The following is a 230686-nucleotide window of genomic DNA, read 5'->3' as shown; positions in this document are numbered from 1 at the left end:
GTAATCATTGCTAATTGTTCGGCGTATTCACCTTGGCTATGCAAGTGAGTGGAGAGAATACCGCGTTCGGGGTCATCGGAGCGAGAAACGATAGCAGCACCTGCTCCATCGCCAAAGAGCACTGCCATATTACGACCGCGAGTGGTCATATCCAGTGCGGGCGATTGGGTTTCAGCACCTATCACAAGGATATTTTTGTACATACTCGTTTTGATATACTGGTCGGCTACTGAAAGAGCATAGATAAAGCCCGAACATTGGTTGCGAATATCGAGAGCTCCCACAGTAGGCAAACCCAATTCTTTTTGTACCAATACTCCGCAACCAGGGAAATAGAAGTCGGGACTAAGTGTAGCAAACACAATAAAGTCTATTTCTTCTTTATTGATTTTAGCGGCTTCAATAGCTTTTAAACTCGCTTTTACACCCATTGAAGTAGTAGTGTCACTACCTCTTAGTGCATGATGACGCTGCTGAATACCGGTGCGCTCTTGAATCCATTCATCGCTAGTATCCATTAGTTTGGATAGGTCGTCGTTAGTAACTACATTTTCAGGGACGTAAAATCCTAATCCCTTAATTCTTGAACGATATAACATATTTTTAGTTTTTAGTTGTCTAAATATATACTTCCAATAAATCTATTCCTTTGGTTTTTACCTCTAATTTGTGGCAAGAAGCAGGAAAAAGCACTGTTTCACCTTGTTTGATAGGCAATTTGGTAGTACCATCACTTATTGTACCTTCGCCTTTTACGCACATATAGATATGGAAAGAATCGTCTTGTGAAAGTTGTTTTTCATAGCCTGCGGTAAGCGGTAGCAAATTGGTAATAAAATAAGGACAATTCACCACTTTGTTTACCGTGTTAATGTCTTTGGTATAAGCCACTTTAAAGTCGTCTTTCTTCTCATAGTCGATGGCATCGAGAGCGAGTTCAGTGTGGAGTTCACGCAGGTTACCATTTTTATCACGACGGTTGAAGTCGTACACGCGGTAGGTGATGTCGCTGGTTTGTTGTATTTCGGCAATGATAATTCCTTTACCTATGGCGTGTACTTTGCCCGTGTTGATGAAGAAAGTATCGCCATCTTTCACTTTTTCGTAATTGAGAATATCGGTGAGTGTACCACTATTGAGGTGCTGTTGATACTCCTCTTTGGTTACTGTTTTGTTGAAGCCTACAATCAATTCAGCACCTGCATCGGCGTGAAGCACATACCACATTTCGGTTTTACCAAAAGAGTTGTGGCGTTCTTTTGCCAATTTATCGTTGGGGTGCACTTGTATAGAGAGGTCTTCGCGTGCATCTATAAACTTAATAAGGATAGGGAAATCGTGACCAAAACGCTCGTGCACGTGTTTGCCAAGCAGTTCATTAGGGTATAAATCGATGAGTTCTTGCAGACTTTTACCTTCGTACTGACCATTGGCTACTACTGAGATGTCGCCAGGTACGCCTGATACTTCCCAGCTTTCGCCTGTAATATCGCTTTCAATAGGTTTGTTGAATAATGTTTTTAGTTTAGTACCTCCCCAAAGGCGTTCTTTGAGGATAGGTTTAAATTTTATTGGATACATTTTTATTAAGGTTGTTAGTTAAAGTGCAAAGATATGAATATTTTTTTAATTAGCCAATCAGTTGTTAGCACATTTACTAATCATTTTAAGTTTTTCAGCATAAATTGTGTCATCATCTCTGCTGCTTGCGCTTCTTTCGACGTAAACAAATGGTCTCCCTTTTCAATGAGACTTACTTTACAATGTTTATAGAAATAAGGCAGATTTTCACTGTAAGTATAAGAAAGCATTCTATCGCCCGTACCGTGAATTACCAATACATTGCCTTTATATGCTCTCGCTTTCTGAATGAGTTTGCATCGTTGTGCTGAGAGGATATAGTCCTTCCCTACAGTTACCTTCCCTCCAAAAAAGGAAAGCTCCTCAGGTACATTCAATGGGTCGAAAGTGGCATCGAACAGTACCCCTTGTGATAGTATGTCGTGAATTGTAGAAGCAGGTGCTAACAAGCCTAATGCTTTAACGTTTTTCTTCCCTAATTCTGCACTCAAAAGCATCGCTATAGCCCCTCCTTGCGAGTGTCCTATCAAGCCTATCTTACCTACGAAAGGGAGTCTTTTAGTAAATGCCATTATGCGCCGTGCATCTTCTAACTCATTATCTAACGACATTTTCTTAAAATCTCCTTCACTTTCGCCGTGTGCGTTAAAGTCAAAGCGTACTGAAGCAATACCGTGTGTTGCTAAGCTATCTGCCAAAGTAGCATATAGCTTTTTGTCTTTATTGCTAGTCAGTCCGTGGAAGATAATCACAGTAGGGATTTTCTGAGACTTTTTCACAGTATCAGGAGTGGTAACCACTCCGCGAAGTGTTCCTACAGCTCCCTGAATAGTTACAGGTTCAGTTTTGGCATTTACCAAGTTAATAGTAACTAAAAAAGTAAAAATAATATTCCTAAGTTTCATATATTTGAATTATTAAACAGCTATTAGTATCTAATCATTATTCATTAACCATTAATCATTATGTCTGTACACTTCCTCAAACGGCAATCTAAACCTTTCACCCCAGATACCGCGCTGTTCACGAAGTCCACAAGTAATCACCATATTCACTTCTGCCCCGCAAGGTAAGTGTAACAACTTCTTAATGCGTCTGCTATCGTAACCCTCTAACGGACAAGTATCGTAACCCTCCTCTGCCATTGCTAGCATAAAGGTCTGTGCTACGAGTCCACAGCTTTTGTGTACACTTACGCGAATATCGCCTTCCGAGAGCTGTTGCATCATAGGTCGAAACCAACTGGTAACCACCCCAAACGCTTTGCGGAAGAGCCCTAGTAGCCCAAAAAATCTACTATACACAAAAGGCATCAGCTTACTGTAATACGCCTCTTTATCCTTAATACGCTTGGCTTGCCTTTCGGGCGGACTGTTCCGCTGTACATTGCCACGCTCAAACTCCAAGATAGCACGAGCGTGAGCGCGGTGTTTGTCTTGACGAGTAACGAATACCACCATTTGTTGTGCCGTGGTAGCCGTACGCTGGTCGAGGCAGGCGTGTGCTAATTTCTCTAACAAAGCCTTATCAGTGTGATGTGGTAGAGCTCGTACAACTGCATATTAGAGCTGGTAGGTGCCAATGTGGCGAGTTTAAGACATTCGCGCACCTTCTCCTCACTTATGGGTGTAGGCGCATAATAACGCACCGCTCTCCTAAAGTTCAATATATCTTTTAACATAGTTCGTTAGTTTTTAGTCATCGTAAGGGCAAAAGGCAATTCGCTCACATATAATTAGTTCGCCAAAGACAAACCCTTCTGAATCGTTCACCCTGCCCGGTTTGACTCTATTACTAAAATACAAAAGTACGACTTTTCCTCAATATAAACAATAGTAATATTTCTTTCATATCATTTCACATACATACTATCTATTACTGTCTTTGCCTTTTCTCTTTTACCTCCTTTTCTCAACTCCTCCGATATTCTCCGAAAGTACTCGACCAAACGCCTCCCCATTTCACTAGGCACAGCCTCATTCCTCTAACTCAAGCTCGCACCCCCATTTTCTAATTCTCTCATCTTCTAATTTGCTAATTAATCTGTCTCTGCGGTTCCCACCTTTTACCTAACAAAAAAGAGACCACCTTTTTGGTAGTCTCTCTTTGTTTATTAAGTAAAATAATAACCTATGAAAACATTTCTTTTACTTTCTCAAAAAACGATTTCTCGTTCTTGTCGGGTTTAGGAGTGAAGTTCTCGTCTTCTTGCATTTCCTTAAAGAAGGCTTTTTGCTTGTCGGTGAGCTTTTTAGGCGTCCATACATTCACGTGAATGATAAGGTCACCAGTACCACGTCCTTGCAAGTTAGGTACACCTTTACCACGCAAGCGCAATATTTTCCCTGACTGTATTCCCTCGTCTAGTTTAATGCGCACCTTTCCTGTAACCGTTTCAATCTCTTTAGAAGCACCTAAAACTGCTTCAGGAAAACTAATATAAAGGTCGTAATGCAAGTTGTCGCCTTCGCGTTTTAAGGTTTCGTGTTCTTGTTCTTCAATGAGCACAAGCAAATCACCCGCTACACCATTCTTCGTAGGCGCTTCATTACCCTTGTTGTTTATCTTTAACTGAATACCATCTATCACTCCTGCGGGAATTGTGATAGGGATAGTCTCTTCTATGGTTTTTAATCCTTGCGAATCGCTGTCAGCACCACGTTTGTCAATCACTTCGCCCGAGCCTCCACAAGCAGTACAAGTAGTAGCCGTTTGCATTACGCCTAACATCGTATTCATTTGGCGTACTACCTGTCCGCGTCCGTGACAAGTAGGACAAGTTTTATAGGTAGTATCTTCAGCTTTTACCTTACGGCGTACTTTTACTTTCTTCTCAGTGCCTTTTACGATATCTTCAAGCGTAACTTTCACCCGTATACGCAAGTTTTCTCCTTTTACGTACACTTGTTGCTGACCGCTTCCTCCTCCGAAACCACTAAAACCACTGAAGCCCGAGAAATGCCCACCAAAAATATCTCCAAACTGACTGAATATATCGTCCATCGAGAAGCCTCCGCCACCCATACCTCCTTCAAAGGCAGCGTGACCAAAGCGGTCGTACTGGGCGCGTTTGTTATCATCGCTGAGCACTTCATAGGCTTCGGCAGCCAATTTAAAGTTCTCTTCAGCTTGTTTGTCACCAGGGTTCTTGTCTGGGTGATATTTCAAGGCTTGCTTCCGATACGCTTTTTTTATTTCAGCAGCGGTAGCCGTTCTCTGTACTTCTAATATTTCGTAGTAATCTTTCTTCATTCCTTCCTCCTTATTGCGCTACCACTACTTTAGGGAAACGTATTACTTTATCGCCTAATTTGTAGCCTGTTTGCACAACATCTACAATTTTGCCTTTGTCTTCAGGAGTAGGAGCAGGAATTTGGGTAACTGCATCGTGATGTTCACTGTCAAAAGTATCGTTAGGGGCAACTTCTATTTTCTCTAATCCTTTTGATTTGAGAGTGTTTATTAGTTTATTATAGATGAGTTCCACCCCTTTAAGAGTATGTTCATCAGCCGATTTAGCCAATTCTACCAAAGCACGGTCAAAATCGTCTATTATAGGTAACAAGGCTGACAAAATGTCTTGTCCAGCAGTTTTAAAGAGCTCTGCACGTTCCTTCGCAGTGCGCTTCTTATAGTTTTCGAACTCAGCAAACAAACGCAAAAACTTGTCCTTCTCTTTTGCAAGAAGGTCTTCTGAAGTTTCTTTAACGGGCTCTTCGGGCTCTTCAACAGAAGTAGGTTCTTCAACTTCTTCCGAAGGAGTGTTATCAGTTGCCTCTTGTTCAAGTTCTAAGTCATCGTTTTTAATATCTTCGGTAATCATAATGATTCATTTTTAGTTTATTTCGTTAGTAGGTAGCAAATAATTTGCCAAAGGTTAAAAAGGTGACAATTTGACAGAAGCCCCCCAATGCCCCTCTCCTCATTCCCCTTTTGAAGGTAGCCAGCGACAGCTGGGTATGTGTAAAGGGGGAGGTTATCCCCTAGTGCCTATGGCCTAAGGCCTATTGTCTTTTCTCTTTCTTTCGCCTCGAAACCTCGTTTTTAACATTTTTAGCGTTGTTTTATCATAGTATTAATCAATAACTTACATACCCTTTCTATACCAATCGTCCAAGATTCGTATAAGCTTCCTATAAGCTCTCTATAAGCTAACCCCATCCTTCTTACACCCCTTTTTCATCAAAATTCCTCTCAACTATCTTCTGAAATCTTCCGTTTCCTTCCGAATCCTCCAACCCCTTCTCTGACCTGCCCGACCCGTCTGAAAAGTCCGACCCGTCCATTCCCCTTGGTGGTATTATTGGCATTTCTGGTTTTTCTGGTATTATTGGCATTATTGGCATTATTGGCATTTACCCCATTTTCTAATTCTGTTATTTTCTCATTTTCTAATTTTCCAATTTTCTTACCTGGCTCATCACTATCGCTCCCGACATTGCCACATTTAAACTTTCCGTCTGTTGCAGTTTGCCAAAACGCGGAATGGTGATAATGCCATCAGCCAAAGCGCGTACTTCGGGGCTAATACCGTTAGCTTCGTTGCCTAAGATTAGCACACAATCTTCGGGAAATTCGGTAGTGTAGAGGTTCTCACCGTCCAAATCCATTGCGTATAAAGGTAGCGCACAAGTTGCCAAGAAGCCTGCTAAATCCAGGTAATGTACGGCAACCCTTGTGAGAGAACCCATAGTGGCTTGCACTACTTTCGGGTTGTAACAATCCACCGTTTGGCTATTGCAGATCAGCGTTTCGATACCAAACCAATCGCAGAGGCGGATAAGCGTACCCAAATTACCAGGGTCTTGCACGTTGTCTAAGGCGAGGATTACACCTTCTTGCAAGATGCCCTTATGTTGGCGTTGGTGGAAAATCGCCAAGCCCTCATCGGGATTTTTAAGGCTACTCACCTTCCGCAGTTCCTCTTTGCTCACTAAGGTAATAGGCTGACCGTTCAGCGCTGTGGCAAACACTTCGGTAGCGATAAGTAACTCTAAACGGTAACCCGCTTGCAGAAATTCCACAATGCTCTTTTTCCCCTCTACTATAAAGAGATTCAGCTCATTGCGGTATTTCTTCTGTTGTAATTTCTGAATTAATTTTACTTGATTTTTGCTAAGCATAAAATAATTGTGTATTTTTGAGCCCTAAAAACAAAAACTTGTGAGAAAATCTCTTTCCCAACTAAGCGTTATCAGTCTGTTATTCGTGTTAGCCATTGCTCTCTTTTCGTGCGATGCTACCAAGCGTGTCCCTAACGACCGCCATTTGCTCCGTGAAAACCTCGTATATGTGAATGGTACTAAGACCGACGATGCAAAGATAAACAATTTTGTATTACAAAAGCCCAATTCGTATGTTTTAGGAATGCCTATCAGTCTATATATCTACAATTTAGGAAACCCTAATGCCGAAAAGGATTTTGTCCAATGGCTCGATACACACCCTCGTTGGCATAGGTTTTTAGATGGTTTTCTCTCTAAAAAACAAGTGGGTCGCTTACAGAAGTCGTTTTTCGTTTCAGGCATCGATCACCAGTTGCAGAAGATAGGCGAAGCCCCATCGGTATTAGATACAGCACGCGTACACAAATCCACCAAGCAGTTGGGAGCTTATTTCAGAAGTATAGGCTATTTCAATAACAAAGTAACTGATAGCATCTTTATTCTCCCTAATGAAGAAAAACAACAAGCCAAAGTGGGCTATTATATCACTACCGGCGAGCGCTATTATATCGATAGCTTAAAGACGCATATCACTTCTCCTGAAATAGATTCAGTTTACCAACAAAACAAGGCAAAAACGTTCCTAAAATCAGGAGCACCTTACCAGCTTACCGATTTTAGCAATGAACGTTCACGCCTATATGAGCTCTTTCGCAACAACGGTTTTTATACCTTTCAGCAAAGCTCCATCAACTTCCAAATCGAGCGCGATACGGTTACAGCTCAAAAAGACAACAAACTGCAAGTAACTACTGATATAGGCGACCTTATAGAACGCGATGGCGATGTAATTACCGCCAAGAAGTATAAGATGCACTACATCAATAAAGTACGTCTATATACCGATTACGACAACAAGGTAGATAAGAACTCTTTAGATTCTTTGGAGTATCGCAATATGATTATTTATTACAAGGACAAGTTGCGTTATCGTCCACGGGTGTTGTACCACGCTACGAGCCTCAAAAAAGGACAAATCTACTCCGATTTAGAGCGCGGAAATACTTACCGACAGTTCAACAACCTGCGCGTGTTCCGCTACCCAAATATGGACTTCAAATACGCTACCAATGACACCTTGCAAAACAAACTCGATGCCAATATCTACCTTTCGTCCTTAGATAAGTTTTCATTGCGACTTACCAATGAGGTAAAGCGTTCTGAGATTGAGGCGATAGGTTTTGGGGTAGGAACTTCGTTTGCAGCACGCAATGTCTTTCGTGGAGCAGAAACCTTAGAACTGAACTTGCAAGGTACTTTTGCCTCGCAACCTACGCTTAAAGATACACGCTTTTTCAATACCTCAGAAGTCAGTGGTGATATACGTTTCATCTTTCCTTCTATCGTTTTCCCGCTGAATACACGCAAGCTCATCCCCTATTATATGACCCCACAAACTATCTTGCAAACGGGTATGAGCTACCAAACAAATATAGGGCTCGACAAACGTACCACTTCGGGTTTGTTGCGCTATGTATGGAATCCGCGTAAGCAAAAGAACAAAGTCATTTTCGATTTGATAAACGTACAATACGTAAACAATATCAACCCAGGTAATTTCTTCAATATTTACCAAAGTACTTATGAAAGGCTGAACGATATTGCCAAAAAATACAGTTTAGGTAGCCGATATGTAGACGACAAAGGCAATCTTACCCCTACTGAGGGGACTTTTAACTTTATAAATGATGTATTTGAAAGGAATTTGGTAGTTCAAGGTGAAGATATTTTGCCTATATATGCTATTTCTGAACGCTATCGTCGTATTACAAATAATGACTTTATTGTATCAAGTAGTTTTACTTATATCATCAATAGCAAATCACAGTTTTTTGAACGCAACTTCTCACAGTTGCGTTTCAAGATAGAAGGAGCGGGGAGTTTGCTCAATGCTTTGACAGCTACTTATAAAGTGGTGAATACCGAAGGTAGTACTAAGAATAAGATTTTTGGGGTAGAATACGCTCAATATGCCAAAGCTGAGGTCGATTTTATCAAGCACTTCCCCATAGCCAAACAGAGTTCATTAGCATTCCGTTCCTTCTTAGGGATAGCTATCCCTTATGGTAACTCCGATAATATTCCGTTTTCACAAAGCTACTTTGCCGGAGGTACTACCGATAACCGTGGTTTTAAAGCCTATCGTTTAGGACCTGGTTCAAGTGGTTCGATTTTAGATTACAACGAAGCCAATATGAAGATTACGCTCAATCTCGAATATCGTTTCCCTATCTTAGGGGCACTCAAAGGCGCCCTCTTCACTGATGTAGGAAATATCTGGAACGTAGCCGATAATACTCGTTTTGATGAATATAAGTTTAAAGACCTTTCTTCATTAAAAGATGTGGGGTTAAGTACCGGATTTGGGTTGCGTTACGACTTCAACTTCTTTGTAATTCGCCTCGATATGGGTATACCTACATATGACCCTGCCGAAGAAATGAGTAACCGATGGATAAAGAAATTCAGAATCAAAGAAACCGTGTTCAACTTCGGTATCAATTATCCGTTTTAAGTGTAGTATGAGTACAAGCTGAGTAAAGAGGGTGTCCAAAAAGTCTAAAAATCGTCACATACCCAGCTACAAGTATTCGCTGGCTTTGCATCGCAAACTTTGCCAAAGTTTTAAATTTTGGCAAAGTTGAAAACTAACTTAATCAATCATATTTTCGTTACATTCGTAGGGGAATTTTGTAAAGACTCTTCAAAGCAAAACTTTCCGAACAAGCTCTTTTTACCTTTTATCTTTTACCTTTTATCTATTAAGAGAGTCCTGTAATAACTCCCTCGTCATCTATATCCATACCTTCGGCGGCAGGCACACTGGGGAGTCCCGGCATACGCACAGTATCGCCCAAGATTGGGATTACAAAGCCCGCCCCTGAAGCAAACTCAAACTCTCGCACGGTTACCTCAAAATCGGTAGGACGGGCGAGTTTCTTCTCGTCATCACTGAGCGATTTAGGCGTCTTCACTATACAAATAGGCATTTTATCAAAGCCTAATGTTTTGATTTGCTTCAACTGACTTACGGCTTTACTGTTGTAATTCACCTTGCTCGCTCCGTAAATCTTAGTAGCTACTGCTGTTATTTTTTCTTCTATACTCGCTTCATTGCTGTATAGCGGACTAAAATGACTCTCACCACTCTGGGCTATAGCCACGACAGCGCGAGCAAGTTCCTCGGTACCTTTACCTCCTTCACTAAACCCTTTACTTACAATAGCTTCTACCCCTTTTTGAGCACATACTTCTTTTACATAGGCTATCTCTTCTTCACTATCGTTAGGGAAATAGTTAATCGCTACCACTGCTTTGAGACCAAAAAGTTGCACATTCTCGATGTGTTTTTCCAAATTAGCAATACCGAGTTTCACTTTTTGCAAGGAAGAAGTGTTGTACTCTTCTTTTTTAGCCCCTCCGTGATGACGCAAGGCGCGGATAGTTGCTACAATCACCACTGCATCGGGAGCTAATCCTGCTGAAGTACATTTGATATTGAGGAATTTCTCAGCCCCAAGGTCGGCGCCAAAACCTGCTTCGGTAATCACGTAGTCACTTAACGATAGTCCCATTTTGGTAGCCAAAACAGTGTTCGTACCTTGTGCAATACTAGCAAACGGACCTCCGTGCAAGATAGCAGGATTGTTTTCAAGCGTTTGCACGAGGTTAGGCTTGATGGCTTCTTTGAGCAAAAGCGCCATAGCCCCTACCACCTTCAAGTCGCGCGCAAATACAGGGGTACCGTCAAATTTCTTGCCTACATAGATATTACCAATACGTTTTTTCAGGTCAGAAAAACTTTCGGCAAGACATAGTATCGCCATAATCTCAGAAGCAGGAGTGATGTTAAAACCGTCTTCGCGAGGTACACCGTGAGTAGCACCGCCTAAGCCTACCACTATATGACGTAGCGCACGGTCGTTCATATCCATTACGCGCTTCCAAACTACGGTGCGTGGATCGATGCCAATAGAGTGTGTTTTACTTTGGATATTATTATCAATGACAGCCGCCAAGAGGTTGTTAGCCTTCTCAATAGCCGAAAAGTCGCCCGTAAAGTGCAAGTTGATGTCCTCCATAGGTACCACTTGTGAGTATCCTCCACCAGCAGCCCCTCCTTTGATACCAAAAACAGGACCTAACGACGGTTCACGCAATACGGCAATCGCTTTTTTGCCTATTTTGTTAAGTCCTTCCGTCAGACCAATGCTCACCGTGGTCTTGCCCTCACCAGCAGGGGTAGGGGTAATAGCCGTAACAAGCACCAACTTACTGTTTTTCATCTTCTCAGCATTAATGAGATGCAACGGTAGTTTAGCCTTGTATTTTCCATAAGGATCGAGGTCATCCTCACTGATGTTTAATTTTTTAGCAACCTCTCTGATAGGGAGCATCTGTGCCTTTTGGGCGATTTCTAAGTCGGTCATAAACAATGAACAATTGAGAATAATTAATAATTTTGTGGAATAGAACTTATTTTATTGGCAATTCTTTGGTAAATTGCAAAAGATGTTGTACTTTTGTACCCGGAGATGAGTTAAAGTCATAGACTCGCTGGGCTAATAACCCAGAAGCGTTATCGGGCGTGTTGAGTAAGGATTTTAACTCATCTTCTATTATTTTTTCTTCTGACTTAACGCTATTATACATACTTTTTAGCCGTAATTTATTATTTTTACTACCAAATACTTCTATAATTACAACTGTATTATCTTCATTCTTTTTCAAAAACAAATAAGTTTCAGCTTGATGTTTTTCTATATACCCTAATGAAATAAGTTTATCAGGTTTATCCAAAACATCTACTATAAGAGCAATATCTGTATCTGTAAGAGGCTTCCCTTGCTGTGGAGCCTTTTCATTTTCACCATAATGTCTATCAAAAATATGTTTTAGTTCTGAAGGGTTAACAGATACATAAGCTATGTCATACCTAAACTGAATATCTGATATTGATTGTAACACCACCATAGCATCTGGTGTAAGTTCTGCAATAAGGTAGTCTTTAGAAATTATCTTGTTTTGTTTTACACTATCAAATAAATACATTATAAAGTCTTTGACTTTATCTTTTAAAGATTTCATTCTTTTGGTTTGTTTAATTTTGTGTGACAAAAGTACTGATTTTAGTTCAATTTTACAAACGTCACACAAGTAGGTTTATCTACACTGATATTAAGCGACGTATCGGTGAGCTCACCTGTTACTTCATCACGCTGAAACACTTGTATCTTATTATCATCTCGGCAAGCTACTAAAAGATATTTACCATTGGGAGTAATCGCAAAATTGCGGGGGTGAATACCTGTGAGTTGGTATCCTACTTTCGTGAGAGTACCCTTCTCAGGGTCGATAGCAAAGATAGCAATACCGTCTTTCTTTAATCTGTGTGAGGTATATAAGAAACGCCCATCTGGACTGATATGTATATCGGCACTGCCTCGTCCGCCGCCTTCATCAGCCATTAAGCGTTGCACTTCTTTCAGTTTACCCTTGTGATAGCCCAGCACTACACACTCTCCGCCCAATTCGCCTATCAAATAAGCAAAACGTCCATCTTTACTAAACGTAAGATGACGAGGTCCTTGTCCGTCGCTCACCTCATAAGCTACTCGCTGAGCGGTGAGTACCTCAGCGTTTTTACGTGCTTTCTTGTTGTAACGAAAGCGATATACGCGGTCGTTGCCCAAATCAGTTGCTAATATATACTTTTTATCAGGGGTGGGAATAATGCAGTGGATATGTGCCACGCGCTTGGGTGTCTTTCCTACAAAAGCAATATGCTGTGTCTCTGCTTTTAATTTACCTTCTGCATCTAGCGGGAAAACACTGATGTCGCCCCCTGTATAATTAGCCGTAATTACATAGTTACCGTCAGTAACAATATGACAAGGGTCAGCACCCGCCTGTTTCGGTTCTTCCTTAGAACTCTCCTTAGGGACGGTGGATTGAAAAACGGGATAACTCAAAAGCGCTTTATCTTGACTCAAATCAAACGAATAAGCTCCTTGTCGCCCGTCGTTATATTCGCTTACTGCGTACAGATGTTTCCCATCGGGGGATAACGTCAAGAAAGAAGGATTGGCTGCGGTGGCACTGCTCAGCAGTTCGAAAGTTCCATTCTCCTGATTAAAACGATAGGTATAAATACCTTTAGAATTGCCTCCTTCGGTATAAGTGCCTATAAACATCGTCAAATTATTAGGTTTTTCGCCTTGTGCAAATATATGAAAGGCAAACATCGATAATACCAAAGAAAGAACAGTTTGTAATTTCAGCATAACTTTTAATAATTAAAATTGAACAATTTTGCCCCAAAGATATGAATTAATTATCAATTATTCATTGTTCATCTCAAAAAACCTTATTGTGTGCTCTATTTGCTTCTTGAGGGTAGTTACTTCCTCTTCTGCCATAAAAGAGAGATATTCCTTAAATAAAGCTGAATGATGCTCAAATTGTTTCTTTTTCCACAGTGAAGTAGCCAAAATGAGTTCAATAGCCAATATTTCCTCTATATTCTTCACTACTTGCTCGCATTTAATAGCTGAACTACCCCCCATTCCTTTAATGTCTATTGTTTTTTCAAATAAAATTGGACTCTCGATGCTCGCAGGAGTGGAAAGACGACGGTTTTCGTTCAATATTCCTTCAATAATTCGTTGAAAAATGGGGTAATCTATTTCAGTTTCTATCTCTTTACCGATATTAGAAAGCAAGTAGAACACGCGTCGCTCGCTGATATTGCCCAAGCTGGTGAGAGTAATCGCCAAAAAGTCCATTGCTAATGAGAGAGGCAGAGTATGTGAATTACCTCCGAAGATAACTTCTTGAGTTTCGGGGAAGAGAATAGGATTATCGGTAACTGAGTTCATCTCGGTTTTAATTACCTTACGAATAGCCGCAATCGACTCTCGGACGGCTCCGTGTATTTGAGGGATAGAGCAAAAAGCTTCGGGCATAGACGAGAAGGCTTGTGGGTGCTCAGAGAGGACACTGTCTTTCAGAAGCATACGAAGATGTTCAGCAGTTTCTACAAGTCCTTTGTGCGGACGTACCACTTGCATTGCTTCCGAGAATGCCGAGAGGTTGCCTCCAAATACTTGGGTGGAAACCGATGCTACAAAGTCTGCCCACTGAATAAGTTTGAGCGATTTGCTAAGGTTGTAGATGCCATAAGCGGTGGTGAGCTGGGTTCCATTGAGCAGAGCATCGGCTTCGCGTCCTTCTGACGATAGAGGTTGCCAACCGTATTTGCCTTCTAACTCTTGAGCCGAATAGACTTTGTGCTGTATGCACACTTCGCCTTCACCGAACAGAGGCAAGGCAAGGTGTGCTAAGGCAATGCGTTCATCGGGGATATCTTTGGAATAAACTACAGGGAAGACCCCCTGATTATAAAAGTCGATGAGACGTTGCACCAAAGCTAATCGTACACCACTATAGCCGTAGGAGAAGGATTGTATTTTTAGGAAAAGCATCAGCTTGACAATCTCGTTAGGAATGCGCTCACCTATGCCACAAGCATAATGGCGCAAGAGGGACATAGAGTCTACCGAAAGATTGTTCAGAGCTTTGGGGTCTTTTTGGAGATAATCACTGAGAAAACGGTGACAAGTTTCGATATTAATTACCGCTTCTTCTGAGAGTTTCAGTTGTGTATCGCCTTCTATAATAGCTGTTAGTTGCTCAAGCAGAAGGACTTCGTTTGAAATGTAGTGTTCCATACGATTTACGCGTTAGTTTTTTAGTCGTTAGAAAAGTGATACAAATAGAAGTATTCAACTTTGCCAAATTTTTAGTTGTCCGTCGTGCTACGACCTTTTTTCACGTTTCCTCAATACCGCATATAAGAAAACAAAAAACGCCAAGAAATACGCAATGCGAGCGATGTAGTCGCCCATTTGAACGTAAAATGTGAGTTCGTCGTTTAAGGCGATGGTACCTTTCAAACTACCTCGGGTGCCGTAAGGAAGAGTTTTGAGTATATCTCCCCTACCATTGATAAAAGCGGAAACGCCTGTATTAGCACTGCGGGCTACGCTGCGACGGGTTTCAATCGCACGCAAGCGGGTGTAACTGAGTAGCTGTTTGTAACCCTGCGTATCGCGCCACCACGCATCGTTGGTAAGGATAGCCAAGAAGTTAGCCCCTTTCTTAATATAGCCCGTTACAAACTCACCATAGATAGTCTCATAGCAAATGATAGGTGCTGCCTTGCCCTCGGTGTCTACTCCTGCAAAGGCAGTGCGTTCAGGCTGGGTAGTTTTCAGGGCTACCGTACCGCCAAGGTTGATAAGGGTTTCGCCTAAAATAGGTTTTAGCACCTGCTGATAAGGGAAATTTTCCACTGCTACCACCAGTTTGCTCTTGTGATACAGTGGTACTTCGGCATTGCGATTGAGCAAGAAAGCCGAATTGTAATCGTTGTACCAAAAACCATAGTCGGGCAAGTAGTTGCTTTGTGAGGTTGTCTGGGCTTTGTCTCTTACAAACTCAATCATAGAAGCTCCTGCTATCCAGTTTACATTAGGATAGTGACTGAGTAAAGTACGCAAAATAGATACTTCCCACGAAACAGGTAAATCTTGTAACTTAATGTTCTCAGCAAAAACCGTTTCGGGAGTGATGATAAAATTCACTTGGTTGTCTATATTTTCAGTGGCAAGTTGTACCAAGAGCCTACCTACTTCTTGATTGGAAAGTGCGTATTTTTCTTGATAAGGATCAATATTAGGTTGTAAAACAATAGCATTGATTGTCTTTTTGCCTGCTTCGCTATAATTGATATACTGGAAATACGAAATCACCACAGGAATAGCAAAAAAGAGCATTGCCACCCCTACTTTTCGAGCAAATGCTTTACGGTTTTTAGTAGAAAGATAATCAGTTAAGCCTATAAAAAGTACAATATTCACAAGCCATACCCATAGTGAGCCTCCGAAAGTGCCCGTATATTCGTACCACTGTATCCACGTAACTTGTTCGGAAAAAACGTTTCCTAAGTTCAGCCAAGGCCAAGAAACGTCCCACGTGAGGTGGAATTTCTCAAAAGAGAGCCATATCGCTACTAAGAAAACGAGCGACACTTTCCGGTTCATACGTTTCGCTACGATATGATAGAGCAAGAAAGTGAGTGTCATCAAGAGAGTGTTTGCCAAAATAGCAAAAATTGCCCCTATTTGGGTAGAGTACCATATCCACCAGGTGGTAGGTATATTCCAAGTGAGAAAAGCCAAATAAGAGAGTGCAAACACCTTGCGTTTGGTATGCTGGTAATCACGCCTAATGCGCGCTTCCATTAGTAAGAGAGGCACTAAGGCAATGAATATAAGGGCAGTAATGCCGTAAGTTACCCACGCACAAGCGAGTAAAGCCCCTGAAAGCAGGGCGAGGAGTATGTTTTTCTTCATTATAGACACTTAATAATGTGGCAAAGATAAAAAACAATTGCGAATGATAAATGATAAATGATGAAAAAATGTTGTCGCCAATCCAACTTTGGCAAAATGTCTCAAGCTCCTTTAAGCAAAAAAGCTTGAAGTCCACAAGACTTCAAGCTTTTCTCATATGAAAAGTAAAAAATATTTATTCTAAGGTGAAATCTACTGTGCTTTTAATGTCGCCAGAAGAGGTTCCTACTAACGCTTTAAAAGTTCCTTTTTCGGCTACCCAAGCGTGTTGGTTGGGGTCGAAGAAGGAGAGATCTTGCTTGGTGATGTGGAAGGTTACGGTTTTGGTTTCTCCTGCCTTCAAGAATACTTTCTCAAAACCTTTGAGCTCTTTGTACGGACGTAATACTGAGGCTTCTTCGTCGTGCAAATAGAGTTGTACTACTTCAGCACCATCGCGTTTGCCGGTGTTCTGTACTGTTATCGAGAAGTTGATATCGCCGTTGGTGGTTTTCTTGTCGGCAGTGAGTTTGCCGTATTTGAAAGTAGTGTAAGAAAGTCCGTGACCGAAAGGGAATAGCGGTTTTACACCTTTGGTATCGGCGTAGCGGTAGCCTACCAAAATGCCTTCGTGGTAGGTAACATCTTTATCACCTGGGTATTCACCTAAGGCTATGGCTCCATTGTCTTCCAAACGCACTGGGAAAGTGAAAGGCAATTTTCCTGAGGGGTTTACATCACCGAAGAGTACATCGGCGAGGGAGTTACCTGCTTCGGAACCTAAATACCAATCTTGTACAATGGCAGGCACACTTTTCACCCAAGGCATCGCCATTGCATTCCCCGAAATGAGTACTACTGCTAAGTTTTTATTGGCTTTTGCCAAAGCTTCAATCACAGCATCTTGTCCGTAAGGTAAGCCGTATTGTTTACGGTCGTTACCTTCGCAATCCTGACCGTCGTGTTTGTTGAGTCCGCCTATAAAGATAACTACATCAGCTTGTTGGGCAGTTTTTACGGCTTCGGCAAGGAGTTCTTGCGCAGGACGTTTATCGGTGATGTCGTTGGCAGCAAGCCCGTCTTGGTCTTTGTAATCGTCGCTGGCATAGCCACGTGCATAGAGCACTTTGGCAGTATTGCCCACACGATTTTTAATTCCGTCTAAGGGGAGTATCTCGTGAACGGCTTTCAGTGAAGAACTTCCTCCACCTACGGTCATCATTTTTATAGCATTCTCACCTATTACGGCTATGGTTTTTGCCTTTTTAACGTCGATAGGCAATACATTTTTATCGTTTTTGAGTAGTATGATACCCTCTTGTCCTATCTTGCGAGCTACAGCAAAGTGTTCTGGTGAGGCGAATGACCCAAAGGGGCGATTGGCTGCCATATTGGTGCGGAATACAAGTCGGAGGATATTGCGCACCTTTTCATTCACTACTTCTTCTTTTATTTCCCCTGATTTCAGTTTTTCGAGAAAGGGTTGAGCAAGGAAGTAATGGTCGTAAGCATTCGAGCGGTTTTCGACCATTCCGTCAGTCCAAGTACCAAATTCCATATCCAATCCGTGGAGGGCAGCGCCATCGGTATTGTTCACTCCGCCCCAATCGGATACTACGGCACCGTCGAAGCCCCATTCTTTGCGCAAGATGTCTTGCAATAGATATTGGTTTTGGCAAGCCCATTGGTCTTTGTATTTGTTATAAGACCCCATTATGCTCCACGCTTTTCCCTCTTGCACAGCGGCTTTAAAAGCGGGGAGGTAAATCTCATACAAGGCGCGGTCGTCTACCTTTACATTCACTGTATGGCGGTTGATTTCTTGATTGTTAAGCGCATAGTGCTTCACACAGGCAGCCACACCATTGGCTTGCACGCCTTGCACATAAGGCACGACCATTTTGGATGCCAAATAAGGGTCTTCACCCATATACTCGAAATTGCGACCGTTGAGAGGAATGCGGTAAATGTTCACCCCAGGACCTAAGAGTACGTTTTTGTTGCGATAGCGGGCTTCTTCACCTATGGCTTTTCCGTAGGCTTTGCTGAGAGCGGGATTCCACGTGGCAGCAAGGCAAGTGAGAGCGGGGAAAGCGGTACATTTATCATTTGTCCATCCTGCTTGATTCCACTCGTCCCAGAGTACTTCCGGGCGTATGCCGTGAGGACCATCGGTCATCCAATTTTCGGGGATACCCAAACGGGGCACGCCAGGGGCACTGAACTTAGATTGAGCGTGGCACATAGCTACTTTTTCCTCTAAGGTCATTCGCGAGAGGGCATCGTCTATACGTTTCTCAATGGGTTGCGAAGCGTCTAAATAAACAGGCGTTTGCTGGGCTGAGAGCGTACCTACGACACAGCAAAGCAGTAAAGTTTTTATATTTTTCATATTAGTCATTTTTAGTTGTTAGTGTTCTTAGAATTGAGCAAATAGAAATACTACCTCTTAATAAAACAAATTTCATTTTTTTTCAGAGATAATATTTTTGCGTTTTTTTCGTCAAAAACTAATTTTTAACATATTTTCTTCAGATTTTCATACCTCTTTTTAGCCAATTGATTTTCAGTTTAGTAACGCCTTATCTTCGGTTTAGCTTCGCCTTACCTTCGCCTTAGGTTCGCTTTAGGTTCGTCCAAAGTGGCTGAAAAGTAAAATATAAAAAGTAATAGAATAAACTGATCATTAGTATTTTAGATATTTAAGATGAAAAATGAGTACCTCCTAAAAAAGTTTGTGTTTTTCTTGTCCTTTTAGCATACTTTAACATTTTTTCAGCAATCTAAAAGTTCTGTATCTGCTAATATACGTCTCATTCTTCATTTACAAATCTGTTAATCGGTTAACTTGCTAATCTATTCTCCTCTCACTTTTTTAATAAGAAGCGGTTTGAGAATGGCTGTCCAGAGCTTATAACCTTCGGCATTCATATGTAGGTTGTCTTCTTTAAAGATATCAGTGCGAAGATTACCCGCTTCATCGTACATTACTTTGGTAATATCTACATAAGTATAGCCTTGTGCGGGGGCGTTTTCCTCTAAAAGGGCGTTTACCAATAGCTGGTCTTTCAGCTGGTCGGCTTTGTGTTGTGAGGGTTTTAGCGATACTACAATCAGAGGCGTATTGGGGTAGTCTTTTTTGAGTTTGTCGATAAATATACGGAAAAGATCAAAGCACTTCACGGCATTTACACCTTCCTTATGATTGCCCAAATCGTTTTCCACGTATAGCAAAATGCTCTTAGGGGTATAGCCTTTGGCGATAGTGTTGTAATTGTAAATCATATCGCGCAAAGTAGCCCCTCCGTAGGAACGACGAATGAGTTTCAGTGGGGCGAAATCTTCATAGATAGTATCCCACAGATTGATAGATGAACTTCCCAGAAAGAGTACGTCGCAAGAGAGGTCTTTTAAGCGTTTATTCTCCTTCTGATAACGATTGATATCGCCTTGATAACGGGTAATCCAAGAAGTCTCGTCGCGTTGTTCAAATGGAATAACGGTTTTGATAAGGGTTGTAGGGGTTGCGGTTTGCGCACTCGCAAAGGTTGTTACTAATAGGAATAACAACAGTAATATTCTTTTCATTTGCTTAATTAATTTGTTGATGTTCAACTTTGCCAAAGTTATTATAGCCTCTCGTGCTACGAGCTCTGGCAAAGTTTACAATTTCTGTTTATATTTTAGGTATCAAAAAGGATACCACGCTGTTAGCGGGTACTTCATAAGAGAAATAGTGCTTGCCGGTGTTTAGAGTCAGATAGGTTGCTTCTTTCTTTTTATTCAACAACACACAAGCCAAAGAGCCGTCGGGGTTCTCGAATGCGGTACATTGCATGTTGTCGTCGGTGGTTTTCTCAACGCCTATACGGGTCGCACCTTGCTTGATGACTGCCGAAAGATGACTTATCACATAGTAGTGCGAATTGCGTTGCATCGTCTTATAATCGGATGTTTGGATATCGACCGCACCAAAACAAGTTTTGCAACCGCCTTCACGATTGGGAGCTCCCTGCTCGTCGAGCATCAAATTCCACACCATCACCGCCTTGCAATGATTGTTGAGGGTTTTGATACCGAGCTCTTGCATATCTTCGGTGAGACGGCGTTCAAGATTGCGACCGTCATTCCAAGTACCTATGGAGCTTTCTGTAAAGATGAGTTCTTTATTGGGGTATTGGTTATGAATGTTGCTCAATTCGTTAGGATTTCCCCCATAGTTATGGTAAGCAGCCCCCGCAACGTACTGAGAGGCATCGGTATCTTTATAGATATGTAAGGGGTATTGCTGTTGCGAAGGTATATTATCGTAGTTGTAGTTATGGTCGAAGAGGTAGATTTTAACCTCAGCAAAGCCTTTGTTGCGCAGAGTTTTCCCTAAGGCGTTTTTGATAAAGGCGAGCTGTTCGTCCCATCCCATATACATAGAAGCCGAGTTGCCCCTATTGAGAGGTTCGTTTTGTATAGTGATGGCATTGACGTTCAATCCATTGTCTTTCATCGCTTGCAACCATTTGGCGAAGTACAACGCATAATCCTGATAGTGAGCGGGGTTTAGCTGACCGCTTGTCCATTGGTTATGAGGTTGTAAATCGGTAAGATTATTAACTTTCATCCAGCGTGGAGGTGTCCAAGGAGAGCCTATGATTTGCACTTTGGGGTTGATAGCGAGAATCTCTTTGAGTATAGGAATCACGTATTGCGTTTCCTCTTTGGTGAGGGCAAAATGCTCTATTCCCTTGGTATCGCAAAGGGTGTATTCACTTAGAGAAAAGTCGGAACAGCCGATGGATATACGCACGAAATTCTGTCCAAAACCTTCAGTTTCAGAGAAGGTTTGAATGAGGAAATTTTTTCTATCGGCTGGGGACATCTGCATCAAGTTATAGCAGGTAGAACCTGTAATAGCAGCCCCGAAACCATAGATAGTTTGGAATTTTTCAGCGGGTTTTAGGGTGATACTATAAGATGCGTTAGGGTTTTTGATGAGCTTTAGGTCGGTTTGCTCTTTGTAGAATTCTTTTTGACGATTGGCTGTAGTCAGCAATACGCTCACTTTACCTACCGATGGCTCAACAACAGGGGGAGGAGTAGGTTCCTCCCCTGTGTTGGATTTTTTCTGGCAGCTGCAAGAAGCGATGCTCCAGAGTATTACAAGTAAAAAAGACGGAAATAATTTCATTAGTAACCAGGATTTTGGGTAAGTTTTTTATTGTTTTCTAATTCAGTTTGTGGGATAGGATAAAGCACTGTGTTCTCGTTGAGCGGGTAGGTTTGTTTTAGTCTACCAGTATCTCTTGCGTTGAGAGAGTTCATTGTTTCAATGGCTTTATCGTTACGCACCAAATCGAACCAACGGAAACCTTCAAATGCTAATTCAAGGCGACGTTCTTTGAGTACGGCTACTTTCATTTGTTCTTGTGAAAGAGAGGTGGAAATAGCAGCAAGTCCTACCCTTGCACGCACTTGATTTACTAAGGCAGCCGCCTCGGCAGTTTGACCTAAAGTGGCATAAGCTTCAGCTTTGAGCAAGAGGATATCGGCTAAACGCAACTTGATGATGCTACTGCCTCCTGAACGTATTTTGTACATAAAAGGATAGTGTTTAGAAGGGTAATAATTTTCCCAAGAGGGTTGCCCCCAAACGATAGCTTGATCTTTGCGCACGGTATCGCCCTCAGCATCAAAAGCAGCTATGAGATCGCGTGAAGGGGTTACCCATTTTGCCCAGTCGTAAGTGCTATTGGGGTTGGTGTAGTTTAAGCCGAAGAGCCCTGGTAACCACGTTTGTCCGCCTTGAGAGTAGGTAATTTCGAAGATAGACTCGGCAGAGTTACGCACTTTTACATCGGTTTTAGCATCGTTGATTTGAAATAAATCGGCGTAATTAGGCAAGAGAGAAAAGCCATCGGCTTCTACGGCTGCGCAATACTGAATGGTTTTGTTGTAGTCGCGTATAGGTTTTTCGGCATATACGTGAGCTAAAAGTGCATTGGCAACTGCACGACTAAAGAAGAACTTATCGTTAGCCTTCACAGCAGGAGCATCGACGAGAGCCTCCTCAAGGTTGGTGCGAATGATGTTGTACACCTCGGCAACTGAAGTGCGTTCAGGAAAGAGCAATTTGTAGGTTTCTTCTACATTTTCAGATGATATTTCAGGGACTTCAATAGGAGGAATAGGGACTGCTCCCCAAAAGCGTACCATATCGAATAAAAGCCACGCTTTGAGTATTTTAGCTTCGGCTTTCCACTGTTTGCGTTCAGTTGTTGTAAGCGAGGCATCGGGCACTTTATCTACATTAGCAATTACTACATTGGCTAAGTTGATACCTTCTAAGTATTTTTGCCAATCACGTTTGATATTTCCGTTAGATGCATCTTGGCTGTTCTGTTCTATAGAAGTAATCTCGACGCCAGAAGTACCTGCATAAGCGTTATCGGCACGAGTTTCGGTATTTTGGAGGAAGTCTAACGTCCAGAACTCTTGCGCGCTACCTCGTACGAAAGCATAGATAGCCTCGTAGCGGGTTTGCATTTGTGCTTTGGTTTCTATAGCAGAAGAGCTTTTGCCCTCGGCAGTTGTGTTTTTCTCGTTGAACTCCGAAATAGGGTCTTTATCTAAACTGCACGCCGTTAGTGCTACTAACGAGAGTGCAAGGTATATATATCTTTTCATTTTTGTATAGTTTTATTAGCCCCCGAACCCCCGAAGGGGGACAATCCGCAAAGGCGAACTATTAGGGTAAGTTATTAATAAATGAAAGTTTCTTCTTAAAAATCAATGTTTAAGCCAAAGATAAAAGTTTTGGTTTGAGGATAAGTACCCCAATCGATACCCATCGTAGGACCTGAAAGCCCTTGGTTTACTTCGGGGTCAAATCCTTTGTAGTTAGTGAGTGTCCAAAGGTTTTGAGCTGTGAAATAAGGTTGTATCTTGCGAATACCATATCTCAACAACTCCTCATTGGAGAGGTTGTAAGCCAGAGTAAGTGTTTTGAGACGCAAATACGAACCATCTTCTACCCATCGCGAAGAGGCTTTGATGTTATCGGCACTTCTTACAGCACGAGGAATGTCGGTAATATCACCAGGTTTTCTCCAACGGTTGAGCACGGCAGTTGATTGGTTTTTACCATCGTACATACCTTCAGTTTCTATACGAGAAGCGTTGTAGATATCATTACCATAAGAACCTTGGAAGAAAACACTCAAAGTAAAGTTCTTATAAGTGAAGTCATTGGTAAGCCCAAAGGTAAAATCGGGGTTAGGGTCGCCTATATAAGTTTTATCGGACACTGAGATTTTACCATCACCATTAAGGTCTTTGTATTTGATATTACCTGTTTGAGGGTCTACTCCTTCACTTATAAATCCCCAGAACTTGCCCAAAGGCTGCCCTTCGGTAATACGCACCACTTGTTCAGTAATAGCTTCGGAAGTGCTGGCGTAGTAATACACTTTTTGAAGGGTAAGTTTGGTTAGCTCATTGCGGTTGAACGAGATATTGAAGTTCGTATTCCATTCAAAATTACCTGTAAGGTTACGACTATCCACAGAGAACTCTAACCCTTTATTGGTCATTTCGCCCTCATTGCGATAGATAGAAGGTACTGGTGAAGTAGCAGGAAGAGGCACATCCATTAGCAAATTGGTAGTCTTTTTAAGGTAAGCATCTACCGCTAAAGAGATACGGTTTTTGAAAAGTGAAAGGTCGAGCCCTATATTGCTTTGAGTGGTGGTTTCCCAAGTGAGGTTAGGGTTAGAGAATGAATTAGGGCGCAAAGTTACCATTGCATCACCTTTGCCTGCCTCCCACCAGTTTTGACGAGTGATAGAAAAGCGTTGTAAGTAGCCGTAATCGGATATACCAGCTTGGTTACCTGTTTGTCCCCAGCCACCGCGCAATTTGAGTTCGCTAAGCCATTCTACATTCTTCAAGAAGTTTTCTTGTGAGATACGCCAACCGACGGATACAGAAGGGAAGTACCCCCAGCGTTTTCCAGGTGCTAATTTTGAAGAACCATCGGCGCGGAAATTAGCTGTGAGAAGGTATTTGCTATCGTAGTTATAAGAAATACGACCTAAATACGACATAATTGCCCATTCGGCAGCACTCGAACCACTACCTTGTTCTATTTTATTGGCAGCGTTGAGGGTTTTGATGTCGGGTGTAAGGAAGTGAGAGGCATACAAATAGCTTTCGTTCCATTTAGATACCGTTCCTGAAGTACCTGCCAAAGCAGAAAGGTTATGCTTGCCGAAACTCTTATCGAAGGTAAGCAAATTGTCGTAAGTCATCACAGTGTTGTTAGTACGAATATCGTCGGCAGTACCGAAGATCTTACGTCCATATTCGGTGAGTTTAGGGTCTGTCCAATGGGTTTGAGTGCGTCCTAAACGGTCGATACCTACTGTAGATTTGAACTTCAAGCTCGGCAAGAAAGTTACAATAGCCGATACACTTCCTACCAAGCGATTGCTCTTAGAGGTATTGTCAGCATTACGAGAGATATTCTCTACAGGGTGAGTGAGGTTTGCTCCATAGAAATTGTAGTAATACCAACCTTCTTCACCGGGTTTATCACTCCATATAGGGGCGTATTTAGGGGTATTGATTACCGAAAGCACTACCCCAGCGCGGTTAGAGCCCGTACCGGTGATAATACCATTAGACGAGTAATCGGAATAGGATAGATTAGTTTCAAAAGTGAGCCATTTGCGCATTTTGGTTTCTAAGTTGAGGCGCACATTATAACGCTCGAAAAAAGAAGAGCGAATAACCCCTTCATCTTTAGAGTTACCTGCTGAAATGTAATACTTGGTATTTTCAGTTGCATTTGAGAAAGAAAGCTGTGTATTGCGGATAATACTCTTGCGGAAGGTCTCGTCGAACCAATCGGTTTTGTCGGTAAGTCCTGAAGGAAGAGTAACAGCACCTGTTTCTTTCATCAGTTCGTTGTATTGAGCCGTATTTAAGGATTCTATGCGTTTGGCTACTTGCGAGATACCCACATAAGTATTAACAGATACTTTAGGCTCGTTGCGTTTTCCGTGTTTGGTAGTGATAAGCACTACGCCATTAGCAGCACGTGAACCGTAGATAGCTGCTGAGGAAGCGTCTTTAAGTACTTGCATACTCTCAATATCGGTAGGTGCAATCCCACTGATGTCTTGCACTGGGATACCATCTACCACATATAGAGGGTCGTTGGAAGCGCTGATAGAGGTATTCCCGCGAATGCGCACTGCCAAGCCTGCGCCTGGAGCACCATTAGGTTGTACTACTTGGATACCCGCAGCACGCCCTTGAATAGCCTGTGCAGCTGAGGTTACAGGACGTTGGTCGAGGTCTTGGGTCTTTACTGAGGTGATAGCAGTGGTTACATCACCACGTTTTTGAGTACCATAGCCCACTACTACTATCTCATCGAGGTCTTGGGCAACTTCAGAAAGTTTGACATTGAGCTGTTCACCTGTTACTTTTAAATCGAGGGTTTTGTAGCCTACAGAAGAAAACTCTAAAACAGCTCCTCGAGCTACTTCAGTAAGTGTATACTTACCGTCGAAATCAGTAGCTACGCCTTTGGTAGTACCTTTTATTACTACAGAAACACCAGGAAGAGGTGCTCCTTTGTCATCGGTTACGGTACCTGTTACTCTGCTGTATTGTGCTTGGGCAAAACCTACAAAGCCTACTAACAGTACCATCATTAGCATTAAATGTTCTTTGAGTACTTTCATAAAATAAAAACATTACGTTTGTTTAGTTGCTCCAAAAGTACAGCAAAAAAACACTTGTGCGTAATTGAGTATTAGAAAAGTACTGCTTTCAAAAAATATCCAATTGAATATTAGCTAATTGAATTGTAAAAAAAGCTTAAAAAAGTACTGAAATTTCACCTATTAATTACGTATTTTCTTCACTTTTTCTTCGAAAGTATCGCGTTCTCCTTTCGCTTTATTCCGTACTTTGGTGCGATAGTTGTACACTGTGCGAAGAGAATAGCGCAAGAATTCGGCTATCTTATTACTATCGGTGATGCCTAAACGAATGAGAGCAAAGATACGCAATTCGGTATTGAGTAGTTCACCTTTTTTAGGTAAGATTTGCTCTCCTTCCTCTAAAAGAGCATTGAAGTGGATTACAAAATGTGGGTATATATTCAGGAAGATAGTGTCGAAATTCTTGTAAAGTTCCTCTAATTCTTGTTCTACCACAGTGGTAGATTTTAGCAACTTGGTAAGGTCGTCAAACTGATGTTTAGAAGCCTTTTTGTAGAGTAGTTTTCGGTAGTTCTCAATCTTATCGATATAAGCAGAACAGAGGTTGAAGAAATGAGCAATATACTCTTCTTTAATAAGGTTTGCCTCCTCGAGGTTGAGGTTTGCCTCTTCGAGGTTTTGGTTCATCAGTTGTAGGTCGGTATTGAGCTTTTCGAGTTGCTGATTACTGTAAGAGAGTTCTTTACGTATCTTTATCAATCGCTTAACTTGTTTGTACACATATACCAAAGCGATAATCAAGGCTACTGATAATACGCTGATGAGTACCAAATACAATTGTAATTCTTTCTTTTGTTTGGCTTCTTTCTCTTGATAGGCGGTGTTGATGATGGAATAGAAAGAGGCACCTTCTTCGGCGCGGTGTCGCACATTGCAGAAGCTAGCATCATCGATAGCCATTTTGATAAACTGATAGGCTTTGCTTATATTCCCTCGTTTGTAGTAAGTAAGCGCTAAGCTCTGCAAGGAAGCGTTATCTTTGATTGCATTTTTGATGTCGGCGATAGCAGAAAGGGCAAAATAGTACTCTTGAAGGTCGTCATTTCCTTTTTCTCGTTCTACAAGACCTAAATAATAAGCTATTATAGCACGTTCAGGTTCCTCTTCGGTAGTTTGAGGCAATAGTTGCTGAAACTGTTGCATAGCACGGTTTTTGTCTCCTGTAAAGAACTCATCGATAGCACTGTTTACTTTAAAAGTAAGCGACTGTTTGTCTATGCACAATAATAAGGAATCGCGGTAGCGGTTGGAGGCACTTAAATAAGCACTATTATTGATACTTTGCCCATAATGACTGCACAAGGCATAACACGAATCGTAATATTCACACAGAGATTTCTTGGGTAATCGGTGTTTATCGATAGCTTTTAGCAGTTGCAACGCTTCTATGTACATTCCTTTTACCGAGTAGAGTTTAGAAAGTAGGATATGGGTTTCGTCTTGCTTTTCGGTATCCTTTAAAGCGATTGCTATTTGTTCGTTTTTCAGCAAATAGGCTACTGCCGAATCGACCTTAAATTTTCGGTATTCGGTATACAATTGTTTGTGCAGGTCGTATTTTTCTGTTGGTTGAGAGGCTTTTTTAAGAGTCTTTCCCAAGGAAGTAATACGCTGTTCTTTGGCTTGTATATAAGTAGCACTCTGCTCAATGGTTTGGTTGAGCCGGTGGAGTACAGCTTCTTTACTCTCTTGTGCCACCGCTACATTCCTTCCCAACAACAATATGACAAAGAGTGTGATATAGTTTTTCATAAGGTTTGTTTTTATATTAAAGCCCCCGAACCCCCGAAGGGGACAAGCCGTAAATTTGCACCAGCAGGTGATTATTAGGATATTATTCGGATATACTGCTCAATCAACTTTGCCAAAGGTCGTAGCACGACGAGCAATTAAAAACTTTGGCAAAGTGTAGCGATGCAAAAGCGACTTGATTATTCATCGTTATCTCAGAATTCTAATTCTGTTTGGGTGCCGTCACTATCATTTTCAGAGGAAGGAGGGACAATTTCTTCATCACCGAGGTCTTCTACGGGTTCCTCTTCTTGGGGTTCTTCGTAGGGGAGAGATTCAAGGGGGTTGACAGTTTTCACCTTGTCGGTAGTGAGCTGGTTGCCCAAGGCTTTGATACCTTTTACACTGATGAACTCTTCTAAATTCACAATGAGGTTCTCTTTCTCCTTGCCTTTTTCTTTGGTGAAGACCACCTCAGCCATAGGTCGCCAATCGGCAGAGACAAAGAGCAATTGTGATTTAGGATGTTCGGTAATGACTAACTCTTCGCGGTTTTCGTTCTCTACCACAAAGCGTTTTACAAACACGCGTTCTTTCTCACCATCGTAGTAAATTACCGAAATAGGTTTCTCGGGCACCCATTTTTCCATTACGGCGATATTGTTCTCGAAATGCAGACTCAATTCGGGGATAATGGTCTTCACGACGCCCTCTTTGGTGATGAGAAGCATACGGTCATCGCCTTTGAAAGCCCCCAGTAGCGTACCGCGTTCTTCGGTGTTGAGGCGTTTTACAATATCGTCGAACCATATCTTGCGCGGTTTGAGCGTTGATACACCTTTTTCTTTTAGCTCGATGCGCTTGATAGCATATTTGCTCACGAGGTTTCCTTTCACGCCACGCCCTTTGATGAGGGTATCGGCAAAATCGATATCCCATCGCAGTTTGCGCAAAGTGCCTAACTGACGCAAGTTCACGGTTACCACTTCGGCTTCACCATTAGGGTTGGCTGTGAAATAGAGTACACGCGACTCTTTGTGTTGAGGAATGAGCTCGTATTTCTTATCGCGGGTAATACCCGTAACGTTGAAACGCTTGATATAGGAGAAGCCCGTTTGTCCGTCCTTATAAATCATATTGTACACGGTGCGCTTATCGTCTTTCTTAAAGACCGCTACGTGTATGATGTTTTTCTCTATATATTGTTTCTCAGCTACTTTGGTAACGTACATCGCACCGCTTTCGGTAAATACAATCACATCGTCGATATCACTGCAATCACCTACATACTCATCTTTGCGTAAGCCTGTACCTACAAAACCTTCAGCTCTGTTCACATAGAGTTTGGTATTGCGCACCACTACTTTGGTCGCCTCGATGGTATCGAATACGCGCATTTCGGTTTTCCGTTCACGCCCCTTACCATAAGTCTTTTTGAGTCGTTCGAAATGGGAAATTGCATAGTCGATAAGGTTTGCGAGGTGGTTTTTCACTTCCTCGATATCGGCTTCAATTTTGAGGATATTTTCATCAGCCTTATAAGAGTCGAAGCGGGTGATGCGAATCATTGGTATTTGGGTGAGTTTAGCCAAATCGTCATCGGTAATCTCACGGAGTAAATCTTTTTTGAAAGGTTCAAAACGCTGGTACAAGTACTCGTACAAACTTTCTCTGTCGGTGTACTTCTTGAAGTCAATATACATCTCTTCTCTGATGAAAATCTTTTCGAGCGAGGCACTGTGCCATTGCATTTCGAGTTCAGAAAGTTCAATTTCGAGCTCTTGTTTGAGAAGACTTACTGTGCGGTCGGTACTGCGACGCAACACTTCTGAAACGGTGAGAAAATGCGGTTTGTTGTTCTCAATCACACAGGTAATGGGCGAAATAGCCGTTTCGCAGGCAGTGAAGGCGTAGAGTGCATCGATAGTCTTATCGGGTGACGTGCCGTTGGGCAAGTGCACCAATATCTCTACATTGGCAGCTGTGTTATCGTCTACCTTTTTGATTTTTATCTTGCCTTTTTCGTTGGCTTTCAGTATAGAGTCGATGAGCGAGGTAGTGGTGGTAGTAAACGGAATTTCGGTGATGCAAAGCGTACTCTTGTCGAGTTGCGAAATCTTAGCACGCACCCGCACACGTCCGCCTCTTGCCCCATCGTTATAGCCACTTACGTCCATAATACCCGCAGTAGGGAAATCGGGGTATAACTCAAAAGGTTTATTTTTGAGGTAAGCAATGGAAGCCTCAATAAGCTCGATGAAGTTGTGAGGTAATATTTTGGTAGAAAGCCCCACGGCTATTCCCTCGGTACCTTGTGCCAAGAGGAGCGGAAACTTCACTGGCAAACTGATAGGCTCTTTCTTACGGCCATCATAGCTGGATTGCCATTCGGTTACCTTAGGGCTAAAGACTACATCGAGGGCAAACTTAGAAAGACGTGCCTCGATATAACGAGGAGCTGCCGCATCATCACCTGTGAGGATATTTCCCCAGTTACCTTGCGTATCGATGAGCAAGTCCTTCTGACCGATTTGCACAATAGCATCGCCTATACTCGCATCGCCGTGAGGGTGATACTGCATTGTATTCCCCACGACATTAGCCACCTTGTTGTAGCGACCATCGTCTAATTCTTTAAGCGAGTGCATAATACGGCGTTGTACGGGCTTAAAGCCATCTTCGATTGCTGGTACAGCGCGTTCGAGGATTACGTACGAAGCATAATCCAAGAACCAATCTTGGTACATACCTGTGACTTTAATGATGCTATCTCCCTGTGGAGTAGTGTTTTGAGGTGTATTGTCTTCCATCGGAACAGATGTTGTTTAAAGTGCAAAAATAGAAAATAATTAGCAAATGACAAAAAATGGGATTTATGTAAAAAGTAAAAGAAAGAGATGACGAATGATGAATGACGAATGACGAAGGTAATGCGAAGGGGATTTCAACTTTGGCAAAGTATGTAGCGACGGAAAGACAAAGGTAAGGCGAATGATGAGTGGGTCTACAGTGGCTCTACAGTGGGTCTACAGTGGGTCTACAGTGGGTCTACAGTGGGTCTACAGTGGCTCTACAGTGGGTCTACAGTGGCTCTACAATGACTAAAGAACGAACAAAAGACGGAGCGAGCTACACGGACAGATGAAGAATAAACGAAAGAAAAGCGGAAATAGAAGGGAGAATAAAAGAAAAAGTATTGATATTACATCGCTCCAAAAAGTATCTATCTTTTTTGGAGCGAATTTTATTATTGATTGTTAAAGCACTATTTTCTGTTTTTAATATTGTCGAGCATTGTTTTGAGTCTGGTGAGCTCTTCGGGATGGTCTTTTGCTACATTGTAGAGCTCCATTATGTCTTCTTTGAGGTCGTACAATCGGGGCTCAGGATAGTTGCCCAGATGTGTGCGAGTGAGGGGTTGATAAGAGGGGTTGTCGCTGGGGACTACATATTTCCAACGACCATCGGTGATGGAGAGCGCTCCCCCAGAGGCTATTACATAAGGGCGACCTTTCTTGTCCTTGCCTAAGAAGGCTTTGAGGTAATCTTCGCTATCGGTGGCTGCTCCTGCGGGTATCTCAGTACCAATAAATTTACTCAAAGAGGCAAAAAGGTCGATATGTGAGAGCAAAGCGTCGGAAGTACCTTTTTTCACTATCTTAGGATAGCGTACGATAAAGGGCACACGCGTACCTGCTTCGTAATTGCTGTACTTGCCTCCGTGGTTGTGAAAAGCTCCCCACGGACGATGTCTGCCTAAGAGCTCTTCGGCTTGATCTTGATAACCATCGTCTATCACAGGACCGTTGTCGCTGGTGATAATGATGAGCGTATTATCGTATAGCTTATTAGCTTTGAGGGCTTTTACGATTTCACCCACAGTCCAGTCGAATTGGAAAATTGCATCACCGCGGTAACCCATACCACTTTTGCCTACAAAACGCGGATTGGGGTACCGAGGTACGTGTATATCATTAGTACCCACATAGAGAAAGAAAGGTTGTGATTTGTGATTTTCGATGTATTTTACCGTTTTGGCTACAATGGTATCGGCGAGATGTTCGTCCGTCCAGAGTGCTTTGCCACCCCCTTTCATATAGCCGATACGCGAAATGCCGTTCACTATGGCTTGGTCGTGACCGTGGTGTAAGGAAGGTTTGAGCTTAGTGAGCAGTTCGGGGTTGTTCTTACCCGTAGGTTCACCTTCAAAAGGCTTGCTATAGCTCACTTCGATGGGTGCTGAGGAGTCGTAATTGGCTACGCGTTGGTTTTCTATCCATACGCAAGGCACACGGTCGGCTGTGGCAGCCATTATGCAGGAATATTCGAAGCCTATATCGGAAGGTCCAGGTGTGATAAAGCCGTTCCAATCCTGTTTACCGCGTTCGCCTCCTAAGCCTAAGTGCCATTTGCCAATAGCGCCAGTAGTATAGCCTGCTGCTTTGAACACATCGGCAATGGTGGTTTGCTCAGGACGAATGACCATAGCAGCATCACCAGGAGCAATACCAGTGTCATTGCGTCGCCAATTGTACAAGCCCGTGAAGAGTGAATAGCGCGAAGGTGTGCAAGTGGCAGCGGTGGAATGTACGTTCGTAAAGACCATTCCTTGTTTGGCGAGAGAGGCTACCTGCGGGGTATGAATTGTCTTTTCGCCATAGCAACTTAGGTCGCCATAGCCTAAATCATCGGCTACAATGATGATCACGTTAGGTTTTTGAGTAGTTTTGTTTTGTGCGATGAGACATAAAGGGCATAAGAGCCCTAATAGGTGTTTTTTCATATAGTGGTTAAAAGAGGTTGTTTATTTCAATCGCATTACACGGCTTAAAAGCAAGGGTAAACCTGTATTGGAGTTGATATTATCGTTATTCCAAAAGCTCATCACACAGCCCACGGGACGATTGCGCACCACTTGCGCAACATAGTATACCGTAAGTGTTTTGCCACCGGACATTCCGGCTAAAAGCGAAGTTACCCCTTTGAGGTCAAACACTACTCTCTTGGCTTTGGTAGGCACTTCTTCAAAGATAACGTCTACTTCTTCCTCTTGTGTCGGTTTGACACTTTTGCGCTGTGTGTTCACAGCAAACTGGTCGGCAACGGCTTGTTGGGCGTCTTCCAAGGTGCGGTATATGTCCCAGTTCATCCCGCCATTATAAGGGCATAGCACAGTGTTAATACCCGTAAAATAACAGTCATCCATTAGCGGAATGGTTCTGCCTGCGAAATTGATACTACTCGCATCAGTAGGAGCGTATTTATCTTCGGGAATTTTGTTTTCTACAATGAGATTTACTAGGGCTTCTTCTACCTCAGGTTCTCTGTTTTTGAATTTAGCAAAATAAATAAGAGCAATATTATTAGCTTTGTTTTTTACAAAATACAAACTTTGCACGCCCTCGTCAGTTTCTTTTACTACCATATAGTTATCAACAAGCACACGAGGATTGGCAGTAGCTTCTTGCGCTGTTACTTTTAGTTTGCGGTAAGCTTTTTTGAATCCTTTCTCATCAAAAGGGAGGTTCAAATTTTCATTAGTAATGATATAGCCATCAATAGCATAAAAATCTTTACCGCCGTTTTTAATAGCAGAAAGGCGGTCTAAAAGTGAAAGCTCTTGCGCATAAGTAGCGAAAATAAAGCTATAAAGGAGAAAAAAGATACAATGTTTCATAATTATAGGGTAGTGGGTTTTTGTAAAAGAAAAATACCTTGCAAAGGTATGAAAATAATTATACTTTCCAAATATAATTATACCTATATAAGGAAAATCTATCATTAAAGTATCTCAACCAATTAACTTTTATAGTACTTTTGCTAAAAATTTAAAAAGAAAATACTATGTTTACATTACCTAAATTACCGTATGCTTACAATGCGCTTGAACCTTACATCGATGCGCGTACAATGGAAATACACTATACTAAGCACCACAACGCTTATACCACGAACCTGAATACGGCTTTGGCTCCAGCAGGGGTAGAAGGCAAAACTATTGAGGAAATTCTTACCTCACTTGATATGAACAATGCTGCTCTTCGCAATAACGCTGGCGGTTTTTACAATCACAATCTTTTCTGGGAAGTGATGAGTCCTAATGGCGGAGGTAAACCTACGGGAGAATTGGCTAAGGCAATTGAAGAGGCTTTTGGAAGTTTTGAAGCTTTCAAAGAAGTTTTTAGCAAGGCTGCGGCTACTCGTTTTGGCTCTGGTTGGGCGTGGCTTTGTGTACACAAAGGAGGTAAACTTGAGATTTGCTCTACTGCAAACCAAGATAACCCGCTAATGCCTAACACTGGTTGCGGAGGTTTTCCTATCTTGGGATTAGATGTGTGGGAACACGCTTATTACTTGCACTATCAGAACCGTCGTCCTGATTATATTGAGGCATTTTTTAACGTGATTAATTGGGCGAAAGTTGCAGAACTTTATAGTACTCACAAATAAGTCGTAGCAGTCGTAGCACGACAGGCATTTAAAATGCTAATGATTTAATGAATAACAAGCAAATATGAAAAAAGCCGTGTGAGAATTTCTCATACGGCTTTTCATTGTATTATATAAATTTCTATTTGCTAAGTTTTGTTTTAGTAATTTTAGCGGCTAAGATTACTGCATTTTTAGCATTTACAATAGTACCTGTAGTAGAAAGGTCGGCGAAGTTCATTTCTTTGCGTTTTTTACCTTCATCATCATCTTCACCTACGAATACTTTCATATCTACTTTTACACCAGACTCCATAATGATTTTCTTCACTTCGGCTGCACTAAGACTTGGGAAGTAAGAACGCAACAAGGCTGCAACTCCGGCTACTTCGGGAGAAGCCATTGAGGTTCCTTGCAAGAACTCGTATTTATTCTCAGGAGTGGTAGAATAGATTTTTACCCCAGGAGCAAATACATCGACGTTGCGTTTACCATAGTTTGAGAAAGAGGCTACAAAATTCTTGTTATACTCATAGTTCAAAGCCCCTACGGTAAGGAAGTTATCAGAGATTTCTTTCTTGTTTACTTCGTCGTTAGGATAAGTATCTTTCACGTCGATATCTTGAGAGTCGTTACCCGCAGCGTTTACGATAAGAACATCTTTAGAAGCTGCGTATTTGATAGCGTCATACACCCATTCTTTGTGAGGAGAGAAAGCTTTACCAAAGCTGGTGTTTATCACTTTGGCTCCGTTATCTACTGCATAGCGCAAAGCAAGAGCGATATCTTTGTCGTACTCATCACCATCGGGGACAGCACGTACTGCCATAATGAGTACATTATCGGCAACCCCATTCATACCGATTCCGTTATTGCGTTCAGCACCAATGATACCTGCCACGTGTGTGCCGTGTAAGGCATCTTTGATATTGGGACCTATTACGTTATTATTGCCGTAATACTTTTTGGTAAAGTCGTTTTCATTATCTTTTAAGATAGTTTTACGAGGTGAAAAATCGGGGTTGAGGTGATATTTCAGTTTTGTATCGAAATACTCGATAGCGTCGTTGAGTTCTTTTTTGATATCACCAGAATTAGAGACATCTGCTAATAGCTGTTTCATAAACTGAATCATCTCGGTAGTAGGGGCATCGAAAGTTTTGCCTTTGGTAGCAGCATCGATGTCTTTGGCGGTATACACTTCTTTACCTGTGATTTTACGTAAGTTGTTATCGGCAAATTCAGTTATTTGGATAAGTTGCTCATAATAGCCTTTGCGTTTTTTAGTTTCGGCAGTTTCTTTATCGAATTCTTTTTTAGCATTGGCATAATCAGGATTTTTCTTATCCTTAGTTTTGTAAATACGAGTCATCTCGGTATTTTCTTGCGCTATATTACCGAGGAAGTTCCAGCCGTGTACGTCGTCTACATAACCGTTTTTGTCGTCGTCAATTCCGTTGTCAGGAATTTCTTTAGTGTTTACCCACACTACGTTTTTAAGGTCTTCGTGGTTGATATCCACACCGGAATCTACCACTCCTACGATTACTTTTTTAGGGGTAAGACCTTTGAGTAGGGCATAGGCTTCTTGCAAGTTCAGTCCAGGGAAGTTTTGTTTAAAACCTTCGTGAGGCCAACCTTTGAGGGTAGCATCATTGTAAGTTTTCTGAGCTAAAGGTGTTGTGGGAGCTTTGTCCATATCGGCACTAACTTTAGTAGCCCGACAGCCCACAAATAGGAAAGTTGCTAAGGCAACCCAGATAAATGATTTTTTCATTCTATTAGTTAATTACGTATTTAAATTCTATAGATTTTCATCTTATAACAAAAACCGTGCAAAAGTACAAAATAATTGCGAATTACAAATTACGAATGACAAAAAAATTACATTAATCTCTTTTTACTTCCTTACCTTTGGGTACAAATAAAGTGATTTGCAGGCGTTGTGCGCGATAGAAATCTCCTTTTGCTATTTGATAGGTTTCAGGGATAGTGATTTGGTTATCTTTCACTTGTAAAGTATAATGAATATTTTTAGTATATTGTTCGGCTTGACCTATGTTTCTGCCTCTTGAATGGGTAGAGACTTCAATATAGGGCTGTGCGCCTTCGGGTAATTCATTAACATTGAAATTACAATCGGCAACCACAAGACTATCGTTTTTGATACCCATAAGACTCGTTTTGTGAGTATAGTTACGGTGTACTACCAAAGTATCGGAAGTGGTAACAACGGGTATTTTTTCTTGTATAACGGTTTCGGAGGTAAAGTCTCTTAAAACAGTTCCTAAGACTGTGAAACCTCCTATGATACCTACGGTTAAGCTCAATACATTGAATACTATCCAGCTTTTGGGTGTATGAAAATCCTTTACAAAAAGTTTGAAGCAAAGCAGTAAAATAACTGAAACAGGAAACAAGAGTAATAATACTGCTGAAAGGTACAACAAAGTGTGTTGCCAAGTTGCCGTCACTATAAAGGGAAGAAAATCGTTAAGGGCAAGCAGACTAATGCTTCCGAATACGGTTATACCAAATAAGGAGAGCACTACGGCTATTAAGGATATAAGCAATGGCAATAGTAATAGAATCGCAATAAAGTAGAGTATTACTTTCAGTAAGACAGGGAAGCCATTCCTTTGAGGTTTTAGGGTTTCTTTGCTCGTAAAAGAAAAGTTGGAAAGGGTATCGATGGTTACGGCTTCACCTTTCATTTCTAACTTCTGAGCGGCTGTGCGTGCGGGAGGTACCACAGCCCAAAACGCAATATACAAGAGTAACAGAGCAGAGGTAAAAAAGTGAAGAATGAAGATATTCACCAGTAAGACTAATAGAAAGAAGATGCGTACCCAAGTAACGTCGTATTGAAGGTAATGGGCTATGCCTGAGAGTACGCCACCGATTTTCTTATCGTCGATATCGCGGTATAGCTTTCGCCCTTTCAAAGAAGAAAAAGTAAATTTGGTTTCAGCAGAAGAGGTTTCTTCACTCTCAACGTATTGTTCGGGACGACCTAATACTTCTATAAGATATTGCACGTCTTGACCGATTACTACTTCGCGCTCTTTAAGACGAACTTTCAGTAGTTCAGCCATACGTTGCTCTACATCGTAGAGAATTTCTTCTCTATCGGTATTTTGGTTCAAATGATTACGCACCTCATTGAGATAGTTATTGAGGGCATTGTAGGCGGTTTCTTCGATGATAAAAGAAAAACCACCCAAACTGATGTTTTTTATTTTGTCCATAATTTAAATAATTTTATCAATCATTGTTTGTAAATCACGCCAGGCTTTTACGGTTTCGTTTAGGAAGCGTCTGCCTGATTCGGTTAGTATGTAGTATTTACGAGGAGGCCCTGAAGTAGATTCTTTCCATTGATAGGTAAGTAGCCCGCTGTTTTTCAATCGGGTAAGCAAAGGGTATAACGTTCCTTCGACCACTATCATATCGGCTGTTTTGAGCGCCTCAATCAGGTCGGAAACATAAGCTTCTTTGTTTTTGTCAATAATGGAAAGAATACACATTTCTAAGATGCCTTTGCGCATTTGTGTTCTTGTTTTTTCGACATTAAATTCTTCCATAGTTTTGATGTTTTTAAATTCGGGGCAAAGATACGACAAAAATAAGTATTATGCAATACATAGTACCAAAAATAATCAATATTTTTGTAATAGAAGTGTTTAAGTCACTGATTTATTGATAGAAAGAAAAGGTAAGAAAAAGATATATTTTTTTGGTGGTAGAGAGGTATTTTGGGTATGGGGAGCTTATAGAGAGCTTATAGGAAGCTTATACGAATCTTGGACGATTGGTATAGGAAGGGTGTGTAATGCACTATGTATGAGAGGGATAGAGAGGGATAGAGAGCGAAGAAAAATGACATTAAAAGTAAGTTTAGTAGGGTGATAAAAGGTAAAAAGCTAAAAAAGGAATTGGCTTTTGAAGGAAGTGTAATAAAAAAATGCCAAAGGTGTGAACCACACAGGCGGTTAACATCTTTGGCAAAGTTATGATTATTTGTAATTAAATTAAGCTTGTCCGGTTACACCAAAGAGAGGTATGGCGTGACGGTCGTCGCTATTGGTAATAGTGCCATTGGCTTGTTCAAACTTCTGGATATTATCATCTAAGGCGAATAGCAGACGTTTGGCGTGCTCAGGGGTAAGGATAATGCGACTGCGCACTTTCCCTTTGGGCATACCTGGCATTACGCTCACAAAATCGACTACGAACTCGGTAGACGAGTGGTTGATAATTGCTAAGTTAGAGTATACTCCCTTGGCAATCTTGTCGTCGAGCTCAATGCTCAACTGTCCTTCTTTTTCTTCTACTTCGTCCATTGTCTATCTCGATTTTTTCTTTTCTACCACGGGTTCTAAGTCGGCCTTAGAGCCTACGATGATTTTCTCGTATTCTTTGAGTCCGGTACCTGCTGGTATACGGTGACCTACGATTACATTTTCTTTCAAGCCGTCGAGGAAGTCTACTTTACCACTTACCGCTGCTTCATTTAATACCTTCGTAGTTTCTTGGAAAGAAGCTGCTGAGATAAACGATTTGGTTTGCAACGATGCACGAGTGATACCTTGTAGCACTGGCATAGCAGTAGCAGGAATCACATCGCGGGCGATTACCAAGTTCTTATCGGAGCGTTTGAGTAGTGAGTTCTCATCGCGCAATTCACGCAGGCTCACTATTTGTCCGGCTTTTAAGTTTTCAGAGTCTCCGGCGTCTTCTACTACTTTCTTACCAAACAAGCGGTCGTTTTCCTCGATAAAGTCGTCTTTGTGAACTAACTGACCTTCGAGGTAAAGAGTATCACCTGGATCTTGGATTTCCACTTTACGCATCATCTGGCGAACGATAACCTCAAAGTGTTTATCGTTAATTTTCACTCCTTGTAAGCGGTATACCTCTTGTACTTCGTTTACTAAATACTGTTGTACTGCCGATGGTCCTTTAATACGCAAGATATCATCAGGTGTTACAGAGCCGTCAGAAAGTGGTTTACCTGCACGTACAAAGTCGTTTTCTTGTACCAAGATTTGGCTCGATAATTTCACCAAATATTTGCGTTCTTCGCCCGAGCGTGAGGTAACGATTATCTCTTTATTACCGCGTTTGATTTTACCGAACGATACTACCCCGTCAATTTCAGAAACGATAGCAGGGTTCGATGGGTTACGTGCTTCGAAGAGCTCAGTAACACGAGGAAGCCCTCCTGTAATATCCCCAGCTTTGGCAGAGCTACGCGGTATTTTCACGAGCACCTTACCTTCTTCAATCTTGCTGTTGTTGTCCACCATAATGTGAGCACCCACAGGTAAGTTGTAAGAGCGGAGCGTTTCGCCATTCTTATCAGTGATGAGCAAGGTAGGAATCAGCTTCTTGTTACGCGATTCTACAATCACTTTTTCTTGGAAGCCTGTTTGCTCGTCTATTTCCACTTGGTAAGTAACTCCCTGTTCGATATCTTCATAAGCGATTTTACCAGAGTATTCCGAGATGATTACCGCATTATAGGGATCCCATTGGAAGAGTAAAGTTCCTTTTTTCACTTCTTCTTTGTCTTTTACAAAGATGTGCGCTCCATAAGGAATATCGTGTGTTTGAAGTACCATTTTGGTAGTAGGGTCAAGCACGCGGAGCTCAGATGAACGCACTACTACGTCCACAGGGTTTTGTTCGTTGTCTTTACCACGAACTACGCGTAAGTCTTCTATTTCTAGTACACCGTCAAAACGGGCTTCAGTTTTATTTTCTTCTGATACGTTACCTGCAACCCCACCTGCGTGGAAGGTACGCAAGGTAAGCTGGGTACCTGGTTCACCGATAGACTGGGCAGCAACTACCCCTACGGCTTCCCCTTTCTGTACCATACGTCCGGTAGAAAGGTTGCGACCGTAACATTTTGCACAAATACCGTGTTTTGCTTCACAGGTAAGTGCCGAGCGTACTTCTATCATATCGATAGGAGCGGCTTCTATTTTATCTACTATTTTTTCAGTAATTTCTTCACCAGCACCCACAATAAGTTCTTCAGTGAGAGGATTGTATACATCGTGAAGCGACACACGTCCTAAAACGCGCTCGCCAAGAGTTTCTACTACTTCCTCGTTCTTTTTGAGGGCACGTACTTCTACTCCACGCAAGGTACCACAATCTTCGGTGTTGATGATTACGTCTTGCGATACGTCTACCAAACGACGAGTTAAGTAACCTGCGTCGGCTGTTTTCAAAGCGGTATCGGCAAGACCTTTACGGGCACCGTGGGTAGAGATAAAGTATTCGAGGATAGACAGTCCTTCTTTAAAGTTCGACAAGATAGGGTTCTCGATGATTTCACCACCCCCTACGCTCGATTTCTTAGGTTTTGCCATCAAACCACGCATACCGGTAAGCTGACGAATTTGCTCCTTAGAACCACGCGCTCCCGAGTCGAGCATCATATATACTGAGTTGAATCCTTGCTGGTCTGTACTGATGCGTTTCATCGCCAATTCAGTAAGTTGCGCATTGGTAGATGTCCACACGTCAATCACCTGATTATAACGTTCGTTGTTGGTGATGAGCCCCATATTATAGTTCATCATAATACCATCTACGAGTCCGTTAGCTTCGGCTATCATATCAGCTTTTTCTTGCGGAATGATGATATCCCCTAAACTAAACGACAATCCGCCTTTAAAGGCAAAACGGTATCCCATATTCTTGATTTTGTCAAGGAAGTCTCCCGTTACAGGAATGCTGGTAGCTTTGAGGATACGACCGATGATATCACGCAATGATTTTTTGGTAAGTACCTCGTTGATGTAGCCTACTTCCAAAGGCACAAGCTCATTGAAGAGCACACGTCCAGTGGTAGTTTCTACTACGGGATAATACACATTGCCATTTTCGTCGAGGTCACGCACTTTCACTTTAATAAAAGCATTTAAGCTGAGCTTTCCTTCGTTATAAGCGATATTCACTTCTTCTGCTGAATAAAAAACTGAGCCTTCCCCTTTAATAGGATGTTCAGGGGTAGACTTACGACCTTTGGTGATGTAGTAAAGCCCCAAGACCATATCTTGTGAAGGTACAGTAATAGGCGAACCATTCGCAGGGTTGAGGATATTGTGTGAAGCCAACATCAAGAGTTGTGCCTCTAAGATAGCCTCAGGACCTAATGGCAAGTGCACCGCCATTTGGTCACCGTCGAAGTCGGCATTGAACGCTGTACATACAAGCGGGTGCAACTGTATTGCTTTCCCTTCGATGAGCTTAGGTTGGAATGCCTGAATACCCAAACGGTGCAAAGTAGGAGCACGGTTCAGTAGTACAGGGTGACCTTTGATCACATTCTCCAAGATATCCCATACTACGGGCTCTTTCTTGTCAATGATTTTCTTAGCTGATTTCACCGTTTTCACAATACCGCGCTCGATGAGCTTACGTATTACAAACGGCTTATAGAGTTCGGCTGCCATATTCTTTGGCAAACCACATTCGTACATTTTGAGTTCAGGACCTACCACAATTACCGAACGTGCTGAATAGTCTACACGTTTACCGAGGAGGTTCTGACGGAAGCGCCCTTGCTTACCTTTCAATGAGTCAGAAAGTGATTTAAGCGGACGATTAGACTCTGTTTTTACAGCTGATGATTTACGTGTGTTGTCGAAAAGTGAATCTACCGACTCTTGAAGCATACGTTTCTCATTGCGCAAAATCACATCAGGCGCTTTGATTTCCATCAATCGTTTTAAACGGTTATTGCGAATAATCACACGTCTGTAAAGATCGTTAAGGTCGGAAGTCGCAAAACGTCCCCCATCGAGCGGTACCAACGGGCGCAATTCAGGCGGAATCACAGGAATCACCTTCATTATCATCCATTCAGGCTTGTTCTCGCGGTTTCTTTGAGATTCGCGGAACGCCTCCACCACTTGTAAGCGTTTAAGAGCTTCAGTTTTGCGTTGTTTAGAACTTTCGTTATTAGCTTTGTGACGCAAGTCGTAAGAAAGTGCGTCTAAATCCAAACGTTCTAAGAGTTCAAGAAGGCACTCAGCCCCCATTTTAGCGATAAACTTATTAGGGTCAGTATCTTCTAAATATTGGTTATCAGCAGGAAGACTCTCAGTAATAGCGAGATATTCTTCTTCTGAAAGGAAGTCTAAGTATTGTAAATCTTCACCTTCTGGTCCTTTGGCAATACCTGGTTGGATAACTACATAGCGCTCGTAGTAGATGATCATATCCAACTTTTTCGAAGGAAGCCCTAACAAATAACCTATTTTGTTAGGTAATGAGCGGAAATACCAAATGTGAGCGATAGGCACCACAAGGTTGATATGTCCTACTCTTTCGCGGCGTACTTTTTTCTCGGTTACTTCCACGCCACAACGGTCGCAGACGATGCCTTTATAACGAATGCGTTTGTATTTACCACAAGCACATTCATAGTCCTTTACAGGACCAAAAATACGCTCACAAAACAACCCGTCGCGTTCAGGTTTGTGAGTACGATAGTTGATAGTTTCAGGTTTAGTAACCTCACCGCGTGAAACGGCTAAGATAGATTCAGGAGAGGCCAAACCAATCGAAATCTTATCAAATTTAGGAACAGCTGTATTTTTTTCTCTTGCCATATTATTTATGGTGAATATAATAAATTTATCGGGCTTCATAGAGGTCTCCCCACGAAGCCTATTTACAAAATATCGTGCAAAAGTACAACTATTTTTTAAAATAGCAATTATTTTTTCGTAATATTTTTAGAAGAATATTTTAAGAGGTTGATAGTTAGTAGCATAAAATTTATCGAAGTCTTAAACTTTTACACTTTCAAAGTTTCTGCACGTCTGTTCTGCTACAGCCTTTGCCAAAGTTTCTAATTTGCTTGTCGTGCTACGATTTTCTCAAAGTTGAAATCTCCTCCGTATTACCTTCATCATTCGTCCCTGGTCATTCGTCATTTCTTCCCTTATCCATCACTACCTTCCCTCTCTTTGAGGTAGCCAGCAATAGCTGGGTATGTGCCCCGCGAAAGCAAAGTATGTGTAAAGAGGGAGGTTTGTCTCCTTTTCCAGCTTGTCCCCTTCGGGAATTTTGGGGCTTACCGAATTAATGAGTCGCCACAGTTTCCCTTTTTGAAGGTAGCCAGCAATAGCTGGATATGTGCCCCGTGAAAGCGGAATATGTGAGAAGGGGGAGGTTTCTTTCGCTTCCCCGTCACACTTCCCCTAGTGCCTATGGCCTAAGGCCTAGTGCCTCTTCCTCTTTCTTTCGCCTCGAAACCCCGTTTTTACCATTTTTTGCATCGCTGTATTATACTATGAGTCAATCACTTATACACCCTTTCTATACCAATCGTCCAAGATTCGTATAAGCTTCCTATAAGCTCTCTATAAGCTAACCCCACCCTCCTTACACCCTTTTTTCACCAAAAACTCTCCCTTCCTTCTTCCGAACTTTTCCGTTTCCTTCCGAACTCCTCAACCTTTCCCCATTTGCTAATTGTTCCCCGCCTGCCGTGCTACGGCTGCCTGTGCGGCTCGCACCTTTGGCAAAGTTGATTATTTCTGGTATTATTGGTATTATTTGGTATTATTGGCATTTATCTCATTCTCCAATCTGCTAATTTGCTAATTTTCTCCGCCCGTCGTGCTACGATCTTCTTTTTTATCCATTTCTTCTATTGGGAAAAGGTGCAATACGCTTTTATCTTCTACAAAATCGAACATTTCATAGATTTCTTCTAAAAACTCTCCCGAAATATCAAACTTTTCAGCCAATATTTGAGTATCTTCCGCTTTGTAGGCAAATAAGATTTGCTCCAAAAGATTCCTACGTTTATTTTTTCCCCCAGTCAACAGGTGCCCATTGTGTGAGCTCCCAAGGGAAGTCGTTGATGTTATCGAACTTGCCGTACTTCTTCTCAAACTCCCCATCGTGTTCCCAAGGGTCTAACCCGTGGATCGCAAGCTCATAAATGCCGTGCTCGGTGGTGAAAGTGTGGCAAAATGCGTTCTTATCAGCGGCATAAGCCCCATATTTCTGCACCGCCTTGGCAATCATCAGGGTCATAGGACCCAATCCGAGTTTATCCAAGTCCACTTTCGGGTCGATACGGCACCATTGCCCTTCCATTGGGGCATCGGCATCGTCCAGATCGCCATCGCCAGCCTTCGCAGGCCACGAAAAGCCTTTACGGGCGTGCGCTATGGTGAACGATAGGGCGTGATTGATCTCCCCTGCCCTCACTTCCTCGATACCGATCTGCGACAGCGGATTGAGCATTCCCACTACCGAGCTACCGCCTTTGGTAAGGCGCATCCAATAGTTGTCCTTAGCGAGCCCTCGCAGGCCTGGCTTTGCAATGAAGTAGCCCGAGCCTTTAAATTTGTACTCACCGCTGTTCACATACGTTACTCCGAAGTACTGACGCATCACTCCTGTTGCCACGTCGTACACCGCCATATGCGCATCGTTCCCAGCGGCAGGCTTGGCATCGTGCACGATAGGCTGACGCCCTCCCGTGTATTTATAGAGGTCAGCATCGTCTCGCTCACGGTGTCCTTCGGGGATAAAATTAGCATAATGCTGGTTCTTATCATTACTATCTACTATAATTATGGTGTAATTATAGTGCTGACGAGTAATAGTGGTGATCACCCCATAAGGATTGGTTGCCAGCGATTTCATTTTGGCTGCAATCGCTGCTGAATTGGGCGCGAGAGGCATCTCTTTGTCTACCCTTCGCGTAAAAACGGTCCCCTTTGCCACATAGTTCTTTCCGAAAAGGTCGCCCGAAGTTTTGTACACTACGCTGGGGTCGATCGGATCCTCTCCGCCGCCTCCGTTGCTGTCCTTTCCGCAAGCCACAAGGGCAAATGCTGCTACTAATGTTATGAACTTTTTCATAGTCGGTTGTTATTTAAATGTTTGTTATCCTTTTACAGTTTACCTACGATGCTTCTGCTGTTCATCTTCTCCTGCTTGTTTGCCACAAGCAGATAATATGAGTAAAAAGAAAATAAGTGTTTTGTTACGTATCATTTTAAATATTTTTATTGATTTCATACTCTCCTCTAAAATCAACTCAAAGAGAGTTGTACTGCCGACTATTATCTTAACCTTGTATGTTTTTTTGCATATAGCTAATCATTATAAAATATATTCGTTATCCGCTAATAGTTTCTAAGCTAAGACAATAGTTATCATTGAGCCTTATATTCACCAAGTGTCCCAAAAAGTAATCAGGGTTGATATTCTGTATTATCGTCAGTGATGTAAGTAAGTTGTTGCATAATAATTCTTTTTAGAAAGAAAACGCGCAAATATACATTTTTTTCAGCGAAAAACAATATTTTGATTTTAATTTCCTAATTTTGTATCCCAAAAGGAATAATGATGAAAGAACTAAAAAATCTATTACAGCAAGTCGCTACTATCACCCAAAAGAACAACGAACTTTTGGACGCTACGGGAGGGCGCTTTAATATGTTTCGCATCTGTGGGGTAAATCATTATGAAAATACCCATTCTGCCATTATTGCCGAATTGCTAAACCCCAAGGGCTCTCATTCACTAAAATCATCCTTCCTTGAAGCTTTTTTAAATCTAATCGACAAAGATTCTATACCCACTACATTCAATCCCTCAACAGCAACTGCTTATACCGAATATACTACCGATAACGGACGTATAGATATCCTCATAGAAGACGACCAAAAGAATGCTCTTATCATAGAAAATAAAATCTACGCACCTGACCAACGCGAACAATTAAAACGCTACAACCAATACTCTCAAAAACAGTATAAGGCGTATAAGATTTATTATCTTACACTCTTGGGAGATAAGGCTTCAGAGCAAAGCGGTGAGGGGGTGAACTACCTACCCATTTCTTATTCTGATACTATTATCAAGTGGTTAGACCAATGTATTACCCTATCAACTCGCTTGCCCATAGTACGTGAAACCCTCATTCAGTACAGTAACCATTTAAAAACACTCACAAATCAAGATATGAACACCAAAAATCAAGAAGAAATAGTAAAAACTTTAGGTGATTTTGGCAACTTAGAAGCTGTACAAAGCATTTTTCTGAACTATCCCAAAGTATTTAATTACTTAGCCCAAACACATTTTAACCCTAAAATGGACACCTTTGCTAAGGACAGAGAATTAGAATACCATTACGAGGAAGCTCACGAATCACATATAAGCTTTTATCTTAGTTGTAAAGAATGGGAAGACAAAGTAAATATAAGCTTCGATTTTGAAGAAGGAGGTTATTACTACGGAGTATATAATGACCCCAAAAAGTATCAACTTTCAGAAGAAAATAAAATAACCTTGCACCAACGTTTGCAAGAAAAAGGAATTCCTATTCGTGAAACAGAATGGTATCCTTTTTATGAAAACATCAGCAATCTAACCATTGAACATTGGGAGAGAGATATTGTAAAGAGTGATGCTTTCTTCGAGAGTTGCAAACAAAGAGTAGAAATACTATTAGACGCCTTAAAAGGATTAAATTTCTAGTAAATAATCTACCATTTGCTGTCTAACTCCTATATAAAAACAAAAATTCCAAACTACTGAACATTCAATAGTTTGGAATTTTATTATAATTTCAACAATTAATTATTAACCATTAATAATTAATCATTATTCTTCAAGTCTAATATCCAATCCAAGACCTTTAAGCTCGTGCATCAATACGTTGAACGATTCTGGTAAGCCTGGTTCTGGCATTGTCTCACCTTTTACAATCGCTTCGTAAGTTTTGGCACGACCTACTACGTCATCGGATTTTACAGTTAAGATTTCACGTAAGGTACTAGAAGCTCCATAAGCCTCCAATGCCCATACCTCCATCTCTCCAAAACGCTGTCCACCAAATTGGGCTTTACCTCCCAATGGCTGTTGGGTGATAAGTGAGTACGGACCGATAGAACGCGCGTGCATCTTATCGTCAATCATATGTCCGAGCTTAATCATATAAATTACCCCTACAGTGGCTTTTTGGTCGAAACGTTCACCAGTACCACCATCGTATAGGTAAGTATGACCGAAACGCGGTACGCCTGCTTCATCGGTAAGCTCATTAATTTGCTCAAGCGATGCTCCATCGAAGATAGGAGTTGCAAACTTCTTGCCGAGCTTTTGTCCTGCCCAACCCAATACAGTTTCGTATATCTGACCGATGTTCATACGTGAAGGTACCCCAAGTGGGTTCAACACGATGTCTACCGGAGTTCCGTCTTCAAGGAATGGCATATCCTCATCGCGAACGATACGTGCTACGATACCCTTGTTACCGTGACGACCTGCCATCTTATCTCCTACTTTTAGTTTACGTTTCTTAGCTACGTAAATTTTAGCTAATTTTAGGATACCTGCAGGTAATTCGTCACCCACAGCAATGGTAAATTTATCGCGACGTAATCCTCCTTGTAGGTCATTTTCACGAATGCGATAGTTGTGCAAAAGGTCGTCTATAAGACCGTTGATGTGCTTATCGTCAGTCCAACCTGCAGAAGTAAGGTGAGCATAATCCTCAATGCCTTCAAGCACTTTCTTAGTATATTTCTTACCTTTAGGCACAATTTCTTCACCGAGGTCGTTCACTACTCCTTCCGAAGTCTTTTCAGCTACCAAACTGTATAGTTTTTCCAATAATTTAGAGCGAAGAGCTTCAAACTTAGCGTTGTAATCAGCTTCTAATTGTGCTACGTCTTCTTTATCTTTACTGCGTTTGCGTTTGTCTTTTACCGCACGTGAGAACAATTTCTTGTCGATAACCACCCCGTAAAGTGAAGGTGAAGCTTTTAGAGAAGCGTCTTTCACATCACCCGCTTTATCACCAAAGATAGCACGGAGGAGTTTCTCTTCAGGGGTAGGGTCTGATTCTCCTTTAGGAGTAATCTTACCGATAAGAATATCTCCTGGGCGTACTTCTGCTCCAATGCGAATCATACCGTATTCGTCCAAATCTTTGGTTGCATCTTCCGATACGTTAGGGATATCATTGGTAAGCTCTTCGGCTCCCAATTTAGTATCACGCACTTCCAAAGCGTATTCATCAATGTGGATAGAAGTGAATAAATCCTCACGTACAGCGCGTTCCGAAATCACAATCGCGTCCTCAAAGTTATAACCTTTCCAAGGCATAAACGCTACCTTCATATTACGACCGAGTGCTAACTCTCCGTTTTCAGTAGCATAACCTTCACACAACACCTGACCTTTTTTCACTCTCTCACCTTTTTCAACTATCGGTTTTAGGTTGATACAAGTGCCTTGGTTTGTTTTTTGGAATTTGATAAGGTTATATACTGTTTCATCAGCATCAAAGCTCACTAATTTTTGTTCATCAGTGCGGTCATAAGTGATAATGATTTTATCAGCATCTACATAATCAACTGTACCATCACCCTCTGCATTCATAAGCACACGGGCATCCGAAGCTACACGGCGTTCCAAACCTGTTCCTACAATAGGTGCTTCAGGTCTTAACAAAGGTACTGCCTGACGCATCATATTCGAGCCCATCAACGCACGGTTCGCGTCGTCGTGTTCCAAGAACGGAATAAGGGAAGCCGAAATAGAAGCGATTTGGTTAGGCGCCACGTCTATATATTGTACTTCGTTAGGTTCAATTACAGGGAAGTCACCATCTTCTTTTACAACCACTTTTTCCTCAATGATATTAGCTTTATCGTCTAATGCGATATTAGCCATACCAATTTTGAGTCCTTCTTCGTCTTCGGCAGTCAGGTAGGTCATATCTTTAAGATCTACCTTCCCATTAGTAACTTTGTGGTAAGGCGTTTCTATAAAGCCCATACCGTTTACCTTCGAGAATACCGCCAACGAAGATATCAAACCGATATTTGGCCCTTCTGGGGTTTCAATAGGACACAAGCGTCCGTAGTGAGTATAGTGTACGTCTCGCACCTCGAAGCCCGCACGCTCACGCGACAAACCTCCAGGTCCTAAGGCAGACAAACGGCGTTTGTGGGTAATCTCAGCCAATGGATTCGTTTGATCCATAAACTGAGATAATTGGTTTGTACCAAAGAACGAGTTAATCACAGACGAAAGGGTCTTCGCATTGATTAAATCGATAGGAGTAAATACCTCGTTGTCACGTACGTTCATACGTTCGCGAATAGTGCGCGACATACGAGAAAGACCTACGCCAAATTGAGCTGCCAATTGCTCTCCTACCGTACGCACACGGCGGTTAGACAAGTGGTCGATATCATCTACCTCTGCTTTAGAGTTGATGAGCTCAATCAAGTATTTTACAATGGTAATGATATCCTCTTTGGTAAGCACTTGCTTTTCCATAGGGGTATCCAATCCCAATTTTTTGTTGATACGGTAACGCCCTACGTCTCCCAAGTTGTAACGTTGGTCTGAGAAGAATAGCTTGTCGATAATACCGCGAGCAGTTTCCTCATCGGGCGGTTCAGCATTACGCAACTGTCGGTAAATGTGTTCTACTGCTTCTTTCTCAGAGTTGGTAGGGTCTTTTTGTAAAGTATTGTGGATAATGGTATAGTCGGTAGCCTGACTATCTTCTTTGTGAAGAAGAATGGTCTTTACATCAGCTTCTAAGATTTCTTGAATGTTATCTTCATCGAGTACAGTATCGCGGTCGAGGATAATCTCATTACGCTCAATAGATACTACCTCTCCGGTATCTTCGTCTACGAAGTCTTCGTGCCAAGTATTGAGCACACGGGCAGCCAAACGACGACCGATGTATTTTTTAAGCCCTGTTTTAGAAACCTTTATTTCTTCTGCAAGGTCGAATATTTCCAATATATCTTTATCGCGTTCAAACCCAATCGCACGGAAGAGTGTTGTAACAGGGAGTTTCTTCTTACGGTCGATATAGGCATACATCACGTTGTTGATATCGGTAGCAAACTCAATCCACGAACCTTTGAAAGGAATAATACGTGCAGAGTAGAGTTTAGTACCATTAGCGTGAAACGACTGACCGAAGAATACCCCTGGTGAACGGTGTAACTGCGATACTACTACACGCTCAGCTCCGTTGATAACGAATGTTCCGCTTGCCGTCATATAAGGGATTGTGCCCAAATAAACGTCTTGTACGATAGTTTCAAAATCTTCGTGCTCGGGGTCAGTACAATAAAGCTTTAATCGGGCTTTCAGAGGCACACTATAGGTAAGACCGCGTTCTATACATTCTTGGATAGTGTAGCGAGGAGGGTCTACGAAATAGTCGAGAAACTCCAATACGAATTGGTTGCGAGTGTCCGATATAGGAAAGTTCTCTTTAAAGGTATGATACAATCCCTCGTGCACTCGGTCTTCCGATTTGGTCTCCATCTGAAAGAACTCTTGAAACGATTTGATTTGAATATCCAAGAAGTCAGGATATTCAGGAACGTGTTTCACGGAAGCAAAATTCACTCTTGCGGTTTGATTCGTAAGCATTTTCTTTACTTTAATATTATTGTTTAATCGTTAGTAGTAAGTTGTTAGTCGTGAGTTTGTCATAGTTAAGACTTTGTTAAAGTCCTAAACTTTTTTAAAGTTGATATGGCACAAATCTCTTGCCATAATATCGTTGTTGTATTGTTGTTTTTTTAAGTAAGTTACTAAAATAAAGGTTCTTGATAATTACTTCTAAAATCTCTTATTTCTATTACATTAAGTTCTTTGTATACTTTATAATAAATTACAAACCTTTTATTTAGGAAATATTTTCTATATAAATCCTTAATTTCACTATAAACTGCTAAAAAATAAGGGTTTTCAACTAACTCATCTTCTAAGGCTTCAACAGCTTGTATTATCTTAAATGAATAATCAAAAGAACCATTGTGTTTCTCCCAATAGTCGAGAGCATCGTAATATTTTCTTTTAGCCTCTATTACCCAACTTACTCGCATATCTTTCCCGTACTTCTTTCCGTACTTCTTCACTACTCATTATCATTCCTAATTTTGATTGCTCTTCTGCAATCGCTAAACTCTTTAGCTCATCAGGTGTTAATTGATAGTAAAAATCTTCTTTTTCAAAAGAATGTTTACGGTCATCTATTTCTGTATTCAATAGAGTTTCCATAGCCTATTATTTAAATTACAAAATGGTTTAGGTCTAATTCCTACTGAAAAAGACCTAAACCTTATAGGGTTTATAAGTAAAATTATTTCAATTCTACTTCTGCACCAGCTTCTTCTAAAGATTTTTTAAGCCCTTCAGCTTCTTCTTTAGAAACACCTTCTTTTACTTTTGAAGGAGCGCCGTCTACTACTTCTTTAGCTTCTTTTAGTCCAAGACCAGTTAAGTCTTTTACTAATTTAACAACCGCTAATTTGTTAGCACCTGCTGATTTCAAGAATACATCAAATTCTGTTTTTTCAGCACCAGCTTCTGCTGCACCTCCGGCTACTGCACCTCCAGCTGCTACTGCTACTGCTGCAGCTGCTGGCTCAATGCCGTACTCATCTTTCAAGATTTGTGCAAGCTCGTTTACTTCTTTAACGGTTAAGTTTACTAATTGTTCTGCGAATTTTTTTAAATCTGCCATTTTTCTATCGTTTTTGTTTAATTGTTTAAAAATAATTTTGTGCGTTTAGTTTTATTTTTCAGATAAGGTCTTGATGATACCAGCCAATTTACCTCCTCCTGATTTAAGAGCTGAAACAACGTTCTTGGCAGGTGATTGGAGCAAGCCAATGATTTCACCAATAACTTCGTTCTTAGATTTGAGAGCTGATAAGGCGTCTAATTGATTGTCGCCGATAAATACAGCTGCATCTACATATGCCCCTTTCAAGATAGGTTTCTCTGATTTCTTGCGGAACTCTTTAATGAGCTTAGCAGGAGCGTTCCCTACTTCAGCATACATCAATGAGGTATTTCCTTTAAGAATAGTTGGCAATTCACCAAACTCTTTTTCTGAAACTTCCATTGCTTTGGCAAGCAAAGTGTTCTTTACAACTGCCAATTTGATATTTGCTTTGAAACAAGCACGACGCAATGCGCTTGTGTCCTGAGCATTCAAACCAGTTAAATCTGTTACATAAATAACATTACTCTCAGCTAACTGTGCAGTTAAATTATCTATTACTAATGATTTTTCTTCTCTTGTCATAATTTTGGTTTTTAACTACAAATTAAACTGTTTTAGTATCTACTGCAATACTTGGGCTCATAGTAGATGAAAGATAAATCGATTTCATATACGCACCCTTAGCGGCAGTAGGTTTCATCTTTATTAATGTTTGAATTAACTCATTGGCGTTGTCTACAATCTTATCGGCAGTGAAGGATATTTTACCGATAGAGGCGTGAACGATACCTGTTTTGTCTACACGGAAGTCGATTTTACCAGACTTTACTTCTTGTACAGCTTTCCCGATTTCCATAGTAACAGTACCAGTTTTAGGGTTTGGCATCAAGCCTCGAGGACCCAATACTCGTCCTAAAGGACCTAACTTACCCATTACTGCTGGCATAGTAACGATTACGTCTACATCTGTCCAACCATCTTTTATCTTTTGTAGATATTCATCAAGCCCTACATAGTCAGCTCCAGCAGCTTTAGCTTCTGCTTCTTTCTCTGGAGTTACTAAGGCAAGCACTCGCACGTCTTTACCTGTTCCGTGAGGAAGCGTAACTACGCCTCGCACCATTTGGTTTGCTTTACGTGGGTCTACCCCTAAACGCACTGCAATGTCCACAGAAGCATCAAATTTAGTGTAAGTGATTTCTTTGAGTAATGCTGAAGCCTCTTTTAATGAATAGAGTTTGTTTCTATCAACTTTTGCAAGAGCTTCTTTGTGTTTCTTTGTTAATTTTGCCATATTGCTTTGCGATTAAAAAGGTTTTTCTCCAGTTACTGTAATACCCATTGAACGTGCCGTACCAGCAACCATACTCATTGCAGATTCAATTGTAAATGCACTCAAATCCGGCATTTTGTCTTCTGCAATTGCTCTCACTTGTTCCCAAGTGATACTTGCTACTTTCTTACGGTTTGGCTCTCCGGAACCTCCTTTAACCTTAGCGGCTTCCAACAGCTGAACAGCAGCAGGCGCAGTCTTGATAACAAAGTCGAATGACTTGTCTTTGTAAACGGTGATAACCACAGGAAGTACTTTCCCTTGTTTGTCCTGCGTACGTGCGTTGAACTGCTTGCAGAACTCCATAATATTAACACCGGCAGCACCTAATGCGGGTCCAATTGGTGGCGAAGGATTCGCTTGACCTCCCCGAGCTTGTAGTTTAACTACTTTACTAACTTCTTTTGCCATTGTTTATAATTAATAATTTATTTAAATGCCTCTTTTATGAGGGCTTTGTTACAATTTCTCTACTTGGGTGTAGCTTAGCTCTAATGGCGTTTTGCGCCCAAAGATTTTTACCATCACTTCAAGTTTGCGCTTCTCTTCATTCACGCGCTCTATGGTAGCATTAAAGCCATTGAAAGGCCCATCTATAAGTTTCACCATTTCACCTACTTCAAACGGAATCGCTACCGTCTCTACCGTCTCAGCCAATTCATCTACCTGACCGAGCATACGGCTTACATCAGCTTTGCGCAAGGGTAGTGGGTCACCTCCTTTGGTTTCACTCAAAAAACCTACTACTCCTGGGATAGACTTAATGATATGCACTACCTCGCCAGCTAAGTGAACTTTTACCATTACATAACCGGGCATATGAACCCTATCCTTAGTGGTCTTCTTGCCATTGCGCACCTGAACCACCTTTTCAGTAGGCACTAATACTTCTTCCACATAGTCCGCATACCCCAATCGTGAGGTCTCGTTCTCTATGTAGTTCTTTATTTTGTTCTCCTGACCGGTAACGGTTTTAATTACATACCATTTTTTTTCTATTAATCCAGACATCCTCGCTGTTTTTATTTCATAAATTCAAAATACTTACCTATAAGGTATTCAAATGAAGAATCCATTCCCCAAATTACTAATGAAAATAAGATGGAAAACACCACTACTACCACCATTTCTCTCTGTGCGTCCGAAATAGTAGGCCAAGTAACGTGGTTCGTTAGCTCTTCATAAGACTCTTTAATGTATTGAATCATAACTTATTAGTGTTATAAGTGAGTAATATTACGCCTATTTATGTGCGCTTTTGGGTGGCAAAAGTACGGCGAATTTTTCAATCCGCCAAACTTTTCACATTATTTTTTTAATATTTATTCTTCCCTACCTAATTCTTTTACCTCTCACCTTATTATCTCCTATCTTTTACCATTCCCGTCCACCTCATTATCTTTTACTCACATACCCAGCTGTGAGCCCTCGCTGGCTTCACCTTTCTCGTCCACGTCATTATTTTTTACCTTTTATCTTTTACCTTTTATCTTTTACCTTTTATCTTTTATCTTTTACCTTTCCCTCCCACTATTCCAAAGCACAATCTTTCCACCCTACCGCTTCTCTGTATAAACTTAGTGACCTATGTGGCACTACCACTTTACCGCGGTAGCCTATTTTATTTATAATAGGAGGTGTTGTAGCTTTACTGTGTAATTCCATAAGTCCACTATTCTCAAAGGCTCCTAAATCTATTTTTTCTATGGTGTTCGGCAAATTCAGCTCTTTTAAATTCGCGCAACCGTAAAACGCCTGCACCCCTATTGAAGTCGTAAACTTTGATAGTTTTACCTCTATGAGGTTTGTGCAGTTGTAAAATACCTTCGAAGCAATTACGGTTACCGCTTTGGGTAGTTCTACCGTTTGTATATTCTGGCATTCACCAAAAGCAAGACCTCCTATATATTTTACCTCATCAGGTAAATCAATGTATTGCAAACTCTTACAGCCGTAGAAAGCCGCGTAATAAATATTGGTAAGTGCCAAAGGCATCTGCACCCGCACTAGCGAACTACAATTCTTAAAAGCCTGTATATTGATTTTCTCTACCGTATCCGGAATCACAACAGCAGTAAGACTCGTACAGTCCAAAAAAGTATCGTTTAGGATATGGCGTAACCCGTAAGGCAGTTTCACCTTCATCAAACTGCTACAACTGTTGAAAGCACTTGCCCCTAAAAACACTACACTATCAGGGATATCAATGCTTATCAATCGTCTGCAATACTCAAAAGCATCATCACCTATACTCTCCAATTGCTTAGGAAATGTTACCGAAGAGAGGTTTTCGCAGTACGCAAAAGCACTACTTCTTATATTCTTCACGCTTTCAGGGAGCACCGCCTTCTGTAACTGCTTGCATTGGTAGAAGAGTTGTGAAGAAATCACCGATAGTTTTTCGCCGAGAAAATTCACCTGTTGCAAGCCCGAACAATCCATAAAAGCCCGATTGCCCAGCTCACTCACATTTTCCGGAATCTCTATCTTTTTCAGTGAAGAACATCCTCTAAACGCCTCTTCCCCTATATTAGTAACCGAATTAGGCAGATATATCATCAACAGTTTAGTACAATTCGCAAAAGCACGAGCTCCTATATAGGTTACCGAATTAGGTAATATTTCCACTTTCGTAAGGTTAGTACAGCCCGAGAAAGCCCCCTCTTCAATAGTAGTTACCGTTCCCGCAATGCTGATAGATTTCAGTGGAAGACAATCTTTAAAGGCTTCTTTGGCAATTCTGTTTACAGTGCGAGGCAGTTCGATGCTTCCATCGCGGGGCAACTTACTGTTGTCGCATTTCAGCAGTACCCCATCACTGATGATAAGCGCCTCCAATCCCTTTTGTGCAAAGACAAACTGACTTAAAAAGAGAAAACCCAAAAAGAAGTGTTTGTAGATAGTGGTAGTCATTATTCTGATGTTTTTAGGAGGCAAAAGTACATATTTTTAACAGAACTCACAAACACATCTCCTAATTCTCTAATTTTCAAATAGGCTAATTAAATTACCAGTCACGCTATGCTCTCACATAACCTTCGTCAATCGTCCCTCGTCATTTCTTCCCTTTTCCGTCACTACCTTTTCCCTCTCTGAGGTAGCCAGCAATAGCTGGATATGTGTAAAGGGGGAGGTTTGTCACCTTTTCCAGCTTGTCCCCCTTCGGGGGTTCGGGGGCTTACCGAATAAATGACTCGCCACATTCCCCCTCATTGAGGTAGCCAGCGACAGCTGGGTATGTGTAAAGGGGGGAGGTTTCTTTCGCTTCTTCGTCACACTCCCCCTACTGCCTATGCCCTAAGGCCTATTACCTCTTCCTTTTTCTTTCGTCTCGAAACCCTCTTTTTGTCATTTTTTGCATCGCTATATTATGTTATGAATCAACTACTTATACACCCTTTCTATACCAATCGTCCAAGATTCGTATAAGCTTCCTATAAGCTCTCTATAAGCTAAACCCACCCTCCTTACACCCTTTTTTCTCCAAAATCCCTCCCTCCCTTCTTCCGAACTTTTTCGTTCCCTTCCGAAAACTCAGATGTCTCACTTTTAGAGGTATACACTTTGCCAAAGTTTCAAACTTTGGCAAAGTTAAAAGCCTGTCTTGCTACGACTGCCTGTGCGGCTCGCACCTTTGGCAAAGTTAATCTCCTTTGGTTTAATCTTGTAACTCGCACCTCATTTTCTAATTCCCAAATTTTCTAATTTATCAATTAACCATTAACCACTAACCATTTAATCAACAGCCTTTTACCTTTTACCTTTTACCTTTTACTTAAATAATTTTCAGAATTATTTTTGCATTTCCACAAAAAGCATTACTTTTGCCGTTTGATTAATAACACCAAACAATTTTATAAATGAATCAAGGGTTAAAAAATGGCATATTGTTTTATTGAGAGTTGTACTTTGTAGCTTGTCCCCCTTTGGGGGAACGGGGGCTTTTAATGAAACATTTAAACATTCCTTAATCCAACCTGATTCACAATTTATACTTTTATAAACGATTTATAAACAATGGCAGTACTCGAAAAGATTAGAAGTAAAACCGTATTCCTTATCGCGATTATTGGGCTCGCCCTCTTCGCTTTCATCATCTCCGACTTCATAGGTAAAGGGCGCTTTAGCAACCATACGCCCAACGAAATAGGTAGCGTAAATGGCGAAGAGGTACCTATCGATGCATTCCGTCAGCAAGTCGAAAATGCTACCCGTCAAGCTAACGGACAAGTATCTAGCATCGAAGCCGCTAAATACGTCTGGGAACAAAACGTCCAACAAATCCTACTCAACCAACAAATCGAAAAATTAGGTCTCAGTGTAGAAAAAGACCAGATTTTAGCAATTCTTGCTAAAACACCGCTCGCTCAAAACCCTCAGTTTGTGAATGAGTACGGAGTGTTCGACGCAAATAAATTCACCAACTATTTGGCTACCCTCAAAAACACCAATCCACAAGCCTATGCTCAGTGGAAAATGCAAGAAGATGCTATTATCGAAGATGCTAAACAGCGAATGTATTTCAGCCTTATCCGCGCAGGTCTCGGCGTTACCAATACCGAAGCCGAAATGGAATACCATCAAGAAAAAGACCTCGCCGATATCAGCTATGTAGCGTTGCAATACAGCTCTATCGATGATAAAAGCGTAAAGGTAACCGATAGCGAGATACAAGATTATATCAAAAAACACGAAAAGCAATTTAAGCAAGAGGCTTATCGCAATATCCAGTATATAGTAGTGAGCGAAAAACCATCGCAAACCGATATTGAAACCGAAAAAGAAAGCCTACTCAAGCTCTTGCAACCCGAAGTAGTGTTTAACAGCAAAACCAATAAAAACGATACTATTGCAGGCTTTGCTAAAACAAAAAACATCAAAGATTTCGTAGACCGTCATTCCGATGTGCCTTACGATAGCATTTTTGTAAATAAAGATAATCTTCGTTCTTCTTACGCCGATACTCTTTTCAACCTTCCGGTAGGCAAAGTGTTCGGTCCTTATGAAGAAGATGGAAGTCTCAAACTCAGCCGTATGATTGCCAAACAACCAGGCGGTGCTGTGAAAGCAAGCCATATTCTTATAGCCTACGCCGGCAGTCAGGCAGCTACGCCTAATACTACCCGTACTAAGGAAGAAGCTAAGGCAAAAGCCGAAGGGCTTTTAGCTCAAGCCAAAGCAGCAGGTGCTGATTTTGCGCAACTCGCTCGTGAAAATTCTGAAGAACCAGGAGCTGTTTACAGTGCAGGCGACCTCGGGTTCTTCTCCAAAGGCGCTATGGTAAAACCTTTTGAAGAATTTGCTTTCAACAATGCTGTAGGTACTATTGGGTTAGTAGAAACCGATTTTGGTTTCCACGTAGTAAAAGTAACTGATAAAGCCGAAGCAGTGAACATTGCTACTATCAGCCGTAAAGTAGACCCTTCCGAAGCGACCATCAACTCTCTTTTCTCTAAGGTAACCAACTTCGAAATGAAGGCAGCTCAAAACCCCAAAGAGTTTGCTAATATTGCTAAAAAAAGTGAACTTTCAGTGCTCCGTGCCGATAACCTACATAAGAACGACGATCAAATCATAGGATTGGGCTCTAACCGTTCTATCGTACAATGGTTGTTCCAAAAGGACACTAAAATAGGTGATATCAAGAAATTCACCAGTGGTGGTAACTATATTGTAGCCCAATTGGTAAAACAAGGTGAAGAAGGTATTAGCTCAGTACAAGATGCTGCTCCTATGGTAAAACCAATTCTCATTCGCGAGAAAAAAGCCGCTATCTTAAAAGAGAAAGCCAAAGGCAATAGCCTCGAAGCTATCGCTTCAGCTAACAAAACCGAAGTGAAAAGCGCTGCCAACCTCATAATGAAAAACCCAACTATCATAGGCGAAGGACGTGAACCTAAAGTAGTAGGTGCAGCCTTCGGACTCAAACAAGGTCAGCTTTCTAAACCTATCGACGGCGAAAATGCGGTATACGTAATCCAACTTACCTCAGCTACTGTAGCTCCTGCATTGGACAACTACAAAACCTATGCTGAAACTGTTGAGAAACTCCGCACCGACCGTGCTGCTCAAGGTATTCTCAAATCATTAGAAAGCACTGCCACTATTAAAGAAAATCTAAGTGCTTTCTATTAATAAATAGAAGAAATTAGGAAAATAGAAAACAGGAGTTAAAGATGTATGTCTTTAACTCCTGTTTTCTTACATTCAGTAATTTTTCAAATTTGCTAATTTGTTAATCTCAGCTGGCGCGAGCTTGTAGCTCGTGCCCATTCTAATTTTCAAGTTTGCTAATTATTTTTTATCTTTGCACCGCCAACCTTTTACCTTTTACTTTTTATCTTTTACCTAAACAAATGGATTTAAGCAATTACCGAAAAACGTACAACAAGCGTGCTCTTTTAGAAAGCGATGCTCCTGAGAATCCTATGCAGCTCTTTCAAACCTGGTTCTACGAAGCCGATGAGAGCAACAGTGTAGACGAAGCTAATGCGATGTCAGTAAGTACCATAGGGCTCGATGGTTACCCAAAGACCCGCGTAGTACTCCTCAAACAGTACACTTACGAAGGCTTTATTTTCTACACCAATTACAACAGCGAAAAAGGAAAAGCCATTCTCGCCAATCCTCACTTGTGTTTATCTTTCTTCTGGCCCTCTCTCGAAAGGCAAATCATCATCAAAGGTATTGCTGAAAAAGTCCCTGCCAATATTTCCGACGGTTATTTTGAGTCACGCCCTTTGGGCAGTCAGTTAGGAGCAATAGTATCGCCACAAAGCGAAGTAATCCCTTCAAGAGAATACCTCGAAGAGCACCTGCACGCATTAGAAAAACAATACGAAGGCAAAGAAGTACCTCGTCCTGAGCATTGGGGAGGTTTCTTAGTCCGACCACAAAGCCTTGAATTTTGGCAAGGACGCCCTAATCGTCTACACGACCGTCTGCGTTACACTCTTACTGAAGACTACGATTGGAAATTAGAGCGATTAGCGCCGTGAAAGAGTCGCACACTTTGCCAAAGTTTCAAATTTTAGCAAAGTTGAATTGTCAATTATTTATGAATATTCTCTCCGCTGGTGCTAGCTTGTAGCTCGTACCATAATAATACAACATAAAATTGGCAATTATTAACATCTCCTTCCCTAAAGTTAAAGATTAAAAACTAACACCTAAATCCTATGATAGAGAAAGATTACCTCAAACGGCAAATAGACCTTTTCTTTGAAGAGCTCACCGCACTATTGAGCAAAAAGCCCGCAAAAGAAGAGCAACTCAAATATTTGGACTACTTAGCCGAAAAATATACTCCACACACACTTACTTATTTCATCAATACTCCTACAGATACAATACTTTTAGCCTATAAAAATAGTGAAGATACCTTAGAAATCATCTCAGAACTATTGTTTTTTTTCGATGATAAAGCTACCCTCCAGAAAACCGCTGATATTATAAAATACCTCAATCGTAGCAGCAAAGAATATTCTTTCAGAAGAAATACTCATTTACAAGAACTCATACATAAGTTACAATAACCTTTGGTTAATTTACTAATTTGTAACTATTTCTTATTTTTCACATTGGAAAAAACATTGTTGTACGATGTGATATTTTATTGTATTTGCTTAATAAATAACTATTTGCGTTAATAATAAGAAGAGAGAGTAAAAAATATTTTCACTTTCCTGCACGTAAATAGAAATAAAAATATTACCTTTGTAGCTCAAAAAAACTTTTTGATAAAAACCGATGACAGTAGAAGTAAAAAAAGAAGGTAAATTTTCATACATCGAAAAAGGTGAGGGCACTCCTATCATTATCTTACACGGCTTGATGGGTGGGCTTAGTAACTTTGAAGAAGTAGTTTCTTTTTTTTCCAGCAAATATAAAGTGGTAGTCCCCGAACTGCCTCTCTTCTCTATGCCTTTGCTCACAACTTCGGTGAAAACATTGGCTAAATATATACAGAAATTTATCAAACACAAGAAGTTTGAAAAAGTAATCCTGCTTGGCAATTCACTTGGTGGACACGTAGGCTTGCTCTATGCTAAAATGCACCCTAAAAACGTACTCGGATTAGTGCTTACAGGTAGTTCTGGATTGTATGAGAAAGCAATGAGCGATGGCTATCCACGTCGTGGTGATTACGATTTCATCAAAAAGAAATGCGAAGAAGTGTTCTACGACCCCGCTGTAGCTACTAAAGAAATTGTAGATGAAGTATTTGCTAATATCTCCGATCGTTCTAAACTTATCAAAACTTTGGCACTTGCCAAAAGTGCTATCCGCAACAATATGGCAAAAGATTTGCCTAAAATGGAAACCCCTACTTGCCTCATCTGGGGTAAGAATGACAATGTAACCCCTCCTAAAGTCGCTGAAGAATTCCACGAACTATTGCCTAATTCCGAACTGCATTGGATAGATAAATGTGGTCACGCCCCAATGATGGAACACCCTCAACAGTTCAACGAGATTTTAAATAAGTGGCTTGAAAATAGATAGGAGGTAAGATGATAAAAAAAGCTGAATTTGTGATGAGTAACTCTCAGGTGAGTAAGTGCCCCAAGGAAAACTTACCTGAGTATGCTTTTATAGGGCGTTCCAACGTAGGGAAATCGTCGCTCATCAATATGCTTACCAATCACAAGAATTTGGCTAAAACTTCGGGTCGTCCAGGGAAAACCCAACTCATCAATCACTTCAAAATAGACAATAGTTGGTTTTTAGTAGACCTCCCTGGTTATGGTTATGCAAGGGTATCCAAAGAAACTAAAAAGGTATTTCAGCAATTTATTACTAAATATTTTGAGGAGCGACAGCAATTGGTATGTGCATTTGTATTAGTAGATGTGCGCCACGAACCTCAGAAGATAGATGTAGAGTTTATGCAATGGTTAGGCGAACACGGGATTCCGTTTGCTATTGTCTTCACCAAAGCTGATAAACTCAAACCTTTAGCTATTGAGCGCAATATAGCTGCTTATCAACAAGTACTCCTCGAAACTTGGGAAGAATTTCCACCTTACTTTATCACTTCCGCTGAAAACAAAACCGGCAAAGAAGAACTTACCCATTACATCGAACAAATCAATAAATCAATTGACAATTGATAATTAACAATTGACAATTGTTAGAATACTTCTGATATCACTTTCACTATATTATCTGATTTTCCCATTGAATAGTAGTGTAAAACAGGTACCCCAGCGGCTTTGAGCTCTTTGCTCTGCTGAATTGCCCACTCTATACCCACTTGTTTTACCTCGTTGTTGTTCTTGCAGGATTCCACTGCTTTGATGAGCTCTTCGGGGAAATCTATTTTAAAGGCTTGTGACAGTAGGTTGAGGTGCTTTTTAATAGCAATAGGTTTAATCCCTGGAATGATAGGCACATTGATACCTGCTTCTTTGGCTTTCTCTACAAACTCAAAATACTTCTGATTGTCAAAAAACATTTGTGTTACTACATAGTCGGCACCAGCATCTACCTTTTCTTTTAGGCGCGCCAAGTCTGAGGTGAGAGAGGGGGCTTCAATGTGTTTTTCAGGGTAACCTGCTACCCCTATACAGAAATTAGCCTTATGGTCGGCAGCAATGCCGTTGAGGTAAATCCCCTTGTTCAAATTGCTGATTTGAGTAACGAGTTCGGTAGCGTAGGTATGTCCGCCCTCAGTAGGCTGAAAGTAGCGTTGTTCTTTCATCGCATCACCGCGCAAAGCCATTACGTTGTCAATACCCAAGTAGAGGCAATCTACCAAAAGGTACTCAGTTTCTTCTTTTGAAAAACCACCACAAAGCACGTGAGGCACTGTATCCACCTTGTATTTATGCTGAATAGCCGCACAAATACCCACGGTACCAGGGCGCATACGGGTTACTTTCTTTTCCAATAGCCCATTAGGGTGTTCAATGTAATAATACTCCTCGCGTGAGGTAGTTACATCTATAAACGGAGGATTGAACTCCATTAGAGGGTCTATGTTTCGGTATAGTTCTTCAATATTATTTCCCTTTTTAGGAGGTACTACTTCAAAGGAGAAGAGCGTTTTTCCTTTAGCATTCTTAATATGGTCTGTTATTTTCATATTTTCCTTTAAATTCTTCTTTTGCTATCAGTGTATATTGTTTCACAAAGTCTGTTTTGTGAGCGGTATAAGCATCTCGGTCGTGCTCAAAAGGCTTCCAAAGTGATAATTTAAGCGTTTCATAGTCTTTGGCTACTGAGGGGTGTGCTTGCAGTTCATCGCGAAAATAGAGTTCGTCATTATCGCCTTCATAACGCAAATGCAGATGAAATACACGTTCTGCAAACCCATTAATAGTATAGCCTTTATTAAAAGAAATCCTATCGTTTGTCTCATTCATACATAGATAACCTAATTGTAATATGAGTTCTTTTAGCTTCTGAAATGAACTGTCCTTTTTCACTTCTAATAACATATCTACAATAGGTTTGGCTTGTATCCCTTCAACAGCAGTACTACCTATATGGCTTAGCCGTACCGCTTCGTTAGAGGGTAATTGTTTTAAAAGGAAACTGCGTTCTTCCTCATACCATTCTTTCCACAAAGGGTTGTGCTGTGTAAGATTGATAGGGAATAGTTGCCACAATTCCTGCAACGACATTTTTAACAAAGGATTTTCTTCCTGTTTCATAGTGCTAACCCCTAAAACCTACTTTTTTCTGCTAACCTTAAAATATCGCCAAATACCCCACGTGCGGTTACTGAAGCGCCTGCTCCTGCTCCTTGTATCACGATAGGGTTATCGCCGTAAGATTCAGTGTAAATCTCAAAAATGGAATCGGCTCCTTTTACCTGACCGAGGGCACTGTTGCGCGGAACCGATACGAGTGATACGTCTAACTGTACCGTTTCGGTAGAAGCTAAGTCGCCGTGGAGGTCACCTACATAACGCAGTACGTGGTCGGGTGCTTGCGCTTCTTTGATTTGCTGATAAGGCGCATTAAACTCGTCTAAACGTTGCAAAAAGTCTTCCACAGAGCCTTCTCTTAGGTGTTCGGGGATAAGGTTTTGTATCTTCACATCGCTGAACTCATTGCCTAAATCGAGTTCACGGGCTAAGATGAGCAATTTGCGCCCTACATCATTACCACAGAGGTCTTCACGAGGGTCGGGTTCGGTATAACCGCTGTTGATAGCGTGCTGGAGCACTTCGCTAAACGGCTTGTTTTCTGCTGAAAAAGTATTGAACAAATAGCTGAGCGTTCCTGAGAAAATTCCCTTGATACGGGTGATGTTTTCGCCCGAATGGTGCAAGAGGCGAATAGTGTCTATCAAGGGTAAGCCTGCCCCTACATTGGTTTCGTAGAGATAAGTTTTTTGGTGTTGTTTGAGAGTTTTACGTAGCTCTTGGTAAAAGTCAAACGAAATAGTATTTGCTATTTTGTTAGCAGAAACCAAGTCGTAACCGCTCTTGATAAGCGGAATATAGTTGTCTACAAAGGTTTTGCTGGCGGTTACATCTACGGCGATGAGGTTCTCTAAGTGATGTTTATCTACAAAGGCCTGCAAAGTGTCAAAACTATAAGGCACAGCTTCTTTATCGAAGGCAGAACGCCAATGACTGCCAATTCCTTTTGCATTGGTGAGTAGCTGTTGTGAATTGGCAATCGCAACGATGCGCAAACTGATATTCTTGCGATGGAGTATATTGTCGTGTGCGGCAATCACTTGGTCGATGAGGGTAGCCCCTACGGTACCTTTACCAAAGATTACCAAGTTGATACGGCGTGAAACCCCAAAGATTTCACCGTGAATTACGTTCAATGCCTTGTGGAGTTTTTTGGTTTTGAGTACCAAACTCACGTTTTTGCCCGTTACGGCATTGTTGATGAGCAAAGGAACGATTTGGTTGCGTATCAGTGCGTTATAAGGGTGGTGGAAAGTAGCAAGTGGTTGTCCTACGATAGAAATTACAGCTACATCTTCTACGATGCTCACACTGCTTACATCATTGGTGTAGAAATCGTGTGAGAACTCCTCGTCTATAGCAGCTTTGGCAAGTTTAGCATCTTTAGAAGCTACGACTAAGCCTACCCCGCGCTCCGATGACCCTTGCGAGATGATACTCACACTGATACCTTTTTGTGCGAGCGCTTTAAAAATACGAGCATCTACGCCCACTTTGCCCAAGAGTCCGCGACCTTCCATCACGATAAGGGCATTGTCTTTAATTACCGAAATCGATTTGATACCTTCTTGCACGCTTTCTTGGTGAATGAGTGTGCCGGCGTCCTCACTGTTGAAAGTGTTTTTGATACGCAACGGAATGCCTTTTTCAATGAGTGGGATAATGGTTTTGGCGTGGAGTATAGAAGCTCCAAAGTTAGCTAATTCATTGGCTTCTTCGTAAGAAAGATGACGTATAATTTTGGCTTCGGGTACTAACTCAGGATTGGCAGTGAAGATACCATCGACGTGGGTGTAGTTTTGCAGTTCGGAAGCGTTGAGGTAGTTAGCCAAAAGGGCTGCCGAATAGTTACTGCCATTGCGCCCTAAGGTAGTAGTGTCGCCTTTTTCGGTGGAAGCGATAAAGCCCGTAACCACTGCCACACAATTAGGAGGAATGGTTGCAAAGCGGTCGCGAGTGAGTTTTTCGGATATTGAGTTGATGATTTGGGCATTGCCTACCACAGCATCAGTTTTGAAGATTTCACGGCTATCCACAAAAGTACTTTCCAAGCCTTTGTGCTGAAGTAGTGCTGCCACAAGCTTAGCCGACATCAGTTCGCCTTGTGCTAATACCAAATCTTTGGTCTTAGGGCTGTAGTCTTTCAGTAGCGAAACGCCTTCAAGGAGTTTTTCGAGCAACTGAAATTCAGGTTCAAACGACACACGAGAGTCATACTGCTGTTCGTCTTTCAGTTGTTGAAAGCCGGCAGTATAATTCTCGCCTTTACTCGCTTTTTCGAGCAAAGCCTCTAACTCATCGGTAGTGTTGCCTCGCGCTGAAACTACTACTGATATAGGTTCAGTTTTAGCAAGCCCAGCAATGATACTGAGTACCTTTTCAATGCCGTCATTGGCAAGTGATTTTCCACCAAATTTTAATATCTTCATTTGTTTACTTTTTATCTTCTACCTTCTTGAAAATAACTTCTCCTTTTTTATCATTACGCACCACAAACTCATCTCCTCTAAGTTTTACAATTTTAAAACGACTTACCTCATCTTTAATAGCATTTCCTATATCAAAAAAGCCCATCGGAGTTTTAGTGAGGTAAAATTCTAAATCATAGCATAAATTAAGGTCTATAGATTCCACTTTATACATAGATTCGTGATTATAGGTGAGTAATAAAGCACACTTTTCATTCGTCTTAGGTACTTTTATAATCAATTTTCCATTTTCGTCAGTATCACCTCCTGTAGGCACTCCTTCTTTAAACAGAGAAACATCTACATTCGGTAAAGGCTTCTTTTCTAAATCGTATACTGTTAAGTTTAAAGAGATGTAATCTTTATAATTAGTATATGGTTTAGCGATATAATATCCAGGGTATTTTACCTCTGTTAAATCGTAATTTAACACTAAAGAATCCTTCGTGAGGGTGTAATGACCTTTGCCATAATGAACAATTCCTAACTCACCTTCCTCAGCATAATCAAAAATGCCATTGCTATAAAACGTGTAGGTATCAGTAGCACAACACTCTATGTGCATTTCTTTCTCCTTTATATAATACTTACCTTCTATTTTTCTCTGCGCAAAAGTAAACGCATATGCACTTATAAAAAATAGCAATAATAAGGGGAGTTTTTTATTTGCATTTTGAGCTCCGTTGCTTTTAGCTATAATTTTTAGCTCATTATCCATTCAATAATTTTATCATTAATCATTAATTAAACACTTTCTTTAAAAACTGTTCTAACTGTTTGTGTTCTATCAGGAAAGCATCGTGACCGTGTACGGAGTGAATTTCGTAATAATCTACTGGTTTACCCATTTCACGGAGTTCAGTTACGGTATCGCGGTTCTCTTGAGGAACGAAATACAAATCAGAATCGGTGCTTACGATGGTAATGTGTGCGGTGATAGGCGCTACAGCCTCGGCAAAACTGTTGCGTTCTTTTGAAATATCTATCGTTTTCACCAATTGGTTCATCAGTTTGTAGGCGGAGAGTGAGAAGCGTTTGTGCAGCTTGTCGCCGTGGTGTAAGAGCCACGTTTCTACATTGTACAACTGCAACGGAATGTTGGTGGTGCGCTCAAACTTCAGTTTCAACGATTGAGGAGTGCGGTAACACAACATCGCGTGAAGGCGTGCATCGTGCAAGGGGTGTGTAGAGTTTTTGAGTATCTGCTCTTGCAAAAGGCAGTTGCCAATAATCCAGTCGGTTGCTTTCCAATCGGCAGCTACGATTATGAGTTCTTTGAAAAGGGTAGGAGCGAGGGCAGCCATTTCCCAAGCAATACCGCCACCTAACGAGCACCCTACAAGGGCAAATACTTCTTTAAGTCCTAAATGCTCGGTGAGCCCTTTGTTGAAAATACGCGCTATATCTATACCCGCCCAATGCTCATAGTTAGGAATCATATCTTCTTCGCGTGCTCCAAAACCATTGCCAGGGATATTAAAAGCTACTACTGTGTATTTGAGGGTATCTATCAACTTCCCTTCACCGATGGCTTCTTTCCACCAGCCGTTTTCACCCGTTACTTGTGAATTGCCTGTAAAAGCGTGATTCACCACTACCACCGGAGCTGTGCCTAAGGCTTTTCCAAACACTTGATAATATACCCTAAGAGCGGGAATACGCACCCCACAAGAGGTAACGAAATCAGTAAGAAGGTAATGTAGAATATCGGACATAAAGGCGTTGCGAAATAGTTTATATGAAAAGCATTTAGATATATTTAGAATTATTTTCTTTTTCAGATACTCTAATCGGAAAATAATTCTGTGTTAAAACGCTATTATTTTTATATTGATTTTGAAAGGCGCAAAAGTAAAAATAATTTTCTAAATAGACAAATAGTTTTTATTACATTTATTACAATCATTCAGAAAGGCAAGAAAATTAGCAAATGAGGAAATGAGAGAATGAGGAAATTAGGAAATGAGGTGGAGCTACAATTTCTCGCTAGAGGAGGGATTGTTAGTTTATTTAACTTTGACAAAGTTTCAAACTTTGGCAAAGTGTATACCCCTAAAAGTGACACATTTGAGCTATCGGAAGGAAACGAAATATTTCAGAAGAGGGTTGAGAGGGATTTTGGTGAAAAAAGGGTGTAAGGAGGGTGGGGTTAGCTTATAGAGAGCTTATAGGAAGCTTATACGAATCTTGGACGATTGGTATAGGAAAGGTATATAAGTAATTGACTCATAGTATAATACGGCGATGCAAAAAATGGTAAAAACGGGGTTTCGAGGCGAAAGAAAAGAGAAGAGGCACTAGGCCTTAGGCTATAGGCACTAGGAGGGAGTATGATGGAAAATCAAAAGGAACCTCTCCCTTTACACATACCCAGCTGTCGCTGGCTACCTTCAAAGGGGGGGAATGTGGCGAGTTATTTATTCGGTGAGCCCCCGAACCCCCGAAAGGGGACAAGCTGGAAAAGGTGACAAACATCTCCCTAGCCCCTTCAAAAGGGGAGTGTAGGGACGGAAAGAGAATGGGTGGATTGAGAAATTAGATAATTAGCAAATTTGGAAATTAGCAAATTTGTTAATTTGCTAATTATTCTTACCTTTGCCCAAAATATGCAACAAAAAAGATGAACAAACTAAATAGGATACTGTTGCTTTTCGCTCTTCACTTTTCGCTCTTTACTTTTGCTCAAGAGAATAACGATGATGGAATGATAAGCACCCCACAAACGGCTACTGCTACCGATACGGAGGCAGACCTGCACTACCTCGAAGACCAATTTTACTTTGGTCTTACTTATGACTATTTGGCTGGTAAAGCAAATAACGTGGTGCAACACAACCTTTCAAGGGGAATTCACGTAGGTTTTATTCGCGACCTACCTATGAACAAAGCGCGTAATATAGGCTTTGGGGTGGGTATAGGCTATGCTTACGATTTGGTGTACAACAATATGGTGGCTAACAAAACGGTTTCGGGCGTGAGCTATGAGATAGTAGAACGTTTCAGCGACCGGAACATCACTCGTAATTTCTTCGAGACGCATTCGGTAGAAATACCCGTAGAGTTTCGCTTTCGCACCTCTACCCCTTACAGTCATAAGTTTTGGCGCGTGTATACAGGAGCGCGTTTTGCCTATATCTTCAACAGTAGAAGTTTGTATACTGCTGATGGTGTTTCGATAGCTTTCCAGAACTCCGATATAGCTCATACGTTTCAGGTAAAGCCTTTTATTGCCTTTGGGTATAACGCGTTGAACTTCTATGTGCAGTACAATCTTACCCCTTTGCTGAAAGACGCTAAAACTACTGATGGCACAAGCCTCAAATCGAATGTGTTACAATTAGGATTACTTTTTTATATTTTATAATGGACGACCAAATTACACGTTGGCGACTCATCTTGGGTCAGGATTTGAATGCTTTGGGTGAGGTATCGCTCAATGAGCAGCAATCGCTGATGGACGCCACGCTGGCTGCCCTCTACGACGATACCGAAGGCAACGGTAATAATGGAGGCAAACGCTCGGCAGGCTTAGGTAGTTCGTCACCCAACTTAGCTAAGTGGCTCACCGATGTGCGTTCGTTCTTTCCTCCTGATGTGGTAAGTGTGATTCAAAGCGATGCCATTGAGCGCAAAGGACTCACCAAACTACTATTTGAACCTGAAACCCTTAAAAACGTAAAGCCCGATATCTCTATGGTGGGCACTTTGATGGCACTCAAAGGGCAAATACCTGCCAAATCTAAAAATACCGCACGCGAATTGGTGAAAGAGGTAGTCGATGAGATTATGAAGCGTATGGAGCAAGACCTACGCCGTGCTGTTACGGGTGCGCTCAACAAAAAAGCGCATACGCCTATTGCCAACTTTTCGTCGACCGACTGGAAGCGCACAATTCAGCGGAACCTCAAGAACTACGATACCGCTACCAAGCGACTTATTCCTGAAAAGTTCTATTTCTTTGAACGCACCCAGCACCAAAAGAACTGGACAGTGATTTTGGACATCGACCAGAGTGGTTCGATGTGTGATTCGATTATCTACTCGTCAGTAATGGGGTCTATCTTTGCGAGTATGCCAGCCCTTGATACGCACGTGGTAGTTTTTGATACAGAAGTAACCGACCTTACGGAAGTCTGTCGTGAAGACCCTGTGGATATGCTTTTTGGGGTACAGTTAGGAGGAGGGACTGACATTAATAAATCGGTGGCGTATTGCCAAACACTTATTGAGAATCCGCGCAAAACGATGTTTATTCTTATTTCTGACCTTTATGAAGGAGGTGTACGCGCCGGACTCTTGCGTCGCCTGAACGAGATGCACCAAGAAGGCGTAAAGGTATTGGTGCTCTTAGCCCTTTCTGACAGCGGTCGCCCTGATTACGATGAGAAACTCGGTAAAGAAATCAGCAAACTCGGCATCGCCTGCTTTGCCTGTACTCCTGACCGCCTTCCCGAACTCGTAGAGAACGCCCTCAAAGGGAATGACCTAAAGAAATTTGAGAGAGCAAGTCGCACAGATAAGGAAGTGTAATAGCACTTTTGTGCTACCTATGAACTAAAAGAAGACCCTAAACAGAGTACTACGGGTGTTTTTAAAGGAAAGCTATTCGTTAAATGGTATGTAGATAACAAAAACCGATTTTTGTATGACTATATAGATGACGATTTAGACGGTGGAGCTGTCGAATTTATGCCTACTGAAAAATATTACGAATATGGTTAGAAAAACTATACTCCTTAAACTTAACACAAATCAAGATTGAGATTGACTTATTAAGGGCGAATTGCAATTCGCCCCTACAGATTGGAGATAAAAGATTGATTATAAAAATAGGAGAAGATAAAGAAATACAGAGGGATAAAACTGAAATAAATACAACTTTTTACTATTCACTTTTAACATTTAACTCAATGAAAAAACATTCAAAAGTTTGGAACGAAACTAAAACACACGACGCTTGGTCGATATTTAAAATAATGGGAGAATTTGTACACGGCTATGAGCAGATGAGCTCCATAGGGCCTTGTGTATGTATTTTTGGTTCGGCACGTATTAAGCCTGAAACACCTTATTACGAACTCACTGTGCGTATTGCCCAAAAGATAGTAGATGAGGGCTTCGGTATTATAACCGGCGGTGGGCCTGGTATTATGGAGGCGGGCAACAAAGGTGCGCACCTGAACAAAGGTGTATCGGCAGGACTGAATATTGATTTGCCTTTCGAGCAGACGAATAACTCTTATATCGACCACGATAAGAATATCAAATTCAACTACTTCTTTGCGCGTAAGGTGATGTTTGTAAAGTATTCTAAGGCATTTGTAGCAATGCCTGGGGGCTTTGGTACCCTCGATGAACTCTTCGAGACCCTCACTCTCGTACAAACTTATAAAATAGACAAAATTCCTATTATTTTAGTTGGTACAGATTATTGGAGCGGACTTGTAGACTGGATAAAGAAGATATTATTAGAGAAATTTAATAATATTAGTGCTGAGGATTTGGATTTGTTTCACTTAGTAGATACTGAAGACGAAGTGATTAAAGTCATTGAAGATTTCTACAACAACAAACAACAGTTAAAACCAAATTTTTAGAAAATATTCCCTATATTTGCACTTTAAAAACAGTGACTATGAAGAAGTTTATCTCTTTATTACTTTTTAGCTTTTACTTGTTACCTGTTACTTTAACGGCACAACAAGGCGGTATGTGGATTCCTTCGCTTTTGGAGGGTATGAACGCCAGAGAAATGAAGTCCTTAGGTATGAAAATGTCGGTGAGCGATATTTATAGCGTCAATAAGTCGAGCTTGAAAGACGCCGTGCCTCATTTCAATGGAGGCTGTACTGCCGAAATGATTTCGGATAAAGGGCTACTGCTCACTAATCACCATTGTGGCTACGGACAGATACAAGCGCATTCCTCAGTGCAAAACGATTACCTTACCGATGGTTTTTGGGCTAAAAATCTATCGGAAGAGTTGCCTAACAAGAATTTAGAAGTTACTTTTATTGTACGTATTGAAGATGTTACCCAAAAAGTACTTGCCGATACTCAAAACCTAAGTAGTGAGAGCGTTCGCGCCTCTCAGATAGAACGCAATATTGCCTCTTTGGTGAAAAACTCGCCTAAAGAAGCGTGGCAAGAGAATCGGGTTCGTGCTTTCTACGAGGGCAATCAGTATATCCTTTTTGTAATAGAAACTTTTAAAGATGTGCGTTTAGTAGGTGCACCGCCTTCGGCTATAGGCAAATTCGGTTCGGATACCGATAATTGGGTATGGCCTCGCCATACGGGGGACTTCTCGCTTTTCCGTGTATACGCCGATAAAAACAACCGCCCCGCAACCTACTCCAAAGACAACGTGCCCTATCGCCCCAAACACTTCTTTCCTATCTCGTTAAAAGGGGTGAAAGCAGGCGATTTTACAATGGTCTTCGGTTATCCAGGTCGTACTGAAGAATATTTACCTGCCGTAGCAGTGGAACAAATTGTGAATGTATTGAATCCTGCTAAGATAGGCATTCGCGATGTGGTGCTCAAAGTGCAAGACGGCTTTATGCGCAACAGCAACGAAATAAAAATAAAATACGCCTCTAAATACGCCAGCGTTGCCAACTATTGGAAAAAGTGGATAGGTGAAACACAAGGTTTGAAAAAATCGGATGCGGTAGCTATCAAACGCGCTCAAGAACAGAAATTTCAAAAAGAGATAGAAAAAGCAGGTAAAACAGCTGAATATGGTTATATTTTACCTCAGTTTACTGAAAAATACACTCAAATACAAGACTATGCTTTGGCAGTAGACCTCTTTTCGGAGTTGGTACAGCGTAATATCGACTTGCTGGCAAATGGCTATAAAATCCTTCAACTGCAAAATGCGCTGCACGAGAAAGGAACACAATCGTTCAACGACCGCAAGAAGAACCTTTTAAACAACTTTGAAACGGTATTTAAAAACTACGATGTGAATGTAGATAAAGCCGTATTTGAAAAAGCGGTAGTGTATTATGCTCAGGTGATGCCTAAAACCCTACTCTCGCCTAACTTACAGCAGTTTGAGATACACACACTGGCTGACAAACTCTATAAAGAGTCGTTTTTGGCTTCTAAAACCGAAATGGAAAAAGTACTCAACCTACCCGATGAAGTTTTTGAAAGGCGCCTCAAAAATGACATAGGCGTACAATTTGTACAGCAAATTGTCGCTCATTTCTACGGAACTGTAGTGCCTACTTACCGACAGTTGGATAGCGAGATTACCGCCTTACAGCGTACTTATATGAAGGCTATCTTGGAGTTCTCGAAACCTCAAGACCGCATTTTTCCTGATGCCAATAGCACTTTGCGCGTTACTTATGGAAAGGTAGCTGGTTACTCACCTTCGGATGCTATAACCTATGATTATATGACTTATTTAGACGGTGTAATGGAGAAATACGTGCCTAACGACTACGAATTTAATGTGCCCGCCAAACTGCGCGAGCTCTATGAGAAAAAAGACTATGGTATTTACGGCAAAAACGGCAAGATGCCTGTGTGTTTTGTAGCAACCAATCACACCACGGGGGGCAACTCAGGCAGTCCTGCGATAGACGCACAAGGTAACCTTATCGGTCTCAATTTCGATCGCGTGTGGGAAGGCACAATGAGCGATATCCACTACGACCCTAAAATATGTCGCAATATTATGGTAGATATTCGCTATGTGCTGTTTATCATCGATAAATACGCCGGAGCAGGGTATTTGCTAAATGAGATGAAGATAGTGAAATAATGGTTAATGATGAGTTGAAAACTTTCGGATTTGCTGAAAAAGAAGATTGAAAGATTACCCTAAAAATACAGGTGAATATCAATCTGAAGAAAACGCACTCATCGATAAAGGCAAGGGCTTCTATTATTACAAAGTAGGAAATAAAGAAATTGTAGCTATGTATATTCCACATCTTTGAGCAACCAACTTCGATTATCAAACAGGTGCATAATGAATTAAAAGAAGCTTTTAATTTGTAAAACGGCTTGTTGTGTTACGACAAAGAAACTCCAGTACAGTCTGTCACTATACTGGAGTTTCTTTATATTTTGCCTGTGTGACTCACACTTACAGCTCTTTTCTGAGGCGTGCTACAGGTATATCCATTTGTTCGCGGTATTTGGCGATAGTACGGCGTGCAATGGGGTAGCCTTTCTCTTTGAGGAGCTGAGCCAATTCATCATCGGGAAGGGGTTTACTCTTGTCTTCCTTAGCGATGATATGTTGTAATATCTGCTTGATTTCACGAGTAGAAACGTCTTCTCCTTGGTCGTTCTTCATAGATTCCGAAAAGAAATCTTTAATGAGTTTTGTACCGTAAGGGGTAGTTACATATTTGCTACTCGCTACCCGCGACACGGTAGAGATGTCCATACCCACCTTATCGGCAATATCTTTGAGAATAAGCGGTTTTATTTTCAGCTCATCACCTGTGAGGAAGTACTCGCGTTGGTGCTCCATAATGGCGTTCATCGTGATGAGGAGCGTTTGTTGTCGCTGACGAATGGCATCAATAAACCACTTAGCCGAATCCAACTTCTGTTTGATAAAGAACACTGCTTCTTTTTGTGAATTGCTCTTTTCCTTACTCTTCTTATAAGTGTCGAGCATAGTGCTGTACTCCTTAGAAACGTGTAGTTCAGGAGCATTGCGCCCGTTGAGGGAGAGTTCTAACTCGTTATCTACCACTTTTACAGTAAAATCAGGGATAATTTGTTCTATATGCACATTGTTACCCACGTAGGAACTCCCAGGTTTAGGGTTTAGGCGTTCCACCTCTTGCACTGCTTCTTTCAGTTGTTCTTCAGTTACCAAAAAGCGTTGTTGCAGTTTGGTATAATGCTTTTTAGTGAATGCTTCAAAGGCTTCGGTAAGCATTTCGATTGCCAAGCTTATAGCAGGTGTTTGTTTTTTGCGGCGCAGTTGTATAAGCAAGCACTCTTGCAAGTCCGATGCGCCTACCCCTGCAGGGTCTAATTGGAAAATAATCTGTTGGCGTATTTGCTCTACGTGATCTTCTTCAGTATAGATATTTTGGGTGAAAGCGAGATCGTCGGTAAGGTCTTGAATAGAACGGCGTATATAGCCTGTATCGTCTATGCTACCCACGAGGAACTCAGCAATTAAGTAATCCTCATCGGAGAGGGTAAAGGTGTTCAATTGGTTGATAAGGGATTGGTGAAACGACACCTCCGCGCTGAAAGGAATATCGTGATCTTCGTCGTCGTCGCTGTAGTTATTAGCGTGCAGACGGTAGTCGGGTATTTCATCATCACTGAGGTATTCATCGATGTTGATATCGTCCATATCAATCACATCGTTATCGTTATATTCATCGGAAGAGTTATCGAACTCATCGTGAAACTCATCAAGAGCATCTTCTTCGCGCCCTGATTCTAAAGCGGGGTTTTCTTCCATCTCTTGTTTCACGCGCTGTTCAAAGGCAAGAGTGGGGAGTTGCACGAGTTTCATCAGCTGTATTTGCTGAGGTGAGAGTTTCTGAGAGAGTTTAAGTTGTAAATTCTGTTTGAGCATTTCTTATGAGATAGGGCGCAAAGGTACGAAAAAAATTAGTTACTATTTAAGGTAAGTATAATTTTTGTAGTTTCAAGTACTATTTTAATATCAAGGAATAATGAATATCGCTTGATGTAGTACAAATCATATTCTAATTTTTTAATACTATCTTCAGGAGTGGCTTTTGGGATATGAATTTGAGCCCAACCTGTAACTCCTGGTTTCACCATATGGCGTAGTTTGAAAAAAGGTATTTGTTCTGCGTATTTTTCTACATATTCAGGAATTTCAGGGCGAGGGCCTATAATACTCATATCACCTCTTAATACGTTGTATAATTGAGGTAGTTCATCTATTTTGGTAAAACGCAATATTTTTCCAATAGGGGTAATACGTGAGTCATTTGCCTGAGTAAAACCTCCATTGTTTAATACCATAGTTCTGATTTTGTATATTTTAAAAGTTTTTCCTTCTCTTCCTACACGTGTCTGCGCAAAGAAAGTACCTCCTTTTGAACTTAAAAGAGTAAGAATAACTCCTATAATAGTTAAAGGTAATGCTATAGGAAGAGCCAAGAAAACAAGTGATAAATCAAAAAAACGTTTGATCAATCGGTGTCTAATTCTTTGTTTTATAGAAAAAATATCATCGCCAATATATTTTTTAGCTTCTAATTTTACGATAGGAATACGCTTGTTGATATTTTCGTAAAATTCTTCTGCTTCATAAACAATAATACCTTTAGTCCTCAAATCAATAATTTCCCTAATGATATCATCAGGATATTCTTTGATTTTTGAAGTTTCAATAACAATAATTGCTATTTTTAGCTTATTGACAATACTCGAAATGGTTCTTTTTTTCTTGGAAATATCATATTTGATAATTCTATAAAATTTAGAGATATTTGATTCCTCTAACAATTTCTCAAGAATACCGCCCACATTAATAAATAAACAAGTTGGTCTATGATAAAATATTTTCATAATTATATCTTTTTAAAACAATAAATTATTTCAGTGCTTTTTATGAATTTCATTGATAAGATGTCTAATTTTTTGTTTGTTTTTAAGATTGTGATATCCTCGATTCACAATAAATAAAATAATAGCTAAAACTATAGAGAAAGCTATAAACAAAATTCCCAGCATCAAAGGGGATATTCTTGTATTAAAAAATAAAATTGTTACAAAAACAGCGAGATTAATCAAAGCTAACAGCAAACTTGCTTGTGAGTGCGACAGTTTCATATAGTCTATCATCACATGGTGGATATGACTGCGGTCGGCTTTAAAAGGTCGTCTGTGGCGCAATAGGCGAGTGGTGAATACGCGGGTAGTATCAAAAAAAGGAATGAAAATAATTGCAAGAAGAACCCATATTTTATTTGTGGGGTGTATAATAGCACTTTCTAAGGCTTCAGTGTTTAGAGCAAAGAATTTAATAGCGAGAACTGCAATGAGAAAACCTGCAATCATAGAGCCTGTATCTCCCATAAAAACTCGTTTCCTTACCGATAGATTATAGCGTAAAAAGGCTAATAAAAAACCTATACATAGGATTGATAACAGGAAGTAGTAGTACAGTTGAGCATCGTAGAAAACATAAGCAAAAGCGCCAAAAATCACAATACCTACCATTGCAGCTGAGCCGTTAATGCCATCGATAAGATTGTAAGAGTTTACAATCATCATCATCATACCACAGCTCATAAAAATAGAAAGCCAATATGGAATATCAGTAATGCCTAAGAAATTATCAAGAGTAGTGATTTTAAGCCCAGTCCCTAAGAAAAGCATCAGGGTAGCTATAATTTGGCCTATAATTTTAGTACTAGGATTTACACCTACGAGGTCATCTTTTAAGCCAACGAAAAAGAGTACACCTACACCAGATAAGATGTTAATACCTACATTGTCATTATCGAAAAAACGGAGTAAAAAGAGAGTAAAAACTAAACTTACGAAGAAAGAAATACCTCCTAAGGTAGGTGTTTTTTCTTTATGTGAACTACGTGCATTAGGTTTATCCATTAGGTTTTTGTACTTCGACACGTATATAATACTTGGCAAAGAAAAGTATGCTACTCCCAAAGAGAGTAGAAAAACGCATATGGTAGTAAATCCTAAATTTTCTGAAAAGAAAGTAGTTATCATATTATAAAGGCAATATTTTGGTGCAAAATTAATAAATATACTTTAAACGAGCAAGAAGAATACTGTTAGTTATTTACGATAGGTCAAGTACATCAAAATTAGACCTCAAAGAACCAATGTTTATAGTATCTAATTTGCATTATTGTTTTAGTGGTTCGCATCTATGTTTCGCTACTCCAGCGATGTTTTTCACGTCCCACTGTATAGTCTGTACAAAAGGTTTTTCTCTAAAGGGACAGTCGATAGCGCAAATTTCACACGAAAAGGGTTTGCAATAGTCTAAGTGAAAATTGAATTCTATAGTTCTATCTACTTTTTCTACCAATAAATGAATCACTTTTTCCATCTCTTGGTGGGCTTCTTTTAAAGAATAATAGTAAGGCAGAGTGATATGAGCATCAATATGCAAGTGAGCCCCAAACTGCTGAATACGCATATTGTGAATGTCTATCCATTCGGTTTTTCGGTTAGCTTGCAGTATATTTACGAGTTCGGCAAAGAGGGCTTCGTCTCGCTCGTCCATAATACCGCTGAGGGCTTTGCGCACTATCTTCCAGCCTATCACAATGATATAACTACCAAAACCAATAGCGATTAGAGGGTCGAGCCATAGCCAACCGGTGAAGTGTACCAACACCAAACTCAGCACAATAGCCGAAGTCGCAAAAGTATCCGATTGCAGATGTTTGCCCGCACTCATCAGTACTAACGAGTTTTCTTTCTTTCCCTTTTGATAAGAAATATACCCCATAGCGTAATTCACTATGGCGGTAGACCCGAAAAGGGCAATCCCCCAGCCTAATTTATCGAGATGTATTCCCTTTATGAGTGACGAAATGGCTTCGATGAGAATAAGTACCCCAGCGATGGCGATGAGCATTCCCTCAATGCCAGCGGTAACAAACTCTACCTTGCCGTGCCCATAAGGGTGGTCGGTATCGCGAGGTTTGTTGCAGAGGTATAGCGAATAGAGCCCCATAAAGGCGGCAATAATATTCACAATGCTCTCCATCGTGTCCGAAAAGATAGCGTTAGAATTGGTAATGTACCACGCTATCAACTTCACGATGAAGAGCAATATTCCTATAAAAGTAACGAGCTTCTGAAACTGAAAACTTTTCACCCTCTAATTTCTGATTTCTACTTCCTAACTTCTAAACTCTAACCTCCGCTGCCTCCAACAAGAAATTGTGCATATCGGTATTGCGCATAAAAGGTTTAAGTCGCTCGCTACCTGGCCCATACATTGCCAATTCGGTGTAATCCGATGAGTGATCCATACTTATCCAGCCTACCGAAGTATGTGCTTTTTGTATTTCGGCAAACAATCGGTAAGGCAGGTGTTTGTAGTTGTACAAGCCGTCTTCTTTTCTTTCGGTTTTAGCATAATAGCTTAAGAGTTCTTTAGCTTGTTCCTCACTGATGTTCATTCCACCGCAGTATTGAGCAACGTGCTCACGCACTTTGGCTACCGAGTCGTTAGAGTTGATTTGTTGCAATATCCAGTCGTTAGAATGGGTGAAGTTTTGTAATCTGTCAAAATTGTTGTTACACTCTTTGCCATAGATGAGTCCAGGGTTGGCATTGCCGTGGTCAGAAGTAAGCACTACAAGAGTGTTGCCATCAGCTTTTGCAAAATCGAGGGCTACTTTTATAGCCTCGTCAAAAGCTACTTGGTCGTACAACAAAGCCCCTATATCATTGCCGTGTGCCGCCCAGTCTACTTTGCCGCCTTCTACTTGTATTACAAAGCCATTAGGGTGACTTTTAAGTTGGTCGATAGCCTTAGCGGTCATCTCCGCAAGAGTAGGCGATTTAGCTTGTTCTTCACTGCTTTGAGCACGGTCGATAGAGTAGGGGAGTGCATCTTCAGCAAAGAGCCCATAGAGAGGTTTATTAGTAGGTGCTTTCAGCATTTCACCGCGAGTGCGAGCTACCGTATAACCTTTCTTTTTGAGAACAGCAAAGAGGTCTTTCTTGTCCTTGCGATGGGCAGGGTCGAAGTATTTGCTACCGCCACCCAACATCACATCGAAGCCTAATTCGGTGTAGTTGAGGGCTATCTCGTCCATAGCATTACGACTTTTACTCCACGTACAGAAGCCTGCCGGAGTGGCGTGGTTTACCATTACGGTAGTGATACAACCCACTTTCTTGCCTGCTTTTTTGAACTTTTGCAAGATAGGCATATTCTCTTTGCCATCTGGACTGATATTTAGGCTACCGTTCTTTACACGTACGCCACCGCCCCAAGACGAACTCGCTGCTGAGGAGTCGGTGACTACTGAACTTGCTGATGCCATATCCATTACGGCGCGCTGTGCGAGGTTACTTTCGTACAATCCTATCCAGCTGGAAGGGCGACCGAATTTGCGTTTTAGATACAGGTCAGCCATTACCAAAGTGCCGAAACTCATACCATCACTCACCATAAAGATGATGTTTTTAGTGCGTTTGTTTTTATGGGCTTCCCCAAGGGTTTGCGCTTGTAAATCAAAGGAAGGCAATACTAAGCCTCCTAAAGCTGCTAAAGCCCCACGTTTAAAAAATGCTCTTCTTTTCATATCTTGTTAATTGTTAATTATCAATTGTTAATTGTTAAAGCGTTCCACCCTTTTGCTATAATCGGTATAAACTGTCCTGCACGGGTGACGAGGTTTACCCCTTCGCTTTTATCGGTAATGTAACCTATGACCGTGAAATTAGGATTGCCTTTTATCTTATCGTAATCTGCTTGGGCAATAGTAAACAGCAGTTCGTAGTCTTCACCGCCACTTAGGGCTATGGTAGTGCTATCTAAATTGAACTCCTCACAAGTGCTAATCACTTGTGGGTCAAGCGGTATTTTGTCTTCATATAACCTACAACCTACCCCCGATTGTTTGCAAATGTGCAATATCTCTGACGACAATCCGTCGCTTACATCCATCATAGCAGTAGGTTTTACACCTAATTGTTTGAGCAGTGGCGGAATGTCCTTGCGGGCTTCGGGTTTGAGCTGGCGTTCCAAAATGTAAGAATACATCTCTATATCGGGTTGAGAGTTTGGGTTTACCTGAAAGACCGCCTTTTCGCGTTCCAATATCTGTAAACCCATATAGGCACCCCCTATATCGCCCGTGAGTACCACAAGGTCGTTAGGTTGCGCTCCGTTACGATATACTAAGTCCGATGCTTCCGCTTCACCTATCGCCGTTACCGAGATGATGAGTCCGCGTGTAGATGAGGTCGTGTCGCCTCCTACTAAGTCTACCTTATAATGCTTGCAGGCTAGGCGAATACCCGCATAGAGTTCTTCTAAGGCTTCCAACGGAAAGCGATTGGATACCGCTATCGATACGGTTATCTGGGTAGCCGTAGCGTTCATCGCATAGATATCCGATACGTTCACTACTACCGACTTGTATCCTAAATGCTTCAGCGGTACATAGCTAAGGTCGAAATGTACACCTTCAATAAGCAGGTCGGTAGAGACGACAGTTTTTTTATTTTTAAAATCCATTACCGCCGCATCGTCGCCTACGCCTTTAAGAGTGGAAGGATTGTGAATTTCAAATCCCTTCGTTAGGCGGTCGATGAGTCCAAATTCACCCAAATCGGCTAATGAGGTACGGTGAGGCGTTTTATCTTCTATCATTTAGCAAAATAGTTTAAAGCAATTACCACTCCAAGGTGCATTCCCTCGTGAGTATTGTTGAAATGTATCGCATCTTCAATGCAGGTAAGCGCATAGCCATAGCTGGTAGTGTAAGGAGTAAAATTAGAGAATACCCCACGCTCGTAGTCGGCTTGCAGTTGTTTTTGGCTGCTGATGAGCAGACTGCGCAATTCTTGAATTTCGTCAGCGGTAGGGATATGCCCATCGGGATAAGTACCTTTTTTATAAGTATCTACAAAAGTTTCGGGTACAACAAAATTGAGTCCTGATAGTTTGTAGCAGAGTATTTGTTGTTGCGCCACGCAGTGAGCGATGTTCCACCAGATGTTATTGTGAAATCCTGTGGGGATTTGCGCTAATTGTTCAGGACTTGCATTCTCCAAATAAGTTAAAAGATTGTTGCGGGTTGCCACGTGTAAGGCAAATACTTGTTCTGTCATATAGTTGTTAGTTTTTTGTCGTTAGTTATTATCATTAGTGTCAATCGAGAGTAGGAGAATTAATGTATTGTTTCACTGAAAATTATATAACTCGTCTATAATGATTATCGCCAATTCCTCCTTTCGAGGGTTATCAGCAATTGCCAACTAAGTGAATTAGACGGGAGGTTTCTTTTGATTTCCCGTCACCACATTCCCCCTTCGAAGGAAGTCCACATTCGTCATTCCTTCTCTTTTCCGTCATCACATTCCCCCTTTGAAGGGGGTTAGGGGGATGTCTTCCCCTTATTGCCTATGGCCTAAGGCCTATTGCCTTTTCTCTTTCTTTCGCCCCGAAACCCTGTTTTTAACATTTTTAGCACTGTTATATCGTGTTATAAGTCAATTACTTATATACCCTTTCTATACCAATCGTCCAAGATTCGTATAAGCTTCCTATAAGCTCTCTATAAGCTAACCATACCCTCCTTACAGCCTTTTCTCACTAAACCTCCTCTCAATCTTCTTGCGAATTTCTCCGTTTCCTTCCGAGCGCTTCTAACAGTCCTAACACATCGCTTTTGCGGTACGCACTTTGCCAAAGTTGAATAAACTGATTGTCACCTCCTAAAAAAGGTTGTCATAATTAATTATTGTTTTATTAGTCAAATTCTCTAATTTTCTCATTTTCTCATTCTCTAATTTTCTCATTCTCTCATTTCCTCATTCGTCAATAATTCATAACTATCATCCAAAGGCAAAGGTACAAAAAATACTTCGAAGAAAGAAAAGAATTTCAAAAAGATTTGTATTTTTGCCCGCAAATTTATAAAGAATATTATGTATCAACTAATTAAACAGACACATTCACTATGTGCTTATTTAGTATTGGCAGTGCTTATCATAGCAGTTGTCAATGCGCTTATGGGATTTTTTGGCAAAAGAAAATACTTTGGAATAAAAGACCTCCGCTTGAGTTTGTTTGCTTTGGTATTCTCTCATATACAATTATTATTGGGCTTATTAGTCTATGTAACTACCCCTCGTTTGCAGATGTGGAGTGAGGGGGCTAAAGTGGTGATGAAAGACAGCTTATTGCGCCAATTATTAGTGGAGCACCCTATAATGAATATCATAGCAGTAACGCTGATTACTGTGGGCTGGGTAAAACTAAAAAAACAGACAGAAGTGCACAAGATGTACGGAAAAATAGCCTTGTTTTACGGTATTGCACTGGTGTGCTTGCTCTCGATGATTCCTTGGAAGCTATGGTGGTCTGTATAAGAAAAAAAGTCCGATAATAATATCGGACTTTTCCATTAACCAACCAAAACTTTAAATTATGAAAACTATTATTTGAAGTTTTACAATGAGCTACCACCCTCATTGCGCTGACAAAGGTACGGCAAATTTTTGAATTACCAAAGAAAAAATCGATTTTAACAAAACTTTATTACTGTTTTAACGATACTTTTACACGGCAAAAAGAGAGCGTTAAGCGGTGATGTTGAGGTTTATATATTTAGAAATCAGTAATATATTTGCTCCTGCCGGATAATAATAAGATTGCATTAAATGAAACTCCTGAAATACACCTTTTGGCTCTTGTGGAAGAGCTGGTTTTACTTGCTTGTACTCATTCTTATTCTCTTGTGGTTGCCCTTGTTGTTTATTCTTACAGCACGGGCAGAATGGTATCGCTCATTTTATTGGGTAGCCCGGAACTTATGGGCAACGCCTATATTGTATGGTATGGGCTTCTTACCCAAAATACACAGGGAATATACCGTGCCTAACGACCGCCATAGCTATATGCTGGTCGCCAATCATTACAGTATGATGGACATAATGCTGATGTTCTACTGTAGTAAAAATCCGTTTGTATTTGTAGGGAAGAAGGAACTGAGCAAGACGCTATTGTTTGGTTATTTCTACAAACGTGTTGCCATAATGGTAGATAGAAAGAGTCCGCAGAGTAGGAAGGAGGTTTATGCCCAAGCGATGGAGAGAATAAAGGCAGGGCTGAGTATTTGTATTTTCCCCGAAGGAGGTGTCCCCGATGATGAGAGTATAGTACTCGATAGTTTTAAAGACGGGGCTTTTCGCATTGCTATACAGTGCCAAATCCCCATAGTACCAATGGTATTCTACGATACTAAAAAACGCTTTCCCTTCCGCTTCTTTGCCGGCAGTATGGGCACAATGCGAGTAGATATATTGCACCCTATTCCTACCCAAGGCAAAACCCTTGACGATAAAGAGTCCTTACGCGAAGAAGTACGTTCTCTTATTTTACAACGCCTTACCGTTGCATAAGTCGGGCGACATATTTACCAATTACATCGAATTCTAAATTTACAACACTACCTATTTGTAAGTATTGCAGATTGGTATGTGCTAAAGTATAGGGGATTACTGCTACACTAAAACTATGGGAAGTTGCATCTATTACCGTTAGGCTTACACCATTCACAGTAATAGAGCCTTTTTCAATTACCACATTGCCAGTAGAAGGGTCGTACTCAAAAGTAAAACGAGTGCTACCTGCTTCTTCTTGGATAGCACTACAAGTACCCGTTTGGTCGATGTGACCTTGCACGATATGTCCGTCTAAGCGCGTGTTGAGAAGCATACCGCGCTCTAAGTTTACCGCATCACCTACTTGCAAACTACCCAAGTGGGTTTTGGCAAGAGTTTCGGCAATAGCGGTTACTTGGTATACATCGCCATCGATAGCCACTACCGTAAGGCATACCCCATTATGGGCAACACTTTGGTCTATTTTTAGTTCATTTGTAAACGAACTTTTTACGTATAAATGCAGATTCGCCTCTTCGCGTTCTATCTGTACGATTTTACCTATTTCTTCTATAATTCCTGTGAACATAAAGTTAATTAGCAAATTTTCTCATTCTCTAATTTTCTCATTTTCTAATTCTCTCATTTTCTAATTCTCTAATCCAGTTCTCCTGTCAATTCTGCAAATGCTACATTGGCTCTTTTGCCTTCGTATAACACTTTGTAGACGGCATCGAGTATGGGAGTGCGACTGGGTTTTTCTTGATTTTTGTTAATGAGGTAAGCGCTTTTGGTGGCGTAATAGCCTTCGGCTACCATATTCATTTCAGCCATTGTACTCTTTACAGTATAGCCTTTACCTATCATCGTGCCAAACATACGGTTGCGACTGAAAAGCGAGTAGGCGGTTACGAGTAAATCACCTAAATAAGCGGAGTTGTTAATATTGCGTTTGATTTTGTAAATATGCTTGATGTAGCGTCGCATCTCGCGAATGGCGTTGCTCATCAGCACACTTTGGAAGTTATCGCCATAGCCCAATCCGTGGGCAATACCCGCTGCAAGGGCATAAATGTTCTTCAGCATAGCAGCGTATTCAATACCTACCACATCGTCGGATATTTTGGTCTTCACATAATGGCGTTTCATAGCTTCAGCCATAAAACGCGCTTTTTCTTCGTCGAGACAGGCAATAGTGAGGTACGACAGACGTTCGAGAGCTACCTCTTCGGCGTGGCAAGGACCTGCTATAACGCCTATCTGTGCATAAGGCACGTGATGTATTTTGTTGAAATACTCACCTACTATAAGTCCGCTCTTAGGTTCGATACCTTTGATAGCAGAAAATATATTTTTATTAGATAGCGGTTCGGTGAGTTTTTCTAATTCGTCACTCAAGAAAGCTGAAGGGATAGAAAAGACGACATAATCGCTAAAAGCTACTGCCTCGTTGATGTCGTTGGTGAGGTGTAGCTTGCTGATGTTTAAATGTACATCGCTAAGGTAGTTAGGGTTGTGTTTGGTCGCTTTGATGTGCTCAATAGCCTGTTCATTGCGCATATACCAACACACTTGGTCGATATTGGCGGTAAAAATCTTAATCAGAGCCGTTGCCCAACTTCCTCCTCCGATAACTGATATTTTGGTTTCCACAATTGTTAGCTATTATTATTTTGGGGCAAAGGTACGAAAATAATGCTGTATTACCAAAAAGTGCCTACTAAAACCACAGAGCAAACACACCAAAAGAGGAAATATAGCTTATGCTATATAAATTATGTGAAAATCAATTAAATCTGTTCCAATTTCTGTACCGTCAGGTGTATTTCTTTTTTTAAAGAAAATTTCGAGCCTTTCATTTAAGTTGTTACTTATTTTAAGTACAACAAGTCTAACCAGTAGAACCAGTGATATGAGCAGATAATAGCACTATAAGTCCAATCAGTATTCAGTTAGTATTCCATTAATCTTCGGTTAGTCTTCATTGTAGAGCCACTGTAGAGCCACTGTAGAGCCACTGTAGAGCCACTGTAGAGCCACTGTAGAGCCACTGTAGAGCCACTATAAAACCACTGTAGTTCCGCTTAAGGTTTGTTAAAAGTCCGTCAGACGTCCCGCAGAGCAACTGCGCAAAATTATGAAGTATAGGTCAGTTCGAGACTTTCAGGTAGCTTGCTACCTATTTGTTTGATTTGTAAGATTTCTGTAGCGTAAGCTACACTCTCCTCACATCGAAAGTACTTCCTTTTTAAGAAAATTTCTTGTCTTTGGTCTAAAAACTTCACATTTGTCAATTATCAATTCTCAATTGTCAATTGAGCAATGTATTCTCCGTTTTTTTCTTCGATGTTGTATTGATGTTTTTTAGGATAAAGAAGTGTTAGCCGTTTCTTTAAGTTTTCAATGCCAATACCTGAGTTATACAAACTTTCTTGTTTAGGAATTATAGTGTTCTCACTTCTAAATATTACCTTATTTTCTTCCACTCTCAAGCTAAACGACAATTCTGTTACCTCAGTCGCCGATACGCCGTGCTTAAAAGCGTTTTCCACTAAGCTGATAAACAGCAAAGGCGCTATGGTGAGTGGGGGTAGTTGCTTTGGGAAATCTACCCGTACAGTAGTTTTATCAGTCAGGCGCAACTGCATTAAGCTGATGTATTGTTGCAAGAAATCTACTTCCTCTGTAAGGCTAATCTGCTTTTGGTCACTGTTTTGCATAAAGTGACGCATCAGTTTGCTAAGGCTATGCACGCTCTGTTGTGCCTTTTGAGGGTCAAAAGCAATAAGCGAATAGATATTGTTGAGTGCATTGAAAAAGAAATGCGGTTGAAGTTGGTATCTCAATTGGGTAAGGTCGGCTTGTAGCTTCTGAGCTTGGGCTTCTTTCTGAGCAATTTCCAAAGAAAAGTTGCGTTGTGCATAGCGTATTGCCATTGCAAAGACTACTGGTAAGAGGTTCGAGAGGAAATCAAAATAGACAAAAGCGTGAAAAGGAGGCATCCTACGTCCATCTTTGCGGGGATTAAAGTATGAAAAAAGCTCATATTTGCTGTACGAAATACATAAAATGAGTGCCACTGCTACCAATATAAAAAGTATATATCGTTTTTTAAACCACAGTTTATCAATAAGCCAATAGAAACTGATGTAGAACAAAAACATCAAAAAAGGCAATGATATGAGCGAACGATAAAGAGCTTCCTCAAATCGGTGATTGCTTTCGGAGATAAAAATAAGGGCAGGCAAAATACAAACCACTGCCCAAGAGGCTATGTGTGTTAAGAATTTCATTCTTTATATTTTGATGTTTTTAAATAACTTTCTGTAAAACTCTTGATGATTTCAGAAGAATAGTCTCCTCCTTTGGCATAAGAGATACCCATAACTTCTAAAGCTATAGCTTGGCACTGCTCATCATTAATAGTAATGGCTTTACTATCTAATATTTCTCTAACAATAACCATACATTTTTGCAGGTCTTCTGTTGTAGCATAAGGAGGTAAAGTTATATTCATCAGCTTTTATTATTTCTAATTGCCTGTTTCTCTCGCACTACTCGTATCTGAGGGCGCTAATAGGTTCTAACTCGGCTGCTTTTCGGGCAGGATACCAACCGAAGAATACCCCTGTAATGGTACATACTAAGAATGATATTACGATAGAATACAAGGTAATACTCACAGGCCAGCCTATAAACAGCGATACGCCTACCGTTGCTAATAAGCCAATAATTACCCCTAATACCCCCCAGTGATGCTAATAAGCACCGACTCGATAAGGAATTGTGCCAAAATATCCTTCCCCTTAGCTCCAATAGCCATACGCAAGCCTATCTCCTTAGTGCGCTCTTTTACTGATACGTACATAATATTCATAATGCCTATTCCCCCCACGATGAGCGAAATGCTGGCAATAGCTACCAATAACACGGTAAGCATCTCGCTGGTAGAGCTAAACGTACTGATAAGCTCTTGTTGCGAAAACACATTGAAATCATTTTCTTGTGTAGCCGAAATGTTATGCGTGCCCTCCAAAATCTTCTTTACTTGGTTTACTGCATTCTCCGACTGACTTTCATCTATTACCGAAGCGACAATACTCTGCAAGAACGTTTGCGCCAAAATACGCTTTTGTACCGTAGTATAAGGAGCGATAATTACATCGTCTTGGTCTTGACCAAAGTTGCTCTCTCCTTTTTTAGTAAGGATACCAATCACTTTAAAAGGGATATTCTTAAAGCGTATGGTTTGCCCAATAGGGTTTTCGCCGTTAGGAAAAAGGTTCTTAGCTACCGTTTGTCCTATCACGGCTACTTTGGCAAAGTTAGTAATTTCATCTTCACCAAACATACTCCCCTCAGCCACACTCCATTCGCGTATAGGCAAGTATTCGGTATTCACGCCGTAGATAGAGGTAGGCCAGTTGTTGCCACCAGCTATACTTTGTCCGTTGCCACTCACTACCGGCGACACGTATTTCAGCAGAGTACCTTCTTTTTTGAGAGCTTCGTAATCCGTCATTTTCAGCGATTGCATATCGCTCATACTCATACGCACCCCGCCCATCATACCCGCACCCGGACGGATATTGAGCATATTGGTGCCCATTTTAGAGATATTCTCCTTGATGCTCTTTTTAGAACCCTCGCCAATGGCAAGCATTGTTATCACTGAGCCCACCCCAATGATGATGCCCAGCATTGTAAGCATAGCCCTTGTTTTGTTGAGCAAGAGGGCACGCCACGCTATTTTAAAAAGGTTTTGTATATTCATAATATTAATTATTTAAATCTCGTACAGATTTTTCAATTGACAAATGAGGTCGTAATCGTATGAGCTACAAGCTCTATTTATAGTAGGCACGAGCTACAAGCTCGCGCCAGCTGGGGGAGAAAATATTTTTCTAAAAATCAGATAATTATTTATCTAAAAATTACCATGCATCAGAATGTATTGAGATTGATGTACCACTACCTTTAATGTTACCTACAAGCAATACTCGTTTACTTTTTATACCTAAAAACTTACACCTTCCAATCTTTTCATCTGTATAAATAACGTTTGATTTCATTGCTTTTAAGTTGATTTTTTGATTGGGGAATATCCTAAAAATAGAAGTATTAGGATTATTTACATCACAAAATAAGTCATAGTTTGATGTTACCCATTTTTTCTTTATTTTAATCTGTTCATATAAAGAGAACAAGACAGTATCTACTTTTGATTTATTTTCAATAATTATCAAAAGACTATCTTTATCTTCTCTAGCAGATATTGATAACATCTGTGTTTGAGCAGATGCTATATTAATATTAAATATGAACATAAATATTACAATAAAGCTGACTTTATTCCGATTCCTTTTCTTTTTTCGTGCCTCCATTTGTTCTATGATTTCTGTTTGGATAATCAACCATAACTTCTATTGATTGGTTGCCCTCTTCTCTATATTCTCTCAATTTAGTAATTGAAGATTCTCGCTAAAAAACGCCTCCAATTTATCAAAAGGAATTACTCCAGCCTGATTGTCGTAAAAATCGGTATGGCGTGCATTAGGAACAATTAATAGTTCTTTTTTCTCACTTCCTATCAATTTATAGGTATCTTCGCTCATATATCGCGAATGGGCATTTTCTCCTGCAATCATAAGAGTTGGCACATCAATTTCATTAGCATACGCCAACAGAGGGAAATTCATAAATGAAAGCAACGTAGTGGCTGTCCAAACGTGATTGGAAACCGAACGCTCGTGGAAACCTCGTGGCGTTTTGTAAAACTCAATATAATCATTTAAGAATTGAGGTACTTTATCCGATGGCTCATCGGGCATAGGGTAACCTGGTGTAGGGGTTCCTGTCTCGGCATCTGCCCAACGGATAGCATTGAGTGAACGCTTCATTTCCAAACGCATTTCGGGTGTATTGGCATCAAAATAGCCTTTGCTGAACACGCGCGACATATCGTACATTACCATAGTAGCTACTGCCTTGATACGCGTATCGATAGCAGTAGCATTCAGTGCAAAGCCACCCCAACCACAAATACCTATGATTCCTATTTTTTCTCTATCAACAAAAGGTTGAATGCCTAAGCAATCTACCGCTGCCGAAAAATCCTCGGTATTGATGTCGGGAGATGCTACATTACGAGGTTCTCCACCACTCTCTCCCGTATAGGAGGGGTCAAAGGCTAAGGTTACAAAGCCTCTTTCAGCCATTGTTTGGGCGTAAAATCCTGAGGCTTGTTCTTTTACAGCTCCAAATCCACCGCAAACAGCAAGAGCACCGAGCTTCTTATCTTCGCTGTTTTTTGGGAAATACAAATCACCAATAAGGTTGATACCATAGCGGTTTTTGAACGATACTTTTTTGTGTTCAACTTTATCACTTTTAGGGAAAATCTTATCCCAAGAAGCAGCATTTACAGGGTTTTTAGTGTTTGTACTCATATTATTGAAATTTTTATTGTTATACTTTTGATTATCAATTACTTCAAAATTTCTAAGATTTTATCCTCGTCGTAAACAAGCATACCAACTGCAACCAATGAGGCGATACCGTGTGCCAACATCCAACCTTTAGCAATGTCATTCTTCAGCTCTTCATCAGGTAGGTTTTGGCATTCCTCGCTATTTTTCATTATTTCTACCACTCGCTCACTTTCGGGGAAAATGTCAGTAAGTTTTACATTGGTAACATTATCCATATAAAAAGCCTTGAATAAGGCGGGTTCGGTGTGTGCCATTCGCACGTATCCGAGTCCTAAATCTAAAAGAGTATTACCTGTTTTTGAGTAACTGAGCACTACACTTTGCAGGAAGGGCAGTGCTTTTTTGCAGATTTCAGCTTTAAGGTCATCCATATTTTTATAGCACCAATAGATGGGCTGAGTGGAGCAACCTATTTGCTTGGCAATATTTCGGGCTGAAAGCACTGCAAAGCCTTCTTTTCGCACCATTTCAAAGGCGGTTCCTATAATTACTTCTTGCGTTATTGTTGTTGATTTCGGCATAAAACTTTGTTATAACATCTGTAATATAACATCTGTTATTTTTGCAAAAGTAGTACATTTTTTTTAACCTGCAAATTTTTAATTAAAAAAGATTCAGTCTGCGTCATTCGTATTTTGTCATTCGTCATTCATATTTCGTAATTGTACCAACTGTTCTTTGGCATTCAGTCTATTGGTTACTTCCTTATCACTGATGATATGTCCGTCTTTGAGTACAACAGTGCGCTTGCTGAAAAGGGCTATATCGTTCTCGTGGGTTACAAACCCTATCGTACTACCTTGGTCGTTAAGGCGTTGGAAAAGCTCCATTACTTCGTAGGAAGTTTTAGTGTCAAGGTTACCGGTAGCCTCATCGGCAAGAAGAATCACAGGGTGATTTACAAGGGAACGCGCAATGGCTACCCGTTGCTGTTGTCCACCCGATAGTTCACTGGGTAAGTGGTTCAATCGGCTTTCCAAACCTACGCTGATGAGAGCTTCAATAGCGCGCTCGCGACGTTCTTTAGCCGAGATTTTAGAGTTGTACATCAAAGGGAGCTCTACATTCTCGATAGCTGAGGTACGTGCCAAAAGGTTGTACGACTGAAAGATAAAGCCTATCTTGGTGTTGCGTACCGTTGCGAGTTCGTTCTTGCTCATATCTTTCACCGAGATGCCGTCCAAAATGTAATCGCCTGACGACGGACGGTCTAAACAACCTAATATGTTCAATAAGGTTGATTTACCCGACCCACTGGGTCCCATAATGGTTACGAACTCCCCCTCGTGAATGGTGAGGTTGATGCCTTTCAGGGCGTGAACGATTTCGTTGCCCATTCTAAACTCGCGTTTCATATCGCGTATGTCGATGATTGCTTTTTTCATTTATTTGGCTTTTGAGTTATCACGACGAGGGCGTTTAGGCATAAACGGACTACCGCTGTCGCCACTATCTTTTTTCTCCGCATTGGCTTGCGGGTTCATATTTGCTAAGGACGTAACCACTTCTGTACCTACCGTTACCCCACTGAGCACCTGCACATTAATACCGTCGTTGCTACCAATGCTGATGGTTTGTTGGGCGATACTGCCGTCGGTGTTTACCACCCATACGTATTTATTTTTACCCTTGCCGTGCTGTACTTTGGGCATTGGAGCGTTAATGCCTTTCTGAGCGTAGTATTGCATCAGTAGGTCGATGTCTGGGGTGAAATTCATCGCTTTCGCAGGCACTATGGTTACGCCTTTCAGCTCATTGGTATAGATAGCGATGGTAGCAGTAAGCCCTGGTTTGAGCTTCTCATCGGGATTTTCTGCCTCTACTATCACTGTATAGGTTACTACGTTAGATGAGGTAGTAGGTGATAGACGCACTTGGGTTACCTTCCCCGAAAACTCCTCTTGGGGGTAAGCATCTACGGTAAAACTCACACGTTGCCCTACTTTCACTTGTCCTATATCGGCTTCGTCTACATCGGCTTCCACCTGCATACGCTTAATGTCTTTGGCTATCTTAAAAAGTGTAGGCGCACTCATCGAGGCGGCTACCGTTTGCCCTTCTTCTACCTCTTTGCTGAGGATAATCCCATTGATAGGCGAATAGATATTGGCATACCCCAAATTGGTTTTTGCTTGATTGAGGTTCGTAAGGCGTTGTGCTACATTTGTTTTCGCGTTGTTGAACTGATACAATGCTTGCTCGTAGTTCGATTTGCTAATCACTTGGGCATTGTACATTTTCTGTTGTCGTTCGTAATTCTGACGGTAGTAATTCAGTTCGTTGAGTGCCGATTGGTAATTGGCAGTAGCATTTACAACCATTTCTTGAAGGTTCGTCTTGTCGAGTTCCGCTAATAGCTGTCCTTTCTTTACTTGGCTGTTGTAATCTACGTAAATCTTGCTTACCAATCCTGATACTTGGGTACCTACTTCCACCTCGTCCACTGGCTGTACGCTACCAGTAGCAGTTACTTCGGTAGTAACGTCACCTTCGGTTACCTTATCGGTTTGCAGGACGATAAAAGAAGGTTTTTCCTTCATAAAGAAGTGATATACCCCAAAAGCCACTACGGCTAATAGTACGATAATGATGATTTTCTTAATGTGTTTTTTCATTTCAATAGATTCTAAAATTAATGCATAAAAGCTTGTAAAAACATCCCCCTGCCCCCTTCAAAGGGGGAGGCGCGATACAAAAGCAATGGATAACTGTTATATCTCCTCGATTCTATTTTCTCTCAATGTACTGACAATACTTTCTAATGATGATAGCACCCCAAAGAGATTGGTATTTATTTGTTCGTTTGAAAAACGAACAAATGTTACACCATACTTTTCTATAACTTCTTGTCGCTGACAATCTTCTAAAAACCTAAATTCGTGTATATTGCCATCTACTTCAATTGCTAAAGCTAATTCGTGACAATAGAAATCTACTATATACTCCAAAATAGGCACCTGTCTATGAAATTCAACACCTAAGGCTTTTCTTCTTAGATGATTCCAAAGAGTTGTTTCACTTGATGTACTATGATTTCGCAAATATCGTGCAAAATCTTTTAGTTTAGGATTATATGGTATAATTTTGTTTGGCATAAGGCATTTTTTATCAGTATATATTATTATCTGTCTATATCGCTCGTGTATGATGACCGTCATATCTCCCCCCTTTGAAGGGGGCAGGGGGATGTTTATATAAAGTTGTCCTCCTATAAAAGGAGGTTACCCTCATAAAACTTCAGCAACTGTACATACAGCACCTGCATATACTTATTTTGCAAATAGGTTTGCTCCGCGTTGAGGTAAGCGTTTTCGCTTACGAGAAGCTCGGTATTGGTAAGTCCACCGAATTCGTGCTTTTTTACTGCCAAATCGTATGCCAATTTAGCATTGTCACGAGCCGTGCGCGAAGCTACTTGTTGTGCTTGGTAAGTGGTAGCATTCTGCCAAGCGGTTTCTATTTTGGTATAGAGGTCTTTTTCCGCTTGTTGTTCGTCGAGCACCGCTTGCTGTTGCGTAACCTTAGCTAGTTTCACATTGTTCTTATTTCTGAACTGCGAAAAGATAGGAATATTGAGCGATGCTCCTATGGTCTGACCGAAATTGCTATCCAACTGGGTGCGATAGCTCAAATCGTTGAGGTTTGAATATCCTGTATTTACCCCTGCTTGTAGCGATAGAGTAGGAGCATAGCCCGCTCTGGCTATCTTAATATCTTTTTCAGCTATCTTTTGTTGTGATTGATAGATTTTTAGATTGGGGAGCTTTTCTCTGGCTTCCGCAAAAACCACATCTTTATTAGGGATAATCGCCGTTTCATCATCTGCGGGAAGGTCGAGCGCAATAGCGAAATCACTATTAGGAGGAAGCTCCAACAGTTGTTTGAGGGTCAGCACCTTATTTTCGTATTCATTTTCTGCTTTGATAATGGCATACTCGTTGTTGGCGTGACGCGTTTCTATCTCAGCTAAACTCAGTTTAGCAATAGACCCATTGGAAAACTTACCCTGTGCTTGTTTTAATTCCTCACCCGAAGAGCGCGCCGTATTCTTAGCTACCTCTATGCCCTCATAGCTGTAAAGGGCTTGCAGATAAGCTTCAAGCACACTCAAAGTGATGTTGTTTTTCGCCTCTTGCACGTACAGTTCGTTCTGTTCGAGCAATAACTTACTGCGGTCTACTTGTAGGTTCAGTTTATTGCCCTGATAGAGTGGCATAGATGCCGATACCCCAAAATTGTTGGAGAATGTACGGCGCGACACCCGCTCGTTAGAAATCTGATTGATTGCCGAACCGTAATTCTGGTTTGCCGAAGCCGAGCCACTTATCGTAGGCAAGCGGTTGCTCTTCGCCTGACTGTAATTGATTTCAGCCGTCTGCTGGTTTAGTTCCGTCTTCTTTACAGAAATATTGTTCTGTACCGCATAGTTGATACAGTCAGCCAGCGACCATTGTTTCGCTTGAGCCCCTGCTAACAAAGGACAGAGACACAAAAAAGATATGTACAAGGTTCTTTTCATCGTTTTTAGTTTTTAAGCAACTTTTGTCATTTAGTTGCGACAAAGGTAGTGCAATACAGCCGGAGTCCGCAAAAATAATCGACGAAAAGCCTTATTTTATCGACAAAAAGCAATATTTAGCAGTTAATTTTTAGTTATAAGGGGTTAATTTTAGTCGTCAGAAACGTCCAATCGCTCTACCTTATTCACCTTGTCCGCTCACTTCATCTTGTCTATCCTATCTATCTCGTTCTCCTTCTCCGCCCCATCAGCCTCGTCCAACAACTGCCCTTACATCTCCTTCCTTCAATAACTATCGCAAGTTATCTTCCTTTTATCTTTATGTATTGTTCATTTAAAAATCTGTTATTCATCATCTATCACTCGTTATTTGTCCCTTGTCATTCCTCATTTCTTCGCCTTTCCGTCACTACATTCCCCCTTTAAAAGAGTATGTTTTGTCTCTAATTCCCCCTTTTGCGTCATACTCCCCCCTAGTGCCTATGGCCTAAGGCCTATCACCTATTCCTTTTTCTTTCGCCTCGAAACCCTGTTTTTAACATTTTTAGTGCTGTTGTATTATATTATGAATCAATTATTTATATACCTTTTCTATACCAATCGTCCAAGATTCGTATAAGCTTCCTATAAGCTCTCTATAAGCTACCCCCACCCTTCTCATAGCCTTTTTTCACTAAAATTCCTCTCGACTCTCTTCCGTTCTTCTCCGTTATCTTTCGAGCTCCTCAACTCTCCAATTTACTAATTTTCTCATTTTCTAATTTGCTAATTTTTTCCCTGCCCGTGTAGCTCACACTGCCCGTGCGGCTCGCACCTTTGGTAAAGTTGAATAAACTGACAATCTTTTTGCTAGTGCGTTTCTTGTAGCCTCCATCTCATTTGCTAATTTCCTAATTCTCTCATTTTCTAATTTTCTAATTTTCTAATTTTCTAATTTGTCTATTTGCTAATTATTCTATACTTTTGTCCGATAAATAAGCGCAGATGTTAAACAGAATTTACCAATATATCACCACTGATAAACTCGCAACCTTCTCATTCTTCACCGCTTGGGCGCTCATTGCCATTTATGGTTTGAGTCAATTGCGGTTTGAAGAGGATATTACCAAAGTACTCCCTCAAAACGATAAGACGAACATCACTTCCAAGGTACTTAAGCAACTCAATTTCGCCGATAAAATCTCGGTAATGGTAACAGCCGAAAAAGGCGGAACGCTCACCGATATGCAGGCAGTTGCCGAAACTTTGCGCGATACACTCAACGCTTCTATGACGAAGTATATCACCAGTATTCAGGGGATTATAAACGAAGAAGAAATCGATGAGACTTGGCAGTTTGTAAACGACCACCTACCTCTTTTTCTAAACGATGAAGATTACGCTTATTTAGAACGTCGTTTAGCCCCCGATAGCCTCAAATCAATGGTGGAGAGTCAGTACAAAACGATGCTCACTCCTGCGGGTATGGTGGCACAACAGTTTATCCGCAAAGACCCCTTTGGTCTCACTTTTCGCGGTTTGCGCAAACTTCAAGAGCTCAATACAGGCAACGATTTTAAGATTGCCAATGGTTTTCTCACTACTAACGACGAGCAACATATCCTCTTCTTTATCAACCCTAAGTACGATGGCAACGACAGCGAGCACAATGCCGCTTTCGTCGCAGGGTTAGACGAGTTGCAAGACCATCTCAATGCCCAGTATCAAGGAAAAGTACGTGTAGATTTCTTTGGGGCTCCCTTTATCTCGGTGAGCAACGCCTCTCAAATCAAAACCGATATTCTCACCACGGTACTCATTTCACTATCAGCACTTTATTTATTGCTTGTCTTCTTTTATCGAAGTGTCTATATCCCATTTATCGCGTTTATCCCTTCTGCTTTTGGAGTGCTCTCAGCTTTGGCGACACTCTATGTACTCAAAGGCAGTATTTCGGCAATTTCTATCAGTTTAGGAGCGGTACTCTTAGGAGTTACAATTGATTATTCGCTACATATCCTCACTCATTACAAGGTAGCTAAAAACACCGCCGAGTTGTACCGTGCTGTAACCGTGCCTATCTTGCTCAGCAGTATCACTACCGCTATTTCATTCCTCTGCTTGCTCTTTGTGCATTCTGAGGTGATGCAAGATTTAGGCGTGTTTGCTTTCGTGGGCATAATGGTATCAGCCATATTGTCGTTGGTGCTCGTGCCTCATTTCTACCGTGGCAATCGCACTATCGAGGTGCGCAAAACCTTTTTAGACCGTATAGGGGCTTATCCATTTCACCACAACAAGTGGGTGGTTGGCGCTTGCTTACTGCTGATAGTGGTGAGTTGTTTTACTTTTCATAATGTCCGTTTCAATGGCGATATTGCCAATATCAACTATATCAACGAACGTTATAAAGCAGCTGAACATCAATTAGAAAACATCACCGATAGCGAATACAAATCGCTCTATGCCGCTGCTTATGGCAACTCGTTAGAGGAAGCCTTAGAGCGCAATTATACACTATATCAGCAGTTGCAAAGTTATAAAGCACACGATAGTATCAAACAATTCAGTTCTATTGGGGGATTGTATTGCCTAAAAAAGAACAAGAAGCGCGTTTACAACGATGGAAAGATTTTTGGAATGCCGAAAGACAGCAATTTCTAAAACAACAACTGATAGGAAAAGGAAATGAGGTTAGTTTTAAAGAAGAAACTTACGCACCTTTCTACCAAAGTATAGCAGGTGATTTTGAAGTTATAAAAGACCTTGATACTTATAAAACTCTTTCAGCTATTCCGTTAGAAGATTTTATTACCGAAAAAGGGGGCTTTTATACTATTGCCAATCTCGTAAAACTCACTCCTGCCGAGCGCGACCCTTTTATCCATTCAGTAGAAAAACACACGCCTACCGTTGTTATCGACCGCAAGAACCTAAGTGAAACGTTTTTAGGCAAACTCAAAGACGATATATTGCTGTTAGTTAACTATTCGTCTATCGCTATTTTCCTCATACTGCTCTTGTTTTTTAGGCGTGTAGAATTGGTGTTACTCACTCTTATCCCTATTGGGGTTACAGGGGTAGTTACTTCCGCTCTGATGAACTTTTTTGGCATAGAGTTCAATGTGTTTAGTATGATTGTCTGCACTTTGGTATTAGGACATTCGGTAGATTTTAGTATTTTTATGACCTGTGCGCTACAAAAAGACTATACCGATGGTAAAAATGAACTTCCCGTGTATAAAGTGTCAGTACTTTTGGCGTCTATTACTACCTTTTTAGCTATCGGTACGCTTATTTTCGCCAAACACCCCGCCTTAAAGTCAATTGCATCGGTATCGGTGATAGGTATTTTCACTGCTTTGGCAATGACTTTTGTATTTTACCCTACGATATTTAAGTTTTGTATCTTCCGTCGTCCTGATAAGGGTCGTTCTCCGGTGAGTTTGCGTCTTTTACTGCAATCCATACTGCTAACTACCTATTATGCACTATCGTCTATAATTCTCTCCAATATAGGTTGGCTACTTGCTAAAATAACTCCTAAACACACTATGTGGCTCAGACGTTTAGCTACTTCGCTCACTACTTCAGTGCTTTATGCCAATCCTTTTGTGCGCAAAAAGGTAGAGAACCCACACCATATACAGCTTAAAACTCCTTCAGTTGTGATTGCCAATCATACCTCGTGGCTCGATACTTTGGCAATAGGACTTTTCACACATCGCATCAGTTATATGGTGAATGATTGGGTGTATAAATCGGTAGTATTTGGACGTTATGTGCAGGCAATGGGCTTCTTCCCAGCCTCTGAAGGTATAGAAAAAGGAATGCCCTTATTCGAAAAGAATTTGAAAAATGGTATTTCAGTAATGATTTTCCCAGAGGGCAAACGCTCTGATACCAACCAAATACACCGTTTTCACAAAGGTGCTTTCCTAATAGCCGAACATTTCCAAACGCCTCTCGTGCCCGTGTATATTCACGGTTGTTCGGAGGTACAACCCAAAGGTGATGTGATTATCTACGATGGTGCTATTACGGTAGTAGTAGGCGACCCTATAACACCTGATGATGAACGTTTGGGCAACACTCCGCGCGAAAGAGCCAAACAGATAGGCGCTTTCTATCGCCAGCAATTCCTCGCTTTGCGCAAACAATTGGAAGGAGTAGATTACTTAAAGAAGAAACTGTTTTTAAATTATTTATACAAGGAAAATTACGTAGTGCGCGCTGTAAAAGAAGATTATAGGCAGCATCGTGAACATTATCACGAACTCGTGCATTCACTACCCGAAAAAGCCCGTATTTTGCATATCGCCGATGATTATGGTCAGTTAGATTTTTTGTTATTGCTCACTTATCCTGAGCGTGAAATAGTATCCGTTATCGCCGATGACGAGAAGCGCGCCATTGCACAGCATAGTTACCTCACCAAAATTCGTAAAATACAATACGTGAAAGAGCGTCCAGAGGGAGATTTTGAAATAGTACTTGAAGGGAGAGAAGTCGTAATAGGATAAGGAAGTAGCACTTAATTAGGTTGAAAGATAAGGCTTATTCGAACCTAAGACGAAGGTAAAGCGAACCTAAGACAAAAGAGAAGGTGTTGGCGAAGTTAATTGGTAAATTTTAAGTGATATTCTTTTGATAAAATTATGGTTAGTAGTCTTTTTCAAGTATGAAACCTTAAAATTATACTAAAATAAGGAAATAAAGTAAAATTCATACTATAAATATTTGCACTTGCTATAAAAAATGAAGACTTTTGCCGACAGAATAATTTAAAAATACGTACATAACGATGGAAGAAAAAGAAATATTAGACAATGAGGAGATATTCTCAAAAGTTTTAAGAGCAGGCAGACGCACCTATTTTTTTGATGTGAGAGCAACGCGCGCTAATGATTATTACTTGACTATTACTGAAAGTAAGAAGTTTACTCACGATGATGGCTCATTTCACTACAAAAAGCACAAAATCTATCTGTATAAAGAGGATTTTGAAATGTTTAAAGATATTTTAAATGAAATGACTAACTATGTTTTTGATGAAAAAGGAGAGGAAGTAATTTCTGAACGTCATCAAAAAGACTTTAAAAAGAACTATTACAATGAACGCTTGGAAGCTGTAAGCAATAGTAATGGTGTTTACAAAGACCTTGATTTTGAAGACCTATAGTTAAAAATCTAATAAGGAAAAACTTTACTCATCTGTTTGTAATAGAGTGATGACGTAATAGGCTATTGGGTAAAGTTCATTTTATGGCGTGGGTGGTATTTCACCAAAGCTTCCCTCAAATATGACTTCTCTACGTGTACGTATATTTCTGTGGTAGTAATATTCTCGTGACCTAACATCATCTGTATGGCACGCAGATTCGCACCGTTCTCCAATAGGTGTGTCGCAAAAGAATGTCTGAAAGTATGAGGGCTAATGGTCTTCTGTAATCCTATGTTTTCAGCTACTTGTCTTACAATAGTAAATATCATTGCGCGAGTAAGTTGTTTCCCTCTTCTGTTTAGGAAAACGTAATCTTCGTGACCTTTTGCTATCTTCAGCTGTTTGCGCTGGTTATTGATATAATTGTTAATTTGTTTCTGCGTATAGCTTTCAATAGGCACTAAGCGCTGTTTGCTACCCTTCCCCATTACTCTAATGAAATCTTCTTCAAAAAACAAGTCGGATAGGCGAAGAGAGACTAATTCCGACACTCGCAACCCACAACCGTAAAGCGTTTCTATAATAGCTTTATTACGATGCCCCTCATCGGTGCTGAGGTCTATGGAGGCGAGCATAGCATCTATTTCTTTTAAGGAAAGTGTATCGGGGAGTTTTACACCTATTTTAGGGCTGTCGATAAGGCTCATAGGGAAGTCTTCACGTCCTTTCTCAGAAATCATAAACTTAAAAAAACTCTTTAAAGCCGATATGAGTCGGGCTTGTGAACGTGCGTTGAGTTCTTTGGAGACTTCGTATACGAACTGGCGCAAGGTATCTACTTGAATAGTATCGGGGGGTTCAGAGATATTGTATTTTTCCAAATACCCTATGAGTTTCTCAATATCTAAGCCATAAGACACAACAGTATTCTGCGATAAACCACGTTGTAATCGCAAATAATTCTGATAATCGGTATTTACTTTACGCCACACGTTTTTAGGTAAAAGGTAAGAGATAAAAGGTAAAACCAGCGATAGCTGGAAATGTGAGTAAAAGGTGTGTTATTTATCAATTGATAATTTTTCGCTGTCGTTATAATGCTTTTTATCGATGATAGTACCCTTGGAAAGCACTATAAGTCCAGGATTAGAACGTATCATTGTTTTGAGGGTAGTAGCATCGTTATAATAAAAGTTGAAATTGAGTTCGTATTTCTTTACGATATAAGGGGCTTTCTCCATTTGTGAGGTAAGACCTATCACGGTATATCCGTTTTTAAGAGCTTTATCGGTTACGGTTTTGATAGCCTTAAAAGCCTCTTGGTCAGCAAGGTCGAGACGATAAGAAACTACCATTAAGAGCTTTTCTTCTGCCATAAATTGTGGCAAATAGTCTGTTTCTCTATCTTTATCCTGAATATAGAAATCGTGTATAGGAGGCAATTCGGTAGTAGAGGTAGAGCTTACATATTCACCATCTACTTTTGGGAAACTTGCATCTTTAGTTACAATCACTTTTTCTTTGCCGTTTACTTTGAAAGTCCAATAATAAGTAACGGCATTGGGTGGTAATTCCATACCTTTGGGGATATTTGTTCCTATCTTATATGGACGAAAATCTTTTATGGGTAAGTGATTGTAGACGTAATATACAAAGCCTATGCAGAAAAGCACAGAGAGTACTGTAATTAATAAAGGTAAATTGCCTTTGGTAATGGGTTGTACATATTTTTGCCCCCAAAAGACGATGAGAGCTAAAACTAATAGTACCATATCTTTGGTAAACGATTGCCAAGGTGTAAATTTAATAGCATCACCAAAACAACCACAATCAGTTACTTTGTGAAAATAAGCCGAATAGAAGGTGAGGAAGCCAAAGAATACTAACATAGCCAGCAAAAGCCACAAAGTGAGCTTCTTTTTATAGCCTACCAATAAGGTTACCCCCAAAACTACTTCGAAAATACATACCAAAATGGCAAAAGTTAAAGTATATGGTACAAAAAAAGGCATATTGAGCACATCGGGAGCAAAATAGTCTTCCAATTTAAATGAAAAGCCCATAGGGTCATTGAGTTTTATCATTCCACTGATGATAAAAGTAACACCTAATAATATGCGACAAAGCTGGATAAGATATTTCATATAAGTTGTTATTTAGTTGTTATGTTGATTGTTTAAATGTATGAGAGCAAACACTGCATAGTTTATCATATCTTGATAATTAGCATCAATGCCTTCACTAACTAATGTTTTTCCTTTATTATCTTCAATTTGTTTTACACGCAAGAGCTTTTGCAGGATAAGGTCGGTAAGAGAGCTCACCCGCATTTCGCGCCACACCTCGCCATAATCGTGGTTTTTAGCTTCCATAAGGGAGCGTGCTTCGGCAACTTTGGCGTCGTATAGCGCCGTTGCCTCTTCGAGACTAAGGTCGGGCTGGGTAGCTACTCCTTTGTCTATTTGAATAAGAGCCATCAGGGCATAGTTGATGATGCCTATAAACTCGGCTGTCTCATCTTCATTGATTTTATGCTCGGTATTCTCTTGTAGTCCTCGAATGCGTTGTGCTTTGATGAGAATCTGGTCAGTAAGAGAAGGGAGGCGCAAGATACGCCAGGCACAGCCATAGTCTTTCATCTTGTTGATAAAGAGCGTACGGCATTGTTCAATAACAGTGTTATATTGTTTAAGAGTGTTCATTTTAATTAGGTGACAGGTAATGAAAGTGCAAAGGTACGAAGTAATTAGCAAATGGACAAATTTGGAAATTTGGAAATGAGGTGCGAGCCGCACTGGCAGGGGGAATTAGCAAATTAGGAAATGAGAAAATTAGCAAATGTGGAGGGTTGAGGAGTTCGAAAGATAACGGAGAAGAACGGAAGGGAGCTGAGAGGAATTTTGATGAAAAAATGCTATGAGGAGGGTGAGGGTAGCTTATAGAGAGCTTATAGGAAGCTTATACGAATCTTGGACGATTGGTATAGAAAGAGTATATAAATAGTTGATTCATAATATCATACAACAGCACTAAAAATGTTAAAAACGGGGTTTCGAGGCGAAAGAAAGGGAAAAGGCACTAGGCCTTAGGCCATAGGCACTAGGGGGGAGTATGAAGGGAAAGGGGGAGTGTAGCGACGGAAAAGGGGGAATTTGGGACGAAAATATACTCCTTTAAAGGGGGAGTGTGGTGACGGAAAGGCGAAGAAAGAGAGGCTGATGAATGAAGAAATAATGAGCGGTGGGTGAAGGTAAGGCAGTGAAAAATGCTGTGAATTTTGAGATTTGATTTTAGTGATTGGGGATTTTTTGCGAAGGGTTGTACTGATTTTACCTAATAATTAGGCATTATTTATTGCTAATTACTTATAGTTTTGTACTTTTGCGCCCGAAATAACGAATATCATATGCTGAACGTTCACAACCTATCTGTTTCTTTTCAAGGCGAGTACCTCTTTGAGGACGTTGCTTTTATGCTGAATGCGGGCGACCGTGTGGGGCTTATTGGCAAGAACGGAGCGGGGAAATCGACGATGCTTAAATTGCTTTCACGCGAACTTAAACCGGATACCGGAGGCATTGCTACCGATAAAGATGTACGCATCGGATTTTTGAAACAGGATATTGATTTTGTGAAAGGACGTACTATTTTGGAAGAAGCCTATCAGGCATTTACTGAGATTAAGGCTTTGGAACGTCAGTTGGACGATATTCATCACCAGATAGAAACCCGCACTGATTACGAGAGCGAGGCGTACCACGATTTGCTTGATAAACTCAGCGACTATACGCATCGTTTCGACCTTATAGGGGGATACCAATACCAAGGTGAAACCGAGAAAGTGCTATTGGGGTTGGGCTTTCAGCGGAGTGATTTCGACAAGCTCACCGATAGTTTTTCGGGTGGGTGGCGTATGCGTATAGAATTGGCAAAACTGCTGTTGCAGAACAACGATATATTGCTATTGGACGAGCCTACGAACCACTTGGATATAGAGTCGATTATTTGGCTAGAACAGTTCCTCTCTACTTATAGCGGGGCGGTGGTAATTGTGTCGCACGACAGAATGTTTTTAGACAATGTGACCAATCGGACGATTGAGATTTCGGTAGGCAAAATATACGATTACCCGAAACCTTACACTCAGTTTTTGGAACTGAGAAAAGAGATGCGCGAACTGCAACTCGCCTCACAAAAGAACCAAGAAAAGAAGATACAACACACTGAAAAACTCATCGAAAAATTTCGCGCCAAAGCTACCAAAGCCTCAATGGCACAGTCGCTTATCAAGAAGTTGGACAAGATAGAGCGCATAGAGGTAGACGAGGAAGACAATGCGGTGATGAACGTGCGTTTCCCCGTATCGGTAACGCCAGGGAAGGTGGTGCTGGAAATAGACGATGTATCGAAAAGTTATGATGAAAAAGAGGTGCTCAGCCACGTGAGTTTGCTTATAGAACGAGGCAGCAAAGTAGCTTTTGTGGGACAAAACGGACAGGGAAAAACGACCCTCGCCAAGATGATAGTGGGCGAAATACCCTATGAAGGAACTATCAGGCTGGGGCACAATGTACAGTTGGCTTACTTTGCTCAGAACCAAGCCGACTACTTAGATGGAGAACTCACCGTGCTTGATACGATGTTTAATGCAGCTAACGACAGCAATCGCACTAAAATACGCGACATACTTGGGGCTTTTCTCTTCCGTGGCGATGAGGTAGACAAGAAAGTGAAAGTGCTTTCGGGAGGGGAGCGCAACCGTTTGGCATTGGCAAAGATGCTCCTTTCGGACTTTAACGTAATGGTGATGGACGAGCCTACGAACCACTTGGATATCAAATCGAAGAACGTACTCAAACAAGCCTTACAGCAATTTGAAGGGACGCTCATTATTGTGTCGCACGACCGCGATTTCTTGCAAGGGCTTACCGATAAGGTATACGAGTTTAAGAACAAACATCTGAAAGAATATCTTGGGGACATCGATTTCTTCCTCGAACAACGTGCTGCCGTTAATTTTAGAGAGATAGAACAGCAGAGCAAAAGCACTCCTGTGCAGGTAGAAAAAGAACCGCAGAAAGAAGAAAAACTCTCGTTTGAGGAACAGAAACAGCAGAAAGCCATTCAGAATAAGCTCAACAAGATAGAGAAGAACATTACCGCTCTTGAAGAAGCGCTTAAAGCGATGAATGAGCAGATGGGACAAGGCGTACAGAACGATGCTTTTTACAAGGAATACGAACAGAAAAAACAGCAGTTGGAAGATTTAATGACCGAGTGGGAATTATTAATGAGTTAAGTTATGCAACCTAAAAAAATCTTACTCTTTATTGTGGGGGTGCTGGTAGCCCTCTTTACAATGACCCTTTTCAGCAGTTATCACACCACCGCCAAAGGAATGGTGCGAGAGGGTATAGTGTTTGGTGACGCGATGTTACGCTATCCGACCCCTGATATATTGGGAATGCTCTTTAAAGGGGGAGAGGAAAATAATAAAGTAGACGAACTTATCAAAGATACTAAAACCATTGTAGACGAAAAGACCGAAAACTTAGCAAAAAAGGATACCATTGTTAAGGACACGGTACAAACTTCGGAAACCAATATAGAAGGGAAAATATATTACCCGGGGAATCATACGGATTATATCAGAAGACTTAAAGAGAAACTGTGTCAGCCTACCTGCCAAATAGTGCATTATGGTGATTCGCAAATAGAAGGAGACCGCATCACCGGCTATGTGCGCAACCGATTGCAATTGGCATATACTGGCGGAGGACCGGGTTTTATCCCTATAAAAGTAGTGTACAGCCAAAACAGTGTGGATATTATTGCTTCGCCTAACTGGACGCGCTACGCTTTCTTCGACCGCAAACAGCGCAAAACGGTAGCGCACGATAAGTATGGTTTGTTCTCTACCTTCTCACGTTTTACTAATTATGTGAGCAATACTGCTGATACAACTGCCTTACCCGTAGCAAAAGCCAGCTTTACGATTAAGCCTTCGGACAAATCGTATGCACGTTTAAGAAACTACACGCGCTTTGGGTTGCATTATGGCAATGCGATGGCAAAAGTGAATATACGTGTATATCAGGACGGGAATATTTTAAGAATAGATACTCTTATCTCAGATGGTAAATACCATAATTATAAGCTCAATTTCACATCTACTCCTAAGGAGCTAAAAGTGGAATTGGAAGGCAAGGTAAGTCCGGATTTTTATGGGATTACTCTTGATGCGTCCTCAGGAGTGAGAATGGATAACGTAGCGATGCGCGGTGAAGCAGGACGTATATTTACACGAATGAATTACGAGCATTTCAGACAAATGAGTGCAGACCGCAAGCCCGATATATTTATCTTTCAGTACGGAGGAAATACAATCCCCTATATGAAAACAGACCAACAGCTTCAGGAGTATGTAAACGCGTTGATATTTAATATCAAATGGGTAAAACGAGCCAACCCCAATGCAATGTTTATGCTTTTAGGTCCTGGAGATATGACAACTTCGCATAACGGGCAACTTATTACTTACTCTTTTGTGCCGAAAATGAACAAGCTGATGAAGGAAGAAGCCTTGAAAAATGGGATTGCTTATTTTAGTATCTTTGAAGCAATGGGAGGAGAAAACTCGATGACAGCGTGGGTAAAAAAAGGAATGGCTGTTTCGGATTACGTACACTTTACGCCACAAGGGACTAAACTAATTTCGGAAGTGTTTTACCAATGCCTACTTAACGACCTTGCCACGGTGCAATAATAGCTATGATAGATTTCTTTAAAAACTTCTTTACCTTTGAGTCGGCTCACCCACTTACTTTTGTACGGATAGACTTTTGGATATTCTTTGCTTTAGTATATGCGGTGTTTGTGCTCATCTATAAGCGTAAGCACGTGCGCAACTTGTTTTTGTTGCTTGCCAGCTTTTACTTCTATTACAAGGCAAGTGGGCTTTTTGTATTGTTATTGGTATTTAGTACTGTTACTGACTTTTATTTAGGGCATTATATCTATAATCAACAAGAAGAGCGAAGACGCAAAATAGGGGTTACTATTAGCGTTTGTGTGAACTTATTGGTGCTTAGTTATTTTAAGTATGCTTATTTCTTTACTGATACTTACAATGCGCTGTTTCACACTCATCACCAAACCTTTAACTATTTAGCTTATTGGGCAAACGGGTTTGACTATAACGGATACTTTTCAGTTGATAAAATTATATTGCCCGTAGGTATTTCTTTCTACACTTTTCAGACCATTAGCTATACAGTGGATATTTACCGCAGAAAGGTTGCACCACTGAAATCGATATTAGACTTTGGTTTTTATGTGAGTTTCTTCCCTCAGTTAGTAGCAGGTCCTATTGTACGTGCAGAAGAGTTTGTACCTCAAATTCTCAAAAAAACAGAGATTAGCAAAGAAGAGTTTAATAAGGCAATATTCCTTATTCTTAAAGGACTTATCAAGAAGATGATATTTGCTGATTTTATCGCGTTGCACTTTTTGGATAAGGTATTTGATGCTCCTGAAATGCACTCGGGCTTTTCTAACTTATTAGCTCTGATAGGTTACTCGCTCCAAATATACGGTGATTTTTCTGGCTATACCGATATAGCCATAGGGGTAGCGCTATTGATGGGCTTCCATTTGCCTGTAAACTTCAATTCACCTTATAAGGCTTTGAACTGTGGAGACTTTTGGAAACGCTGGCACATCTCGCTTTCTACTTGGTTGAAGGACTATTTGTACATTCCGTTAGGAGGTAACCGCAATAGCACCTTAGGAACTTTTGTGTTTTCCTTGCTTTTTGTAGTGATATTGGTAGTAGCGATTGGTAACCTCGCTTTTACTTTTATCACAGGGGGATTGCTGATAGCAGGTGCGGTAGTAGCTTTTTATTACAAACCTTTTGAGCGTTACTTGACTACTAATATCAACATTATGCTCACGATGCTTATTGGAGGATTGTGGCACGGAGCTTCGTGGAAGTTTGTTATATGGGGTGGATTGAACGGTTTGGGTGTGGTAGCTTATAAGTATTGGCGCAAGGTGAGTCCGTACGAGCAAAGTAAGCTGTGGATTACTCGCGCTTGGAAGATAGCCTTTACCTTTGCTTTTATTACCTTTACACGCATATTTTTCCGAGGTAATGATATGGAGAGCATAAACTTATGGTTCGCACAAGTGGCGAACAATATGAGTTGGGATACTGCTACCGAAGTGATTAGACATAACAATATTCCATTAGGTGTTATCTTGATTGGTTATATTACCCATTGGCTACCACAGCATTGGAAAGACTATGTGGAACACGTGTTTGCCGAGAGCCATTACGCTGTGAAAATAGCGATAGTCTTAGTAGTAGTGCTCATTTGCTATCAGGCTTATTCTACCGATATTCAGCCGTTTATTTACTTCCAATTTTAGTTAGGTAAAAAGTAGGAGTAAAAGATAAAAGGGGGAGATGACCTATTGGGAATTAGTAGCTAAGAATACGATACAAGCAATAATGACTATAAGCACCAAAAAAGTTACTCCAGAAATAATAAGCCCTGCGACGGCTAATGTTTTAGGCTTCTTGCCCATTCCGATAATAGATAATATCAATCCGGTGAGCCATATGATAAGGTTCACGATAGGGAGCAATACGAGGAATATTGCCACTACAGACGTTATGAACCCCACCAGACCTATGGGATTGTTATTTAGGTTGTTATCGTTATATTGCCTATTGTGAATAAACGACCAGTCGTTTGGGGTATTTTGTTTGAATTCTTCCATCTCTATTAAACAATAAATACTCGATTTTAATGCCACAAATATACAACAAAGAATTTATACTGCAAGTTAAAAAAACTTTTTTATAGGTAAAAGACACAAGCCACACGAGTAGATGTAATTAGAAGATTTGAGAATTAGCAAATGGGAAGTGAGGCTTGAAAAGTTTTTATAGGAAAGAGAAGAGTTTAATAATTAAAGGCTGTTTGAAAGATGAGCGAATCTGAGGCGAAAGTAAGACGATGGAAACCTGTTAAAAGTTAGAGGGAATGTTATAACAGAACAGTGTAAGAAGTGAAAAACAATTAGAGATTTAGCCAAACTCCTTTGTTATTTATTGAAAAGTTATTACTTTTGCCGTCAGAATTAGATAAGAAATAAGACGCGTTATGTATTCGATTAAAAAATTATTACAAGACGGAAAAAACATACAAGGAGAAATCACCCTTAAAGGTTGGGTGCGCACCTTCCGCAGCAACCGCTTTATTGCCCTGAACGATGGTTCTACAATCGACAATTTACAAGTAGTAGTAGATTTTGAAAATACCGACCCTGAATTGCTTAAACGTATTACCACGGGAGCAGCTATTGAAGTAAAAGGAAGACTTGTGGAGAGTCAAGGGAAAGGGCAAAACGTAGAGTTACAAGCAAGTAACATAAGTATATTAGGTGATAGCAACCCTGAAGAATACCCTATCCAACCTAAAAAACACTCACTTGAATTCTTGAGAGAAAACGCTCACCTGCGGGTGCGCTCTAGTACTTTTAGTGCAGTGATGCGCGTGCGTTCTACTTTAGCTTTTGCTATTCACAAATACTTTCAAGACAATGGCTTTTTCTACGTGAATACGCCTATTATCACGGGTAGTGATGCCGAAGGGGCTGGAGAGATGTTTCGTGTAACGACCTTAGATGCCAAAAATCCACCACTTAATGAAAACGGCGAAGTAGACTACAAGAAAGACTTCTTCGGTAGGGAGACAAACCTTACCGTATCAGGTCAGTTAGAAGGTGAGACTTTTGCGATGGCACTTGGTAAGATTTACACCTTTGGGCCTACCTTCCGTGCTGAAAACTCCAATACCTCACGCCACTTAGCTGAGTTTTGGATGATAGAGCCCGAAATGGCGTTCTATGACCTTATCGACAATATGAATTTGGCGGAAGATTTTATTAAATACGTATTGCAATACACCTTGGAAGTACGTCGTGACGACCTTGAGTTCTTGAACAAAAGATTTTTAGAAGAAGAGAAGACTAAACCACAGAACGAGCGTAGCACAATGTCACTCATCGAAAAACTTGAATTTGTGATTCACAATCAGTTTAAGAGGGTGAGCTACACTGAAGCGATAGATATTTTAAAGAATAGCAATCACAATAAAAAGAAGAAATTTCAATACCCCGTAAACGAATGGGGTGTAGATTTACAAAGCGAACACGAACGCTATTTGGTGGAAAAACACTTTGAGTGTCCTGTAATTCTATACGACTATCCCGCAAATATCAAAGCGTTTTATATGCGCTTAAATGAAGACGGTAAAACGGTGCGCGCGATGGATATTCTCTTCCCAGGAATAGGTGAAATTGTAGGAGGCTCACAACGTGAAGAACGTTACGATGTGCTCAAACAAAAAATAGCTGACCTTCATATGGACGAGGCAACTCTTTGGTGGTACTTAGACCTTCGTAAGTTCGGTACAGCAGTACACAGTGGCTTTGGTTTAGGTTTTGAGCGCTTGGTACTCTTTGCTACTGGAATGACCAATATCCGTGATGTGATACCTTACCCACGCACACCACAGAGTGCAGAGTTTTAATGTAAGTTACATCAGGAAATATAAAAACCGAGTTACGAAAGTAACTCGGTTTTCTTGTGTAATTTTAAAAAATAAAACAATGACTAAGTTGCCATTTGGTATTTGTTTACTTTTTCTTTAGCCTTGATAAGGTCGAGATTCAAGCTGTTAATCTTTTGCTCTTTGTTGAGGATTCTTCCTTTGAACTTAGCATCGTCTTGAGGAGACAGAGCTCCTTTGGCTTTCTTTAAATTATACTTGTTTTGTTCCTTAGCTAAATCAGTTTTAGCTTTGGTAATTTTAGCCTCTATTTTAGAAACCTCAGAGTTAGCTTTGGACAAGCGTTCTTGATTCTTTTGAGCACGAGCAGCAGCTTTTTGTTGTTCTTTAGCGGCTTTTTCTTGCTCCTTAGCAGCTTTTTGTTCAGCTTTCACAGCCTTTTCCTGCTCTTTTTGTAATTTTTGTTGAGCCTTTAACTGCTCTTTTTGAGCTTTAAGTTCTGCTTGAGACTGAGCTTGAGTAGCTTCAACAGGAGCGGGAGCAACTACCGGAGTAGTGGTATCGGTCATAGTTCCCATTTCGTCTACTTGAGCAAATGACACTTGAGCTACGAATAGCCCAGCGAACAAAGTGAGTGTGTGTAATTTCATATCTGTTAAATTATTTAGTTTTCTTATAGGGTGCAAAGATAAGGAAAATATGCTTACCATTTGCATTTTTACAAAAGTTTAACACCAAAAAAGTCGCCTGCAAAGAAAAGAAGCGCAGGCGACTAAGGAGTAAATTAAAATATAAATAGTTATGGATTATTGAACATTTCCTCTGATACGTAAGCCTTTTACAGGGCTTGATTTGGCATTGGAGGTAACAGTAATAGTCTTGCTGATAGGTCCAACACGATTAGTATCGTATTTTACTTCAATTTTCCCTTTAGCTCCTGGTGCTACGGGTTGGTTTGTCCAAGAAGGAACGGTACAACCGCAAGAAGAAGCTACGTTAGTAATTACGAGGGGTGCTTTACCAGTGTTAGTAAACTCGAACACACGCACACCGTCTGCACCTTGTTTGATGTTACCGTAATCAATTTCTTCAGATTTAAAAGAAATCTCAGCGTCTTGGGCATAAGCCATTACACCAAAAAATGCTAAAAATACAAATGTTAAAAACTTTTTCATAGTATAAAAAATTAAAAATATAAGTTTGTTTTTACGGTTATAAATATTACAACAACCGTGCCAAAGAGTATTTTTTAAGGTAAAAATTAAGATTTAATAGTGTAGAGTAAAAAAGGGTTTGAGCGAAGAGAAAACATTGTAAGTCACACAGATAAATTATTAGTAGATTGGTGGATTTGGATATTACGGTTAACTTAATACAAGTCTTATACGATATAACGGGCAATGAGCTATAGAGGAGTGAAGCTAAGGTAAATCTGAGTCCAAGAAAAGTATTAGATTTTTTTTAAAAAAACTAAAGACTTATTCTACCAAAAGGTAACTTAAAAAATTGCACTTGATGTTGGAAATGGCGTCGTGTTAAAATTATCAATGGTTAATTGCTAATTGTGAATTGTTTTGTATCTTTGCCCTCTCACTTTAAATCTCAAAAAAACTCTTACATATATATTCAGCTAACGCTGGCTTTACCTAAAAAATGTACTTAATATTTGATACTGAAACTACGGGTTTACCCCGCCGTTGGGATGCCCCCCTTACCGATAGTGACAACTGGCCTCGCGCCGTGCAGATTGCTTGGCAATTGCACGATGAGTGGGGCACACTCATTGAGCATCAGGACTTTTTGATAAAGCCCGATGGCTTTGATGTGCCTTATGATGCCGAAAAAGTACACGGTATTTCTACCCAATTAGCAGAAGCACAAGGAGTGCCTATCGCTGAGGTGTTCAAAGCGTTCAACGAGGCGCTTAGCAAGGCGCAATATGTGGTGGGACAAAACATCGGCTTTGATATCAATATTATGGGGGCTGAGTTTTACCGCTATGGGGTGGAGAGTCCGCTTACGCAGATGCCTGTAATCGATACTTGTACTGAGGCAACTGCCAACCTCTGCCAGATAGCAGGCGGAAAAGGAGGTCGTTATAAGTTGCCCACCCTCACCGAGTTGCACTCTTTTCTCTTTGGCGTACCCTTTGCCGAGGCGCACAACGCCACTGCCGACGTGGAAGCAACTACACGCTGTTTCTTTGAATTGATACGTCGTGGCGAAGGCTTTCAAGAAGGTACTTTCAGTAGCGACTATATCAAAGAATTTCAAGGGCATCACACCTCACCTATAGGGCTTATCGGACTCAAGCACGTGAACCTCAAAGAGGCTTCCGATGCCTTGCGAAAAAGCAGTAGCACTGCGCAAACTACCGAATCTCACGCCGATGCTTCATTGTTAGAAAATGCGGTGTTTGCCCATTTGCACAACCATACGCAACACTCTATATTACAATCTACTACGTCTATAAAAGACCTCGTAAAAATCACCGCGAAAGAAAAGATGCCTGCCGTAGCACTTACCGATAGTGGCAATATGATGGCTGCCTTCCACTTTGTGCAAGCCGTACAAGGGCATAACAAAGAAGCGGAAGCTAAAAACAAAGAGGCTCAAGAAAAGGGCGAAACCCCTACCGAAACGCTCATCAAGCCTATTATAGGTTGTGAGTTCAATATCTGCGAAAATCACTTAGATAAAACCCGACAAGACAACGGCTACCAAGTGGTGATTTTAGCTAAAAACAAACAAGGCTATCACAATCTTACTAAAATGGCTTCTATCGCTTCTACCAAAGGCTTTTACTATGTGCCTCGTATAGATAAGGCGATTGTAGAGCAGTACAAAAGCGATTTAATGGTACTCTCAGGGGGTATGAATGGCGAAATTCCTTCTAAAATACTGAATATTGGTACCAAGCAAGCTGAAGAAGCACTCTTGTGGTGGAAAGAGCAGTTTGGCGACGACTTCTATCTGGAGGTGATGCGCCACAACCAAGAAGATGAAAACCGCGTAAACGAAACCCTTGTAGAGTTTTCCAAAAAATACGGGGTGAAACTCATCGCTACCAACAATACCTTTTATCTCCATAAAAAAGATGCCAATGCGCACGATATTCTGTTGTGTGTGAAAGATGGCGAAAAGCAGAAAACACCTATCGGGCGCGGTCGTGGCTATCGTTTTGGAATGCCTAACAACGAGTATTATTTCAAAACTTCAGCTGAAATGAAGGCGCTCTTCAAGGATATTCCTGAGGCGATTCTTAATATTCAAGAAATTATCGACAAGGTAGAACCCTATGGCTTGGCACGTGATATCCTCTTGCCTAAGTTTGATATCCCCGAGGAATTTCAGGTGGAAGACGACCCTACAGGCAAAAAAGGGGAAAACAACTATTTGCGTCATCTTACTTATGAAGGGGCTAAACGCAAATACCCCGAAATTACTGATGAAGTGCGGGAGCGTTTGGATTTTGAGCTTTCTATTATTGAAAAAACGGGTTACCCAGGTTACTTCCTTATTGTGCAAGACTTTATCGCAGCAGCGCGACGTATGAACGTATCAGTAGGACCTGGACGGGGGTCGGCAGCGGGTTCGGCAGTGGCGTTTTGTTTGGATATTACCAATATGGACCCAATTAAGTACGATCTCCTCTTTGAGCGTTTTCTAAACCCCGACCGTGTGTCAATGCCCGATATTGATATCGACTTTGAGGACTCGGGTCGCCAAGATGTAATCAATTATGTGATTGATAAGTATGGCGAGAGTCAGGTTGCACGGATTATCACCTATGGTAAAATGGCCGCTAAATCGGCTATCAAAGATACGGCTCGCGTGCTGGATGTACCTCTACAAGAGTCGAATAGATTAGCGGGCTTAGTGCCTAATGGGGTGTCATCTTTAGGGAAGATGTTCGGTTGGGACGATAAAACCCTCAAAGAAAAAGTGCGCAGTGAAGAACTGCCAAAAGTAGACGAACTGAAACGCCTTTTAGCAGGAGAAGGGGAGGAGGAGAGTACCCAAACCATTCAGCAGGCAAATATTATTGAAGGTTCGGTGCGCAACACGGGTATCCACGCTTGTGGGGTAATTATCACCCCCGATGATATCACCAACTTTGTGCCGGTAGCTTTAGCCAAAGATTCCGACCTATTTGTGACTCAGTTCGATAACTCGGTAGTAGAGAGCGCAGGGTTGCTGAAAATGGACTTCTTGGGGCTCAGTACCCTCACACTTATCAAAGATACTATTGAAAATATCAAACAAACGCATAATATAGAGCTCGATGCAGAGGCTTTTCCGCTCGACGATAAAAAGACTTACGAACTCTTCCAGCGCGGTGAAACGGTCGGGATTTTCCAGTACGAGTCCACTGGTATGCAGAAATATATGCGAGAGCTTAAACCTACGGTCTTTGCCGACCTTATCGCGATGAATGCTCTTTATCGTCCAGGTCCTTTGGAGTACATTCCTAGTTTTATCAAGCGGAAACACGGTATTGAGCCTATTGAGTACGATCTCCCCGATATGGAGGAATACCTCAAAGAGACTTATGGGATTACCGTTTATCAAGAGCAGGTGATGTTGCTATCGCAGAAATTGGCAGGTTTTACCAAAGGTGAAGCCGACGTGCTCCGTAAGGCAATGGGTAAGAAACAAATAGCCGTGCTAGCCAAGATGAAGCCTAAGTTCATTACCCAAGCCTCCGAAAAAGGTCACGACGCCCAAAAACTCGAAAAGATATGGGCAGACTGGGAGAAGTTTGCCGCTTATGCGTTCAACAAATCGCACTCCACCTGCTATGCTTGGGTGGGTTACCAAACGGCTTATCTCAAAGCCAATTATCCTGCCGAGTATATGGCAGCGGTACTCTCTAACAATATGAACGATATCAAAACGATTACTTTCTTCTTAGAAGAGTGTCACCGAATGGGTATCAAGGTGTTACCTCCTGATGTGAATGAATCGTTGTACAAATTTACCGTAAATAAAAACGGTGATATACGCTTCGGAATGGGGGCTGTGAAAGGAGTAGGAAAAGCAGCAGTCGATACGATTGTAGAACAACGCCAAGAACGTCCTTATACCTCTATTTTCGATTTGGCAAAACGCGTAGATTATAAGAGCATCAACAAAAAAGCCTTTGAAAGTATCGCTTTGGCAGGAGGTTTTGATTCGTTCACTAATGTACACCGTGCTCAGTACTTCCACGCCGAAGCTGACGGCGTTCCCTTTCTCGAAAAAGCTATTCGCTTTGGTACTAAATACCAAGAGAGTAAGAATTCCGCCCAAATGAGTCTGTTTGGTGGTGAGAGTGAAGTAGATATCCCTGAACCTGCTGTACCTAAATGTGAAACGTGGGGTAACCTCGAGCAGTTGCGCCGTGAGAAGGAGGTGGTAGGTATCTATATCTCAGGGCACCCGCTCGACGATTTTAAGCACGAGTTACAAAACTTTTGCAATATCAGTCTATCGGAATTGCAAGACTTACAACCTTTTATTAACCGTGAGCTCACAGTAGCGGGTATGGTAGCTGACCTGCAACATCGTACGGCTAAGAACGGAAAAGGTTACGGCTTTTTTACTCTTGAGGATTACGACGGCTCTTACGAGTTTAAACTCTTTGGAGATGATTATTTGAACTATCAGAAATATATGGTACCAGGGGCGTTTTTGTATATCAAATTTAAGGTGGTAGAAGGATTTCTCAATAGAGAAACCAACCAAAGAGGCGAACCTAGGATACAGTTTCTACAGATGATGCAGTTGCAAGATGTGATGGAAACCCTCTCTAAAAAACTTACTTTGCACGTGAATATAGAGGAGATTAACCAAGATTTGATTGCAAAATACAAAGATTTACTACAAAAGCACAAAGGGAAACAGTCTATTTACTTTGTTGTGCACCATCACAATGAAAATATTCACCTAAATATGGAAAATGGTAATCTAAAGGTGGCGATTACTAAATCTTTTTTAGATGATTTAGACGCTCTATTTGCAAAATATCATCTCAATGACCGCAGAATGGAGAAAATAGTTGCTAAAAAGACAGAAGATACTCACGACGACGAGGAAATGGCAATGGAGGATTTGGGATTATCGGAGTAGACAATTAGTTAATTTCTATTTTGACTGCTGACTGCTAACAGCTAAAAAAATCTTCAATCGTAACTCGTAGTTTGTAATTATTTTGTACTTTTGCACAACCACTTAAAAAGAAAAAGAAATGAGTGCATTGAGCGTTAATCACCTGTTGGGCATTAAGTATATCACCGAAAAGGATATACAGTTAATATTTGAAACTGCTGACCACTTCAAGGAGGTTATTAACCGTCCTATTAAAAAAGTACCTTCGTTGCGCGATATTACTATTGCCAACCTCTTCTTCGAGAATAGTACGCGCACTCGTCTTTCCTTTGAATTGGCAGAAAAACGTCTTTCTGCCGATGTGATTAACTTTTCGGCTTCTCAATCATCGGTAGCCAAAGGGGAAACCTTAGTAGATACCGTGAACAATATCCTCTCGATGAAAGTGGATATGGTAGTGATGCGTCACCCGAACCCAGGTGCGGGAGTCTTCCTCTCACAACACGTGAAAGCCTCAATTGTAAACGCTGGCGATGGAGCTCACGAACACCCTACACAAGCACTTTTAGACTCATATTCTATACGCGAACGCTTGGGAGATGTAGCAGGTAAAAAAGTAGTGATAGTGGGGGATATACTACACTCGCGCGTGGCACTTTCGAACATCTTTGCACTCCACAAGCAAGGAGCTGAAGTGATGCTATGCGGACCTCAAACACTTATTCCTAAATACATTCATAAATTGGACGTGAAGGTAGAAACCAATTTGCGCAAGGCTTTGAACTGGTGTGATGTGGCTAATATGTTGCGTATACAAAATGAGCGACTCGACATCAGTTATTTTCCTTCTACCCGTGAATATGTACAACAATACGGACTCACCAAAGAGGTATTGGAAAGCCTTGACAAAGAAATAGTGATTATGCACCCAGGACCTATCAATCGAGGGGTAGAAATTACCAGCGAAGTAGCTGATAGCTCCCAATCGATTATTTTACAACAAGTAGAAAATGGGGTAGCCATACGAATGGCAGTGATTTATTTGTTGGCAAGCAAGATTTAATAAGGTAAAAGATAAAAGGTAAAAGATAAAAGGTAAAAGATAAAAGGTAAAAGATAAAAGGTAAAGCCAGCGAGGGCTTACAGCTGGGTATGTGAATAAAAGGTGAAAGATAAAAAAGCGCGATGTTTACTATTTAAACATCGCGCTTTTTTAATTGTTAATTGTCAATTATTAATTGTTGTTATCTTCTAATTCTGATGGTGATAAGGGCAAAGATAAAAGTGGTGAAAAAGGAGAATATGGCATACACAAGGGCAGGTTTGGTCATATCGGTATTGCCCATAAGGGTACCTGCTACCAATATCGCCAAAGCAGTGTTTTGTAGACCTACTTCTATACTGATAGTCGTTGCTTGTACACCCGGTAATTTAAAAGATTTCAGAGCTATAAAATAACTAAGTGTCATCGCGCTGAGGTGCATTAGAAGCGTAGCAGGCAAGAGTCGGAATATTTCATCTACTGAAATACCACTTCCTCCTGATTGTTTATCACCGAAAAACTTGATAAAGAATACAATTCCCAACAATATGGTGTTTGTTACTTTTAAAGGAAAACGGATTTTAAGAGATACATTAGGGAAAAACCGGTTGAAGAATAAGCCCAACAAAGCTGGTATTATAATGATTTTGGCTACTTCCCAGACCATATTGAATATAGGGAGCGACACTTCGGTATGACCCCCCATAAAAACAACTACTGCCCAATTAGACAACACCGGAATGGTAAACAGTATGAGCAAACTATTGATAGCGGTAAGGGCTACTGCCAAAGCGGTATCGGCTTTGATGAGATAACTAATGAAATTGGAGGTAGTACCCCCAGGACATATTGATACGATGATGAGCCCTACTTTTTCGGCAGGGGGTAAATTAGAAAACTCGGCAATGATAAAAGCACAGATAGGCAAGAAGACCATCTGCAAGAAAAGCCCTAAGTACAAGGGCTTTGATTTTTTGAATATGTTTTCGAAATCGGAGAAGCGCAACGAACTGCCTATCGCAAAGGTGATAAGCATCAGCACTGCCGAAAGAAGGTAATCTATAAACATCAGCGATTAGCTTTTCTAATAAGTATAGGTATAGGTATAGTTTCTGTTGCTTTGAGAATTGCTTTTAATACTGATAGCAGTTATCAACTCGCCGTTATAAGTGATGGTATAGACTTCATCAGTAGTGGGGGTACCGTTATCTACTACTTTTCTTTCAAAAGCAGTAATTTTATTACCACTTAACGTATAGGTTTCAGTGGTTTTAACAGTGCCTATACTACCAATAGTTTCCTCTACTATCGTTTTAGGAAAAGCACCGCCGGGGGTGGTTTCATCATTGTTCTCTTTTTTACAAGAAAGAAAGATAAGTGTAAGACCTATGGCTAATAATAATGTTTTTTTCATTGGTTATATACTTTTATGTCGACAAAGGTACGAAACATTTTTTAATTAGCAATAAGAAGTGTGAGCCACACGGGCGGGTAGGAAATGAGAAAATTAGCAAATGTGGAGGGTTGAGGAGTTCGAAATATAGCGGAGGAGAACGAAAGAGAGCTGAGAGGAATTTTGGTGAAAAAAGGCTATGAGAAGGGTGGGGTTAGCTTATAGAGAGCTTATAGGAAGCTTATACGAATCTTGGACGATTGGTATAGAAAGGGTATATAAATAGTTGATTCATAATATAATACAACAGCGCTAAAAATGGTAAAAAAGGGGTTTCGAGGCGAAAGAAAGGGAAAAGGCACTAGGCCTTAGGCCATAGACACTAGGGGGGAATATGACGGAAAAGAGAGAGGAAAGAAAAAAGTAAGGTGGGGTAGGGTGAAGAAGAGTAATAGAAGTTTTGGGAGTTAAAGGTAAAGAAAATGAGGAAATAGGCTTAAAAACAAAAAGGACTGCCAGAGAGTTTCTGGACAGCCCTTTTTAGTTTATTATAAAAGTACTATTTTTTGATATATAACCAGCCTACTTCAGATTGTTTATTATTATTCTGATCGTAGTATTCAATCACATAATAGTAAGTACCTTGTGGGAGTTTATCGGCAGCTTCTACTGTCACACGACCGTCGGAGATACCTCTAAACACGCGGGTTACGTTGTCGTAGCCACTTACCTCAAATACTTTCACGCCCCAACGGTTGTAGATACGTACCACATTGTTCGGATAGTTTTCTATACCACCAATATGGAAGTGGTCGTTTTTACCGTCGCCATTTACTGACATACCGTTGTAAGGTATGAGCTTATTCACTATATCAACCGTTACAGTAGCACTGCTACAGCCTGCGGAGTTACAGATTTCGTACACAAAAGTATCAGTTCCTACAAAGCCTGTGTGAGGTCTGTATTCTACCGTATTATCGGCATTTACAACTACTGTACCGTTTGCAGGTTGAGTTACTACATTAGGAGTAGTCGCTCCGTTGAGGGTATCGTTCGCTAACACAGCAATATTTACAGGAGTATTCAACGCTGTAGAAACCCTATCGTCTACCGCTACCGGAGTAGGTGTAGGTGTTGCTGTTCCCACTACTGTTACCACCAAGGTTTGCGTACCAGTACAGTTAGTAGGGTTCAAGACCTCACAATAGCTGTAAGTAATGGTATAAGTACCAGCTGGAGTATTACCTGGAATGGTTACCTCGCCGGTATTAGGGTCGAGAGTAGGTTTGTTGCCAGGATTACTTGGGTTGTTAACTGTCATAGTTACATTACCACCAGGGCCAGCCGTTGGTGTTACTGTACCACCTATCTTATCGTTGTTTAAGATACTTGGTATAGTTTGAGTGGTGGTGCTTGGTGTTACGGTCATTGGGTCAGGTACTACTGTAATGGTCGGTGTACCCACCTTAATTACGGCAGTAGCTGTTTGACAGTTACTATTTGGATTAAGCGCTTCGCACTCTTTATAAGTAATGGTATAAGTACCTGCAGGTGTATTGGCAGGGATAGTTACCACACCGTTTTCTGGATTCAAGACAGGAACGTTACCACCGTTGATAGGAGTAGCAGGCACTACATTGGTAATAGTTACCGTACCACCATTTCCAGCTGTTGGTTTAGTACCTCCTAAACTATCGTTGTCAAGTACACTGATTGTGGTTTGAGTAGTTAAACCATTAGGAATGTTAAAGGTATCGTCTTGTACAGTAAGAGTTGCAGCACCTACTGTTACCACCAAGGTTTGCGTACCGGTACAGTTAGTAGGGTTCAAGACCTCACAATAGCTGTAGGTAATGGTATAAGTACCAGCTGGAGTATTACCTGGAATGGTTACCTCGCCGGTATTAGGGTCGAGAGTAGGTTTGTTGCCAGGATTACTTGGGTTGTTAACTGTCATAGTTACATTACCACCAGGGCCAGCCGTTGGTGTTACTGTACCACCTATCTTATCGTTGTTTAAGATACTTGGTATAGTTTGAGTGGTGGTGCTTGGTGTTACGGTCATTGGGTCAGGTACTACTGTAATGGTCGGTGTACCCACCTTAATTACGGCAGTAGCTGTTTGACAGTTACTATTTGGATTAAGCGCTTCGCACTCTTTATAAGTAATGGTATAAGTACCTGCAGGTGTATTGGCAGGGATAGTTACCACACCGTTTTCAGGATTCAAGACAGGAACGTTACCACCGTTGATAGGAGTAGCAGGCACTACATTGGTAATAGTTACCGTACCACCATTTCCAGCTGTTGGTTTAGTACCTCCTAAACTATCGTTGTCAAGTACACTGATTGTGGTTTGAGTAGTTAAACCATTAGGAATGTTAAAGGTATCGTCTTGTACAGTAAGAGTTGCAGCACCTACTGTTACCACCAAGGTTTGCGTACCGGTACAGTTAGTAGGGTTCAAGACCTCACAATAGCTGTAGGTAATGGTATAAGTACCAGCTGGAGTATTACCTGGAATGGTTACCTCGCCGGTATTAGGGTCGAGAGTAGGTTTGTTGCCAGGATTACTTGGGTTGTTAACTGTCATAGTTACATTACCACCAGGGCCAGCCGTTGGTGTTACTGTACCACCTATCTTATCGTTGTTTAAGATACTTGGTATAGTTTGAGTGGTGGTGCTTGGTGTTACGGTCATTGGGTCAGGTACTACTGTAATGGTCGGTGTACCCACCTTAATTACGGCAGTAGCTGTTTGACAGTTACTATTTGGATTAAGCGCTTCGCACTCTTTATAAGTAATGGTATAAGTACCTGCAGGTGTATTGGCAGGGATAGTTACCACACCGTTTTCAGGATTCAAGACAGGAACGTTACCACCGTTGATAGGAGTAGCAGGCACTACATTGGTAATAGTTACCGTACCACCATTTCCAGCTGTTGGTTTAGTACCTCCTAAACTATCGTTGTCAAGTACACTGATTGTGGTTTGAGTAGTTAAACCATTAGGAATGTTAAAGGTATCGTCTTGTACAGTAAGAGTTGCAGCACCTACTGTTACCACCAAGGTTTGCGTACCGGTACAGTTAGTAGGGTTCAAGACCTCACAATAGCTGTAGGTAATGGTATAAGTACCAGCTGGAGTATTACCTGGAATGGTTACCTCGCCGGTATTAGGGTCGAGAGTAGGTTTGTTGCCAGGATTACTTGGGTTGTTAACTGTCATAGTTACATTACCACCAGGGCCAGCCGTTGGTGTTACTGTACCACCTATCTTATCGTTGTTTAAGATACTTGGTATAGTTTGAGTGGTGGTGCTTGGTGTTACGGTCATTGGGTCAGGTACTACTGTAATGGTCGGTGTACCCACCTTAATTACGGCAGTAGCTGTTTGACAGTTACTATTTGGATTAAGCGCTTCGCACTCTTTATAAGTAATGGTATAAGTACCTGCAGGTGTATTGGCAGGGATAGTTACCACACCGTTTTCAGGATTCAAGACAGGAACGTTACCACCGTTGATAGGAGTAGCAGGCACTACATTGGTAATAGTTACCGTACCACCATTTCCAGCTGTTGGTTTAGTACCTCCTAAACTATCGTTGTCAAGTACACTGATTGTGGTTTGAGTAGTTAAACCATTAGGAATGTTAAAGGTATCGTCTTGTACAGTAAGAGTTGCAGCACCTACTGTTACCACCAAGGTTTGCGTACCAGTACAGTTAGTAGGGTTCAAGACCTCACAATAGCTGTAAGTAATGGTATAAGTACCAGCTGGAGTATTACCTGGAATAGTTACCTCGCCGATATTAGGGTCGAGAGTAGGTTTGTTACCAGGATTACTTGGGTTAGTAACCGTCATAGTTACATTACCACCAGGGCCAGCCGTTGGTGTTACTGTACCACCTATCTTATCGTTGTTTAAGATACTTGGTATAGTTTGAGTGGTGGTGCTTGGTGTTACGGTCATTGGGTCAGGTACTACTGTAATGGTCGGTGTACCCACCTTAATTACGGCAGTAGCTGTTTGACAGTTACTATTTGGATTAAGCGCTTCGCACTCTTTATAAGTAATGGTATAAGTACCTGCAGGTGTATTGGCAGGGATAGTTACCACACCGTTTTCAGGATTCAAGACAGGAACGTTACCACCGTTGATAGGAGTAGCAGGCACTACATTGGTAATAGTTACCGTACCACCATTTCCAGCTGTTGGTTTAGTACCTCCTAAACTATCGTTGTCAAGTACACTGATTGTGGTTTGAGTAGTTAAACCATTAGGAATGTTAAAGGTATCGTCTTGTACAGTAAGAGTTGTAGCACCTACTGTTACCACCAAGGTTTGCGTACCGGTACAGTTAGTAGGGTTCAAGACCTCACAATAGCTGTAGGTAATGGTATAAGTACCAGCTGGAGTATTACCTGGAATAGTTACCTCGCCGATATTAGGGTCGAGAGTAGGTTTGTTGCCAGGATTACTTGGGTTAGTAACCGTCATAGTTACATTACCACCAGGGCCAGCCGTTGGTGTTACTGTACCACCTATCTTATCGTTGTTTAAGATACTTGGTATAGTTTGAGTGGTGGTGCTTGGTGTTACGGTCATTGGGTCAGGTACTACTGTAATGGTCGGTGTACCCACCTTAATTACGGCAGTAGCTGTTTGACAGTTACTATTTGGATTAAGCGCTTCGCACTCTTTATAAGTAATGGTATAAGTACCTGCAGGTGTATTGGCAGGGATAGTTACCACACCGTTTTCAGGATTCAAGACAGGAACGTTACCACCGTTGATAGGAGTAGCAGGCACTACATTGGTAATAGTTACCGTGCCACCATTTCCAGCTGTTGGTTTAGTACCTCCTAAACTATCGTTGTCAAGTACACTGATTGTGGTTTGAGTAGTTAAACCATTAGGAATGTTAAAGGTATCGTCTTGTACAGTAAGAGTTGCAGCACCTACTGTTACCACCAAGGTTTGCGTACCGGTACAGTTAGTAGGGTTCAAGACCTCACAATAGCTGTAGGTAATGGTATAAGTACCAGCTGGAGTATTACCTGGAATGGTTACCTCGCCGGTATTAGGGTCGAGAGTAGGTTTGTTGCCAGGATTACTTGGGTTGTTAACTGTCATAGTTACATTACCACCAGGGCCAGCCGTTGGTGTTACTGTACCACCTATCTTATCGTTGTTTAAGATACTTGGTATAGTTTGAGTGGTGGTGCTTGGTGTTACGGTCATTGGGTCAGGTACTACTGTAATGGTCGGTGTACCCACCTTAATTACGGCAGTAGCTGTTTGACAGTTACTATTTGGATTAAGCGCTTCGCACTCTTTATAAGTAATGGTATAAGTACCTGCAGGTGTATTGGCAGGGATAGTTACCACACCGTTTTCAGGATTCAAGACAGGAACGTTACCACCGTTGATAGGAGTAGCAGGCACTACATTGGTAATAGTTACCGTGCCACCATTTCCAGCTGTTGGTTTAGTACCTCCTAAACTATCGTTGTCAAGTACACTGATTGTGGTTTGAGTAGTTAAACCATTAGGTATGTTAAAGGTATCGTCTTGTACAGTAAGAGTTGCAGCACCTACTGTTACCACCAAGGTTTGCGTACCGGTACAGTTAGTAGGGTTCAAGACCTCACAATAGCTGTAGGTAATGGTATAAGTACCAGCTGGAGTATTACCTGGAATGGTTACCTCGCCGGTATTAGGGTCGAGAGTAGGTTTGTTGCCAGGATTACTTGGGTTGTTAACTGTCATAGTTACATTACCACCAGGGCCAGCCGTTGGTGTTACTGTACCACCTATCTTATCGTTGTTTAAGATACTTGGTATAGTTTGAGTGGTGGTGCTTGGTGTTACGGTCATTGGGTCAGGTACTACTGTAATGGTCGGTGTACCCACCTTAATTACGGCAGTAGCTGTTTGACAGTTACTATTTGGATTAAGCGCTTCGCACTCTTTATAAGTAATGGTATAAGTACCTGCAGGTGTATTGGCAGGGATAGTTACCACACCGTTTTCAGGATTCAAGACAGGAACGTTACCACCGTTGATAGGAGTAGCAGGCACTACATTGGTAATAGTTACCGTACCACCATTTCCAGCTGTTGGTTTAGTACCTCCTAAACTATCGTTGTCAAGTACACTGATTGTGGTTTGAGTAGTTAAACCATTAGGAATGTTAAAGGTATCGTCTTGTACAGTAAGAGTTGCAGCACCTACTGTTACCACCAAGGTTTGCGTACCGGTACAGTTAGTAGGGTTCAAGACCTCACAATAGCTGTAGGTAATGGTATAAGTACCAGCTGGAGTATTACCTGGAATAGTTACCTCGCCGATATTAGGGTCGAGAGTAGGTTTGTTGCCAGGATTACTTGGGTTAGTAACCGTCATAGTTACATTACCACCAGGGCCAGCCGTTGGTGTTACTGTACCACCTATCTTATCGTTGTTTAAGATACTTGGTATAGTTTGAGTGGTGGTGCTTGGTGTTACGGTCATTGGGTCAGGTACTACTGTAATGGTCGGTGTACCCACCTTAATTACGGCAGTAGCTGTTTGACAGTTACTATTTGGATTAAGCGCTTCGCACTCTTTATAAGTAATGGTATAAGTACCTGCAGGTGTATTGGCAGGGATTGTTACCACTCCGTTGTCTGGATTCAAGACAGGAACATTACCACCGTTGATAGGAGCAGCGGGTACTACATTGGTAATAGTTACCGTACCACCATTTCCAGCCGTTGGTGTATTGCCACCTAAACTATCGTTAGCTAGAACGCTAGTAGTAGTTTGAGTAGCTAATCCGTTAGGTATGTTAAAGGTATCGTCTTTCACTACTAAAGGAGTTACTCCTAAATGAATAGTAGAAGTACCTGTTTTTGTGTTACCAAAAGTGTCTTTGGCTACAAAAGTAACTGTAATAATACCGCCAGGTACTGTACAAAGGTCAGCTGGAGCATTATAGTTATTTGTAATAGTAGCTATCGCACCACAAGTATCGGTGGCGGTAGCCGTACCGAGCCAATTGTTGATAGCCGTAGTAGCCGTAGTTGAGTTGCACACTATATTTAAAGGAGTAGGTGCTGTGAAAGTAGGAGCAGTAGTATCGTCTACTGTTAAGGTAACGGTTACGATACCACTAGTACAGCCCGCAGTGCTAAGAGCGCGTACATAAGCCGTTTGGGTAGTGCGAGTGGTTACGTGAGTATTGATAACAGGTGCCGTAGTGCTTGAAACAGTAGCTGCAGGGGAAGTGTACCAAAGCAAGGTAGTACCCGTAGGGGCAGTTACATAGTTAGCAAACGATACTGTATTGTTAGTTGCTGTTGGACAAAGAGTTTTACTGCCGGTAATAAGGGTAGGTAAGGCTACAGGAGGCAATTTGGTAAGCGTTGCTTCTTGAGAAGTAGCTGTAACCACGATGCCTTGTGCAAACTGGTAACTATACACTACTCTATATTTATAGTTAGTAGTTCCAGCTATTGTTAAAGAGGCAGTTCCTCCACTTGCGATAGATCCCGTAGAAGTAGGGATATCTGTCCAATTAGTTCCGTTATCAGACTTTTGTTGCCATTTGTACTGAATATTACCTGTAGCATCTTTCAATTGAGCTTTAGAGGTGAAAGTAGCCATCTTATCAGCACAAATAGTTTGGCTTTGCGGTTGTGTAGTGATACTAATAGTCTCGGCAGGAGTGATAGAAGCAGGACAAAGTTCTACTAATACCCCTGAAGAACCTGGGTGAATGTCTTCTACTATTAATTGAGTAAAAGGAGTATTAGAGGTTACGCGTACCGCCACATCGGTTATAATACGATCCTGTGAAGTAACTTCTCCAGTATTACTTAAGGTAGCTCCCGCTTGCCCCTTTCCTTCGGCACAATCGTACACTTTAGTAAAAGTAGGTGTACCATTGTTAGTTGAAAGTTTTACTTTATCATTCTTTGTTGAAGGACTACCCATTACCATTAGCCATACCTCTGCGCTGGTAACCGGCTGACTAAAAGTGTAAATTACTTTAGGGCTAAAGTTAGGTTTCGTATGTATAATTGTATAATTGTGATAAGGAGTTCCACTGCAATAGGGATCCATATCTGTATTGCCATATACTAAAGTAGTCGCTGAAGATTTTGAATAGGTACGTGTTACCGTAACACCATTCATTACCGCTGTTTGTCCGTTAGGAGGAGTGGTAGGGAACTGAGGAGCAGGTTTAGTGGTACATTTAGCAGTAGTTGCTAATATACCGCCACTCTTGTCGGTATAGTTTTGCTCACAAGCGCCTAATTTTACTTTGGTAACATTGAGAATGGTTGTTTGGTTTACGGTGCGAGAAGGCAACGTATAGGTACCACTTGAGTTGAGCGTTACCACTTGTGTACCTGTACCATTGATATTGTAGGTTACTTGTGCATTAGGTGTACCTTTAATTGTAAATTCTACTGAAGCACTTTCTCCTTGCTTAAACGTCGCAGGAGTTGCTGTGATTTGAGTAACTTCGGGAGGAGTAAGCACTTCTACTTTAGCTACGGTACTTGTAGCTACGCTACAACCATTACTTACCACTGCATAATAATACTTAATACCCACCACTGTAGTTTGTGGTTTATATGTTTGGGTAGTAGCTACCTGATTGCCACCCGTAGTACTATTTGTAGTATTTTCAAACCATTTATAGGAAAGAGTACCGGTAGTAGTGGTAGCATTTATATTAAGAGCGTTGGCGATAGTTGTATTTTTACAGTAAACAGCAGAAGCTACCGGTTGAGTAGTGATAGTAGGGGGATTAGGATTTGCCTCTATAGTTATAGGAACTATCTGAGTAAAAGGGCAACTCTTAGAGGTTTGTGTTACTAAAATATTGTCTACACAAAGGTCATTTCCGCCACCATCCATATATATAACAAAAATAAGTTCACTATCAGAATCTCCTGCATTAGCAGTTATTCTCATATGTGTCCAATTGTTAAGATTTCCTCTTTCCTCTTGTTCTATAGTTTTTTTATCAGAAGACATAGGAGTATTTGATTTAAAATCAGCTTCTGAACGAAAGATTTTTAAATGTATATCAGGTTTATAGCCCCGAAGAATCTCTATATTATGATTGATAGGATTATATACATAAGCTGAAAACTCTATAGGAAGTCCAGGAGTTACTTTTACTTTGCGTTTATAAACCGTTTTTGTTTCTCCAGGTGATGTTTGAAAAAGTTCTACATTATACCACAGAAACCTACCATTAGCATCTCCATCTTTATCGTTAGGCAATACCCAAGAGCTACTATAAGGAGTAGTACCAGCCATCATATCTGTTCTATTACCTATGGCATAGTAAGAATCCGCTACAGTTTTAGGACGTGTAGCTCCGTCTGGTCTTACTTGTTTTGCCCCATTCATCGGGTCAAAATAAATATTTTGGTTTACATAGGAACTTTTTACAGATTTAACGTTTCCTGTTTTCTTTCCAAAATCATCATAGAAGATAATAGCTTTGGTAGTAGGAGGTACTGTATAAGTTACTGAAATACTATGAACTCCAGTGGTAAGATTTGAAAAGTGTGGGTCTGTTTTCGTAACTCCTTTATAAGTATAACTATGCTGATAAGTAGGTTGGTCGTTGGTAAGGGTTACATTACCTGTTCCATTACAGTTATAAATAATTTTAGAATTATAGGTAGGTGTAGTAGCTTTAGTAGGTACTGTAATAGGTAACGTATGATAATACTCAGTTCCTTTTTTTACTTGAACAGTATAATTCCCTGCTGTAAGCCAAGCTTTATTGGTATTTACCCAGCCTCCTCCAAAATTGTATTGGTAACCCGATAGACTTTCGTCTACACTTACAGTTACCTCTGCCTTATTAACATTATTACCTGTACCACAGCCTATTAATTGAGTAATTCCCACTTTGGGAGTACTTTGCGCATTCAGGTGGTTTACAGCAAATAAAAATGCTACCACAAAGATAATCCTATAAGCCATTTTTGCTATTAAATTATTCATCTTCTCTGTAAAAAACATCGTTAGTGATTTATTTTGGGTGCAAAATTAGTAAAGATTTTTTACATCTCTCTACACTAAGACAATAATTAACACAGTTTTAACAAACTTAGAGCTAAAAACAACTGTTTTTAATCCTTTTTAAATCTCTTTTTCTTTACACTTCCTACTCTTTACCTTTCTTTACTTGTGTAAAAAATAACACTGTTATATCTTCTGTTTCTGCTGTAATCTGTTTTCTCTTTCAAAGGGAGGTAGGAGCTATAAGAAACGTACCTGCCGAGAGGAAAAAAAAGTAGCTTCGCTACAAAAAGTCTCGCACAGATTTCACAGAAGTATACTGTAAAAAGAAACTGTAAATCAGAGTTATATATTGAACGGACATTAACTCTTAATTTCGTGTGTTTGCTCTATTTGCTAATCGTTTTGCTTGTTGTGTTACGACTTTTTTTGTATCTTTGTCCCCTCATTTCACTGTTAAAACTATGTTTCAAGGAGTACTTCAGAAAATGCTTACCGAATGGGCAGACCCCATACGATATTATTTGCCAATGGAAGGCGATTTTGTGCTGATGAACCAACTCATCGGAAAGGATATAACACTCCAATTTGTGCGCTTTCAGTGTATGAATTGTGGCGAAAATAAGCCTATTTTCCGTCAGGGTTATTGCAAAGAGTGCTTTTTTGAAGTCCCTCAAACCGCCGATTGGGTGATGCACCCTGAACTTAGCAAAGCGCATTTAAACATCGAAGAGCGCGATTTAGGCTATGAGCAACAAATGCAGTTGCAACCACATTATGTGTATCTTGCCAATTCCAGCGACGTAAAAGTGGGGGTAACACGCAAATCACAAGCTCCAACACGCTGGATCGACCAAGGGGCGCACGAAGCCCTTATACTTGCCGAAGTACCCAATCGCTATTTGGCAGGCATTGCCGAAGTCGCTCTTAAAGCTCATATAGCCGATAAAACTAATTGGCGCAAAATGCTCACCAACCAAATAACTCCCGTAGATTTATTGCGAGTAAAATTAGAGGTGCGCGACTTTGTCCCCGACCAAGTACAACCTTACATCACCGAAGATATCACCCCTTTGCACATTCATTTTCCCGTAGAAAAATACCCTACTCAAGTGCGCTCTCTGCAACTGGTGCAAACCCCTACTTATAGTGGTAAACTAATGGGCATCAAAGGACAATATCTTATTTTTAGCGACAACACCGTCTTTAATGTGCGAGGTAACGAAGGACTGGTGATTCAATTGACAATTAACAATTGACAATTGACAATTAACAATTAACGATTAACAATGAAACACTTTATTCTTTACATATCACTCTTTATTATACAAATAGGCAACTCTCAGGAAATTCCTACCTTAAAAGAACTTTTCTTAAAAGGAAAGGTAAAAACAGTCAATATCCAAATTTATGCGGTATTTGAGAGTACAGAAAAGCAAACAAAATGGATAACTACTCCAATATTTGAACAAGAAAAAGCAATGGATATTTCAGTAAATAACAAAGGCTTTATTACTGAATATACTATAAATGATTTTATTAAACATACTACTAAAATTACTTATGATGATAAGGATAGACCTATCAATATAAAGGAATACAAAAGAGGGGATTTTTTAAGATACGAATATACTTTTGTCTATGACGATAAAAATAAAACTCGACAAGAATATATATATAACGGAGAAATAAAAGAAAAACGCCTTTTGAGCACTTGCACTCTGAATAAAGATAACCAACCGACCTATTGTACTTACTATGATGATGAGGGTAAGGAAAGAAGTACTTCTACCTATCAATACGATAAAAAAGGTAACAAAATCTTTAATAGAGTAGCCTACTACTTTCAAGAGTATGAATATACATCTGAAGGATTCTTAAAACGCCATATTTTGACAATCAACAAGAAAGGAATTGAAGGTTTTGAGTTAAATTATACGTATGGTAATGGAGATTTTCCTGAAACATTTACTGTGAAACAAGAAGAATACCAACCCCCAAAAACATATACTTTTAAGTACAAATTAGATGAACAAGGTAATTGGGTACAAAAAACCGTCTATTATGATGGGAAAGAGGTAAATATCATCGAAAGAAAGATTACTTATTGGTAAATTACCTCTTATTTCTTATCTTATGAAAACTAACTCATTTCCTTTAGAAAACTGTTCTGAGAACGCATATCCATCAGTGTTAAACCCTTTCAAATCTTCTACTGAGCGAATCTCGTTTTCTGCTAAAAAGCGTACCATACGACCCCGCGCTTTCTTCGCATAAAAACTAACGACTTTTAGCGTATCTCCTTTATAATCCTTGAAGATAGGTGTAATCACGGGCACTTTTAGCTTTGTGGTATCAATTGCTTTAAAATATTCTTCACTGGCAAGATTGATAAACAATTCTCCTTCTTGCAATTCGTCGTTCAATGCCTGAGTGATTTTGTCTTTCCAAAAAGCATATAGATTTGTAGCCTTCCCTACGGGTAGTTTGATGCTCATTTCCAACCGATAAGGCGCGATAAGGTCTAAGGGTTTAAGCAGTCCGTACAACCCGGAGAGAATACGCAAAGACCTTTGTAACTTGTCAATTTGCGTTTCAGAGAGTGAATAGGCATCGAGTCCCTCATACACATCGCCATTGTAAGCAAAGAGCGCCGGACGCGCATTTTGTGGGGTAAAGGGCAATGAGAGCTGTTGGTGTCGTTGCCAATTTAGGTCGGCGAGCTTTTGGGAGATATGCATCAGGTTTATAAGTTGCTTTGGAGAGAGTGCTTTAAGGGCAGTGCTTACCTCGCCAATTTCCTTTGGGAAAATAGCCGAAGAGTGTACGGTAGTAGGTAGGGCTGATATTTCGTTAATGGTTTTGGCAGGAGAGATAACGATTTTCATAGTGATATATAATTAACGGGGCAAAGTTACAAAACAATTGACAATTCGCAATTGATAATTGACAATTGAGTAGGAGTGAGGCATTAGATAGACTTTAAACGGAACTATAATGGTTTTATAGTGGGTCTTCAGTGGCTCTACAGTGGCTCTACAGTGGCTCTACAGTGGCTCTACAGTGGGTCTACAGTGGCTCTACAGTGGCTCTACAATGAAGACTAATTAAAGATTAATAGAATACTAATAGAACTTACAATGTTGTTGCAATCAACTGTATCTCTCGTTCTGTGGGTCGAACTTGCCCGAGCTAAAATAATTAACTACTATCTTTCATTGTTATTTAAAAAGAAATGCTTATCTTTGCGCGAATAAACATCCGTGTAACTTGCACTATGAAATACATTATTACCCTTATGGGACTATTTACTTTTGGAATGACTCACGCTCAGATTCAGCGTGTAGAACCGCCTTTTTGGTGGGAAGGAATGCACTACAGCCAAGTGCAGGTATTGCTCTATGGCAAAAATATCGCTCAGTACAATGTGGAGAGCGATTTGCCTATTGTAAACATACTGAAAACAGAGAACCCTAACTATCTGTTTGTAACCGTCGATACCAAAGATAAAAAAGCGGGCAACTATACCATTTCGCTATTGCAAAAGAAAAAGAAAGTGGGCAGCGTTCGCTACGAATTAAAAGCGCGTCGTGAGGGCTCGGCTTACCGCAAGAGTTTCGACAGCAGCGATGTGGTTTACCTGATTATGCCCGACCGCTTTGCTAATGGTAAACCCGACAACGATTCGCACCCCGCACTTACTGATAAGCTCAACCGCTCAGATTCTTTCGGTCGTCACGGGGGGGACATTCAGGGGATTATCGACCATTTGGATTATATACAATCCTTAGGTGCTACGGCTATATGGAGTACGCCCTTATGTGAGGACAACGAACCACAACATTCTTATCACACTTATGCCCAAACCGATGTGTACAAAATAGACCCGCGTTATGGTACTAATGAAGAGTACCGACAGCTCTCAGCGGCTTTGCACAAGCGCGGTATGAAGCTCATCAAAGATTATGTAACCAACCACTGGGGCAGTCAGCATTGGATGCTGAAAGACCTGCCTTGCTACGACTGGTTACACCAATTTCCTGGTTATGGACAGAGCTCTTTTAGGATAACTACTCAGATGGACAGCAATGCCTCGGAATGGGACAAAAAGTACTGCGAAAAAGGTTGGTTTGCACGCTCTTTGTCTGACCTCAATCAAGCGAACCCATTGGTACTAAACTACCTCACCCAGAACGCGATTTGGTGGATAGAATACGCCGACCTCGACGGTTTGCGTGTGGATACTTATCCGTATAACGACAAAGCAGGCATTGCCCAATGGACGAAAGCTATTACTGATGAATATCCTTATTTCAACATTATGGGCGAGGTATGGCTTACTGAAAGCGCACAAGTGTCGTATTGGCAAAAGGATAGCCCTATTAGTGCGATACAAAGCTATAACACTTACTTGCCTACGGTAATGGACTTCCCGCTCTTCGGTGCAATAGGTGAGGCTTTCCGTACCACACCTTCGTGGGACAAAGGTATGATGCAACTCTACGACAACTTTGCGAACGACTTTCTGTATAAAGACATCAACAATCTGCTCATCTTTGCAGAAAATCACGATACGGCACGTATCAATCACGTATATCCTAAGATAGAGGATTATAAGATGATTATCACATTGTTGGCAACGGCGCGTGGTATTCCGCAATTGTACTACGGTAGTGAGATAGCAATGACAGGCGACAAGAGTAAGGGCGATGGCGATATACGACAAGATTTCCCTGGTGGCTGGGCAGGCGATGCGCAGAACGCTTTTAGCGCTTCGGGGCGTACGGCTACTCAGAAAGAGTATTACGATTTTACGGCTAAACTCTTCAATTGGCGTAAGGACAAAGCCGTAATTCACTACGGGAAGACCAAACAATACTTGCCTGAAAATGAAGTGTATGTCTATTTCCGTTACAACGATACCGAGACCGTAATGGTAGTGCTCAACAACAACGAAAAGAGCCAAACGCTCCACCTAAACCGCTTTGCCGAGAGTTTGGCGGGATTTTTGAGGGGGAGAGATATCATCTCGGGGAAAGAGGTCTCTCTGAGCGGTGACACTTTAGAAATATCTGCTAAAACCGCTATGCTCATTGAATTAAAATAACAAAGGTATATGATGAAAGAACCTATTAGTTTAGATACAGCCTTACAGATTGTAGGCTCATTAAAAGTAAGGGCTATTAAGGAAAAATCCACTTTAACTAATTTGGTAGAGAAGGATGCGTTAGACCAAAAAATTAAAATGTATTTAAAGGAAGAAAAAATGCTATATGGTACTGATGATATGGCAAGGCTTTCTGTTATGGATAAAGTAGTACATTATTATAGTCCGCTAATAAAACAAATGAATGGAGTACTATAAAGTTGAGGATATTTTTGAAAGAGAGAAAACAGACCTTTTATCAGGTTTAAAATCTCAAGAGAATCCTATTGCCTTTATATTAGGAGGACAGCCTGCATCAGGAAAGAGTGGGCTAGCAAAAGCTATCCTAAGACAATTTCCTGACAAAGATTTCCTTTTTGTAAATGGAGATATTTACAGAGAGTTTCATCCTAAGGCTAATGAGCTTATAAAATATCCTGAGAGATACTCAACAGAGACGCAAATATTCTCTAACTTTTTTACAGAAGCACTCATACAAGAGGCTATTATCCATAAATACAATATCATTGTAGAGGGTACTATGCGAAATCCTGAAGTACCTTTGCGTACGGCATTGTCTTTTAGAGAAAACGGTTTTAATGTAGAAGCTTTTGCGATTGCAGCTCCTGCACTCTTTACTGAATTAGGTTTTTATTTGCGCTATCAAGAAGAAAAAGATTTTCAAGGATATGGACGATTGTCAGATAAAAATTCCCACGACAGAGCAGTAGAAGGCTTACTTCACTCATTAGACCGTTTGTACAACGAAAAAGCAGTAGATAAAATACATCTTTACAATTATCAAGCTGAAAAACATTTAGAAACTTTCTCATTGAGGGAACAGCAATGGGATATAAATATTTTGCCTTCTACAGAAGTTATAAAAGCAAGGAGACAACAATTTCAGGATAAGACACTTCGTTTGCAACTGATAGCACGAGCTTACTCTGTTATACCGCGAATGTCCCCACCTATAAAAGCTATAGTAGAAGCACTTATAGAGCAGTTAAAAGACTAAAGGATGAAGAACATCATTACAATAGGATTACTAATAGGGTGTGTGTTCTTTGGGAAAGCACAGAGCGAGGCGGATAAATGGCTAAAAGCAGTATCGGCACAACAGAGTATTGCCATTGAGTGGCAGGAGCGCAAAACCTCTCTTGCCTCAGAGGGTATTCGCTCTTTTGTGGGTTACTACCAAGACAATTTTGTAGCGACCCTTTCGGTAGGAGGACAGAGCGTGTCGGGGAGTTTTCACTACCGAAATAAATCGTATGAGATAAACGTGCAAAAAGGACAATTGGTCTTTTCGCCTAATAAAGATTTCCGATGTGGCACTACCGATACGCCTCATTCGCACCCAAGCCGTTCGACAGCACGTCCTGCGATATTAGCCGAAGAAACCACTCCTACCATTGCCAACACACAAACACTAAGGGTATACCGTTTGGCGATGCATATCCCTTATAGTACGTTTAGTACAGGACACTTAGAGAAAAACATACAAAAAGTAAAAACGTTTTGGGCAGATACTGAAAACTTCCTAAATGAAGTGTACCTACGCGACTTGGGAGTGCGTTTTGAATTGGTAAACGATGAGCGTCTCATCATCAAAGACGAAAGCAAAGAGACTTTTGCAAGCTTTCGCAATGCCGATTACGTTAAGAATAATTCAACAAGGATTATCAACGAACTTATAGGAGAAAATAGTTATGACGTGGGTATCTCTCTTGCATATACCGCTTCCTTAAAAAAAGGAGTAAGAGGATTGGCTTATCTTAAAGGTGTTTATCAGGCTAATACCAAAGCTGATGCCGTAGCAGTACTTACCAAAGAAGTCATAGCTCACGAGATAGGACACTTATTCGGTGGTAAACACACTTTTGGTAGCTATAAGGGCTCAGAAGCCTACGATAGTGAAAAGACAGAGTATGACAGAGGTACTTCGGTGATGAGCTATGGCAGTCCGCGTGACTTTTTCTCGCTGTCGAGCATTCAGCGCATACGGGAACTATTGACAAGAGTACCCGTGAAAGCTCACGACAAGACTTTCACTACTCAAGCTCCTCGCATAGACCACAGCAAGATTAAAAGTCATTATACGATTCCCAAGGGTACTTTCTTTCAATTCTATATCCCTGCTATCGACCCCGATAGTGCAGAACTGCTATACTCCGTAAACCAACACGATGTACGCAATGGAGATGAAACCCCTATAACGCAATACATTATCTACAAACCTACTCCTGCTAACCCTGTAACTATTAAAACAGAGTATCACAAAGACTCAGGTAGTGTAATAGCCAATAGTGGCTTGGCACAACAAACTACGGGTACTTTTACCTTTTGGTTGGGAGTGAGCGATGCCTCACTCCAACCGTCAGCCGACTATATAGTACAATACGATTTGGCTGAAACCAAAGTAACGGTAAAAGACGGTACCCCCTTCAAAATTACGAATACCCTAAAAAGCGAATACAAAGGAGGTGCTCAACTCACCCTTAGTTGGAACGTAGATAATACTATTTTCAAAGACACCAAAGTGCGTATCCTGCTCTCAGATGATTTAGGTAAGACGTTTAAACATATGGTAGTAGCAGAAGCTGATAACAACGGCAGTAAAGAAATTACCTTGCCTAATATCAGCACTACCCAAGCCGTCTTAAAAGTAGAAGTAATCGATGGTTTAGCCTTTGATCTTACTAACTACAACCCTAAAAGCGGTGGTTTTACTATCGAAAAGAACCCCGCCCTTCCCGAACCTCTCCTTTGGGCATCACTCCCTAATCATCTTACCCTTTCGTGTGAGCAATCTATTCCAGCAGTAACACTTCCTACTGTTACAGGTGGTTGTAATCCTGCTGTTACTCTTCAAAAAGAAGAACGCATCAAAGGTAATTGTGACTATACTTATACTATCAAACGCATTTTTATAGCTACCGACACTTGTAACCAAACGCTTACTTATACTCAAACTATTAACGTAATAGATAAAACTCGCCCTACTTTTGTAGAGGCTTTACCCCAAAATATGAGTATTAAAGAAGGCGAAACAATCCCTACCCAAGTAACACTCACCGCTATTGATAATTGTGGCACCGCTACTGTTACGCCTTCTCATAAAGAAGTAAAAACTAGTGGAAAGGTCTCTCAGCTTATCTATATGTGGGAAGCTAAAGATGCTTGTGGCAATGTTACTACCCACCAGCAAATTATTACCATTGTGCCTAAAACAACTCCTATACCTCTCACTTGGGCAACACTTCCTAACAATATAACCGTTGATTGTGCCAAAGCTATTCCAGCTGTGCGAACCCCTACAACACAAGGAGGCTGTGCTAAGGTAGTGATTACTCGCGCCGATAAAGAACTCAACAAGCGATGCCTTAATAACTTCACGTTAGAGCGTACTTTTACCGCTTCTGATGGTTGCACAACTCTTACCCATACCCAGCGTATTACCGTAGCCGATACCACCCCACCTACTTTTGTAGGGACTTTACCTCAAGACCTCACGATTAAAGAAGGAACACCTGTCCCTCAACAACAGAGTATTTCAGCAGAAGATACTTGTGCAGGACAACCTACCGTTACAATGTCTCCAAAAGAAGAAACCCTCACTAACGGAAAGCTCTCTAAAGTCGTTTATAAGTGGGTAGTGCGTGATGTGTGTGGCAACGAAAGAGTGTATACGCAAACCATTATCATTACCCCAGTAATACCACAACCACCTACACCGCCAATAGTACCTTCTGTTAAAGAAGTAGTGATTTACAATGCCGTTTCTACTGAAAAAGGCTCTGATAACTATTTCAGAATAGAAAATACAGATGAAAACCGACCTATTACCTTACTTATTTTTGATGAAATGGGCTTGAAAGTATATGAAAGTAACCATTATCAACAAAAAGGTGAATATTTTAGAGGCTATCCTAATGTAAGAGGAGTGATAGGTAGCAAACGCTTAGCAGGTACTTATTTCTATGTGGTTACCTACTATTTCAAAGGACAGCAAGAAACAAAAAAGGGATTCCTATATGTAAGATAACTTGTTAAATTTTACTTGCTATTTGTTAATTGTTTTGTACCTTTGCGCCGTTTTTTAAAACCAAACTAATGAAACATATATTACACTACTTACTTTGGCTATGCCTAAGCATAGAAGTAGCCAATGCACAAACTAATGTCCAAAGTGTTATAGCTATTTTTGCTGAAAAGCCTTCTGTAGAATGGGCACCCCCTATTCCTAACTCACCTTCTATGCTCGTACAATGGCAAGCGCGAACTACTTCTAAGGAATTTCGCTCGTTTGTAGGTTACTACCAAGACCATTTTGTGGGCGTCATCAGCTTTGACAAACAGCAGTTAAGCGGTGAAGTGTTTTACAGAGGAAACTCCTATGTGTTGGGTACTTCCTCCCAAGGAATGCTTACTGTTGAGGCAGTAACCGACGAGCACGATTGTGGTGCGAGTTCTTTGGGAAAACAAGCACTCAGTGCCCGCAATTTCTTTCCCGAAAGCGATGAAGATAAGAATGACCCTCCTATCGAGCAACCCGAAATTTACAATTCACTTTATCCTAAATCACTCATTCACACCGATGGTGTGTTTAGGCATTACCGCTTGGCAATACCAGTAGATTATAGTTATTACAACTCTAAGCGTTTCAATAGAGATGTACATAAAATCAGAACGTTTTGGTATGCTACTATTACCTTTTTGAATGAGTTATATCGGAATGATGTAGGTGTAGATTTCACCTTAGTAGACGATGAAGCGCTTATCATCACTACCCCCGAAAAAGAAATGTTCCGCCGAGGCACTCCTGCTAATGATGTGGTGAATGACGGTACTATCACTCTCAACAAACGTTACGATAAAAACAAATACGATATAGCGGTGATTATCACCGATTATCGCGAAAACTACAATGGCTTGGCAGCGGTTTATGCGGCTTATGAACAACACCAAAAAGCCAATGCGGCAGCACGCCCCATAAAGCCTTCTACCATTGCCCACGAAATAGGACATATGTTTGGTGCAGACCATACATTCTCTAACGGAGGACAGTATTCTAGCAAAACTGAAACTGGCTCGGGTCAATCGATTATGAGTTACGGTCACGAGCACCCACGAGACTTCTTTTCGCTTATAAGTCTGCAAGAAATACGCAAATTCTTGGGTAACTCTATGGCTTATTACGCCGATGAAGCACGTACCCAAGAGGCAGGTAAACGCGTAGAGGGCACAGGCTCTAACCTTGTCTATGGAGTAAAGAGCAACAACCGCCCCCCAGTGCTCGATAGAACGCATTTAAAGAAAACTTATACCATACCCGAAGAAACTTATTTTCAATTTTATCTCAACGCTACCGACCCCGAAGGCGATGCGCTTACTTATATAGCTCACCCCGCTGATAGGCGTTTTCACTCTACCAAATCCAACGCTCGCTTTATAACCTATAAGGGAAGAGCTGAAAGAAATATACGCTTTGAAACTACTTGGTTCGAAAGTGAACGCAATACCTTTGTACCCATAGGAGCTGCCGATTCTTACAAAGAAGGTACTTTTACTTTTTGGTTAGCAGCCGCCGATCATAACAAAAGCGATAGTAACCACGTAGTGAAATACGATGTAGAAGAGGTACAAGTGAAAATACTCAAAGGTAAACCTTTTGAAATACAAAATTTCGACAATGGTAGTTGGGAGCAGAACAAAACCTACAAAGGAGGTCAGACAATTTTGCTTCATTGGCAGGTAGACGAGGCTATTTTTACCAAAGATAGCAAGGTGCGTATCCTTCTTTCAACCGACTCTGGTAAAACCTATAAGTATGTATTGAAAAAAGAAGTAGCTAATAATGGCACTTGCCAAGTAGAGCTTCCCAATATATCCGTAGGTACTACTCGCGGACATTTTGGCAAACAAAGAGGACAAGGCATCATCAAGATAGAAGTGATTGATGGTTTGGCTTATGCATTGTCTTGTACAAGGCCTTATCACGTAGGAGGTTTTATGATACAAAAAGACCCTACAAAACCTGAAACTACGCCAGAACCAGAACCTCAGCCCAACCCACGACCTAACCCTCAACCTCAGCCCAACCCCCAACCTCAACCTAACCCCCAACCACAGCCTAGCCCGCAACCTCAACCCAAACCAGCCCCACAACCTCAACCCAGTCCGTCAGACTCTTCTGACTCATCAACATTACCTAATGCAACAGCAATCATATACAATGCTGTCTCAACCACTAACCCCGAGAACTATTTTAAAATAGAAAATGCTGACGAAGATCGCCCTATCTCGGTGCTCATCTTCGATGAAATGGGACTCAAAGTATACGAGAACAATTATTACGGCAAAAACGGTGAAGTGTTTAGGGGCTACTCTAATCTAAAAACTATAAGTAACAAACCTCTTGCAGGTACTTATTTCTATATAGTTATTTATTATAAAGATGGTAACTTAGAAGAAAAGAAAGGATTCCTATATGTAAGATAATCACAATTCTTACCTGTTAACTAATACTAACGACTAATAACTAACAAAAAATGAAAATATCACGACTTTTACTACTCTGGTTCTTCGTAGCAGGAACCATAAATGCACAACAAAAAGCTACTGAGGTCATACGCCTTTTTGGTACAAACACCTCAGTACAATGGAATGTTCCTGTCGAAGGAAAATCTATATCGCTCAACTGGCAAGCACGCCCTAACAGCCTTGCCCAAGAAGGCTTCCGCACTTTTGTAGCCTATCACAATGGCAATTTTGCAGGAACGCTCTCAATGAATAAAACTACCTTATCAGGTGAAGTATGGCACAACGGTCATTCTTATTTCATCAACACTGAAAACGGAATACTCAAAGTTACTACCGATAAAGAACACTTCACTTGTGGTACTTGCGCCGATGGACAATGCTCTCAAGCAATAACGCCCACTTCCCAAAGACTACCTATGCAACTCGCGCCTGCTAATGCGATGACTGCACGTGGTGCCATACTGCACGAAGAGCCACTTCCGTCTGACGACAAAAAAGTGCTTTACAATACCAATGTACTCAGAACCTATCGTTTGGCTATGCTCATCGATTACAGTTTCTACAAAGAACGTTGTTATGGTGATATGAATAAGGTAAAAGAATTTATGACAAAAGTAGAGGCTGGGCTTAACGAGGTATGCGGTAGAGAGATTGGCTGTCAATTTGCTTTGGTGAACGACCCTCGTCTTATCATCACTACCAAAGACAAAGAAGTATACGATTACCCTGTGGTGAGAGAGGTAGTGAATAGAGCGACTTCAGATTTCAATAACCTTATAGGCGAAAAGAATTACGATGCAGGTATTGTCTTTTCTATATATCGTGACAATCGCGGATTGGCGCATTTGGGTGAAATTACAGGGAAACTAAAAGGAGGCTGTATCGCCAATCACGAGTTTTATATCATCCTTCACGAATTAGGACACTTATTAGGCTCCGCACACACTTTTACCTTAGGAGGGACAACCGCATCTTCCTTCACCGAACCCGATAGAGGGAACTCTATTATGAGCTATATTAATGACCCTAACGGCACTTATTTCTCTCTTCCGTCTATATACACCATCCGCAACCGTACCAATTTGCACGATGCTTATTATAGCGATAAAGCCCGTACTCAGTTAGTAGGTTTGCCACAGGACAATATCCCTTACGGTGAAGTTTCTACTAACCGTGCCCCTGTAATCCAGCGTTCTACATTAAAGAAGGAATACAAACTCCCCCCTAACACTTACTTTCAATTCAATATAGAAGCAACCGACCCCGATGGCGACCCCCTTCTCTATATGGCACACCAAGCCGATTTTAATCAATTTGGCAAAGCGCGTTTCCCTTCTAATCGCCCTACCGAAAGCAATCATATAGAGTTTTATCAACCCTATAGAAAAAATAATAACACTAATGAATGGGAAGCTGTTCCTTATAAGTTTACCAAAGAAAATGAAACTGGAGTTTTTACCTTTTGGTTGGGCGTATCCGATGGTAAAATAGGAGCTTACAAAAACGGAAAACCTCACGTAGCGCTCTATGATGTCTATGAAACCAAAGTGAATATAGTAGGAGGAACGCCTTTCAAGATTACTTCTGTAAGCAAAAGTAGTGCGGGAAAATACAAACGCGGTAAAGAAGTTACCATTAATTGGAGTGTAGATAAAAATATTTTTGGCAACGATAGCAAAGTGCGTATCCTCTTTTCAGACGATTATGGAAAGACCTACAAATATGTATTAGCTGATGGAATACCTAACAACGGACAAGCTACGGTCATTTTTCCTACACAAGCTAAAGGGTGGAAAAATAATAATCTTTTTGTAGAAGGACTCTTTAAAATAGAAGTACTCAACCATATTGCCTATGCTGTGAGCACTGACACCCCAGGCACTTTGGATATGCACAGCCCTGACATTACCTTTAAAAATTTGCCTGAGCCTGTGATAACTGTTAAAAAGAATGCTATTCCCGAAAAACCTAACGTTACCGCCGAATCTCATTATTGTGGTGCTAATAAAAAAGCTGAGGTAACTTTTTCAGAAGAAGACCATACTACCTATTTATTGCGCAAATGGGTAGCAAAAGATAAATGCAACTATTCTGCTACAGCTCAGCAATTTATCTATTACGAAAAAGAAGCGCCTACTAAAACCTTGCGTTTTGTAGCTCCTCTTCCTGAAGATAAACACGTACAATGCCGAGGCGATATTCCTGCCAAAGCTGAAGTAAAAGCAGAGGGAGCCGATAACATTCACATAGACTATGAAGAAGAGTTTAAAGAAGGCGACCGTAAGTCCTACAAACTCACTCGCTCTTGGATAGCCTATGCCGATGGAGCTTTGCCTATCCGCCATACCCAACAAATTTTCCTCAGGGACACTCAAAAACCAGTGCTCTCGTCTTACCCCCCAAGTATGACAGTAAAGAGCGAAGCCGATGTACCTGTAAGAGAAAACCTCACTGCAACCGATAATTGTGATGGAGCTTTACAAGTAGTGTCTAGCCAAAGCAATGAAACTAAAAACGGTAAAAAAATAGTACGCTACGTGTGGTTTGTAGAAGATAGTGCTCATAACGAAAACCGTTATGAACAAGTAATCACTATTGACCCTAACGCTCAAAATCCTCAACCTCAACCCCAGCCACAACCCCAGCCACAACCCCAGCCACAACCCCAGCCACAACCCCAGCCACAACCACAGCCTCAACCACAGCCTCAACCACAACCACAGCCTCAACCACAACCACAACCACAGCCTCAACCACAACCACAGCCTCAACCTCAACCACAGCCTCAACCTCAACCTAACCCACAACCTCAACCGCAACCTAATCCGTCCGACCCGTCCAAATCACCCTCTGCGGCACTTATAATATATAATGCTGTCTCAACCACTAACCCCGAGAACTATTTCAAGGTAGAAAATGCCGATGAAGATCGCCCTATCTCATTACTTATTTTTGATGAAATGGGCTTAAAAGTGTACGAAAATAACCACTATCAGCAAAATGGTGACTATTTCAGAGGCTACCCTAACGTAAAAGGAGTGGTAGGTAGTAAACGCTTAGCAGGTACTTATTTTTATGTGGTTACCTACTATTTTAAAGGACAACAACAAACCCAAAAAGGAATTTTATACGTAAAATGATACTACTAAAATATAATTGATGAATGAATAAGATAGATATTTTATTACTGGTAATTCTGGCTTTCGGAGCTGTACGTGGCTTTATGCGAGGGTTATCATCGAAATGGCATCGCTATTAGCTATTGTGATAGGTATCTATGGGGCGATACACTTTTCGTTCTTTACAGCCTCGTTGTTAGACAAGATTCTACCTGCCGAAAAGCAAACCTTGGAGATTTTTGCATTTGGTATTACTCTCATTGTATTAATGTTGGGGGTAATGCTCTTAGCTAAAGTCCTTACCCAGATACTCAAAATTGCCGAACTCGGTCTTTTGAACCGTTTAGCAGGAGCCTTGTTTGGCTTACTCAAAGTGGCTGTAATTGCAGGGTCGATGTTCTTGTTTTTAGAGCGTACCTTTCAAACCGAAAAGTGGCTCTCAGTCTCCGCTTTGAGTGAATCTCTTCTGTACAAACCCGTAAAGAGTATCAGTCAAGTAGTATACGCCAATGTTTTTCCCGAGAAAGAGAAAAAAGAAGAGAAAAGTGAATAATAAATGGAAGGGTTAGTCTATAAATCTACAGGAAGCTGGTACACAGTGAAGGACGCTGCTACGGGGCAGTTCTACGAGTGTCGCATCAAAGGCAAATTCCGCCTAAAAGGCATTAAGAACACAAATCCCATAGCCGTGGGCGACCGCGTGCTCTTTCGTTTGGAAGAGAGCAACAGAGGCGTCATTACCGAGATAAAAGAACGCGATAACTACATCATTCGTAAATCGGTAAACCTCTCTAAGCAAACTCATATCATCGCTTCCAATATCAACCTCGCTTTCTTGGTAGTAACCCTCAACAATCCGCCTACCTCTACTACTTTCATCGACCGTTTTTTGGTAACTGCCGAAGCCTATGGTATCAAAACTGTATTGCTTTTCAACAAAGTAGATACTTATACAGAAGACGAGCTCTCCGAAGTGAAATACCTCGCTTCAATATACCGCAAGGCAGGTTATGAATGTATAGGTATTTCGGCTACTACGGGCAAAAATATCGATAAGGTAAAAGCTACTATGGAAGGAAAAACCTGCGTGGTATCAGGGCATTCTGGTGCGGGCAAGTCTACCCTCATCAATGCCATAGCTCCCAATTTACATCTCAAAACTGCCGAAATCTCTCAGCAACATCAGCAAGGTCAGCACACTACCACTTTTGCCGAGATGTTCGATTTGCCTTTTGGGGCACGCATTATCGATACTCCAGGCATCAAAGGCTTTGGTATGGTAGAAATCGAAAAAGAAGAACTCACCGACTATTTTCCCGAGTTTTTCGCTCTCAAACACCAATGTAAGTTCAATAACTGTCTCCATACCGATGAACCCCAATGCGCTGTAAAAGCAGCCTTAGATCGCGATGAAATCGCTTGGTCTCGCTACAAAAGCTATCTTCAAATCCTAAAAGGCGAAGAAAGCGTATACCGAGAAGGCGAAGGAGAGTAACGCAAAAAGCAATATTAAAATAAAACACCTCCCTCTTACAAACAACAGACCTCCTATTAGAGGTCTGTTTTCTTTCGTTTTATTTCTGTGTAAATGCTCTTTATAGCAGTTTGAAAATCAAATCTTTATATAGCTATCCTATACCAATCGTCCAAGATTCGTATAAGCTTCCTATAAGCTTTCTATAAGCTCCCTACTACTAAAAAAGAGGTTATTTAAAGAATAAATGCGGGAAAAGAGTTTCGATTGGTTTCTTAACGAAAGCTATTTTTAATGTTGCTCTGAGAAATCCCCAACCATAACTAAAAAACTGTACCAGAAGTGCCCAAACCGATAAAAATCCTATCTTCACACTGCGGTTCTCTCGGGCACTGTCCCACCCTATCAATATAAAATAAGAAGCGTATACAAGCAAGGGAGCGATATGTCCAAAAAAGGCTAACAGTATAGCACCACAAAGTCCCAAGGCAAAGCAAGTAGGCAACCAAAAAGTCAGCTTGCGCGTTTGCGGATGCCAATGGTTAAGGATAGCCCGCGTTTGTCCAAATTTGCTCACTTGGGTACGGAATTTCGCCCACGAAATGCGCCGTTTGTGAAACACAAAAGCGGTAGGAATAAAAGCCGAATCAAAACCCTTTTCCCAAAGGCGTATCACCAAATCAGGGTCTTCACCAGGGTGTATTTTCCCAAAACCTCCCGTCGCTTCAAAAGCTTTACGCGATAAACCCATATTAAAACTGCGAGGTTCAAACCGCTGAATACGCTTTTGGCTACCGCGAATGCCCCCCGTAGTCAGCAAAGAAGTCATCGTATAGTTAATAGCTTTCTGAATATCGGTAAAATCATCGGTAGCAGTATCCGAGCCCCCAAAACAATCTACATAATGGGCTTGCAAGAAGTCATCTACTGCTTCCAAATAATGAGAAGGCAAAATGCAATCGGAATCTAAAATGAGAAAATAATCGTGTTGAGCGCGTTGCATACCGTAATTGCGCGAGTCGCCCGGACCTGTATTAGGCTTAGAAAGATAAGTAATCGATAAATCGTTTTGGTATTTTTTACATATCTGCTCTGAGGTAATAGTAGAGCCGTCCTCTATCACTACTACTTCAAAAGCACCTTCGTAAGTTTGTGATACAAGACTGTTTAGCAGTTCGTCAAGTTCCTCAGGGCGATTGTATATAGGGATAATAAAACTATATTTCATCTGTTAAAGTAATGTTAAAATTAAAAGATTTTGTAACATCTCTATAATACCATACGTATAATATGCGTATAAGAATCGACAAAATTAAGGATTTTTTCTGAATGAGACAACTAAAAATTACCAAACAGGTAACCAACCGTGAAACCGCGTCTCTTGATAAGTATTTGCAAGAGATTGGCCGTGTAGATTTGATTACTGCTGATGAAGAGGTAGAATTGGCACAACGCATTAAAGCAGGCGATGTAGCCGCCTTAGAAAAACTCACCAAAGCCAATTTGCGCTTCGTGGTATCAGTAGCTAAACAATATCAAAACCAAGGGCTTACCCTGCCCGACCTTATCAACGAAGGAAACTTAGGGCTCATCAAGGCAGCACAACGCTTCGACGAAACTCGTGGATTCAAATTCATTTCCTACGCCGTATGGTGGATTCGCCAATCTATTCTCCAAGCCTTAGCCGAACAATCCCGAATTGTGCGCTTACCGCTGAATAAAATAGGTTCTATCAACAAAATTAACAAGATGTATGCTTACCTCGAGCAAGCCAATGAACGTGTACCTTCAGCCGAAGAGATTGCGCGCGAACTTGATATGTCAGTAAATGATGTGAAGGAATCTATGAAGAATGCAGGTCGCCATATCTCTATGGACGCACCTTTGGTAGAAGGAGAAGACTCCAACCTTTACGACGTGATTCGCAGTAACGAGTCACCTAACCCCGATAAAGCTTTAATATTAGATTCTTTGCGCACCGAGATAGAGCGTGCGCTCGAAACGCTTACCCCTCGCGAAGCCGATGTAGTTCGTTTGTATTTCGGTCTTTCCGACCAGCACGCAATGACCCTCGAAGAAATAGGAGAAACCTTCGACCTCACTCGCGAGCGTGTACGTCAAATCAAAGAAAAAGCAATACGTCGCCTTAAACACACTTCCCGTAGTAAAATTCTAAAAACATACTTAGGCTAAGTGCGAGCCACACAAGCAATAATATCACACACTTTGCCAAAGTTTCACACTTTGGCAAAGTTTTTTTCTTACCTCTTATCTCTTACCTAAATAATGGACTACACTTGGAACTTTAAACCACTACCACCGCAAGCTATTGTCGCTACTTTGCAACAAGAGCTCAACATCAGTGAGCCTTTGGCGATTCTTTTAGCACAACGAGGCGTGACTACCTTTCAGCAAGCAAAAGATTTCTTCCGTCCTACACTCTCACAATTACATAATCCTTTCCTGATGAAAGGAATGAAAGAAGCCGTTGCTCGTTTAGATCGAGCCTTAAAAAGTAACGAAACAATCCTTATCTATGGTGATTACGATGTCGATGGTACTAGTGCCGTTTCTTTAATGGAGCGCTATCTTAGCAACTTCACTTCTAAATTGCACACCTACGTCCCTGACCGATATACCGAAGGCTATGGTATTTCTTTTCAAGGAATAGACTATGCCGAGGCGCAAGGTTGTACCCTCATCATTGCGCTCGACTGCGGTATCAAAGCCATTGATAAAGTAGAATATGCCAAAGAAAAAGGGATTGATTTTATCATTGCCGACCACCACCGTCCTTCGGAACAAGTGCCCGATGCTATTGCCGTGCTCGACCCCCAGCAAGCTGATTGTCCTTACCCATATAAAGAACTCTGTGGTTGTGGTTTAGGGTTTAAATTAGCCCAAGCTTATCACGAGTATTTACAACGCCCGTTCAGCGAACTCATTCCTCTTTTAGACTTAGTAGCCGTCGCTACTGCTGCCGACATCGTACCAATGGACGGTGAGAACCGTTGCTTGACGTACTTTGGTTTAGAAGTACTCAATAATAATCCGTCGGCAGGCGTAAAAGCGCTTTTTGGAGAGCATCAAGGTAAAATTACCATAACCGATGTAGTGTTCAAAGCAGCACCTCGTGTGAATGCAGCAGGACGTATAGAACACGGCAAATACGCCGTTGCTCTCCTCACTGAAACTGATGAAGAACAAGCTGTACTTAAAGCTAAGGAAATAGACGCACTTAATACACATAGGAAAGAGTTGGACAGCAGTATCGCCACCGAAGCTCTCAACCAAATAGAGGCAAATGGCGAGCAAGAACACTATACGTCGGTAGTGTTTAATGAAGAATGGCATAAAGGGGTGATAGGTATTGTCGCCTCTCGCCTTATAGAGCATTATTATCGTCCTACGGTAGTCTTTACTAAGAGCGGTAATAAATATGCTGCTTCAGCGCGTTCGGTACAAGGATTTGATATTTACGAAGCTTTGGAAAAATGCAGTGAGTATTTGGAGCAGTTTGGTGGTCATAAATACGCTGCCGGACTCACTTTACTCCCTGAACAGTATCCGCTTTTCAAAAATGCCTTTGAAGAAGTAGTAAAGCAAACCATAGACTCTTCGCTTCGCATTCCCAAACTCTTTATAGATACCGCTTTGCCATTGAGCAAACTTACCCCAAAGTTGTATAACGTACTCAAACAGTTTGAGCCTTTCGGTCCTCTGAATCTCCCTCCGCTTTTCTATGCCGAAAACGTAATAGATACCGGCTTTGCCAAACGTATCGGTAAAGATGAAGAACACTTAAAACTCACCTTAAAAGAAGTAGGCACTACCTCGTATTACGATGCAGTAGGCTTTGGCTTAGCACATAAACTCCCCATAGTAACCTCTGGCAGACCTTTCAGCATAGTATATTCAATAGAAGAAAATGAGTGGAATGGCAGAGTAAGTTTGCAGTTACAAATAAGAGATATAAAATAAAAAAGAGGTTATTGGAATAGTATTCTAATAACCTCTTTTTTATTTGTTTCCTTACCTATTTCAAAGCCTCTAATGCTTTAACGTAGTTAGGCTCGTCTGTGGTTTCAGCTACTTGTTCTGTATAAACCACTTTTCCTTGCTCATCTAAAACTATTACACAACGTGATAATAACCCTTTTAAGGGAGTATCAGTAAAGACAATAGGGTAATGCTTTGCAAAATCACCTCTAAAGTCTGAAAGCATAGTGAGATTATCTATTCCTTCAGCAGCACAAAAACGAGTAAGTGCAAAAGGAAGGTCTTTAGATACACAAAGGATAGCTACATTGCTGAGTTTAGAAGCTTCCACGTGAAATTTGCGCACAGAAGCTGCACATACCCCCGTATCTACACTCGGAAAAATATTTAGTACAACTTTCTTCCCTTGAAAGTCTTTGAGTGTTACTTCAGCTAAATCATTCCTTACAGCTGAAAAATTAGTAGCTATAGTACCCACTTTGGGAAGTTCTCCAACAGTATGAGCTGGTTGTTCGTGAAATGTAATATTTGCCATAAAATATAGTTATTATTAGTAATATGAAATAAACAAAAATAGTGCCAAGTATTAAGTTTATAATAGAATTATTATTGAATACTTTCTGCGATGATATAACCACCCGTCCACGCATTTTGGAAGTTAAACCCTCCAGTAATAGCATCAATATCTAGTACTTCTCCTGCCAAATAGAGCTGAGGGTGTAGCTTGCTCTCATAAGTTTTAAAGTTGATTTCAGAGAGTTTTACACCACCTGCTGTTACAAATTCTTCTTTGAAGGTAGCTTTGCCCTCTATGGGGAAACGATATTGGGTAAGAGCTTCAGCCAGCCGACGCAATTGTGTTTTGTTGATTTCTGCCCACACTTGTTCAGGAGCGATACCTGCATTTTCTAAAAGAGCAGACCATAAGCGTTTGGGGAGTTCAAAAAGTGAGAAGCTTTGCATTGCTTTGCGTCCGTTGTTTTGTTTAAACTCTTGGAGAACAGAGAGCGTTTCGTCATAAGAAAGCGCCTCTACGACGTTAGCAGTGAAATTTACTTCCATTAAGCATTGGTAGTTACATTCAGCAAGCATACGAGCCCCCCAAGCCGAGGCGCGCAATACCGCAGGTCCGCTAAAACCTGTATGGGTGAAGAGTAGTGGAGCAGTCTCAGTTATTTTTAGTGATTTTCCTTCTTTGCTAAGCAAACGTATAGAGGCATTTACAGCAATACCCGATAGTTCTTTCGTCCATTGGGTGGAAGTATGAAAGGTAAATAACGAGGGCACTGGTGGTATGATAGTATGCCCCAAATTAGCTAACAATTGCCACATTTTAGGATTACTGCCGGTGGTAATGACTACATTTCGAGCAATGTAGGTCTGCTTGGGCGTACTTACTTGCCAACCTTCGGGAGTAGGAGAGAAGGCTTGTACATTCTGCTCAGCGAAGAGCTCTATATGATGTTTTTTTATTTCGTTGAGGAAGCAATTTACAATGCTCTCCGAATTATTAGAAATAGGAAATACACGACCATCAGCTTCAGTTTTGAGAGGGACACCGTGAGCTTCAAACCAGTCCATTGTATCACCACACATAAAACGGTAGAAGGGACTGAGGAGTTCCTTATTGCCACGAGGATAGTTCTTTACAAGTTCTTGAGGAGTAAAAGTAGCGTTGGTGAGGTTACAGCGTCCTCCACCTGAAATGCGCACTTTGTGGAGTACTTCTTTGCTTTTTTCGAGGATAGCAATCTTGAAGTTAGGGTGTTTTTCAGCAGTATTAATAGCGGTGAAGAAGCCAGCAGCTCCTCCACCGATAATAAGAAGGTCGTACATAGTTATTTTACCCCAATAAAGTTGAACTTATCGTCAAATTTAAGTTCTTGATCGTCGGTAAGTTCTGCTTCATATTTCTTTTTACTAAGGTTGCGCGATACTTCTTTGATAGATTCAAAAGGGAAGGTGGCACGTACGTGTGCTAATATTTTTTCGGGTACTACGTGATCAGGCACTTTGCCGTGACGAGCTTTAAGCTCTTTCCAATCGCCATCTCCGTTAAACTCTATTTCAAGTCCATCGCGAAAGATGACGGTGTACTCTTCGTCCTTGTAATCGGTGTCTTTCCATACCGAAGCGATGTGGTCTACCAAAAAATGCTCGCGCACAAAGTTGATAGCATCAGCAGGGAGGTCGTTAAAAGTTACTTTTTTGTCCTGTGCTGAGGCTGCGCTGAAGGTAAGTGTAGCAGCAATGAGTAATAAAAAATGTTTCATTTTAGTCGTCTATTTTTAAGAATTTACCATTTAAGTTAAAAATGAGTTCTACCCCGTTGGAAAGGTCTACTTCGTATTTAGTACGTTCTTTTTTAATTTCTTTAACGATTACATTAGGGTAGTTTTTGTGCACATACTTAGTAATTTTTGTAGGAACAATCTTGGGCGAAACTTGTCCGTTGCGTGATTTCACTTCTTTCCAATTGCCATCAGCACGAAACTCTATTTCTGTGCCATCAGCAAAGAGCACGGTGTAGTCCTCTACTTTGCCTTTCTCGGTATCTTGCCATACTGAAACGATGCTATTAGTAGAAAAATGTTGCTTAATAAAACTTTGTGCACTGGCAGGCAAAGTACTTATAGGTACAAGACCTTCGTCTTGAGCGGTAGCCACTCCAAAAGCAAGTAAAGAGAAGACTACTGTTGATAATGTTTTGAATGTATTCATCTTTTTATAATTGATATGTTTAAGGCGACAAAGGTAGCTAAAAATAAAAAAAGTACCAAATGAATGGTACTTTTTATTAGTCGTCTATTCTTAAAAATTGTCCTTTAGCATTGAATTCCAAATCGAGTCCGTTAGCGAGTTCTACCTCATAGTCATAGCGTTTCTTTTGGATTTTGTAGATATCCGTTTGAGGGTAGGTTTTCTTTACGTACTGAGCGATACCATTAGGAATAAGTTTTGCAGGTACAGCCTGAGTGCGAGTTTTCACTTCTTCCCAGTCGCCATTGCTATAGAATTCAATTTGAGTGCCATCGTTAAAATACACTTTGTAATCTTGGTCGTGGAAATCGTCGTCTTTCCATACCGATGCGATATCTCCTACTTTAAAGTGTTGTTTTACGAAAGCTTGCGCTTTAGCCGGCAATTGTTCAAAAGTAATAGGAGTGTCTTTAGCTGACAAATCTTGTACTGCTATTACAGTCAATAAAAAAATGGCAATAATTGATAATAATTTTTTCATCGTTTTTAATCTGTTTTTAAGTTTAACGGGGCAAAGATACTACCTAATTTGGGAAAGAATTGGGAATAATTATCCTTCCGTCTACCATCACCAGCTTTCTATCTGCCATAGTAGCCAATTCTTCATTATGGGTAACGATTACAAATGTCTGCTGGAACTCATTGCGCAGTTGGAAGAAGAGTTGGTGTAGTTTTTCAGCACTTTCAGAATCGAGGTTGCCACTGGGTTCATCAGCGAATACTACCGAAGGGTGGTTCATCAGGGCGCGTGCTACCGACACTCGTTGTTGTTCGCCTCCTGAAAGGGCATTGGGCTTATGGTCAGCACGCGAGGTGAGGTGCAAAAAGTCTAAGAGCTCCATCGCGCGCTTTTCGGCTTCTTTCCTGCCTACCCCTTTGATGAGTGCAGGAATGCAGATATTCTCCAAAGCAGTGAACTCAGGCAACAACTGGTGAAATTGGAAGATAAAGCCTATGTGTTCATTGCGGAATTTTGCCAAGGCTTTGGAGGATAACGACAATATATCCGTACCATTAATCACCAACGATGATGGTTTATTGGTGTCTGGACTGTCCAAAGTACCTAAGATGTGTAACAGGGTGGTTTTTCCTGCTCCTGAAGCTCCTACTATCGATACAATTTCGCCTTTGGAAACGTTCACCGATACGCCTTTGAGCACTTCTAAATCTTTATAAGTTTTATGAATATTGGTAGCTTGAATCATTTATTTGGCATTTTGATAGATATATACTTCGGTAGCGCCTATGCCGTATTTGGCATATTCGGCATCGTAGAAAGTAACGTTAGAATAACGCCCCAACAGGAATTCTAATTCGGTGCGCAACACGCCTTCGCCTACTCCGTGAATAAACACAACCCGCTGGATACGCTGTGCAATGGCAAACTCTAACTGCCGGCGAGCGGTTTCGAGTTGTAGGGTAAGCATATCGTAGTTGGTCATATTCCTAGTAGAATTGACCAATTGCTCAATGTGCAAATCTACTTCCATTGGAGGAATGTTACGCTCTTTTTTAGTGAGAGGCGATTTGTTCTTTCGCTTGCTCACTACATCTTTGCGCAAACTCTCTTCATCTATATTGGTAAAAGCACCTTTTAAAGGCGCTTCCTCTTCAATAACTATTATTTCCTCAGGGCGGTAAGTTAATTCAAACCCCTCAGTAGTAAGCACTGTTACCTGCTGAGGCGTAAGGCGCACGATGTGTCCTTTAATGGTATCGTCTAATACTTCTATGTAATCTCCTATGTTCACAGTGCGAGGTGTGAGCCGTACGGGCAGTTAATTTGTTAGTTTGTAAATTTGTAAATTGTCCCATTTTAGAGACACGAAACGTCATTCGTCACTCGTCATTCGTCTTCTGGGTTTCTTATTTTCGTCGCTGGGTCTTGAAAATCTTCCTCATTTTTAGAGGGTAGGTTGCGCGAAATGCGATAGATACCTATCATCAGTAGGCTTATACCTATGATGAGTAACGCTTGGTCGTATTTGGGAAAAAGATAACGCGACAGTGCTACCAATATCCCTAAAATCATTAATATATAATTCATAAATTCCATTTATCAATTTGCTCATTAGCTCATTAGCTAATTGCCAATATTCCTTTTGCGAGTTCAATCATTCTTGGGTCGCCCGTGTGTTTGTTAGGCTCGTCTGAAAGTTTTACAGTAGGTACCCACTCGTTATCGCTGGTAAGTACCCCAGTGAGCTTCATCACTATGTTCATCGGACGTAAGCCTACATCATTAGTGAGGTCGGTACCTATCCCAAATGAAATACCTATTTTACCTTTACAAGCTTCGGTAATTGCTTGTACTTTCTTAGGGTTAAGTCCGTCAGAGAAGATAATGTATTTAGAGAGTGGGTCTATCCCCATCTTCTTGTAGTGTGCTATTGTCTTTTCGGCAAAGACTATAGGGTCGCCACTATCGTGACGCACACCGTCGAACAACTTGCTGAACTTCTTATCGAACTGCTTGAAAAACACATCGGTAGTATACGTATCCGATAGTGCTACCCCAAGGTCGCCACGGTACACATCCACCCAGTGTTCGAGAGAGAGTGCATTAGCCATTTTGTAGCTGTACTCAGCTGCGTGGAACATAAACCACTCGTGAGCGTGAGTACCTATCGGTTTTACCTTGTATTTCATCGCAAAATGCACATTGCTGGAACCTATAAAGGTTTGGTTGTAGCCTTCCATTAAGGTATGCATCACGATGTCGTGCACGTGATACGAATGGCGACGACGGGTACCAAACTCGGCAAATACCACTCCTAATTCTTTGTATAACAATTCTTTTTCACGAGTATTAGCTATCACTTGCTCATCTGTCCAAGCGGTCGCTTTGGTGAGTTTATAGAAGAGCTCGCTAATTATAGAAAGTAGGGGCACTTCCCAAAGTATCGTGCGATACCAATAGCCCTCAACAGTTACCTGCAAGTCGCTACCGTTTTGTTCGATATGTACTTCCGAAGGGTCATAGCGATACCCTTCCAAAAAGTCTAAATACAGCGGACTCAAATAGGGGCAGTTATCTATCAAAAACTGCTTTTCGGCTTTGGTGAGTTTCAGTTTTGCCATATTGTTCACCTCTTCTCTCAAAGCCTCAGCAAAGCCATCGGGGAATTCGTGTTTGCCACGGTTGATAAAAGTGTAACGTGCTTTGTTTTTAGGAAATAACTGCACTACGCCACATTGCATAGTGAATTTGTAAAAATCGTTGTCTAATAATGAGTTTAGGATTGCAGACATATATTTTCAATTAACAATTTACAATGGATAATTAGTAAGTTTAAAAAACTTATTTTGGGCAAAGATAATAAATAAATTGCAATTATAACCGATTGCTTCCTAATTCTATTCCACCTATTTTTCGTCTTAGCTTTGGTTTAGATTCGCCTTAGGTTCGCTTTAGCTTCGATTAAAAAGGAATTAAATGTAGATAGCAATAATTTAGAATGATTTCTCTACTTGATTCAATGCTTCCAAGATAATATCACAGCCTTCTTTTATTTCTTCTTCTGTAAGGGTAAGTGGAGGAGAAAGTCGTACGGCGCGGTGTTCAAACAACAGCCAATACACAATGAGTCCCCTATCTTGACAGTAATTCACTACAAAATCGGCGATTTCGGCAGTCTTAACGATAACTGCTAACATCAGTCCTTTACCGTTCACGCTTTCAATGAGTGGGTGTTGCAAATACTTGCGGAAGAGTTTTTCTTTCTCTAAGGTTTGAGCCATTAGGTCGGTAGTGAGGAGCTGATTGAGAGTTGCCAACGAGGCTGCTGCTATCACAGGGTTGCCCCCAAAAGTGGTGATATGCCCCATTTTAGGACTGTTTGCCAATAGTTGCATACGCTCATACGACGACACGAATGCCCCTACCGGCATACCGCTTGCCATACCCTTGCCTATTGCGATAATATCGGGGGTAAAGCCATAGTTTTGGAAACCAAAGAGCTTGCCGGTACGTCCGAAACCTGGTTGTATCTCGTCGATGATAAGCAGGGCTCCCACTTCTTCACAACGGCGTTTTACCTTGATAAGATAGTCGTTTTGGGGTTCGATAAATCCTGCTCCTCCTTGGATACTTTCCAAGACTACCCCTGCGGTGCGCTCGGTGATTTTGAGGATATCGGCTTCGTTGTTGAACTCTATAAAATCTACATCAGGGATAAGCGGACGATAAGCGCGTTTGCGTTCTTCATAGCCCATTAGGCTCATCGAACCTTGTGTATTGCCGTGGTAGGCGTTTTTGGCAGCGATAAGTTGAGTTCTACCCGTAGCGCGTTTGGCTAATTTTACTGAGCCCTCAATAGCTTCCGTACCGGAGTTTACCAAATAGGTAGTATTGAGCTCTGGTGGTAACTGTTCAGCAAGGAGTTTGCAGAAATCTACTGCTGGTTTTTGTACGTACTCGCCGTATACCATTACGTGCATATAGGTAGCACACTGCTCTTGGATAGCCTTCACTACCGCAGGGTGACAATGCCCTAAGGTGCAAGCCGATACGCCTGCCACAAAATCTAAATAACGCTTGCCATCGGTAGTGTAGATATAGCTACCCTCGGCACGTTCTACCTCCAACAATCGCGGATAAGGCGAGGTAGGGGCTTGATATTTTAAAAAATCTTGTTGTTGATTCATTATTTTTTTTCACTATTTACTCTCCAAGAGTCTTAATTATTATCTAACATTTTTATTATCTGGCATTTCTTCCATCATTGTCTTTGTAAGTTCTTCTGCTTCTATCCAATGAATTGTTAAATCAATAAGTTGTTTCAGAAAAGACAAGTCCTTATCTTCCCAAACTCTTATATAATGAGTTTCATCATTCCCCAACCATACAGCACGTTTTGCAACATTTTTAATATTAGTATCACCAATATGTTTATTGATAACCTGCATTAAAGGTGTTTTTTTTATACTTTTTTCTTCTGAAGGATTATTTTTTATAGCATAATCCTTTATGAGAAACTCTAATGCTTTTCTATATCCAACGCCTGTAATTTGATCAAGCATATTTTGCTGAGCAAAATACGCTTGATTATAGATAATAGAGAATTGAGGAGATATTGTTTTTATAATCTCGCTAAATTCTTTTTCTAAAAAAGCCCCTATAGATATCTCTCTTAGAACGCCTTTGTAATAATAAGCTATAAAACCTTTATTACAATCACTATTAGTACATTGAAAAAAAGCTTCAACTATTTTTGTTCCAAAATTATAATAATCTAACCCACTTATATATTTAGGTATTTGATACTTATGACAATGGGGACAAATATCCGGATATTTATCTATATTTTCAGCATATTCATTATGTGTTATAATTTTCATATTTACAAATTCTAATATTTTTTCACTTTTTCAAAATCCTTAAGTATAACAAAGTATGCGGTGTATGCATTGTCAGTTGCTAATTTCAACTTTGCCAAAGTGTGAAACTTTGCCAGAGTATGCGACGCAACCATTGTCAATTGTCAATTATCAATTGTTAATTGTCAGAAAGCAATCTATCCAAGCTTACAATGTCTTGAATGAGCACTTGTCTTGCCTTACTGCCTTCAAACGGACCTACTACACCTGCGTGTTCTAATTGGTCGATGAGGCGACCTGCGCGGTTGTAACCTAATTTTAGTTTGCGTTGCAAGAGCGAAGCCGAACCTTGTTGGGCATTCACTACCACTTCGGCAGCTTCGCGGAACATAGGGTCACGCTCCGAGGGGTCGAAGTCTAAATCTACACCCTCTCCCTCAGGTCCTATATACTCAGGAAGCAAGTACGCATCGGGGTAAGCACGCTGTGCCCCAATAAAGTCGGTAATGTGTTTTATTTCGGGGGTATCTACAAAAGCACATTGTATACGTACGGGTTCATTTCCTTGCGAGTAGAGCATATCACCTCGTCCAATGAGCTGTTCTGCTCCTGAGCCGTCCAAGATGATTTTAGAGTCTATTTTAGAGCTTACCTTAAAGGCAATACGCGTAGGGAAGTTGGCTTTAATAATACCAGTAATCACATTGGTCGATGGGCGTTGAGTAGCGATAATCAAGTGAATACCAATGGCTCGGGCAAGCTGTGCCAATCGTGCAATAGGAAGTTCTACCTCCTTGCCTGCTGTCATTATCAGGTCGGCAAACTCATCTACCACCAATACGATGTAAGGTAAGAAGCGGTGTCCCTCGTTAGGGTTTAGCTGTCGCGCTTTAAACTTAGCGTTGTACTCTTTGATGTTCCGCACTTGGGCATTTTTCAGCAGTTCATAGCGGTTGTCCATCTCTATACAAAGGGAGTTGAGCGTGTTCACCACCTTTTTGTTATCGGTAATAATTGCTTCTTCACTATCGGGCAATTTAGCGAGGAAGTGACGTTCTATACGCTCAAATATCGAGAGTTCTACCTTTTTAGGGTCTACTAACACAAACTTCACTTCGGCTGGGTGCTTCTTGTAGAGTAGCGAACTGAGCACTACATTTATCCCTACCGATTTACCTTGTCCGGTTGCCCCCGCCATTAGTAGGTGAGGCATTTTGGTAAGGTCGGCTACAAAAGTTTCGTTGCTAATTGTTTTTCCGAAGGCGATAGGCAGTTCCATTTCGGCGTGTTGGAATCGCGGTGCAGTAATCATCGTGCGCATATACACCATTGTAGGCTTCTTGTTTGGCACTTCAATACCTATCGTACCTTTCCCTGGAATAGGTGCGATAATACGAATACCAAGTGCTGCCAATGAAAGGGCTATGTCGTCTTCTAAGTTCTTGATTTTTGCAATACGTGTCCCCGCTTCGGGTACAATTTCGTAAAGAGTAACGGTAGGACCTATGGTCGCCTTTATCTTCTCTATTTTAATTTTGTAATCGTTCAGCGTTTGTACGATTGTATTCTTGTTTTCCTCCAATTCTTCTTGGTTAATAACAATACCACTGTCTTTGGGGTCGTCTAAGAGGTCGAGTGTAGGGAAACGGTAATCGCTAAGTTCTAACGTTGGGTCATACTCTCCATAGTTCTCTACCAATTGCTTAGCCAGAGCCTCGGGGTCTATTGCCTCTGTTGGCTGAGTAGGCGTTACTGTAAAATCAGGTTGTTCCTCTTCGGGAATATTAGTGATTTCTAAACCTCCCTCTTGTCCATCAAGGCGCGGAATTTCCTTTTTATGGGTAAAAGGGTCTAACTTTTCGTTTTCACCTTGTGGAATGATAAAGTCTAAATCGCCCTCATCAGTAGTAAATTCTATGGAGTTAGGCTCTTTTTCTATACTTTCAAAGCTGTTTTCCTCCTCATCGCCTTGCTCCTGTTCTTCTTCTCCTTCGCGTTTCAGTTTAGAGAATGTATTTTGGAAGAAAGCAACAGCCTTTTCAGTAGTGAGATTTAGTTTGAAAATGCCATAGAGTACCACAATAAGTACCAAAAGTAGTATAGTGCCCAATTTGCCCAAATAGTCTTGTAGAAAATGGTTTAGTTCATAGCCCGAAACACCTGCTAATATGGTAGCTTTCCCTCCCAAAAATCCTAAGGCGGTTGAAGTGAATACCATTAACAGAATCCCCCAGAACCAGCGGTTTAGCAATGGCTTTTTCATATTTAGGATAAGTTTCATCCCTGATAGAAATAGAAGCCACACAGGAAAGATAACTGCCAGTCCAAAACCTTTATATACAAATAACTGACCCAAATAGGCTCCTATCTTACTGCCTATATTGTCAGCAATTTCTTCCCGATTGCTCAAATCTGCCCATCCACTTTGGTCAGTCTGCCACGAGAAGAAGAATGACGAAAAGGTAAATACCAAATACAGCGATAGCAGTACTAAAAATACGCCAAAAGCCAATTTGCGCTGTTGAGGTTTATTAGTATCCTTCTTCTTCTTTTGTGTTTCTTGTGGTTGTTTCTTTTTAGCCATTTATAGTTAAGCGTTTTTTCAATTAAATTTTATGTAACGTCAGTTCAAATGCGTTTTATATACTTGATTCTGAACCTCATTTATGCTAATTTCTGAGATGTAGTCTCACTCCTTGTATTTCACTTCTTCCAAAAACTGCACCTCATACAAGTTGCGGTAATAGCCGTTTTCTATTTGCAACAACTCCTCGTGATTGCCTATTTCCACTATCTTCCCTTTGTCTAATACTATTATTCTATCAGCTTTTTTTACGGTGGTAAGGCGGTGTGCAATGATGATGGACGTGCGTCCTTCGGTCATCTTATCGGTAGCCTCTTGTATGAGCTTTTCCGAATGCGAATCTACTGAAGACGTTGCCTCGTCCAAAATAAGAATTTGCGGTTTGTGTACGTAGGCGCGCAAGAAAGCTATCAGCTGGCGTTGTCCTGCCGAAAGCATAACCCCACGCTCTTTCACGTTGTAATGATATCCCTCTGGCAAACTCATCAAAAAGTTGTGAACTCCTATACTCTTAGCAGCCGCAATCACTTCCTCTTCGGTGATAGCAGGATTTTTCAAGGTGATATTGTTGTAAATACTATCGGCAAATAGGAATACGTCTTGCAACACGGTAGCAATGTGCTCTCGTAGCGAACTGAGAGTATACTCCTCAATGTTCACCCCATCGATGTAAATCGCCCCCGAAGTCAAGTCGTAAAAACGGTTTAGCAAATTGGTGATAGTGGTCTTCCCTGCACCCGTTGCCCCTACAATTGCAATAGTTTCGCCTTCTTTTACTTCAAAACTAATGCCGTGCAAGATTTCTTCTCCTGCTACGTATTCAAAACGGACGTCTTCAAACTTAATATTACCTTTCACCTCCTTCAACTCTTTCTCACCTCCAGTTTCAGTATCCGTTTCAGTATCCAAAATAGCAAATACGCGGTCAGAAGCGATAATGCCCATCTGCAAAGTGTTGAACTTATCGGCTATATGCCTAATGGGTCGGAATAACTGTTGCGAAAGCTGTATAAAAAGAAAGATATTCCCTAAGTCGTACACGTTCTCTCCTATAATTTGCCGACCGCCAAACCACACAATCAGCGCAATGGTAATCGATACACACAAGTCGCCAATCGGAAAGAAAATAGAGTTGTACCATATCGTTTTCAGCCACGCCTGTTTGTGTTTCTCGTTTATCTTTTTGAAATTCTCCAATTCTTCGCGCTCTTGCGCAAAAAGTTGTAATACTTTAATACCCGAAATGCGCTCTTGTACAAAGGCGTTTAGGTTTGCCACTTGGTGACGTACCTCCACAAAAGCTGCGTTCATTGAACGTTGAAACCAACGCGTAAAGTACAAAATAAGAGGCATCGTAGCATAGCTGATAAGCGCCAATTTCCAATCAATCACAAACATTACAATCGTGATAACAAACATTTTCAGTATATCGCTTGCCATCTCAAAAAGCCCCGAACTGAAAATTTCGCCTATCCGTTCCATATCGTTCACCGCACGCGTTACCAATACCCCTATGGACGATTTGTCAAAATACCGCATCTTAAAGCGCAACAAGTGCGCAAAAAGCTTTTCTCGCACATCGCGTATTACCGTTTGTCCCAGCCAGTTAGAGTAATAAGAAAACAGAAACTGCATTGTTACTTCCGCACATAGCAAAGCTATGAGTATGTACACAATGCGCACTAAACCCTCGTAATCCTTAGGAGTGATATAATTGTCAATCGCTACTTTTATCAAGTAAGGTTGTGCGGTCGAAAAGATAGACGATAGCACCGCAAAGAGAGCTACGGCTATAAATACCCCACGATAAGGTTTTACAAAGTGCGACAGCTGACGAAAAGTATGTTTAGTGCGAGATGTTTTTTCTGACATTGTTTTCTTTTAAGGTGGCAAAATTACGAACTAATTCCCAAATCCCCAAATTTAACACTCGTCATTTATTCCCCGCCCATTCCACCATCAAGTGCAATTTTTCAGATTACTTTCTGATAGAATAAATCTTTAGGTTTTTCAAAATCTAATACTTTTCTTGGTCTATTATTAATTTTATATTGATATTCTTTAATTTCTTTATCTGTAATATTTTTAAAATCAGTATTTTTAGGTATGTATTGCCGTACAAGACCATTGGTGTGTTCACTAAGACCTCGCTCCCAAGAACTATAAGGATGAGCAAAGAAAAATTGTAGGTTCAATTTCTTTTCAACTCGCTTAAAATCAGAAAATTCATTACCATTGTCAGCAGTAATTGTCTTTATATAGTTTTTGTAAGGCAAGGTCATATCTATAAGTTCATCTGCTAATGATTTAGCTTTCTTTCCTTCTTTTAACTTTTTCATAAATAACATTTTAGTAGTCATTTCAACCAATGTAAGTATCGCTCCTTTATTTCCTGCTCCTACAATTAAATCTATTTCCCAGTGTCCAAACTCTGTTTTCTGACTTATAACCTCAGGACGTTCTTCAATAGACTTTTTATCTTCTACTTTCTTTTTACAAGTGTACAATGCTCTACTTCTATGCTTAAGCTGATGACGAGTGTGTTTGTATAGTTCGCCTCCGTTTTCTTTGTCTTGGTGAATGAAATTATAGATAGTTGTTTTTCCAACCATTGGTATTCTATTTTTTTTACAATACCCTACAATTTGCTCAACAGACCACTGTTCTTCAGTGATATGCTTAATAACAAAAACTTTCATTTCTTTAGTAAATTTACGTTCTTTCCTAAAACGTTCTTTACGCTCTTCTGAGATTTCTTGAGCTACTTTTGGACTGTATTTTCCTGTCTTTGTTTTGTTTCTTGACAGCTCTCGACTGACGGTAGAGGGATTACACTCTGCATAAAGAGCAATATCTTTTTGTTTGATTCCGCTTGCTTTTAAAGCAGAAATTACCGACCTTTGCACCAAATTTAAATGCTTATATTCTTTCATTGTCATTTACAAAGAAAAGCATTTATTTTGAAAGAGAAAAGACTTTTATAGTTTTTTCTCTTTTTTTATTTTTCAGAGGGTTGCCCCTTAGAGGCAAAACCCTCTGAAAAATAAAAGTTTTACTAAAAATTACTACTTAAAATTGCAATTATTAGTGGAACTTACACCCTGTTCCCGTCATACTCCCCCTAGTGCCTATGCCCTAAGGTCTAATGCCTCTTCCCTTTTCTTTCGCCTCGAAACCCCGTTTTTAACATTTTTAGCCTTGTTGTATTATATTATGAATCAATTATTTATATACCCTTTCTATACCAATCGTCCAAGATTCGTATAAGCTTCCTATAAGCTCTCTATAAGCTACCCTCACCCTCCTAATAGCCTTTTTTCATCAAAATTCCTCTTAACTCACTTCTGATATCTTTCGTTTTTCTCCGCCTCCATTTACTAATCTGCTAATTTTCTCATTTTCTAATTCTCTCATTCCCTCATTCTCTCATTCTCTCATTCTCTCATTCTCTCATTTTCTCATTCTCCACTATTAATTACCATTATTTTAAAATTAAAAAAATCTATAAATCCAGTACCTCTTCTTTGCAAAAAAACTGCTACCTTTGCACCGTAGAATTTTTAAAATAACAAATTATGAGTTTAAATACCTTAGGGCTTGATAAAGCCAAAGTAGAAAAAGAAATCGGCTTGCTAAATGTACTGCTTGCCAATTATCAAACGTATTATCAAAACTTGCGCGGTGTACACTGGAACGTAAAAGGAAAACGCTTCTTTGAACTACACGTGAAGTTCGAAGAACTTTATAATACCGCACAAGAACAAGTCGACGAAATAGCTGAGCGTATTCTTACCCTCGGTGGCGTGCCTTTTCACACTCTCGAAAGCTATGTAAAGCACACTTCTGTTCCCGTAGGCGAAAACATTTTCGACGATGATAAAACCGTACGCCTGATAATCAATACCATTAGCACTTTATTACCTTTGGAAAGAGAATTGTTAGACTTCTCCGACGAAATAGGTGATGAAGGTACTAATAATCTAATGAGCGACTTTGTAACCGAACAAGAGAAAACCGTTTGGATGCTCAAAGCCTACCTCAATGAAGTAATTTAATACTGAATTTTGATTAAACGAGGAAGAGGAATTGACTAAAAATAATCAATTCCTCTTTCTTTTTTTGCCAATTCATAATTAATCCCTACCTTTGCACAACTCATAACTCTTAATTGATAACTCATAACTTTTAACTCATAACTAATGAAATATTTAATCACATCTATCCTATTCATCGCAACCACTATCCTCACCGCTCAACACAAAGCCCCTACCGATTGGGAACTCTCAGGGCTCAAAGGAAAAGTGAAAAGTCAGCGCAGTATCCCTTACGAGGTAGTTACCCAAGGAAAAACATTCGTAAAAGGAGCCATCGACCGCGATTTGGATACAGTAGTCAAAATAGGTAACCTCGACAATCTTCAAAAAGATTTCAACCTTAATGGATATCTCACTCAAATGCGTTTTTTCTTCAAAAACGGTGAGTTGTACAGTCGTATGGAATACTATTACAATCCGCAAGGGCAACTGTTTGAAACCCGTTACAATTCCGATAAAACCCTTTATGTCTACAACCCCGAAGGCTATCTTATCAAAGATGCGACCTACTCACCTGGGGGCTTCTTAAAAACGCATTACAACTATCAAGTAGATACCAATGGGAAAGTGCTAAAAGAGGAAACTTATCACGCCAATCAGTTAGAGTCTACCATAGCTTATACTTACAACAAACAAGGCGACCCTGTCGAGATGCGCTACTACGATGCTCAGGGCAATCTGTTGCAAAGGGTAGAAAGCAAGTTCAATAAACAGCATTTAGCCGAACGCAATCGCACTTACGACAAAGACAATAAGTTGGTGAATATTACTACCAAAAAATACAATAGTCAAGGAGATTGTATCAAACTACAAGCAGAAAATAAACTACCTCAAAAACAGAAGAATGTAGCGACTTACGAGTATAAATACGATAATCGAGGTAATTGGATTGCCAAAACGACTTTCATCAACGGTGAACCCCGACAAATTATAGAACGCACCCTCAGTTATTATGAATAACATTCACTTTTTCGGTGTAAGACATCTGTCGCCTTCGGCAGCCTATCATTTAATTGCCTTCTTAGAGGAAAACAACCCCAAGTGTATTCTCATCGAAGGTCCTGCCGATGCTACCCCTCTGATATCTCAAATAGCGCAAAAGGGGGTAAAACCTCCTATCGCTATGCTGGGCTATACTACCGAATTGCCTATCGAAACAGTGCTCTATCCATTTGCGTCTTATTCTCCCGAATATCAAGCAATATGTTGGGGAGTAAAGAAGAAGGTAACACTTCGTTTCATCGATTTGCCTTCGGAGAATATGCTGAAATTGAAGCAGGAGCAACGCACGGAGGAAGAAGCCGAAAAAGCCAAAGATTTTTATCTCTACCATAATACCCTCTACAAGCAAATAGCCGAAGAGGGGGGCGAAACCGACTATGAAGATTATTGGGAACGCCATTTTGAACACAATCTCAATCCTGATGCTTTTGCACCCACACTTGCCTTACAATCGGGTGAAATGCGCCAAATGGTCATAGATAAAGAATATGAAAACGCGCCTTTCGATTTCTCGTATAATCTCATTCGTGAGGCATATATGAAGTGTGAGATTGCTAAGGCTTGCACCGAGTTCAAATCCGAAGAAATAGTAGTAATTGTAGGGGCTTACCACTTATCAGGTATCCAGAACAGCCTACCTGCTATAACTGATGACGAGCTTAAAAAGCTCCCCAAAGCTACCTCTCAACTCACCCTGATGCCTTATTCCTATTTGCGTCTCAGCAGTCGTACGGGGTACGGAGCGGGCAATACGGCTCCTTATTACTTTGAGCTGATGTGGCAAGCGATGCACGAAAACACCCTCAATCAGCTCTCAGCTGTCTATCTTACTAAAGTAGCTAGAATCTTGCGTAATCAAGGGCAAAATGCCTCTTCTGCTAGCGTAATTGAAGCGGTGCGTCTTGCTAATGTGCTTTCGGCTATGAAAGGTGGTTCTTACCCTGTGTTGCAAGACCTCCACGATGCAGTAGTTACTTGTTTTGGAGAGGGAGACCTTGCTGTGGTAGCCGAAGCTATCAATAAGGTAGATATCGGTACGGCTATTGGGGTATTACCCGAAGGGGTGAGCCAGACGCCCGTACAAGAGGATATGAACCAAGAGCTGAAACGCTTAAAGCTTACCAACTATAAATCGGCGGTAGCGCAAGACCTCACCCTCGACCTGCGTGAGAACTTAAAAGTAAAAACCAAAGAAGCTGCTTTTATAGACCTAAATCGCTCTACATTCCTTCATCGCTTGGAAGTGTTGGGCATTCACTTTGCCACCCAGCAGCACGTACAGCAGGATAAAGCCTCGTGGGCAGAGAAATGGGTGTTACAGTGGAGTCCTGAGGTCGAAATAGAAATCGTAGAAGCTAACCTTAAAGGTGAAACGCTTGAAATAGCCACAGCTTTTGTACTCAAAGAACAGCTCAACGAAAGCACCGACCTTTCAGTAGTAGCTAAAATCATTAGGCAGGCTTGTGAATGTCAGCTTACGCATATTTTTAGCAATGCGCTCAGCACCTTGCAACGCCTTTTGGTAGATAGTAATAGTTTTGCCGAAACTGCCTTTGCTGCACACGAGCTCTCGGTGCTTATACAGTACGGCGACCTGCGTCAGTTTAATCTCGAACCGCTGAAACCTATCTTGCAACAGCTTTTCCTCCGTGCTTCGTTATTACTGATAGATGCTTCATCTTGTGATGACAAAGCCTCTAAGCAAATAGTAGAAGCTATCAATACTATGGAGTTCATAGCCGAACAGCAATACGAATTGGTAGATACCGAAACGTGGCAAAAAGAACTCACCCACCTTGCGTGGCGCGACGATGTGAACACCAAGCTCTCGGGGGTAGCCTTTGCTATATTGTTAGAGCACAATTTAGCTACTGAAGAACAATGTGGAAAAGAAGTGTCTCGTCGTCTTTCAGCAGGTGTCCCCGCCGATTTAGGTGCCTCGTGGTTTGAAGGCTTTTCTGGAAGAAATAGATACGCATTGTTATCGCGTACGATTATATGGAAAGAGTTAGACAAGTATGTACGCCAATTAGATGAAGAACAATTTATGCGCTCGGTAGTGTTCTTGCGCCGTGCTTTTTCCGATTTTGAGCCTAACCAAAAGAACAGTATCGCTGAACTTTTAGGAGACCTTTGGGGTACTGGCAAAGAAGCTACTGCCGAACTTTTGCAAGAAGTGCTTACGGAAGAAGAGAGTACTAAATTAGATGAACTTAACGACTTTGATTTTGATTTTTAAATATATGAAAGAAGTATTTACCTTATACCGAAAATTGCGTGAGCGACAACTCAAATTGCTCAATAGCTTTACCCCCGAAGAATTAGCAATCATTCCTGCGGGCTTTAAAAACAATATCTTGTGGAATCTCGCTCACTGCGTGGTCACCCAGCAAAATTATTGCTATGCCAATAGCAACCTGCCTACTTATCTCACCCCTGAGTTTGTAGAGCGTTATCGCAAAGGCACCATTCCTGATGGACATATCCCTACTTCTGCCGAGATAGAGGAACTAAAAGACCTTCTCATCAGCACTGTAAATTGGCTCGAAACTGATTATCAAAAAGGAATTTTTAAGCACTATAATCATTATGTAACGGGCATAGAGTACGAACTCAATACTATTGAAGAAGCTATTTACTTCAATATTTCACACGAGGGAGTACATTTGGGAAGTGTATTAGCTTTAAAATGTGCAATTATAGGAAGCAAAAAGTAATTGATTATAAATTAAATAGATGAGTAACACGAAAAGCTATTTGATTTCTGATATTGAAGTAAGTTTCCCAATTAGAAAAAAAAGTATTACCTTTGCAATCGCTATCAATAAAATTAGTTTATGAAAAAACGTACCATACTCAACCTACTACTTATTCTTTTTGTGCTCTCTTTCTTTGTAACTCCTTTGGGGTACGAAAGTAAGATATTACTACAGCGTATCTTCGCCGGATCAGTAGATATTATTCCCGCTGATAAAGCTCGTAAAATAGACTTCGATTGGCAACTGAAAGACCGCAATAATGTGCAGTTTAACTATTCCCAAACCGAAGGTAAGAAACCATCATTTGTATACTTCTTCTCTTCTTGGCGTGAAATCAGTGTAGCCGATCTTTATGCAGTCGAAAAACTCTACGATGCTTATAAGGATAAAGTGGATTTTTACATCATCACCAATGAGCTCCCTGAGCCAGTAGATGAAATGATGCAAAAGCGCAATTTTCATTTCAAAGTTACCTACCTCATTATCGAAGCTCCTAAAAAGCCTTTTGACCCCGATAAGATTCCTGCAGGTTACATAGTAGATAAAAACGGTTATGTACGCGCTCAGAAAGACGGTATTGCACGCTGGAATAGCGATGCAGTACATCAGTTGTTAGACAGTCTTACCCAATAGCTTAACTATAGGCAAACTCTATCTCTCAAACAAAATAATTATAAAGATAGTATTTTAGATTCAATTTAAAGTACTATCTTTGCGCTTTGTAAAATCGCATCTCGGTATAAATAAGATGAGTTTTTACCTCTTATCTAAAAGCAATTATGACTAAATATACAGAAGAAGAACTTAAAGAAGAATTAGAAAACAGCGAATACAAATACGGCTTTTATACAGATATCGAATCAGAAACTTTTCCTAAAGGGCTCAACGAGGAAGTGGTAATAGCCCTTTCTAAAAAGAAAAACGAACCCCAGTGGATGACCGATTGGCGCTTAGAAGCATTCCATGCCTGGCAAGCGATGGAAGAGCCTCCTCATTGGGCAAATCTCAAGTTTGAAACTCCCGACTTTCAAGATATTGCTTATTATTCTGCTCCTAAACAGAAACCTAAACTTAACAGCCTTGATGAGGTAGACCCTCAGCTATTGGAAACTTTCCAAAAACTCGGTATCTCTCTTGAAGAACAAAAACGCCTTGCGGGAGTAGAAGAAAAACCTGCCGTAGCAATGGACGTAGTGATGGACTCCGTTTCAGTAGCAACCACTTTTCAAAAAACATTGGCAGAACGAGGCATTATCTTCTGTTCTATCTCCGAAGCGATACAAAAACACCCTGACTTGGTGCGTAAGTACCTTGGTACCGTCGTACCTAAAACCGATAATTTCTACGCAGCTCTTAACTCAGCGGTCTTTTCTGATGGGTCTTTTTGCTATGTACCCAAAGGGGTGCGTTGCCCTATGGAGCTTTCTACTTATTTCCGTATCAATCAAGCAGGAACAGGACAGTTTGAGCGAACCCTCCTCATTGTTGATGAAGGTGCTTACGTCTCTTACCTCGAAGGTTGTACGGCGCCCAAACGCGACGAAAACCAATTGCACGCCGCAGTGGTAGAACTCATCGCAATGGAAGGAGGCGAAATTAAATACTCTACCGTTCAAAACTGGTTTCCTGGTGATAAAGACGGTAAAGGCGGTGTATATAACTTCGTAACCAAGCGCGCTTTGGCTGAGAAAAATGCCAAAATATCGTGGACACAAGTAGAAACAGGCTCTGCTATTACTTGGAAATACCCTTCAGTAGTGCTCAAAGGGGATAATTCTATAGGCGAATTTTACTCAATTGCGGTTACTAACCACTTCCAACAAGCTGATACAGGTACAAAGATGATACACTTAGGCAATAACACCAAATCTACGATTATCTCTAAGGGTATTTCGGCGGGAAAATCACAAAACAGCTACCGCGGATTGGTGAAAGTAGTACCTAATGCTAAAAATGCACGCAATTTCTCTCAATGCGACTCCCTGTTGATGGGTAACCTCTGTGGAGCGCATACATTTCCTTATATAGAAGCTAAAAATCCTACTGCTCAAATAGAGCACGAAGCTACTACCTCTAAGATTGGTGAAGACCAGATTTTCTATTGCAATCAGCGGGGTATTGATACCGAGAAAGCGATTTCACTCATCGTAAATGGCTTTGGTAAAGAAGTGCTTAACAAACTGCCAATGGAGTTTGCTGTTGAAGCTCAAAAACTCTTAGAGATTTCACTAGAGGGCAGTGTTGGCTAATGACGATGGTATACTAAAAATTGCTTTTGCTTCATAAATAAATCACTAAACATTAATCATTAAACATTAAAAATATGATTCTCGCTCCTTCATTATTAGCTGCCGATTTCGGTAACCTGCAACAAGCCGTGGAAATGGTAAACACCAGCGAAGCCGATTGGTTTCATATCGATATTATGGACGGTGTTTTTGTGCCTAATATCTCTTATGGTATGCCCGTGCTTTCAGTGATTCACAAGCACGCTACTAAGCCGTTAGATGTTCACTTGATGATTATTGACCCCGACCGGTATATTAGCACTTTTGCTAAGCTCGGTAGTGATATTCTTACTGTGCATTACGAGGCGTGTACGCACTTGCATCGCACTATACAAGCAATTAAAGCAGAGGGAATGAAAGCAGGGGTAGCCCTCAATCCGCATACACCTGTCGCTTTGTTAGAAGATGTTATTCAAGATATAGACGTACTCTTGCTGATGAGTGTGAACCCTGGATTCGGTGGACAGTCATTTATTGAAAATACTTATAAGAAAGTGCGTCAAGCTAAAGCACTTATTGAACAAGTAGGGGCACACGCAATTATAGAAATAGATGGTGGAGTGAGTTTAAAGAATGCTAAAGCACTTGTAGAGGCAGGTGCTGATGCCTTAGTAGCAGGCAGTTTTATCTTCAATGCTACTAACCCTACCCAAACGATTGCGGAATTAAAAAAATCAGTATTATAAGAATACTTATTTTATGATACAAAATAGGCTATCAAGAAAGAAATCTTATCTTTTTGATAGCCTATTATTATTGTATTATTTCTTTTTAGAAGGGGCTTTTTTAGGTTTAGGCTCTTTCTCGGTAAGGAGGGTAAGAGCTTGTTCTTTGGTGAAAGTTGCTATATCGGTGTCTTTGGGGAGTTCTACTTTGGTTTTACCTTTGAGGAGGGTAAAACGTCCCCAGCGAGCTTTCTCTATACGGATAGCTCCTTCGTCCCATTCTTTCACTACCTTTTCTGATTCTTTTTTTAGCTTATCTTCTATAAGTTCTTCTACATCTTGCTGACTAAGATGGTCGAAATTGTACTTTTTGGTAACGTTTATATAAGTGTTGTTCCACTTAATAAAGGGACCAAAACGACCTACACCTTTGGTAACTTCCACTCCTTGATAGGTGGCAATAGGAGCGTCAGCTTTTTTCTTCTCGCCGATGAGTTGCTTAGCCCGCTCGAGAGTTACACTGAAAACGTCTTCACCTTTATCAAGTGATATAAAAGCATCGCCGTAGCGCACATAGGGTCCGAAACGCCCTACATTCACTTCTACATTCTTACCATCGACAATGCCTAACTGACGAGGAAGCTCGAAGAGTTTGAGAGCTTCTTCAAAAGTAATCGTTTCGATAGACATACCTGCCAATAGACTTGCATAAATAGGCTTTTCGGCATCGTCGGGATTCCCTATTTGCGCCATAGCTCCATAACGACCTAAGCGTACGCTAAGAGGGCGCCCTGATTTAGGGTCGGTACCCAGCACGCGTTCACCTGTTTCACGACCTGTATGCTTTTCAACATTTTCTACTACGGGGTGAAAATGATTATAAAACTGTGTGAGCATCTTTGTCCAATTCTCAGTGCCTTCGGCTATTTCGTCGAAACTATTTTCTACTTTGGCAGTGAAATTATAGTCCATTATCGTATCGAAATGGGAAACGAGAAAATCGTTTACTACACTACCTATATCGGTGGGAACGAGCTTGCCTTTATCGGCACCTACTCGTTCGCTAAGAGTTTGTGTTTTGATAGTATTGCCTGCAAGGGTGAGTTGCTGATAGGGGCGCACTTCACCTTCGAGTGTGCTACGTTCCACATATCCGCGATTTTGAATCGTAGAAATGGTAGGAGCATAAGTAGATGGGCGTCCGATACCGAGTTCCTCTAACTTTTTCACCAGCGAAGCCTCAGTATAACGAGGTAGTGGACGAGTGAAGCGCTCGGTAGCAGTAATATAACGATGCGTAAGAGCTTCTCCTTTTTTGAGATTGGGGAGCATTCCTTCTTGTTCTTCTTCCTCGTCGTCAGTACTTTCTAAATACACTTTTAAAAAGCCATCGAACTGTACCATTTCACCATTGGCTACGAAGTGTTCTTTGTGCTTATCAGCTTCTATTTTTACGGTAGTGCGCTCTATTTGAGCATCTGCCATTTGTGAGGCAAGGGTGCGTTTCCATATCAGTTCGTATAGCTTATTCTGGTCGGGTTCAGCAGCGATAGAGGAGCGACTCATATCGGTAGGACGAATGGCTTCGTGCGCCTCTTGTGCGCCTTTGCTTTTAGTAGCGAACTTGCGCACTTGACTGTACTGAGCTCCGAAAAGTTGCACGATAGCGTTTTTGGCAGTGTTGAGCGCTTCTTGTGAAAGATTCACGCTATCGGTACGCATATAGGTGATAAAACCAGATTCGTAGAGGCGTTGGGCTACCGTCATTGTTTTGCTTACTGAGAAGTGCAGTTTGCGTGCGGCTTCTTGTTGAAGGGTGGAAGTAGTGAAGGGGGGCGCAGGCATTTTTTTAGCTGGTTTGGTTTCTAATGATTGTACTTTGAAATGCGCTCCGATATTCTGTTGCAAGAAGTTTTCAGCTTCGGCTTGTGTGTTGAAATTCTTAGGCAAAGAGGCTTTTACAACTTTGCCTTCTGAGGTGATAAATTCAGCAGTAATTCGGTAAGAGGATTGCGTTTTGAAGTCTTGTATTTCGCGTTCGCGTTCTACGATAAGGCGTACTGCTACCGACTGTACGCGTCCTGCTGAGAGTCCGCTTTTAATTTTTTTCCACAGTACGGGAGAGAGTTCATAGCCCACGAGGCGGTCGAGCACACGGCGTGCTTGCTGAGCATTCACCAGATTATAATCGATGCCACGAGGGTTTTTAATAGCGTTTTCAATAGCCGATTTGGTAATGGAGTTAAAAACGATGCGCTTGGTATTTTCCTTTTTTAGTTTGAGTGTTTCGGAAAGATGAAACGCAATAGCTTCTCCTTCACGGTCTTCATCGGAAGCGAGCCATACTACTTCGGCTTTGGACGTGAGTGCTTTGAGTTCTTTTACAAGATTTTTTTTGTCGTTAGAGATGAGGTAATTAGGTTTAAAACCGTGCTGGATATCTACGCCCAGTTCATTGGAGGGCAAATCGACAATATGCCCATAGCTGGATACTACTTTGTAGTCCTTACCTAAGAACTTTTCAATGGTTTTAGCCTTGGCGGGCGACTCTACAATCACTACATTCTTAGCCATACGCTTGTTTGTTTTTTGAGTTATTGGGTGCAAAAGTACAAAATAATTGCGAAATAGCAATGAGGGAAATGCCAATAATGCAGGGAATGCCAGTAATACCAGAAATGCCAGAAATGCCAGTAATGCTAGAAATGCCAGAAATGCTAGTAATCAACTTTGCCAAAGTTTCAAACTTTGGCAAAGTGTGTACCCCTAAAAGTGACATATCGGAGCTTTCGGAAGGAAACGGAGAAGTTCGGAAGAGGGTTGAGAGAGATTTTGGTGAAAAAAGGCTGTGAGGAGGGTGGGGTTAGCTTATAGAGAGCTTATAGGAAGCTTATAGGAAGCTTATACGAATCTTGGACGATTGGTATAGAAAAGGTGTGCAAAAAGTTGATTAATAGTATAGTACAGCAGTGCTAAAAATGTTAAAAACGGGGTTTCGAGGCGAAAGAAAAGGGAAGAGGCAATAGGCCTTAGGCCATAGGCACTAGGGGGAGTATGACGGAAAAAGGAGAAGGGATAATTAGGAAATTAGTAAATTAGAAAATTAGTAAATGGGGAAGTGTGAGGTCTTAGGCCATAGGCACTAGGGGAATATGACAGAAAAGGAGAAGGGATAATTAGGAAATTAGTAAATTAGAAAATTAGTAAATGGGGAAGTGTGAGGTCTTAGGTCATAGGCACTAGGGGGAAGTATGACGGAAAAGGAGAAATTAGGGGCGAAAACATACTCCTTTAAAAAGGGAGTGTAGCGATGGAAAAGGGAAGAAATGAGGAATGACAAGGGACGAATGACGAAGGGGATGTGGAGAAAACTCGCCGTATATTAACTAATAGATAAAATGGGAAAAATGACTAATGAGTAAATAATTTTTTGTGTTTTGCTTTCTAATTAAAATAAAAGTTGTACTTTTGCCGAACTTTAATGAAAATTATATATGGCAACTTACAAAAAGAACAACAACCGACCTAATAGACAAAAAGATACCGAGCATTTAGACGAAGCAAAACAGGCTCAATTACACAAAGAAAGTACTACTGCTGAGGTGTTTGATGCCCTCGATGCAGGCGCTACTCGCACCGAAGATTGGGTAAAACGCAATCAGAAGATTATTATTGGAACTCTCATAGCCGTAGCTGTGATAGGCTTGGGTTATTTGCTTTACCAACAGTTTGTGAAAGCTCCTAGGGAAAAGAATGCTGCTAATGAGCTTTTCTTTGCACAACAGTTCTTTGATGAAGCAATGGAAGCTACTGATGCTAGAGCGCAGGATTCCCTCTTTAAAGTGGCTATCAACGGTGGGAAAGGAAAATATGGATTTAAGCAAATTGCCGAAAACTACAGCGGTACCAAAGCTGCTAACCTGGCTGAATACGGTATGGGTATGGCTTATATGCGTTTGCGTGACTATAACAACGCAATAAATCACCTCAAAGAGTTTGACTCTACCGATGATATTTTCGGAGCTTTGGCTTACGGGAATATAGGTGATGCTTACCTTCAACAGAAAAATAACGCTGAGGCATTGAAATATTATATCAAAGCCTTTGAACATAGCAAAAATGACTTCGTAACTCCGTTATACCTGAAAAAAGCAGGAATAGTAGCTTCTTTGCAAGGTAAAAAAGACGATGCCTTGAAATATTATGAGCGCATCAAAGACGAGTACCCTACCTCAGAAGAAGCACGTACTATCGATATCCTTATAGGGAAAATTAGTCAATAATTAATGGCAACAGAAAACAAAAACTTATCACAATACGATAAAAAAATAATCCCAAATGCGGAATCTCTTCGCTTTGGGATTATTACTTCTCAGTGGAATGAGCAGATAACTTACGGAATGCGCAATGGTGCCATCGAAACCCTTAAAGATTGTGGTGCTATTGATGACAATATACTCTTATGGGAAGTACCAGGGAGCTTTGAATTAGTGCACGCAGCCAAGCGAATGCTCGATACTAACGAGGTAGACGCTATTATTGTAATAGGCTGTGTGATACAAGGAGAAACTCGTCATTTCGATTTCGTGTGCCAGGGTGTTACCCAAGGTATTGCCCAGCTCAATGCGGAACAAAGTAAAGTGCCTATTATCTTCTGCGTTCTCACTGATAATACCTTCCAGCAGTCGCTTGACCGCAGTGGTGGTAAGCTGGGTAATAAAGGCGTGGAGGCGGCTATTACTGCAATAAAAATGGCGGTGTTAGGGAAGTGAAAGAGAAAAGTGAAACGTAAAAGGTTGGAACAATTTTTGCAATGCAAATGTTGTTAAAGTCGTTAGATTTTAAAAATAAATAAAGAAAATCAGAATGAAATACATCATTGCACCTATACAACATTACCTTTTATTCACTTACCCAGCTATCACTGTTTTTGTCTTTTACTTTTTACCTTTTACTTCTTTCTCGCAGAAGCGTGATACTATTTATATTTTTGACCAGCAATTTTATTCAGGAGATACTATTCGGCTTGCTGAGGTGAGTGTTTTTGGTAAAGAGCATTACTTCGGTGATGCAGAAGCTCAAAAGCGCTATTTGCTTCTCCGCAGTAGGGTGAAACGCGTGTATCCGTATGCCAAAATGGCTGCCGACCGGCTCTATACAATGGAACGTACGATGGATACTATGCAAAATAAACGACAAAAGAAGGTGTACGTAAAACGCACCCAACGCTATATTGAAGACCACTTCACCGACGAACTCAAAAAACTTTCCCGCTCGCAAGGGCGTATTCTCATTAAACTCATTCACCGCCAAACTGGAAAAACGGCTTACGAATTGGTAAAAGACCTGCGCAATGGTTGGAATGCTTATTGGTATAACAAAACCGCGTGGCTGTACGACCTTTCTCTCAAAAAAGGCTATGACCCTATGAATGTAGAAGAGGACTATTGGATAGAGGAAATTATCTTGCGGGCTATCAATAGTGGAGAATTAGAATACCAAACCCCAGCTTTACTATATAACTTCTCAGACCTTGTAGAACAACGACAGAAAAGACTTCAAAAGCAATTAGCAAATTAGCAGATTTGCAAATTAGCAAATTATTTGTACCTTTGCCGAAAATAAAATAGTACTAATGGAGTTATACTACGCTTTTTCAGTAATTATCGTCTTAGCAGCTTTGTTTTCGTACGTGAATGTTCGCTACGTAAAACTGCCTATGACCATAGGTATTATGGTGATTGCTATGATGATATCGGTAGGCGTACGTCTTTTCGGAGGTGAAGTATTTACAGGGCTTGCACACCGTCTTGAATCGCTTTTACAAGGCTTTGACTTCACTGAAATACTGATGGGAGCAATGTTGAACTTCCTTCTCTTTGCAGGAGCTCTCCACATCAATATCAACGACCTAAAAAACTACAAAATCTCCATTTTTACTTATGCAACTATCAGTGTAGTACTCTCGGCTTTCTTTATATCAGTTTTGCTGTACTACATTGCTCCTTTGGTAGAAATCCATATTCCTTACGTTTATTGTCTGCTTTTTGGTGCACTTATTTCCCCAACCGACCCTATTGTAGTGTTGGGAGTGCTCAAACAAGTGAAAGTACCTAAACGTATTGAAACTAAGATTACGGGTGAATCGCTTTTTAACGATGGGGTAGCGGTAGTAATGTTTGCCGTAGTACTGAAATTGGCTACTAATAGCACTTTTGAGCCTTCGTTCTTCGCTATTACTAAGCTCTTCCTCTTGGAAGCAGGAGGAGGTGTTTTACTAGGAGTGCTCTTGGGGTGGATAGCTTCTCAAATGATGAAAAAAGCCGATGACTATCACGTGAGTGTACTCGTCACTTTGGCAGTGGTAATGGGTGGTTTTCTTATCACCAAAGCTTCTCACGTTTCTTCGCCTCTGGCAATGGTAATTGCAGGGCTTTTTGTAGGAAATGTAGGCAAGAAAGCCAGCAGTGCGGAGAATAAAGATTACCTTGAAAAGTTTTGGGCAATCATAGACGAGATTATGAATGCTATCTTGTTCCTATTCATAGGATTTGAGATGCTACTGATAGACAATCTAACAGAGCAGTTCCTTTTAGGCGGGGTAGCTATTCTCGTATGCCTCTTGGGGCGTGCACTGGCGATTTATATTCCTGCCAAAACGATATTACGCAAGGTAGCTACCTATTCGCGAGGCTCGCTCATCACAATGGTGTGGGGGGGTATTCGCGGGGGAGTATCCATCGCCTTGGTACTCTCTATCCCTGCTGATAAAGAAGGATTTAAAGAAACACTGTTGCAAATTACTTATATTGTAGTATTGTTTTCCATTTTAGTACAAGGTCTTACCGTAGGCAAAGTGGCTACCAGAGCCTTGTATCGCGATGAGGTGATGACACGCTTGAAAAGAATGAAACAACTGCAAAGAGGGAAACAATCATAAGACTTTAAAGAAGAATGAGAAAGCAAAAAGATAAAGGATTGGTAAGTGCCAAAGAAGTAGCCAAAGCGATTAATATTGATAAACTTGGCTTCTTGGGTACTTTTGGAGGATGGGCACTGATGAAGTTGCTCCGTATCTCCAAACTCAATGCTATTTACAACCGAAATAAACACTTTGAAGGGTTAGACTTCCTCAACAAACTGTTAGATGAGTTTGAAATAAAGTTCGAAATACCCGAAGAGGATTTTAAGAATATCCCCAAAGAAGGGGCTTTTATCACCATTTCTAACCACCCACTGGGGGGAATTGATGGTATTCTGCTTCTCAAATTACTCCTAGAAAAACGTCCTGATTTCAAGATTATGGCGAATTTTCTCTTGCAACGTATTGAGCCTTTAGCGCCTTATGTATTACCGGTAAACCCCTTTGAAGACCGCAAAGATGCGAAATCTAGCGTGGTGGGTTTTAAGCATACCATTGCACACCTCAAAGAGGGCAAACCCTTAGGTCTTTTCCCTGCAGGGGAGGTATCGGTAACCAAAGAGGGGCAACTGATGGTGGATAAGCCTTGGGAAGAGGCAGCTATGAAACTTGCTAAGAAAGTGAAAGTGCCTATTGTGCCTATCTATTTTCACGCCAAAAACAGTAAGTTGTTTTACTTCTTGGCAAGCATCAGTGATACGCTACGCACGGCTAAATTGCCCTCAGAACTGCTTACACAGAAAGAACGCACTATTTATATACGCATAGGTAAGCCTATTTCGGTAGCTATGCAAGATGAGCATACCGATTTGGAAGATTTTACCGAATTTTTACGTAAGAAAACTTATATATTAGCCAATGCTTTAGAGCAAGATAAGAAGTTTTTACCACTCACTAACGTGTTGAAATCAAGCAAGAGCGGTAGCAATCCTCAACAGATAGAAGCGCCTATTAAACAAGACCTCATAGAGAAGGAAGTTGATAATATCACCAAAAAAGATTACCGACTGCTCAAAAACAACAACTACGAGGTATTCTTAGCACCTTATCAAGAGATTCCTAATATAATGAAGGAAATAGGACGCTTACGTGAAATTACCTTCCGCGAAGTAGGGGAGGGGACTAACGCTTCGTCTGACTTAGATAAGTTTGACCTCTATTATCATCATCTTTTCCTTTGGGATAACGAAGCTAAGAAGATAGTAGGAGCTTACCGTATGGGCTTAGGGGCTGAAATATTCCCTAAATACGGTATCGAAGGCTTTTATACCCACGATTTGTTCCGTTTTGAGCCCGAATTATACGATATGATGAGTAAAACCATCGAGATGGGGCGTGCCTTTATCATTTCAGAATATCAACAGAAACCTATGCCACTGTTTTTGCTGTGGAAAGGCATTGCTCATACCACTTTGCGTTATCCGGAACACTCATATCTGTTGGGTAGCGTGAGTATTAGCAACCAGTTCTCTGACTTTTCTAAATCGCTGATGATAGAGTTTATGAAGTCGAACTTCTATGACCCTTATATTGCACAGTATGTACGCCCTAAAAAAGAGTTCAAAGTAAAACTCAAAGACGAGGATAAAGATTTTATTTTCGACGAAACCAAAGCCGACCTCAATAAGTTCGACAAACTCATCGACGAACTCGAACCAGGTAACTTGCGTTTGCCGGTGCTCATCAAAAAGTACATCAAGCAAAACGCCAAAGTCATTGCTTTCAACGTCGACCCACTTTTCAATAACTCTGTAGACGGATTGATGTATATTCGCATCTCCGACCTCCCTGAAAGCACTATGAAACCGGTGATAGAAGAGTTTCAAGCCGAACTCGAAGCTCGAATGAAGAATAATGAATATGAATAAATATTAGAAACCAATGAAAAAGATATTATTTTTAGTAGCATTACTACCACTGACTCTTGTTGCACAAACTGTGATTGTGCCTAACCGTTATACTTTCCAAAAGGAAGATAATCAGTACCAGCTGAATGCACTTACGAAGTTTTTACTGGAAAAACAAGGTTTTAAAGCGTATATGGAGAGCGAAGCCCCCGCCGAACTGCTCCAAAACCCCTGCGATGCTCTGAAAGCCGACGTGAGGAACCTGTCGAATATGATGACCTCTAAGGTGCAATTTATTCTCACCGATTGTGCTAATAAAACCGTCTTTACTTCCGAGATAGGTAAAAGTCGTGAAAAGGAGTTTAAGAAGTCGTATCAAGAAGCTTTGCGCAATGCCTTTGAAGGGAATGCTTTAGCAACTTTTAAGTCGGAATACAAAGCACCTGTTGCTACTCAAACGGCAATGGCAACGCTTACTCCTGCACAACCTACTACCATAGCAAAAAGCAATACTCAAATAATAGAAGAAGACCCCTATATAGAATTTTTATATGCTAAAAAAGTAGATTTCTCATACGAATTGTATGATAAGAAAACTAATGAATTGCGTTATAAAATCAAACCGACTCTTACTCCGAATACATTCGTAGCTTATGATTTAAAAAATAATGAATTTGGAGTGCTTGAAAAGGACGGCTCCACATTCTATAAATTTACTTTGTTTAAAAAAATAGATGATGGAGGTCATACATTCTTAGCAAATATCCAATTTACACCTTAACCCCTTGTACAGCAAAGCTGAAGCTAAAAAACTACGCGAAGACTTCTGGATATCCTTTGGCAAATCCTTCCCTCGGAAATGGACGCTTTACAATACCAAGATAAAGGATTTCAGTTTTAAGTTTTCATTCGACACCCGTAAAGCACGGGTGCTCCTTGCTGTGGAAGACCCTGACGATGCAACACGTAGTTTGTACTACAACAAATTGCTGTCGCTGAAAACCATTCTGCAAGAACAATACCTCCCCGATGTTGTTTTCGAAGAGCACTTTCTCTTAGACAACGGTAAAGAAATCAGCTGTGTGTATGTAGAACTGCCAAACGTAACTATTCACAACAAAGCTACTTGGCAATCAGCGATGGAGTTCCTCTATCAATCGATGTTGCAGTTTGAAGCCTTTTGGGCAGACTATAAAGACATAATACAAGAAGAAAAATAAGCACTACTTATCTCTGTATTATCCTTTGAAACTTTAAGAAAAGATTAACATCGAGCCTCATTCTCACGTAACTTTTTTGTCTTACCTTTGCATAGAATAAGGTAACACCCTCAAAGAGGAAGTGTTTTTTACAATAAAAGCACTTCCTTTTCTGTATTTAATATCTAATAAATTGGTAATTATGAAAGAAAACATCAAAGATAAAGTCGTGATTATTACAGGAGCCAGTAGCGAGGTTGAAGGTGGTCGCAGGTCGTGGTATGGTCTACAGCGGTACTAAGTTTGCTGTAAAAGCTATTAGCGAAGGTTTACGTATGGAAGCTGCTAAAGATAACATCCGCGTGACTACCCTTTACCCAGGCGCAGTGGAGAGTGAACTTAAGTATGGTAGCTCCGACCCCGAAGCTAGCGCAGGTATTCAGGCTTTTTATAAGGAATATGAGATTTCTGCCGATTCAGTTGCCCGTGCTATTGCATATGCTATTGAACAACCAGAGGACGTAGCTATCAATGAGATTACTTTGCGTCCTACTAAACAAGAATTTTAATTCAAGTATAACATCTAACTTATGATAAAAAACTTTATTAACAGACCCGTACTATCAACGGTAGTCTCTATCTTAATAGTAATTTTAGGGATATTGGGGATTATCTCTTTGCCTATCTCTCAATATCCTGATATCGCCCCTGTAACGGTACAGGTATCGGCTAACTATGCGGGTGCCAATGCCGAAACAGTGCTTAAAGCGGTGGTGATTCCGCTGGAAGAACAAATCAATGGGGTGGAAAATATGGATTATATCACCTCATCGGCTTCTAATAGTGGTTCAGCAAATATTACTGTGTATTTCAAACAGGGCACCAATGGGGATATTGCTGCCGTAAACGTGCAAAATGCGGTGTCGCGTGCCAACTCTATTTTGCCATCTGAGGTAACCCAATCGGGGGTAACGGTACGCAAACAGAGCTCAGGTAACTTGATGTTCCTCACCTTCTTCTCTGAGAATAAAGAGTTAGACGATGTGTTTCTACAAAATTACTTAAGCATCAATGTGATTCCTGCAATTAAACGTATCAGTGGGGTAGGGGATGCCAGTGCTTTTGGAGGTAAAACCTATTCTATGCGCATTTGGTTAAATCCGCAAAAACTCCAAGCCTATGGACTCAATCCTACCGAGGTAACTGCTGCAATTTCGGCTCAGAGTAGAGAAGCGGCTGCGGGTACTTTGGGACAAAACAGCGGTAGTAGCTATGAATATGTGATTAAGTACAAGGGGAAATACACCCAAGTATCGGAATATGAAAATATAGTGCTCAAAGCATTAGATGGAGGTCGTATTCTTCGCCTTAAAGATGTAGCTAAGGTAGAACTCGACGCGCTCGGATATACAGGATTTTCTGAAAGCAAAGGGCGTCCTGCCGTGGCAATGGGTATCTCTCAAACGCCAGGCTCTAACGCTCACGAGATTATCCAAAATATTGAAAAACTCTTAGACGAGTTGAAGCCTTCTTTACCCGAAGGGATTACTTATACTATCAACTACAACGCCAATACTTTCTTAGATGCTGCCATTTCTAAGGTGGTGTCTACCCTCTTAGAGGCTTTCTTATTGGTGTTCTTGGTGGTCTATATCTTCTTGCAAGACTTCCGCTCTACACTCATTCCTGCTATTGCGGTACCAGTGTCTATCGTTGGTACTTTCTTCTTCTTGAATCTCTTTGGATATTCTATCAATATGCTTACCCTTTTCGCCTTGGTGTTAGCCATCGGTATAGTGGTGGACGATGCCATTGTGGTTGTCGAGGCGGTGCACGCCAAGATGGAACAAACTCACGAGAAAGCTAAACCCGCTACAATTTCAGCTATGAACGAGATTACAGGGGCGATTATCTCTATCACCCTTGTGATGGCAGCAGTGTTCGTGCCGGTAACTTTTATGGGTGGTACTACGGGCGTGTTCTACAAACAGTTTGGGGTAACTCTGATTGTAGCCATCGTGATTTCAGCTATCAATGCACTTACCCTCAGTCCGGTGCTTTGTTCGCTCTTCCTCAAACCTCACGGCAATAAAGAATATGAAGAAAAGTCGTGGTTTGGCAAGTTTTTCCACAAATTTAATATAGCTTTCAATGCCGCTACGCATAAATATGGGCAAACCTTTACCTTCTTCCTTCGTCATAAATGGGTAACCTTAGTGCTCTTACTTATGGCAGGAGGTGGTATCTATTTTGCCAATAAAAGTATGAAATCGGGGTTTGTGCCCAGTGAAGACCAAGGGTTTGTGATGATGGATGTATCGATGATTCCTGGTGCTTCTATGGAACGCGTAGCTAATATAATGCGTGAGGTAAACGAAAGTCTTTCCAATATCCCAGGTGTGGAAAATGTTACCTTTGTTACTGGTCGCGGTATGATTTCAGGCGAAGGTAGTAATAATGGTATGGGTTTCTTCAAGCTGAAACCTTTTGAGGAACGTTCTAAACTCCCTGGTCAAGACATTCAGTCGATTATCAACAATGCCTTTCGTGCTGTTGCCAATATCAAAGATGCCAATGTGATTTTCTTCCAACCGCCTTCCGTGCCTGGTTTTGGTGTAGGAGGTGGGGTATCGTTTGTTCTCTTGGATAAATCCGGAAGTGATATCAGTGAGGTGAACAAGAATGCACAAGAGTTCTTGGGCGCTTTGATGCAACGCCCCGAAATACAATTCGCTCAAACGTCTTTCAATGTGAATTATCCACAATACCAAATGGATATTAATGTAGAACGTGCTATGCAGTCGGGTATTACAGTGAGCACTATTCTATCGACCTTACAGAATTATATAGGGGGCTTCTACGCAACTGACTTTACCCTCTACGGAAAGCAATACCGTGTAATGGTACAATCGTTGCCCGAAGCGCGTAAAGACCTCAATAGCCTCAATAGCTTATTCGTGAAAACAGGAAGTGAAACAATGGCTCCTATTACCGAGTTTGTAACTCTTACACGTACTTTCGGTCCGCAATCGCTCAGCCGTTATAACCTCTTTACTTCGGTGTCTATTTCGGCTCAGAACAACCCTGCCTATAGTACAGGTGATGCTCTGAAAGCAGTACAAGAGGTGGCTGCCCAAACCCTCAATAGTAATTATGGAATCGACTATACGGGCTTAACGCGTGAAGAGCAGAATGCCGGTTCACAAACTATTCTCATCTTCTTGCTCAGTTTGGTGTTTACCTATTTTATTCTCTCGGCACAGTATGAGAGTTACCTATTGCCATTATCAGTGCTCTTCTCATTGCCTTTTGGTATCTTTGGAGCGTATTTAGGACAGTGGCTTTTTGGATTAGAAAATAATATCTATTTCCAAATTTCCCTTATTATGCTGATGGGACTCTTAGCTAAAAACGCGATTTTGATTGTAGAATTTGCTGTGCAACGCCGTCGTATGGGTGAAAGCCTATCTAAGGCAGCTATCAATGCCGCAATGGCGCGTTTGCGCCCTATCTTGATGACCTCCTTTGCCTTTATCGTCGGTTTGATGCCATTGGTATTTGCTTCAGGCGTAGGAGCAGCAGGAAACCGTTCAGTAGCTACGGGAGCCGCTATCGGTCAGCTTATTGGTACCTTTTTCGGACTTGTTGTGATTCCGGTATTCTTTGTATTCTTCCAAGCGATACAAGAGAGTATTAGTGGTCATAAAGAAAAAGAAGAGATATTTGTAGAGCCTACTGGCGAATATTAAATGCCTGTTGTGCTACGACAAAAAAGGCTGTCTGCTTTTTAGCAGACAGCCTTTTTATTTTCTATTACTAACATATTATTTTTGCATCGTTTTTGAATCTAATACTTTGCCAAGTTGGAAACTTTAGTAAATTTGATATCCTTTTTGTGTTGCAGTCCGTATAAATCTCATTTCTTTAGCTACTAAATTCGCCCTATAAACCTCGCAGATTTGTCGAATCTGTGTAATCTGTGGGATTTTTTTAATTATCTGATGTTTTTCTTATTCTGAACTCAGAAAGTAGTAATATTGTTTTTATTTGTCAAAAACGCTATTTTAACACTTTTTCTTCAATAAAGTTATAAGGGCTTTTTACTTATTGATATCCAATATTCTAACACCTTTCCTTCGTCTTAGGTTCGCCTTAGCTTCGCTCTACCTTCGGTTAAACTTCAATTAAAAGATAACAAAGGTTTTTCTAATATTTTACTGATAAATAATGTTTTAACGTTTTTGATACCACAAAAGACTATCAAGTGTTCTACTTTCTAAACTTTAAAAAAATTGCAGGGTTTTAAAAGAGATTAACATTTTTTCAGCATTGACCTTGCCTCTTTTAATTTGAGTCAAACTCACGTAATAGAAAATAAAAAAGGCTATCCTAATTAGGATAGCCTTTTCCTTAATTTTTATTTGTAAGTTCTTATTTTGTAGGGTATTTGATTACTCTACGATATTAGCGATACTTACACGGTTCCAATCTGGTTCACTGAACATATCACCGATACCATTACCTTCAGCTTGGATTCTATCAGCTGAGATTTTGTAACGTTTAACTAAAAGGTTTTTAACAGCTTCAGCACGAGCGGTAGCTAATTGTTTGTTCTTTTCTAAGTTTCCTTCTGGTGAAGCATAACCTTTGATACTAACTTTAGCATTCCTATATTTGTTAAGGTAAGAAGCGATACGCTCTACGTTAGGCAATTGAGATGCATCGATAGTACTTTTAGCTACACGGAAAGTAACTACTGATTCCAAAGTTTTCTTGTTTTTAGTAACTACTTTTTCTACTACTTCTGGTTTCTTGTTGCGAGCTGCTTCTAAGTCATCTTGTAATTTATTAACTTGTCTTTGGCAGTCAGATAATTCCTTGTTTTTGCTGTTCAACTCATCACGAAGTCTACCCAATTCTGCGCTATTGTCAGGATTTTGAGTAGCTGTAGTGAAGTGGTGAGCACCATTGCTTCCTTTAAAACGGTAAACTACACCAACAGTAGCTTGAATGAAAGAGTTCAAGCTGTTTAAGCTGTTTACTGAACTTTTCTCAGTAGGATGGTCTACACCATACACAATAGCAGGACTTAATTTAACTCCCCACGCTTTGCTTTCGCCTAAATTGAACAATAAGTTAGAACCAAACTGAGCAGACATACTGTTGCTTCTGTAGTTTTCTCTATAGTTAGGAGCGATATCTTGTACATATCTGTGGAACCAACCAATTCCTGCAAAACCTTCTACTTCGAAGAAACGAGGAGTTCCTTTGTAACCAGCGATAAGGTTGCTCAAGTTTATAGTACCTACCAAGCTTACATTGGTATTGTCTATAAAGTTACCTGCATCTACATCATTGTCAAGGGCTACGGGACGTACATACGCCATACCTTCAACACCTAAACGGAAAGCAGGAGAGATTTGTTTGCCAATCTCAGCTCCAAAAGTGGCACGGGTGTTTTTAAAGAAAGCTTCATGCTGAGTTTCAGAGAAACCGCCAGCTTTAACACCTACTTGCCAGTTGTCAAAAAATTTGCTCTTACTTAGCATATCTTGTGCGTTAGCACTTGTTATCACTGCAACGACAGTTGCAATACTTAATAAGGTTTTTTTCATATAAAAAAATGTTTATTACTTGTGTTTTAAAATTCGGGGCAAATATACGACTTTTTTTATTTGTACAATCATTTTTAGTAATAAAAAATATATGCTTTTCGCATTTTCACCCTGTTTTTTAACGTTTTATTTACAAACCGTTTGCATTTCTTTCACATTTCAGAGAGTTAATCTAGTTTTTGGGTATAAAAAATCAGGGAGAGTTTCATTGTAAACTCTCCCTGATTTTCGTGTTAATAAAATATGATAATAATGCTATGAATTTACGATTACATCATTCCTGGCATACCACCACCCATTGGAGGCATTGCAGCTGCTTTATCGTCTTTGATGTCTACCAAAGCACATTCGGTAGTGAGAATCATACCAGCTACTGAGGCAGCATTTTCAAGGGCTACACGAGTTACCTTTTTAGGGTCGATGATACCTGCTTTAAACATATCGGTATAAGTACCTGTTTTAGCATTGTATCCGTAAGCATCTCTTGAAGCCTCGAGTACACGAGCTACGATTACAGAACCTTCAACCCCTGCGTTTTCTACGATAGTGCGCAAAGGAGCTTCCAATGCTTTGAGGATAATTTTAATACCTGTTTCTTCGTCGGCATTGAGAGGTTTTAGTTTTCCTAAAACATTTTTAGCACGAATAAGCGCTATACCACCTCCTGCTACGATACCTTCTTCAACAGCTGCACGAGTAGCGTGAAGAGCATCATCTACACGGTCTTTTTTCTCTTTCATTTCCACTTCCGAAGCAGCACCTATGTAAAGCACTGCTACCCCACCAGAGAGTTTAGCTAAACGCTCTTGTAGTTTTTCACGGTCATAATCAGAAGAGGTGTTTTCGATTTGTGCTTTGATTTGTGCTACACGCGCTTTGATATCATCAGATTTTCCAGCACCATTTACAATAGTGGTGTTATCTTTGTCGATACTTACTCTTTCGGCAGTACCAAGCATATCGATAGTAGCGTTTTCAAGAGTGAAGCCTCTTTCTTCGGCAATTACAGTACCACCAGTAAGGATAGCGATATCTTCGAGCATTGCTTTACGACGGTCACCAAAGCCAGGAGCTTTTACAGCAGCGATGCGAAGGGTACCGCGCAACTTGTTTACCACTAAGGTAGCTAATGCTTCACCATCGATATCTTCAGCGATAATCAAGAGGGGTTTGCCAGATTGAGCTACAGGCTCTAATACAGGAAGCAAGTCCTTCATAGTAGAGATTTTCTTGTCGTACAACAAGATATAAGGGTGGTCGAGTTCTGCAACCATCTTTTCAGAATCGGTTACGAAGTAAGGAGAGAGGTAACCGCGGTCGAACTGCATTCCTTCTACTACATCTACGTAAGTATCTGTACCTTTTGCTTCTTCTACGGTGATAACCCCTTCTTTACCTACTTTCTCGAATGCTTGAGCGATAAGTTCGCCAATAGTATCGTCGTTGTTAGCAGAGATAGAGGCTACTTGTTTTATTTTTTCAGAAGAAGAGCCTACTTCTTTAGCTTGTTTAGCCAAGTGTTCTACGATTTTTGCTACGGCTTTATCAATACCGCGTTTTAAATCCATTGGGTTAGCACCAGAAGCTACGTTTTTAAGACCTTCTTTTACGATAGCTTGTGCTAATACAGTAGCGGTAGTAGTACCGTCGCCTGCGAGGTCATTGGTTTTAGAAGCTACTTCTTTTACCATTTGAGCGCCCATATTTTCGAGAGCGTCTTCTAGTTCTATTTCCTTAGCAACGGTTACCCCGTCTTTGGTTACTTGTGGTGAACCAAATGATTTGCTAATAATCACATTACGACCACGAGGGCCTAATGTTACTTTTACTGCATTTGCTAATGCATCAACGCCGCGTTTTAAACCTTCTCGAGCGTCTATATCAAATTTAATATCTTTTGCCATTTCTTTAGTTTTTAGTTTTTATGTTTAGATAACTGCTAATACGTCGTTTTCACGCATAATAAGGTAGTCTTTACCTTCTAATTTGAGTTCAGTACCGGCATATTTGCCATAGAGTACTGTATCGCCTACTTTTAGGGTTACAGGGTTATCTTTAGTACCTGCTCCAACGGCTACAACCGTACCTTTTTGAGGTTTTTCTTTTGCAGTATCAGGGATGATAATACCTGATGCGGTAGTAGTTTCGGCCACTGCGGGCTCAATCACTACTCTATCAGCTAAAGGTTTAATATTCAATTTTGCCATTATTTGTTTAGTTTTTAGTTATTTTTTTTGTTTAGAAAATAGGAATTAGGTGTTAGGGAATTACATCGCCCGCGCCCCCTTCGAAAGGGGGATGTGGGGATGTTATCTAACCTTTTCATTCAAGTATTTTAATTCCTTTTATAAAAAATCGAAGAGGATATTTCAGAAAGTATGCCAATCTGTAAAAACTGACTTTTTGTCAGTTTAGTTACCTGTATTAGAAGATGTGGCAGGAGTAGCAGGCATTTGAGTAGCATTGTTGGCAGGTGCTTGTTGGTTAAGAGGGTTTTCTACAGGGGCAGTAGGGGTATTGCCATCGAGCAGTTTAGAATCGGCATTTACACCGGTATTGCCTTGTAGTAAGGTGTTGGCGATAAGGATAAGCACTCCTAAAGCAGTAGCAAAAGTCCAAGTACTGCGTTCGAGGAAGTCGCCTGTTTTTTTCACGCCACCTACTACTTGAGTATTGCCACCGAAAGTAGAAGAGAGTCCGCCTCCTTTAGGGTTTTGTACCATAATTACTAAAGCGAGTAGCAAACATACTACCACGATAAGCACTAAAAAGATGTTGAATGTAGTCATTTCTCTATAAATTAAAATAAATTATTTTGTTGTAGTTTTTTGATATTTTCTATTTGGGCTGCAAAGTAAGCACTTTTTTCTGGATTTTTCAAAATTAATATTTCATACGCTTGTATAGCTTGCTTAAATTTGCGCTGATTTACATATACTTGTGCCAATGTTTCGGTCATTAATTGTTTAGGGTCTGAGTTTACATCATCGGCTAAATTTACGTTGGATACATAGTCTTTGGAGGCTTCAATCTTAGGATTGTTCTCCAAAAACTTATCAATGAGTTTGAACTTCTCGGCTACCTTGTCGTCTTTATAAGAAACTTCGGTATGGTCATCGGAGATGTTTTCTAACCATTGAGAGATATTGTCAGTATCAGTTTTAGGTTTTTCTTCTTTTTTAGGTTCAAAAGCATCGGCTAACTCTTGGTGATTTACCAAATCTTCGGGGAAAATAGGTTCTTCGAAAATAGATTCGGGTACATTAGGGCGATACAAGCGCGGTTCGTGGTCGATGTAACTTACCTTAGGAGGTGTATTCTCAGTTTCTTCGGCTTCTTTGCGTTCTCTCGCTTTGCGAATACGTTCAAAATCACGGCGTAGGGCTGAGAAATCAGGGATAATACTTTTAGAATTAATAAAGTCGAATAATACTGAGCGGTCGGTTACGTGTACCGCAGCGAGTTTTAAGGCTTTGTTGTACTTGTAGTTTCCTTCGGAATGCAATATTTTGAGTTGTAACACCCTTGCTGCTTGGAAATAAGGATATTCCTTCACTATCTCGTCGAGTTCATATACTTGATCATCGTTAATAGTGTAGGGATGCCTAATAATCTCTATGAATTGTTTTACTGTCAATCTTACCTTATTGTCTTTACCTAATTGCTACCAATCTGCCAATGAGGCGTTGAAAATATCTTGGGTGATACGCTCGAATATCTGTGGAATAGCTTCGCCTTTTACCGAGTTGAATTGTGTAGCAGCAGGATAATCATAGTAAAAAGAAAAGCGTTTTTCAAAGTCTTTTTTATCTTCTTTATGATTAGTAAAGCGCACATTTACGCCTATGGTTACACGGTTTTGGGCAGCGGTTTGTCCTGCGGTAGCCGTCATAGGGGTAATGTTAAACTCTACGATTTCGCCTTCGTACACAAGGTCGCCATTGCGGTCGGTAAGGCTGAGGTTGGTTTGGTTGTTAATCAAATCTTGTAGGGCGATGGTAAAATCGCGGTCGAGGCCAGGTTCTACCATGGGAGCATCGTTGCGAAAGAAGTTTACTTGAAAAGTCTTTGCATCGCCTGTACTTCCTCCTGTAAAGTTGTAGATACCACAACTTATAGCGGTGAAAGCCAAGAGTATATATAAGATATATTTCATTTTACCAATCAATTAGCGGGCAAAGATACGAAAATAATTACGAATGACAAATTACGAATGATGAATTTTTTTACAAGCGTTTGAGGGCTTGCTTGATAATTTCTTCTACTGAAAGCTCTTCGCTGCTTGATTTGATAATGGTATCGACTACTTTTTCGGCTTGTTTGCGCATAAAGCCCAATACTTCTAAGGCGGCAAGCGCTTCTTCTTTGTGGGTGCTTACGGCGTTCATTGGCACCTCTTCAAAGTCTTGGAGCTTGAGCATTTTATCTTTTAAGTCTAATATTACCCGTTGGGCTGTTTTAGCACCTATACCTTTTACTGCTTGAATGGTAGCAACCTCGCCATTGATGATAGCACTGCGCACTTGAGCAGCGGTGAGCGATGAGAGCATCGTGCGGGCAGTGCTAGCACCTACTCCTGATACCGAAAGAAGCAATACAAACACTTCGCGTTCGGCTTTGGTGAGGAAGCCATAGAGTGTGTGGGCGTCTTCTTTTATTTGCAAATAAGTGTATAGTTTAATAGCTTCGCCTTCGGGTAGTGCTGAATAAGTATTTAAGCTGATATTTACGAAATAGCCCACCCCGTGGCAGTCGATTACTACGTGAGTAGGGTTCTTTTCTACGAGTTTTCCTTGTAATTGTGTAATCATTAGTTTAATTTGAAGATTGAGTAGTGCAAAAGTACAAATAATTAAAGAATTAGCAAATTAGAAAATGAGAGAATTAGAAAATTAGCAAATGGGGTACTAGTTAAAAGCTTGAAATAGAAGAGATTAACTTTGCCAAAGGTGCGAGCCGCACAGGCAGTCGTAGCACGACGGGCTGTTAAATTAGCAGATTAGCAAATGTGGAAATTAGCAAATGTAGAGGATTGAGGGGTTCGGAAGAGAACGAAGAAGTTCGGAAGAGGGGAGGGAGAGTTTTTGATGAAAAAAGGCTATTAGAAGGGTGTGGTTAGCTTATAGAGAGCTTATAGGAAGCTTATACGAATCTTGGACGATTGGTATAGAAAGGGTATATAAAGAGTTGATTCATAATATGATACAACAGTGCAAAAAATACTAAAAACGGGGTTTCGAGGCGAAAGAAAGAGAATCCTCATCCCGTCCCTCTCCCAAGGAGAGGGAGAATGTAGTGACGGAAAAGTCGAAGGTAATGTGGTGAAAATATTTTCCTTTACATATACTTCGCTCTCGCGGTGCACATACCCAGCTGTTGCTGGTTATCTTCAAAGAGGGAATTAGAGACGGAAAGGTTAAATATATTTAACTTTGCCAAAGGTCGTAGGACAACAGACAATTAGGGGAAGACGGATATAAATTGGTAAATTGATAAATTAACAAATTAGCAAATAAATAAATTGGGTTATCGGCATATGATGGTAATGGCTCTTTCTTCGCCTTTTTCGTTGATGATACGCAGGGTGTGATTGCCTTTTGGGGCAAAGATATTCATTTCGTGAAAGGTTTCGGTGGTGCCGAGAAAAGAATCGTCTAAATACCAAAAAACCTTGCCTTCGCGATTGGCAGCCTTTGCTGTAAAGGGTTGTTGCTCGCCTCCAAAAGTTTTAGTGGTGTAGAGTACGCTTTGGTGTTTGGGGTAAACGAAATCTAAGCCTCTTTGCAGATTGCCTTGTGTGCAATCGGGACGTAGGGGGGAAGTGGCTTGTAGTGAATGTGTTGCTGTTTGTAATACCATTCCATTACGGGAGGTAACACGAACCACGCTTTGTTTACAATGTTTTGTGGAGATTCGCACGAGGTGTTTACTTGGTACTGCTCATCACGGTCGAGGTGTACGAGCTTATGATAAGGACATTGCCCCACTTCCTTAGGAGCGAGAGTGCTGAGTACTGTTTGCTTAGGGCATTCGGGTTTGGCAAGGAAACCAGAATTGGCACAGACGGATACCTCGCGCAGGTCGTCTAAGGGTTCTGAAAACCACGAAGTAGGAGGGAGGGCGTTGAAGATACTGAACATTACCGGAGCGGCATAGGTAGCCCCTGTGAGGGTGGGACGTCCTTCGCCTGTGGCATTGCCTACCCACACAGCCACCACATATTGAGGCGTAGCACCAATCGCCCACGCATCTTTATTGCCAAAGCTGGTACCCGTTTTCCACGCTATCTTGCGCGACGACTCGTAGTAGCGCCACGCTATATCATCGGTAGGGCGGTTCACTTCCTTCATTGCACTAAACATCTTGTAGAGCGCTCCCGCCCTGAGTGTAGGTAGTTCGCGAGTGTTTTTTCCGAAATCTAAGGGGGCAGTATCGGTATAACGCAAGTGCTGAAATTCCTTAGTACGATAGTGCTGAGTGCGCGCAAAGACTTCCGTTTCCGAAGCCAGATTGGTATACGCCTGTGCCAAATCCCACAGATTGCTCTCGGCACCTCCGAGGATAATGGAAAGACCATAATGGTCGGGGTGGCGGTTGATGTTTTTCAGTTGCAAGTGTTGTAAGACATCGTAGAAACGATAGGTAGTAAACTGCTTTAAGAGCCATACAAATGGAATGTTTAGCGATTTGGCTAAAGCCATATCGGCAGAGACAGCACCTTCAAAACTATTGCTAAAATTCTGAGGTGAATAGCCTCCTATTTGAGTAGGAACATCGGGTACTAACTGGGTGGGGAGGAGTTCTCCCTCGTGCAACATCGCTGCATAAAGAAAAGGTTTGAGCACACTGCCTGTACTGCGAGGTGCGTGCACGATATCCACATCTTTTTGATGGTCGGTATCGGTAGGGGTATTGCCTACGTAGGCGAGCACTTTTCGTGTTTTCACTTCTACCACCAAAGCTGCCATATTATAGATTTCGGATTGCGAGTAGTGGGTGTAATACCCTGCTACAAGGCTGTTTACCTTCTCTTGCAAGTTTAACGACACCGTAGAGCTAATACGCTCGCCTTCTTGGGTTTTAGAAGCAAAAATAAGCAGGTGAGGTGCAAGTTGTGGAATAGGGTGAGGTTCAGCAGGAAGAGGTTCGAGAAGTGCCAAATCGTATGTTTCTTTATCGATGATATTTTTAAGGAGGAGTTTGTAAAGCAACGCATTGCGTTTCTGCAAGAGACGTTCTTGGTTCTTACCAGGAAAGATAAGGCTGGGTGCATTAGGGAGGACTGCCAGCGTAGCCGATTGTGCCCACGAAAGCTGATGAGGAGCGACACCAAAGTAACGCCAGGCTGCCATATCGAGTCCCACAACGTTGCCACCAAAGGGCGCGTGAGAGGCGTAGAGTTTGAGGATACTCTCCTTAGAATAGCGGAACTCCAACCGGGTAGCCCATATCATTTCGATGAGCTTCTCGAAATAAGTGCGCTGTTGGTGCTCACGAGCGATGCGTATCACCTGCTGGGTGAGCGTACTGCCCCCGCGCTGTACTTTACCACTGCTCACATTGCGATAGAGAGCCTTGACTACCGATATGGGATTTACCCCCCAATGGTAATAAAAATGAGCATCTTCGAACTGCAATACCGACATTTTAAAGCGGTAGGGCACACTGTCTACTTCGGGGAAGCGCCATTGTCCGTCGTTTGCAATCTTAGCCCCAAGTAATTTACCCTCGCTACTTTCCAACACCGTAGCATAAGGTTGTGGGAAGAGCTGACGAGGCAGACAGAAAGCATACCACACAAAGCATAGCACTGCTATCGCTGTTTTGATAGGGTGGTGGCGGAGTTTTTGCTTTGTTAAGAAAAGGATATGTAAAATTTTATTTTTCAATTGTTTTTGCGTCACGGATTTTGTAAAAGCCTAAGAGACTTTGATAAAGAGTTTTTAAAGTCTCTCACGGATTACGCGGAAGCCCCCAAACCCTCGAAAGGGGACAATCCACGAAGGGATTTATAATTAGTGTTATATATTGAAATACTATTGATTAACGCTATCATAACACGAATAACCTCTAAAAAATCGGGCAAATGTAACATAAAAAAATGAGATAGAAGTCACAAGGCTGTTGAAAAATGGCACGTTAATTGCTCTTTGGCACATTAATTTATTGTCTTATTGACAGATTAACACGTTAATATATGAAACATTTAAGTATTGTTATTATCTTTTTTTCGTTATTAGTAAGCCCTATAGTAGGGGCTCAAACTGCTGAACTACCTTTCAAAGGAGGAGAATGGTTGCGTTTTAAAGTAAAATATGGTGTATTTAACGCCAGCATTGCTACAATGGCAGTTAATGAAGAGATGTATAACGGCGAAAAGGTGTTTCACGCAGTGGGTAAAGGTGCCACTACTGGTTTGGCACGTATATTTTTCAAAGTAGATGATACTTATGAGAGTTATTTTGGCATAACAGATGGCAAACCACGACTTTTTATAAGAAATATTTACGAAGGAGGATACACTAAATACCTCAAAATGTATTTTAATCATACCAGCAATAAGGTAAAAATAAATAATGTAGAAAACGGTAATATTACCGAAATAAACTTTCAGCCAGGTTTACACGATGTAATATCAGCGTTCTATGCACTTCGTCATCACCCTAATATCGAAAATATGAAAGTAGGGGGGCAGATATCTATGGATATGATTTTTGATGATGACGAGGTATACAAGTTCAAACTAAAACTATTAGGTCGCGAAAAAGTAAAGACACATTTTGGTACGGTTAATACCTTAAAGTTCTGTCCATTAGTACAAGATGGGCGCGTGTTTAAGGAAGAAGAAAGTATCACGATGTGGATTACCGACGACAAGAATAAAGTGCCTGTGAAGCTAAAAGCTTCGTTGCGTGTAGGTTCGTTGGTAGCTGAGCTTGATGGCTTTAATAATCTTAAAAATGACACAAATTTGAAAAAAAAGAAATAATTGTGTAGTTAGTTTATTTTTTTTACGTATATTTGTCGCCTCAAAGCGGAAGTAATCAAAAATAAACAAATATACTATGAAAAACTTGTTTTTAGCAGTCTCTATTTTTCTTGTAACATTATCGTATGGGCAAGATGCGAATGTAAAAAAACTCATCAAACTTGCCGAGAAGGGAGATGTACAAGCACAAACTGAATTAGCTGATGCTTATTTTAAAGGAAAGGGCGTAAGGCGCTCTTATCAGGAAGCCGTAGTATGGCTTGAAAAAGTAGCCGAGACAGGCGATTTAAATGCACAATACCAGTTGGCACAATGCTATTTTAACGGTAAAGGCGTACCAAAATCACCACAAAAAGGAGTGGAATGGCTCACCAAAGTAGCCGATGCGGGTAACCCCGAAGCACAACGTGAGTTGGCACTATGCTACCGCGATGGTAAAGGCGTAGAGCAATCGAAAGAGAAGTATTATGCACTTATAGAGAAGCACGCTGAGAAAGAGAACCCTGAAGTGCAGTTAGACCTTGCTAAGGCGTACCACTCAGGTGAAGGAGTTACTAAAGATGTGAATAAGGCTAAATATTGGGCAGAACAAGCTTCAAAAAACGGCAATTCAGAAGCTGAGATGCTATTAGCTTCTTGGACATATGAAGTCAATGCATCAAACCCAGAAGCTATAAAGCGTTTAACCCAAGTGGCTAATAAAGGTAATACCGAAGCACAAAGAATGCTTGCCGATGCTTACTTAGAAGGTAAAGGCGTAGAAAAATCGGAAGCTAAAGCTATTGAAATGCTTGAAAAAGCAGCCAAAGGAGGCGATGCTGAAGCAATGTACCAATTAGGAAACTTTTACTTCTATGGCAACAGTCCGCTTATAGGGAAATACTACAAGAAAGCGATTAATTACTATACCCAAGCCGCTAACAAAGGCAATGCAGCAGCACAAGCACAATTAGCACTTTGCTTCTACAATGGCATAGGCACCAATGCTTCCCCGAAAGATGCTTTCAGTTGGATACTCAAATCAGTAAATACCAATCCTACTCCTAAAGCGCAAAATAACTTAGGGGTATGTTATGCAGTGGGGATAGGAGCACACCCCTCAAATGCGCAAGCCTTAGAGTTTTTCCAAAAAGCTGCTGAAGCAGGTGATGTAACGGCGCAATACAACTTAGGAAATATGCTTTTGCAAGAGGGACAGTTAGACGTTAAAAAAGGCTTTGACTACCTCGAGAAAGCAGCTGCGGCTAATCATCTTTTAGCGCTTAAGAAATTAGGTGATTTATACTTCAACGGGAAATACACCAACCAATCGTTTGAACGAGCCTTTGAATATTATACTAAGGCTTCTAAACAAGCACCTACTCCACAAAAGGAAATGTTAGACTACTTCTACCAAGGACAAGAAGATGCGTATGCCGATGTGTTATACAATCTTTCACAATGCTATGCCGAAGGTAAAGGAGTAAAGAAATCGATGAGAGAAGCTAGCAAGTGGGCAGTAAAAGCTGCTGGGCTTTCTAATAAATACGCTTTTGATTGGCTTAATAAAATAGTTGAAAAGAATGACCCAAAAGAGAGTCCGGAAGTGATATTGGCAGTAGCTGATGGTTATTTCTATGCTAAAGGGACAAGTAAACAAAATGATAAAGCCTTTCCACTCTATGAAAAATTAGCTAAACAACAAGATAATACCACTGCACAAAAACGTTTGATGGAGTATTATTTTGAAGTAAAGAATCCAGATAAGAACGATGAGAAAGCAGTTTATTGGGCAGAGAGAGTGGCTAAGAAAGGAGATGCTTCTACTCAATTCAGCTTAGGAAAATACTATATGACAATGGTACCTGATGTGAAGCCACAACCGGCAACTCCAGCTTCTAAACCAACACCTAAGCAAACACCTAAAAAGCCAGCAGCTACCGCTACGCCTACTGTTGCTGTTACCTCATCACACAATATAGAGCCTAATAGTCCTGAAGCCGAAGCACGTGCTGAGTTACTTCGCAGACAAAGAGGAGGCAAGAGCATTTCTTCTGCTAAACAGCAATATGCTGTGAGAGCAAGTACACGACCTGCCGTAGCACAAAACGCTCCGAAAACGCCTATGAAACACCTCAATGAAACCAAAGGGATACATTGGCTTGCCAAAGCAGCTGACCAAAACAATGTGGAAGCGCTTAATGAGTTAGGCTCTTATTATTTTGAGAAGCAAAACTTTGGTCAGGCATTGGCTAACTTCCAAAAGTCGGCACAACGTGATTACGCTCAAGGACAATACAACTTAGCTAACTGTTATTACAATGGGAATGGTATAGACCGTTCGTATGAGAAAGCCGCTAATTACTACAAATTATCTGCACGTAAGGATTATGCTCCTGCGCAATTCCGTTTAGGGCATTGCTATTATCACGGTGAAGGCATAGAACAATCGGATAGTAGGGCTGCCGATTGGTTTGAACAGGCTTGCGATAACGGTGAGAAGAAAGCTTGCGATATGCTGAAAGTAGTTACCGCTAAAAAGTAAACTCTCCTTTTTCAAATAATAAATGCGGAAAGAGCTGTCTTATTAAGACAGCTCTTTTTGTTATTTAGAAAAAGTGTTATGTAAGGAGGAGTACCTATCCAAAGGGTTACTTTGGTAAAGTAGTGTAACCGCAAAAGTGTTTGAATATTAATAAATTGTTACATTGAACTGAGATTATTTTACAGTAAGTGCTACGCTGAATATGCCTGCTACTAATATCAATTTAAGCATATTGTGGAGCAATGCATAATGTTTTTGGTCTTTACTTCGCCAAAGAAGATATACAAAAATACATAAATATATAAGCATAAACCATAGGAAATAGGTTAGGTTTCCTATCGAAAAATAATTGAGCAATATGTAAATAGGTAAGGCGCACAACACAACGCTTAGGGTAATGAGCTTTCTGGAGAAGGACTCTCCATATACTACGGGTATAGTAGCGTAGTTATGAGCCAAATCTCCTTTAATATTTTGTAAATCTTTAATAAATTCCTTGATAAGGATAAGCAAAAAGATGAGTAGGGCGTGTACGAAAATTATCACCTCGAAGTTGCGGTAATACACAAAGATAGCAAAGAAGGGTATAATAGCTAATATTGCGGAAGTGAGGTTGCCAAAAAATAATAACTTCTTGATACGGTGAGAATAGAGCCACATTGTGAAAATATATCCTGAGAAGAAAATTACTGCTCTGAATGATACATAACTGGCTACAATTACTGAAAGGAAGTTAAGCAAAAAGTAAAGAGTGAGTTTAGTATTTTGACTTACCAGATGGTCTATCATTGTTTTGGTGGGCTTATTGATAAGGTCTTTTTCTTTGTCGTAAAAACCATTGATAATATAGCCCCCTGCGATAGCCAAGGCTCCTGCAATGACGAGCATCAGTAAAGAATCGTCAAAAATTACCTCACGCCAAGGTTTATGCGAAAGCACAAAGATAGCAGCTAAATATTGGGCGAGGCATACTATCATTATATTATAACCTCGTACAGCCGAAAAAATTCCGATGAGCTTTAATAAGGTAGTTCTCCTCATTATGTGTATGTTTTGTGCTTGTTAGCCGTTACCTATAGATAGAGAGCCGTTGTCCTACACGAATATTACTACCCTTGATACGATTCCAACGTTTGAGATTAGAAACCGTTACACCGTGTCGTGTAGCAATCTTTCCTAAATTATCACCTTTCTTTACTGTGTAGACTGTTTTCTTAGAAGATCTGCCTCCTGCATATTGGTCGCCTTTTACTACTTGAGGGAGAGGTTGCTCACGGTTTGCTTTCTCTTCATTAAGGTAAGCATAGATAGCCTCTTCGTTAGCTACAAACTTACCTATCTCGGAAATAGGTAAGCGCACGGCGTAGTTACGACCTTCAACATAAGGGACAACATCTAATTGATAGGAAGGGTTAAAAAACTGAATATCTTTTACGTCCATACCTGTAATATCGGAAATGTCTTTAAAAGATATAGCTTGCTTTACGCGGATAGTATCGGTTTCGAAAACGTGATTAGCGCGCTTTTGAGGTTTGAAGCCGTGTTCTTTGGCATATTCAAAAATATAGAGAGTTGCCAAGAAAGCCGGTACATATCCAGCGGTTTCTCTGGGAAGATAAGGGCGCAAATTCCAATAGTTAGTCTTGCCATTGGAACGGCGAATGGCTTTGGTTACATTACCTGGTCCTGAATTGTAAGCGGCGAGTGTTAAATCCCAGTCACCAAATATTTTATAGAGTTCATTTAGGTATTTTGCAGCTGCTTTGGTAGAGCGAATGGGGTCACTACGCTCATCAACATAGTTATTTACTTCTAAGCCATAACCTTTGCCTGTACTGTACATAAACTGCCATAAGCCTGTAGCCCCTGCACGCGAACGAGCCTTAGGGTTTAGAGCCGACTCGATAATGGCTAAATACTTCATCTCCAAAGGAATCTTTTGATTACTCATCTCTTGTTCAAACATCGGGAAATAATAATCACTAAGAGTCATTAGGCGCTCTAAAGAAGAACGGCGATTTTTGAGGAACGACTTGATTACCTGTTCCAAGATAGGATTATACTCTACATTGAAAGGAGTTTTCTGGTTAAGTTTCTCTAATCGTTTTTTGAGGACTTCAGTGGGAAGTTCGTCGTAGGTTACATCGGTGGGGGTAGTAGCAATATCTTCACTCATTTGCTCGAATAAATCGGAATTAGAGAGTTCTTTTAGCCATTTTTCATCGTATTTTCTTGCCTTAGGGTTATCGTTTAGTTTGCGAAGAGCTTCGCGTTTGTTGTTAGCAATAGTTTGATTGATGGTATCTTTGGAGAACGAGCTCTGTGCTTCAACGGATAAATTACCGATTAAAAAACAAAAAAGAGTTCCCAATGTATATTTTTTAAGTGTCATATTATTGTTGAGTGTTTTTTAACTTAGATTTAGCAAGGGGACAAAGTTATTAAAAATATTGAAATGCAACAAATATATAATTATTTTTTCAAAATCCTCACTGAATTGATACCAAAAGTGTGCCAAGATTTGTTATTTTTGGGTAAAGGTATTTTTAGATAAGAGGTAGCTTATACAAAACCTATGTTAATTGATATTGGTGATTTTATATTTGATGCCAAAAGAAGAAAAGCGTACTACTTTGTTATAAAAAGTTTGTCAGTTTAAAAAAAAGTATTACCTTTGCCCGCAGAAATCCTCAGAGAGACTATTTGAGGATTTTTTATTTTTATATAAACATAACAACATTAAAAGGATATTATGAAGAAAGTATCATATTACACTGCTGAAGGGCTGAAAAAGCTTCGTGATGAGCTCAATCAGCTGAAAGATGTGGAGCGCCCTCGTGCTTCTCAAGCTATTGCTGAGGCACGTGACAAAGGAGACCTTTCAGAAAACGCTGAGTACGACGCTGCTAAAGAAGCACAAGGTTTATTGGAAATGAAGATTGCCAAACTCGAAGAATTGGTAGCTAATGCTCGCATTATTGATGAATCACAACTTGATGTGAGCAAAGTGCTTGTGCTCTCTACCGTAAAGTTGAAAAATCTGGCTAACAAGATGGAGATTACTTATACCCTTGTAGCAGAAAGTGAAGCCGACCTAAAAACAGGGAAAATATCGGTAAGTTCGCCTATTGGCAAGGGACTCTTGGGCAAATCAGTAGGTGAAATAGCTGAGATTAAGGTACCTAATGGCACTCTTAAATTGGAGATTTTAGAAATCTCAAGATAGATAAGAGGTAAGAACATATGACTAAATATAGTTTTTTATTACTAAAATATGATTTTACCCCAATCAGAGGATAAACTTGCAACAAAGCAAGATTTAGCGCAGGCTAAATTAGATATCATAAAATGGGTGGTGGGATTATTTATTACTCTTGCCCTTATGATTATTGGTTTATACTTAAAGATTGGCTAAGTCCTAAAACCTGAACTAACAAATAAAAAAAATGAGTATTTTTACAAAAATTATCAATGGGGAAATTCCTTGCTACAAAGTAGCAGAAGACGATGAGTTTATCGCTTTTTTCGATATTAACCCTAATGCCAAAGGGCATACCCTTTGTGTGCCTAAACAAGAAATCAGCTATATTTTTGATATGGATGACGACCATTACTTGCGCTTGATGGCTTTCTCAAAACGTGTAGCCAAAGCTCTTGAAAAGGTAGTACCTTGCGAGCGTATAGGCGTAGCAGTTGTAGGTCTTGAAGTGCCTCACGTACACGTACACCTCATTCCTATCAGCGAGATGAAGGAAATGACCTTCCAACACAAAGTAAAACTTACTGATGAAGAGTTTAAAGTGCTTGCGCAGAAAGTAAGAGAAGCGTTTTAGCCTTAAAGAAGACGATACAAAAAAGGCTATCAACAATTACAATAAGTTGTTGATAGCCTTTTTTGTTGTAACACGACAAGCAATTAAGACAATAATCCGTCTAATGCATCGGTGTAAGTCTTTTTAGGAGCTACTCCCACTTGGCGACCTACTACCTCTCCATTTTGGAATACCAATACGGTAGGGATATTGCGAATGCCATATTTAGCAGCAAATTCTTGGTTGTTATCCACATCTACTTTGCCTACTACTACTCTACCTTCGTATTCTTTAGATATTTCTTCTACAACGGGAGCAAGCATACGGCAAGGTCCACACCACACTGCCCAAAAGTCTACTAATACAGGCTGGGTACTTTTAAGCACCAAGTCTTCAAAATTTCCATCTGTTATTTCTAATGCCATACTAATATGTTTTTATATTGTAATTAAATTTGAGGCAAAGATACAAACTTTATTAAAAATACAAAACCTCACGGTAATAGTTTTTTGTTATACTACTATAACGTTTGTTATCTGCGCACTGATTGTAGGAACTCTGATAGTTTCTTTTTACCAGATGGGAAAGTGAATTTAGCTTGCAACTGGTAATAGTTTTGAGGGTCGACTACATTAGGATAGGCTTCTTGTGCGATGATGAATTTATTATCGTCAAAAGAAAGTTCTTCCATCAGTTCACCTATTTGCTCAGTGGTAAACGATACGATATTCTTTTGGGCACGGAAAAAAGCCAGCTTATCTTTATCGAAAGTTTCGTCCTTGTACATCTTAAAGAAGTTATTAAAATCACCTTGACGCATCATAGGAGCACCTCCATAGCCTCCACCGTATGAGCGATTCCACACATCATTCCATTGACGACCGTGATAGGAGGGCTGATTGTTGTTCAAGCTAATTTCGTCTAACAAATAGAGTCCTTCGCGTGAAAAGAAGTCCATTATCATACGGGTGTTGTTACGGGGATTGATAGTTACTCGATAAATGAGTGTACGTCCTTGCCAGATGCTGAGTGGTTGAGGGGCAGCTGTTACGTCAAAGAAGCGGTACATACCGGTAGTACTGGTGATTTCTTGGTCGCCTATACTCACTGTAAAGCGGTCGCGTTCAGGAATACGGATAAAGACTTCGGCATAACCGCCGTTATAGTCGTATTCCCAATCGATATTTACTGAGATACCACCACGCCCAATGACAGCACGCGCTTGTTTGTTTGGGTGGTATTCGTTTTGCAACAAACGACCTGCTGAGCCTACTTCTTGTGCCCAGCTTACTGAGGTTAAAACCCCTAAGCAAAGTAATAATAACTTTTTCATAAGTGTATAGTATTTTATGAACTATGTGTAGCGAATTTCGTGCCAAAGACGTTTTTTAGGTAAAAGGTAAGAGGTAAAAGGTAAAAGGTAAAAGGTAAAAGGTAAAAGGTAAAAAAGTGTCTAATTTGTAATTGCTAAAATAAAAATGTTAAGTAAAATTTAACGATAATTTAACAGAAGATGAGATGTAAATTCGTACTTTTGCGCTGTTTAATTAATAAAACAATATAGCAAATGAAAAAACTTTTTAAAATGGCTTTAGTAGCCGTAGCAATTTTTGTAACATCGTGTGGAAAATCGGACGATAAAACAAATAATCAAACAAACAATAGCTTAGTAGGAAGTTGGATTATTGAAAGTGAAACAGAAAATGGTGTTGAGAAAGTTCTTGATGAATGTGAGAAGAAAAATACTTACACTTTCACTGCTGACAACAAATATTCTTTAGTTTCTTATGACATCAATCCTACAAACAATCAATGTAAAGAAAGTCAGGAGGAGGGTACTTACACTATTACTGGAAAACAGATTGTTTTAACAGAAAAAGGAGATAGAATAGGAGAAGCTGATGAAGCTACTTTTTCTATAACCAACAACAAACTTACTCTTACTTTTGAAGATTTCAACAAAAGTAGTAGTGTTACAGAAACTACTGTTTATATCTATAAAAGAAAGTAAATTTTCTTTATAAACTAAAAAAGCGCAATACCTCAAGGGGTGTTGCGCTTTTTAATTGGTAATAATGTAAGGGCTAATTGCCATTAGCCCCTACACGTACTGAAAAGAACTTATTATTAGGGTAATTAGCTTTGCCGAAGGTCGTAGCACGACCGGCGAGTTGTAGCACAACAGGCGAATCGTAGCACGATAGGCAAGTTGTAGCACAACAAGCAATTTAAAACTTTGGTAAAGTTTGCTACGAACTTCCTTCCTTGAGAAAATGCAAAAATCACAGATTTACTTTTTTGGATAATATTAAATTATTAACTTTGCCACAAAATTAGGGACAGAATGAATTTATTAATTTATATTATTGCTTATCCTATTGTTTGGGGGATTTCGCGATTGCCTTTTTGGCTTCTTTACAGAGTATCGGATTTCTTTTATTTTATACTTTATACTCTATTGAAATACAGGGTGAAAGTGGTACGCAAGAACCTCCATACGGCTTTTCCTTTTAAAACAGAAGTGGAACTTAGAACGATAGAACGCAAATTTTACCATCACTTTTGTGATACTTTATTAGAAATGGTGAAATCATACGGAATGAGTGAAAAAGAGATGAAGAAGCGTATGGTGTATCCTAATCTTGAAGTACTCAAAAAGTATGAAGAAGAGGAGCGTAATATCCTCATTATGTGCAGTCATTATGCGAGTTATGAGTGGTTGTTGTCTTTGGCTTATTTTCTTGAACACAAGTCGTATGCGCTTTATACTCCGCTGAGCAATAAGTATTTTGACAGATTGTTACAAAAAATACGAATGAAACACCACAGTTACCTTTTGCCTCGCTATACGGCGCATAGAGAAATGAAAAAACACAAAGATGCGCACGGGGTGTATTGCTATGGTTTTGCTTCTGACCAAATTCCTAATAATAAGAAGAACTATCGGCGTCCGTTTTTAGGGCTTAATGTGCCTGTATTTACAGGGGCGGAACGCTTGGGAAAGGCACTCAATACGGTGATTGTATTTGCTAAAATAGAGAAAGTAAAGCGCGGTTATTACCAAACGACCTTTGAAGTATTGGCGGAAAACCCTACTGAATACGTGGATTTTCAGATTACAGATATGTTTTTTGAACGTATCAATAGGCAGATTTACGACAAACCAGAGTTTTACCTGTGGGCGCATAATAGGTTTAAGAGAATGCAATAAGAGTTGGAAAATGAGAAAATGAGGTGCGAGCTTGAGTTAGAGGAATGAGGCTGTGCCTCAGAAATTAAACAAAAATTAAACAAAATCAAGGCTACGCCTTGTGAAATGAGGAGAGAGGTTGGTCGGAGTTTTTGGAGAATCTTAGAGAGTTTCTGAACTATCGGAAGATATCGAAGAAATTCGGAAGAAGGAAGAGAGGGATTTTGGTGAAAAAAGGCTGTAAGAAGGGTGGGGTTAGCTTATAGAGAGCTTATAGGAAGCTTATACGAATCTTGGACGATTGGTATAGGAAGGGTGTATAAGTTGTTGATTCATACTATAATACAACAGCATAAAAAATGTTAAAAACGGGGTTTCGAGGCGAAAGAAAGAGGAAGAGGTAATAGGCCTTAGGCCATAGGCACTAGGGAAAAGTATGAAAGAGAGGGGGAGTGTGGTGACGGGAAAAGTGAAGGTAAAGAGCGGATGTATGACGATTATCATAACTCATTATAGACCATATGTTATTAATTTTTAATCCTTGATTCATATTATAAAATAACATCTAATTGAATGAAAATTATAATTATTAAGATGAAAAAGATATTATACTTTGTGTTTTTGTGTTTGATGATGGCTTGTAATAAGCAGGCAAACACTTCAAAAGAAGAAACTAAACAGGATACTACTTCGGCAGTGCCCGAAACCTCTTACACTGAGTATGTAAACCCACTGATGGGTACGGACTCGAAGTTTAGTTTATCGAATGGGAATACTTATCCTGCTATTGCGGTGCCTTGGGGTATGCACTTCTGGACACCCCAAACGGGCAAAATGGGCGACGGCTGGGCATATCAATATCACGCTGATAAGCTCGTAGGCTTTAAGCAAACCCACCAACCGAGTCCGTGGATTAATGACTATGGGGCTTTTGCACTGATGCCGGTAGTGGGTGACTTGAAAATTAAAGAGGAAGAACGCGCTTCGTGGTTCTCTCATAAGGCAGAAACGGCTCAGCCTCACTACTACAAAGTGTATTTAGCCGATTATGATACATCGGTGGAGATTACGCCTACTAGTAGAGCAGCGCAGTTCCGCATTACCTTCCCTGAGAGCGATAAGGCTTATTTGGTTTTAGATGCTTATTTTAAAGGCTCGATGGTGCAAGTGTTGCCCAAAGAACGCAAAATTATAGGCTATGCCCGCAACAACAGTGGGGGAGTACCTAAGAATTTTCACAATTACTTTGTGCTTACTTTCGACAAGGATTTTGAGAGTGTGCAGACGTGGAGCGACGGCTTTAAGCTGACAAAAAATGCTGAAAGCAAGGGCGAACACACAGGGGCAGTGATAGGTTTCCGCACGAAAAAAGGTGAACAGGTAACCGTAAGAGTAGCTTCGTCGTTTATTTCGCCTGAGCAAGCCCTATTGAACTTGCAAACGGAACTGGGTAATGACACTTTTGAACAGACGAAACAAAAAGCACTTACCCTTTGGGAGAGTGAACTAGGAAAAATACAAGTGGAAGATGAGAATATAGACCATTTGCGCACTTTCTACTCCTGTTTGTACCGCACACTGCTCTTCCCACGCACTTTCTATGAATACAACAAAGAAGGTGAAATGGTGCATTACAGTCCGTATAACGGCAAGGTGGAAAAGGGGTATATGTTTACTGACAACGGTTTTTGGGACACTTTCCGAGCAGTATTTCCGCTTTTCAACCTGTTGTATCCTGAGATGAATCAACAGATGATGAAGGGATTGGTGAACGCTTATAAAGAATCGGGCTGGTTACCCGAATGGGCAAGTCCGGGTCATAGGGATTGTATGATAGGGTCGAACTCGGCTTCTATCATTGCTGATGCTTACCTGAAAGGGAATATAGACGAGGCTGATGCTGAAATTCTTTTAGAAGCGATGCTGAAGAACGCTACCCAAAACGATGGTAGACCAGTGAAATCGGTAGGGCGTGAGGGGGTGAATTACTACAATAGTTTGGGTTATGTACCTTATGATGTGAAGATTAACGAGAATGTAGCTCGCACATTGGAGTATGCTTACGCCGATTATTGCATTGCTCGTATGGCAGAAAAGATGGGTAAGGCGGAGGTTGCTAAACAGTATTACGAACAATCGAAACGCTACAAGAATGTGTTTGACCCCGAAACTAAGTGGATGCGAGGCAAGAATAAGGACGGTAAGTTCCAGTCGCCATTTAATCCGCTGAAATGGGGCGATGCGTTTACCGAAGGGAACAGTTTGCACTACACGTGGTCGGTATTTCAGGATATTGAAGGACTTATACAGCTAATGGGAGGCAAAGAGGCTTTTGAAAAGAAGATAGATGAAGTGTTTGAGATGCCACCGCTGTTTGACGATTCGTACTACGGTTTTACCATACACGAAATACGCGAGATGCAACTCATAAATATGGGGAACTACGCGCACGGCAATCAGCCCATACAGCACCTTATCTACCTATACAACTACGCTGGTAAACCCCAGAAAGCACAAGCTAAACTACGGGAAGTGATGGAAAAACTCTATACCCCTACGCCCGACGGTTATTGCGGAGATGAGGATAACGGACAGACCTCGGCTTGGTATGTATTTTCAGCCTTAGGCTTTTACCCTGTTACCCCTGCCAGTGATAACTACATACTCGGTAACCCACTGTTTAAAACGGTGAGCTTACAACTGCCTGAGGGCAAGAAGTTTTTAATAAAGAGTGTGGCTCGCAATTCGGATAACAACTTAGTAGAGTACGTACAATTGAACGGCAAGAAAATAGAAGGTTTTGAAGTGCCGTTTGGCACATTTAGAGAGAATGGAACTTTGACGTTTTTCAGGTAATGAGTAAATGTGTTAATCTCGTATGCAAAGCTGATGTCGCAAAATATTTATTAAAATATTTGCGCACAAGTATATAAATATATACCTTTGCAATATTAAGCACCAATGAACTATATTATGAAATCAAGTGAATTGCACCGACTTATTACTGAAAATGATTGGATATTGATAAGAGTTTCTGGCAGTCATTATATCTATCAAAAAGGTGATAAAACCTATCCTGTCCCTTACCACGGTAGTAAAGAAGTGGGCAAAGGACTAGAGAAAAAAGTAAAAAAAGAAATGAGGCTATCCTAAAAATATTATACAATATGAAAAACATTACTATTATTATAGAGCGCAGTAACGATTTTTATTGGGCTTACGCTGAAAACATAGAGGGCTTAAGTGCAGGAGGTGAAACCGTACAAGAAGTCAAGGAAGGTGTTTTGGAAGCGATTGCTTTACAAAAAGAGCTCGGTAATTTTCCTTATACTGATTATCAGCTTACTTATAAATACGACACTGAAAGTTTGTTGCAATACTTTAAAGGAGTAATAAGTAATCCTGCCTTTGAACGCATTACAGGTATCAATCAGAAACTGATACATCAGTACGCCGTAGGACTCAAAAAACCTCGTAGTGCCCAACGTCAAAAAATACAAGAGGGCTTACATAAATTAGGGGAAGAATTGCTTAGTGTACAATTATAATTAGCAAATTTGGTACGCTCTTTGATTTACAGACAGTAGTTTCATCAAAACCATTGTTTAGTAATGAGAATCAAGCATTTTTTATCAGCAACAGCTTTACTACTTCCCTTACTGCTAACCGCACAGAAATCGGTAGTGCCAGAGGTGAAGGTAGTGAATGAGCGCAATGCCAACCCGATGGTATTGCAAGACCTTTCAGTAGATATATTAGTAGTAGGACAAACGGCTGTTACTACTATGCAAATGACCTTCTACAACCCCAACACCCGCGTAATGGAAGGCGAGTTTCGGTTTCCGCTTGCCGACGGACAGCAGGTGTCGCGCTTTGCCTTAGATATCAATGGCAAACTGCGTGAAGGTGTGGTAGTAGACAAAGCCTTAGGACGCAAAGCCTTTGAGGATATTGTGCGCAGGGGTGTAGACCCAGGCTTATTAGAAAAAACTGAGGGCAACAACTTTAAAGCGCGTGTATACCCTATGCCTGCCAAAGGTACTCGCCGTGTACTCATCGCCTTTGAACAAGAGCTACACGAACGAGGCGGACAAGATTACTACTTCTTGCCTATCACGGCTAACGTAACCCTTAAAAACTTCAAGGTGCGTACTGAGGTAGTATCACGCTTTGTAAAGACAGATATTCAGAACAGTCTGCAATTAGACTTCAAACAAGCGCGCAATAGCTATATCAGTGAGGTAAGCAAGCAAAACTTCACGCTCAACCAGAACATTGCACTTACTTTCCCGAAAATTGAGAAACCACAAACCATTAGCGCTACCCAAGGCAGTAAAAGCTATTTTTATGGCAATATAGCTTTGAGCGATACCAAAGCTAAAAGTAGCCCTACTCCTAAGGAAATAGGACTCTTATGGGACGCATCGCACTCAGCAATCCAACGCGATAGAGCAAAAGAGTTTGCTTTTTTAGATGCTTATTTTAAGGAACTCAAAGACACTAAGGTAGTGCTTAGTACTTTTAATATTCGTTCTGCTAAACCGCTTACTTTTGAGGTGAAAAACGGCAATTGGCAAGCACTGAAATCGCATTTAGAAAGTTTGCAATACGATGGTGCTACCGATGGTAATGCTATTGATTTCAACCTCAAAACAGATGAAATATTACTTTTTAGCGACGGTATTTTTAACTTTGGCAGTAAAGAATTTTCTGTAAACGAAGTGGTAAAACAAGCTAAAACCCCTATAACGGTAGTCAATGCTTCGGCAGTTGCTAATACTCCAAAAATGCAATACCTCGCCAATGCTACGGGTGGTAGCTTTATAGATTTGACCACCCTCACTACCGAGCAAGCAATAAAAGTAGCACGCACTGTACCTTTCCAACTGCTAGATATAGAAGTGAAAAATGGTAAAGTAACCAAAATCTTCCCACAGAAAGGAGCTACTATTAGCAAAGGTAATTTCGCCCTTGCAGGTGAATTGCAAAGTGAGGAAGCAACCTTAGTACTTAGTTTTGGTTATCCTAAAAAGGTAATGGTACAAAAAGAACTAAAATTTGTAGCAAACCCCGATGCTTCTGAAAGTGAGTTCAATCTTTTGCGCCGTATATGGGCAGAGAAGCAAATTGCACAACTGCAACGAGAAGGTGTTGAACAAAAACAAATAGATGCGGTAGGGCGTGAGTACGGCATTGTAACCGAAGGCAATTCGCTGATAGTATTAGAAACCGTAGAAGATTATGTACGTTACCGCATTACGCCACCTACCGAATTACAGCAGGAATACTCCAAACGTTTAGCAAATGAGCAAAAGCAAAAAGAGGATACTGCTAAGCGTATTTTGGATAGAATTGTAGAGCAATCGGAAAAGCAAAGTAAATGGTGGCATACCGAATATCCTGTGAAAGGCACTGAACCTAAGAAAAATGTTAATAATTCTAATGATACTCCTGTAAGAATAAGAGGGGTGGCTTCTGGGGTAGCACAAGAAGTTAGAAGTGAGGAGGTTGCTGCTATAGAAGCTGACGAAAGTGCAGAATTAAATGAAGTAGTTGTAGTAGGTTATTCTCCACAAAGAAAAGCAGCTATGACGGGAGCTATAAATAGTAGAGTTGCTGATTCTCCTAGTGGTAACACTACTGCTAAAAAAGATGTTTCTTTATCACGCAAACCAGCAACTCCTGTTCCTGTACCTGCCTCAAAAATAGAGCTCAACGCCTATAACCCCGATACCCCTTATTTAAAGGTAATGGAGTACACTGAGGAAGCAAAAGCGGTAGAAACCTATTACAAACTCAAAAAAGAATACGGTAACACACCTTCCTTTTATGTAGATGTAGCCGACTATTTCTTTAAGAAAGGTAATCGTGAGCAAGCTATCTTAGTAATCTCTAACTTGGCCGAGTTAGGCTTAGACGACCCTCAGTTGTTGCGTATGTTAGGCTACAAGCTCAGCAACTACAATGCTAAGAAAGAAGCGGTATGGGTATTCCGTAAGGTGGTAACTCTGCGTGAAGAAGAACCACAGTCTTTTCGTGATTTGGGCTTAGCTCTTGCCGACGATGGTGCCTATAACGAAGCCGTGAAAAACCTTTATAAAGTAGTTACAAGCGAGTGGAGCAGTCGTTTTGGCGATGTACAAATCGTAACAATGAACGATATCAATAGCCTTGTCGCACGCCACAAGGGTATAGACGTGAGTTATATCGACAAACGTTTGCTCAAAAAAGAATCCGTAGATGTGCGAGTAGTGCTCAGTTGGGATACTGATAGCTGCGATATGGACTTGTGGGTAACCGACCCCAAAGACGAGAAGTGTTACTACCAAAACACTCTTACTTACCTTGGAGGTAAAATCTCGCGTGATGTTACTCAAGGCTACGGACCTGAAGAATTTATGCTCAAGAAAGCCGAAAAAGGCAAGTACAAAGTGCAAGTGGATTACTTTGGCACTCGCTCACAAAAGCAACTGATGCCTGTGAACTTGCGTATTACTTTCTATACTCACTATGGTACGCCTCAGCAAAAACAGCAAGAAAACACTGTACGACTCAGTAATGCCAAGGAGGTGATTGAAGTAGGGAGTTTTGAATTTTAATAATTAATGCTTAATAATTAAAGATAAAAGGCTGTTCAGCATTTGCTGAACAGCCTTTTCCATTATGAAGTTGTAAAATTAAATTAATAATTAAAGGTCTACGGGGTAAGATTGGTGACCGAAACGAAGCCCAAAGAAGAAGTTAAACTCTTTAGCTGAACGGGTAAGCACATTGCCTAAAATAGTGCTTGACCCTAATACTAATGGGCCTAAGCGCAAAGCAATCCCCACATTAGCTTTTGATACTTGGTTGTATGAAATAGGCAAATAAGCCCCAAAACTATTAGTATCGTAGTGAGGAGTGAGTGAAAGTTCATTGGCATAAGTAGCGTTGTAAAGCTCTTTGTCCTTTGTTGAAGCTATATTCACTTGTCCTGATAAGTTCAAGTAGAACGCATCAACTACGCGATAATCGGCGCTGAGGTTAAAAGTAGAAGGTAGTGATGACCTCAATTTAGAGCCTGTAGCCTTTGTTCCATCAAAGTGATTCTTTAAATTTTCTTCTGATAGGTCATCTATACTTAAAGTCGTGCTTTGTGTTGCAGGCATTTTGTAGCGGTAAGAGTTCTTATTGGCAGTGTATTGTAAACGCCCGAGATCCATTAGCGAAATCCCTACACGTAAATCGTGAGGATTGTTGTGACAACGAGGGCAACCGTCCTTGCGAAACTCATACGTAGCTCCCAAATCGAAAGCCAAAGTAGTAGCTTCTGAACTAAAATACAACTTATTTACCTTTACATTGTCGAAATCAACTAAGTCTATCCCACCGTTAAGCACTTCCAAAGTACCATTAGCCGATTGGATATTCAAGTTTACTTTGTTATTCTGATTGTCAGGCGTTAGTGTAGCCGAACCTTCAAAGTCTTTAAAACCTACGTAAACATTACCAGAGCCTTGTACCAATTTAGCACTTGCTCCTACTTTCACCGTGTTAGTACCGTCAAAATATACTTCACCTGACCACGAGAAACCTACTTCCGAAAAAGCATTTGCTACAATCTCTTGGTCGTTAATGTTCAGTTGGTAAGCGTTCTTGAGCTCTAAGTTGTCCAAATCACTAACAAATGATTGTAACATTTTCGCATCTACGTTGCGTACATTGCCTAGAACGCGCACACGAGAGAAAATCCCTACTGTATGTTGGTCGTTTATCTTCACAAAAGCCGAAGGTCCTAACACATCAATGTTTATCTTCGCATTGATATTGTTATAACCAAAAATAGCATTCTGAGTATCAACGCGTGTGTACTCGTTAAAGCTATCAGTGATATTAGGCGTGAGTTTAATAGCGTTGTTGCCAAAACCAAAGTTCACTGTAGCAATATTAGCGTCCCACGAACGCTTACTGCTAATCATATTCGCAGGATTAGAAGTTACAGGAAAAATACCCGAATAATTGCTCTCTCGAAGCCCTGCATACGATTGCTGAGCTTCCACTGCCATTGTTGTTAGAAACAATGCTGATAAAATTACTTTTTTCATTCTATAAAAAACACTTGTTTAAATTGCGCGGCAAAAGTACAATATTTTATCAAATAACAAATAAAGAAGGTCAAAATTATTTGTAGAATTAATTTATAATCGTTATCTTTGCGCTTTCTATCCTGCCATTTACCGCTGAGCTACCTCTTGAAAAACCATATACAATCTTGTCTGCTTTGCATAGTTCACTACCTGAGTTTCGTTTTAGTTTCGTTTCACCTATGCTTTTAGTAGAGCATACATTCGTCTTTTCTATACCAATCTTCCAAGATTCGTATAAGCTTCCTATAAGCTTCCTATATCTAAGCACTGATTATCAAAGATATTAGTTACTTAAACACAACCTATTAACGGAAGTTAACGAAAGTTATAATATATAAATCGTAATCTTTATTTTGTAGAAGATTTTAAAAATGTTATTTCTTATGAAAAAGATAATTCTCGTAGGATTGAGCCTTCTTGCGCTCTCCTGTCGCACCACACAAAAAGTAGCGCAATCTTCCTCTTCTGAAGAAGAAATACTTAAAAATATTACGCATAATCTTATTATTAGCTATCAAAATCAAAAAACATTGATTCATTTGAAAAAAGAAGTGCAAAAATATGGTGCAGAGATGCTTTATGAATACAGAGTTATCAAAGGAATAGCTATCAAAGTACCCCAAGATAAAGATATTCGTCAGGCAAAAGCCTATTTTTCTAATCTTAAAGGTGTAACAAATGTGGAATACGACCAGATAAACCATATTGACCATTAATCACTAACCATTAACCATTGAAGCCTAACTTTAACAAAAGATTAACGCCTCACGGCACTTGTCTATAAAAAATTTTAGTGTACTTTTGCACTGTAAAAGCAGACCTCGCAACGCCACAAAAACAAGGAAGTGTTTTTTTGCAAACGCTTCCTTTTTAGTGTATTATTTTTAATAAAATTATCTCTCAAACCTATCCGAATTATCCAACCTGTTTGATAACTAAAACCTCTAACATCTAAAATAACAAACATTATGAATAAAATCTTTTTAGTAGCAACCGCTATTGCAATGGTAGCTTGTAATAATGGAAACCAACAACAACAGCGACCACAAGGCGCTGTGCCTTACCCTGTAATTGTCGTAGGCGAACAAAATACTGTGTCTAACCTTTCTTACCCTGTGAATATCGAAGGCGTAGTGAACAGCGCCGTACAAGCCAAAATATCAGGCTATATTACCAAAGTATTGGTAGACGAAGGTCAGGTGGTTACCCAAGGGCAACCGCTCTTCAAGTTAGAAACTCAAACCCTTAACCAGTCAGCTGCTTCAGCTAAAGCAGCCGTAGAGGTCGCTAAGGTAGAGGTAGATAAACTCGTGCCTTTGGTACAGAAAAACATTGTGAGTCCTATCCAGCTCGCCACAGCCAAAGCCAACTTACAACGCGCCCAAGCTACTTATAACGAGGTAGCTAGCAACATTGGTTTTGCCGTAGTAAAAGCACCTGTAAACGGCGTGGTAGGTGCAATTAACTACCGCGAAGGTGCTTTGGTAACTGCCAATAACACTGTGCTCACTACCGTATCCGACGTGAAAGAGGTGTATGCCTATTTTTCAATGAACGAAAAAGAATACCTCGACTTCTTAGACAATACCCAAGGCAAAACCACTGCCGAGAAACTCAAAAACTTACCTGAGGCTTCTTTGGTGTTAGCTAACGGACAAGAATATGCCGAGAAAGGCAAAATACAAGCCGTAACCGGACAAATAGACCCTACTACTGGTAGCATACAATTTCGCGCTACCTTCCCTAACCCTAACAAGTTGCTTACCAATGGCAACAGTGGGACTATCAAGATACCACAACATTTTAGTAACTCACTTGTAATCCCCGAAGTTGCTACCTTTGAGCAACAAGGAAAAGTATTTGTGTACAAAGTAGAGAACGACACCCTCAAACAAGCTATCATCACCCTTAAAAGCCGTGCCGATAACTATGCTGTGGTAGAAAGCGGACTTAAAAAAGGTGATGTCATTCTCGCGCAAGGACTTAACAAAGTGCGTACGGGTACTGTTATCAAACCTCAACCTATCTCAATGGATAGCCTTGTCAAGAAAATACAACCGATATTTTAGTGAAGACTGAAAAGTCGCCTTTGCATCGTAAACCTTGCTAAAGTCTTATTGCTTTTCGTGTTACGACCTTTGGCAAGGTCTACGTTAAATATTAATTGTCAATTGAACATTACTGTATGAACAGAATCATTTATAAATCACTGGCTATAGCAACCATAGCCTTTACCCTTACCGCTTGTGCAGGACGCAAAGCCTATGAGCGTCCACAAGCCATAGACGAAAAACTCTTCCGTACTGAAAGCCCCGCTACCGATGCCCAAAGCGATGCTACCCTTTCGTGGCGCAATATCTTCATCGACCCGCTCTTGCAACAACACATCAGCAAGGCACTTTCCAATAACCTCGATGTGCGTGTAGCGATGCAAAATGTGGTTTCAGCACAAGCCTACCTCAAACAAAGTAAGGCATCTTTTATTCCTACCCTCTCGGTAGGAGCTAACTATACTCGTAGCACCTCATCATTGAATACCGGAGGTGGAGCTCCCGACCGTACTTACAACAATCTATTCGATATCACGGGTAGTGCTTCGTGGGAAGCCGACATATGGGGCAAGCTATCCGCTCAAAAACGTGCTTCTTATGCCTCTTATTTAGCAACTTTGGAAGCCCAAAAAGCAGTACAGTCCGAAGTGGTAGCTACCTTAGCAACGGCTTATTACCAACTACTGATGCTCGACGAACAGAAAAAAGTACTCGAACAAACTATTGAGTTTCGTACCAAAAGTTTAGAAACTACCAAACAACTCAAAAAAGCAGGTTCTACTACCGAAGTAGCAACCAAACAAATCGAAGCACTCGTGTACAACGCACAGGCGCAACTTATTACTATCAACAATAGCGTTTGGGCATTGGAGAACACCATCTGTGTACTCTTGGGTGAAGAGCCTCATACGATAGAGCGAAGCACGCTTGCTGAACAACAATTCCCCACACAGTTTCGTCAAGGGTATGCGGTAAGTCTGCTCGAGAATCGTCCTGATGTGGCACGTGCCGAACTGAACTTGCGCAACGCCTTTGAACTTACGAATGTAGCGCGTTCCAATTTCTATCCTACGCTTACTCTTTCCGCTCGTGGAGGTATCAGTAGTACCGAACTCGATACTTGGTTTTCTGCCAAATCAATGTTTGCTAATTTTATAGCAGGATTGGCGCAACCTATCCTCAATCGCCGACAAATACGCACCCAATACGAAGTGCAGAAAGCTGCTCAAGAAACCGCTTTACTGAATTTCAAAAAAGCAATTCTTTCAGCGGGCAAAGAAGTATCCGATGCAATGCGTCAATTTAGTTCGCAAGACGAGTTCATTCAGCTTAAAACCCAAGAAATGAAAGCTTATCAAGAAGCCACCGACTATTCCAAACAACTGTTCGATAGCGGTATGGTGAATTATTTAGAGGTCATCACTGCCGAAGTAAACCGTCTCAACGCCGAGCTTAGTGTAGCCAACGCACAGTTTACCCGTATGCAGTATGGCATTACCTTGTATAAAGCACTCGGTGGCGGTTGGAAGTAGGAAAGAGCATAGGTTTTGCACACTTTGTTAAAGTTAAAAAAGTGATTTATAAATTGTCATTGCTTTAAAAATCTGAACTGTCAGAGAGCTCAGAAAACCCTTGCTATCTCATTTCTTATAGCTTGTGCCTAATATAACTATAACTTAGTTATACAATGAACATAGAAATTATCAAAAACAGAAAAGGAGCTCAAAAGGCTGTTGATATCCCTTCCGAAGTGCTTTCACTATTAAATGCAGGGAGTATAGAAACGGTAAACCTTACCGAATGGTTAGCTGTAGACCATTCACAGCTTGTAAAGTCTGTTTTTCCTACTTTGCGGATTGATAAAAATGTCATTGAAGAGTTGGTTTGCCAAATCAATCAGCAAAAGAAACCCTCTACGATGAATACTATTAAGCTCATAGGAGCATTGCTATACAAAAAATATGCAAATACTAACTTATATGAACCTTTGTTTGAGCAACTCAGCACTCATTTATCCGACTCTGTGCGCTGTTATGCTTGCTATTTGGTAGCCTTGCATACCGATACACCTCTTAAAGATAAGTTACACAAATTAAAACCCTTGGTAGCTGATAGTCATTTTGGCGTTCGTGAAGTTATTTGGATGGCATTACGTCCCGAAATGAGCGAACATTTAGACTTCTCAATCGCTTTTCTTTCCCATTGGGCAGAGAGTGAGAATGAAAATATACGTAGATTTAGTACAGAAGCCTTGCGCCCGCGCGGTGTTTGGTGTGCTCATATAGAGGCTTTGAAAGAAAAGCCAGAACTATATTTGCCTATATTAGATAAATTAAAGTCTGATAAGGCAAAGTACGTGCAAGATAGTGTAGGAAATTGGCTGAACGATGCCAGCAAAACCCGCCCTGATTTCGTAACAGCACTTTGTGAGCGTTGGGAAAGTGAAAGTCCTAACAAAGAAACCAAGTATATTGTAAAAAAGGCACTGAGAAACATCGCCTAATAAGATTAGAAAATGAAAACACTCATTATAGTAACACACCCTCATATAGAGGAGTTGTTACCCTCTCGCTGACGCGAGCTTGCAGCTCGTGCCTCCCTCGTCCGACTCGTCCAATAACAGCAATTATTATCATAAATGAAAAGATTATTTTTAACCTCATCATTCAGTTCAGTAGCCAAATTGTTTGAAGATTTTGCAGGTGAACCGGTAAATGGAAAGAAAATCGTATTTATTCCAACAGCAAGTTTGGTAGAAAAAGCGCGTTTTTATGTCGATGATGATAGAAAAGCCTTTGAAAAATTAGGGATTATCATAGAAGAATTAGAAGTTTCTACCGCTACTACCGAAGAAATAGCCACAGCATTAGAACGAAATGATTATATTTTTATCTCTGGAGGGAATACGTTCTACCTAATGCAGGAACTAAAAAAGAAAGGAGCTGACAAGCTACTTATAGAACAAATTAATAATGGAAAGTTGTACATAGGTACTTCAGCAGGTTCTATTATTGCCTCTCCTACTATTGAATTTGTTAGCGATATGGACGAGACCAAAAAAGTTCCTGAACTCACTGATTATTCAGGCTTACATTTGGTAGATTTTTATTTTTTACCTCATTATTTAAACTTTCCATATAAGAAAGTTACTCAAAAAATAGTAAGTGACTATTCACAGAAAATAGATCTGCGACCTATTTCCAACAATCAAGTAATTACCGTTTTAGGTAATGAAATAAAAACACTTGAAAAACCTAAAAAAGGAACTAAGAAATAGAAAGTTTTGTTGTGTTAGTTTCTCTATATTCCCCTTTGGAGTTTATTAGAGGAAGGTTTTTTTTTATATATTGCTTTACACTTTACTAAAATGAAAGCGTAGAAAAAGTCAAAAATTGCTATTAAATAAATAATTTATATGAAAAATATATTATTAATATTAGTTTTAAGTGTATTTTCTCTAAGTTATGCACAGAATAAAAATACTAAAAAAATGGAAAAACAAGTGTATATAGTACACGGATATGGCGCTACGCCTGATAATCATTGGTTTAAGTGGTTAGAAGAAGAATTAAAAAAGCATAAAATTAAAGCTTATCGTATTGCAATGCCTTCTCCTGATAATCCAAACGTTGATGATTGGATAGCAACACTTAAAAAACAGGTGAATGTAACACCTCAAACAGTAATAGTAGCGCATAGCTTGGGTACGATTACTACTCTGGATTTCCTATTGGAGAGCAAAAAAGAACCTAAAGGTATTGTACTCGTATCGGGATTTTATGAACCAGTACCCAATCTTGAGAGCTTAAACCCATTTGTAGAGAAGTTTTCAAGTTTCAAACATTTGCCAATGGTAGGTAAAGCAGTGGTTATTTCAGCTATAGATGACGATATAGTACCCACTCAGCTAAGTGATAATCTCTCTCGCTTGCTCAATTGTGAGTTTATTCGTCTTCCACAAGGGAAACACTTTCTCGACCGAGGAGGATATACTGAATTTCCATTAGTGAGAGATAAAGTATTAGATATCTTTAAGGAGAAATAACAACAAATTATGCCCAACATTTTATTGCAACAATTAGAAAACGCACTTCCCGCAGGAATGCAAATCCCCGAAGAACTCCGCTAACTCTATCAGTGGATAGAAGATAACGGCTATTATGAGGACAGAGACGATGGTGTACGTTACGGATATCTATATCCTAAAAATCCTTTTAGGAATACGTACTTAGATGACGTAAACGTAGATATCGATATTGCCTTTTATATGGAAGAAGAAAACTTTCGTAAAGAACTCTTAACCATTTCTTTTGGTAAGAATGCCGACGATGCTGCTCAGCGTTTTTTGCAAATAGCCGAAAATATATATAATGGCTCTATGGTAGCTTTGTGGTTGGACTACAGAGGAACAACCCAAATAGTCCGTTGTGTGAATACGGTTGAAGAGGCAGACAACTGGGAAGTGGTAAAAAAGCAATTGAATTTCAGTAAAGTATCTATTCGCACAAAAGGAATAGATATTTTTATACCAATGGGCTCAGAGGATAATGGCTTAAATGATGATTTTGAAGGTTGGTATGATGCGATGATGTATGAATCGTAAAGAAAAATGAAAAATATTTTATTACAACAATTAGAAAATGCCCTCCCTGAGGGAATGCAAATCCCTGAGGAACTCCGCCAACTCTATCAGTGGATAGAGGACAATGGTTATTATGAGGACAGAGATGGCGTGCGTTATGGCTATCTCTATCCACAAGATAAGCTAAGAGAGAGCTGGAAAGAAGACGAACGTGAAGGCGGTACTGATATTTCGTTTTATGTAGCAAAACCCTCAGAACGTGAGGAGCTGTTAGAGATTTCTTTCGGGAAACATAAGGGGGAAACTGCACAGCGTTTGCTTTCCTTTGCACAGAGCGGAGGGGATGGTTCGGAATGTGCCCTATGGCTCGACGATGAAGGGCGTACCCAAATCGTGCATATCGGGTCGGGTTCAGGCTCTATGATGACCTGTATATTGGTGAAAAACGCCTTGGATTTCTTGCGCCTTTTAGCCATTGGCTATGATGAAATTTGCTGGGACGAGTATTATCCACTCCCCCCTAACAGTGATAAGAACGAAATGTTCGTCCACCCCAATACACAATACCAAGAGTGGGTGCAAAATACGTTTCATACCACTATCCCCGCAATAGGATTAGAAGTGGTAACCCCTCATAATATGGACGACGAAGCAACCGATGACCCTTTTTTAAATTGGTTTTATGAGATGACAGATGAGTAATAAGAAGTGATTATGCATCTTTATGCTACCTATAATCAAATGAAAAACAGCTATGGGAGATAGAAATACAGAAAAAAAGTTATTTCGAGACAAACTTTTAAAAGGTTTAGACGTTGCTTACAAGCGAATGATAGCCGAAAAGCGGAAGAATAATCAAAAGATTGTGGTGCGCCGTGAGGGAAAAATCGTTACTATTAATCCGTAGAGAAAAGCATTAAATACTAATTACAAACATCAATTATTTTTTTATTATTGCATTCTTATTAAAATATTTTTAGTAATTTTGCCTTACCTTTACAATAATGATTAAGATTAAAATGCTATGGGACTAAAATTCTTAGAAGAAATTAAACAAGGCATCAGAAGTGCCTCATTGAAAAAGGATATTATCTGTTATTACATCAATAACGGAGATGATACACTTGCCGACCTTGGCAAGGAACTGAACTTCAGTGTACCTACCGTTACTAAAATGGTGGGCGAACTGATAGAAGATGGTATAGTGATGGACTTTGGGAAGATGGAAACCCCAGGAGGTAGACGTCCTAATATCTATGGATTGAACCAAAGTTCGGGATATTTTATAGGTGTAGATATCTCTCAAAAACGCGTTCATATAGGGCTTATCAATTTTAAGGGAGATTTGATAGATGAACAGATGGATATCTCTTTTGAGGAAGCGCATCCTCACGAGCGTTTTGAACGTTTATGTGAAATAATAGAAGATTTTATGAGCCATACAGTGGTGCCTAAGGACAAAATACTGAGTATTGGCATTAATATTTCAGGGCGTGTGAACCCTCAAACGGGGCATAGTTATAGTTTCTTTTATTTCGATGAACGTCCGCTTACTGAAATGTTTGAAGAAAAATTGGGTATAGATGTCTCTATTGATAACGATTCGCGTGCGATGGCTTATGGTGAATATATTAAAGGGCGCGTACAGGCTGAAAAAAATATCATCTACGTGAATGTAGGTTGGGGATTAGGCTTAGGAATCATCGTTAATGGGCAGCTATATTATGGGAAATCAGGCTTTTCAGGTGAGTTTGGGCATATTACTGCCTTTGAAAACGAGATATTGTGCCACTGTGGTAAGAAAGGTTGCTTAGAAACAGAGGCTTCGGGCTCTGCTCTTTATCGTAAATTCTTGGAAAAACTTCATAACGGTCAATCGTCTTTACTTACTCAACAGAAGGAAAATGAAGACGAAATTACACTCAACGATATCATAGATGTAGCTTTGCAGGAAGATATATTGGCTATAGAACTTATTGAAGAGGTGGGGAATACACTAGGTAAACACGTGGCGGGTCTCATCAACCTATTTAATCCTGAATTGGTGATTATTGGTGGTACTCTTGCTAATGCAGGCGACTATTTGATATTGCCTTTGCGCAGTGCTATCAAGAAGTATTCTTTGAATTTAGTGAATAAAGACTCTTCGATAAAAGTATCAAAATTAGGTGATAAGGCGGGTCTATTAGGAGCAAGTCTCCTCGCCCGTAGTAAATTTATAGGATTGATATGAGAGAGCAACAACTTCAGGCTTTTGGGAGACTTCTCGATATAATGGACGACCTGCGTGCGAAATGTCCGTGGGATAAGAAACAAACAATACAATCGTTGCGCCATCTCACTATTGAAGAAACTTATGAATTGGGCGATGCTATCCTCAGTGGCAATCTGCAAGAAGTGAAGAAAGAACTCGGTGATTTGTTACTTCATATTGTTTTCTATGCCAAAATAGGTAGTGAAACGGGTGATTTTAATATTGCTGATGTGGCAAATGGTGTGTGTGAAAAACTCATTGAACGGCATCCGCATATCTATGGAGATGTGAAAGTAGACAACGAAGACGATGTAAAGCGCAATTGGGAAAAAATAAAACTCAAAGAAGGTAACAAGAGCGTACTGGGAGGCGTGCCTAAAAGTTTGCCTGCATTAGTAAAAGCTACTCGTATACAAGACAAAGTGGCAGGTGTAGGCTTCGATTGGGATAATATAGACGATGTTTTTGCGAAGATAAAAGAGGAAATAGATGAACTACACGCCGAAGTAAAAGCGCAAAAACAGACAAATATTGAGAGTGAGTTTGGCGACGTTCTTTTTAGTCTTATTAACTATGCCCGATTTTTGAAAGTAAATCCTGAAGATGCCTTAGAGCACACTAATCGTAAGTTTATAACTCGGTTTCAATACTTGGAACAACGAGCCAATGAGAAGGGAAAATCACTCAAAGATATGACCTTACAAGAAATGGAAACTTATTGGCAAGAAGCTAAGAAAATAGTAAAACAATAAAAAACAATGGCAATACAAAAACCAAGCATACCTAAAGGCACTCGTGACTTTTCACCAGCCGATGTGGCCAAACGCAACTTTATTATTAACACTATTAAAAATACTTTTAACGCTTTTGGATTTCAGCCTATCGAAACGCCCAGCTTTGAAAATTACGATACATTGATGGGTAAATATGGCGAAGAAGGCGACCGTCTTATCTTCAAGATACTCAATTCAGGTGATTTTACAGAAGGAGTTAAACAAGACGATTGGGAAACTAAGAATACTCAGAAGCTCACTCCCCAAATATCAGAAAAAGCACTCCGTTATGACCTTACAGTTCCTTTTGCACGCTATGTAGTACAACACCAAAATGAACTGACTTTCCCCTTTAAACGTTATCAAATTCAGCCTGTTTGGCGCGCTGACCGTCCGCAAAAAGGACGTTTCAGAGAGTTTTACCAATGCGATGCCGATGTGGTAGGTAGTACCAGCTTGTGGCAGGAAGTGGAGTTCGTACAGCTCTATGACACCGTATTTACAGCGCTCAATCTTAAAGGGGTGACTATTAAGATTAACAACCGCAAAATTCTCAGCGGTTTTGCCGAAGTGATAGGGGAGAGTGATAAACTCGTCGACTTTACCGTAGCTCTCGATAAGCTCGATAAGATAGGCGAAGAGGGTGTTATCAAGGAAATGATGGAAAGAGGTATCAGCCACGAAGCTATTAGCAAGTTACAACCTATCTTTACACTTAAAGGAGCTCTTGCTGAAAAGCTCACGGCTCTGAAAGAGATACTAAAAACTTCTGAAACGGGGTTGAAAGGTATTGAAGAGGTGGAGTTTATAGCACAACAAATAGAGCGGCTTACCTTACAAACAGCTATTTTAGACCTCGATGTTACCCTCGCACGTGGACTGAATTATTACACAGGAGCTATCTTTGAGGTTACTGCTCCAGCGGGAGTGAAAATGGGTTCTATTGGTGGAGGAGGACGTTATGACGACCTTACGAGCATCTTTGGATTGAAGGGGATAAGTGGTATAGGTATCTCGTTTGGTTTAGACCGCATAGGATTGGTGATGGAAGAACTGAATCTTTTTCCTGAATCACTGAGCAATAGCATAGAAGTGCTTTGTATAAATTTTGGCAATAACGAAGCTTTACAGAGTATGAAACTATTGAAAGAGTTGCGTAAACTCGGAAAAAGAGCAGAACTCTACCCCGATGCAGCTAAGATTAAAAAGCAAATGGAATATGCTAATAAGCGAAGCATTCCGTTTGTAGTGATGATTGGGGAAAGCGAGCTTACTAAAAATACTTTTGTATTGAAAGATATGCTTAAAGGCACTCAAAAAGAATATAATTTTAATGAGGTAAATGAAGCATTATTTTAATAATATATTAATTATAGAAATATATAAAGGGACTGATATATCATCAGTCCCTTTTTTATTGTATGCTTTGTTTGATTGTTGTTTAAACAATAACGGATAATAAGAAGATAGATTTACTTCACTATTATCTGAACCGTATCTGAAGCCACTTGTTTAAGCAGCACTTCTTTGTTCATTTCCACTTCTTTAATAGCCTCTTCCGTAGCGTGGCGAATGGTATAAAGTGTTACGTTCTCAGTTACCGATACCTTAAAGCGTTCTTCCAACTTTTCTAAAAGTTCAGTTAAGGTATCGAATTTGTTGTCTACACATACTGAAAAACTAATCGCCGAGTTCTGTATCACACTTACTTTCATCTTAGTCTTATGCAAATTCTTGAAGATATAGCTAATACCCTCTTCCATTATAAATGAAAAGTCAAGTGAAGAGAGAGAAAGCAGTATTTGTTCTTTCTTGAGGATAAAGCAAGGTACCTTTGGAGATAATTCAGCTACATTACACACAGCGCTTCCTTCAGCAGTAGGATTCAAAAACGAACGTACATAAAGAGGGATTTCCTTTTGTTGGAGTGGTTGTAGGGTTTTTGGGTGTATTACTGAAGCGCCATAAAAAGCGAGTTCTATAGCTTCCTTATAAGGGATTTTATGCAAGAGCTCTGTATGCTGAAAATATCGAGGGTCGGCATTGAGAACACCAGGTACGTCCTTCCATATCGTTACACTTTCAGCGTTTAAACAATAGGCAAAAATAGCCGCTGTATAGTCTGAACCTTCACGCCCTAAGGTAGTAGTGAAAAAATTTGCATCGCTTCCTAAGAAACCTTGTGTGATGTTCAGTAATGATTTGTTAATATGCATGCGAATGTTACTTTGTGTTTCTTCCCAGTCGATAGAGGCATCACGGTAATTACTATCTGTTTTTACGAGATTACGGACATCTATCCACGTGTTTTTAATACCATTGTCATTCAGATATTGACTGATAATAGTAGTAGAAATGAGTTCACCAAAGCCAATCACTTGGTCATATACAAAACTGTGTTTCGGCGACTTGTTGCGTTCTAAAAACGAAGTGAGCTCTGCAAACAAGCCATCTACTTTCCAATATACAGGGTGATTTTCATCGGTAAATAGTTCGCGAATGATATGGTAATGAAAGTCTTTTATCAGCTGAACGCTTTCCGAAAGTTTTTCTTGTTCTTTAAAATAGCTATTTACCACTACTTCTAAAGCATTAGTGGTTTTTCCCATTGCTGAAATCACGATGAGCGTATTAGCATAGCCTACCGTTTCTAATATTTTAGCGACATTGCGTACACCTGCAGCATCTTTTACTGAGGCGCCTCCAAATTTAAATATCTGCATTTCCTTTAGATATGAGGTAAAGTCTGCGACAGCAGAGTATGGTAAGAGGTAAGTAATAAACCTAAATACCCAAAATACCGAGATTAACAGTGCAAAGGTAGTGTATTTTAGTGAAAAGAGAAAAGTGAAGATTAAAAAATGTCATTTGGAAGTGATATTGTTATATTTCTAACGTTCTTTTTTATCTGTTGTTTTAGACATTTAATAAAAAATAATGAGTGTTGAGAAGTACTTCTCAACACTCATTTGTATAGTCAAGTATCAAACTATTTTTATTTGTTTCCAGCCTGTTTTTTAGCGTCTGCTTTCATCTTTTCATTAGGAACGATTACTACATTCACACGGCGGTTTTTAGCTCGTCCATCAGCAGTTTCGTTACTTGCTACAGGGTTTCTTTCGCCATACCATTTGGTAGTAAAACGGCTACCTGCTAAACCTTTACTTTTAAAATAGTTAGTAACGGCTTGTGCACGCCGTTGTGAAAGACCTAAGTTGTACTCATCTTTACCTACATTATCAGTGTGGCCAGCTACTATCACATTAGTATCAGGATATTCTTTAAGAATAGCAGATAGTTTATCAAGTGTTTGTCTTGATTTGTTGTTGATGTTATACTTATTAGTATCAAAGTATACACCTCCGTTATTTTCGTCGAAAGTAACCACGATACCATCGTCTACACGTTTAACATCGGCACCTGGGATTTCTTCTTCTATTTTCTTAGCTTGTTTATCCATTTGGTTACCGATAACAGCTCCTGCAGCACCTCCTACTACTGTACCAAGTACGGCACCGAGTTCGCTGTTTTGTCCGTTACCTACGTTGTTCCCTAAAATAGCTCCTAATAAAGCTCCACCAGCAGCACCAATTACAGCTCCGCGTTGTGCTTTGTTAGAGTTGTTGTATGCCTCGCAACCGGTAAGCAATACAGCTGCCGATAAGGCTAAAACTACGATTTTTTTCATCTTCTGTTTGTATTAATCTTTAATTATTTTACAAAATTCATTGAGATAACAAAAGGTTTGCCATCTACTCTCACGGTTTGTTCCCACACCATTGAGTTGTCAGAAATACTTGCCAAATGCAAACGAATACCTTGTTTAGTTTCTGAAACATATTTTTCATTAGTAGGTTTCAACAGAAAATCATAGTATCCTGTTGATTTATCTACTTCTTGTACAATAAAAATGAAGTTTCTTTGTCCTGTTGAACAACCACTCGCGTTGATAGTATAGTGTCCGCGGTTGTTATTCGGAACGAATTTCCAAGTACTGCCTTCAAAGCATTCTTTGGAAGTATCGTTTAACAAGGTAACTTCATATTTACCTTTTTCACTATATGTGATGGATTGCAATGTCCATTCACCTTTAATAGCTTTATTAGCTATATTTGTTTCTTTGGGTTTTGCAGTCATTGAGCCTGAAGAACTCTTACAAGCCATTACCAATACTGCCATTACAAGTAAAAGTGCAATTTTTTTCATCTTTAATTGTTTTTGATTACGAGGGCAAAAATAAACTTTTTTTTCTCGCCCACCTAATAATTAACTAAATATTAACATTCTATTACTAAGTTATCATATGCCAAAAATACGTTTTTAGGCAATCTTTTTTGTATCTCATCGTGAAAACCAAAGGTTTGGCTCACGTGTGTGAGATAGGTGCGCTTAGGTTGTACATCTCCTATAATTTCCAAAGCTTCCGCTAAATTGAGGTGTGTAGGGTGTACATCATCTCTTAGGCAATTCAATACTAAAACATCTAAATCTCGTAGTTTTTCCCTTTCACTCTTATCTATATATTTGGCATCGGTAATATAACCTAAATCTTCTATCCGATAGCCTACGATGGGCAAATTGCCGTGCATTATGTGTATAGGTTCTATTATCTTACCACACAAAGTAAAAGGCGCTTCGTCTATTTCGTGAGGTATTACCGAAGGAGCTCCTTCATATCGGTTTTCAGTGGCAAAGATATAACCAAAACGAACTCTCAGCTCATCGATTACTCTTTTTAGTCCATAGATAGGCATATCGCCTTGCAAGCGTACAAAAGGGCGTATGTCGTCCATTCCGGCGGTATGATCGGCGTGCTCGTGAGTGAACAGTATAGCCTCCAAATGCTGTACATCGTTGGTGAGCATTTGCTGTCTAAAATCAGGACTGCAATCTATTGCAATATTAGTGTCTTCCCAACTGATAAGTGCCGAAGTGCGCAACCGTTTATCTTTGGGGTTGGTACTTTTCCCCACAGGGTGGTTGCTTGCTATTACGGGAATCCCTTGTGAAGTACCTGTACCGAGGAAAGTAATCTTCATAATGATAAATGATTAATGGTTAATGATTAATTTCACAAGTCATTAATCATTAACCACTAATCTTTAAACAATTAAAATTGTTATTTTTTATGTCTTGGCTCAGAGGATACAGTAAGTTTTTTACGTCCTTTAGCGCGACGGCGTGCTAATACTTTTCTACCATTAGCAGTTGCCATACGTTCTCTGAATCCGTGTTTATTTCTTCTTTTTCTCTTTGAAGGTTGAAATGTTCTTTTCATTGCTTGTTAATCTTTAAAATCTTATTAAAAATGATACTTTATCTCTCTATTTTATCAATAGCGGGGCAAAAGTACGTCAATTTTTTGGAATGACAAAATATTTTTTATTTTTTCTTGTGTAAAACCCTATATTCTTCGTAACACTGACTGATGGCTTCAAGCACTTGCAGGTCGTTTGCCGTCATTATAAAATCGTTAGAATAGTTGCAAGAGCGAATGATATCTTCTAACTCACTACGGTCTACTTGCAAAAGTTCTAATAGGGTTTCGCGGTCGTAACGGGTGGAAAGAGCATCGCTCAATTCGTTGTCTTTGCGCATCTCTCTCAGTTTGCGCATTTCTTTCCCTTTGGCGCCAAACGAGCGACTCAGCAAGTCGGCAGGGTTCATTACAGCGCTTAGCACTCTACCCACAGCACTTGCACTAGCTCTACTTTCATAACCTATATCTAACCCCGAAATGCTATAACGCGTATTGTCATTGATAGGTGCATTTTTAGCGTCAATATCCAAATAACCTGTGAGTTTATAAGGGGTTACAACTACTTCTTGTAAAGTATAAGCAAGCTCTGTCATTCCTATTTTCAACCCTTGATATTTTATCATATCGTTTGTTATGCGTATCTTGGTAGATTTATACCCTAAAAAAGAAATGTATAGCGTGTCGTTAGCACTTACTCTGATACTAAAATCACCTTTGTCATTGGTAGTAGTACCTCTTACTTTATTGAGGTTTAAGATGTGTACATTAGGCATTGGTTTATTGTTTTGCACACTGTAAATATGTCCGTGCAACACTGTTTCCTGAGCTACAAGTGTCGTCACACATAAAAACATACAAAACCATAATATCTTCTTCATCATACTTACTTCTTTTAAGGGTAAAAAAATGGGTGTTCGAGGAGTGCCCTCGAACACCCTAATCATATTAAAACATTAGTTCTTTACATTGAAGGCTTTTTCTTTAGGATAGTAAGCTACTGAACCCAAAGATTCTTCGATGCGGAGCAATTGGTTGTACTTCGCCATACGGTCAGAACGTGAAGCCGAACCTGTTTTGATTTGTCCGGTGTTCAAAGCTACTGCCAAGTCGGCAATAGTGTTGTCTTCTGTTTCTCCTGAACGGTGAGACATTACGGCAGTATAACCAGCGCGGTTTGCCATATCTACGGCTGCGATAGTTTCAGACAAAGTACCGATTTGGTTTACTTTGATGAGAATAGAGTTCGCAATACCTTTGGCAATACCTCTTTCAAGGATAGATACGTTAGTAACGAACAAATCGTCACCTACCAATTGTACTTTTTTGCCCAATTTGTCAGTAAGGAGTTTCCATCCGTCCCAGTCGTTTTGATCCATACCGTCTTCGATAGAGATGATAGGGTATTTAGCTACCAATTCAGCCAAGTACTCAGCTTGTTCAGCTGAAGTACGTACTTTACCTTTAGCACCTTCAAAGATAGTATAATCGTATTTGCCATTTTTGTAGAACTCAGAAGAAGCACAGTCTAAGGCGATTTTGATATCTTCACCCCATTTGTAGCCTGCTTCTTTTACAGCTTCTTTAATAGAATCGAGAGCGTCTTCGATGTCTTTAAAGTTAGGAGCAAAACCTCCTTCATCACCTACAGCAGTGCTCAATCCTTTTTTGTGCAATACCTTTTTAAGGTTGTGGAACACTTCTGAACCCATTTGGATAGCTTGTGAAAAGTTCTTAGCGTTCACAGGCATAATCATAAACTCTTGGAAAGCAATAGGCGCATCGGAGTGTGCCCCAGCGTTGATGATGTTCATCATTGGTACAGGCAAAGTGTGAGCACTTACCCCACCTACATAACGGTACAAAGGCAAACCGAGTTCTTCAGCAGCGGCTCTTGCTACTGCCAATGATACCCCAAGAATAGCGTTAGCTCCTAATTTAGATTTGTTAGGAGTACCGTCGAGCTCAATCATTGTTTTGTCGATAAGGTTTTGTTCGAAAACGTCCATACCTACGATTTCTTCTGCGATGATATCGTTTACATTAGCAACGGCTTTGAGTACGCCTTTACCCATATAACTTTTACCACCGTCGCGCAATTCAACGGCTTCGTATTCACCTGTCGATGCTCCTGATGGAACAGCAGCTCTACCAAGGAAACCATTCTCGGTCATTACATCTACTTCTACGGTTGGATTTCCTCTTGAATCCAAAATCTGACGTGCGTGCACGCTTACAATAATACTC

General features: G+C 40.6%; 178 protein-coding genes and 9 pseudogenes (2 of these 187 running past the window's edge). 76 read left to right on the top strand and 111 right to left on the bottom strand.

Translation table 11 applies throughout. The features are described 5' to 3' along the window. The 8 genes and pseudogenes from HW278_RS03590 to HW278_RS03555 all read right to left on the bottom strand — a co-directional run. On the bottom strand, window positions 1–599 hold the 5' portion of the coding sequence (locus HW278_RS03590) for a 3-oxoacyl-ACP synthase III family protein (protein ID WP_178976956.1). Its footprint begins 412 nt before the window's first position; only the first 599 of its 1011 coding nucleotides appear in the window; its start codon is at window positions 597–599; its stop codon lies off the left edge, out of view. A gap of 19 nt (window positions 600–618) precedes the next feature. Further along, window positions 619–1581 carry a type I phosphomannose isomerase catalytic subunit gene (locus HW278_RS03585; RefSeq protein WP_178976955.1) on the bottom strand — a complete coding sequence of 321 codons (963 nt, stop codon included), beginning with the start codon at window positions 1579–1581 and terminating at the stop codon, window positions 619–621. A gap of 80 nt (window positions 1582–1661) precedes the next feature. After that, window positions 1662–2486 (bottom strand): alpha/beta hydrolase, encoded by an 825-nt coding sequence (locus tag HW278_RS03580; RefSeq protein ID WP_009416987.1) that lies wholly within the window; start codon window positions 2484–2486, stop codon window positions 1662–1664. 51 nt (window positions 2487–2537) lie between these two features. After that, window positions 2538–3262, bottom strand: a pseudogene (locus HW278_RS03575) (nitroreductase family protein). Between the two features lie 449 nt (window positions 3263–3711). After that, window positions 3712–4833 (bottom strand): molecular chaperone DnaJ, encoded by a 1122-nt coding sequence (gene dnaJ, locus HW278_RS03570; RefSeq protein WP_178976954.1) that lies wholly within the window; start codon window positions 4831–4833, stop codon window positions 3712–3714. Between the two features lie 10 nt (window positions 4834–4843). Beyond that, the gene (locus HW278_RS03565) at window positions 4844–5404 is read right to left on the bottom strand and encodes a nucleotide exchange factor GrpE (protein ID WP_009416985.1); all 561 of its coding nucleotides are present in this window, start codon (window positions 5402–5404) and stop codon (window positions 4844–4846) included. Window positions 5405–5747: 343 nt separating this feature from the next. Continuing rightward, window positions 5748–5936, bottom strand: coding sequence for a hypothetical protein (locus tag HW278_RS03560; RefSeq protein WP_255493749.1), 189 nt, complete (start codon window positions 5934–5936; stop codon window positions 5748–5750). 36 nt (window positions 5937–5972) lie between these two features. Beyond that, complete coding sequence (locus HW278_RS03555) at window positions 5973–6704, bottom strand: TrmH family RNA methyltransferase (protein WP_178976953.1); 732 nt, start codon at window positions 6702–6704, stop codon at window positions 5973–5975. A gap of 40 nt (window positions 6705–6744) precedes the next feature. Between HW278_RS03555 and HW278_RS03550 the strand changes: the two genes are divergently transcribed. Beyond that, a complete protein-coding gene (locus HW278_RS03550) occupies window positions 6745–9321 on the top strand; it encodes a BamA/TamA family outer membrane protein (RefSeq protein ID WP_178976952.1) in 2577 nt (858 codons plus the stop codon). A 247-nt stretch (window positions 9322–9568) separates the two neighbouring features. On the opposite strand, the gene HW278_RS03545 is transcribed toward HW278_RS03550, so the two are convergent. The 12 genes from HW278_RS03545 to HW278_RS03490 form a co-directional block, all read right to left on the bottom strand. Then, window positions 9569–11236 carry a formate--tetrahydrofolate ligase gene (locus HW278_RS03545; protein ID WP_178976951.1) on the bottom strand — a complete coding sequence of 556 codons (1668 nt, stop codon included), beginning with the start codon at window positions 11234–11236 and terminating at the stop codon, window positions 9569–9571. A gap of 46 nt (window positions 11237–11282) precedes the next feature. Further along, on the bottom strand, window positions 11283–11894 hold the full coding sequence (locus HW278_RS03540) for a hypothetical protein (protein WP_009418491.1): 612 nt from the start codon (window positions 11892–11894) through the stop codon (window positions 11283–11285). 41 nt (window positions 11895–11935) lie between these two features. Then, complete coding sequence (locus HW278_RS03535; RefSeq protein ID WP_178976950.1) at window positions 11936–13090, bottom strand: lactonase family protein; 1155 nt, start codon at window positions 13088–13090, stop codon at window positions 11936–11938. Window positions 13091–13147: 57 nt separating this feature from the next. Further along, entirely contained in the window at window positions 13148–14536 is a 1389-nt protein-coding gene (locus HW278_RS03530) for an aromatic amino acid ammonia-lyase (RefSeq protein ID WP_178976949.1), read from the bottom strand. A gap of 87 nt (window positions 14537–14623) precedes the next feature. Next, a complete protein-coding gene (gene lnt / locus HW278_RS03525; RefSeq protein ID WP_178976948.1) occupies window positions 14624–16222 on the bottom strand; it encodes an apolipoprotein N-acyltransferase in 1599 nt (532 codons plus the stop codon). A gap of 175 nt (window positions 16223–16397) precedes the next feature. Beyond that, the gene (locus HW278_RS03520; RefSeq protein ID WP_178976947.1) at window positions 16398–18602 is read right to left on the bottom strand and encodes a glycoside hydrolase family 3 C-terminal domain-containing protein; all 2205 of its coding nucleotides are present in this window, start codon (window positions 18600–18602) and stop codon (window positions 16398–16400) included. A 455-nt stretch (window positions 18603–19057) separates the two neighbouring features. Further along, window positions 19058–19789, bottom strand: coding sequence for a GDSL-type esterase/lipase family protein (locus HW278_RS03515; protein ID WP_178976946.1), 732 nt, complete (start codon window positions 19787–19789; stop codon window positions 19058–19060). 88 nt (window positions 19790–19877) lie between these two features. After that, window positions 19878–21383 carry a glycoside hydrolase family 30 protein gene (locus tag HW278_RS03510; RefSeq protein ID WP_178976945.1) on the bottom strand — a complete coding sequence of 502 codons (1506 nt, stop codon included), beginning with the start codon at window positions 21381–21383 and terminating at the stop codon, window positions 19878–19880. Continuing rightward, window positions 21383–22879, bottom strand: a complete 1497-nt coding sequence (locus HW278_RS03505) for a RagB/SusD family nutrient uptake outer membrane protein (protein WP_178976944.1) — start codon at window positions 22877–22879, stop codon at window positions 21383–21385. Before HW278_RS03505 ends, HW278_RS03510 begins: the two co-directional genes overlap by 1 nt. A 95-nt stretch (window positions 22880–22974) precedes the next feature. After that, window positions 22975–25944, bottom strand: coding sequence for a SusC/RagA family TonB-linked outer membrane protein (locus tag HW278_RS03500; protein ID WP_178976943.1), 2970 nt, complete (start codon window positions 25942–25944; stop codon window positions 22975–22977). Window positions 25945–26106: 162 nt separating this feature from the next. Further along, entirely contained in the window at window positions 26107–27738 is a 1632-nt protein-coding gene (locus HW278_RS03495; protein WP_178976942.1) for a DUF6377 domain-containing protein, read from the bottom strand. A gap of 194 nt (window positions 27739–27932) precedes the next feature. Continuing rightward, window positions 27933–30527: a DNA gyrase/topoisomerase IV subunit A gene (locus tag HW278_RS03490; RefSeq protein ID WP_178976941.1), complete on the bottom strand. Its 2595-nt coding sequence runs from the start codon at window positions 30525–30527 to the stop codon at window positions 27933–27935. A gap of 188 nt (window positions 30528–30715) precedes the next feature. Between HW278_RS03490 and HW278_RS03485 the strand changes: the two genes are divergently transcribed. Further along, entirely contained in the window at window positions 30716–30862 is a 147-nt protein-coding gene (locus HW278_RS03485) for a hypothetical protein (protein ID WP_178976940.1), read from the top strand. Between the two features lie 120 nt (window positions 30863–30982). Here HW278_RS03485 and HW278_RS03480 read toward each other — a convergent pair whose 3' ends face one another. Both HW278_RS03480 and HW278_RS12235 read right to left on the bottom strand, forming a co-directional pair. Beyond that, entirely contained in the window at window positions 30983–32500 is a 1518-nt protein-coding gene (locus HW278_RS03480; protein ID WP_178976939.1) for a sulfatase-like hydrolase/transferase, read from the bottom strand. A 21-nt stretch (window positions 32501–32521) separates the two neighbouring features. Continuing rightward, a complete protein-coding gene (locus tag HW278_RS12235) occupies window positions 32522–33394 on the bottom strand; it encodes a hypothetical protein (protein WP_181954878.1) in 873 nt (290 codons plus the stop codon). 167 nt (window positions 33395–33561) lie between these two features. Between HW278_RS12235 and HW278_RS03470 the strand changes: the two genes are divergently transcribed. After that, on the top strand, window positions 33562–34167 hold the full coding sequence (locus tag HW278_RS03470; protein WP_002673703.1) for a superoxide dismutase: 606 nt from the start codon (window positions 33562–33564) through the stop codon (window positions 34165–34167). A gap of 121 nt (window positions 34168–34288) precedes the next feature. Here HW278_RS03470 and HW278_RS03465 read toward each other — a convergent pair whose 3' ends face one another. The 7 genes and pseudogenes from HW278_RS03465 to HW278_RS03435 all read right to left on the bottom strand — a co-directional run bounded on the left by HW278_RS03465 (window position 34289) and on the right by HW278_RS03435 (window position 45054). After that, window positions 34289–35923, bottom strand: coding sequence for a S8 family peptidase (locus HW278_RS03465; RefSeq protein WP_178976938.1), 1635 nt, complete (start codon window positions 35921–35923; stop codon window positions 34289–34291). Between the two features lie 112 nt (window positions 35924–36035). After that, window positions 36036–37394 carry a PspC domain-containing protein gene (locus HW278_RS03460; RefSeq protein WP_178976937.1) on the bottom strand — a complete coding sequence of 453 codons (1359 nt, stop codon included), beginning with the start codon at window positions 37392–37394 and terminating at the stop codon, window positions 36036–36038. 3 nt (window positions 37395–37397) lie between these two features. Next, entirely contained in the window at window positions 37398–37730 is a 333-nt protein-coding gene (locus HW278_RS03455; RefSeq protein WP_002673691.1) for a PadR family transcriptional regulator, read from the bottom strand. Between the two features lie 447 nt (window positions 37731–38177). Then, a complete protein-coding gene (locus HW278_RS03450; protein ID WP_106096426.1) occupies window positions 38178–38489 on the bottom strand; it encodes a DUF3467 domain-containing protein in 312 nt (103 codons plus the stop codon). Window positions 38490–38492: 3 nt separating this feature from the next. Then, the gene (rpoC, locus tag HW278_RS03445) at window positions 38493–42779 is read right to left on the bottom strand and encodes a DNA-directed RNA polymerase subunit beta' (RefSeq protein WP_178976936.1); all 4287 of its coding nucleotides are present in this window, start codon (window positions 42777–42779) and stop codon (window positions 38493–38495) included. Between the two features lie 1026 nt (window positions 42780–43805). After that, window positions 43806–44006: pseudogene (locus tag HW278_RS03440) on the bottom strand (hypothetical protein); the annotation flags it as partial. Beyond that, window positions 43984–45054, bottom strand: a complete 1071-nt coding sequence (locus HW278_RS03435) for a hypothetical protein (protein WP_009420756.1) — start codon at window positions 45052–45054, stop codon at window positions 43984–43986. The pseudogene HW278_RS03440 and the gene HW278_RS03435, both read right to left, overlap by 23 nt. A 486-nt stretch (window positions 45055–45540) precedes the next feature. On the opposite strand from HW278_RS03435, the gene HW278_RS03430 reads away from it, so the two are divergent. Further along, entirely contained in the window at window positions 45541–46680 is a 1140-nt protein-coding gene (locus HW278_RS03430) for a PD-(D/E)XK nuclease family protein (protein ID WP_009420758.1), read from the top strand. 126 nt (window positions 46681–46806) lie between these two features. Here the strand turns inward: HW278_RS03430 and rpoB are convergent, their stop codons facing one another. The 10 genes from rpoB to HW278_RS03380 form a co-directional block, all read right to left on the bottom strand. Beyond that, complete coding sequence (rpoB, locus tag HW278_RS03425; RefSeq protein WP_009411590.1) at window positions 46807–50616, bottom strand: DNA-directed RNA polymerase subunit beta; 3810 nt, start codon at window positions 50614–50616, stop codon at window positions 46807–46809. Between the two features lie 164 nt (window positions 50617–50780). Beyond that, a complete protein-coding gene (locus HW278_RS03420; RefSeq protein ID WP_178976934.1) occupies window positions 50781–51074 on the bottom strand; it encodes a type II toxin-antitoxin system RelE/ParE family toxin in 294 nt (97 codons plus the stop codon). Further along, window positions 51046–51249, bottom strand: coding sequence for a hypothetical protein (locus HW278_RS03415; RefSeq protein WP_009420760.1), 204 nt, complete (start codon window positions 51247–51249; stop codon window positions 51046–51048). Before HW278_RS03415 ends, HW278_RS03420 begins: the two co-directional genes overlap by 29 nt. A gap of 82 nt (window positions 51250–51331) precedes the next feature. Continuing rightward, window positions 51332–51715: a 50S ribosomal protein L7/L12 gene (gene rplL, locus HW278_RS03410; RefSeq protein WP_002673673.1), complete on the bottom strand. Its 384-nt coding sequence runs from the start codon at window positions 51713–51715 to the stop codon at window positions 51332–51334. Between the two features lie 51 nt (window positions 51716–51766). Next, window positions 51767–52282 carry a 50S ribosomal protein L10 gene (gene rplJ, locus HW278_RS03405; protein WP_002673671.1) on the bottom strand — a complete coding sequence of 172 codons (516 nt, stop codon included), beginning with the start codon at window positions 52280–52282 and terminating at the stop codon, window positions 51767–51769. Window positions 52283–52304: 22 nt separating this feature from the next. Further along, complete coding sequence (gene rplA / locus HW278_RS03400) at window positions 52305–52994, bottom strand: 50S ribosomal protein L1 (RefSeq protein ID WP_002673670.1); 690 nt, start codon at window positions 52992–52994, stop codon at window positions 52305–52307. A 12-nt stretch (window positions 52995–53006) separates the two neighbouring features. Then, the gene (rplK, locus tag HW278_RS03395; protein WP_002673669.1) at window positions 53007–53444 is read right to left on the bottom strand and encodes a 50S ribosomal protein L11; all 438 of its coding nucleotides are present in this window, start codon (window positions 53442–53444) and stop codon (window positions 53007–53009) included. A gap of 48 nt (window positions 53445–53492) precedes the next feature. Continuing rightward, window positions 53493–54044, bottom strand: a complete 552-nt coding sequence (nusG, locus tag HW278_RS03390) for a transcription termination/antitermination protein NusG (protein WP_002673668.1) — start codon at window positions 54042–54044, stop codon at window positions 53493–53495. Between the two features lie 11 nt (window positions 54045–54055). After that, complete coding sequence (gene secE / locus HW278_RS03385; protein WP_002673667.1) at window positions 54056–54241, bottom strand: preprotein translocase subunit SecE; 186 nt, start codon at window positions 54239–54241, stop codon at window positions 54056–54058. A gap of 322 nt (window positions 54242–54563) precedes the next feature. Further along, a complete protein-coding gene (locus tag HW278_RS03380; RefSeq protein WP_178976933.1) occupies window positions 54564–55946 on the bottom strand; it encodes a leucine-rich repeat domain-containing protein in 1383 nt (460 codons plus the stop codon). 1104 nt (window positions 55947–57050) lie between these two features. Here HW278_RS03380 and HW278_RS03375 point away from each other — a divergent pair. From HW278_RS03375 to yihA, 5 genes are all read left to right on the top strand, one after another. After that, window positions 57051–59168, top strand: a complete 2118-nt coding sequence (locus HW278_RS03375; protein ID WP_178976932.1) for a peptidylprolyl isomerase — start codon at window positions 57051–57053, stop codon at window positions 59166–59168. Window positions 59169–59389: 221 nt separating this feature from the next. Continuing rightward, complete coding sequence (gene pdxH, locus HW278_RS03370; RefSeq protein ID WP_034554117.1) at window positions 59390–60031, top strand: pyridoxamine 5'-phosphate oxidase; 642 nt, start codon at window positions 59390–59392, stop codon at window positions 60029–60031. A gap of 180 nt (window positions 60032–60211) precedes the next feature. Further along, on the top strand, window positions 60212–60568 hold the full coding sequence (locus tag HW278_RS03365) for a hypothetical protein (RefSeq protein ID WP_009419251.1): 357 nt from the start codon (window positions 60212–60214) through the stop codon (window positions 60566–60568). Window positions 60569–60782: 214 nt separating this feature from the next. Next, window positions 60783–61538, top strand: coding sequence for an alpha/beta fold hydrolase (locus HW278_RS03360; RefSeq protein ID WP_178976931.1), 756 nt, complete (start codon window positions 60783–60785; stop codon window positions 61536–61538). Window positions 61539–61546: 8 nt separating this feature from the next. After that, entirely contained in the window at window positions 61547–62146 is a 600-nt protein-coding gene (gene yihA, locus HW278_RS03355; protein ID WP_178976930.1) for a ribosome biogenesis GTP-binding protein YihA/YsxC, read from the top strand. Window positions 62147–62166: 20 nt separating this feature from the next. Here yihA and metF read toward each other — a convergent pair whose 3' ends face one another. The 5 genes from metF to HW278_RS03330 form a co-directional block, all read right to left on the bottom strand. Continuing rightward, entirely contained in the window at window positions 62167–63120 is a 954-nt protein-coding gene (gene metF / locus HW278_RS03350) for a methylenetetrahydrofolate reductase [NAD(P)H] (RefSeq protein WP_009410407.1), read from the bottom strand. Beyond that, complete coding sequence (locus tag HW278_RS03345) at window positions 63098–63691, bottom strand: GrpB family protein (protein WP_178976929.1); 594 nt, start codon at window positions 63689–63691, stop codon at window positions 63098–63100. The genes metF and HW278_RS03345 overlap by 23 nt, the downstream gene beginning before the upstream one ends. An 11-nt stretch (window positions 63692–63702) precedes the next feature. Continuing rightward, a complete protein-coding gene (gene thrA / locus HW278_RS03340; RefSeq protein WP_178976928.1) occupies window positions 63703–66117 on the bottom strand; it encodes a bifunctional aspartate kinase/homoserine dehydrogenase I in 2415 nt (804 codons plus the stop codon). A 4-nt stretch (window positions 66118–66121) separates the two neighbouring features. Beyond that, on the bottom strand, window positions 66122–66721 hold the full coding sequence (locus HW278_RS03335; protein WP_255493741.1) for a hypothetical protein: 600 nt from the start codon (window positions 66719–66721) through the stop codon (window positions 66122–66124). A gap of 175 nt (window positions 66722–66896) precedes the next feature. Then, on the bottom strand, window positions 66897–67871 hold the full coding sequence (locus HW278_RS03330) for an alpha/beta fold hydrolase (RefSeq protein ID WP_178976926.1): 975 nt from the start codon (window positions 67869–67871) through the stop codon (window positions 66897–66899). 688 nt (window positions 67872–68559) lie between these two features. Here HW278_RS03330 and HW278_RS12405 point away from each other — a divergent pair. The 6 genes and pseudogenes from HW278_RS12405 to HW278_RS12400 all read left to right on the top strand — a co-directional run. Then, a pseudogene (locus HW278_RS12405) lies at window positions 68560–68637 on the top strand (phosphinothricin acetyltransferase); the annotation flags it as partial. A gap of 139 nt (window positions 68638–68776) precedes the next feature. After that, window positions 68777–69520 (top strand): porin family protein, encoded by a 744-nt coding sequence (locus HW278_RS03325; RefSeq protein ID WP_009419241.1) that lies wholly within the window; start codon window positions 68777–68779, stop codon window positions 69518–69520. Continuing rightward, entirely contained in the window at window positions 69520–70686 is a 1167-nt protein-coding gene (locus HW278_RS03320; protein WP_178976925.1) for a VWA domain-containing protein, read from the top strand. Before HW278_RS03325 ends, HW278_RS03320 begins: the two co-directional genes overlap by 1 nt. Before the next feature lie 380 nt (window positions 70687–71066). Continuing rightward, window positions 71067–71753, top strand: coding sequence for a TIGR00730 family Rossman fold protein (locus HW278_RS03315; protein ID WP_009410398.1), 687 nt, complete (start codon window positions 71067–71069; stop codon window positions 71751–71753). Between the two features lie 38 nt (window positions 71754–71791). Beyond that, window positions 71792–73936, top strand: a complete 2145-nt coding sequence (locus HW278_RS03310) for a S46 family peptidase (protein WP_178976924.1) — start codon at window positions 71792–71794, stop codon at window positions 73934–73936. 46 nt (window positions 73937–73982) lie between these two features. Continuing rightward, window positions 73983–74114, top strand: coding sequence for a hypothetical protein (locus HW278_RS12400; RefSeq protein WP_255493738.1), 132 nt, complete (start codon window positions 73983–73985; stop codon window positions 74112–74114). 149 nt (window positions 74115–74263) lie between these two features. Here the strand turns inward: HW278_RS12400 and rpoN are convergent, their stop codons facing one another. The 7 genes from rpoN to HW278_RS03275 form a co-directional block, all read right to left on the bottom strand. Continuing rightward, window positions 74264–75730, bottom strand: a complete 1467-nt coding sequence (gene rpoN / locus HW278_RS03305; RefSeq protein WP_178976923.1) for an RNA polymerase factor sigma-54 — start codon at window positions 75728–75730, stop codon at window positions 74264–74266. Between the two features lie 35 nt (window positions 75731–75765). Then, window positions 75766–76698, bottom strand: a complete 933-nt coding sequence (locus tag HW278_RS03300) for a sugar transferase (protein WP_178976922.1) — start codon at window positions 76696–76698, stop codon at window positions 75766–75768. Between the two features lie 30 nt (window positions 76699–76728). Further along, the gene (locus tag HW278_RS03295; protein WP_178976921.1) at window positions 76729–77868 is read right to left on the bottom strand and encodes a glycosyltransferase family 4 protein; all 1140 of its coding nucleotides are present in this window, start codon (window positions 77866–77868) and stop codon (window positions 76729–76731) included. Between the two features lie 139 nt (window positions 77869–78007). Further along, window positions 78008–78991, bottom strand: coding sequence for a cation diffusion facilitator family transporter (locus HW278_RS03290; protein WP_178976920.1), 984 nt, complete (start codon window positions 78989–78991; stop codon window positions 78008–78010). A 31-nt stretch (window positions 78992–79022) separates the two neighbouring features. Further along, on the bottom strand, window positions 79023–80432 hold the full coding sequence (locus HW278_RS03285; RefSeq protein ID WP_015781717.1) for an alkaline phosphatase: 1410 nt from the start codon (window positions 80430–80432) through the stop codon (window positions 79023–79025). A gap of 20 nt (window positions 80433–80452) precedes the next feature. Beyond that, on the bottom strand, window positions 80453–81505 hold the full coding sequence (gene thiL / locus HW278_RS03280) for a thiamine-phosphate kinase (protein WP_015781716.1): 1053 nt from the start codon (window positions 81503–81505) through the stop codon (window positions 80453–80455). Next, the gene (locus HW278_RS03275) at window positions 81502–81966 is read right to left on the bottom strand and encodes a DinB family protein (RefSeq protein WP_178976919.1); all 465 of its coding nucleotides are present in this window, start codon (window positions 81964–81966) and stop codon (window positions 81502–81504) included. The genes thiL and HW278_RS03275 overlap by 4 nt, the downstream gene beginning before the upstream one ends. Window positions 81967–82785: 819 nt before the next feature. Here HW278_RS03275 and HW278_RS03270 point away from each other — a divergent pair. Together HW278_RS03270 and HW278_RS03265 are read left to right on the top strand one after the other, a co-directional pair. After that, window positions 82786–83229 (top strand): hypothetical protein, encoded by a 444-nt coding sequence (locus HW278_RS03270; RefSeq protein ID WP_178976918.1) that lies wholly within the window; start codon window positions 82786–82788, stop codon window positions 83227–83229. 291 nt (window positions 83230–83520) lie between these two features. Further along, window positions 83521–84261 (top strand): lysophospholipid acyltransferase family protein, encoded by a 741-nt coding sequence (locus HW278_RS03265; protein ID WP_178976917.1) that lies wholly within the window; start codon window positions 83521–83523, stop codon window positions 84259–84261. Here the strand turns inward: HW278_RS03265 and HW278_RS03260 are convergent. From HW278_RS03260 to HW278_RS03200, 13 genes and pseudogenes are all read right to left on the bottom strand, one after another. Continuing rightward, entirely contained in the window at window positions 84248–84832 is a 585-nt protein-coding gene (locus HW278_RS03260; protein WP_111972810.1) for a riboflavin synthase, read from the bottom strand. The genes HW278_RS03265 and HW278_RS03260 overlap by 14 nt on opposite strands. Before the next feature lie 68 nt (window positions 84833–84900). Further along, entirely contained in the window at window positions 84901–85896 is a 996-nt protein-coding gene (locus tag HW278_RS03255; protein WP_009419227.1) for an NAD(P)H-dependent glycerol-3-phosphate dehydrogenase, read from the bottom strand. Between the two features lie 328 nt (window positions 85897–86224). Then, entirely contained in the window at window positions 86225–86368 is a 144-nt protein-coding gene (locus tag HW278_RS03250; protein ID WP_178976916.1) for a hypothetical protein, read from the bottom strand. A gap of 172 nt (window positions 86369–86540) precedes the next feature. Then, window positions 86541–87536: a sensor histidine kinase gene (locus HW278_RS03245; protein WP_178976915.1), complete on the bottom strand. Its 996-nt coding sequence runs from the start codon at window positions 87534–87536 to the stop codon at window positions 86541–86543. Further along, complete coding sequence (locus tag HW278_RS03240; protein WP_009410383.1) at window positions 87533–87760, bottom strand: hypothetical protein; 228 nt, start codon at window positions 87758–87760, stop codon at window positions 87533–87535. The genes HW278_RS03245 and HW278_RS03240 overlap by 4 nt, the downstream gene beginning before the upstream one ends. A gap of 37 nt (window positions 87761–87797) precedes the next feature. Further along, window positions 87798–89017 (bottom strand): annotated as a pseudogene (locus tag HW278_RS03235) (ABC transporter permease). Window positions 89018–89177: 160 nt separating this feature from the next. Further along, complete coding sequence (locus HW278_RS03230; RefSeq protein ID WP_009410381.1) at window positions 89178–89657, bottom strand: hypothetical protein; 480 nt, start codon at window positions 89655–89657, stop codon at window positions 89178–89180. Window positions 89658–89699: 42 nt separating this feature from the next. Next, a complete protein-coding gene (locus HW278_RS03225; protein ID WP_178976914.1) occupies window positions 89700–90692 on the bottom strand; it encodes an alpha/beta hydrolase in 993 nt (330 codons plus the stop codon). A 38-nt stretch (window positions 90693–90730) separates the two neighbouring features. Next, window positions 90731–91255 (bottom strand): TetR/AcrR family transcriptional regulator, encoded by a 525-nt coding sequence (locus tag HW278_RS03220; RefSeq protein WP_178976913.1) that lies wholly within the window; start codon window positions 91253–91255, stop codon window positions 90731–90733. Window positions 91256–91372: 117 nt separating this feature from the next. Next, complete coding sequence (locus tag HW278_RS03215; protein WP_178976912.1) at window positions 91373–92119, bottom strand: ABC transporter ATP-binding protein; 747 nt, start codon at window positions 92117–92119, stop codon at window positions 91373–91375. Further along, complete coding sequence (locus HW278_RS03210; protein ID WP_178976911.1) at window positions 92120–93349, bottom strand: efflux RND transporter periplasmic adaptor subunit; 1230 nt, start codon at window positions 93347–93349, stop codon at window positions 92120–92122. A 96-nt stretch (window positions 93350–93445) separates the two neighbouring features. After that, complete coding sequence (locus HW278_RS03205) at window positions 93446–93829, bottom strand: endonuclease domain-containing protein (RefSeq protein ID WP_178976910.1); 384 nt, start codon at window positions 93827–93829, stop codon at window positions 93446–93448. 113 nt (window positions 93830–93942) lie between these two features. Next, complete coding sequence (locus tag HW278_RS03200; protein ID WP_178976909.1) at window positions 93943–95253, bottom strand: TolC family protein; 1311 nt, start codon at window positions 95251–95253, stop codon at window positions 93943–93945. A 984-nt stretch (window positions 95254–96237) separates the two neighbouring features. Between HW278_RS03200 and HW278_RS03195 the strand changes: the two are divergent. Both HW278_RS03195 and HW278_RS03190 read left to right on the top strand, forming a co-directional pair. After that, window positions 96238–99755, top strand: a pseudogene (locus HW278_RS03195) (efflux RND transporter permease subunit). Between the two features lie 281 nt (window positions 99756–100036). Next, window positions 100037–100414: a PUR family DNA/RNA-binding protein gene (locus HW278_RS03190; protein ID WP_178976908.1), complete on the top strand. Its 378-nt coding sequence runs from the start codon at window positions 100037–100039 to the stop codon at window positions 100412–100414. 62 nt (window positions 100415–100476) lie between these two features. On the opposite strand, the gene xerD is transcribed toward HW278_RS03190, so the two are convergent. The 3 genes from xerD to HW278_RS03175 form a co-directional block, all read right to left on the bottom strand. Further along, complete coding sequence (xerD, locus tag HW278_RS03185) at window positions 100477–101388, bottom strand: site-specific tyrosine recombinase XerD (protein ID WP_178976907.1); 912 nt, start codon at window positions 101386–101388, stop codon at window positions 100477–100479. A 69-nt stretch (window positions 101389–101457) separates the two neighbouring features. Then, a complete protein-coding gene (locus tag HW278_RS03180) occupies window positions 101458–102540 on the bottom strand; it encodes a BT_3928 family protein (RefSeq protein ID WP_178976906.1) in 1083 nt (360 codons plus the stop codon). A 12-nt stretch (window positions 102541–102552) separates the two neighbouring features. After that, window positions 102553–103098 carry a DUF1599 domain-containing protein gene (locus HW278_RS03175; protein ID WP_178976905.1) on the bottom strand — a complete coding sequence of 182 codons (546 nt, stop codon included), beginning with the start codon at window positions 103096–103098 and terminating at the stop codon, window positions 102553–102555. A 704-nt stretch (window positions 103099–103802) separates the two neighbouring features. Between HW278_RS03175 and HW278_RS03170 the strand changes: the two genes are divergently transcribed. Genes HW278_RS03170 through HW278_RS03160 form a run of 3 tightly spaced genes read left to right on the top strand, consistent with a single transcriptional unit; the run spans window position 103803 to window position 108829 of the window. Further along, entirely contained in the window at window positions 103803–105695 is a 1893-nt protein-coding gene (locus HW278_RS03170) for an ABC-F family ATP-binding cassette domain-containing protein (RefSeq protein WP_178976904.1), read from the top strand. A gap of 3 nt (window positions 105696–105698) precedes the next feature. Then, window positions 105699–107162 (top strand): lipase, encoded by a 1464-nt coding sequence (locus tag HW278_RS03165; RefSeq protein ID WP_178976903.1) that lies wholly within the window; start codon window positions 105699–105701, stop codon window positions 107160–107162. A gap of 5 nt (window positions 107163–107167) precedes the next feature. Next, a complete protein-coding gene (locus HW278_RS03160; protein WP_178976902.1) occupies window positions 107168–108829 on the top strand; it encodes an MBOAT family O-acyltransferase in 1662 nt (553 codons plus the stop codon). Between the two features lie 42 nt (window positions 108830–108871). Here HW278_RS03160 and HW278_RS03155 read toward each other — a convergent pair whose 3' ends face one another. After that, window positions 108872–109183 (bottom strand): hypothetical protein, encoded by a 312-nt coding sequence (locus tag HW278_RS03155; protein WP_009419211.1) that lies wholly within the window; start codon window positions 109181–109183, stop codon window positions 108872–108874. Between the two features lie 386 nt (window positions 109184–109569). Here HW278_RS03155 and asnS point away from each other — a divergent pair, with 386 nt between their 5' ends. Continuing rightward, window positions 109570–111000 carry an asparagine--tRNA ligase gene (gene asnS, locus HW278_RS03150; protein WP_015781696.1) on the top strand — a complete coding sequence of 477 codons (1431 nt, stop codon included), beginning with the start codon at window positions 109570–109572 and terminating at the stop codon, window positions 110998–111000. A gap of 83 nt (window positions 111001–111083) precedes the next feature. Here asnS and HW278_RS03145 read toward each other — a convergent pair whose 3' ends face one another. Next, a complete protein-coding gene (locus HW278_RS03145) occupies window positions 111084–111695 on the bottom strand; it encodes a hypothetical protein (protein WP_015781695.1) in 612 nt (203 codons plus the stop codon). 90 nt (window positions 111696–111785) lie between these two features. Further along, window positions 111786–112154, bottom strand: coding sequence for a DUF1573 domain-containing protein (locus HW278_RS03140; protein WP_002673576.1), 369 nt, complete (start codon window positions 112152–112154; stop codon window positions 111786–111788). 478 nt (window positions 112155–112632) lie between these two features. Here HW278_RS03140 and dnaE point away from each other — a divergent pair, with 478 nt between their 5' ends. Together dnaE and HW278_RS03130 are read left to right on the top strand one after the other, a co-directional pair. Next, on the top strand, window positions 112633–117090 hold the full coding sequence (dnaE, locus tag HW278_RS03135) for a DNA polymerase III subunit alpha (protein WP_178976901.1): 4458 nt from the start codon (window positions 112633–112635) through the stop codon (window positions 117088–117090). 118 nt (window positions 117091–117208) lie between these two features. Further along, on the top strand, window positions 117209–118132 hold the full coding sequence (locus HW278_RS03130; RefSeq protein WP_178976900.1) for an aspartate carbamoyltransferase catalytic subunit: 924 nt from the start codon (window positions 117209–117211) through the stop codon (window positions 118130–118132). Between the two features lie 181 nt (window positions 118133–118313). Here the strand turns inward: HW278_RS03130 and HW278_RS03125 are convergent, their stop codons facing one another. The 3 genes from HW278_RS03125 to HW278_RS03115 all read right to left on the bottom strand — a co-directional run bounded on the left by HW278_RS03125 (window position 118314) and on the right by HW278_RS03115 (window position 129543). After that, window positions 118314–119180, bottom strand: a complete 867-nt coding sequence (locus tag HW278_RS03125) for a bile acid:sodium symporter family protein (protein WP_178976899.1) — start codon at window positions 119178–119180, stop codon at window positions 118314–118316. Between the two features lie 15 nt (window positions 119181–119195). Beyond that, on the bottom strand, window positions 119196–119525 hold the full coding sequence (locus HW278_RS03120; protein WP_255493733.1) for a hypothetical protein: 330 nt from the start codon (window positions 119523–119525) through the stop codon (window positions 119196–119198). Between the two features lie 538 nt (window positions 119526–120063). Then, the gene (locus tag HW278_RS03115) at window positions 120064–129543 is read right to left on the bottom strand and encodes a gliding motility-associated C-terminal domain-containing protein (RefSeq protein WP_220389380.1); all 9480 of its coding nucleotides are present in this window, start codon (window positions 129541–129543) and stop codon (window positions 120064–120066) included. A 464-nt stretch (window positions 129544–130007) separates the two neighbouring features. On the opposite strand from HW278_RS03115, the gene HW278_RS03110 reads away from it, so the two are divergent. Together HW278_RS03110 and HW278_RS03105 are read left to right on the top strand one after the other, a co-directional pair. Then, window positions 130008–130802, top strand: coding sequence for a DUF2797 domain-containing protein (locus HW278_RS03110; protein ID WP_016479024.1), 795 nt, complete (start codon window positions 130008–130010; stop codon window positions 130800–130802). 30 nt (window positions 130803–130832) lie between these two features. Next, complete coding sequence (locus tag HW278_RS03105; RefSeq protein ID WP_178976897.1) at window positions 130833–131657, top strand: hypothetical protein; 825 nt, start codon at window positions 130833–130835, stop codon at window positions 131655–131657. Between the two features lie 15 nt (window positions 131658–131672). Here HW278_RS03105 and yaaA read toward each other — a convergent pair whose 3' ends face one another. After that, entirely contained in the window at window positions 131673–132431 is a 759-nt protein-coding gene (gene yaaA, locus HW278_RS03100; RefSeq protein WP_178976896.1) for a peroxide stress protein YaaA, read from the bottom strand. Between the two features lie 347 nt (window positions 132432–132778). Here yaaA and HW278_RS03095 point away from each other — a divergent pair, with 347 nt between their 5' ends. From HW278_RS03095 to rsgA, 8 genes and pseudogenes are all read left to right on the top strand, one after another. Beyond that, on the top strand, window positions 132779–134650 hold the full coding sequence (locus HW278_RS03095; RefSeq protein WP_178976895.1) for a glycoside hydrolase family 13 protein: 1872 nt from the start codon (window positions 132779–132781) through the stop codon (window positions 134648–134650). Between the two features lie 12 nt (window positions 134651–134662). After that, the gene (locus HW278_RS03090) at window positions 134663–134908 is read left to right on the top strand and encodes a hypothetical protein (RefSeq protein ID WP_009417563.1); all 246 of its coding nucleotides are present in this window, start codon (window positions 134663–134665) and stop codon (window positions 134906–134908) included. Continuing rightward, a complete protein-coding gene (locus HW278_RS03085) occupies window positions 134895–135707 on the top strand; it encodes a zeta toxin family protein (RefSeq protein ID WP_016479027.1) in 813 nt (270 codons plus the stop codon). The genes HW278_RS03090 and HW278_RS03085 overlap by 14 nt, the downstream gene beginning before the upstream one ends. Window positions 135708–135710: 3 nt before the next feature. Continuing rightward, the gene (locus tag HW278_RS03080; protein WP_178976894.1) at window positions 135711–138737 is read left to right on the top strand and encodes a reprolysin-like metallopeptidase; all 3027 of its coding nucleotides are present in this window, start codon (window positions 135711–135713) and stop codon (window positions 138735–138737) included. Between the two features lie 68 nt (window positions 138738–138805). Next, window positions 138806–141193 carry a reprolysin-like metallopeptidase gene (locus HW278_RS03075; protein WP_178976893.1) on the top strand — a complete coding sequence of 796 codons (2388 nt, stop codon included), beginning with the start codon at window positions 138806–138808 and terminating at the stop codon, window positions 141191–141193. Between the two features lie 50 nt (window positions 141194–141243). Continuing rightward, window positions 141244–144375: a reprolysin-like metallopeptidase gene (locus HW278_RS03070; RefSeq protein WP_178976892.1), complete on the top strand. Its 3132-nt coding sequence runs from the start codon at window positions 141244–141246 to the stop codon at window positions 144373–144375. 23 nt (window positions 144376–144398) lie between these two features. Continuing rightward, window positions 144399–144907 (top strand): annotated as a pseudogene (locus HW278_RS03065) (CvpA family protein). 3 nt (window positions 144908–144910) lie between these two features. Continuing rightward, window positions 144911–145849, top strand: a complete 939-nt coding sequence (gene rsgA / locus HW278_RS03060; protein WP_009417557.1) for a ribosome small subunit-dependent GTPase A — start codon at window positions 144911–144913, stop codon at window positions 145847–145849. A 211-nt stretch (window positions 145850–146060) separates the two neighbouring features. On the opposite strand, the gene HW278_RS03055 is transcribed toward rsgA, so the two are convergent. Continuing rightward, window positions 146061–147056: a glycosyltransferase gene (locus tag HW278_RS03055; protein WP_178976891.1), complete on the bottom strand. Its 996-nt coding sequence runs from the start codon at window positions 147054–147056 to the stop codon at window positions 146061–146063. A 101-nt stretch (window positions 147057–147157) separates the two neighbouring features. Between HW278_RS03055 and HW278_RS03050 the strand changes: the two genes are divergently transcribed. Both HW278_RS03050 and recJ read left to right on the top strand, forming a co-directional pair. Next, on the top strand, window positions 147158–148021 hold the full coding sequence (locus HW278_RS03050; protein WP_002673542.1) for an RNA polymerase sigma factor RpoD/SigA: 864 nt from the start codon (window positions 147158–147160) through the stop codon (window positions 148019–148021). Between the two features lie 93 nt (window positions 148022–148114). After that, a complete protein-coding gene (gene recJ, locus HW278_RS03045; RefSeq protein ID WP_178976890.1) occupies window positions 148115–149809 on the top strand; it encodes a single-stranded-DNA-specific exonuclease RecJ in 1695 nt (564 codons plus the stop codon). A gap of 55 nt (window positions 149810–149864) precedes the next feature. Here recJ and tpx read toward each other — a convergent pair whose 3' ends face one another. From tpx to HW278_RS02975, 14 genes are all read right to left on the bottom strand, one after another. After that, window positions 149865–150362, bottom strand: a complete 498-nt coding sequence (gene tpx, locus HW278_RS03040; protein WP_178976889.1) for a thiol peroxidase — start codon at window positions 150360–150362, stop codon at window positions 149865–149867. A gap of 71 nt (window positions 150363–150433) precedes the next feature. Beyond that, window positions 150434–151663 (bottom strand): NAD(P)/FAD-dependent oxidoreductase, encoded by a 1230-nt coding sequence (locus tag HW278_RS03035; RefSeq protein ID WP_178976888.1) that lies wholly within the window; start codon window positions 151661–151663, stop codon window positions 150434–150436. A gap of 2 nt (window positions 151664–151665) precedes the next feature. Beyond that, complete coding sequence (locus HW278_RS03030; RefSeq protein ID WP_015781669.1) at window positions 151666–152100, bottom strand: PepSY-like domain-containing protein; 435 nt, start codon at window positions 152098–152100, stop codon at window positions 151666–151668. A gap of 1 nt (window position 152101) precedes the next feature. Then, window positions 152102–152548, bottom strand: coding sequence for a PepSY-like domain-containing protein (locus HW278_RS03025; protein ID WP_178976887.1), 447 nt, complete (start codon window positions 152546–152548; stop codon window positions 152102–152104). A gap of 76 nt (window positions 152549–152624) precedes the next feature. Then, window positions 152625–153068, bottom strand: a complete 444-nt coding sequence (locus HW278_RS03020; protein ID WP_178976886.1) for a PepSY-like domain-containing protein — start codon at window positions 153066–153068, stop codon at window positions 152625–152627. Between the two features lie 43 nt (window positions 153069–153111). After that, window positions 153112–153792: an ABC transporter ATP-binding protein gene (locus HW278_RS03015; protein WP_002673519.1), complete on the bottom strand. Its 681-nt coding sequence runs from the start codon at window positions 153790–153792 to the stop codon at window positions 153112–153114. Then, window positions 153793–154338: a Smr/MutS family protein gene (locus HW278_RS03010; protein ID WP_053580990.1), complete on the bottom strand. Its 546-nt coding sequence runs from the start codon at window positions 154336–154338 to the stop codon at window positions 153793–153795. A 95-nt stretch (window positions 154339–154433) separates the two neighbouring features. Then, window positions 154434–154634, bottom strand: coding sequence for a hypothetical protein (locus tag HW278_RS03005; RefSeq protein WP_048746587.1), 201 nt, complete (start codon window positions 154632–154634; stop codon window positions 154434–154436). Window positions 154635–154666: 32 nt separating this feature from the next. Continuing rightward, window positions 154667–155839: a nicotinate phosphoribosyltransferase gene (gene pncB, locus HW278_RS03000; protein ID WP_002673512.1), complete on the bottom strand. Its 1173-nt coding sequence runs from the start codon at window positions 155837–155839 to the stop codon at window positions 154667–154669. Window positions 155840–156040: 201 nt separating this feature from the next. Further along, window positions 156041–157234 (bottom strand): aspartate aminotransferase family protein, encoded by a 1194-nt coding sequence (locus HW278_RS02995; protein ID WP_178976885.1) that lies wholly within the window; start codon window positions 157232–157234, stop codon window positions 156041–156043. A 39-nt stretch (window positions 157235–157273) separates the two neighbouring features. Continuing rightward, window positions 157274–157927, bottom strand: coding sequence for a DUF4145 domain-containing protein (locus tag HW278_RS02990; protein WP_178976884.1), 654 nt, complete (start codon window positions 157925–157927; stop codon window positions 157274–157276). Window positions 157928–158084: 157 nt separating this feature from the next. Beyond that, the gene (locus tag HW278_RS02985; RefSeq protein WP_178976883.1) at window positions 158085–160490 is read right to left on the bottom strand and encodes an FtsK/SpoIIIE family DNA translocase; all 2406 of its coding nucleotides are present in this window, start codon (window positions 160488–160490) and stop codon (window positions 158085–158087) included. A gap of 105 nt (window positions 160491–160595) precedes the next feature. Next, window positions 160596–162362, bottom strand: a complete 1767-nt coding sequence (locus HW278_RS02980; protein WP_048746581.1) for an ABC transporter ATP-binding protein — start codon at window positions 162360–162362, stop codon at window positions 160596–160598. A 101-nt stretch (window positions 162363–162463) separates the two neighbouring features. Next, window positions 162464–163423, bottom strand: a complete 960-nt coding sequence (locus tag HW278_RS02975; RefSeq protein WP_255493530.1) for an IS30 family transposase — start codon at window positions 163421–163423, stop codon at window positions 162464–162466. Between the two features lie 642 nt (window positions 163424–164065). Between HW278_RS02975 and HW278_RS02970 the strand changes: the two genes are divergently transcribed. From HW278_RS02970 to rpe, 7 genes are all read left to right on the top strand, one after another. Continuing rightward, on the top strand, window positions 164066–164545 hold the full coding sequence (locus HW278_RS02970) for a Dps family protein (protein ID WP_009410597.1): 480 nt from the start codon (window positions 164066–164068) through the stop codon (window positions 164543–164545). A gap of 144 nt (window positions 164546–164689) precedes the next feature. Further along, a complete protein-coding gene (locus HW278_RS02965; protein ID WP_178976882.1) occupies window positions 164690–165544 on the top strand; it encodes a hypothetical protein in 855 nt (284 codons plus the stop codon). Continuing rightward, on the top strand, window positions 165537–167825 hold the full coding sequence (locus tag HW278_RS02960) for a DUF5682 family protein (protein WP_178976881.1): 2289 nt from the start codon (window positions 165537–165539) through the stop codon (window positions 167823–167825). Before HW278_RS02965 ends, HW278_RS02960 begins: the two co-directional genes overlap by 8 nt. A gap of 4 nt (window positions 167826–167829) precedes the next feature. Next, entirely contained in the window at window positions 167830–168303 is a 474-nt protein-coding gene (locus HW278_RS02955; protein WP_178976880.1) for a DinB family protein, read from the top strand. Between the two features lie 120 nt (window positions 168304–168423). After that, entirely contained in the window at window positions 168424–168978 is a 555-nt protein-coding gene (locus HW278_RS02950) for a TlpA family protein disulfide reductase (RefSeq protein WP_002673497.1), read from the top strand. A 146-nt stretch (window positions 168979–169124) separates the two neighbouring features. Beyond that, a complete protein-coding gene (gene sufB, locus HW278_RS02945; RefSeq protein WP_178976879.1) occupies window positions 169125–170594 on the top strand; it encodes a Fe-S cluster assembly protein SufB in 1470 nt (489 codons plus the stop codon). 74 nt (window positions 170595–170668) lie between these two features. Further along, window positions 170669–171319, top strand: a complete 651-nt coding sequence (rpe, locus tag HW278_RS02940) for a ribulose-phosphate 3-epimerase (RefSeq protein WP_178976878.1) — start codon at window positions 170669–170671, stop codon at window positions 171317–171319. A gap of 75 nt (window positions 171320–171394) precedes the next feature. Here the strand turns inward: rpe and topA are convergent, their stop codons facing one another. Next, window positions 171395–173872 carry a type I DNA topoisomerase gene (gene topA, locus HW278_RS02935; protein WP_178976877.1) on the bottom strand — a complete coding sequence of 826 codons (2478 nt, stop codon included), beginning with the start codon at window positions 173870–173872 and terminating at the stop codon, window positions 171395–171397. Continuing rightward, on the bottom strand, window positions 173865–174035 hold the full coding sequence (locus HW278_RS12245) for a hypothetical protein (RefSeq protein ID WP_220389379.1): 171 nt from the start codon (window positions 174033–174035) through the stop codon (window positions 173865–173867). The genes topA and HW278_RS12245 overlap by 8 nt, the downstream gene beginning before the upstream one ends. Before the next feature lie 757 nt (window positions 174036–174792). On the opposite strand from HW278_RS12245, the gene HW278_RS02925 reads away from it, so the two are divergent. From HW278_RS02925 to HW278_RS02885, 9 genes and pseudogenes are all read left to right on the top strand, one after another. After that, window positions 174793–175581: a tetratricopeptide repeat protein gene (locus tag HW278_RS02925; protein ID WP_009410073.1), complete on the top strand. Its 789-nt coding sequence runs from the start codon at window positions 174793–174795 to the stop codon at window positions 175579–175581. Window positions 175582–175584: 3 nt separating this feature from the next. Beyond that, window positions 175585–176070 (top strand): 6,7-dimethyl-8-ribityllumazine synthase, encoded by a 486-nt coding sequence (gene ribH / locus HW278_RS02920; RefSeq protein WP_178976876.1) that lies wholly within the window; start codon window positions 175585–175587, stop codon window positions 176068–176070. A gap of 94 nt (window positions 176071–176164) precedes the next feature. Then, window positions 176165–176878: a DUF4294 domain-containing protein gene (locus HW278_RS02915; protein WP_009410075.1), complete on the top strand. Its 714-nt coding sequence runs from the start codon at window positions 176165–176167 to the stop codon at window positions 176876–176878. A gap of 55 nt (window positions 176879–176933) precedes the next feature. After that, window positions 176934–178238: a cation:proton antiporter gene (locus tag HW278_RS02910; RefSeq protein ID WP_178976875.1), complete on the top strand. Its 1305-nt coding sequence runs from the start codon at window positions 176934–176936 to the stop codon at window positions 178236–178238. Window positions 178239–178252: 14 nt separating this feature from the next. Further along, window positions 178253–180088 carry a GNAT family N-acyltransferase gene (locus HW278_RS02905; protein ID WP_009410077.1) on the top strand — a complete coding sequence of 612 codons (1836 nt, stop codon included), beginning with the start codon at window positions 178253–178255 and terminating at the stop codon, window positions 180086–180088. A gap of 13 nt (window positions 180089–180101) precedes the next feature. Beyond that, window positions 180102–180848 carry a hypothetical protein gene (locus HW278_RS02900; RefSeq protein ID WP_178976874.1) on the top strand — a complete coding sequence of 249 codons (747 nt, stop codon included), beginning with the start codon at window positions 180102–180104 and terminating at the stop codon, window positions 180846–180848. A gap of 4 nt (window positions 180849–180852) precedes the next feature. Next, a complete protein-coding gene (locus HW278_RS02895; protein WP_178976873.1) occupies window positions 180853–181287 on the top strand; it encodes a DUF4268 domain-containing protein in 435 nt (144 codons plus the stop codon). A gap of 227 nt (window positions 181288–181514) precedes the next feature. Then, window positions 181515–181835 (top strand): annotated as a pseudogene (locus tag HW278_RS02890) (SDR family oxidoreductase); the annotation flags it as partial. Between the two features lie 21 nt (window positions 181836–181856). Next, window positions 181857–185015, top strand: coding sequence for an efflux RND transporter permease subunit (locus HW278_RS02885; protein ID WP_178976872.1), 3159 nt, complete (start codon window positions 181857–181859; stop codon window positions 185013–185015). Window positions 185016–185717: 702 nt separating this feature from the next. Here the strand turns inward: HW278_RS02885 and HW278_RS02880 are convergent. The 8 genes and pseudogenes from HW278_RS02880 to pbpC all read right to left on the bottom strand — a co-directional run bounded on the left by HW278_RS02880 (window position 185718) and on the right by pbpC (window position 194785). Beyond that, complete coding sequence (locus tag HW278_RS02880) at window positions 185718–186881, bottom strand: OmpA family protein (RefSeq protein WP_111972759.1); 1164 nt, start codon at window positions 186879–186881, stop codon at window positions 185718–185720. Between the two features lie 269 nt (window positions 186882–187150). Then, on the bottom strand, window positions 187151–188785 hold the full coding sequence (gene groL / locus HW278_RS02875; RefSeq protein ID WP_009410083.1) for a chaperonin GroEL: 1635 nt from the start codon (window positions 188783–188785) through the stop codon (window positions 187151–187153). A 24-nt stretch (window positions 188786–188809) separates the two neighbouring features. After that, window positions 188810–189088, bottom strand: a complete 279-nt coding sequence (gene groES / locus HW278_RS02870) for a co-chaperone GroES (protein ID WP_002673428.1) — start codon at window positions 189086–189088, stop codon at window positions 188810–188812. Between the two features lie 204 nt (window positions 189089–189292). Further along, the gene (secG, locus tag HW278_RS02865) at window positions 189293–189670 is read right to left on the bottom strand and encodes a preprotein translocase subunit SecG (RefSeq protein WP_002673422.1); all 378 of its coding nucleotides are present in this window, start codon (window positions 189668–189670) and stop codon (window positions 189293–189295) included. 11 nt (window positions 189671–189681) lie between these two features. Next, window positions 189682–190518 (bottom strand): hypothetical protein, encoded by an 837-nt coding sequence (locus HW278_RS02860; RefSeq protein WP_012797056.1) that lies wholly within the window; start codon window positions 190516–190518, stop codon window positions 189682–189684. A 27-nt stretch (window positions 190519–190545) separates the two neighbouring features. Continuing rightward, complete coding sequence (locus HW278_RS02855; protein WP_178976871.1) at window positions 190546–191037, bottom strand: LptE family protein; 492 nt, start codon at window positions 191035–191037, stop codon at window positions 190546–190548. Between the two features lie 70 nt (window positions 191038–191107). Next, the gene (ruvA, locus tag HW278_RS02850) at window positions 191108–191692 is read right to left on the bottom strand and encodes a Holliday junction branch migration protein RuvA (protein WP_178976870.1); all 585 of its coding nucleotides are present in this window, start codon (window positions 191690–191692) and stop codon (window positions 191108–191110) included. 715 nt (window positions 191693–192407) lie between these two features. Continuing rightward, a pseudogene (gene pbpC / locus HW278_RS02845) lies at window positions 192408–194785 on the bottom strand (penicillin-binding protein 1C). A gap of 293 nt (window positions 194786–195078) precedes the next feature. Between pbpC and HW278_RS02840 the strand changes: the two are divergent. Both HW278_RS02840 and HW278_RS02835 read left to right on the top strand, forming a co-directional pair. Beyond that, entirely contained in the window at window positions 195079–195870 is a 792-nt protein-coding gene (locus tag HW278_RS02840; protein WP_178957685.1) for a DUF3108 domain-containing protein, read from the top strand. Between the two features lie 76 nt (window positions 195871–195946). Next, complete coding sequence (locus HW278_RS02835) at window positions 195947–198394, top strand: SEL1-like repeat protein (protein ID WP_178976869.1); 2448 nt, start codon at window positions 195947–195949, stop codon at window positions 198392–198394. 174 nt (window positions 198395–198568) lie between these two features. Here HW278_RS02835 and HW278_RS02830 read toward each other — a convergent pair whose 3' ends face one another. Both HW278_RS02830 and HW278_RS02825 read right to left on the bottom strand, forming a co-directional pair. After that, window positions 198569–199435 carry a geranylgeranylglycerol-phosphate geranylgeranyltransferase gene (locus tag HW278_RS02830; RefSeq protein WP_178976868.1) on the bottom strand — a complete coding sequence of 289 codons (867 nt, stop codon included), beginning with the start codon at window positions 199433–199435 and terminating at the stop codon, window positions 198569–198571. Between the two features lie 28 nt (window positions 199436–199463). Beyond that, window positions 199464–200786, bottom strand: a complete 1323-nt coding sequence (locus tag HW278_RS02825) for a lytic transglycosylase domain-containing protein (RefSeq protein ID WP_178976867.1) — start codon at window positions 200784–200786, stop codon at window positions 199464–199466. A gap of 360 nt (window positions 200787–201146) precedes the next feature. On the opposite strand from HW278_RS02825, the gene greA reads away from it, so the two are divergent. The 3 genes from greA to HW278_RS02810 are packed head-to-tail and all read left to right on the top strand — an operon-like array spanning window position 201147 to window position 202227. After that, window positions 201147–201620, top strand: a complete 474-nt coding sequence (gene greA / locus HW278_RS02820) for a transcription elongation factor GreA (RefSeq protein ID WP_178976866.1) — start codon at window positions 201147–201149, stop codon at window positions 201618–201620. A 48-nt stretch (window positions 201621–201668) separates the two neighbouring features. Then, entirely contained in the window at window positions 201669–201809 is a 141-nt protein-coding gene (locus HW278_RS02815; RefSeq protein WP_009410099.1) for a hypothetical protein, read from the top strand. 31 nt (window positions 201810–201840) lie between these two features. After that, window positions 201841–202227 carry an HIT family protein gene (locus HW278_RS02810; RefSeq protein WP_178976865.1) on the top strand — a complete coding sequence of 129 codons (387 nt, stop codon included), beginning with the start codon at window positions 201841–201843 and terminating at the stop codon, window positions 202225–202227. Window positions 202228–202310: 83 nt separating this feature from the next. Here the strand turns inward: HW278_RS02810 and trxA are convergent, their stop codons facing one another. Further along, window positions 202311–202631, bottom strand: a complete 321-nt coding sequence (gene trxA / locus HW278_RS02805; protein ID WP_002673363.1) for a thioredoxin — start codon at window positions 202629–202631, stop codon at window positions 202311–202313. 107 nt (window positions 202632–202738) lie between these two features. Then, entirely contained in the window at window positions 202739–203539 is an 801-nt protein-coding gene (locus HW278_RS02800; RefSeq protein WP_009410101.1) for a DUF4476 domain-containing protein, read from the bottom strand. A gap of 234 nt (window positions 203540–203773) precedes the next feature. On the opposite strand from HW278_RS02800, the gene HW278_RS02795 reads away from it, so the two are divergent. The 6 genes from HW278_RS02795 (at window position 203774) to HW278_RS02770 (ending at window position 211995) form a co-directional block, all read left to right on the top strand. Next, window positions 203774–204217, top strand: a complete 444-nt coding sequence (locus HW278_RS02795; protein WP_009413403.1) for a lipocalin family protein — start codon at window positions 203774–203776, stop codon at window positions 204215–204217. 333 nt (window positions 204218–204550) lie between these two features. Further along, window positions 204551–205417, top strand: a complete 867-nt coding sequence (locus HW278_RS02790; protein WP_178976864.1) for a lysophospholipid acyltransferase family protein — start codon at window positions 204551–204553, stop codon at window positions 205415–205417. 552 nt (window positions 205418–205969) lie between these two features. Next, entirely contained in the window at window positions 205970–208252 is a 2283-nt protein-coding gene (locus HW278_RS02785; RefSeq protein WP_178976863.1) for a GH92 family glycosyl hydrolase, read from the top strand. A 117-nt stretch (window positions 208253–208369) separates the two neighbouring features. Next, the gene (locus tag HW278_RS02780) at window positions 208370–208549 is read left to right on the top strand and encodes a type II toxin-antitoxin system HicA family toxin (RefSeq protein ID WP_009410104.1); all 180 of its coding nucleotides are present in this window, start codon (window positions 208370–208372) and stop codon (window positions 208547–208549) included. A 14-nt stretch (window positions 208550–208563) separates the two neighbouring features. After that, entirely contained in the window at window positions 208564–208944 is a 381-nt protein-coding gene (locus HW278_RS02775) for a type II toxin-antitoxin system HicB family antitoxin (protein WP_012797046.1), read from the top strand. A 63-nt stretch (window positions 208945–209007) separates the two neighbouring features. Beyond that, window positions 209008–211995 (top strand): VIT domain-containing protein, encoded by a 2988-nt coding sequence (locus tag HW278_RS02770; RefSeq protein ID WP_178976862.1) that lies wholly within the window; start codon window positions 209008–209010, stop codon window positions 211993–211995. 90 nt (window positions 211996–212085) lie between these two features. Here the strand turns inward: HW278_RS02770 and HW278_RS02765 are convergent, their stop codons facing one another. Beyond that, window positions 212086–213480 carry a DUF5723 family protein gene (locus tag HW278_RS02765; RefSeq protein ID WP_178976861.1) on the bottom strand — a complete coding sequence of 465 codons (1395 nt, stop codon included), beginning with the start codon at window positions 213478–213480 and terminating at the stop codon, window positions 212086–212088. A gap of 425 nt (window positions 213481–213905) precedes the next feature. Here HW278_RS02765 and HW278_RS02760 point away from each other — a divergent pair, with 425 nt between their 5' ends. The 12 genes and pseudogenes from HW278_RS02760 (at window position 213906) to hisS (ending at window position 224541) form a co-directional block, all read left to right on the top strand. Further along, window positions 213906–214238 carry a hypothetical protein gene (locus HW278_RS02760; protein WP_178976860.1) on the top strand — a complete coding sequence of 111 codons (333 nt, stop codon included), beginning with the start codon at window positions 213906–213908 and terminating at the stop codon, window positions 214236–214238. Between the two features lie 252 nt (window positions 214239–214490). Beyond that, the gene (locus HW278_RS02755) at window positions 214491–215591 is read left to right on the top strand and encodes an efflux RND transporter periplasmic adaptor subunit (protein ID WP_178976859.1); all 1101 of its coding nucleotides are present in this window, start codon (window positions 214491–214493) and stop codon (window positions 215589–215591) included. Between the two features lie 116 nt (window positions 215592–215707). Further along, on the top strand, window positions 215708–217105 hold the full coding sequence (locus HW278_RS02750) for an efflux transporter outer membrane subunit (protein WP_178976858.1): 1398 nt from the start codon (window positions 215708–215710) through the stop codon (window positions 217103–217105). 155 nt (window positions 217106–217260) lie between these two features. Beyond that, window positions 217261–218076, top strand: coding sequence for a DNA alkylation repair protein (locus HW278_RS02745; protein ID WP_178976857.1), 816 nt, complete (start codon window positions 217261–217263; stop codon window positions 218074–218076). Between the two features lie 135 nt (window positions 218077–218211). Continuing rightward, window positions 218212–218850: a Type 1 glutamine amidotransferase-like domain-containing protein gene (locus HW278_RS02740; protein ID WP_178976856.1), complete on the top strand. Its 639-nt coding sequence runs from the start codon at window positions 218212–218214 to the stop codon at window positions 218848–218850. Between the two features lie 138 nt (window positions 218851–218988). Further along, window positions 218989–219618 (top strand): RBBP9/YdeN family alpha/beta hydrolase, encoded by a 630-nt coding sequence (locus tag HW278_RS02735; RefSeq protein WP_178976855.1) that lies wholly within the window; start codon window positions 218989–218991, stop codon window positions 219616–219618. Between the two features lie 9 nt (window positions 219619–219627). Further along, window positions 219628–220176, top strand: a pseudogene (locus HW278_RS02730) (hypothetical protein). A 6-nt stretch (window positions 220177–220182) separates the two neighbouring features. Next, window positions 220183–220857 (top strand): SMI1/KNR4 family protein, encoded by a 675-nt coding sequence (locus tag HW278_RS02725; protein ID WP_178976854.1) that lies wholly within the window; start codon window positions 220183–220185, stop codon window positions 220855–220857. 52 nt (window positions 220858–220909) lie between these two features. After that, entirely contained in the window at window positions 220910–221062 is a 153-nt protein-coding gene (locus HW278_RS02720) for a hypothetical protein (protein ID WP_002673339.1), read from the top strand. A gap of 117 nt (window positions 221063–221179) precedes the next feature. Continuing rightward, window positions 221180–222388: an ROK family transcriptional regulator gene (locus HW278_RS02715; protein WP_178976853.1), complete on the top strand. Its 1209-nt coding sequence runs from the start codon at window positions 221180–221182 to the stop codon at window positions 222386–222388. Further along, complete coding sequence (mazG, locus tag HW278_RS02710) at window positions 222385–223161, top strand: nucleoside triphosphate pyrophosphohydrolase (protein WP_178976852.1); 777 nt, start codon at window positions 222385–222387, stop codon at window positions 223159–223161. The genes HW278_RS02715 and mazG overlap by 4 nt, the downstream gene beginning before the upstream one ends. A 6-nt stretch (window positions 223162–223167) precedes the next feature. After that, window positions 223168–224541 carry a histidine--tRNA ligase gene (hisS, locus tag HW278_RS02705; protein WP_178976851.1) on the top strand — a complete coding sequence of 458 codons (1374 nt, stop codon included), beginning with the start codon at window positions 223168–223170 and terminating at the stop codon, window positions 224539–224541. 113 nt (window positions 224542–224654) lie between these two features. Here the strand turns inward: hisS and HW278_RS02700 are convergent, their stop codons facing one another. The 7 genes from HW278_RS02700 to eno form a co-directional block, all read right to left on the bottom strand. Continuing rightward, window positions 224655–225905: an aspartate kinase gene (locus HW278_RS02700; RefSeq protein ID WP_178976850.1), complete on the bottom strand. Its 1251-nt coding sequence runs from the start codon at window positions 225903–225905 to the stop codon at window positions 224655–224657. Between the two features lie 272 nt (window positions 225906–226177). Further along, complete coding sequence (locus HW278_RS02695; protein ID WP_009410919.1) at window positions 226178–226870, bottom strand: OmpA family protein; 693 nt, start codon at window positions 226868–226870, stop codon at window positions 226178–226180. A gap of 23 nt (window positions 226871–226893) precedes the next feature. After that, window positions 226894–227388: a lipocalin family protein gene (locus HW278_RS02690; RefSeq protein WP_002673313.1), complete on the bottom strand. Its 495-nt coding sequence runs from the start codon at window positions 227386–227388 to the stop codon at window positions 226894–226896. A gap of 71 nt (window positions 227389–227459) precedes the next feature. Then, a complete protein-coding gene (locus tag HW278_RS02685) occupies window positions 227460–228221 on the bottom strand; it encodes an MBL fold metallo-hydrolase (protein WP_128091017.1) in 762 nt (253 codons plus the stop codon). Between the two features lie 80 nt (window positions 228222–228301). Continuing rightward, window positions 228302–228460 carry a 50S ribosomal protein L34 gene (gene rpmH, locus HW278_RS02680; RefSeq protein ID WP_002669412.1) on the bottom strand — a complete coding sequence of 53 codons (159 nt, stop codon included), beginning with the start codon at window positions 228458–228460 and terminating at the stop codon, window positions 228302–228304. A 104-nt stretch (window positions 228461–228564) separates the two neighbouring features. Beyond that, window positions 228565–229323, bottom strand: a complete 759-nt coding sequence (locus tag HW278_RS02675; RefSeq protein WP_009421677.1) for a carboxypeptidase-like regulatory domain-containing protein — start codon at window positions 229321–229323, stop codon at window positions 228565–228567. Window positions 229324–229395: 72 nt separating this feature from the next. Beyond that, window positions 229396–230686 carry the 3' portion of a phosphopyruvate hydratase gene (gene eno / locus HW278_RS02670; protein WP_016479086.1) on the bottom strand. 2 nt of this gene lie beyond the right edge of the window, so 1291 of the gene's 1293 nt are visible here — the last part of the coding sequence; the start codon is cut by the window's right edge — 1 of its three bases falls inside, at window position 230686; the stop codon is at window positions 229396–229398.

It is taken from the genome of Capnocytophaga sp. oral taxon 902 (genome assembly GCF_013394735.1).
In the GTDB taxonomy this organism is placed as follows: Bacteria; Bacteroidota; Bacteroidia; order Flavobacteriales; family Flavobacteriaceae; genus Capnocytophaga; species Capnocytophaga ochracea.
Note: the sequence above shows the minus strand (reverse complement) of the source record. Positions and strands in the feature narration are given on the sequence as shown.

Coding starts and splice junctions, on each gene's coding strand:
- HW278_RS03585 (WP_178976955.1), bottom strand. CDS start 1,581: ATGTATCCAATAAAATTTAAACCTATCCTCAAAGAACGCCTTTGGGGA.
- HW278_RS03580 (WP_009416987.1), bottom strand. CDS start 2,486: ATGAAACTTAGGAATATTATTTTTACTTTTTTAGTTACTATTAACTTG.
- dnaJ (WP_178976954.1), bottom strand. CDS start 4,833: ATGAAGAAAGATTACTACGAAATATTAGAAGTACAGAGAACGGCTACC.
- HW278_RS03565 (WP_009416985.1), bottom strand. CDS start 5,404: ATGATTACCGAAGATATTAAAAACGATGACTTAGAACTTGAACAAGAG.
- HW278_RS03560 (WP_255493749.1), bottom strand. CDS start 5,936: ATGCCAATAATGCCAATAATGCCAATAATACCAGAAAAACCAGAAATG.
- HW278_RS03555 (WP_178976953.1), bottom strand. CDS start 6,704: ATGCTTAGCAAAAATCAAGTAAAATTAATTCAGAAATTACAACAGAAG.
- HW278_RS03545 (WP_178976951.1), bottom strand. CDS start 11,236: ATGACCGACTTAGAAATCGCCCAAAAGGCACAGATGCTCCCTATCAGA.
- HW278_RS03540 (WP_009418491.1), bottom strand. CDS start 11,894: ATGAAATCTTTAAAAGATAAAGTCAAAGACTTTATAATGTATTTATTT.
- HW278_RS03535 (WP_178976950.1), bottom strand. CDS start 13,090: ATGCTGAAATTACAAACTGTTCTTTCTTTGGTATTATCGATGTTTGCC.
- HW278_RS03530 (WP_178976949.1), bottom strand. CDS start 14,536: ATGGAACACTACATTTCAAACGAAGTCCTTCTGCTTGAGCAACTAACA.
- lnt (WP_178976948.1), bottom strand. CDS start 16,222: ATGAAGAAAAACATACTCCTCGCCCTGCTTTCAGGGGCTTTACTCGCT.
- HW278_RS03520 (WP_178976947.1), bottom strand. CDS start 18,602: ATGACTAATATGAAAAATATAAAAACTTTACTGCTTTGCTGTGTCGTA.
- HW278_RS03515 (WP_178976946.1), bottom strand. CDS start 19,789: ATGAAAAGAATATTACTGTTGTTATTCCTATTAGTAACAACCTTTGCG.
- HW278_RS03510 (WP_178976945.1), bottom strand. CDS start 21,383: ATGAAATTATTTCCGTCTTTTTTACTTGTAATACTCTGGAGCATCGCT.
- HW278_RS03505 (WP_178976944.1), bottom strand. CDS start 22,879: ATGAAAAGATATATATACCTTGCACTCTCGTTAGTAGCACTAACGGCG.
- HW278_RS03500 (WP_178976943.1), bottom strand. CDS start 25,944: ATGAAAGTACTCAAAGAACATTTAATGCTAATGATGGTACTGTTAGTA.
- HW278_RS03495 (WP_178976942.1), bottom strand. CDS start 27,738: ATGAAAAACTATATCACACTCTTTGTCATATTGTTGTTGGGAAGGAAT.
- HW278_RS03490 (WP_178976941.1), bottom strand. CDS start 30,527: ATGGAAGACAATACACCTCAAAACACTACTCCACAGGGAGATAGCATC.
- HW278_RS03480 (WP_178976939.1), bottom strand. CDS start 32,500: ATGAAAAAACACCTATTAGGGCTCTTATGCCCTTTATGTCTCATCGCA.
- HW278_RS12235 (WP_181954878.1), bottom strand. CDS start 33,394: ATGAAACATTGTATCTTTTTTCTCCTTTATAGCTTTATTTTCGCTACT.
- HW278_RS03470 (WP_002673703.1), top strand. CDS start 33,562: ATGTTTACATTACCTAAATTACCGTATGCTTACAATGCGCTTGAACCT.
- HW278_RS03465 (WP_178976938.1), bottom strand. CDS start 35,923: ATGAAAAAATCATTTATCTGGGTTGCCTTAGCAACTTTCCTATTTGTG.
- HW278_RS03460 (WP_178976937.1), bottom strand. CDS start 37,394: ATGGACAAAATAAAAAACATCAGTTTGGGTGGTTTTTCTTTTATCATC.
- HW278_RS03455 (WP_002673691.1), bottom strand. CDS start 37,730: ATGGAAGAATTTAATGTCGAAAAAACAAGAACACAAATGCGCAAAGGC.
- HW278_RS03450 (WP_106096426.1), bottom strand. CDS start 38,489: ATGGACGAAGTAGAAGAAAAAGAAGGACAGTTGAGCATTGAGCTCGAC.
- rpoC (WP_178976936.1), bottom strand. CDS start 42,779: ATGGCAAGAGAAAAAAATACAGCTGTTCCTAAATTTGATAAGATTTCG.
- HW278_RS03435 (WP_009420756.1), bottom strand. CDS start 45,054: ATGAAAAAGTTCATAACATTAGTAGCAGCATTTGCCCTTGTGGCTTGC.
- HW278_RS03430 (WP_009420758.1), top strand. CDS start 45,541: ATGATGAAAGAACTAAAAAATCTATTACAGCAAGTCGCTACTATCACC.
- rpoB (WP_009411590.1), bottom strand. CDS start 50,616: ATGCTTACGAATCAAACCGCAAGAGTGAATTTTGCTTCCGTGAAACAC.
- HW278_RS03420 (WP_178976934.1), bottom strand. CDS start 51,074: ATGCGAGTAAGTTGGGTAATAGAGGCTAAAAGAAAATATTACGATGCT.
- HW278_RS03415 (WP_009420760.1), bottom strand. CDS start 51,249: ATGGAAACTCTATTGAATACAGAAATAGATGACCGTAAACATTCTTTT.
- rplL (WP_002673673.1), bottom strand. CDS start 51,715: ATGGCAGATTTAAAAAAATTCGCAGAACAATTAGTAAACTTAACCGTT.
- rplJ (WP_002673671.1), bottom strand. CDS start 52,282: ATGACAAGAGAAGAAAAATCATTAGTAATAGATAATTTAACTGCACAG.
- rplA (WP_002673670.1), bottom strand. CDS start 52,994: ATGGCAAAATTAACAAAGAAACACAAAGAAGCTCTTGCAAAAGTTGAT.
- rplK (WP_002673669.1), bottom strand. CDS start 53,444: ATGGCAAAAGAAGTTAGTAAAGTAGTTAAACTACAAGCTCGGGGAGGT.
- nusG (WP_002673668.1), bottom strand. CDS start 54,044: ATGTCTGGATTAATAGAAAAAAAATGGTATGTAATTAAAACCGTTACC.
- secE (WP_002673667.1), bottom strand. CDS start 54,241: ATGATTCAATACATTAAAGAGTCTTATGAAGAGCTAACGAACCACGTT.
- HW278_RS03380 (WP_178976933.1), bottom strand. CDS start 55,946: ATGACTACCACTATCTACAAACACTTCTTTTTGGGTTTTCTCTTTTTA.
- HW278_RS03375 (WP_178976932.1), top strand. CDS start 57,051: ATGGCAGTACTCGAAAAGATTAGAAGTAAAACCGTATTCCTTATCGCG.
- pdxH (WP_034554117.1), top strand. CDS start 59,390: ATGGATTTAAGCAATTACCGAAAAACGTACAACAAGCGTGCTCTTTTA.
- HW278_RS03365 (WP_009419251.1), top strand. CDS start 60,212: ATGATAGAGAAAGATTACCTCAAACGGCAAATAGACCTTTTCTTTGAA.
- HW278_RS03360 (WP_178976931.1), top strand. CDS start 60,783: ATGACAGTAGAAGTAAAAAAAGAAGGTAAATTTTCATACATCGAAAAA.
- yihA (WP_178976930.1), top strand. CDS start 61,547: ATGATAAAAAAAGCTGAATTTGTGATGAGTAACTCTCAGGTGAGTAAG.
- metF (WP_009410407.1), bottom strand. CDS start 63,120: ATGAAAATAACAGACCATATTAAGAATGCTAAAGGAAAAACGCTCTTC.
- HW278_RS03345 (WP_178976929.1), bottom strand. CDS start 63,691: ATGAAACAGGAAGAAAATCCTTTGTTAAAAATGTCGTTGCAGGAATTG.
- thrA (WP_178976928.1), bottom strand. CDS start 66,117: ATGAAGATATTAAAATTTGGTGGAAAATCACTTGCCAATGACGGCATT.
- HW278_RS03335 (WP_255493741.1), bottom strand. CDS start 66,721: ATGCACATAGAGTGTTGTGCTACTGATACCTACACGTTTTATAGCAAT.
- HW278_RS03330 (WP_178976926.1), bottom strand. CDS start 67,871: ATGTCCGATATTCTACATTACCTTCTTACTGATTTCGTTACCTCTTGT.
- HW278_RS03325 (WP_009419241.1), top strand. CDS start 68,777: ATGAACAAACTAAATAGGATACTGTTGCTTTTCGCTCTTCACTTTTCG.
- HW278_RS03320 (WP_178976925.1), top strand. CDS start 69,520: ATGGACGACCAAATTACACGTTGGCGACTCATCTTGGGTCAGGATTTG.
- HW278_RS03315 (WP_009410398.1), top strand. CDS start 71,067: ATGAAAAAACATTCAAAAGTTTGGAACGAAACTAAAACACACGACGCT.
- HW278_RS03310 (WP_178976924.1), top strand. CDS start 71,792: ATGAAGAAGTTTATCTCTTTATTACTTTTTAGCTTTTACTTGTTACCT.
- rpoN (WP_178976923.1), bottom strand. CDS start 75,730: ATGCTCAAACAGAATTTACAACTTAAACTCTCTCAGAAACTCTCACCT.
- HW278_RS03300 (WP_178976922.1), bottom strand. CDS start 76,698: ATGAAAATATTTTATCATAGACCAACTTGTTTATTTATTAATGTGGGC.
- HW278_RS03295 (WP_178976921.1), bottom strand. CDS start 77,868: ATGATAACTACTTTCTTTTCAGAAAATTTAGGATTTACTACCATATGC.
- HW278_RS03285 (WP_015781717.1), bottom strand. CDS start 80,432: ATGAAAAGAAGAGCATTTTTTAAACGTGGGGCTTTAGCAGCTTTAGGA.
- thiL (WP_015781716.1), bottom strand. CDS start 81,505: ATGATAGAAGATAAAACGCCTCACCGTACCTCATTAGCCGATTTGGGT.
- HW278_RS03275 (WP_178976919.1), bottom strand. CDS start 81,966: ATGACAGAACAAGTATTTGCCTTACACGTGGCAACCCGCAACAATCTT.
- HW278_RS03270 (WP_178976918.1), top strand. CDS start 82,786: ATGTATCAACTAATTAAACAGACACATTCACTATGTGCTTATTTAGTA.
- HW278_RS03265 (WP_178976917.1), top strand. CDS start 83,521: ATGAAACTCCTGAAATACACCTTTTGGCTCTTGTGGAAGAGCTGGTTT.
- HW278_RS03260 (WP_111972810.1), bottom strand. CDS start 84,832: ATGTTCACAGGAATTATAGAAGAAATAGGTAAAATCGTACAGATAGAA.
- HW278_RS03245 (WP_178976915.1), bottom strand. CDS start 87,536: ATGAAATTCTTAACACACATAGCCTCTTGGGCAGTGGTTTGTATTTTG.
- HW278_RS03240 (WP_009410383.1), bottom strand. CDS start 87,760: ATGAATATAACTTTACCTCCTTATGCTACAACAGAAGACCTGCAAAAA.
- HW278_RS03225 (WP_178976914.1), bottom strand. CDS start 90,692: ATGAGTACAAACACTAAAAACCCTGTAAATGCTGCTTCTTGGGATAAG.
- HW278_RS03220 (WP_178976913.1), bottom strand. CDS start 91,255: ATGCCGAAATCAACAACAATAACGCAAGAAGTAATTATAGGAACCGCC.
- HW278_RS03215 (WP_178976912.1), bottom strand. CDS start 92,119: ATGAAAAAAGCAATCATCGACATACGCGATATGAAACGCGAGTTTAGA.
- HW278_RS03210 (WP_178976911.1), bottom strand. CDS start 93,349: ATGAAAAAACACATTAAGAAAATCATCATTATCGTACTATTAGCCGTA.
- HW278_RS03205 (WP_178976910.1), bottom strand. CDS start 93,829: ATGCCAAACAAAATTATACCATATAATCCTAAACTAAAAGATTTTGCA.
- HW278_RS03200 (WP_178976909.1), bottom strand. CDS start 95,253: ATGAAAAGAACCTTGTACATATCTTTTTTGTGTCTCTGTCCTTTGTTA.
- HW278_RS03190 (WP_178976908.1), top strand. CDS start 100,037: ATGGAAGAAAAAGAAATATTAGACAATGAGGAGATATTCTCAAAAGTT.
- HW278_RS03180 (WP_178976906.1), bottom strand. CDS start 102,540: ATGAAATATCTTATCCAGCTTTGTCGCATATTATTAGGTGTTACTTTT.
- HW278_RS03175 (WP_178976905.1), bottom strand. CDS start 103,098: ATGAACACTCTTAAACAATATAACACTGTTATTGAACAATGCCGTACG.
- HW278_RS03170 (WP_178976904.1), top strand. CDS start 103,803: ATGCTGAACGTTCACAACCTATCTGTTTCTTTTCAAGGCGAGTACCTC.
- HW278_RS03165 (WP_178976903.1), top strand. CDS start 105,699: ATGCAACCTAAAAAAATCTTACTCTTTATTGTGGGGGTGCTGGTAGCC.
- HW278_RS03160 (WP_178976902.1), top strand. CDS start 107,168: ATGATAGATTTCTTTAAAAACTTCTTTACCTTTGAGTCGGCTCACCCA.
- HW278_RS03155 (WP_009419211.1), bottom strand. CDS start 109,183: ATGGAAGAATTCAAACAAAATACCCCAAACGACTGGTCGTTTATTCAC.
- asnS (WP_015781696.1), top strand. CDS start 109,570: ATGTATTCGATTAAAAAATTATTACAAGACGGAAAAAACATACAAGGA.
- HW278_RS03145 (WP_015781695.1), bottom strand. CDS start 111,695: ATGCAAATGGTAAGCATATTTTCCTTATCTTTGCACCCTATAAGAAAA.
- HW278_RS03140 (WP_002673576.1), bottom strand. CDS start 112,154: ATGAAAAAGTTTTTAACATTTGTATTTTTAGCATTTTTTGGTGTAATG.
- dnaE (WP_178976901.1), top strand. CDS start 112,633: ATGTACTTAATATTTGATACTGAAACTACGGGTTTACCCCGCCGTTGG.
- HW278_RS03130 (WP_178976900.1), top strand. CDS start 117,209: ATGAGTGCATTGAGCGTTAATCACCTGTTGGGCATTAAGTATATCACC.
- HW278_RS03125 (WP_178976899.1), bottom strand. CDS start 119,180: ATGTTTATAGATTACCTTCTTTCGGCAGTGCTGATGCTTATCACCTTT.
- HW278_RS03120 (WP_255493733.1), bottom strand. CDS start 119,525: ATGAAAAAAACATTATTATTAGCCATAGGTCTTACACTTATCTTTCTT.
- HW278_RS03115 (WP_220389380.1), bottom strand. CDS start 129,543: ATGTTTTTTACAGAGAAGATGAATAATTTAATAGCAAAAATGGCTTAT.
- HW278_RS03110 (WP_016479024.1), top strand. CDS start 130,008: ATGTTTCAAGGAGTACTTCAGAAAATGCTTACCGAATGGGCAGACCCC.
- HW278_RS03105 (WP_178976897.1), top strand. CDS start 130,833: ATGAAACACTTTATTCTTTACATATCACTCTTTATTATACAAATAGGC.
- yaaA (WP_178976896.1), bottom strand. CDS start 132,431: ATGAAAATCGTTATCTCTCCTGCCAAAACCATTAACGAAATATCAGCC.
- HW278_RS03095 (WP_178976895.1), top strand. CDS start 132,779: ATGCTTATCTTTGCGCGAATAAACATCCGTGTAACTTGCACTATGAAA.
- HW278_RS03090 (WP_009417563.1), top strand. CDS start 134,663: ATGAAAGAACCTATTAGTTTAGATACAGCCTTACAGATTGTAGGCTCA.
- HW278_RS03085 (WP_016479027.1), top strand. CDS start 134,895: ATGGAGTACTATAAAGTTGAGGATATTTTTGAAAGAGAGAAAACAGAC.
- HW278_RS03080 (WP_178976894.1), top strand. CDS start 135,711: ATGAAGAACATCATTACAATAGGATTACTAATAGGGTGTGTGTTCTTT.
- HW278_RS03075 (WP_178976893.1), top strand. CDS start 138,806: ATGAAACATATATTACACTACTTACTTTGGCTATGCCTAAGCATAGAA.
- HW278_RS03070 (WP_178976892.1), top strand. CDS start 141,244: ATGAAAATATCACGACTTTTACTACTCTGGTTCTTCGTAGCAGGAACC.
- rsgA (WP_009417557.1), top strand. CDS start 144,911: ATGGAAGGGTTAGTCTATAAATCTACAGGAAGCTGGTACACAGTGAAG.
- HW278_RS03055 (WP_178976891.1), bottom strand. CDS start 147,056: ATGAAATATAGTTTTATTATCCCTATATACAATCGCCCTGAGGAACTT.
- HW278_RS03050 (WP_002673542.1), top strand. CDS start 147,158: ATGAGACAACTAAAAATTACCAAACAGGTAACCAACCGTGAAACCGCG.
- recJ (WP_178976890.1), top strand. CDS start 148,115: ATGGACTACACTTGGAACTTTAAACCACTACCACCGCAAGCTATTGTC.
- tpx (WP_178976889.1), bottom strand. CDS start 150,362: ATGGCAAATATTACATTTCACGAACAACCAGCTCATACTGTTGGAGAA.
- HW278_RS03035 (WP_178976888.1), bottom strand. CDS start 151,663: ATGTACGACCTTCTTATTATCGGTGGAGGAGCTGCTGGCTTCTTCACC.
- HW278_RS03030 (WP_015781669.1), bottom strand. CDS start 152,100: ATGAAACATTTTTTATTACTCATTGCTGCTACACTTACCTTCAGCGCA.
- HW278_RS03025 (WP_178976887.1), bottom strand. CDS start 152,548: ATGAATACATTCAAAACATTATCAACAGTAGTCTTCTCTTTACTTGCT.
- HW278_RS03020 (WP_178976886.1), bottom strand. CDS start 153,068: ATGAAAAAATTATTATCAATTATTGCCATTTTTTTATTGACTGTAATA.
- HW278_RS03015 (WP_002673519.1), bottom strand. CDS start 153,792: ATGATTCAAGCTACCAATATTCATAAAACTTATAAAGATTTAGAAGTG.
- HW278_RS03005 (WP_048746587.1), bottom strand. CDS start 154,634: ATGAATTATATATTAATGATTTTAGGGATATTGGTAGCACTGTCGCGT.
- pncB (WP_002673512.1), bottom strand. CDS start 155,839: ATGTCTGCAATCCTAAACTCATTATTAGACAACGATTTTTACAAATTC.
- HW278_RS02995 (WP_178976885.1), bottom strand. CDS start 157,234: ATGAATCAACAACAAGATTTTTTAAAATATCAAGCCCCTACCTCGCCT.
- HW278_RS02990 (WP_178976884.1), bottom strand. CDS start 157,927: ATGAAAATTATAACACATAATGAATATGCTGAAAATATAGATAAATAT.
- HW278_RS02985 (WP_178976883.1), bottom strand. CDS start 160,490: ATGGCTAAAAAGAAACAACCACAAGAAACACAAAAGAAGAAGAAGGAT.
- HW278_RS02980 (WP_048746581.1), bottom strand. CDS start 162,362: ATGTCAGAAAAAACATCTCGCACTAAACATACTTTTCGTCAGCTGTCG.
- HW278_RS02975 (WP_255493530.1), bottom strand. CDS start 163,423: ATGAAAGAATATAAGCATTTAAATTTGGTGCAAAGGTCGGTAATTTCT.
- HW278_RS02970 (WP_009410597.1), top strand. CDS start 164,066: ATGAGTTTAAATACCTTAGGGCTTGATAAAGCCAAAGTAGAAAAAGAA.
- HW278_RS02965 (WP_178976882.1), top strand. CDS start 164,690: ATGAAATATTTAATCACATCTATCCTATTCATCGCAACCACTATCCTC.
- HW278_RS02960 (WP_178976881.1), top strand. CDS start 165,537: ATGAATAACATTCACTTTTTCGGTGTAAGACATCTGTCGCCTTCGGCA.
- HW278_RS02955 (WP_178976880.1), top strand. CDS start 167,830: ATGAAAGAAGTATTTACCTTATACCGAAAATTGCGTGAGCGACAACTC.
- HW278_RS02950 (WP_002673497.1), top strand. CDS start 168,424: ATGAAAAAACGTACCATACTCAACCTACTACTTATTCTTTTTGTGCTC.
- sufB (WP_178976879.1), top strand. CDS start 169,125: ATGACTAAATATACAGAAGAAGAACTTAAAGAAGAATTAGAAAACAGC.
- rpe (WP_178976878.1), top strand. CDS start 170,669: ATGATTCTCGCTCCTTCATTATTAGCTGCCGATTTCGGTAACCTGCAA.
- topA (WP_178976877.1), bottom strand. CDS start 173,872: ATGGCTAAGAATGTAGTGATTGTAGAGTCGCCCGCCAAGGCTAAAACC.
- HW278_RS02925 (WP_009410073.1), top strand. CDS start 174,793: ATGGCAACTTACAAAAAGAACAACAACCGACCTAATAGACAAAAAGAT.
- ribH (WP_178976876.1), top strand. CDS start 175,585: ATGGCAACAGAAAACAAAAACTTATCACAATACGATAAAAAAATAATC.
- HW278_RS02915 (WP_009410075.1), top strand. CDS start 176,165: ATGAAATACATCATTGCACCTATACAACATTACCTTTTATTCACTTAC.
- HW278_RS02910 (WP_178976875.1), top strand. CDS start 176,934: ATGGAGTTATACTACGCTTTTTCAGTAATTATCGTCTTAGCAGCTTTG.
- HW278_RS02905 (WP_009410077.1), top strand. CDS start 178,253: ATGAGAAAGCAAAAAGATAAAGGATTGGTAAGTGCCAAAGAAGTAGCC.
- HW278_RS02900 (WP_178976874.1), top strand. CDS start 180,102: ATGAAAAAGATATTATTTTTAGTAGCATTACTACCACTGACTCTTGTT.
- HW278_RS02885 (WP_178976872.1), top strand. CDS start 181,857: ATGATAAAAAACTTTATTAACAGACCCGTACTATCAACGGTAGTCTCT.
- HW278_RS02880 (WP_111972759.1), bottom strand. CDS start 186,881: ATGAAAAAAACCTTATTAAGTATTGCAACTGTCGTTGCAGTGATAACA.
- groL (WP_009410083.1), bottom strand. CDS start 188,785: ATGGCAAAAGATATTAAATTTGATATAGACGCTCGAGAAGGTTTAAAA.
- groES (WP_002673428.1), bottom strand. CDS start 189,088: ATGGCAAAATTGAATATTAAACCTTTAGCTGATAGAGTAGTGATTGAG.
- secG (WP_002673422.1), bottom strand. CDS start 189,670: ATGACTACATTCAACATCTTTTTAGTGCTTATCGTGGTAGTATGTTTG.
- HW278_RS02855 (WP_178976871.1), bottom strand. CDS start 191,037: ATGAAATATATCTTATATATACTCTTGGCTTTCACCGCTATAAGTTGT.
- ruvA (WP_178976870.1), bottom strand. CDS start 191,692: ATGATTACACAATTACAAGGAAAACTCGTAGAAAAGAACCCTACTCAC.
- HW278_RS02840 (WP_178957685.1), top strand. CDS start 195,079: ATGAAACATTTAAGTATTGTTATTATCTTTTTTTCGTTATTAGTAAGC.
- HW278_RS02835 (WP_178976869.1), top strand. CDS start 195,947: ATGAAAAACTTGTTTTTAGCAGTCTCTATTTTTCTTGTAACATTATCG.
- HW278_RS02830 (WP_178976868.1), bottom strand. CDS start 199,435: ATGAGGAGAACTACCTTATTAAAGCTCATCGGAATTTTTTCGGCTGTA.
- HW278_RS02825 (WP_178976867.1), bottom strand. CDS start 200,786: ATGACACTTAAAAAATATACATTGGGAACTCTTTTTTGTTTTTTAATC.
- greA (WP_178976866.1), top strand. CDS start 201,147: ATGAAGAAAGTATCATATTACACTGCTGAAGGGCTGAAAAAGCTTCGT.
- HW278_RS02815 (WP_009410099.1), top strand. CDS start 201,669: ATGATTTTACCCCAATCAGAGGATAAACTTGCAACAAAGCAAGATTTA.
- HW278_RS02810 (WP_178976865.1), top strand. CDS start 201,841: ATGAGTATTTTTACAAAAATTATCAATGGGGAAATTCCTTGCTACAAA.
- trxA (WP_002673363.1), bottom strand. CDS start 202,631: ATGGCATTAGAAATAACAGATGGAAATTTTGAAGACTTGGTGCTTAAA.
- HW278_RS02800 (WP_009410101.1), bottom strand. CDS start 203,539: ATGAAAAAGTTATTATTACTTTGCTTAGGGGTTTTAACCTCAGTAAGC.
- HW278_RS02795 (WP_009413403.1), top strand. CDS start 203,774: ATGAAAAAACTTTTTAAAATGGCTTTAGTAGCCGTAGCAATTTTTGTA.
- HW278_RS02790 (WP_178976864.1), top strand. CDS start 204,551: ATGAATTTATTAATTTATATTATTGCTTATCCTATTGTTTGGGGGATT.
- HW278_RS02785 (WP_178976863.1), top strand. CDS start 205,970: ATGAAAATTATAATTATTAAGATGAAAAAGATATTATACTTTGTGTTT.
- HW278_RS02780 (WP_009410104.1), top strand. CDS start 208,370: ATGAAATCAAGTGAATTGCACCGACTTATTACTGAAAATGATTGGATA.
- HW278_RS02775 (WP_012797046.1), top strand. CDS start 208,564: ATGAAAAACATTACTATTATTATAGAGCGCAGTAACGATTTTTATTGG.
- HW278_RS02770 (WP_178976862.1), top strand. CDS start 209,008: ATGAGAATCAAGCATTTTTTATCAGCAACAGCTTTACTACTTCCCTTA.
- HW278_RS02765 (WP_178976861.1), bottom strand. CDS start 213,480: ATGAAAAAAGTAATTTTATCAGCATTGTTTCTAACAACAATGGCAGTG.
- HW278_RS02760 (WP_178976860.1), top strand. CDS start 213,906: ATGAAAAAGATAATTCTCGTAGGATTGAGCCTTCTTGCGCTCTCCTGT.
- HW278_RS02755 (WP_178976859.1), top strand. CDS start 214,491: ATGAATAAAATCTTTTTAGTAGCAACCGCTATTGCAATGGTAGCTTGT.
- HW278_RS02750 (WP_178976858.1), top strand. CDS start 215,708: ATGAACAGAATCATTTATAAATCACTGGCTATAGCAACCATAGCCTTT.
- HW278_RS02745 (WP_178976857.1), top strand. CDS start 217,261: ATGAACATAGAAATTATCAAAAACAGAAAAGGAGCTCAAAAGGCTGTT.
- HW278_RS02740 (WP_178976856.1), top strand. CDS start 218,212: ATGAAAAGATTATTTTTAACCTCATCATTCAGTTCAGTAGCCAAATTG.
- HW278_RS02735 (WP_178976855.1), top strand. CDS start 218,989: ATGAAAAATATATTATTAATATTAGTTTTAAGTGTATTTTCTCTAAGT.
- HW278_RS02725 (WP_178976854.1), top strand. CDS start 220,183: ATGAAAAATATTTTATTACAACAATTAGAAAATGCCCTCCCTGAGGGA.
- HW278_RS02720 (WP_002673339.1), top strand. CDS start 220,910: ATGGGAGATAGAAATACAGAAAAAAAGTTATTTCGAGACAAACTTTTA.
- HW278_RS02715 (WP_178976853.1), top strand. CDS start 221,180: ATGGGACTAAAATTCTTAGAAGAAATTAAACAAGGCATCAGAAGTGCC.
- mazG (WP_178976852.1), top strand. CDS start 222,385: ATGAGAGAGCAACAACTTCAGGCTTTTGGGAGACTTCTCGATATAATG.
- hisS (WP_178976851.1), top strand. CDS start 223,168: ATGGCAATACAAAAACCAAGCATACCTAAAGGCACTCGTGACTTTTCA.
- HW278_RS02700 (WP_178976850.1), bottom strand. CDS start 225,905: ATGCAGATATTTAAATTTGGAGGCGCCTCAGTAAAAGATGCTGCAGGT.
- HW278_RS02695 (WP_009410919.1), bottom strand. CDS start 226,870: ATGAAAAAAATCGTAGTTTTAGCCTTATCGGCAGCTGTATTGCTTACC.
- HW278_RS02690 (WP_002673313.1), bottom strand. CDS start 227,388: ATGAAAAAAATTGCACTTTTACTTGTAATGGCAGTATTGGTAATGGCT.
- HW278_RS02685 (WP_128091017.1), bottom strand. CDS start 228,221: ATGAAGATTACTTTCCTCGGTACAGGTACTTCACAAGGGATTCCCGTA.
- rpmH (WP_002669412.1), bottom strand. CDS start 228,460: ATGAAAAGAACATTTCAACCTTCAAAGAGAAAAAGAAGAAATAAACAC.
- HW278_RS02675 (WP_009421677.1), bottom strand. CDS start 229,323: ATGATGAAGAAGATATTATGGTTTTGTATGTTTTTATGTGTGACGACA.